This is a genomic window from Luteolibacter arcticus, assembly GCF_025950235.1.
In the GTDB taxonomy this organism is placed as follows: domain Bacteria; phylum Verrucomicrobiota; class Verrucomicrobiia; order Verrucomicrobiales; family Akkermansiaceae; genus Haloferula; species Haloferula arctica.
In genome coordinates this window covers 172,052-402,737 of the sequence record NZ_JAPDDT010000001.1, presented here as the reverse complement: position 1 = coordinate 402,737, position 230,686 = coordinate 172,052, and the positions used below count along the sequence as shown (strand labels likewise).

Here is a 230,686-nt window from a genome sequence, read left to right as displayed (position 1 = left end):
GGTGGTCTGGTCAGCGCCCGGCCGCCAGCGTCATGGACCTCCCTACCGACCTCTGCCGGCGAAACTGGATCAAGCGCTTTGTCTTTGGCACCGCCGCCTCCCTATCCGCACCGCACTGGTGCGCGACCCTCCTCGCGGAACCCACCGCCGATCCTTCGGCGGTGCTCCGCTTGAGAGCCGGGGACTATCCCCCGCTGGCCAACCCCGGCGGGTCGGTCCAGTTCGTCTTCATGAGCGAGGTGCATCCCTTCACGCTGAACCGAGTCTCTGCCACGCGTTTCGTCACGCTCGACTCGGTCTGCACCCACCAAGGCTGCGTAGTCGGACTCTACAGCACGGTCCATGGCCGGATGCGCTGTCCCTGCCATGGCTCGCGCTACGATATCGAAGGCCGGGTCTTTCGCGATGCAGGCGGGGTATCGACGGAGCCTGCACAGAACGACCTGAAGCAGTTCGCCACCAGCTACGATGCGGCAACGGACGTCATTTCGCTCACCATCCCGGGCCTGGCGCTCGCCATCCATTCAATCGGGGTCCAGCAGCAGGGAGCCACCGGTCCATCGCGCCTGAAGCTCGATTTCCCCGTTACGAAAGGCGCAAAATATGAAGTCCGGGCCCACGCCACGCTGGACGGGCCGTTCACGGTCGTCCCCTTCGCCACGTCGGTGGGCGGCATTGCCAGCCAATCCGAACTCGCACCTACGGTCTCGGGGAACGCCACCGTCTTCGTGAACGCCTCCGGCCCACGTGGCTTCTACGTGGTGGCTCTCAAGCTACTTCCTTACTAGAATCGCGATTTTCCACCGAATCACGCGAGCGGATTCCGCAATTGCCCGAAAAACCCGCAGATTTCAGAGAGGTAGGAATCAAGAATTACCAGCTTTGCGCGAAAAACACCCATTTTCGCATTGCTCATCGGACATTTCTGCTGCACTTTCCCTCTCCCAACCCCATTTGGCATGAGCAAGGAGAAACTCGACGGCGCGCAAGCCCTCATCAAAACCCTCGATGACCTCGGCATCGAGTACATTTTCGGCTACTCCGGTGGAGCGGCGATCCCCATCTTCGACGCGCTTGAGACGGTCAAGACGAAGATGAAGTTCATTCTCGTCCGCCACGAGCAGGGCGCGGTTCACATGGCCGACGGCTACGCCCGCGCCACTGGCAAGCCCGCCGCGGTCCTCGTGACCTCCGGCCCGGGTGCCGGAAACACCGTGACCGGCCTGATGACCGCGATGATGGACTCCGTGCCCATGATCGTGCTCTCCGGCCAGACCGTGACCTGGATGCTCGGCAAGGACGCCTTCCAGGAGGCCGACATCTTCGGCATCACGATGCCGGTGGTGAAGCACAACTACCTGGTGAAGGACACCAATTCGCTGCCGCGGATCGCTCGCGAGGCTTATTACATCGCCACCACCGGCCGCCCCGGCCCGGTGCTGATCGACATCCCCAAGGACATTTCCTCCGGTGCCTTCAACGGCCCGATGAACCCGCCCTTCAACCTGCCCGGCTATGACCCGAGCGGTTCCTTCAAGATCGACCGCGACAAGGTGAAGGAAGCCGCCGCGCTGATCGCCAAGGCCAAGCGCCCGGTCATCCTCGCCGGCCAAGGCGCGATGATTGCCCGCGCCGACAAGGAACTGCGCCACCTCGCTGAAACGCTGAATGCCCCGGTGACCAGCACGCTGCTGGGCAAGGGCGTCTTCCCGGAAACGCATCCGCTTTCGCTCGGCATGCTCGGCATGCACGGCACCGCCTACGCCAACAAGGCGATGGTCGAGTGCGACCTGCTGATCAACATCGGCTCGCGCTTCGACGACCGCATCATTGGCAACCCCGCCAAGTTCTGTAAGGAGGCAAAGATCATCCACATCGACATCGACCCGGCGGAGGCCAGCAAGATGATCCAGCCCGACGTGATGATCGTCGGCGACGCCAAGGCCGCGCTTTCTGAAATCAACGAGAAGGTCGGCAAGCTCGAAACCACCGAGTGGCTCGCCAAGCTCGACGGCTACAAGAAGAAGTTCCCGCTCAGCTACAAGAAGCAGGGCGGCCTGCGCATGCAGCAGGTCATCGACGAACTCTACGAACTCACCGAAGGCAAGGCCATCGTCTCGACCGACGTGGGCCAGCACCAGATGTGGGCCGCGCAGTTCTACAAGAACAGCGAGAGCTTCCATTGGCTGTCCTCAGGCGGTGCCGGCACCATGGGCTTCGGCTTCCCGGCCGCGATCGGCGCCCAGCTCGCCCACCCGAAGAAGACCGTCATTTCCATCTCCGGCGACGGCGGCTTCCAGATGACCTTGTTCGAGCTGGCGACCGCTGCGATCCACAAGCTGCCGGTCAAGATCGTGGTGCTGAACAACCACTACCTCGGCATGGTCCGCCAGTGGCAGGAACTCTTCTTTGAGAACCGCGAAAGCGGCGTGGACCTCGTGGGCAACCCGGACTTCTGCAAGCTAGCCGCGGCCTATGGCATCCCGAGCGTCTTCATCAAGCGCCCGGCCGATGTGACCAAGCAGCTTGAAAAGGCGCTCGCCTATAACGACGGCCCGATCCTCATCCACGCCGAGTGTGTGAAGACCGACAATGTGTTCCCGATGATCCCGGCCGGCGCCGCCCTCGAGGATATGATCACCGAACCGCCGAAGACCCAGATGGCCAAGCCCGTGGGTTCCACGTGAGGAAAGTGCCGGGCAATCAGCGGGTCTCCCGCTGCTTCCCTGCCTTTCACTGATCACCTTCCACCGATCACCGATCACTTTTTCCCTTTCCAGAAATGTCCCCGACCATCGTCACCACCGAAGAGCCCGGCACAGGCTTCGCGCCTCGTCGCGGTGCCACCCACACGCTGTCCATCCTCGTCAACAACGAGCCCGGCGTGCTGATGCGGATCTGCCAGGTCTTCTCCCGCCGCGGTTTCAATATCGACTCGCTCGTCGTCTCCGAAGGCCGCAACGCGAACTTCTCGCGGATGACCATCGGCATCAGCGGCGACCCCGAGGGCCTCGACCAGATCATCAAGCAGGTCTCCAAGCTCATCGACGTCATCCACTGCTTCGAGCACACCTCGGCGGACTCGGTGACCAAGGAGATGATCTTGATCAAGATCAAGTGCTCGCCCGAAGACCGCTCGCAGGCGCTCCAGATCACCGAGCACTTCGGTGGCAAGACCGTCGACCTCACCCCGGCCTCGATGATCGTCATGATCACCGGCGACAGCCTGAAGGTCGATGCCGCGGTCGGCATGTTCTCGCAGTTCGACATCATCGAAACCGTCCGCACCGGCAAGGTCGTGATGGCCCGCGGAGAACAGGCGACCTGAGGAATTAAAGAGCCCTCAGCTCCACGAGATTTCAGAATGCCTCTTGCCTCACGGCGAGAGGCATTTTTGCGTCTCCGTCCGGCTTCCCGATCGATCTACGACAAACCTCGCACTTCGCCTCCGACGCTGGTCCCCGCTGGGAGCGCGGAGCCTCCGGCCCGCAGAAGCACCTCACCGCTCCGCCGTTCACCCATGCCCGCATCGCACTAGCGGATTGGCGCCCCTGTCCCAAAGGGACTTCGCAACAAAGCCCTGGGTTGCGAGGCACGAGCTACCCAGGGTACAGCCGAAGAGGGCATCCTACCTCAAAGAGGTTGTGGATCGGACCCGCGACTCTCGGCCCGCAAGCAACGCGATCTTCCACAACGCCTTTGGCGCAGGCAATTCCCGGCATGTTCACCCAGGGTAGCTTCGCAACCCCGGGCTTTGTTGTGAAGTCCCTTTGGGACAAAAACCGGACCCGCTCGGACAAAAACCGGACCCATTCGAAGCTCGTTTCGTTGTCCCCTGAATTCAATTCCAGAACCCTTCACACCCATCCCCTCGTCCGCGCCTCTGCCATCGGCACCGGCTTCGCCTCGCAGACCTTCTGCCAACCGGGAAAGTTCCACTTGTTAGGGAAGCCGCTGCATTGCCCCGGCTTCACCGCATGAATGCGGCAACCGCCATCCTCCAGCATGATGCACTCGTGGTTCTCCTTCTCGATCAAGGACAGCCCGTTTCGATTCGTCCGCAGCCGCGTGTAACGGGCGATGAAATCGTCCTCCGTCATCCCGAGAAACGCCGAGATCGGCGCGATCTCGTCTTCCTCGATCCGCACATCCCCCGGCCACTTACAACAGGCAGTGCAGCGCTGGCAGACGTAGAAGTTCTCCGCATCTAACAAGACGTCACGATTGCCCGGACTGCCGATGGATGGCTCACGGCTGGGTCCGCTCATCGCGACACGTAGCTCTGCTGGTAGGCGCGCTTGTAGTGGTAGTCCACGCGACCTAGGAACCAACGCCACTTCGCACCGGGCCGGCCGTTATCGAGCAGGAAGTGCGGGCAGTTCTTGTTCGCCGGACTCTTCCCGCGCCGCGGCCAGTGATAGTGCGGCACAATCCTGCTGAGCGGGATCCCCTGCTCGTGCATTAGCTTCGCGGTGAGCTTGGCCGTGCGCTCGATGGTGGCGTTGCGATTGCTGCCGCGGTGCTCGCACATCTCGATGCCGATCGAGAGGCGGTTGCCGGGGCCGTCGAAGTCCGCGTGCTCGCCTTGCTCGGTGACCGGCATGTGCTGGAGCGCCACCTTGTCATCCACGGTGAAGTGCCAGATCAGGTAGCCAATACGGTTGCCACCCTTGCGCTTCGGCGAACGCAGCGCGCCGCGCTTCAAGGCGAGCGAATGGCGGCTCGCATCGGCCGAATAATTCTGCGTCGAGTGAATCGTGATGTAGCGCGGCTTCATCGGCCGCACCACCTTGCGGCCGTGCGTCCCACGCGGCACCATGTCTGCCCGCAGGTTGATCTCGCGCGCAAGTGCCGACGACGACACCCCTGAGGTCGGCGCGGAGACCGGTTGGGGGGCGCTCCCCGGAGCGGACACCCCGAAGGAACCGACGACTTGGTCACTCCCGTTGAGGGGCTCCACCTGGCTGCAATGGAAGCACACCGCCGACAAAGCCAGCATCGCCACCACGAACGGATATTTCATGGCAAGGCGTTACCACGATCCCGATGCGTCGCAAAGCCCGAAGAATCAGGGAAACCGAAGCATTTCGGGCGAGACGGAAGAAATCGCCAATCATCAGCGGGGAAGGAATCACCAATCATCAATCCTCCAATCACCAATCGAAGTGTTTGGAAGAATGAGTATGGCTCTCGCCCTCTTCGCCTCGCATCATGGGTGGGCTGGTTTTCTCCAGAGATCCCCGCATCCGGCGTCAGCGGTCATCCCTCTTCAGGCACTCTGATTGGTGATTGGAAGATTGATGATTGGTGATTTCCCCTCCCCCTCACCTCGGACTCCACCCACCCATCCACCTCAACACCGGCTTCTCACCCTCGAAGGAGACAGGCAGCCAGACATAACGCGAGTCCGGCAGGTCGTCCTTGTTCCATCGGTCCGCCATGAAGATGAATTTCTCCTGCTTCCCGCCCACCGGCAGCACGTAGGTGCCTTGGGATTGGAAGGTGATGTCGGCCTTGTCGCCCTGGCACGGATTGCCCAGTTCCTTCCACGGTCCCCAGATCGAGTCCGCCACCGCCGAGCGCGCGGCATTCGGTGCCCACGCCGTGCAACCGGAGGCGATCAGGTAATACTTGCCGGCCCGCTTGAAGACCGCCGGTGCCTCCATCAGCCGGCCGGGAAACACGCGGACATACTTGCCCGTCGTCTTCAGGTAGTCGTCGGTCAGCTCGGAGATGTGCATGGTCGCATTGTCCTCGGACGCGGCGAAAAGGTAGCCCTTGCCATCGTCATCCACGAAGACCGTCAGGTCGCGAGCCATCTGGCCCCGCTCGAAATCGCGGACCAGCGGTGCCTTGGGATCCTTCTTGTCGGCCTCGGTCACATTCACCGGCCACACCCCTTGGTTCGGCCGAAAGCTGCCGAGATACTTGAAGGGGCCGCCCGGCGTGTCCGACACCGCCACTCCGCAACTCGCCGCCGCGTAGTCGAGGCTGTCGGCATGGAACCACATCACGAACTTCTTCGTCTTCGCGTTGTAGATCACCTTCGGCCGCTCCAGCACCTTGCCCGGATGCAGGTCGCTCGCCGGATCGTCCTTCGCCGCCGGCAGCACATTGCCCTCGTTCTTCCACTTGAGCAGATCGGTCGAGGAGTAGCAGGATACCCCGGTCACATCGACCCGGGTGCCGCCCCACGACTTGTTCACCTCGGGCAAGTAGGTCTTCCCCTGCTTGATCTCGCCATACCAGTAGTAGGTGCCCTCATGGAAAAGCATCCCGCCGCCATGGGCATTCACCGGCTTCCCCTCCGTATCCGCCCAGACCTCCCCGGAGCGGATGGAGGTCATCGGTTCGGCGGCGTGCAGGGTGGCCACAAGAGCAGCCAAGGGAAGCAGCCGGGAAACACCCGGGAAGAGAGCGGAAAGCGTAGTCATGATCGATGAGTCGGCCCGTCAGCCTTCCCCATCCCGCCGCTGCTGTCCACCTTCCGATGCCCTCGCCCCCCCGAATGTGGGGGAGGCCGTGGCTTCTCAGAGAGTGTGAGGATCCCCTTGGCCGGGTGGATACTCCGCCGATCTCAATGTCGCTCCCTGAGACGAGAAAATGTCACCGCCGCTCACGATCGCCCGGTGACGTTCATTGGATTCGCCGCAAGTTCCTGCCGATCAACCCGGCTCGTCTCAGAAGAGACTTGTTACAACAGGCAAAAGCCGAAACGACCCAAGCTTAGCGCCCCGGCCGGCGGGACGCCACGATTGCAACCAGAGCGCGAGGGCCGGGTTCGCTGCAACGCATGGTTAGGCGCCGTCATGTGTCTCGCTTCTGAAATTGAGTCTGATACTTGGCGACCCACTGCTCAGGCGACATGCTGTAGTAGTCGTCAACAATCTGCGCGACGTCACGGAGGTTGAAAGTATCCTCATAGACGCGTTTGAATCGGTCAATCGCCTCCTCATGCTGACCGCGCAGAAATAGCTGTCGCCCCTCGTCGTAAAGTCGCTCTAGCGATAGCCAATCGAGATCGTCAGAACCTTTCATAGTGCGAAGCCGCCTAACGTTCAAGGCGTAGGCAACCAGCATCTGTCCCTCAGTGCAATCGAATCCCTCGAAGTCGCCCTGACGAATTTTCCGTGCCATTCTCGGGCGATCTGTTACGCTACTCGACGCAGCGCAGGAAATCCGAGCCCGGAGAGGTCGGAAGATTGGCCCCGGGTTTGCCTTTGTGGTGGCAACTCGGTCTAACAGAGAAAGCGCCCAAGAAACTCCCCTTTCATCGCCGGTTCCTGAGGCACTACGCGATTGCGGCATATGCCGAAGTTATGGCTCTGTTAGGGAGATCACCTCAACGAATCATGAGTAAGCCTAAAGCACGTCGCCAAGCCCTGAACGCCCTGCACGCCTTTGAACTTTTCTGTCGGGATCACTCCTTCGGTCTGCCGGTCTGGCTCGCGTCCGACTACCTGAACATGACGCCGCAAGGCGTGCACATGGCATCCGAACGCGGATGGATCGCCTACTTCCAGCACGGCCGGAATCGGCTCTACTCCTACCGTGATGTGATCCGTTACCGTTGGAAGAGTCGCAAGTTTAAGGACAACGCTCCGCCGGTCCCCTACCCTGCCGGCGCCCGCTACGATTTCGACCTGGTCCCGGAGACCGCTGCGACAGCCAAGGAACCGGACTTGATCGACGCCCACAATGCCAAGATTCGCGCTTCACTGGAGGACGCTGCCAGGGAAATTGCGGCTATGAATCGAGCTGGTTTGCCGTGGCCTCGCCCAAGCATTTGACCGATCCCCTGTCCCGTGAGAAACTGTATAACTCACTGATTATCTGCTGCATGTAATGCTTAATTCTTCAAGGAAGAGTTCGGAACTCACTCCCTCCATCGGCTAGTTTAGTACGCGTCGCAGGGCCGGCGACCCAACGCTCGAAGCGGAGTAAATTCCGCGCTCCCAATCGCCCCACCGCTTTACCCCCGCCAAGTCCCCTCCACCGCCACCTCGCGGAAGAACACGCGGCTGCCTCTCGCCCGCTCTTGCATCAGCGAGTCTAACATCTGCACGGCGGTGCGCCCGATCTCTTCACTGCCAGGATCGATGCCGGGACTTCCGCCGCCCGCCAGCGTGACCATCGCGACTTGATCGGGCACGGCGAACCCTGCCTGCCTGACGCTGGCGATCGTCGCGGCGTCATCAGCGACGATGGCATCCAGCCCGTGCAGGCGGACCCAGGCGCGGACCTTCGCCGCGACCTTGCTCTCACTCACGGAGGCGAGGTCGAGTAAGGCGAGGTCGTCATCGTCCGGCAGGTTGCGCTTCACCGCCGGCAGGCTTTCCACCATGCAGTAGCCGGCCTGCCGCAGCAGCGAACGACCGGTCAGGCAACCAATCCGCCGATGGCCCGCTTCGCGCAGCTTGCGGATCGCCAGCAGAAGATTTGCTACGGCCGAGGGCATCGCACTGTGACCTCGCGGCCCTTCGCAACAACGGCCGAAACTCACCACGTCGTAGGACTCCCAGGGAAAGCCGAGCCACGCTTGTGACGAAGGATGCGGCGGCACGATGAGCCCGCGGATGCAGCGCGTATCCAACACCTCGTGCAGGCGTTCCGCTGATAGCTCGGAGCCGAGCCGGAACTCCTCCAGCCGGTATCGTCGCTCTGCCGCCGCCGCGAAGGCACCTTGCCAAAAGCGCTCGACTTCGGGATGGGCGCGCAACTCTCCGGGCTCCGCCCAGGCATTCACCCAGCCGATGGCCCCGCGCACCGGACCGGCTTTCTTCCGGTCCCGATAAGCAGACAACGCAAGCAACACCGGGTCGCGACAATAGCCCACCTTCTCGGCATGGTTGCGAATCTCCTCCGCCAGCGAAGCCGACACCCGCCGGCTGTGACGCAGCGCGAGCGACACGGTCACGTGGCTGACGCCGAAGTGCCGTGCGATATCGCGCTGGCTCACCGGTTCGCGGATCGTCTCGTCCAGTGTTCCAATCATCGTGCGATCCCCAGGTTGCGGTTGATCTCGGCCGCACTCGTCAGCAACGCCTTCAAGTAGCGAGGCGCGTTCTTCTCCCCGCTCTTGGTGCCCGAGAGATAGGAAATCACCAAGGTCCCCGCGACTTCCGACGCTGGCACCCCTACAGGCACCGCGATATCGGTTACACCCTCCGTCAAAAGGCTCGGTGCCTGGTGATGCGTGGCACCCTCCAGCTCCGAAAGCGTCTTCAACAACCGCTCGCGCTCGGCCTTGGAAGCCCCGGCGAAGTCTTCAAGCTGGTTCAGGCAATCCTCTCTCGCCGCCCCCGACCATTGGGCTAACAGAAGCTTGCCCGAGGTGCTGCGTAGCGCCGGCATCCGCGAGCCCTCACCGACCGCGAGGCAAACCTGGCACGAGGGCATCCGCTCCATCAGCACCAACAGGTTCGCGCCATGGACCACGCTGAGGTGGCAAGCCTGCCCGATCGATTCGCAAAGCATCTCCATCGGGAGCCGCGCCGCCTTGCGCAGCAGCGTCGTCGAGTTCTGGCGGTGGCTGAGTTCGTAGAGCCGCAGGGTCAGCCGGAATTTCCCCGTCCCCTCCTCGCGCATCACGTAGCCGCGCTCCTCCAGGCACATCAGCATCCGATAGATCTCCCCCGGCGTGCGCCCCAGCGCCCGGGCGATCTCAAGCTGCCCCAGCGGCGCCATCTCATTGGACAGGTGCTCGAGGATATCGAGCCCCTTGTCCAAGGCAGGCGCGCCGTAGCGCCGGGTCGTTGAAAGGGTCGCGGAGTCCATCGCTTGGATTTCACTAATGCATTTCACTTCCAAATTTGAAATCAAGCCGAAACTCCCCGGCATCGATGGCGGAGCTCGGGGGCAGGCTGACATCGAGGCGGCTGGGATCCGGCAACTGATCAGCCTGCGTCCGGATGGAAACCCAGCCAAAACCCAGTGTGGCTGGGATGGTATCCCAGCAAAAACTCAGCATGGCTGAGATAGTATCCCAGCAAACCCAGTATGCATCCGGCTGGGATACGAAGGGGAGGAGAGGAGAGGAGAGGAGAGGAGAGAGAGTGTGTGTGTTCTCCTCTCAATGCCTGTCCCCGGTTGTCAGAGCCACATCCACCGCCCCCCTACGAAGCCCCCGTCTGTCGGGTGCTTCCCGTCGATCCCTCTCCAGCAATCGCACTCCTTCTCCAAAGCCCCCCTACCCCCCATGCGATCCTGAACCGGAGTCGCTGAGAGTGGTAGGGAGTGAGCCCCACGGCCTTCATTTAACCTCGCGCCGTGGTTTAACCCCTGCGAGTAAATGGCCTCCTGTTGCAATGGTAGCGCCGTTGGAACCACGCGGGCCTGAAAGTGAAAACAGAACCCGCTCCCCCGGCCAATCGACGGCCCCGGTTGCAGCACGGGCCATCCCGGGAAGACCCCCCGAAAAGCTGCTCTCCAACCGAGTCCATCAAGAGTCGAAGGACGCCCAAAAAATACTCATTAGAACACCTCTTATCAACCAAAAAAGGCATTCACATGAACACTTTCGTTCCGCGAATGGACTGGTGATCCGCCCGCTTCAAATGACCTGCCCGGTCTTCGGATCTGTAGCGGAATCCCCCGGAGTGCGAGGAAATACTCCCACCGGGAATCGAACCCAGATCTAGAGTTTAGGAAACCGCCGCTCTTTGTTGCTACAGCAAGCCCAATCGCTCCACCGTAACCAACTGTAACCACTTTGAGCTTGGATTGCACAGAGTCGCACGGTATGGAATGGGCATGAAGCAAGCCACCGTTTCCGAGGTGAAGCATCCCCGCTATACCCACCGCGTCCGCTACACCGGCCCCGGCGGGAAGACCCTTCAGGCGTGGTTCAAGGATGAGACCTCCGCGTTGAAGTTCGCCAAGACCAAGGACAAGGAGACGGGCCGTGAAGGTCGAGTCTTTGGCACGCTGGCACCCGAGGAAAAAGCCGCGGTCGAGTTCTGGCGCTCGGTCATCGAGCAGACCAAGGACGCGCCTCCCCCACCCCTTGCCGACATTCTCCGCGACTATGCAGACCGGTGGAAGGCGACCCGCACGTCAGTTACGGTTCAAGCCGCCGTCGATGCCTACGAAGCAGCCAAGACCGCCGAGGGGTTGCGCCCCATGTCGATCCAAGGCATCCGCACCCGTTGCGGCCGGTTCGCCGCCGACTTCGGCACTCGCCCCATTTGCAGCATCACCACCGCCGAGGTTTCGGACTGGATTCTCGGATTGAAGGCCACCCGCAAGATCGCCGGTGGGGGCACCAAGAAAGACGGCGCGCAAGTCGGGCTACAGGCGAAGCGCAATCACCGGCTGGCCGTCTCCGGCTTGTTCAACTTCGCCAAGTCCCGCGGCTGGACGAAAGACAACCCTGTCACCGATGCCGCGAGGCCGAAGCCGCCGAAGACCCGGCCCGAGATCCTCGCCCCCGACAAGGTGGCCAAGTTCTTCGCCGCCCTTGAGCTTCACGCGCCGGAGCTGGTGGCGTTCTGGGCCGTGCGGTTCTTCGCTGGCATCCGGGAGCAGGAGGCTCTTCGCATGGATTGGGGCATGGTCGATCTTGCCGCCGGGGAGATCCACCTGCCGGAGACCGTCACGAAGACGGGACACGATCGCACGATCAAGGTGGAGCCAGTCCTAGACGCCTTCCTGCGCCCGCTGGCCGCATCGTCCGGCCCGTTGGCACCATCCGCCGCCATGGTGCGCCGCTGGGCGCTTGGGAAGGCCGTAAAGGCCATTCAGGCGACCGACAAGGATTTCACCCTGCCGAGCAACGTCGCCCGCCACAGCTTCGCGACATTCCACTTGCTGGAGTTCCGGCACGCCGGGGAGACCAGCTTGCAGCTTGGCCACGGTGGAAGCCCCGACATGCTCCACCGGCATTACAAGGGAGTCGGCACCGCGGCGCAGGCGAAAGCATTCTGGGCGATCCGCCCGGCCAAGGTGAAGAACGTGGTAAGCATCAAACGCGGGAGAAAATCGGCATGAGCGCGAAGAAAGGACGGCCAAAGAAGCGGAAGCTCGAGCCGGTGGACAAGCGGACGCCATTAGTCGCCCCTCCCGATTACGCTGATCCAGCCGAGCGCCAGAGTCTCAAGGATACCGTGAAGGAGGTGCTAGGAATAGAAGTTCCCGACGATGATCCCTGCTTCACCCGGCACGCCCAACCTTCGGACGCACAGGAGGAGATTGATCGGCTGGCTGCAACCGCTCGCCAACATTTCATTGATAAGCTCCGTGTGGACCCTAAGGGCGAGGAGCCGCTTGCAGGGACCCTTGGGAGCGTGATCCTCAATCGAGCAACGCCCTATTTCGAGGAACTGGCCGGTCGTCTCTTCGTTACCGCATTGAAGCACGAGGAGCCAGCGGTGACCGCTCAGTTCTTCCAGCGCGTGATGTCCTTAAAATACAATGCCGCCGCCCCGCACCGGAACGCCTTCGCATACTATGCTTATAGTAGGTTTATCGAGGAGACCGAGCGGGAGCCGACGAAGCCGGAGCTAAAGGCCTACATCCTCGCCCGGCGCGACGAGTTCAAGGATGCCCCCGACGAATCCGACGCGAAGGGATGGACGCGACTCTGGAAGGAATCCGGCTTGTCGGACCTGTCCGCGAGGTAGGCAGGAAACCCTAGTTTAATGCCTACGACATAGCGAGGCACCGTCTGGCACAAGATGCCCGATGGTAGCAAACAAACAACTACTGACGCGACAAGAGGCCGCTGAAAGCCTCTCGGTATCCATCCGCAAGCTGGACCTGCTGATTGCAGCCGGAGACCTCCCGGCGGTGCGAATCGGGGCCGCGGTGCGGGTCCGCCCTTCCGCGATTGATTACTTGATCGAGGCCCGCGAAAGCCGAGGCCCGAAGAAAGGCGGCACCCGATGAGCGCGCCTCTAACAATCGACCGGCATTCCCGCCTCCGTGGCGAGATCCTTGTCGCCGAGCGCAGCGCCACCATCGCCTTGAGCCTCACCCGCGGACAGACCGCCGAAGAGGTGGCCGAGGTAGTGGCGCGCCGGGCCATTGATGCTCTCCGCGAGAAACGCCAACCAGAGGCCGCAGCCGAAGCGCGGGGCGTGGATTGATCGCCACTCAACGAAAAGGCCCGTCCCTTTCGGGAGCGGGCGCTTCTCAAAGTCCTTCGACGGGGACACGGGGAAGCTACCAGAACCGCGGAGGTTCGCAAGCTGACATTCCCGCGCCGCCGGTCGATGGAATCCACCACTGGTTTCCCCCTAATGCGTAAGGAAACATGAATGGTAGTAGAGAACCCGGAAAGTTGCCCCACCCTTCCACCCCGGAACACGTCCGAATCCTGCTTTCCGAAGCAGCTAGCAAGCATCTAACCGACGCAGGGGAAGCGGCCTTCATTCTCGCAGGCAAAGCCAGCCACCCCGAAGACCCGAGCCGATGGGTGCTGCACCTTGTGCCGATCCCGAAGGAGTTGGCGGACCAAGCGTGCGAAGTCGCCCTTGGACGCCGGAAGCCGGGCAAGCGTTTTGACCCAGCGCCAAAGGCATGAGTACTGAAAAGCTTTGGACCCATCTCTGGAGTGGACGCTTTCGGAGCGGGGCGTCGCCTATCGCGTGGAGCAGTGGAAGGAGCCGCACCTCATTGGTGCATCGGGAATCGCCGTTGCCACCTCAAAGCACCTCGCCACGATGAAGGCAGAAGGCTGCACCTGCACTGCTGGCTTCCGCTTCCCGCTTGAGGAGTGGCAGCACATCGAACGGATCGCGGTTCGCCTCAAGATCACGGTGGGCGACTACCTGCTAGGCAATGTCGGCTACGCGGTCTGGCTGGCCAAGCAGGAGCCCGCGCCGCTGCCGAAGGGCTTCACGGTCACGATTGGCTGACTAAACTCCGTCAATATACGGAGTTTTCCCTCGCCCGGCCCCGCAAGAGGCCGGGCTTTTTCGTGCCCGTAACCACCTTGGTTACACGTAACCACTTTTTGCGGTTACAGCGTGCCTTTTCGTGCGATTCCGTGCGACTGGCGATTTCCCAAGCAAGGCCCGCAAAGCCTTATTCCACAAAGGATTCCTTGGTTTTATAAGGAATACTCCCACCGGGAATCGAACCCAGATCTAGAGTTTAGGAAACCCTTGTTCTATCCGTTGAACTATGGGAGCCGGAGCGGCGGGAGACTAACGGCGGGTTCGGGAGGCTGGCAAGCCCCGGGGCTTGCCGGGGGCGGTGCGGGTGTGGAAAGTCCGGCCGCGCATGAGTGACGCCCCCGATGAACCCAAATCGCCGACGCTGGCCCACCGGCTGGAGTATGCGGCATTCCGGGCGGCGGAGGGGGTGCTTTCGCTGGTCTCGCTGGAAACCACGGTGCGGGTCGGCCAAGGGCTCGGGCTGCTGGCGTGGGCGCTTTTTCCGAAGTGGCGCAAGCTGGTCGCCCGCAACCTGCGCATTGCCACCGCGGCCGAGGCGCCGGATGCCGCGGAGATCCGCCGGCGCGTCCGCGAGACCTTCCGCCGGGCCGGCAACAATATGCTCAGCAGCCAGCGCGCGGCGCTGATGACGCAGGAGCAGGTGGAAAAGCACATCGAGATCGAAGGCTTGGAGCACCTGATAGATCCGATGAAGGGCGGCCGCGGCGTGGTGCTGGTGTGGTCGCACATGGGTAACTGGGAAGTGCTCGCCCAGCTCGTGAAAACGCTGGGGCCCGAGGTAAAGGGCGGCCCGATCTTCCGGCGCTTGGAGAACCCGTTGCTCGACGAACTGACGGTGAAGCGCCGCACCCAGCAGGGAGCGGTGCTTTTCGACAAACACGACGGCTTCAATGGCCCCGCGGCAGTGCTCCGCGAAGGCGGCGTGGTCACCGTGATGACCGACCAGCGGGCCGGCGGCCACGGCGAGCTTTGCCCGTTCTTCGGCCGGCTCTCCTCCTGCACGCCCCTACCCGCCCTGCTCGCCCGCCGCACTGGCGCAGCCATGGTGACGCTCTCGGTCTTCTGCGTCGGCACCGGTCGCTGGCGGCTGAAGGTCCGCCCGGTGCCGGAGAAGGCCCGCACCCCGGAAGTGGTCGCGCACCTGGAAACCGCGATGCGAGACCAGTTGACCGATGTCTTCTGGTTTCACGACCGCTGGCGCATCGATAAGGCTCGCCCGCTTTGCTTCTTCACCAAGCAAGCGCCCACCGAGGCCGCGCGCGCTGCCACCGTGCCGACTCGCCTGGCCGTCACCCTGCCCGATGGGAAGCCGGAGGCAGTGGGGGTGCTCGTCGCTCTGTTAGAACTGAGGCCTGACCTGCGGATCGACGTGCTCGACCCCGGCAACCTTCCGCCGCTGCCGGAGGATCCGCGAATCGTGCGCTTCCCCTGGGACCGCAGCGCGCCTGAAATCCATTCCTCGCAAGTCGTGGAGCGGTGCGATGCGTCGCATCCCGCGCCCTTGGATTTCGTCCTGCTGCTCGGTGGAGAACGGTCACTTGCCAAGGCGGCGAATCACATGGGGCTGCGTGCCATCATCGGGGCCGGCGTTTCTGGCAAGCCGTGGACCAGAGCCTTCCCGATCCCCGCGGATGCCGAAGGCTGGCGACGCATGGCCGATGATCTGGTGCTCACTGCCAAGAACCGCAAGGCATGACACCGCTGGAAATCCATGTCCTGTCCGACGGCAAGCCCGGTCACGAGAACCAGTCCTACGGGCTGGCCGAGGCGATCGGCCGGCTGCGTCCGGTGTCCACGTCGAAGATCCATCTCGCCGGCCTACGAGGTCCCTTCGCCCGCCTGAAGAAGGCCTTCAAGGAAACGGAATCCCTGCCGAAGCCCCGGCTCCTGGTCGGGGCCGGCCACGCGGTGCACCCGGCATTGCTGGCCTTGTCGCGGGCTTATGACGTCCCGTGCGTGCTGCTGATGAAGCCGACCTTGCCAGCGGCACTCTTCGATCTGTGCCTGGTGCCCGAGCACGATCTGGGAGGCCGCGAACCGCAGGATCACGTGATTCCCACCATCGGGGCTCTCAACCGGGTGCTGCCTCCAGACGGACGGCCGCGGCACGGCGGCTTGATCCTGTTAGGTGGGCCATCGTCATCGCATGGATGGGACGCTGCCTCGATTGAAACCGCGATCTGCTCAATCGTTTCCGCAGGCAAGGAACGTCCGTGGCGGATCACCGATTCGCGGCGCTCGCCGGCGGGAACGCTTGCGGCATTGGCCAAGGCTTGCCCGGCAATGGCCACCTACCCGCACGGCGACACCGGCCGCGACTGGCTGCCGCAGATGCTGGCAGAGGCCGCCGAAGTATGGGTCACGGAAGACAGCATCTCGATGATCTACGAAGCCCTTAGTAGTGGCGCGAAGGTCGGGCTGCTGCCGGTGCCTGCCACGAAGAAAGCCGGCCGTGTCGCCCGCGGCGTCGAGCGGCTGGTGCAGGAAGGATTTGTCACGCGTTTCGTCGACTGGGCACCGGCCGCCGGTCTGGCCGAGCCACCTCAGGTGCTGCGCGAAGCGGACCGCTGCGCCGCCATCGTTTTAAAGCGGCTGCTTCCGTCATCCTCATGAAGGTGCTTCAGATGATCCCCGAGATGGAGTCCGGCGGCGTGGAACGCGGCACGCTGGAGCTTGCCCGCCACCTCGGCGAGCTGGGGCATGAGTCGCTGGTGATTTCAGGCGGCGGCAAGATGGTGAAGCAGCTCGAATCCTGCGGCACCCACCACCTCGCGATGCCCGTCGGGCGCAAGAGCCTGTCGTCGCTGCTGCTAGTCCCGAAGCTCCGCCGGCTCTTCCTGGACGAGAATCCGGACATCCTGCACCTGCGCTCGCGGGTGCCGGCTTGGCTCGCCTTTCTCGCGTGGCGCGGCATGGACCCTGCCACCCGGCCGCGGCTGGTGACCACCGTGCACGGGTTCAACTCGGTCAACCGCTACTCCGAGATCATGACCTGCGGCGAGCGCGTCATCTGCGTCTCGGAAAGCATCCGCGACCACGTGCTGAAGTACTACCCGAAGGCATCGCCGGACAAGCTGCGGGTGGTCCACCGCGGCATCGATCCCGCCGACTACCCGCACGGCTACCAGCCATCGGCGGCGTGGAAGGAAGGCTTCTTCAGCGAGTTCCCGGAGACCCGCGGCAAGCGCCTGCTCACCTTGCCCGGCCGGATCACCCGCCTGAAGGGGCACGAGGATTTCGCGAAGATCCTCAAGGCCCTTTCCTCCGATGAAAGCCTGCACGGCGTGATCGCCGGTGGTGCCCATCCGAAGAAAGCCGCCTATCTCGATGAGATCCGCGCGCTCTTCGAAGCAGCGGGCTTGGCCAATCGCATCACCTTCACCGGCGGGCGTTCGGACCTGCGGGAGATTCTCGCGATTTCAGCGGTCGTGCTGTCGCTGACCACACAACCGGAGTCCTTCGGACGCACCACGCTGGAAGCGCTCGGCCTCGGCATACCCGTCGCCGGCTATGACCATGGGGGCGTGGGCGAACAGCTCGCACTCCTCTACCCTGCCGGCCGCATCCCGGCGAATGATCCAGTGATCGCCGTGCCAGTGGTGAAGAATTTGTTAGAGAACCCGCCGCCTGTGCCGAAGGAGCATCCCTTCACGCTCCAAGCGATGCTTGGGGGCACCATGGCAGTCTATGGCGAGCTGCGGCGATAAGGTGGTCCGCACACTCCGTGTGCGGCTTGGCTCGAAGTGCCGGAGATCTCCGACAACCGCCATTGCGGCTTCGTTCCGCACACGGAGTGTGCGGACCACTATGGATAAAACGGCCAGATCAGCGGGATCAGCAGGCAGGAAACGATCCAGCAGATGAAATTCAGCGGAATGCCCACCCGCAGGAAGTCAGTGAATTTGAAGCCGCCGGGTCCATAAACCATCATGTGCGTCTGGTAGCCCATCGGCAGCGCGAAGGCAGTCGAGGCGGCCACGGTCACGCCCATCACGTAAGGCCAATGGCTGACACCAAGACTGTGCGCCAGCGTCACCACGATCGGCACCATCATCACCGCGGTGGCGTTGTTAGAGAGCACCTCGGTGAGCAGCAGGGTCAGCAGGAAGATCAGCCACAGCATCACCAGCGGCAGCCATTCCGGGCTCACGAATCCCTGCGCCATGCCCACCATTCCTTCGGCCAGCCATTTCGCGGTACCGGTCGATTGCATCGCCATGCCGAGGCCTAACAAGCCATAGAGCATCAGCAGCACCTGCCAATCGATGCTCGAGTAAGCCTCGCGCGGTGTGACGATCTTTGACCACAGCAGAACCAGCGCGCCGACCATGGCCGAATAGTGAATCGGGATCACCGGCAACCACGGAAACACACCCTCTTTACCACCCAACACATCGGTGAGGGTGGCGACCAGCACCACGCCGATCAGCACCGCCCACGAGACCCAGGCATGGTGCGGCGGCTTGCGGTTTTCCGTAGCGACGAGGGAGTCCTCCGGCGAATCGGTCAGGATGAAGTCCCGAGTCGCGTCGAGGGCATCGAGATTATTGAGCGCGGTGATGACCAGCAGCGTATCGCCCCCTTCCAGCGGGATCTCGGCGAGCTGATGGGTGATGTTCACCCCGTTGCGGTGCACCGCCATCACCACGCTGTTATAGCGCTGGCGGAAATCGGACCGGGCAAGCGTCTGGCCTGCCAGCGAGGACTCATCGCGAACGACGAGCTCGGTCACCACACCGTCAATGGTCGAAAGCAGGCTCGCGCCGATCTCCTCGCAGAGATCCTCGGCCTTGCCGGCCTTGGCACGGCGACCGTGTAGCGCGATCAGGAAGCGATCGTTCTTCTCGATCGTCAGCGTGTTGAGACCGTGCATTTCCCGCGCGCCCTTGCGGCGGACTTCCATGATGTGGACGTGCCGGCCGCGGTCGAAGAGCGGCGTTTCGCTCAGCCGCTTGCCGATCAGCGGCGAATTCTCTTTGATCAGGATGTGGTAGAGTGGGGTCGCCCGGTCCTTGATCTCCAGACTGCCGGAAATCGTGGTCCGCGATGGAATGAGCTTCGGCCCGAAGATCGCGAGGTAGGCGATGCCCGCGATCGACAGCGGGATGCCGATGGGCGCGAGCTGGAACATCGACATCGGCTCCATCTTGAGATCCTTCAAGGTGCCGTTGACGAGGAGGTTGGTGGAGGTGCCGATCAGGGTGCAGACACCGCCGAGGATCGAGCAGTAGGACAGCGGCATCAGCAGCCGGGACGGAGCGAAATCCCGGGAGCGGGCAAATCCGAGCGCCACGGGAAGCAAGATGGCCACGATGGCCGTGTTGTTCATCCACGCGCTGAAAAAGCCTGCCAGGATGGAGAAGCCGAGGATGGCCAGGCGGATGTTGCTGGGCAGCTTGTCGCGCAGCACCCGGCCGATGTGGTCGACCGCTCCGGACGCCTCCAAGGCCCCCCCGATGATGAAAAGCGCGGCAATCGCCAGCGGTGCCTCGTTCTTGAACACCGAGGTCATCTCGCCCATGCCAACGAGGCCCAGCGCCACGACACCCACCAGCACGGTCAGGGCGATCACGTCCGGAGCCGCCCATTCGCGGATGAACGCGATCAGCGTGAGGGCGATAACCGCCAGGGTGAGGCCGATTTCGAAGGTCATGGGATTTTGTCTCCCCGTGTGGGGTGGACCGCCTCCGGCCATGCACCGCCGGGGGGGAAATGGCAAGCGCCGGGAAAGACATGGAGATTTGGAAATTGGGCGATTGAGGGATTGAGTGACCGGGGGACAACGGCCAAGGATTGGCCCGCCGGACGAGTATCCCCGATCTCCCAATCTCCGAATTTCCCAATGTCCTATTTGGTCACCATCGGCCTCGAAGTTCACTGCCAGGTCAAAACGCGCACGAAGATGTTCTGCGCCTGCGAAACGTCCTTCGGCGAGGAGCCAAACACCCGCACCTGCCCGGTCTGCCTCGGCCTGCCCGGTGCCCTGCCGGTGCTCAACCGCCACGCGATCGAGAAAACCCTGCTGGCCGGGCTGCTGCTCGACTGCGGTTCGCCGGAAATCTCCCGCTGGGACCGCAAGAGCTACTTCTACCCGGACATGCCGAAGAATTTCCAGACGACGCAGATGGATTTCCCCCTCTGCATCGGCGGCTCGGTCCCCCTCTACGACCACTGCTACCCGACCGACGCCCGGAAAAACATCGCTCGCCCGGGCCACAAGGTCCGGCTGAACCGCATCCACCTCGAGGAAGACGTGGCCAAATCGACGCACCTCGGGAATTCCTCGCTGATCGATTTCAACCGCGCCGGCACGCCGCTGATGGAAATCGTCACTGAGCCCGACCTCGAGTCAGCCGAGGAAGCCGGTGCCTTCTTGCGCTCGCTGCAGATGATCCTCCAGCAAGGCGGCATTTCCGACGCGGACATGGAGAAAGGCCAGCTCCGCTGCGACGTGAACATTTCCCTGCGTCGCAAGGAAAGCGACCCGCTGGGCGCGAAGATCGAGCTGAAGAATCTCAACTCCATTTCCGCCGTCCGCCGTGCGATCCAATTCGAGACCGCACGTCAGGCAGTGGAACTCGACATTGGCAACCCGCTGTTCCAATCGACTTGGCGCTGGGACGACGACCGCGGCGAGACGCAGCTCATGCGGACCAAGGAAGACGCGCACGACTACCGCTACTTCCCCTGCCCCGACCTGCTGCCAATCGTCACTGCACCGATCCTCGAAAAGGTCCGCCCGATGCTAACTGAGCGCCCGCACGAGCGCTCAGCACGCTACGAGGCCGACTTCAGCGTCAGCCCCTACGATGCCTCGGTGCTCTCGTCCGATCTGCCACTGGCGAATTACTTCGAAGCCCTCGCCGCCACGCCCGGCGTGCCCGGCAAGAAGGCCGCGAATTTCCTGCTCAACACCCTGCTCGGCACGCTCAATGAACGCTCCGTGGCCATCGTCGACTCGCCGCTTTCGCCGGAGAAAACCGGGGCGTTGCTGGGCTTGGTGGAGGGTGGCACGCTGGCGCTGAGTCAGGCGAAGGAGGTGCTGGTCGTGCTGCTCGATGCCCCGGACAAGGACCCCGCCGCGGTCGCGAAGGAGCTCGGCTTCGAGCCCGCCGACGCCGGGGAACTTGATTCACTGTGTGACCAAGTCATCGCCGCCAATCCGAAGCAGGTGGACGAGATCAAGGCCGGCAACGAAAAGCTCCTGAATTTCCTCACCGGCCAGGTCATGAAGGCATCCTCCAGCAAGCCGAACCCCAAGCAGGTGACGGAGATCCTGGCTTCAAAACTGAAATAGCCAGCGCTCAAGATCCAGATCGCTCGCGCATTCCTTCAACGAGATTGGACATTTGTAAACGCTGCCAGCCAATGATCACCGAGGAAGTCAAAGAAGCGATCCGAGTTCACTTTCCGCAATTCCCGGTAGAAACCGCACACAAAGTTCCCTTTGCCATCTACGAATGGCTTGTCTTCAACGTCTGGGCCAAGACCCGGGCTGCCTGGACCGATGAGGAGATCATCGCCGACTTCATGCGCAACGAAGGCCGCCAGACCGACCCGTGGCCGGATTTCGGGGCGACCTGATTTCTCTTCGAAGTTCCGGATTTGACGTCCGCGCTCCGGCATTCACGCTCCGCCCGTGCTTCACCACGGCGACTGCCTGAAAGTCCTTCCCACCCTGCCCGAGGGCTCCGTGGACCTAGTTGTCACCTCGCCGCCATACAACCTCGGCATCAACTACCGCAGCTTTGACGACACCGCGGGACGCGCTGAGTTCCTCGAGTGGTGCAATGCTTGGGCGACGGAGGTGAAGCGCGTGCTGGCCGATGACGGCTCGTTCTTCCTCAATGTCGGCGCCGCTCCGGCGAACCCATTGATGCCGCATCAGATCGTGCTGGCGCTCACCGATGGGCCAAACGCGCTCTTCACGCTCCAGAATACCTTCCACTGGATCAAGTCGATCACCGTCGAGACCCGTGGCGGCGAGCAAATCAGTGCCGGGCATTTCAAGCCGATCAACTCGCAGCGCTTCGTCAACGACTGCCACGAGTATGTCTTCCACCTGACCAAGACCGGCAACGTGAAGCTCGATCGCCGTGGCGCGGGCGTGCCCTATCAGGACAAGTCAAACATCGCCCGCTGGGGTCACACCGGCGGCATCGACAAGCGTTGCCGCGGGAACACGTGGTTCATTCCCTACGACACGATCATGTCGCGGGAAAAGGAACGACCCCACCCCGCCAGCTTCCCGATTGCGCTGGTGGAGCAGTGCATCCGCCTCCACGGCAAGGGCGCGGAGACCCGCTTGCTCGATCCCTTCCTCGGCATCGGCAGCTCAGCCGTCGCGGCAAAGCGGCAGGGCGTGAAGGAGTTCACCGGCATCGAGCTGGACGACTACTACTTGTCCGTGGCGAAGGAGCGGTTGGAGGCCCCGGCGGAGCGAGAGCTGTTTTAGGTCCACTAAGGTGCCGAACAATAGCGATCTAAACGCCCGGTGATAGCCATCGATGGAGCCTCAGAAGTCCCGGTGCGCCCTGTTCGTGCATTCGCTTGATCCAGTCGCTGTAACGAAGCCGTTGGCTATCGCCGATCTGGTGCAGACGGTTCGGCACGGATGGCAGTTGAAAGGATTCGGGGGGAACCTTGATGCCCTTTGCTATTAATAGCAGCCATGGCTCCAAGTCAGGCATGACCACGATCAGCTTATGGCCGCATTTCTTGTGCTCCTTGAGAAGGAGACCGTCGCCGCGCTCCACTTCCGCAAAGGTGCTGAAATAGCTCGGCGTCGTGCTGTGTGGATCTTCATCCACCATCCCGATGCAGGGCCGGCTTGACTGCTTTAGCGCATGGGCGACCGGTCCGCTTCCGGAGTGATGGCGAATCGCCTTCCTCGGCACTCCAAGTGCACGCACCAGCGCCTCGTCGTTCGAGCACTCAAGGTGGAGCATCATCCCTCGCCGAGACGATCGAGGTTGAAAAACGCGTCGGGGCCGAGGTCGAGAAGCTCCTGAACCTCGGTCTGCTCCAACACACGGGCCTTCGTCTCAAAGTTCTCCATGTGGCAAAGGATTATTGCCAAATCCTCCTTTGGAGTCTTCTCGATCAGCGAACCCAATAAGTAGGGGCTGTGGGTTGTGAGAAAGAAAGTGTTCCCGCGGTCGTCCGCAGCCATTTGCTCGGCGAAGAGCTTGGTGAACAATGGGAAGGTGTTGGCCTCCGGTTCGTCCAAGAGGAGAACCGAGTCGCTATTGGTTTCGAGGGCGAGACGGTAGAAAAGAATACGACGGAGGGTTTCTGAGGATGACGAAAACGGAATGCTGACGGTTATGCCGTCAAAGCTTTTGGTGAGACCAAGTCGGTTCTCCCGGGGGCGGACTTCCAGATTGAATCCGCCGCGATCGAACACTTCGGCAGCGGTTTGACGTGCCTCCTTCCTGCTCGACAAAAGCGTCGCGAGGTTTTCTCCGAATGGGGGGGCCAGCCGAACCACTTCGTGAGAGCTAAAATCCTCCATTGGGAGAAACCAATAGGGGCAGATGCTTTGCGGCCACTTCGCAGTCACGCCCTCTCCTCCGCTCATCTTGGGGAACTTGGCCAGATCTCCCGGAAGAATTAGAGAGAACTTTATCAGCGACGTCCCCTCTGCGTATTCCCCTTGGATTGAAAGATGAGGCCCGCTCTGCTTACCAACAGCCACCACCGCCCCTGAATGGAGGCCAACCTCAAGCTTGAGACCTCCAACGATCACAGAAATTGGGCTGCCAATATCTTGGTCCCAGAACATCTCGCTCGGAAGCCTCGCCCGAAGACAAGTCTGCGCATTCTTCACAGAACTCAGGTGAAAAAGGCTCAACGCCTCAATCACGTTCGTCTTCCCGCAATTCGGTTCGCCGATGATCACATTCACGCGCCGGCTCTCGAAATCGAGCGAGCGGATGGATTTGTAGTTCCGAATCGAAACATTCATGAGCTGGCTTGGTGCGCGTTAGAGTGGCACGGACCTTGGACGGGTGGCGATGCTGGAATTTCGGGATCAGAATCCAGCACTGGCGGCGCTACCGGTAGTTCATTCAAGAAATCCGAGGGTCTCAGACCACCGCTACATCGGATGACTACGCGCCAACCTCGGGATCGAAGTCCTTCGGCGCACGCACCACCCGGTCGATCGGTAGCTTGGTCACGATGTTGCCGCCGCTGCTGCGGCCCTTGATCGGGACTTCACCGAAGCTGAACGGACGACTCACATTGCGCAGCCGCAAGGCCGGCTTGATGTGGACGACGAGCAGTTGGTCCGCGCTCTCCGCTTCGCTCTTGTGGACGGCGAAGTAGAAGATGCGGCTGCCGGGCGTGCCTTTCATCAGGTCGTATTCCTTGTCGCGAGTGATGCCGCCGACACGGAAGCGCTTCGCAAGGATCGCGCCTTCCTTCCCGTCGCGATAGATCATCGAGTAGATGAGGTCCTCATCCTTCCTGAAAATCGCGACTCGCAGCGGACGCGGTCCGACGAAGAACTTATCGGCGACCTTCACGATGCGCATCTTCCCGTCTTGGCCGAAGATGACGACGTCATCGAGCGTGGAGCACTTCTCGAGCGGCGTCTCCTTCTTCAGGCCGAAGCCGGCGAAGCCGTTCTTGTCGTCGAGATAGAGCGTCTCGGTGGCGAGGATGACCTGGCTGCGATCGACGCGATCGAATGAGGAAATCTCCGTCTTCCGTTCGCGGCCCTTGCCGTATTTCTTCTTCAGGTCCTCATACCAGCGGACGGCATATTTCGTGAGCTGCTTGAGGTTCTTCTCGGTCTCCTCGATGTCCTTCTCCAGCGACTTGATTTCCTCGTCGGCCTTGAAGGAGTCGAACTTCGAGATGCGCTTGATCTTGATCTCGGTGAGGCGGACCAGGTCTTCCTCGGTCACCTCGCGCTTGAGCAGCTTCTTGAAGGGCTTCAAGCCATCATCGATGGCCTTCAGCACCGCTTCCCACGTCGTGCACTCTTCGATGTCACGGTAGATGCGGTTCTCGATGAAGATCTTCTCCAGCGAGCTGAAGTGCCACTTCTCGGCCAACTCGCCGAGGCGGATCTCGAGTTCTTGGCGGAGCAGGTCCTTCGTCTGCTCGGTATTGCGGCGAAGGATCTCGGAAACGCCAAGGAACTGCGGCTTGTCATCGGCGATGACGCAGGCGTTCGGCGAAAGGCTCAGCTCGCAATCGGTGAAGGCGTAGAGCGCATCGCGCAGGTTCTCCGCATCCACGCCGGACGGCAGGTGGACCAGGATGTCCACATGGGCCGCGGTATTGTCCTCGATCTTGGCGATTTTGATCTTCCCCTTGTCCGCGGCGGCGACGATGGAATCCATCACCGCACCGGTCGTCGTGCCGAAGGGAATCTCGGTGATGCGCAGGATGCCCTTCTTCTCGGTGGAAATGCGGGCCCGCACGCGGACGCGGCCACCGCGCAAGCCATCCTTATAGTCGCTGGCGTCCATGATGCCGGCGGTCGGAAAATCGGGCAGCAGCTCGAAGGGCTCCTTCCGCAGCACCGCAATCGAGGCATCGATCAGCTCGATGAAATTGTGCGGCAGCATCTTGCACGCAAGGCCGACCGCGATGCCCTCGACGCCTTGGGCGAGGAGCAGCGGGAACTTCACCGGCAGGGTGATCGGCTCCTTGTTGCGGCCGTCGTAGGAGGGCGTCCAGTCGGTCGTCTTCGGGTTGAAGGTGATGTCGAGCGCGAACTTGGTGAGCCGGGCCTCGATGTATCGCGGAGCCGCCGCACCGTCGCCAGTCAAGGTGTTGCCCCAGTTGCCCTGGCAGTCGATCATCAGATCCTTTTGCCCGAGCTGGACCATCGCATCGCCGATCGACTGATCGCCGTGCGGGTGATACTTCATCGTGTTCCCGACGACGTTGGCCACCTTGTTGTAGCGGCCGTCGTCGAGCTCCTTCATCGAGTGGAGGATGCGCCGTTGGACGGGCTTGAGGCCGTCGTTCAAATGGGGGACGGCGCGCTCCATGATTACATAGGAGGCGTAGTCGAGGAAGTAGTCGGAATACATCGCCCCCAGGGAGGCGTGCTGGTCCGGATCGTGCATCATGGAGGGCGGAGGCTGGGCCGTCCGGGCGGGGGGCGCAAGTGCGGAAGCGGGCTGCTGCCAACCCAACGCCGGAGGCCATTCGGGGGAGAAAATAGGGGCATTCCGCGGGAAAAATGATCGGTTTTCCCTAGGATTCCGAGGCTTCGAAGCCCTTGGTCGCCCCCTTCTCTCGCGCCCTCCCCCCGGGAACATCAAGCTTTAGCCCTGAAATCCCCCTGCCGATCGCAGGCAGAGCACCTGTTTTCCCTTCCGGAAGCCACCTCTCACGCTGTCTCCAGCATTGAATGAAGGCCGCACGTTTCGTTTCGTTCCCGGGAAGAGGCACCGGCCGCCGTTGAACCACGCCATCCCCACCCGTCCTCATGATTAGCTCCTGGCCCCCTCCACCTCCAAGATTGGATGCTGCCGAGTTGCTGCATCGATTCAAGAGCGCTGCGATCATTTCCTCGGACGATTGGGAGACGGCCGAAGTCTACATCCATGACCAGCTTAGCGTGATTGTTCCCTTGCCTGACAAATCCTACGGCCCGGCGGCGAGGGAGCTGATTCGCGAGGTTCTAACCGCTCTGAAAGATATGGACAACGACGTCCGCGAAGTTTGTCTCGCACACCAGAAGAAGTCGCGGTTCCGGCTGCCCGAATTCAATGCCGCCCTCAAGGGTGTATCCTTTGAGAAGCCGGACTTCGTCGTTCTTTCCTATTACTCCTACGATCTGGACTCGGATTGGGACGAATCGTTCACCAAGTCAGGCGACCGCTGGACCTTGGTTCCGAGGTAGCCCCATTGCGAGCAATGGGAAATAGGCTATTTGGAATGGCCTAGCTTCCAAACGACCTTCGGGCTCTCGGGTTCCTTCAGCGCGTCCTTCCCGATCCAGCGGGAGGCTGGCTTCTCAGAGGCGCCGAGGCGTTTCGCGGTCGCCGTGGCGGCGGTATGGAGCGGCAGGTTCCTCTTGCCGATCGCGCGCAGGGCCATGTTCACCGCCTTTTTCACGAAATTCCGCTCGTCCGTCGCGGCCTGCTCGATGAGTTCCAGCCCTCGATAAAACGGCTCCTCCCCCCCATCCCTCCCGGCCAGCGCCCAGAGCAGGGCGAAGGCGCCGCGCCGCTGAAACTCGTCCTTTTTCGATGACCATGCCTCCACCTTCCGCCACGCATGCGGCGAGCGCTTGAAGAGGGCGAAGCAGACCGTATCGACGACCGCCCAGTTGTCGAAATCCCGGCACCAATCGTCCATTTGCTTCGCGGTCACGGCCGTGGGATCGTCCACATAGCAAGCCAGCAGGCGCGCCTCATACCAACCGCTTGCCCACAGTTCCGCAGCGAGCGCGTGGTTCTTTCCCAAGGACTTCGCCACCGTCTGGACGTCCCGCATGGCTACGCCGAAGGCCCGATCGGAGGGGATGGCATAGCGGGCCATGCCGTCCAATTGGGCTTGGGTCGCCCGCTCCTTGAGCGCCGCCAAGGCGGTTTCGAGGTCCCAAACGGGTGCTTTCTTCGCAGCCATACCCGAAAAGCTGAACGTTCCGTCCGCCGCCGACAAGTTCGCGGCCCGTCGGCGACAGTCCCCGCGGCTGCACATTTTTCAACCAATCCCTAACCCATTCCGGGGTATTGCATGCTTTCCCTGTTCCGGGATTTGCTCAGGGTTCATCTCATGCGCCCTGCCCTCGTCCTGCTCGTGCTCGCCCCCCTGCTCCAGGCTGGTCCGGTTGGATTTGCCTCGCTCGACGGCGGCACCACCGGCGGCGGCGATGCCAAGACGATCGTGGTCCACACGGCCAAGGAACTCCAGGACGCCATCGAACGGCTCGACGTGAAGGACAAGAAGCGCCGCGACTCCGAGCCGCGCGTGATCCGGCTCGCGGGTGACATCGACCTCGGGGAGCTGGCGAACCAGAAGCCGGGGCATGAATTGAAGAAAGTCGGAATCCTCCAGCCTCGGTCGAACACCACCCTCGAAGGCCCGCCGGGCGGGGCGACCCTCACCGCCGGCACGATCGAGCTACACGGCGTGGAGAACGTCATCATCCGCAACCTCCGCTTCCGCGGACTTTGGGAGCATGATCCCTCCGGCGAATACGATGAGATGGGCTGGGATTACCTCCGCGTCACTTCGGCTGGAAAGACCGGCTCCCGCCACGTGTGGGTGGATCACTGCGATTTCGGCAAGGTTTACGACGGTCAGCTCGACGTGGTGCACGGCTCCGACCTCGTCACCATCTCGCACTGCATCTTCTCCGGCGGCGAGGGCGAGCAAAAGAAGGGCCTGCTATTCGGCCATTCGTCATCGGACAGCGCCCGCGCGCAGGACAAGGGACACCTCAATGTCACCATCCACGATTGCTGGTTCCGAAGCCACCATCTCGGTCACCGGCGGCGCCACGCTGGTCGAGGGATGCGTCTACAAGGACTGCAAGCAGCCAACGTCCTTCTCCCATGCGGACGATAACGTGGAGAAGAACCGCGGCGGCTCGATCAAGATCGTGGACAGCCTCGACCTCGGCAAGAAGTCCGGCGACCGCTTTGAGAATCATCCGGCGAAATTCCGCTTCAACGCGTCGGCTGGCTTCGAGTGGCCGGATCTCGCCAAGCCGCCCTATCCCTACGAAGCCCTACCAGCCGCGAAAATCGAAGAGGCCGTGAAGCAGCACGCCGGCCCCCAATAAGGAGTGTCGACGTTCCGTCGACACCGCGTGGACCACACCTCCACACTCCATCTTTTCCCTGACATGAAACCCATCGCCCTTCTTCTCCTCTTCGCATCCCTCGTCAGCGCCGACGACACCGCGTGGCCTCCCGTCACGAATGAAGCCAAGCCGTGGACCCGCTGGTGGTGGCTTGGCAGCGGCGTCGATGCGAAGAATCTGACAAGGGAGCTGGAAGCCTTTTCCAAGGCTGGCCTCGGCGGCGTGGAGATTTGCCCGATCTACGGCGCGAAGGGCTACGAGGATCGCGACCTGCCCTTCCTCTCCGACAAGTGGACCGGTGCCTACGCCCATGCGGCGCAGGAAACCGCGCGGCTTGGCATGGGCATCGACCTCACCACCGGCACCGGCTGGCCCTTCGGCGGGCCGGGGGTGGAAGAGAAAGATGCATCGGCCTCCCTGCAAAACGTGAAGGCGAAGGCGGAAGGCGGAAAGGCCGTCTCGCTGGCACTGCCGAAGGGAAAGGTGGAAGCACTCTCCGCATGGCCGGAGCAAGGCGACGCAGTCGATCTAACAGCTCACGTGAAGGACGGCCGGCTGGAGTGGACGCCACCGCCAGGCAACTGGCGAATCCATGGCTTGGTCTCGAAGCATGCCATTCAGAAGGTGAAGCGCGCCGCGCCCGGTGGGGCTGGCTGGGTGCTCGATCCGTTTTCGCCCGAGTCGATCGTCACCTACCTGAAGTCCTTCGATACTGCGCTGGACCGGCCGGACATCCCCGAACCCCGCGCACATTTCCACGACTCCTTCGAGTATTACGGCGCGGGCTGGACAAACGAGCTGTTCACGCGCTTCGAGAAGCTCCGCGGCTACGACCTCCGCTCCCAACTCCCCGCCTTCCATGGCGAAGGCGACACCGACACGATCTCCCGCGTCCGAGCCGATTACCGCGAGACCGCCAGCGACCTGCACCGCGAGTATCTCGCCAAGTGGCACGACTGGGCGAAGCAACGCGGCAGCCTCACGCGGAACCAAGCCCACGGATCCCCGGGCAATCTGTTAGATCACTACGCCGTCGCCGACATCCCCGAGACGGAGATCTTCCGCCACGTCGATGAAGCGCAGATTCCGATGCTCCAGTTCGCCTCGTCCGCCGCCCACGTGACCGGCAAGAAGCTCGTCTCTGCGGAGACCTTCACCTGGCTCGGCGAGCACTTCCAGGTCACGCCCGCGAACCTCAAGGAAGCCGCGGACTTCGTCTGGCTCGGCGGCGTGAATCACATCCTCTTCCACGGCATCCCCTACTCGCCCGAGGATGCGCCATGGCCGGGCTGGCTCTTCTACGCCTCCACCCACATGGGCCCGAATGGCGGGCTGTGGAAAGACCTACCCGCCTTCAATGCCTACATGACCCGGGTGCAGTCGTTCCTGCAATCCGGCAAGCCCGATGCGGATGTGTTGCTCTACTTCCCCATCCACGACATCTGGCACGATGGCAGCGAGGGCCTGCCGCTATTCACGATGCACAACCAGGAGAAGTGGCTGTATCCCTCCGAGTTTTATCAGGCGGCGATGAATCTGAGGAAAGCCGGCGTCCCGTACGATTTCGTGTCGGATCGGATCCTAGCGGATCTGAAGGTCGAAGATGGACACCTCGTTTCGAGTGGAAAGCGCTACCGGGATCTTCTGATTCCCTCTTGCCGACACTTGCCCGACTCCACGGCAAAACTCGTCGAAGGCCTTCATCAGAACGGCGCGAAGGTAAAGACTCTTCCGAAAAGATCCTTTGGTGGTTCAAATGGTGAAATCGGTCGTACAGTCGAAAGCCACTTGCCATCGATTCCGCGTGCCGATTCGAGCGATGTGAAGTCTGCGATCCTTAAAGACGGCATAGCGTGCGAGGAATCGCTTTCCGAACTAGGCATCCGCTTCATTCGCCGGGCCCTGGAAGATGGCCATGCCTACTTCCTCGTGAATTCTTCGGGCAAACCGGTTGATGCGAAGATCAAGCTCGCCCGTTCGCATCAGTCCGCCGTGCTCCTCGATCCCATGAGTGGCAAAAGCGGTGTGGCCAACACCAAAGATGGCATTCGTCTCGTCCTTGCGACCGGCGAGTCGCGCGTCGTCCGCACTTTTTCTAATAAGCATGCCGAAGGACCCCGCTGGACCGATCCCGAACCGGCAGGTGAGCCGCTCGCGCTGACTGGCACGTGGAAGGTAAGCTTCCTCGACGGCGGCCCAACCTTACCGCAGCCTTTTGAAACCACGTCGCTCACTTCGTGGACGGACCAGACAGACGAAACCTACCGGAACTTCTCCGGCACCGCGCTTTACCGATTGGAGTTCGACCTGACGGAGAAGTCCCCCGCCCTGCTCGACCTCGGCGAGATTGCCCACACGGCGAGAGTCCGCCTCAATGGCAAAGACGCCGGCACCTGCTGGGCACCACCGCACCGGCTCGACGTCCGTGACCTGTTAGTCGCTGGCAAAAACGTGCTCGAAGTCGAGGTGACCAACCTCGCCGCCAACCGCATCGCCGACCTCGACCGGCGCAAGGTGGCATGGAAGGCCTTTCACGAGATCAACTTCGTGAACATCGACTACAAGAACTTCGACGCCTCGGGCTGGAAGCCGCTCTCATCGGGTCTGTTAGGGCCAGTGACGCTGGTGCCGGTGAAGGCCCCATAAGGAGTGTCGACATCCTGTCGACACGGTGTGGACAGAATGTCCACACCCCTTACCCCCCGAGATACTTCGCCACCGCATGGCTGCGCGAGTGGACGTGCAGCTTGTCGTAGATCCGTTCGATGTGCGTGTGCACGGTCGAGTAGCTGACGTTGAGATCGGCGGCGATTTCCTTGTAGGCGTAGCCCTTCGACAGCAGGTCCAGAATCTCGGTCTCGCGCGGGGAGAGCTTGTCCGTCTCCTTCGGCGAGGGCGGGCCTTGAGCAAAGGACTGCACCACCTTGCGCGCGATCACGCTGGTCATCGGCGAACCGCCGGCAATGACGTCGTGCACGGCGGCGATGAGTTCGGCGGCGCGCGGCGGCTTGAGCAAATAGCCCTTCGCTCCGGCGGCGAGCGAGTTGAAGATCACATCGGAGTCCTCGTGGACCGTCAGCATCAGGATCTGGGTCGCACGGAGCTTGCCGGACAGCCGGCGGACGCATTCCACGCCATCAATCCCCGGCAGGTTCACATCCATGAGCAGCACCCTCGGCTGGAGCTTCGGCAGCTCCTCCAGCGCGGCCTCGGCGCTGGGAAAGGAGGCGATGCAGGTGATGTCCTTCTGGCGACCGAGAATGGTGGTGAGACTACGGCGGATCCGCTCGTCGTCCTCCACGATGGCGACGGTGATCACAGGGACTTCGGCCTTCTTCACGACCTCAGCCTGCGCGTGGGAAGCGAGGGCGTCAATGGCTCCGGGAAATGCGTCAAAATCGTTCAAGCGCATTCACTCTGCGCGCAAGAAGCGATTCGCGGGAGTCGGCAAAACTGCCGATGCCTCACGCGAGCGGCGCTAGCATCTCGACCGTGGTCCCTTGCCCCGGTGCGCTGCGATGGGTGCAGGTGCCTCCAATCTGATCGAGTCGCTTGCGGAGATTATCGAGCCCGTCGCCCTCGCCGCGGTCGCTGTCGGCCAAACCGCGGCCGTTATCCTCGATGACGAGCTTCAGCTCCTTCGCACCGGGGATCAGCCGCAAACGGATCTCGGTGGCACCAGCGTGTTTGACGATGTTGTGAAGCGCTTCCTTGGTCGCAAGGTAGAGGTGGTGGCGAATGGCCGATGTGAGCGAGAGATCCGGCAGATCACCCGGGATATCGAGACGGCCATTGAGCCCCGCAGTGCGGGCATAGTTCTGGACGAAGGTGCCGAGGAAAGCGGCGAATCGCTCCAAGGTATCCTGCGCCGGATTCACCGCCCACACGATCTCATCGAGCGAGCGCGTCACCTCCTTGGCCGTGGTGAAGATCTCATTGATATGACCGCGGGCGAGTTCCGGTTCCGCGTCCAGATCGCTATCGGCGAGCTCGCTGAGCAGCGCAACCTGGGTGAGACTGGCCCCCACGTCGTCGTGCAGGTCTCGGGCAATGCGGGCACGCTCTGTCTGGACGGCTTGCTCGCGTTTCAGCTCCTCGATTTTCCGCCGTGCGCGGGCGCGCTCAATCGTGCGAGCAGTCGCGGCGACCAGCCCCAGCGACAAAAGACCTGCGAGGATCTTGAACCAAGCGGTCTGCCAAAAATGCGGGGCGAGAGTGATGTCCAGCATCGCCGGTTGCGGCGTCCAGACTCCATTGCCAATCGAGCCGGCGAGCTCGAAGCGATAGTCACCGGGAGCGAGATTGCGGTACTCCACGCGACGCTCCGCACCCGGAGTTCCCCATTCTTCCTCCACGCCGCCGAGCCGGTTGCGAAAGCGCAGTCGTGACGGCGCGGCGAAATACAGGCCGCTGAACTCGATTTCCAGCCGGTCCAGTCCGGGCGGCAATTCCAGCTTCCCATCGATCGGCACGACAGGCCGGCCGTTCGCGCGCACCTGCTCGATGAAAACCGGCGGCGTCGCTTCGTCCGACTGGAACTCCTCGGGCTTCAGCATCGCAAAGCCGTGGGTGGTGGCAAAGGCCATGCGCCCGTCGCTCATCGCCACCGGCGGGACGATCGTGCACTCCTCGGAGACAAGACCGTCGGCCCGATTGATGACCAGCGGATGTAGTTCTGTTAGACGCCCTTCTTTCAGCCGTGCCACCTCGTCCTTTGCGATCACGGCAATGCCGCGATTGGTGCCGACCCAGAGGCGCCCCGTCTTATCCTCGGCGATCTGCGAGACGATGTCGTCCGGTAGCCCGTCGGCGGTGGTGACGGTGAGAAATCGGTCGTCCCGCAGAATCGAAAGGCCACCACCCGCGGTCCCCACCCAGAGGGTGCCATCATCCTCGGCATCGACTACCCGGATCACCTCGCTGCCGAGGCCGTCCGCCATGCGGAAACGCTTTGGTTTGCCATCCTTCAGGCGGAAGAGCCCGCTGCCGCGCGTGCCGATCCACAAGGCACCGTCCGGGCCGAGGTCCATGCCCTTGATCGGCGCTCCGTCGTCGTTGTCATAGTCGATTTTGACCGGCTTGCCGCCCTTGGGAACGTGGTGAAGCTCACCATTGCCACGGCCCACCCAAAGGCTGCCGTTCGCCCCGTCCCGGATCTCCCAGACATTGCCGGAAACCAACCGTGAGGGCGGACCCTGCGGGGCACCCGTAAGCCGGTGCATTCCGACCCCCGAGCCCGCCCAGACCGCACCGCTCCGGTCCCGCCAAAGCGAATTGACATAAAGCCCCCGGTTTAAGGCCTCCATCTCCGCGACTGGACCGCTGATGCCGTCCTTCCAACCAAACAGACCGTGACCCTGGCTTCCTACCATGAATTCCCCCGGCGCGGATTCGAGAAGCGCGCCGATAAAATTCGCCCCGCGGTTCGCGGCCGGGTCATTGATCGTGGCCAGCGTGAGCCGCCTCGGAACCAGCGAATAAAGACCGTTGGCGGAGGAGCCCAACCACAGCAGTCCGTCTGGCGCCGCGTAAACGATTTCAGAGAGATCGAGGAACCTCTCTCCGTCCATCCGTGGTTCGATGAACTTGCCATCGCGGAAGCCGACGAGCCCCTCGCGGAAAAAGGCCATCCACAGCGTGCCATCCGGCGCGAATGACATCGAGTTCACGCGATTCTTCATCGTGTCCGGCAGGGGCCACGACTTCCAGCCCCCGGTGTCGCGGCACCACAGCTTGCGGCCCCGTTCCGCAGCCCATAGCCGGCCTTGGGCATCCTCATGGATCGTGTCGGCCAGCGCGGGACCGCCGCCGCTGCCGTCTTGCCACCCCCCCTCCTGCCAGCGGCGGATCCGGTCGTCGTGGTGGTTCATCCACATCACGCCTTGCCGGTCGCGGAGAATCTCTCTCACAAATCCACGTCCTCCGGGCACGGCGACAAAGCGCTCCCCCTCGAGCCGGAAAGTCCCGCCCGCCCACATCCGGCCTTCCGCATCCTGGCCGAGCATCAAGTTCTCGCTCGGTGAGGTGTTCTCCATTCGCGGGTAGGTCTTCACGATCCGTCCATCGCGCAGCATGGTCACGCCGCCGCCCAATGTGCTCACCCAGAGCGTGCCGTCATCTGCCTCCATCAGCGACATCACCGCGACCGCGTCCAAGCCTTCGCGCAGGCCATAGGACTTGAACTCGTTGCCATCGAATCGCGCGAGGCCGGCATCCGTTCCCAGCCACAGCAAGCCGTCGCGAGTGCGGACTATCGCGCGGATGTGGTCCTGCGGCAGGCCATCGCGGCTATTCCAGTTCTGAAACAGCATGTCCACCGGCTCGGCCGATGCCGAAAGGGCAAGCGCCGCCAGCAAACACACCCGGAAAGGGATCATTTCGCGATCATGCATGCCGCTTGCCGACAGGCAAGGGCCACCCTGTCGGCAGTACTGCCGACTACGCGGATCGCCAGATCGTGCCACCATCCTCACGATCTCGAATGAAAAACTCCTCTAACTACTTTTTGGCAGTGCCTCCCGTCACTTGCGCAGCGCTTTCCCTGCTCGCGCTGTCCACCGTCGTCCATGCGGTGGATATCCACTGGGATGGCAACGGTGCCACCCCGGGCAATATCGCAACCCCCACCGGCAATTGGGGCACCAGCGCCTTTTGGTCGCCCGACGCGACCGGCTCTTCCGCAGCGGTCTCCACGTGGAATGCCGCGGACACCGCCGTCTTCTCCGCCGGCACCGAGGCGACGGGAGCCTACACCGTCACCGTCAACGCCAACACTGCCGCCGCAGGCCTGAAGTTCGAGGAAGGCAACGTCACGTTCCTCTCCGCTTCGAGCGCCAAGAGCCTCACTGTGAATTCAAACCTCGAACTCACACTCGGCAGCCGCCTTGTCACCGTCGGCTCCACCACCGCAACGACCACGGTCAACCTGCTTCTCGGTTCGAATACACTCACCCTTAACAGCGGGAACCTCGACCTCTACGGCAGCAATACCATGTCCGCGGCGACCCTGAAGGCCGGGAACATCACGATCGGCAATGCCAATGCCTTTGGCACCACCGGCAGCGTCACCCTCGGCGACACAGCGGCTAGCTCCGCCGTCCGCTTCCGGATGCGGACGCTCGCCCTGGCCCGCCCCTTCGTTCTCCAATCTGGTACCGGCTTCACCCTGAATGCCACGCTCGACAGCGTCGGATTCAACAGCCCGACCATCACGGGCGGCGTCACCAGCAGCGGCACCGGCACGACCAATCTCGCCTTGGAAAGCGTCATCAGCGGCACCGGATCCTCCCTGACCTTCACCGCCAGCGGCACCAACCCGATCAACCACACCGGCGCGCTGAGCCTCCGCAACGGCGGTCAGGGCACAGGCACCGGGAACCCCACCGGCACGGTTAGCGTGACCGCTCCCATCGGGGCGAATGTCACCAACGTGACCATCACGGACGCCACCTCGGTCTCGGTATCGGGCACCAAAGGACTCCAGCGTGTGGTCCTCGGCAGCACCTCCAACGCCTACACCGGCAACACCGCCGTCAGCAGCAACTCGCGCCTCGAACTTTCCGCCTCCGAAGTCATCCCGGACGGCAGCGGCAAGGGCAATTTGGCCGTCAACGGCAACCTCATCCTCACCACCGGCACGGGGAACACCACCGAAACCGTCAACGGACTCAGCGGTAGCGGCTCGATTACCCGCAGTGGCGCCACTGGAACCAGCACGCTGATTGTCGGAGCGAACGACGCCACCAGCAGCTTCACCGGCATGATTGGCAACGGTGCCGGCAAGGTCGCCCTTACCAAGATCGGCAGCGGCACGCTCACGCTGAACAACATCAACACCTACACCGGGTCCACCACCATCGCCGCCGGCACCCTGTCCCTGGAACTCGACCAAGTGCTCGCCGATACCGGATCGATCAATATCGCCACCGGTGCCACCCTCAATCTAACCGAGACCAGCACCCCGGAGGTCATCAGTGTCCTTCGCTTCGACGGAGTCCAGCAGGCGACCGGCAAATGGGGCCGGACTGGATCGATCGCCGCTCTCAATGCCGACTTCGAATCCGACCGAATCACCGGCGACGGCCTGCTCGATGTGACCAACATTACCGCCGACCTCTACTGGGACGGCACCGGCACCAGTTGGCAAGCTCCCGCGGCATGGTCGGTCTCGCCACTTGATGCGGCCTTCAATCCGACCACCCCGCCCGACCTCAACAATCTCACGCGCTTCGGCAGTGACGGCCTGACCCTCGATCAGACCGTCAATCTCAACGGTGACCAGGTGACACCTGCGATGGTCTTCACCAGCCCGGTGCTCTTCACCTTCCTCGGCGGTAATGCGGATCACACGCTCACCCTCGGCGGCCTCACCGTCGATGTCGCCTCGGAGGGGCCGGTCTTCGGCTCGGCGACCGCTGGACAGAAGGTGGACCTCATCCTCTCCGGCAGCCAGACGTGGACCAACGCCTCCCTCAGCGGTGCCACCATCGCGGAAAATGGCGTCGAACTCGGTGCCGGCACGCTCACCTTGGCCGGAGCGGGCAGCACGTCGCTCAAAGGCATCGTCAGTGGCAGCGGCGCTGTCACCAAGACCGCCACCGGAAGCCTCGACCTGCTCGGGGCAAACACCTACACCGGTTCCACCTCGATCCAAGCCGGCACCGCAATGCTGGGAACCGCCACCTCCCTCGGCGGCACCGCCAACGGCACCGTTGTTGGCGGCGGAGCGACCCTCGACTTCAACGGCCAGACCGTGGGCGCGGAAAACATCACCCTCGGCGTCGGTTCCGCCGGCAACCTGGTCAACAGCGACACCGCAAATCCCGCGAGCCTCGCCGGCGACATCAACCTCAACTTCAACTCGAACGCCGGCGGCGCGGGCGACCTGACCTTGAGCGGCGTGATCAGCCAGACTGCGGGCGCGAAGAACCTCACCAAAACCGGTGCGGGCAAGCTCACCATTACCAACGCAAACCTCTACACCGGCACCACCACGCTGGCGAACGGCAGCGGCACCGTGGCGATCACCAATCCCACCGCGCTGGGTAGCGGACCGGTCGCGCTGACCAAGGGCGGCACCAACACCGGCACTCTGGAGCTCTCCAACGGCATCAGCGTGGCCAACGCCATGACTTTCGCCTCGGCCAACGGCTACGGCGGCGGTGGAAGCGCACACATCCGCAACGTCTCCGGCAACAACACGCTGACCGGCACGCTGACCCTTACCGCGACCGGCGGTAATGGCATGAACGTGGAATCCAACGGCGGCTTGCTGACGCTAACGAACACCATCACCAGCACCATCACCGACAACACCCGCCAACTGGGCCTCAGCGGAACCGGCAACGGCCTCATCACCGGCAACATCGTCAACACCGGGAGCAACCAGTTCGCGGTGATTAAGTCCGGCACCGGCATCTGGACCCTCTCCGGCAGCAACACCTACACTGGCGCCACCAACGTCGGCGCTGGCACGCTGGTCCTCACCAACAACGGCGGCATTGCAGACACCGCGTCGGTCAATGTCTCCAGCGGTGCCTTCCTCCAACTCGACTTCGCCGGTTCGGATACCATCGCCGCGCTGGTCCTCGGCGGAGTCGCCATGGGACCCGGCACCTACACGGCTTCCCACCCGTCCGGCCGCATCACCGGCACCGGTGCACTGTTCATCCCCGGTGCCGATCCGTTCGCTTCCTGGATCGCCACGCCAGCCTTCGGCTTGGCCCCGGCAGATCGGGACAAGACCGACGATCCGGATAACGACGGCCTGACCAACGAGCAGGAGTTCGCCCTCGACGGCAATCCAGCCAGCGGCGCTGCCACCGGCAAAGTCGTCGGCAAGATCGACTCGGGCCACCTGACCCTGACCCTGCCAGTCCGCACCGGCGCCACCTTCAATGGCTCCGGCCCGCTGACATCCCTCCCGATCAATGGCGTGGTCTATCGCATCGATGGCGATGATGACCTGTCCGGCTTCACTTCCGGAGTCGAGGAAGTGGCGGCTCTAACAGCCGGCATGCCCGGTCTCACCACCGGCTGGACCTACCGGACCTTCCGGCTGACCGCGACGACCGCCGCCGCGCCAAAGGGCTTCCTGCGCGCCGACGTCTCCACCGCCCCCGCCCCGTGATTTACCCGTCATGAGAGCCCCCTCACCATGGCCGGCGCTCACCACGCCGGTCCTGCCCGCTCTGCTTCTTTCCACCGCCGCCCTCCACGCCCAGAATTCCTGGCTTCCGAGCGGCGGCGGGGCATGGGGTACGCCTGGCAACTGGACCACCGGCGTGCCCATCGCCGGAGATAACATTGCCATCGGGAACACCAGCGCCGCCACGATCACGCTTGATGGCAATCGCGTCGGAACCACCCTGGCGCTGAACAACACCGCAGCGCTCACGCTTTCCGCCAATGGCGCGAACCGCACCCTGATCCTGAGCGGCGGGATGACGGTCTCGGGCAGCGGAGGGGTGGTGATCGGCTCCACGAACACGAACCAAGGCGTCTCCCTCACCGCGACCACCTTGACCAAGACCGGCAGTGGTACATTGGAGATCGCGAACTCCAGCACCATCGGCAATGTCTTCCTCGAAGGCGGAGACACCATCATTCGCAACGCCAATGCGCTGGGGACCACTGGCACGATCACGCTGGGTGCCGCGTCCGGCACCGCCGGGGCCTCGCTCCGCGGTTCCGCGGTCACGCTGGCCAAGTCCATCGTGCTTGGCGGCTCCTCCGGCACGTTGATGCTGTATAACCTCGGCTTCAGCACCACCACCTACACCGGCGGAATTACCGGCACCAACAACCTCCGCATCGATAGCGTGATCAGCGGTGGCAGCGGCGGCACCACCTTCAGCACCGGGGCCATCAACAACGCTGGCACGCTTTCCTTCGTGAACTCGGGGAATGCCACCCTCGACGGGGTAACCGGGACCATCACCGTGAACTCCGCGATCGGGAGCAACGTGACAGCCGTCTCTCTCAGCAACAACACGACGGCCACCGCCGGCATCACCAAGGGCGCGCAGCTCACTGTCTTCGGCAGCAGCGCCAACGCCTACACCGGCAATACCACCGTCAACGCCGGGGCCACGCTACGGCTTTCCGCAAGCAATGTGCTGCCCGACGGCGCAGGGAAAGGAAGCGTCGCCGTCAATGGAACCCTCGACATGCGCGGGGACGAAACAGTCAACGGCCTGTCAGGCTCCGGCGTCATCACCCGCGGCGCTACCGGCACCTCGGTCCTAACAGTGGGGAGCAACAACGCCTCAAGCACCTTCTCCGGCGCGCTTCAAAACGGCTCGGGCACGCTCGCGCTGACCAAGACCGGGAGTGGCACGCTCGCCCTCAGCACCGCGAACTCGTATTCCGGCACCACCAGCCTTGGCAACGGTTCCGGCATCCTTGCCATCAGCCACGGCCAGGCGCTCGGCACCGGCTCGGTCTCCCTCACCAAGGGCGGAACCGGTTTAGGAACGTTGGAGCTTTCCAACGATATCACCGTTGCCAACCACTTCACCATCACTTCCGCGACCGGGTTCGGCGGAGGAGGCAGCGCCCACATCCGCAACGCGTCGGGAGACAACACGATCTCCGGAAACCTGACCCTCAATGCCTCCGGCGGCAATGGAATCAATATCGAGTCCGCCAGCGGGATGCTCACGCTATCCGGCAACATCACCAGCACGGTGGCCGACAACACACGCCAACTCGGCCTGGGCGGCGCGGGCGATGGCGAGGTGACCGGCTCGATTGCCAACACTGGGGCGAACGCCTTCAGCGTGATCAAGTCTGGCACCGGCACTTGGACAATTTCCGGCACGGCCACTTACACCGGCACTACCAACATCAACGGTGGCACCTTCCGGGTGAATACCACGCTCAGCGGAACGTCCGGCGTCACCATTGGTGCAGGAGCGACGCTGGAAGGCATTGGCTCGATCTCGACCGGCACCCTGGCATTCGGTGGAGCGGGAACGCTGTCGGCCGGCAATTCGATTGGCACCCTCGGGCTCAATGCCGCCGACCTTACTGGTGGGACCTTGCGGGTCGAGTTCGGCACCGGTTCCATCGACCTCATCAATGTCGCGGGCCTTCTGGATCTCACGGGTTCGACCGTCGATTTCAGCCAATTGACCGGTGCCCTGGATGGGGTGAGCCCCTACACGTTCGCCAACTACGGCAGCCTCAGCGGAACCTTTGCCGACGTGCTCAATCTACCCGATGGCTACGAACTCGACTATGGCACTGGCACTACCAGCGCCCTCACCTTGATCGCCGTACCGGAACCTCGGGTCGCCTTGCTCGCGGGTGCAGGCTTGCTCTGCAACCTTCGCCGTCGGAGGATGCCGAAGAGATGAGATGGCGTCCCGCCTATCTGGTTTGCCTTTTGCCGCTCGCCACGAATACGGTAACCGGCCAGACCGTGGCTGATCTTGCGGTGGTCGAAAACCGCGTGAAGGAAACCGTCCTTGGCTCGGTGCCTTCATCGACCACCGTTTCCTCCTACCGCACCAGCCTTCAGGCGAACGGCAGTTGGGCCGACATCAATTACGCCTCCACCGCCCAGACGAACTGGGCTCCACTCGGACACCTCGACCGGCTGCGGATTCTGTGCCGCGCCTACGCTCATCCGAGCGGAACCCTCTATCAAGACGCCGGGCTGCTTGCCGATATCCTCAAGGCCTACGAGTGGTGGATCGCGGATGACCCACAGAGCACCAACTGGTATTACAACCAGATTGCGTCACCACAGGGACTCGGCGAATGCATGGTGCTGATCAAGTCGCAGCTCTCCTCATCACGCATGACGTCAGGGTTGGCCAGGGTCCAGCGCGCCTACGTCGCCCGTAGCACCAATTCCGGAACAAACACCGGCCAGAACCGCGTGGACCGCGCCATCGCCGGTATCTACCGGGGCGTGGCCGCCGGTAGCACCTCGATCACTGCCGACGCCTTTCTGGCGATCTCCGACACCATCCTCGTCACCACGGCGGAAGGCATCCAGCGCGATGGCTCCTTCTTACAGCACGGGGCCCAACTCTACAACCAGGGCTACGGCTCGCTGTTCATTTCGAACACCCTGAAATGGGCCGCGATGAGCAAGGAGACCGGATTCGCCTTCAGCGAAAGCCAGCGCCGCATCCTCGCCGACTATCTGCTCGATGGCACACGCTGGATGAACCGCGGCCAGATGATCGACTACACCGCTTCCGGCCGGGGGATTAGTCGCAAGAGTCAATCCGCGAATGGCTCCGGACTGGCAAGTCTCGCTACTACCACGTCCACCGTAATTCCCAGCTACCGCACGGCGGAACTCGATTCCCTGCGCGCATCGGTCACCGCCGCCAATGCCACCGGCTCTGCCGACCCGCACTTTCCCATACGGGAGCCAAGCATTTCTGGCGTGGCGATTTCACCGCCTGGCACCGGCCGGCCGGCTATGCCTCGGTGAAGATCTCCTCCACCCGCACGCTCCAGCCGGAGTCGGGAAACGGCGAGGGCTTGAAGAACTATCACCTCGGGGATGGGGTGAACCTCATCCTCCGCACCGGCAACGAGTATGATGACATCATGCCGGTGTGGAACTGGCGCAAGCTGCCGGGCACCACCGTCGAGCAAGGCACCTACTCGCTCAAACCCACGGCCGACTGGGGGGTGGCCGGCACCAGCACTTTCGCCGGGGGCATCTCGGACGGGACCTACGCCGCGACCGCCTTCCGCTACAACCGCCGCAATGTCGCAGCGAAGAAGGCATGGTTCTTCTTCGACAGTGGCTTCGTGGCACTCGGGGCTGACATCGATGCACCCGCGGCCACGGCCGAGGTGGAAACCACGCTGAACCAATCCTTGCTCACAGGATCGGTCACCTATTCCACAGGCGGAGCCCAACAAACGCTGGCCACCGGCACGAGCACGCTCGCCGGACTCCAGTGGGCCCATCACGATGGCACCGGCTACTTCTTCAACGAGGTGCCCACCTCCGCCACCGTTCAGGCCGCTTCCCAAAGCGGCACCTGGCAATCGATCAATACTGGCTACGACGCGACCACGGTGAGCAAGAATGTCTTCTCCCTGTCGATCCGCCACGGCACCGCCTTTTCTAACAAGAGCTACGCCTACACCGTGGTTCCCGGCCTCTCCGCCGAAGACATGGCGGCTTACCAAAGTCCCTTGGTCGTCCTGCGTAACGACGCCACGGTGCAAGCGGTCGATCACGCCGCCGCCGGCACGACCCAGGCAGCCTTTTACGCCGCCGGATCGGTCGCATGGGATGGCCGCTCGCTCGCCGCAAGCACGCCGTGCATGGCCCAGTGGCAACGAGCGGCGGACACGATCCGCTTTCTTGCCTCCACTCCGGAAGCGAAGGCGACCTCGGTCCAGCTTGCCGCAACGGCACCACAAAGCTCGTGGTTCGATGCCTTCGGAGCCCAGACATCGGTGTCCGTTGGCCTACCCGGTGGTGATCTCGCTGGCTCCACCGCGGGCGTCCAAATCTCCACCGACGGCGCGCCCGAACCGCGCATCCGCTTCGAAGAATCCGGCGAGGCTACCTCGCTGGCCTGCACCATCCAGTCTCCGATCGTTCTCCCGGCGAACACCGAGCTATCCAGCGATGCCGCGACGCTGTCATTCACCGGCGCGCTGAGTGGCAGCGCGTCCCTCGCCAAAGCCGGCAGCTCGGCGCTGCAGCTTTCCGGGAACAACAGCTACACAGGTGGCACGGTGATCCGAGCTGGCAACGTGGCAGTCGCCAACGATCAGTCGGCCGCCACCGGCGGGTGGGAGATCGGCCCGGATGCCACGGCTCCGGTCAGCGTGGATTTCATCGCTGGCTCGATGATCACCACGGCGGAGGGAAAGCGCGTTCTCATTGGCAATGACATCTCCGCCGGCACTGCGATCCAGGCCCTGAACGGGGCTGGCACCGTAGTCAATCACGGCACCCTTCACGTCGGCCGCCCCGGCACGCTGACTCTCAAGTCCGGCGGAAGCTGGAGCCAGCATGGCTCTGCCAAGGTCGCCGCACAGGGTGGCTATCCGGCTTCGCTGACCGTCGAAACCGGCGCGACCTTCAACTACGACGGATCCAGTAGTTTCGATCTCGAGCCCGGCACCTCCGGAGGCCCGGCCAGCGTGAACGTCTCCGGAGGCACCTTCACCACGTCCAGCGCCTTCTCCAATCCGCTGACCGGGGCCAGCGGCACCGCAACCTTGACCTTGCAATCAGGCGGCACCTTGAAGCTCGCCGCAGACGTTCCCGATCTACTGACAGGATCCGCCATGCTCTTCCGTCTCGGCAGCGGCGGAGGCAAGGTCAACACCGACGGTCACGACGGGACCATCCACGATGTCATTTCCGATGTCGCGACCCAAAGCGGCAGCCTGACCAAAACCGGAGCAGGCACGCTGACCCTGACCGCGGCGAACACTTACAGCGGCGGCACCACGGTCGCCTCCGGTGGCGGCACCCTGCTCATCACCCGCCCGGACGCGCTCGGCAGCGGTCCGGTCGCCATCCCGAAGGGCGGCTTCGCCTCAGGCACGCTCGCGCTCGCCTGCGATTGCACCGTGACCAATACCTTCAGCGGCTTCAGCTCCACCACCTTCGCGGGCGAGGCCACCATTCCAACCATCCACCAGGTTTCCGGCGACACCACACTCACCTCGGATCTCACGATCTCCGGCATGGGCGGCAATGGCCTCTACGTGCGCTGCGACGGAGAACAGCTCACCCTTTCGGGCATCATCAACCAGACGGTCGGCACGAGCCGCCAGCTCGGCCTCGGCGGCAGCGGGAATGGCATCGTGAGCGGTGCCATCCTCACGGGCACCGGCGGCATGGGCGTGGTGAAGGATGGAGCCGGCACTTGGACCCTCACCGGCTCTAACACTTACAACGCCCGCACGACGATCAACAGCGGCACGCTGCGAATCGACGGCACCGCGACGCCTGGCACTGCCGAGATCCTGATCAATGCGACGGGTAACCTCGATTTCCACCAGCCCGGGACCCTGAACGTGGCGAACGATCTCGCCGGAGTTGGCACGCTCACCCAATCCGGCGACGGCCGCACCGCCCTCTCGGGCCCCTCCACCCGCACCGGCGACACACGCATCCTTTCCGGCACGCTTTCTCTAACAGCACCTTCGCTGCCGGATGCCGCGGGGCTGGAGATCGCCGCGCCCGGAACCATCGAGCTAGACCATCAGGCAACCGACACCGTCGGCACGCTCAAGATCGCAGGCATTCCACAACCGGCCGGCATCTGGGGCGCGCCGGGTTCCGGTGCCACCTACGAAACGGCTCGCATCTCCGGCAGCGGACGACTGCTCGTGGTCTCCGATCCCTTCAAAGACTGGCTCGATGCTCATCCCACGCTCGCCGATCACAGCGAGGACGGCGACCCCGATGGCGATGGCTGGGCGAACCTCTTTGAGTTCGCCTTCGGCCTCGATCCCCTTGCTCCCGATCCACGGCCATTGTCCCACATGGAGAGCGGCAATCTGGTGATGGAATTCACCCGCCCGGCCCTTGCCCTCGGAGTCACAGTGATACCGGAATGGTCAGATGATCTAACAAGCTGGCAAGCCACCGGCATCGCGACCGACGACAGCGCCGCACCCGTTCTCCGCATCCGCGTTCCGGCCGGCGAATCGAGCCGCTTCCTGCGCCTGCACGTGACGCGACCGTGAGTTGAACCGGGGGTGCTCCGGATGGAATCCCTTCGGTTTTTCCTAAGGATCCCTTCGAAACGAACGCGTTGCGCCGACTTGGGTTCCGGCACAAATTGACGTCAGAATGTTCCGTGACTCCACGGCGACATTGCTCCGGCTCATGACACTTCTCCAAGCACTTCGGAAAGCTACTCAATCTTCCCACCAACGGCTCGAAGGGCAAATCTCCAAAGAGGAGGTAACAGCCAGCATCGATGCCTACGCTCTCTATTTGAGGCAATTCCACCAAGGCCTTGCTGCCTGCTGGCTACAGCTCGACTGGCACCTGCTCGCGGAATGGGGGCTGCCGGAACTCTCCGCCCGCCAAGCTCGCTACCATGCCTTGACCGACGATCTCCACGCCTTGGGGCATCCAGTGCCACCCTTGGAAAGAGGATTGCGATCCGAGCGTGCACCATCGGTCGTTGGTTGTCTCTACGTGCTGGAAGGCAGCATTCACGGGGGAGCGATCCTGCTGTCGGAGTTGGAAACGAAAGCCGGTCCGTTGCCAGCGGATACCTGCCGCTTCCTCAGCGGTTTCCACGATCAGAATCGCTATTACTGGAAGGATTTCGTTTCATGGCTGGAATCCCTCGAGACCGGGGACGATTTCCTCGAAGCCGCCTCCACATCTGCCCGGGAGGCTTTCGAGCACTTCATCGCCGCCTTCGCTGTCAAGTCCCCCACCCCTGTTGTGTCCTGATGAGCGAACCGATCCATCAAGCTCCGTCCCTGGATCTCGACGATTGCGCCCGCGAGCCGATCCATATTCCCGGTTCGGTACAGCCGCATGGCGTGCTCTTCGTGCTGGCGACCGAGCGCTTGGAGATCCTTCAAGTCAGTGGGAACACGGGATTCTTGATCGGCCGTGAACCGGCAGATCTCGTGGGAACGGGGTTCCTGCAGCTTGTGCAGGCCGATGCCCGGGATGCCGTCGAGCGACTCGTGCGCGATGCGGCCACCACCTACGTGAATCCCTTCCTCGTGCCCGTGGCGATGGGCGACGAGGTGAAATTCTTCGATGGCATCGTCCACATCCTCGATACGGGAGAAACCGTCGTCGAGCTGGAGCGAGACCCTCATTCGCCCCGGGATGTCGAGTCCACCGAGGGCTTGGACAACTACCTGCAAATCGTCCACCGCTCGCTGGGCGAGCTTTCCGGCGTGTGCAATGCGCGCGACATCGCGGCCGTGATGGCTCGCGAGGTGAAGAGCTTCACCGGCTTTGATCGGGTGATGATCTATCGCTTCGCCCCGGACTTCCACGGAGAGGTCATTGCCGAGGCGAAGGAGCCCGAGATGGAGCCCTATCTGGATCTCCACTACCCCGCCAGCGACATTCCGCCCCAGGCGCGCGCACTCTACCTCAGGAACCCGGTGCGCTTGCTGCAGGACGTGCATGCCGTGCCCGTAAGATTGGTGCCAGACACCCGGGGGCCGCTCGACATGAGCCGGGCAGTGCTGCGGAGCATGTCGCCCATCCACGTCCAGTATTTGAAAAACATGGGAGTCGATGCTTCGCTTTCGATCTCATTGGTGGTCGATGGCAAGCTGTGGGGACTGATCGCCTGCCATCATCGCACGGCGCGCTTCGTTTCCTACGCGGTGCGTGCCACCGCGTCTCTCTACGCCATCGTCCTGTCGGCGCAGCTCAAGGCCGAGCAAGCCAGCCTGGAGAATCTGCGGATGTCATCGGCGCGGCGCATGGCTCTCGACCTCATCACCGGGCTCAAGGACTACTCGGATCCAGTCGGAAGCCTCGGTGTTACGCTCCCGGCCTTGCGGGAATTGTTCAAGGCGGACGGTGCTGCGGTCTTGTCGTCGCAGGGAATCCGCGCCGAAGGTTCTGCTCCGGACGATCTCGAACTGATCTCTCTGCGCCAGCAGTTGGATAGATATCGCAACGATGGAATCGTGATCACCCACGAGGCTTCCACGCTTTTCCCTTCGCTGGCCGGGAGCGTCCCCCATGCCGCAGGTTTGGTGGCGATCCATTTGGGAGAGCACGCGTGGCTGGTGCTCTTCCGTGATGAGGCGATCCAGCGGATCAAGTGGGCGGGTGATCCGGCCGCGGCGAAATCCCGCGATGCCAGCGGCGCGCTTTCGCCCCGCAGCAGTTTTGCCGCGTGGCAAGAAACCGTCCGCGGTCAATCGCTGCCTTGGCCCGACTCGACCGCGCTGCTCACCACCGAGGTGCGCTCCGGCATCCTCGAGCTGGTCCGCAAGCGGAACATCCTGCTGGAGCGCTCCAATCAGGATCTCCGCCGTTTCGCAGGCATCATCGCCCATGAGGTGAAAAACCAGCTCCAGTCCGGCATCATGGCGCTGTCCTTGTTAGAGAGCCGCAGTGAAGCGAAGGACCCTGCCGTCGCCCAGCTTGCCGGCCTTGCCAGCACCTCGCTCACAAACCTCGCGAAGTTCACCAATGACATGCTCGAGTTCTCCGAGACGGAGATGAACTCGACCATCGAGGACATCGACTTCGCCTCGATGGCCCGTGAAGTCGTCGAGGAACTCGAAATGAGCGGCCGCACCGAGGGTGCGAAGATCCAGATCCTTTCCCTCCCGAGGATCCGGGGACCCAAGTCGCAAATGCAGCATCTGCTCAGCAACCTCCTGCGCAACGCGCTTACCCACGCCCGTTCGGAGTCCAAGCACCTCTGCATCGAGATCGGAGCCCGCGCCGACGAACCCAATGGCACGGTGATCTACGTTCGCGACGATGGCCGGGGAATCCCAGCCGACAAGCGCGACAAGATCTTCGATTACTTCTTCAGCGACCGCGCGAACAAAACCGTGGGAACCGGCATCGGGCTGGCCTTCTGCGCCCAAGTCATCCAGCGCCTCGGGCATCGGATCTGGGTGGAGTCCGAGCCTCAGATCGGCTCGACCTTCTTCTTCTCGGTCAGTCCCTCGGACGGCTGATCCATCCAGTGTAGCGGCGTGTCTATGACCGCCGCACTTCGGCGGCACGGGCCGCATCCTTGTGGATACGATTCGGGATATACGGTTCGGGAATCTCGCGATGCGGCTTGCTGCCGCCAGTTTCCGGCGGTCGCAGGCCGCTACATTCCCGGAATTCTCAAGCCAACAGCGCAGCCAGGCGTGCCTCTAACAAGGCGGTCAGGGGCGTGGCGCCGCCTTTCGCAAAGAGTTCGCCGGCTGCCAGCATCTTGCTAACCGGGATCGGCTCACCGGCGGTCACGCGAGCGGTGCGCGGGGTCGGGTAGTTCGGGAAACCGAGCAGGTCTTCCTCCAGCTTCATGATCGTCTCGGCACGGCGGTCGAGCGTCTGCTCGGCGAGGAAGTAGTCGCCGATGTAGCTGTGTGCCTGGAGCGCGGTGAAGACGCGGTCGAGGTCATCGAGAAGCTCGTCGCGTTCGACAGCGGTCGGCGGCTTCTCGGCATCCAGCAGGCGCTTGCGGATCCGATAGCGTTGGGCCCGCACGCGCTCGGGAGCTGTGACGCTTTTCGGATCCCGGCCGTGACGGCCCTCGGCGGCGGACAGCAGCGCGTCACACAGCGAGGTCAGGCGATCCTGAATGCGCCCGCGTCCGTTCTCCCCGGTGTGTTCCATCTCCTTCAGACCTAACAAGCCGGTGCCGAGCCGCACGATGCGCTCGTCGATCGACAACGCCGGCCGCGGGGTCCAACCGATCCGATCCTCTAACCGCGAAAGCCGGTCGCGGAAGGTCGCTTCGACTGCGGCGTCGTGATGGAAGCGGATGCCGACGGGAACGAGAAAGGCCTCCTTGCCGCCGTTCATGCGGGCAGCGGCTTTCAGCAGGATCGACGCGACGCCTTCGTGCAGCGGGTCGAGCCGCTCGTGGTGGTGATAGATCTCGCCTTCCGGATAGATCACCAGCGGATCACTGCTCTTCTCCAACAAGGTGATCGAGGTCTTGATCGCGGACAGGTCGGGACCATCGCGATCAACCGAATAGACGCCCATGCTTTCGAGGGCAAAGGCACCAAGCTTGCTCACCTCGAAGACCTCGCGGGCAGCCATGAAGTGCGACTTCATGTCGTGGCGGGCAATCAGCTCGGTCACCACATGCGGATCGGAATGATCGGCGTGATTCGGAGCCAGGAGAACGGCATGGCCGGCGCGGGACAGCTCCTTCACCCGGTCGAAACCCGAGTCGTCCAGCCGGTTGACCGCATATTTCCTCTGCAGGTAGAGCCGGTTTGCCAACAGGCCCAGCGGCCGGAACCACGCCCGCGGCTTCGGCGGGCGGAAGGCGTAGGGCAGGTCATTACGGAGCCGGCGCATGGCAGGACGTTAGAGAGCGTGCCGGAGGAGCCAAGCGCCAAGGTGGGCCGCGCCTGGTTCGGGAAATCTCGCTGAACCTATCAACTCACCACGACGAAGGGGGGGCGTCGCTATTTTGCTCAATTCGCATCGGCCTTTTCCATCAGGACTTCCAGCTTCCGGCCGTCCACGTTGTTCATGGTGCCCGACCATATCACCTTGCCTCGGTCGGCTCGCTTCGTGAGCAGGAGGGTGGCAGTGAGTTGCCCGCGAGTGAATTCCTGGAGCGTGAGGCTTCCCTCGGTGGTATTTGTGCCGGCGAGACGAAACTTGCGCACGGGATTGGTACCCGGATGCCAATATTCCCCGGTGACCTGGCCATCCGCGCCCCAGATCAAGGTAAAGCGAGCTTCAAGCTTCCCCACCCTGCCCCGATAGTTGCTGGCAGTGGCGGGGGTGGAGCCACTCTCGGCGGTCAGGTCGCGGGCACGTGCGAGTTCCTTGAGGTTGGCGCGCTCAATATCCGAGAAGTGGTCTTTCTCGATAATGTCGAAGCGGATCTCTGCCCGCGGCCGGTACCAAGCGAAGGCCCGGAAGACGCCAGCGATCTCCTCCTTGGCGAACGTGGCACCATGCCGGGCGAACATCTCATTGATGGCGTAGCGGATTGCGCCGTTGGTCCACTGCTTCAGCTCGGCGGACGTGAGGAGACGCTGACGGGTCTGGGGATACTTTTCTCCGGGGAAGGGATTGGCCGTGGGCGATGCTGCGGGAGGAGTGGCGGCTGCCGGGGTCACGACTGGCGCCCCTCCCGATGGGATCGTTGCCGCAGGCGGGGCTGCGGGACGGGAAGCGAGGCTTTTCAAAAGGGCCACCCATGCGCGCGCTTCACTACCACCGCGAGCCACGATATGCAGGCCGGGCTCATCGAGGCGGACGCGGGAGGGCGGCGTGGACCACGAGAAATTCTCCGGACTCGGCTCCCAATACTCCATGCTGGCGAGTTTGCCGGCACGGAGCGGCAGATCGATGCGGATGCCCCCTTCCCTATCCGCAGCATCCGCACTTCCGATGGAAATGCCATTGAGATCAAGCTCATGGAGGGCGGCGTGGGACCGGACTACCCCAAAGCGAGCCGGCTCGTAGGCGATGACGGTGAGTGCGTCAGCCCCCTTCTCGTGATAGGCCTTGTAGCCCTCCTTTAGCCATTTCCCACCGATCGGTTCCGAGATGATAGCGCTGCCGCGCTGGAGCGCGGCACCCTGGTGATCCATCCGAAGTTTCACCCGGGCTTCCAAGATGCCGGAGCGATCCGCAGGGATGGATTTGCCGTAAAACTGGACGGTGACCTTGGCGATGAGATTCCCACTGCCATCCCAGTGCGCGGCCGTGCCCCAGTCCTTGTCCCCCTCCACCTCCGCTCCCCATGACTTGCGCGCTTCACGCTGGAGCAGATCACTACAGTGGACCTGCATCTGCCGCCACAGCTCATCATCGGGCTTCTTCAGGACGTCCTGGCGCTGGAGGTCCATGATCCAGAGATAGTCGCCGGAATTGGCGCGGCGCTCATTCAAGGCGAGGTATCTGCCGTTCGGGCTCCAGTGGGCATCCAGCAGGTAGCCCATGGAAGGCTGCTCGAACAAGTGGTCCCCGTTCTCTGTGACAAGTATCAGTGGCCCCTGCTGGACATCGTCGTAGATCTCAACGGTGAACTTGCCATCAGGCGAACGGCTGAAGGGCGGGCGGTCTGGCTGAGATGCTAGCGGTGGTGGCGGAGGAGCCTCGGAGACGTGGACTGGTTCCGCCGCCACCCTACCGTCTTGGCTCGACTCGCCCGGGTGAGCCGAGGCGGCATGACTCATCTCGGGCGGCTTCACGATACCCATGGCCTGATAGAGGTAGTAACTCCTGCCGAGCATGATGGTGATCACCATCATCGCGGCCGCATGGAGACCGCTGCGTCGCCACAGCAAATAAGAAATGGGAATGACGAGCAACCACACGACCCACTTGCCGATGAGGTGGACGGGGTGCCACGGCGGTGTGGAAACGAGAGCACCAGCGCAGAAGGCCAGCAGCACCCAGGAGACAAGCAGCAGGATGGAGGAACGCTTGCGAACCCATCTGCGGAAATCCCGCGGGTCGGCCGAGCGGGTGCGCTTCCAGAGGTCGGAGGCCCGGCCATGACTGGTGGGAAGCCCTTGGGCGACCGGGGTGGATGGCTCGACGGTGCCGGAGGATTGGGCCGGCCGGGATGCTGGTGTGAGTGCCGCGACGTGGGGCTCGACCGGCTTTACCACGAGGGCAGGACGCCGGAGAATGCCCGATTCTTCTTCATAGACGAGGTCGCGGGGCTCAAAGACGCCGTTGCACAAGACTTCGAGCTCACTGGTGACGACATTGATACGCCAGCCAGTCTCCACCCATTTGTCGGTGTCAGCGTTATCATCGTGGCGGAGGATGCTGCCGCCTGGGAAGCCGACCCGCAGCCAGGCATCAGAAGAGGCACCGATCGCTTCGGCAAGCGTGACGGTTCGCTGGGGAGCATCGTCGTTCATGACCGTGAGGTTTATGGTGCGGTAGTTGAATCCGCGGAGACACCGTGGCTCAGGTAAGCCATGGAGGTGTCGATAAAGGAGAGAACCTGCTCGTCATCCACACCCTCCATGCTGACATCGTAGGGCTCCCCGCCCATGTTAATGCGGAGGTAGCGGCGGCGGGTGATGAAGAAAGAGATGATCAACCAAGTGCCAACGAAGAAGGTGACACCGCCCACGATCTGCTCCGTCATGCCCCCTCCGCTGGTGCCAGCAGCCACTGAAGTTAAGAACAACAGGACACCGAAGACAAGCTTCGGCCAATTGCTATAATTGTGAAGCGAGAGGCTGCAGATCGAGGTAAGGTCACCAATCATTCTCAACTGCTCGCTGACCGTGCGGGTGAAGGATCGGCCCCTGACGTAGATCCTTCGTGCGGTGAGCACCACCTGGGTGGAGGCGATGCCTTCGCCCTTCACGAAGCCGACCAAGGCATGCTGACCGATGCTGGCAATGACAGTCTCGTCCGCGCCAAAGGACGGGAAGGACGCCAGGGCTGGCGAGGGTGACACCTTGCCCACGGCATGGGATATGGCATGTGACGGGGCGGCTTGAGTCGAAACTTCCGGGCGATCCGCCGGGCGGATGCGGGCGTCCTCACTGCTGACGAGGCTGTCGAGGTCTATCCACTCCCCGGTACCTGCGATGCGAGCGGGCCAGCCTCTGCCAATCTTCTCGGCCTGCAACAATTCCTTCACCCGGCCAAGAGGATAGCGGGAGACCGAACGGTCCGGAAATGTAATCTCGATGAGTGTCTCGGATGTGGGGGAGGACATGGAACAGGTGGAATGACTTTCGCTCCGGGATCGCGCCAGGGGCTTCCTCTAACAATGTTGGAAGTCGGAAATGAGGAATCAAGCAAGGGAGCAGCCTGACGAAACAACTACGGGAGATAAACATCCTTAAAAATCCTTGATCATCAACGAAGTCAAGGCAAATCGAAAGCGGATGCGGAATATGTTAGTTTACGTCTAAAGGACACGACGCGTGAAGGCGTAACCGTAGGGAGTGAGGTGGAATTAGCAGTCGGGAGCCGACCCCGTTGAAGTCTCGCGACAATTGTGCATATCCGCAGCACCGCCGCTGGCTTCGATCCGCCTTTCCCGTCGCAGCGCTCCCCAGACGACGCTTCCTTACTGCCGGTTGAATCTCGCGACCTCGCGCTGTGCCTCGCGCAACTCGACCCGCTCCTTCAGATCCTGCCGCTGGTCGGAGTGTGTCTTGCCTTTGCCGACGCCGATCTCGACCTTCACCTTGCCGTTCTTCCAATACATCTTCAGGCACGGCAGCGAGGCCCCCTTGATCGCGGTGACCGCGTCGAGCTTGAGGATCTCCTTCTTGTGCACCAGCAGCCGCCGCGGGCGACGGGATTCGTGCTGGAACCACGTGGCCGCAGTCTCCCACGGCTGGATGTCGCAGCCGTAGAGAAAGAGTTGGCCCTTCTCGACACGCGCGAAGGCATCGGAAATGTTGACCTTCCCGGCACGGATGGATTTGACCTCCGTGCCTTTCAGCTCAAGGCCCGCCTCGTAGGTGTCCGAGATATTGAAATCCCGGCGTGCCTTGCGGTTGCTGGAAATTTCCGCACTCACAGATGTTCACGCCAACTCCGGGCGCGGATTAGCTCGATCACTCAGGACTCCGCCTTCGCCGGATCGACGACGACGACCCTGATCTTACCTTCGATGATTTCGGTCAATGCGATGTCAGCCGCGCCCATGCTCGGGCGAGTTGGAATCAGCGGCGAACGGCCGCTGTTCAACTGGCGGACACGCTTCGAGACCATGTTGATAAGGACCAGCGGATCACTGATAATCTCGGACGCCTTCTCGACAAGATCGCTTTTCATGGGTGTTCCTGGAAACCGGGAATTGGACTTCGGCTGCTCGAAGGGGACGATATTCTCTTGAGACATGCCGGGTCGTGTATTCCGCACCGGCCATGGACGGCCGGAAGGCGGGAGAGACCAAATCATCCCCGCGATGGCAAGGGCAAAATCGGAATCTCGGGGAATTCACATCAGATTGAGCCCGAAGCGCCGCAAAATCACCACCGTGAGCCAGAAAAACCCGGTGGTCAGAAGGCAGTTCACCCCCAGCGCCGCCCAGAAGCCCCAGCCGTGCCGAAGCATCCACGGGAGGATCAGGAACATCGGCAATGTCGGCAGCACAAACCAAAAGGTCCCCTCGGAGTGATTCGCGATCCGCTGGGAGCCTTGATTTTCCGCCTGCATCCAGACCATCGCCACCAGCGAGGTGAAGGGCAGCGCTATCAGCAGCGCGGAAAGCCGGTCGTTCACCAGTTGGACCTTGGTGACCACCAAAATGACGAATGCGGTGATGAAAAGCTTCACCACGTCCTTCGGGGTCACCTTGAGCGCGTTGATCAATTCGGTCTTGTCCATGACGTCGGGAGCCTTCCGCCAGCCTCTCCCCCGTGCAAGACGACAATTCCAACTCGTTTTTTCGCATGGAAACCCGCCGCCTCCGGACGTATTCCCGGGCCAAGCACTCGCCACATGAAACCCACCTCCACCTCGCGCCGCGACTTCCTCAAGGCCGCCACCATCACCTCGGCGGTGTTCGGCGGCGCCAGCGCCCCGCTGCTCGCCCAGGAAACCCGCCGCTCCGCCGACAATCGCGGCCTGCCGAAGAAGATCATCTTCATGGTGAGCGATGGGATGAACCACGGTGCGCTCTCGCTGGCCCAGCACAGCCGCTCGCTGTTCGAGGGAAAGACCACGAACTGGGTCAAGATGTACCGCGAGATGCCGGTGGTGCGGGCGCTGATGGAGACCTTTTCCGCCAATAGCCTGGTGACCGACTCCGCCGCCGCCGCCAGCGCCTGGGGCGGAGGCAAGCGCGTCAACAACGGCGCCATCAACGTGGACGCCGCTTCCGGACGCGACGTCGAGGCGATCCAATCCCTGCTGAAGAAGAAAGACATCCCGCTGGGCCTGGTTTCGACCGCCACGATCACCCACGCTACGCCGGCCGGTTTCGCCGCCAACGTGAACAGCCGTGGCGATGAATCCCAGATCGCTCTCCAATATCAGGAACGCGGCGTCGAGGTCCTGCTCGGCGGCGGGCAGAAGTTCTTCCCGGACGACCTGCTCAAGAAATTCGCCGACAGCGGCTACGACCTGTTGAAGAACCGCCAGGAACTCCTCGCCGCGAAGCCGGATGCAAAAAAGCCGGTGCTCGGACTCTTCTCCTCCGGCTACGTCCCGCTGGCGATCGACCGCGAGTCAAAGCCGGACCTCCAGGAAACTGTGCCGACCTTGGCGGAAATGTCGGACCTCGCCGTGAAGCGTCTCGACGCCGTGGCGAAAGACCGCTGGTTCCTCATGGTGGAAGGCGCACGCATCGACCACTGCGGCCATGCGAACGACGCCGCGGGCAGCATCCGCGAGCAGCTTGCCTTCGACGACGCGATCGGCGCGATGCTGGCCTATGCCACGGCCCACGAGGATGTGCTGGTGATCATCACGACCGACCACGGCTGCGGCGGCATCCAGCTCAATGGCATGAACGCCAACCCGAACCAAGGTATGGCCCCCGGGATCTACAACGGCACCACCTCCGCCTTCGAGAAGATCGCCAAATTCAAGCGCTCCTTCGAGTGGATGGGCAATTCCAGCGGCGGCCTCAGCGGGCCGAAACTCGGCGATTACCTCCGCGACCGGACCGGCATTGAATTGGACAAGGAGGAACTCAAACAAGCGCAGGGCATGAAGAGCGGCGAACTGGCCAAACTTTTCGCCAAGCGCCATGGAATCGCTTGGACCAGCGGAAATCACACTGGCGAGCTGGTGGAATTCTGCGCTTACGGGCCCGGCAGCCACCTCTTCCCGGCGTTCATGAAGAACGAGGAAGTGCGGCCGCATTTGCTGACCGCACTCGATGCGGCCTGAGCCAGCACTGGGAGCGCGGGATTTGTCCCGCTTGGACGGTTGGACGCAGGACCAGTGACGCGGGAGAAATTCCGCGCTCCTCCTGGACCTTGGCGTTCCAATGCCTGCCACCCATACTCTGCTTGCGATATCGGCGAAACTCGCGGAAATACAGCCCCGTGCAACCATTCCGCCTCCTCTTCCCCCTCGTGCTCGCCGTGGCCGCCTGCGGACCGGTCTCGATGCCCGGCACTGCCTCGGCCGCCGCGCCCGCGTCCACCAACTTGACCGGGGCCCAAAAGGCGGCGATCGGGAAGAAAATCTGGCAAAACGAGTCCGGTGGCACCGTCGCCGGACTGACCGCTTGGAATGCCGGCGAGGAATTCCCGTCGCTGGGAATCGGCCACTTCATCTGGTATCCGGCAGGCTTCAACGGCCGCTTCGAGGAAAGCTGGCCGCAGTTCGTCGCCTTCGCCCGCCAACAGGGTGCGAATCCCCCGGCAGTCGCGCAACAGCGCCACTCCCCATGGAAAAACAAGGCCGAGTTCCGCGGCCCGCAGCTCGATCAGCTCCGCCAGTGGCTTGCGAATACGGTGCCGCTGCAGACCGAGTTCATCATCGCCCGCTCCCGTGCCGCGCTGCCGAAGGTCCTCGCCGCCGCTCCGGCCAGTGACCGGCCCCGGCTCCAAGCCAACTACAACAAGGTCGCCAGCACCGCCAATGGCACCTACGCGCTGATCGACTACGTGAATTTCAAGGGAGACGGCACCCAAGCCAGTGAACGCTACAATGGCAAGGGCTGGGGCCTGCTCCAAGTGCTCGGCAGCATGAAGGATGTCCCGGCTGGACAACCCGCCGCCTCCGAATTCTCCGCCAGCGCCAAGCGCATGCTCACCCGCCGCATCGAAAACTCCCCCCCTGCCCGCGGCGAGGCCCGCTGGAAGGAAGGTTGGCTCAATCGCTGCGGCACCTACGCGCGGCCTCTCTGAGTCCGAATCATCAATCACCAATCTTCCAATCACCAATCAGACTGCCTGAAGAAAACGGACCGCTGACGCCAAATGCAGAACTCCCCGGGAAGACTTGCCGTCCTTCGATGCGCTCCGATCAAGGCGACAGCCAATCTCATTCTTCCAAACACTTCGATTGGTGATTGGAGGATTGTTGATTGGTGATTTCTTCGCCCATCTGCCATCTCCGATCTTCCATCCACCATCTCAATGAAACGCCACCTACCCGGACTTTCCTGGCCCCGCCTTGAGGAGGGACCGATCCGCGTGGCGTGCCACTTCTGCGACGCGCTGCAGGAGGCCCCACGCCTCCACGAGGGCGACGCCGCCCACTGCTGCCGCTGCGGCGAGTTGCTCTATCAGAATCGCCCGCGCTCGCTGGCCCGGGCCACCGGCTTCTCCTCGGCGGCGTTGGTCTTCATGGTGCTGGTTCACCTGTTCCCGAGTATCACCGTCGATGCCGGCAGCGTGCGACGCGAACTGACAATCCTTGAGGCCGCCGAGGCGATGTGGCGCGATGGAAATCCGGTCATCGGCATGGCCACCGTGTTCTTCACCGTGGTCGCGCCTCTGGTGCTGGTCGGCGGGCTGCTCTACGTGGCAGGCCCCCTCCGCTTCGGCATCGCCTTCCCCGGCGCCAGGGCAGTCACCCGTTGGTTCCAACTCTGCGAGCCATGGAGCATGCTGGAGGTATTCCTGTTCGGCATCCTCGTGGCGCTTCTGAAACTCGGCGCGATCGGCGAGATTCATCTCGGCATCGGCCTGTGGGCGATGGCCGGACTCGTGGTCTGCACCTCATTCGCGATGGCCGGAATCGACCGCCTGGAGCTTTGGGACCGGCTGGAAATCGCCTTTCAAAAGAACGACTGATGGAGATTCGCAGCGCAGCCGCCGAAGGACTCGCCTCCTGCCACCTGTGCGGGAAGGTGAGCCCGGTCGAACTCGCCCATTGTCCGCGTTGTCAGAGCGCCCTGCACCTGCGCAAGCCCCACAGCCTTGAGCGCACCTGGTGCTTTCTCCTTTCGTCGATCGCCCTCTACTTCCCAGCCAACCTGCTGCCGATCATGTCCGTCGGCGGCATCGGCGGCACTTCGAATGACACGATCATGTCGGGCGTCCTGAACTTCTGGAAGAAGGGCGACTACCTGGTCGGCACCATCATTTTCTCCGCAAGCATCATTATCCCGATCTTGAAAATGCTGGCCCTCGGCTGGCTCTGCTTCGCGGCAGCCGGCAAGACCCACACCTCGCCAAAGAACCTCACCCGGCTCTACCACATCACCGAACTCGTCGGCCGCTGGTCGATGGTCGATGTCTTCGTGGTCGCCATCCTCGTGGCGCTGGTGCAGGTGGGTGCCCTTTCGAACGTCTTGCCGGGTCCGGCGATCGTTTCCTTTGCAGCGGTCGTGGTTCTGACCATGTTTGCCGCCATGAGTTTCGACCCCCGCCTGCTATGGGACCAGCATGTGGGACGTGACCTTTCCGATACCCCATGACCGAAGAGACGCAGGAACCGCGCGCCGTTATCCACCACCGCCGCCGCTGGAGCAGCGTGTGGCTGGTACCACTGCTCGCACTCGTTGTCGCGGGTGGCCTGGTGTGGAAACACTACGCCGGCCGCGGGCCGATCGCTTACGTGCGCTTTGAAACGGCCGAGAGCATCGAGGCCGGAACCACGGAAGTCCGCTGCCGCTCCGTGCGAGTCGGGGTAATCGAGAGAGTCGATTTGTCCGATGATCTGCAATCGGTCGTCGCCGAGGTCCGGATGGACCCGAATTCCGAATATCTCCTCCGCCAGGGAACCCGCTTCTGGGTGGTCAAACCGCGTGTCTCCGGGGCTTCCATCTCCGGCCTCAGCACCATCGTGAGTGGTGCCTATCTCGAACTCGAACCTGGCGAGACCAAGATGTCGGTCCATCATTTCGACGGATTGGAAGAACCACCGGTTACCGCCGCGAGCGTGCCGGGCTTGCGGCTCACGCTGGTGGCGGACGATGCGGGCTCCCTGGCCGCAGGCTCGCCGATCTACTATCGCGGTTTCGAGGTCGGTCGCGTGGAACGCCGCACCCTGGATATCGAAAACCGCCGCATCCGTTTCGACATCTTCATCGAGGAAGAATTCTCCGGCCTGGTCCGCCAGGGCACTTGCTTTTGGAACACCAGCGGCATCGATGTCGAGGCGGGTGCCGATGGTTTCAAGGTAAGCACGCCCTCGTTGCAGGCGATGCTCTCCGGCGGGGCGGTCTTTTCCGTGCCCAAGGGCGGCACGGCCGGAGATCCGGTGCACGATGGCGCGGCCTTCGAGCTTTTCCCGGATGAGGAAGCCGCGCGGAGATCCGTCTTCACGCCCGACCACCGCATCCTGCTGTTCTTCGATCAATCGGTTCGCGGGCTGTCGCCGGGCGCTCCGGTGGAATTCCGCGGTATCCCGCTGGGGCGCGTCATCGAGATCAGCTTCAAGCACTCGCCGCCCAACGATTCACGGGTGCCGGTGGTCATCGAGATCGACTCCGAAACCCTCGGCAAGGCGGTCGAGGACATCACGGACCCGTCGGCCGCCCTTGCCGAATGCGTCCGGCGCGGCCTGCGTGCCAAGCTCAGCACGGGATCGCTGCTCACCGGCGCACTTTACGTCGATCTCGACTTCGTGCCGGGCGCCGAGCCTGCCGAGCTGGCGCAGCTTGGCGAGTTCGAGGTCATTCCCACCGAGTCGTCCGGCCTCGCCCAGCTCCAGGACAAGCTCAACGCCATCCTCGCCAAGATCGAGGCCCTGCCGCTGGATGAGACGCTCAACAAGTTTGGCAATGCCGCCGACGAGATCACCATCACCGTCAAGGACGTCCGCAGCACGCTCACCGAAGCGGAAGGCGCGCTTGCCGAGGCCAAGAAGCTGCTCGCTCGCGACGAGACGCAAAATCTAACCGCCGAGCTCGAAGCGACCCTCAAGGAGGTGCGCGGCAGCGTCAGCAGCCTCGGTCCTCAAGGGGCCATGCAGGGTGATCTCGCACGCACGCTCGACGAACTCCGCGCCGCGCTCCGCTCCTTCAAGGTCCTATCCGACTCCATTGAGGAAAAGCCGAACTCCCTGCTCTTCGGCCGCGAAGGCTCGGGCGACCCCAAGCCGCGCGCAAAGCGATAAGACCCTCCATTGATTGCCATGCTCCGATCCCTTCTCAAACTTGGCGTTCTAGGCCTCCTGTCGGTTCAGCTTTTCTCCTGCGCCCCCGCCAAGTCCTTCTACGTCCTCACCCCCGAAGGCCCCGCCCCCTCCGGCGGCGGGATGTCCCTCGGTGTCGGACCGGTTTCCCTCGCGAGCTATCTGGACCGCGCCAACCTCGTCTTCCAGGAAAGCGGCAACCGCATGGGCGTCGCCGAGTCCCACCGCTGGGCGGGCGACTTGGAAGAGAACATCGCCCGCGTCACCGCGACCAATCTCGGCCGTCGCCTCGGCACCGGCAATGTCCGCACCTACCCGTGGGGCAGCGACAGCGACCTGCGCTATCAGGTCAGCCTCGATATCCGCCAGCTCCACGGCACCGCCGATGGCGAGGCCGTGCTGGAAGCCGCATGGCGGGTCTATTCCCTGCCCGACCGCCGCATGGTCACCTCCAAGAGTTGGTCCGGCAGCGAACCGCTGAAAGCCGATGGCTACGATGAAGTGGCCGCAGCCCAAAGCCGTCTGCTAGCCCGGCTCGCCACCGAGATCGCGGCGACGCTGCGCTAGGCCGGCACACAATCCCGACGGGATCGAAGCCAACAGCCAAGATCACAGGCTGTCGGAGGAAAAGGTGCTGTGAACAGCCCTCCAACCAAACAGGTTTCCTGTTGGAATCCACTTGCCATGAACCGCTTCTTTCCGCGGAATCCCTTGATAAGAACATTTCCTGAATGAACAAACGGATCCGCCTCAAAGATGTCGCCGAGCGTGCCGGTGTGGCTGTGAACACAGCCTCCACCATCCTCAATCGCCGGCCGAATTCTTGGGCGTCCAAGGAGACCGAGGCACGCGTCTTTCAGGCGGCTCGCGAACTCGACTACCGGCCATCGAAGACCGCCCGTGCCCTGCGCTCCGGCCGTTACCACACGATCGGCCTGCTCATCCAGGACCTGACAAACCCCTTCTTCTCGACCCTCGCCGACGAGCTCGAAGCCGCTGTCGAGGAGCGCGGCTACGACCTGCTGGTCGAGAACTGCCGATCATCACTGGTCCGCGAAAAGCACCTCCTTGCCGACCTCGAAGACTTGGAAGTCGACGGCAGCGTGCTGTGGCTTTCCGACAACGAAGTCTTCCGCCCCGATCTCACCGAGATGGCCAACGCCAAACGCCCGGTGGTCGTGCTCGGCAACGGCATCCCGGACAAGCCAATCCCGGTCGATGCCGTCCTGTCAGACTTCACCCAAGGCCTCACCGACGCGGTCGATGCGCTGTGCCAGCTCGGCCACAAGCGCTTCGCCTTCGTCAGCGCCCTTGCCGAAGGCCAGGCCGACGGCCAGCGCCCGCGGCTTTTCCAGGAAATGCTGGCCGCCCGCGGCATTCCCGCCAGCAACATCGATATCCTGCGCACCGGCCACACGGTGGAGAGTGCCTGTGAGACCTTCGCCAACTTCCTGAAGAAGCGCCCCGACAAGCGGCCGACCGCCCTGCTCGCGATGAACGACCTCGCCGCCATCGGCGCGATGCGCGCCGCGATCGAAGCCGGACTCACCGTCCCGGCCGACCTTTCCGTCGTCGGCGTGGACGACGTGCCGCTGTGCTCGTTCCTGCCGATCACGCTCTCGTCGATCCGCCAGCGCTACAAGAAGATCACCCGTGCTGCAGCGGACCTCTTGATTTCCCGGATCGAGTCGGCAGATGCCGCTGCGCTGCCACCGCGTCAGGAGATCTTCGCCACCGTCTACACCCCGCGGGAAAGCGTGGGACCCGCCAAGGGCTGAATCCCCCCATCGCAATCCGGTGCGGCGGACGGCTTGAGAACCCTCTCCAACAGCGGGATGATCCCCGCATGACTTCCGCGATGACTATCGTCGAATTCGCCCACGGCAGCCCCGGTTATTTGGAACTCGTCCGGCTTCGCGACCTCCACCTGCGCCAACCAATTGGCTTGCGCCTGCGCGATGAGGATTGCGTGGGCGAGGAAGGGCACCGCCACTTCGCCCTGATGGAGGACGACCTTATTCTGGGCGGCCTGATTGCCAATCCCCTCGGCTCGGGCTCCGCAAAGCTCCGGCAGATGTGGATCGATCCAAACCAGCGCGGCCAAGGCCTCGGCCAAGAGCTGTTAGAGGAGGTGGAACAGCGGCTCGCCTCGGAAGGCGTGCGCCATTTCGTGCTGCATTCCCGGGAGAACGCAGCCGGCTTCTACCGCAACAGCGGCTACCACGCGGTGGGCGGCATTTTCACGGAAGTCGGCCGGCCTCACCTGAAAATGGAGAAGCGACTGGAGTAGGAAAGCATTCATGGCAGGTCGCCTTGGCAGCGATCTAGAAGCTGATGGACGAGGAGGCCATGACCACGCAGCCCCCCCCTTGGCCGGTCCTTTTCATTTCGAGCGCGCCGTACGGTCAATTTTTCAGATTGGCCTGTCGAATGCTTCGACATCAATGCTCAAATAGGTTGCGAATACGTGCATAAAGCGCCACCCCCGGAGATTGTGTGGATTGCTCAATAAAAACCGTTCTTTTGGACAAACACCCTGAAGAACTTGAGCGCACTCCAGCAGTCGCGTCAATTCGTTCTCCTCGTAGGGCCTTAGCCGCCATCATACCTCATGAAAAAACCTAAAGGACTATTCCGCTTCATTTCGCAGCACGCGTTCTCCGCGACAATTGCGCTCGCCGCCGGCCCGGCCTATGCCGATCTGACCTGGGATCAGGCAGGCCCCACCGACAACTGGGACACCTCCGCCCCCAACACCAACTGGCTGCCCGGCAACGTCGTCTGGACCCAGAACGAGAACGCGATTTTCAACGGCACCGCCGAGACGATCACCGTCACCTCGGCCAATACGTTCAACAACCTGACCTTCGGCTCGACCGGCTTCATCATCGCCAATGGTGCCGGCTCCCTCAATCTGTCGGATGACTTGGCAAGCACCATCACGGTGACCAACGCCGCCGATACCGCCACGGTCGCGGAGTCGCTGGCCGACAACGTCGCCGATTTCAGTTCGCTCACCAAAGCAGGTGCCGGCACCCTCGTCCTCAGCGGCACCAACACCTACGGCGACCCAACCTTCGTTACCGCGGGCACTTTGAGAACCGCATCGACCACCGCCCTTGGAGCGGGAGGAACGGCCGCGGAAACCATTGTTTCCAGCGGAGCCACGGTCGACCTCAACGGGCAAGCGATCACCAACAACGAAATTTTCCAGATCGCCGGGACCGGGGTCGGCGGTAACGGAGCCCTCATCAATAACGCGGGAACCCAGTTAAATGCGGTAAACCGCCTCGAACTCACGGCAGATGCGACGATCGGAGGCACCGGCCGCTGGGACATCCGCCCGGGATCAACTCCCACGCTCGATTTGGCTGGCTTCACCTTGAGCAAGACCGGAGCCAACGTGATCGCGCTCGTCGGCACTGAGATCACCAATGGAAACATCGCGATCAATGCTGGAGTCCTGAGCGTCGAGACCACCTCGCTGCTCCAAGGCACCGGCACCGTCACCATCAACAGTGGTGGCACCTTCGGATTCTACCAGAATACGGCAGGCAACGTCACCCGGCCGATTGTTTCCAACAACGGCACATTTGCCAACCAAGGCCTCGCCGGCACGATTGATAGTCCGATCACGATGGTCGGCGGCACCACCATCAATTCCAATGGAGTGGTCTCCATCTTCACTGGCAACATCACCGGCAGCGGTCCCTTGCTTTCCATCGGAACCGGAACCACGGATCTGCGGGGAAACAATACCTACACTGGAGGCACCAACATCGGCACGACGACTGCCGGCGGCGGCACCTTGCTGCTGAACTATGTCACCAACAACAATTCCAAGCTGGGTGGAGGTGATCTCACCTTCGCGAACAACGGCACCATCACCCTCGATGGCGGCACTTTCGCCGAATCCGTGGCCGCCACCCATCTCGGAGGCGCGTCCGCGAACATCACACGGACCTCCGGCACCGCCACGATCAACCTGGGCCCCGTCGACCGGACGCTACGAGGCTCGCTCAATGTCGGGTCGGGCGGAATCGCCCTGACTTCAACCGGCACCGCCTCGAGCCTCATCGTGGATTCTATCACCGGCGCGCCCTACGTCACCGTCGGCGCGGATTGGGGTGCCAAGGATGCCGCTAACAGCACCATCGTCGGCGTGTCCACTCTCGGTGGATACACCCCCTTCGTGACCGGCACCGTGACGCTGTCCGGTATCGCCGATCTCACTTCGGGCACCGCTGGCACCTACACCCTCGGTGGCAACTCGAACACGACGGCGATCCGCAACACCGCGATTGCCGGAAACACGATTGCCTTGGCCGGGTTCACGCTGACCACCGGCGGTTACCTTTCCAATGGGAACACCACCATCTCGGGTGCCGGCGCGATCACTCCCGCCATCGCCGGAGGCGAACTCGTGCTGAACCAGACGGCCGGCACGACCACGATCATCTCGAACCTCTCCAACAACACGTCCGCATCCTCCGTGACCAAGACCGGCGCGGGCACCATCGCTGTGAGCGGCACGCAGAGCTACACCGGTGTCACCAATGTCGTGCAAGGCACCTTCCAAATGGGATCCACGACAGGACAGAACGGCGCGGCAGGCGTCCTCTCCACCAGCGGCATCAATGTCAGCCCGGGCGCAACCTTCAACCTTGGTGCGGGAACGCTGAGCGCCACCCAGAACATCACCGGAGGCGGCAATTTCCAAAAGGGCGGCAACTTCCTGACCAACGGGACGATCAACGGAACAAACAACAACTACACCGGCAGCACCGCCGTCAATGTCAACACCCTCACGGTGGGCACTGGCGCCGTGATCAACGGCACCAGCGGCATCTCCATCGCCACCAACAACAACGCCGTCCTTTCTAACAACGGCAGCATCACCACGCTCGGCGCCCTCACGATGGGCGGCGGTAGTGCCGTGGCCGGCATCTTCAACAACAACAGCACCGGCATCTTCAACGTCGGTTCCATCGCAATGTCCGCCGGCAGCTCGGGGACCAACAACGGAACGATCACCAATACCGGAGCCTTCACTGCCAACGGGACCTTCACCAACAACGGCACCCTGACGACCGGTGCGCTCACCGTCGGCGGGGTCTTCAACGTCGGTGCAAGCTCTTCCTTCACCGACACTGCGGGCACCATCGTCATCAATAGCGGAGGCGCGGTCACCTTTGGCAGCACTTCCCACCTGGCGTCCATCGCGGCGAACGGCATCACCATCAATACCGGCGGTTCCTTCGCCGCTCCGATGTCCGTCCCCGCCATTCTCGCATCCGGCAAGATCGTCAGCACCTCGGCGGGATCCGTTGCCTTTTCAGGGGATACTTCGGAAAGCATCGACTTGACCGGATTCAATGCCCTGGCACTCGGGGCTACCGGGACTGTGACCTACTCCGGTACGTTCACACCCGTCGCGGGGGGATATCGTTTTGGCGGAGGTCCTACCTCGAATCTCACCATCACGTCTCCTTTGAGCGGTGCCAACAGCCTCACGCAGTCCGGCCCGGGCCGCACCACCCTTACCGCAGCCAATACCTATTCGGGTACGACCACTGTGTCTTTGGGAACCCTGGCCATCGGCAATACCGGTTCCATTGATGGCGGTGCGGTCACCATCACCGGTGGCACACTGGCAGTGATCGGCGGCGGCACCTTGAACGCCACCTCCGGCGGCAGTGTTTCCATCGGCGCGGGCAATCTCGTCACGGCTTCGGTGAACAACATCGGTACTTCCTTCAGCACGATCGCCCTCACGGGAGCCGGTGTCACCGGTTTGCAGTATGTCGGCGCGGGTGAGACCACAAACCGCATCCTGGGTTTCAACACCGCCGCCGCGGGGGGTGTCGTCACCGCTAGCGGGTCGGGACTGCTGACCTTCTCCAGCCCTGCCTTCACTAGCGCTACCGCCGCGTTCGGGGTTACCTTCAATGGTCAGGGCGCTGGCAGCTTTGTCGGCATCATCCAGCCTTCCCCCACGCAGCTCATCAACTTCAACAAGCAGGGAGTGGGCACCTGGACGCTCACCGGCCTCAATAACCTGAAAGCAGGAGCCTTCCGCGCCGATGGCGGCGTGCTGAACTTCGCCTCCACTGCCACCACCGGCACCGGTGCCAATGCCGCGACGATCACCCGCGCCGCAGCCAACGGAGGTGCCCTGACCATCGCCAGCGGAGCGAGCGTCATCACCTCCACGGCCAACACCGCCGGCATCCTCGGCGGCTGGGCAACCTTCGGAGGCAACACATGGGCAGTCACCAACGGCAATGCGGCTCCAATCACGGGTCTCGCCACCTTCACCAATGACTGGCTCACGGCCACGGGAAATGCGGACATCACCGCGACCAATACTTCCGGCGCTCTGACGGTGAATTCGCTGCGCTTCAACACCGCCGCTGCTGTCACCCAAACGCTCTCCGGCGCGAATGTCATCACCAGCGGCGGCATCCTCGTCACCCCGGCCGTGGGAGCGAATACCACCACCATCACCGGCGGCACTTCGCTCGGAAGCGGCACCACCGATCTGATCATCCATCAGAACAACACCGCGGGAGGACTGACCATCGCTTCGCTCATCACCGGCACGACCGGAGTGACCAAAACCGGTGCGGGCACGCTTACCTTCAACTCCCTGAAAAGCTACACCGGCGTGACCAATATTCTCGCCGGCACGCTCGACCTCACCGGCGGAGGCGGCAGCGCCGGCACGATTCGCGGCACCGCCAATGTCGCCACCGGAGCCACCCTTCGCCTGAGTGTCGGCGATGCCACCGGCTACGCCACGGACGCCACTCGATTGAGCACCATCAACCTCCTCGGGGGAACGATGAATGTGAACTCGACAAGCAACCAGACGCTTGGCAACGCCACCATCAACATGACCGGTGGCTTCATCACCGGCGCCGCGAACATGAACCTCGACTTCTTCGCCGGGAGCTCGACGTTGAACACCCTCCCCTCGGGAACGGTCTCGGTCATCAGCGGCGTGGGTCTCTCACCGCTGCGCCAAGGCAACACCACATTCACGGTCGCCCAAGGATATACCACCAGCGGCATCGATCTGGAGATCCAGTCGACCTTGCAAAACGGTGCCGCCAATGCCGCATTCATCAAGGCTGGCACGGGCACGCTCGCCCTCTCCGGAGCCAACACCATGGTTGCGGCCAACCAAACCTGGCTCATCTCGGGAGGCACCCTGATGGTCGGCTCCGGTGGCACCACCGGCACGCTCGGCATCATGAACGTGACCAACAACGCTCGCCTCGCCTTCAACCGCAGTGACACCGCGGGCACCTTCGCCAACGTCATCTCCGGCACCGGCGCAGTGGCGCAGGTTGGCACCGGCAAAACCACCCTCACCGGGGCCAACACCTACACCGGTGCCACCACCGTCTTTGCCGGAACCCTCGGCGGAACCGGCTCCCCCGGGTCGGCATTGACGGTCAACAGCTTCGGCACCCTCGCTCCCGGCAACGGTATCGGCAACTTCGCCAGCACCTCCGCCACCTTCGCGAGCGGCGGCACCCTCGCACTCGAGATCAACAGCACCGCCATTACCGCTGATCGGCTCGTCGCTTCCGGTGCAGTCAACCTCGGCGGCTCCACCGCCTCCTTCACCGAAATCGGCGCGGGTGCAGTCCCCGGCGGCACCAAGCTGACGATCATCGACTACACCGGTGGCTCGCTCACCGGCACCTTCTCGGGCCTCGCGAACGGTGCGAGCGTGGTGGTCGGAGCGAACACCTTCATCATCGACTACAACGATGCCTCGAAGGTCACCCTCACCGCGTCGGCCGGTTCGCCTTACAGCACTTGGATCGCCACTTATTTCCCAAGTGATACCGGCAATCCCGCCATCGTCGGAACCGCCGCGGACCCCGACAACGACGGACAAGCGAACTCGCTCGAATTCGCCCTCGGCGGAGATCCGAAGAGCGGCAGTGACAATGCCAAGATCTATCAATTCAAGGCCGACGGCAGCATCGATGGCGATTCCACTCCGGAACTCCTCATGACCATCGCCGTGCGCAGCGGCACCCCGGCATTCGGCCCTGGCCCGTCGCCAACCGCTGTGATGGATGGATTCACCTACACCATCCAAGGCAGCACCAACCTGGTCAGCTTCACGGAGGCCGTGACTCCCGTCTCCCCCGTGGTCACCAACCTGCCAGACGCACCCACCGGCTACGAATACCGGACGTTCAGCCTCGACGGATCAAACGGATTCCCCACCAAGGGCTTCCTCCGCGTGAGCGTGACGAACCTGTAAGTCCGTCTGACATAAGCGCTCCGAAAGCCCCGGTCGTGATCCACGACCGGGGCTTTTTTTGCGATAGGCTGGAATCCGATCCGGCTCCGATGTAGCCGCGCGTCTACTTGTTCTCCGTAAGCTTGGCGAAGGACGATGACCGTCGCACTTCAGCGGCTCCAGCCGCATCCTTGTGGCCCCGGAGACAGAATCCTACGATGCGGCGCACTGCCGCCAATCAGCCGACGGTCATAGACGCGCCGCGACACGAAAACAAAAAGCCCGCCACCCTTGCGGATGGCGGGCCTTGGTAAACTGAATCGCAAATTACTTCCGCTTCGCCTCTTCGCGCTCCTTGGCGGCCTTGATGACGTCGTCGGAGACGTTCTTCGGGCACGGGGCGTAGTGGCTGAACTCCATCGAGAACTGGCCACGACCGGAGGTCATGGTGCGCAGGTCGCCGATGTAGCCGAACATCGCGGAAAGCGGTGCTTCCGCCTTCACGCGGACGCCGCCCGGAGTCGGCTCCTGACCTTGGATCATGCCCCGGCGACGGTTGAGGTCGCCGATCACGTCACCCACCTTCTCCTCAGGAGCGAAGACATCGAGCTTCATCATCGGCTCGAGGATCTGCGGCGCGCACTTCGGCATGGTCTGGCGATAGGCGGCCTTGGCAGCGATTTCGAAGGCGATGTTGCTGGAGTCCACGGCGTGGAAACCACCTTCGTTGAGCGTGACCTTGAAGTCCAGGCAAGGGTAGCCGGCAAGCGGTCCCTTGTCGACGGAGGTCTTGAAGCCCTTGTCGACGGCGGGGATGAACTCCTTCGGGATGCTGCCCCCGACAACCTTCGACTCGAAGATGAAGCCGGTGCCGGGCTCGCCTGGCTCGATGGTGTAATCGATCTTCGCGTACTGGCCGGAACCACCGGACTGCTTCTTGTGGGTGTAGCTGTCGGTGACGGGCTTGGTGATGGTTTCGCGATAGGCGACCTGTGGGGCGCCGACGGAGACCTCGACCTTGTGGGTCCGCTTGAGGATGTCGATCTTGATGTCGAGGTGGAGCTCGCCCATGCCCTTGAGAATCATCTCATTGGTTTCCTCGTCGGTCTCGACGCGGAAGGACGGGTCCTCCTGGATCATCTTGCCGATGGCGTTGGCCAGCTTCTCAGCGTTGGCCTTGTCCTTCGGGGCGACGGCGATGGAGATCACGGGATCCGGGAACACCATCGGCTCGAGCGTGGCTGGATTCTTCTCGTCGCAGAGGGTGTGACCGGTCTGCACGTTCTTGAGACCCACGATGGCCACGATGTCACCCGCCTGTGCGGAGTCGATTTCCTTGCGGTCGTCGGCGTGCATTTCGACCATGCGGCTGATGCGCTCGGTCTTGCCAGTGAAGGAATTCAGAACGGTGTCGCCCTTCTTGATCGTGCCCGAGTAGATGCGGGTGAAGGTCAGCGCGCCGAACTTGTCGTCCATGATCTTGAAGGCCAGGCCGCGGAAAGGAGCGGCTGGGTCGATGATCGCGAACTTGCCGGTTTCATTGCCTTCCTCGTCCACTTCGGGAAGCGGCCTCACATCGGTCGGGGCGGGAAGGTAGTCCACCACGGCATCGAGCACGAGTTGGAGACCCTTGTTCTTGAAGGACGAACCGCAGTAGGTCGGGAAGAACGCGAGATCAATGGTGCCCTTGCGGATGCACTTCTTAATAGTGTCGATGTCCGGCTCCACGCCTTCGAGATACTTCTCCATCACCTCGTCGTCCTGTTCGACGGCGGTCTCGATCAGGGCGGCACGGTATTCCTTGGCCTTGTCCACCAGGTCGGCGGGGATTTCCTCGATCTTGAAGTTTTCCGGCTGTCCGGATTCGTCCCAGATGTGGGCCTTCATGGTGAGAAGGTCGACCACGCCGATGAAATCGCTCTCCGTGCCGATCGGCAGGACCATGACGAGCGGGGTCGCACCGAGGATTTTCTTCACCTGGGCGATCACGCGGTAGAAGTCCGCACCGATACGGTCGAGCTTGTTGACGTAGATGACGCGGGAGACCTTGGAGTCGTTCGCGTAGCGCCAGTTCGTCTCGGACTGGGGCTCCACGCCGCCGGATCCGCAGAATACGCCGACGCCGCCGTCGAGCACCTTTAGCGAGCGATAGACTTCGATGGTGAAGTCGACGTGGCCCGGGGTGTCGATGACGTTGAATTGGTGGCCCTTCCAGAAGCAGGTGGTGGCGGCGGACTGGATGGTGATGCCGCGCTCGGCTTCCTGTTCCATGAAGTCCATGGTGGAAGCGCCGTCGTGCACCTCACCGATCTTGTGGATCTTGCCGGTGAGCTTGAGAATCCGCTCGGTGGTGGTGGTCTTGCCCGCATCCACGTGAGCGAAAATGCCAATGTTGCGGTATTTGGTGAGGTCCTTCATGCTCTTGAGTGTGATGTGGTTGGGGCATCCGGCTCGCGCCGGGGCGACTTCCATAATCGGAAGCGGGCGAATGGCAACCCCGGACTCACGGATTTTCCGCCTTGTTCGCCCCGAATTTCCCGTCTGGACGGAATTCCAATCCGCCCGATGCTCGGCCGCGTGAGCGAGGTGATCCTGGAAGTCGACGCTGTGGCGAAGAAATTCGACGACTTCACGGCGGTGGACGGAGTCTCTTTCCAAGTCCGCGCCGGGGAAACGGTCGGGCTGCTCGGCGTCAATGGCGCGGGCAAAACCACCCTGATGAACATGATCCTCGGCCTGACCACCCCCAGCGGCGGGGCGATCCGGGCCTTCGGCATGGACCTCCAGAAGCACCGGCTGGAAATCCTTCAGCGCGCGAATTTCTGCACCACCTACGCGACCCTGCCGGGGAACCTGAAGGTCCGGCACAATCTGGAAATCTTCGCCCGGCTCTACTCGGTGCCGAAACCGAAACAGAAGGTCACCGAGCTGCTCGAACTCCTCGAAATCTCCAAGCTCGCCGAGAAACCCACCGGCCAGCTCAGCGCCGGGGAATCGACCCGGGTCAACCTCGCCAAGGCGCTGCTCAACGACCCCGAACTCCTCCTTTTGGACGAGCCCACCGCCTCGCTGGACCCGGACATCGCCGACAAGGTCCGCAAGCTGGTCCGCCACGTCCAGCGGGAGCGCCACCCGGCCATCCTCTACACCTCGCACAACATGCGCGACATCGAGGAAGTCTGCGACCGCGTGCTCTTCCTCCACGCCGGGAAAATCCTCGCCGCGGGCACGCCGGAGGAAATCACCCACCACTTCCAGGAGGATGACCTCGAGGACGTCTTCATCAAGATTGCCCGCGGCGGCTCCACTCCTTGAAAGCCATGTTCCGCCCCTCTATCATCCGCGCGCTGCTGACCCGCTACGTGCTGCTTTACGCGAAGAACCCGATGCGGGCCTTCGAGCTGTTCTTCTGGCCGCTGGTGCAGTTGCTGGTGTGGGGATTCGTCACGATGTACCTGCAGCAGGCCGGCGGCGGCGGGCAGGCGGCGGACGGAAAAGGTTTCCCGCACTTCATCACCTTCCTCATCGGCGGCATCATCCTGTGGGACGCGCTGTTCCGGGCGCAGCAGGGTGTTTCGATCTCCTTCCTCGAGGATGTCTGGACGCGCAACCTGCTCAACATTTTCGCCGCGCCAGTGCGGATGACCGACTATATCGCCGCCACCTTCGGCGTGGGCCTGCTGCGGGTCGGCATCACCGCCATCGTCCTGTTCGTCGTGGCGTCCGTCGCCTACTCGTTCAACCTGCTCCAGTTCAAGTTCGGCCTCATCGCCTACTACGCGAACCTGATGATCTTCGGCTGGGCACTGGGAATCTTTTCAATCGCGTTGATCCTGCGCTGGGGACACGGCGCGGAATCCTTGGCATGGGCGTTACCGTTCATGATCCAGCCCTTCGCCTGCGTCTTTTACCCGATGCACATCCTGCCGGGCTGGATGCAAACGATCGCATGGGTCTTCCCGCCAGCCCATGTATTCGAAGGCATGCGCGGCGCGATCGAGCACGGCGGTTTCGACATGCGCCCGTTTCTCACCGCGCTGGCCCTGAATGCCGTTTACCTGTCGCTAGCCGGCTGGGCATTCGCCTCGGTCCTGCGCACCGCCCGGGAAAAGGGGCTGCTGACAAAGACGGGTTCGAGTTGATCTCCTGAAAGCCGGGCGAGGTTTGCGACGTTGTCGGTCTGCCTCATGCCCGTCCGCCGTCCCATCGCATTGCTGTTTGCCCTCTGCTCGCCGGCCCTCGCCGACGACTTCGCGAACAAGGCAACCCCGCTGCTTTCCAAGTATTGCTTCGAGTGCCACGGCGAGAAGAAGCAGAAAGGCGGGATCGAGACCCATCACCTGACGTCCATCGAGGCGGCCTTCCGCAATCACCGCTTCCTGGAGACCATCGCCGAACAGGTCGAGTCGGGCGACATGCCCCCGGATGATGAGGACGTGCTGCCGACTGACGCCGAGCGGAAGCTGCTCGTGACCGAAATCCGCGGCGTTTTGAAGAAGCTGGAGAGCGGCAACTTCCCGCGGAATCCGGGCCGCACCACCATCCGCCGGCTCAATCGCAACGAGTACAACTACACCGTCCGCGACCTCTTCGGCATCGACTTCCAGGCGGGCAGGGATTTCCCGGCCGATGGCGCAGGCGGCGAGGGCTTCGACAACGTCGGCGATGCGATGTTCGTGCAGCCAGCGCTGATGGAGAAATACCTCAACGCCGCGAAGAAGGTCATCGCGGCTATCTACGAGGACCCCAAACACCTCGACCGAGTGCTCGTCGCGAAACCCGGCGACAAGATGCCACCCGCAAAAGCCGCGCGGACCGTCCTGCTCACGCATGCCTCGCTCGCCTTTCGCCGCCGGGTGACCGATGAGGACCTGGCGCCCCTGCTGGCCGTCTTTGAAAAGAAGCTCGCCGCCGGAGCCAGCTACGAGGAAGCGATCCGCCCCTCGCTCCAGGCGCTGCTCATTCATCCGTCCTTCCTGTTCCGCTTCGAGGCGGATCAGCCGGGCAAGCCGGAGTGGCAAATCGACGACTTCGAGCTCGCCACCCGCCTCTCGTATTTCCTCTGGGCCTCGATGCCCGACCGCCGGCTGCTCAAGCTGGCCGACGAAGGCAAACTCTCCGACCCGGCCACCTTGCGCGCCGAGGCGTCTCGAATGATCGCTGAGAAGCGCTCCGAAACGATCTCCCGGCACTTCGCCGGACAGTGGTTGGGCTTCGATGAACTGCGCGAAGTGGCCGCGCCCGACTCGAAGCGCTTTCCCACCTTCACGCCAAGCTTGCGCATCTCGATGTATCGCGAGTCGGTCGAATTCTTCAACCACCTCGTCCGCGCGAATCGTCCCGCGCTGGAGCTGCTGCATGCTGACTACACCTTCGCGAACGCCGAACTCGCCAAGCATTACGGCATCACCAGCACTTCCGGCTCGCAGATGGAGCGCATCGCACTCACCGACCCGAATCGCGGCGGCGTCATCGGCCAGGCCGCCATCCTCACCGCCACCTCCATGCCGCTCCGCACCAGTCCGGTGAAGCGCGGCAAGTGGATCCTCGACACCCTGTTAGGCACCCCTCCCCCCCCACCCCCGCCCGATGCCGGCGTCCTCCCCGGCGACGACAAGTCAACCGAGGGGCTGTCCTTCCGCGAGACGCTGGAGGTGCATCGCACCAAAGCCTCCTGCGCCGGCTGCCACGAGAAGATCGACCCGCTGGGCTTCGGCCTGGAGAACTTCGATGCGATCGGCCGCTGGCGGACCAAGGACGCGAATGGCAATCCCATCGACTCCAAGGCCACGCTGCCCGGTGACATCTCCTTCTCGACGCCCAAGGAGCTCAAGCAACTGCTGCTCGCCTCGGACGAACTTTTCCTCCGCAACCTCAGCCGCAAGATGCTAGCCTACGCCTTGGGCCGTCCGCTGGAGTACTACGACGAGCCCGTCGTCACCGACCTCGTTGCCAAGCTCCGCAAGGACAACCTGAAAATGCAAACGCTGATCCTTTCCGTCATCGAGTCCCAGCCTTTCCAACACCGCAGCGCGAAGCGCTAGGAGCCACGTGTATGAAGCCGCTCTCCATTCTCCTCCTGATCTCGTTCGCAGCCATTCTTTCGGCGACCGAGCATCCCGCCGACGAAGCAAAGATCGCTTTCGCAGAAGCCTCCTCGGAGATCGAGAAGGCGGAAAAGGAGTTCCTCGCAAGCGTCCAGCTCATTGATAATGACAAGAAACGGGCGGAGGTTCTCGATCTCTTCCGACAGAGAAAAGAAGCATGGGGTTCGTCGATGAAGGCCGACGCCAACTTGAAAATCGCAGCATCTCCAGCTCCATCCACCAATACTTCGGTGGGACTGATTCCCCTTTGGTCCGATGCCCGGCACCTAAGAGACCAGGCAAAGCTACTTCGTGAGCAGGCGAAATGGATCAAACAAAACTGGTCGGCCGAAGAGGCAGATACGCGACCCGGCAATCAGAGCGAACCAGCCGCCAACTAGTTTCAATGATGGAGGAAGGCAGGTATCTCTGCCTTTCCCTCTACCATCTTCGACCAACGATCTACCATCCCACTTCATGGCCAACCTCCAGACACAAAAATGGCTCATGCCGCGCCGCAGCTTCCTGCGCGGTGCCGGGGCCACACTTGCCTTGCCGTTCTTCGATGCGATGCGGCCCTTGATGGCGGCGGGCACGTCGGGATCATTGCCGATCCGGATCGCGTTGCTCTACATGCCGAATGGCGTGCGGGCGGACCGTTGGACGCCGGAAGGCGATGGCTCGAAGTTCAAGCTCTCGCCCATCCTGTCGCCGCTGGAAAAGCACCGCGAGGACCTGCTCGTGCTCACCGGCCTGCAGAACAAGGCGTCCTTCTCCGGCGATGGCCATTACGTGAAGACCGGTGGCTGGTTGACCGGCACCACCATCACCAAGACGACCGGCTCCGACATCGCCGCGGGCGGCGTCTCCATGGACCAGATCGCCGCGCAGCATCTCGGCAGGCACACCAAGCTTCCCTCGATGGAACTCGGCACCGAAGCGGTGGCCACCGGCATCGACACCAACGTCAACTACACGCGGCTCTACGCCTCGCATATCTCTTGGAAGACCTCCACCGTTCCCCTGCCCTGCGAGATCAATCCCCGGGTCGCCTTCGACCGGCTCTTCCGGACTCGCTCGAAGGGCGGCGAGAAGCAGGCCGCGGACGACAAGTCGGTGCTCGATCTCGTGTGCGAGGACGCCAAGCGCTTGCAGGGGAAACTCGGCGCTTCGGACAAGGCGAAGCTCGACCAGTATCTCGAGTCCGTCCGCGAGGTGGAGCGCCGGATCGCAGCCGAAGCCGCATCTCTCGGTGCCGGTGAGAATCTGTCGCCCGAGCTGCTCAAGAAGATGGACGAACTCGACAAACGGATCTCGAAGTCCATGGGCAAGGCCAGCCGCGAGGAAGAGCTCAACTCCATGGCCCGCTTCGACCACGGCGAACACTGCCGCATCATGATGGATCTCATGGTGCTCGCCTTCTGGTCGGACTCGACGCGCGTGTCGTCCTTCATGTTCGGCAATGACGTGACCGGCCGGAACTTCTCCTTTCTCGAAGGCGTCAATGGCGGCCACCATGACCTCTCGCACCACAGCAACGACGGCAAGAAGCTCGACCAGTACGAGAAGATCAACCGCTGGCACGTCGAGCAATACGGCTACATGCTCGACCGGATGAAGGAGATCAAGGAGGGCGACGGCAGCCTGCTCGACACCTCGATGGTCGCTTTCGGCTCGCCGATCCGCGACGGCAACGCCCACGACCCGAAGAACGTTCCCATCGTCGTCGCTGGCGGCAGCAAGGCCGGCCTGAAAACCGGCAAGCACGTCACTTACGAGCCCGGCACCCCGCTCTGCGGCCTGTGGATCAACATGCTGGAAACCGCCGGGGTGGAAGCGAAACAGCTCGGCGACGCCTCGGACGGTCTGCGTGGGATTTCCTGAAAACTTGCCGCTTGCGCCGCGGCGGCGGGCACGCTTTTCTCCCCGGCACACCGAAGGGCGGCTTGGCGGAATTGGTAGACGCGCTCGACTCAAAATCGAGTTCTAACGAGTGTGGGTTCGAGTCCCACAGCCGCTACGGGTACTCTCCGGGACCCCCTATATTCGAGGCATGGCGGAGACACGGACCATCGGCATCATCGCAGGTAACGGCGTTTACCCCGAAACTTTCGCCCGCGCGGCTCGCGCGAAGTGTCCGGATATCCGGCTGGTCGCGGCCGCTTTCGAAGGTGAGACCCAGCCGGGATTCCTCGACCTGGTCGATGCTTCCGGCTGGTTCCGCGTCGGCCAGCTCGGCAAGCTGATCAAGTTCTTCAAGTCCCACCAGGCGACCGAGGCAATCATGGTCGGCCAGATCGCGCCAAAGAACCTCTTCGACCTCCGCCCCGACCTGCGCACGCTGATGCTGCTCGCGCGGCTGAAGCAGCGAAATGCCGAGTCCCTTTTCGGCGGCATCGCCGACGAGCTGGCCAAGGACCACATCCAGTTGCTGCCGGCCACCACGTTTTTGGAGGATTTGCTGCCCAAGGCCGGCCACGTCTGCGGTCCGGTGCTGAAAAAGCGCCAGCTTGAGGACGCGGCCTTCGGCTTCAAGATCGCGAAGGAAACCAGCCGCCTCGACATCGGCCAGACCGTGGTGGTCCGTCACGGCACCGTGCTCGCGGTGGAGGCCTTCGAGGGCACCAATGCCTGCATCAAGCGCGGCGGCGAACTCGGTCACGGCAAGGACGTGATGCTGGTGAAGGTTTCCAAGCCCAACCAGGACTTCCGATTCGATGTCCCCGTGGTCGGCCCGCTGACCATCGAAACCTGCCACGCCGCGGGGGTGGGATCGATCACCGTGGAAGCCGGCAAGACATTGTTGTTAGAGCGGGAGGCGGTCTTCCGGCTATGCCAGGAGCACGGGATCAGCGTGCATGCGATGGAGGAGATTTGAGGCCGCTGGGAGCGCGGAGCCTCCGGCCCGCAGAATTACGGGAAAACTCCACTCCTTGTTCGAGCCTGCATTGCCAAGACCCGCCGCGCCAGTGCTTCTGCGGGCCAGCGGCTCCGCGCTCCCAGCGGACAAGCGGGCAACAGCCCCTCCTGCTCAAGCCTTCTCCCACAGCCTCGTCCGCAGCGCCTCACCGGCAGCACGGGCTTCGGCTTCCTTCTTGCTCTTCCCCTTCCCGACGGCAAGCACCAGACCACGCCACGAGACTTCCGCTTGGAAGACCTTCCGGTGATCCGGGCCGCTCTCCGCAAGCATGCGGTAATTAGGGGCCTGTGGATGGATGGCTTGCAGGCACTCCTGAAGCTCGCCCTTCGGGTTGCGCTCCTCCGGACTGCCAGCGAGCGCCTCGATCTCGGATTGGAAAAGCCGCAGCACGAGATCCCGGGCACCGGTGTAACCGATGTCCAGATAGACCGCACCGATCAAGGCCTCGAAGCCATCGGCCAACGTCGACATGCGGCGACGGCCTCCGGTGGCTTCCTCGCCCTTGCCGAGCAGGACGTAGCTCCCGAGGTCGATGCTCAGCGCGAACCGGGCAAGCGCGCGGCGTGAGACAAGCTGCGACCGCAGTTTGGTCAGGCGGCCTTCCGGGAAATCCGGAAACATCCGATAAAGGTCCTCCGTGAGGATGAGCTGGAGCACGGCATCGCCAAGGAACTCCAAGCGTTGGTTATCGAAGTGGGGCCGTTGGGACTCGTAAGCGAGACTCGGATGGGTCATCGCCTCGGCTAATAGAAGCGAGTTACGAAACTTGTATCCGAGGCGGCTCTCGAGACTTTCCATACGGCATGACCACCCGTTTCCGCCTCTTCAAACCGGAGCCGCTAGGCTCCCGAAGAAAGAGGTGGGGTGACCGACGGGACTCGAACCCGCAACAACCAGAATCACAATCTGGGGCTCTACCATTGAACTACGGCCACCATTTCACCGGCGGGCCGGAGAACTAAGCGAAGCCCCGCTCGCTTGCAAAGGTAAAAATCGCATGTAGTTGCCGCCTTTTCGCCCCTCGCCATCCGGAGTCTCGGGGACGAGAATCCGGGCGCTCATGGAAGACGAACCCCATCCCGTCCCGGTGACGAACGAGCTGGATCTGCACACCTTCCGCCCTTCGGAGATCGGCGAGCTGCTGCCGGAGTATTTCTCCGAGTGCTTGCGTCTCGGCATTCGCGGGGTGCGGGTGATCCACGGGAAAGGCACCGGCACCCTCCGGCAAGGCGTTCATGCGCTGCTCCGGCGGCTGCCCGAGGTGGCGGAATTCCACTACCCCGCGGCCGAAGGCGGTTGGGGCGCGACCTGGGTGATACTCAGGCCGACCGCGCCAGAATCCACAGCAGGTCCGACAGGCGATTGAAAAACAGCCGCAGCAGCAGCGAAACTTCCCCACCCGCATCGTGGTGCTTCAGAACCGCCCGCTCGGCTCGCCGGGCGATGGTCCGCGCGAAATCCATGCCGGCCCGCGCCATCGAGTGCTCGACGCCCGGCCTCGCCCACCCCTTGAAGACGATGCCGCGGCTCTCGAAGTCGCGAGCGGTGGTCTCGATCCATTCGAGGTCGGCCTCGGTGACCTTGGCGTAGCCCGCCATGGTATAGCGGGCCTCGTCACAGGATAGGCAGGCAAACTGTCCCATCAGCCCCACGAGCAACTCCTGCACCCGGTCGATGATCGCCTCAACCTCTTCCGCGGCCCCCGCGGCACGCGCAAGACCCAGCGCGGCATTCAGCTCGTCCACCGTCCCCAGCACTTCGATGCGTTGGGAGGCCTTCGAAATGCGGCGGCCAAAAAGAAGATCGGTTTCGCCGTCGTCGCCGCGGCCGGTAATGATGCTCATGCGCGGATCTTAGACAGCCGCATCGTCTTTCGTCCGCTCGAATTTCTGCGCGACCGCTCCTAACAAGAATCCGCCGGTCCAGCCCGCGACATGGCCAGCCACATCGACCCTCCCTGCATCCGGCCCGTCGCCACCGGTGCCCCACCAGCCGAGCACGATAAAGCCTGTCAAAACCGGCACCATCAACGGGCGCAGCTCGCGCAACGAGTGGAACTTCCAAGCCCGGATCGTCGCCACCCCGGTCAGCACGCCGACCGCGGCGAAGGTCGCAGTGGAGGCACCGAGCGACGTGAAGTGGTCCGGATAGCGCGCCCACGCATTGACCAGATTTCCTAACATTCCACCGCCAAGAATGAGCGCCCAGCCACGCCAAGCACCCACCGTATGGGCCACCATCACGCAAAAGATCCCGCCGATGCCGATGTTCGACAGCAGGTGCCCGGCATCGGCATGCAGGAACAGCGCGGTGAACGCCCGCCACCATTCCCCACCCTCGACGAGCGCCTGGCTGGAATTGCAGAAGCGGTCCACCAGCGAGAGATCCTGGCCTTGCCACCAGAAGACGATCAGCAGCGACAGCGCCCACATCAGCGCGAGCTCGATGCCCGCGGGAAACACCGGCGGCTCCACCCGCACCCGCCGCTCGGACTGCTCGCTTTCATAAAGCGCGAACTCGCGACGGATTCCCGGCACCTCGGCGGAGGGGGCGTGCAACGCGTATTGGCCGGCATCGGGAAAAATCCAGCATTCCTGGTTCATCGCCAGCACCACCAGCGCGTGCTCCTGCGCCTCGCCCAGCGATGGCCACGCGCCCACCGGCACCAACTCCGGCAGTTCTTCCGCGCTCACGTTTTCGTCCATGTGTCGCGACTCTCCAGCACGAATCGCCACCGCGCCAATCGAATTCCGGGCATCCTGCCCGCCCTCACCACAGCCCGTATTTCCCGTAGCCGATCGCAAACAACCCCATCAGCAGGTTCGCCACGCCATGCATGATCACGCAGGCACCGAGATTCTTGCTCCAGATGCAGAGCAGGTAGGTCAGCGAGCCATAGACGAAGGCCCCGGCGTAATCGACCGGTGCGTGGGCCACCATGAACAAGGCGGTAACGATGGCATAGGACTTCCACGACGGCTCGCCGAAGGGCCGCTTCCAGTAGTCCCCTTCCCAATCCACTACGAAGCGCATCATGAAAGCGCGCCACAGGATCTCCTCAACCAGTGCCACCACTACGACCGCGCGGACGAAGCGCATCACCAGTGCCGCCCAAAAGGCAGGCGTGCCATCGCCGAAGGCTTCGGCGGGATTGAAGCCCTTGGTCCGGGACGCGAGCCCAAGCCATTTCTGCCAGCCCGTCGTTTCGCCGGTCAGCCCGAGGCGGTCATACATCACGGTCGGCAGCAGCCAGAAGCCAATGCCCACCGCGCCAAAGATCACGCCGGCAATGGACCACTTCCACGACCAACGGAATTCATAGTACTTCCACCAGCGTGCCAGCAGTACCAGCGTCACCAGCGTTTGCAGCGGATAGATCCACTGCTCCGGCCAATGCCGCCACCATGGCGCCGCAGGATGCGACCAGCCGAACAGGCTGGCGAAGACCTGCAACAACAGCAGGAACCCCATGAACACGCCGAAGGGCACGATCTGGGCACGGATCCAAGCGTCGGAATCTTGAATCCGAAGGGAGGAGGCCGGGGTCCGATCAGGATTTCCGTCCATTTGCGAGCGAGCCCCGGTGAATCGTGTTAGAGTCGCCCGACGAAGCGCTCCATCTTGTCCATCGCCAGCTTCAGGTCATCGAAGCCGGTCGCGTAGCAGCAGCGCAGGAAGCCTTCGCCCGAGGTGCCGAAGGCGCTACCGGGCACGGCCGCCACGCCTTCTTCTTCGAGCAGGCGCATCGCGAAGTCCTTCGACGACAGGCCGGTCTCGCGGATGTCCGGGAAGACGTAGAACGCCCCGCCCGGCGAGTGACAGCTGAGGCCCATCTGGTTCAGGCGCTTCACCAGGAAATCGCGGCGCTGGTGGTAAGCGTCGCGCATCTTGGCGACTTCCGGCGCACCATTCTCCAGCGCCTCGATCGCGGCCATCTGGCTCATGATCGGCGCGCAGAGCATCGAGTACTGGTGGATCTTCATCATCGCTTCCGTGATCGGCTGCGGCGCACAGGCGTAGCCGAGGCGGAAGCCGGTCATCGCAAAGGCCTTTGAGAAGCCGTGGAGCAGGATCGTGCGCTCCTTCATCCCCGGCAGCGCGGCGATGGAGACGTGCTCCTCCGAAGCATCGTAGCGCAGCTCGCTGTAAATCTCATCGGTCAGCACGAACAGGTCGTGCTCGATGCAGAGCTTGGCGATGCCTTCCAGATCCTCGCGGCTGGCGGTCGCGCCAGTCGGATTCGTGGGGAAATTCAGCATCAGCACCCGGCTCTTCGGGGTGATGACTTTGGCCAGCTCCTCGGGCTTGAGTGAAAAGCCGTCGCGCTTGCGCGTGTGGACGCCCACCGCGGTGCCATACGCCATTACGATGCTCGGCGAATACGAGACGTAGCAGGGCTCATGGTAGATCACCTCGTCGCCCGGATTGATCAGGGCGCGCAGGGCGATGTCGATGGCTTCTGAAACCCCGACGGTGACCAGCACCTCGGTCAGGGCATCATACTGGACGTGGAAGAAATCCGAAACGTAGCGGGCGATGGACTTGCGCAGTGCGGGCAGGCCCAGATTGGAGGTGTAGGAAGTGTGGCCCTTCTCCAAGGCGTAGATGGCGGCTTCGCGAATATGCCAAGGAGTCGTAAAGTCGGGCTCACCAACGCCGAGGGAAATGACTCCCTCACGACCTTGAACAAGCTCGAAGAAATCGCGGATTCCCGAGCGGGGAATGCCGGCGATCTGACGGGCGATTTTCTGCGAATAGTCCATATACATACCCGGACCCTGCCGGGGGCGCGCATTTCAGGGGGGAAACCGGACGCCGTCAACGATGGGGAGCGGATTCGCGAGGGTTCACCGCGCCCGTCATTTGCGTGGGGAAAATAGGCAGCCTCACTGCCAAGACCCCAGGCTCGCGAAGGAAGAAGATTCGAACCCTCGGGGAAGCTTTGTCTCTGATGTAGGTAGTCCCGGCTTCAGCCGGACACGCCGGAGTGTGAGGGCCGTATTCTTATTGATCCGGTTCAAACCGGGAGCACTTGCCTCGAATCCAAGCCGCCGGCATGGATTCGACCGACCTACTGGCGCGATCGAGGAAACGGGTCTAACATCATCAGAGGCGTCATTCATCGCCCCCGCAGCCCAACCACCACTACCATGAAACATCCGATTAAAGCCCTTGGCCTCCTTTTTGCGGCCTCCAGCCTGCTCGCCAGCGTGGGTTGCGACCGCAAGGAGAAGGTCCTCGATGTGAAAACGCCCGGTGGCGGGATCGAGATCGAGCGCGACAAAAAGACCGGAGATGTGGACATCAAGGTCGAGGAGAAGAGGTGAATGGAAATGCACCATTCACGGCTATTCACCAGTTGTTCACAACAGACCGGTGAATCGATCGCTTGATTCCAACGATCGATTCAATCGTACAATCCGCTAAGCCTCAGCAACTCCATCAGAAGGATCTCACGCAATATTTCTGACGATCGTTTGATTCAAATCGGGACTTGTTCACAGTGACGCAATTCGCTATCGCAAAATTCTTGCGAAAGGAGAGCCCCTCGCCAGAATTTTGGCCATGCGCACGACGCCCCTGCTCATTGGACTGCTTTCCTTGTCCCTCCGGCTGCCCCTCGTGGCCGCCGAGCTGAAGGTCGCCAGCCTTCATCCCCTCATTGGCGACCTCGCCAAGCAAGTGGGTGGCGAGCGGGTCGAGGTAGTCGACCTGATTGGCAAGAATAGCGACCCCCATCATTTCGAGCCGGTCGCGGCCGACCTCCAGAAGGCCGGGGACGCGAAGCTCTACCTCGCCTCCGGGATGGGAATGGAAAGCTACATGGAATCGCTGCGCGGCATCGTCGGCACCAAGGCGCAGGTCGTGGAGATTGGCAAGGACCTGCCTTCAATCGAAGGCGAGTGCGACCACGAAGGACACGATCACGAGGGTCATGACCACGAGCATGAAATCGACCCGCACTGGTGGCACTCCATCGACCTCTTCCGCCGCGCAGCTACGATCACCGCGGACACCTTTGCCAAGGCCGACCCGGCCGGCGCCGAGTCCTACGCCAAGAATGCGGCCGCCTACCGCACGAAGCTCGATGAGCTGGAACGCTGGACCCGCAAGGAAATCGCCCGCATTCCACGGGACAAGCGCCATCTCGCCACCGCTCACGCGGCCTTCGGCTACTTCTGCAAGGACTTCGGCTTCGAGCCGGTCTCCGTGCAGGGCATGAATCGCGAGCAGATGCCGGATCCGAAGAAGCTCGCCGCACTGGTGGCGGAACTGAAGGAGCACCAAGTCGGCGCGATTTTCCCGGAGAAGGAGTCGAATCCCAAGATCCTGGAGGCCCTCACCAAGGACACCGGCATCAAGCTCGGCGATGCGCTCATCGCCGACGGCTCCACCGCGGAAAGCTACGAAGCGATGATGCGCCACAACGTGACCGCGATCGTAAAAGGCTTGGGGAAGTAATCGAGCGGCTTCGCGTAGGCGCGCTGGTAACAGCGCGGAACGGTCCCTTGATGCGAGCAGCCCAAGTGCTTCCGCATTGTCACCAATGCGCCTACGCTAAGAAGGAACGCCCTTCGCGTAGGCGCACTTGTGAAAGTGCGGAGCGGTCCCTCGAAGCACGCAGTTCCCGTGCTCCGCATTGTCACCAATGCGCCTACGGAAACCCGAACTCACCCCGCCCTCCGCAGCGCCTGACAAACCGCCGGAAAAATCTGCTTCTTCCGACTGACCACACCAGGAGCGTCGTACAGACTCGCATCGATCCGGGCGTAAGGCAGGTTCGCAACAAAGCGCGGATCACCCGCGGCAAGGACCACGCTGTGGTGCTCGGCGATGTCGGTCACGACCAGCACCGCCAGTTCGTAACCATTGTCGGCGGCGAGCGCTTTCAAAGCCTCCTCCAGCTCCTTGCGGCGCGGCTCGAAAGCTTCCAGACCCAGTTCCTCGACCTGGGCAATGGTGACCTTCACGCCCTCATCGTCGAACTCCTTGCGGTCGGCATTGAGGATCGCATCCGGCGTGCCGGTCGCGAGCAGCGAGCCAACGGCGAAGAACTCCGCCTTGAAGGTCGCGGGATCGATGCCCGCCAATTCGCTCAACCAGCCGAGCATCTCATGATCCAGCTCGGCGGTGGTCGGCGAGGTAAGGCAAAGCGTGTCGGCGATGATCCCGGCGCAAAGGCACAGTGCAGTTCCCTTGTCGGGTTCCAGATAGCGATGGCGGAACTTGCGGGCGACCAGCGTGGAGGTCGAGCCGACGGGTTCGTTGAGGAAACGGATCGGCTCGCGCGACACTAGGTCGCCGGCCAGGCGGTGGTGGTCGATGACCTCGACGATCTCGCATTCCTCGACGCCGGTGACGGCTTGGGCGAATTCGTTGTGATCGACCAGTGCCAGCCGGGTGCGCGGCGGGTCGATGAGGTCGGACTTCGACAACACGCCGATCATTTCACCATGGACGCCTTGGACCGGGAAAAGATCCTGCTCCAGCTTGGCGAGGCTCTTGCGAAGGCGCGACACCGGCTCCCCGGCGGGCACGGTAGCAAAGTTGCTGTCCATCACGTGGCGGACGGTGCGCGAGCAGCGGATCAGCGTGGAGCAGCTCGCCGTGTCCTGCGAGCACATCAGGATGATGACGCCGCGCTTGCGGGCGAGATCGCGGAGGGCCGGCTCAATACCATTGCCACCGGTGACGAGCAGGGCGCGCGCGCCATTCTCAATCGCGTAGTGCTGCACCACCGGCCGATCGCCGCAGATGACGAAGAAGTGGCCGACGTTGCCTTCCTTGGCAGCCGTTTTGAGGCGTCGCTCGACGGTGGATTGCGAGGAAGCGCCGACGAGCAGGATGAGTTCCTCCTCCATGTCTCCCTCCGGCATATCAGCCCCGACGCTTTCCGCCTGCAGCGTCGTCGCGATTTTCGAGAGGGCGACATTGACGGTGCGGACTTGCAGGCCGCTGCCATCGCCGGGGACGAGTAGCTCGAGCAAATCGAGATAGCGCAGGATTCCTTCGACCTCGCCATTGGCATCGACCACCGGCACGCAGCGGACCCCGCTGGCGAGCATCCGGCGGTAGGCGACCAGGAAGGTGTCGCTCGGTGCCACTTGGACGACGTCGCGGCGGCAGATCAACCCAGCGGAGGTGCGGACATCGGTGACCAACGCCGGGGTCTCGATGCCCGCCTTCTCCAGCACCCAGGCAGTGCGAGCCGGCACCTCGCCGCAGCGGGCGGCCTCGGCACTCGGCTCGCCAGTCGCACGCAGCAAGGCCGCGTTGCCGATGGCGGAGCAAATGGCGTCCGTATCGGGATTCTTGTGGCCGATGACGTAAAACGGGAGTTGGCGACGAGGCGGTTCCATGCTGGGAGCGGGGGCCGGAACGCTATGTGAATACGTTGTCTTGCCAAGCGCCAAAGGCGGCGCAGAAAGCCGCATTGACCCGAGCCCGTGTTTGTGCGAACCGTTGCACATGGCAACCAACATCCAACTGGATGAGGAGCTGATTTCCGAAGCCCAGAAGCTCGGCAATCACGCGTCGAAGCGCGCCACCGTTGAAGACGCCTTGCGCGAATACGTTCAGCGGAGAAAGCAGATGGAGGTCATCAAGCTTTTCGGTCAAATCGACTTTGAAGAAGGCCACGACTACAAGTCGGCCCGAAAGCGCCGATGAAGGTGGTGGTTGATACGTCAGTGTGGTCGTTGGCCTTCCGGCGGAGGGCAACGGTCGTGTCAAAGCACGTCGATCTCCTCACGGACCTGATTCACGACGGGAGGGTGGTATTGCTCGGACTCGTTCGGCAGGAACTCCTATCCGGAATTCGTCATGGCGATCAGTTCGAGCGTTTGCGCACCCAGTTGCGTGCCTTTCCTGAAATCGAGATGGAGACAGCGGATCACGAAGTCGCCGCCGCGCACTTCAACACCTGCATGGCCGCAGGCATTCAGGGCAGCACGATCGATTTCTTGATCTGCGCGTATGCGTCGCGGCGGAACTACCAAATCCTTTCCACCGATCCAGACTTCGGATTCTTCGCCAAACACATCCCGGTGGCGTTGCTGACGTTTTGAGACGACTCAACCTCCTGTCCGCTCGTGGATACGAAGAGGCCACAGGTCGGAACGGCATGCCAGCGTGCCCGAAGTGCGGACTTCCCGGGATGGATCGGCTCCACCTAGGTGCTTCCCCGCAGCAGAGCTGCAAACAGTCCGGGTCTCCGACTACCGGTGGGGGTGCAACCCGGTGGGCCAGCTTACATCCGCTCCGGACAGCGGATGCCTAGCAGGCCGAGGCCGGTGCTCAGCACGCGGCTGGTCAGCTCGCACAGCGCAAGGCGACTCGAGCGGACGGGCTCCTCCGACTTGAGGACCGGACAGGCTTCGTAGAACGAATGGAAAGCGCGGGCCAACTCTAGCAAGTAGTTCGCGAGCAGGTTCGGGCGGTGGTCGTCGAGAACCTGCGGCAGGACCTCGCCGAAACGGGCAAGCAAGCGCGCGAGATGAACCTCGGCATCCTCGGTAAGATGTAGGGCGACACCGGACGGATCAAAAGGCCCGTCCAGCTTGCGGAAGATGGCGCGGATACGAACGAAGCTGTTCTGGAGATACGGTGCCGTGTCGCCTTGCAGGGCAAGCATGCGGTCCCAGGCGAAGACGTAGTCGGTCAGGCGGTTCTGCGAGAGTTCGGCGAACTTCACCGCGCCAATGCCGACGATCTCTGAAACCTCCTTCGCCTCGTCACCGGTGAGATCCGGGTTCTTCTCCGCGATGGCCGCGGCGGCGCGCTCGACCGCTTCACCGAGCACCTCGATGAGGCCGACGTTTTCACCGGACCGGGTCCGCATCAGCTTGCGGTCTTCACCGAGAATCGAGCCGAAGGCGATATGGCGGAACTCGCCCTTCTTCCTCCAGCGATGGGCAGCTTCGAAGATCTGGCGGAAGTGGAGCTGCTGCGGAACGCCGACGACATACCAGATCTCGTCCGCCTTCCACTCGTCCACGCGATATTCGAGCGTCGCGAGATCGGTGGTAGCGTAGAGGAAGCCACCGTCGGCCTTGCGGATGATCGAGGGATTGTCGGTCCAGCCTTCCTCGCGGTGGACCTTGAAGGGATCCTGCTCCGGAGGCTTGGTCTCATCGGAGAAGATGCAGACCGCGCCCTCGCTGACCCGGGCGAGGCCCTTGTCCAGGAACTCATCGACGAGGCTGGCGAGGCGGTCATTGAAGTAGCTCTCGCCGAGCCAGTGGTCGAAGGTGATGTCGAGCCGGTCGTAGATCTTCTGAAGGCCTGCCTTCGAGACATCGATGCAGCGCTGCCAGATGGCGAGGTTTTCGGAATCACCGGCCTGGAGCTTCACCAGCTCGGCCTTGCAGGTGTCGAGCACGCCGGGCTGTTCCTTGGTCGCATTGACGTCGCGGTAAATGCGCAGCAGCTCGGCGATCGGATCGACGGCGAGCGCGTCCTCATTGAGCAAGGTCTTCCAGCCGTGCAGGATCATGCCGAACTGCGTACCCCAGTCGCCGATGTGGTTGTCGGTGATCACCTTGAACCCGAGGAAACGGGAAATGCGCGCCAGCGAGTCGCCGATGATGGTCGAGCGGATGTGGCCAACGTGCATCGGTTTGGCCACGTTGGGCGCCGAGAAATCGACGACCACCGTGCGCCCTGCACCAATGTCCGGCACACCGAGCCTCGCATCCGCGAGCTGGGCTTGCGCGCGCGTCGCAAAGGTCGCCGGGCTGATCTTGAAATTGATGAAGCCAGGACCGGCGATGTCCGCGCTGCCAAGGTCGCCGAGATCAAGGGCATCGATCACCTGCTGGGCCAGCGCGCGCGGGTTGGCCTTGCGTTGCTTGGCGAGCGCCATGGCGGCATTGCTTTGATAGTCGCCGAAACGCAGGTCGGTGGCGGCTACGACTGGCGCGTCGACGGTTTCACCGAGCACCTGCTGGAGGGCGGCGGACAGGCGAGATTCAAGGTCCTGGATCAGGGTCATGGGAAAGAAAGAGAGAGGGATTCACCGCCAAGACGCCAAGGACGCCAAGTGCAGAGTGATTGGGAAGGAGGTCATTGGGAAACGGGTGACAACGAAACGAGCGAAACAGACGAAAGGAAGAAGGGAACGATGTCCCCCGGCACCAGCATCGTCGCTGAAACTTGCCGCACTTGGCGTCTTGGCGGTTCCTTCCTCTAAGCCGAGGCCTCGATCACGCCATGCCAGCGGCCTTGGGCGGCTTGCCGGCGAAGATGTCGAGGATCTCCTGATGGCAGCCGGCCTCGCCGAGTCGTCGTCGGATCTCGGCATTCGTGAACATCTTCGCGATCGCCGCCAAGGTCTGCAGGTGCAGGTGGTAGTCCTTCTTCGGCACCAGAAAGAGGATCACGAAGTGGACCGGCTTGCCGTCCAGCGACTCGAAATCGATGCCTCTGTTCGAACGCCCGAAGATGGTGATCACCTTGTCGAGCTTCTCGGAAAACGCGTGCGGGATGGCGACGCCGTAGCCGACACCGGTACTGACCTGCTCCTCGCGAATTTTCAGGGCGGCCAGGATCTCCTCGCGCATCTCACCCGGTAGCGTCGAGCAGGAGACAAGATGGTCGATCAGCTCCACGATGGCGGGCCAATGCTCCCCAGCGGTCATCTCAAGGATGATTCTTTCGGGAGTAAGCAGGTTGGCCAACTTCATGCGTTTCGATTCTTGGTGGAGATATTCTCTCTCCCGGGGGGGCGCCGGAGGTACCCAGCCGGCAAGGGATTTGCAAGCGGTTTTCGGGCCGGACGCGTGGGCTCTTCGCCGCGGGATTGGCGCTTGCGGAGAATACCACCGGCTCCCTAGCCTCCCCGCCCATGAGGTGGATTTCACGCGGACTGACGGTTCTCGGAGCGGTGGTGCTCTGCCAGTGTGGCGGAGCCATGGGTGGCGGCAACATGGGTGGCCCGACCGTTGAGGAGCGCCGCGCGGCGGTCGCCAGCGAACCCACCGGAGACTTCTTCTACGGGCGCCGCTACTACATCCAGAAGACCCGCTTCTGGGGCTACGTGAAACGTCCCCGCCAGGGCTGGGACAAGGCGAAGCTGGTCATTGTCCGAGAGGACAAGAAGCGCCAGCCCGACCGCCTGCCGGAGAATGGCCCGGACGGCCAGCGCTACGGCTACGACCAGAATTACGAGTACCGCCTCAACGGTTACTTCACCGGCAAGGAAGCTTACGACCCGAACAGCAACCAGTTCCTGCCGGAATTCATGCTGACCGGCTACGAGGTGGTGAATCGCAATCCGGGCTGGCTCTTCCGCCCGGATGACCGCTATGATCCCTACCGGATCACGGTGTATCCGCGCTAGACCGACCTCCTCCTCCCACATGAGCCACAAGCCCCCTCGCGACGGACTCGGCGTACAAAAGGTAAAAGCCAGGGCGGGTGCCAATCGCCCGTGGTCCCTGTCGCGGATGAGGAACGGTCTGGGCTTTCAAAAGGCCAAGCGCAAGAACGCCCGCGAGACCGGCATCGGCGCCGCGCCGACGATGGGCCAGGTCCACCGCCTGATCAAGAACGCGGACTCGCGCCTACCGGTCCGCTACGTGACCGCTGCGGCGATCTTCTTCTTCGGCTGCACCTGCATGTTCATGGGTGCCACCGCTGCCGCGGCCCTGCTCTGGTGGTTCCGCGGTGGCGGCGGCTCCCACGAAGCAAAAGCCATCAACTTTGGCAGCCCGACCATGGTCCACAATGTGCCGGCTCCCCCGCCTGAGGAGCTGGAAAAGACCGTCACCACCCTGCTGGCCGTGCGCAACCCAAAGGAACTCGATCCGCTGATTCGTGGCAGCAGCCTGCGTCCCGACCAGATTGTCGCGAGGCTGGCTTCGCTGGAATCCGAAGATGGCAAGGTCCGCTCCGTCCGCTACTTGCGACCGATCGACTGCCGCTCCCTGCGGCTGGAGACCGTCCTCGTCACCTTCGAAACCGGACGGAACCGTCTCGCCTTCCTCTCGCCGGATGCCGACAAGCAGTGGCGCGTGGATTTCGACGGCTTCGCCCGTTACGTCCACCCGTCCTGGGACAAGATCCTCGCCGGCAGGGCGGGCGAGGCCACCGTCCGCGTCCAGGTCCTCCCGGACAACTACTACAATGGCATCTATCAGGACGAGAAATCGTGGGCCTGCTTTTCCATGCCTTCTCCCGACCACGAGACCCTGATCTTTGGCTACGTCGCACGCGGCACTCCCCAGTACGCCGCCATGGTGAGCACCATGAACCGGGCCGAACGCCGGTCTCAAGGCGGGCTCCAGCGGATGACGCTCATGATCCGGCACGCCGGTAGCGGCGACCGCCGCCAGTTCGAGATCACCCGCGTGCTTTCCGACGAATGGGCGCTCGGCGATCATCCGCTGGATGACATGCTCGCCGGGCCGATGTCGAAGTGAATGTGCTTTCCGCTACTTGAACGGGACATCTTCCCGCTTCCCCCCGCGGGAAAGATCGAGTGAGCTTTCTGCCGTCCATGGACGACCTTTTCGACCCGACCGCACCGGAAGACCGCATCCGCGAACTCCGCACCGAACTCGAGCGCCACAACCGGCTCTACTACCTCGATGCCGCTCCGGAGATCTCCGATGCCGACTACGACAAGCTGTTCCGCGAGCTGGAAGCCCTCGAAGCCAAGCATCCCGATTTCGCCGACGACAACTCCCCCACCCGTCGCGTCGGCGGCGCCCCGCTCGATAGCTTCCAGCAGGTCCGCCACCTCGTGCCGATGCTCAGCATCGACGACGTCTTCGAGATCAAGGCACCCGACGAACCACCGGCGGACTTCGTGGCAGAAGCCGAACTGATCGACTTTTACCGCAGGCTCCAGAAGAACCTCGGCCGCGAACACGTCGCTGTGACCGTGGAGCCGAAGATCGACGGCGTGGCCGTGTCACTGGTCTATCGCGACGGCAAGCTCGCCTACGCCGCCACCCGCGGCGACGGCACCACCGGAGATGACATCACGAACAACGTGCGGACGATCCGCAGGCTGCCTCTGGTCTTTGGAGGCGCATCGGCGGCCGGGCAGGACGTTGACTTGGACGAACTCCTCTTTTACCATCCTCCCCATGGACGCAGCGGTTCAAGCACAGTTGCTCGCGCAACGCCTGAAGACGGCCCGGAAGAAAGCCTCGGCCGCAAGCTCGCGGATGACCTCGCGTCAGATGATGGAGCAGATCTTCCGGAACGGCTCCGACGTGAAGCCGAATCCATTCTTGAATGGGGAACTAAGGCTGGAAGGCTCATCGACCCCGGCAAGCTCCTCGCGCTCGTAGGCGACTGGAAGAAGCTGGGTGGTCAGTCCGAACACACCGTCTTCGCCGTCGAATCGTCGAACCGCGTAATCAAGTTCACGCTTCCTCCGAATTTCGGAGCCCAGGGCGCAAAAGCCTACCTGAAGAACATCGGTGCCTCGAACCGGCTCTTCGCCGACGATATTTGCTTCCACGGCGTGTTGGAGACCCACAAGGGTCCCGCGTTCGTCATTTCGCAGCCTTTCGTGAAAGGTGACGAGCCGAACCTGGACGAAGTCGCTGCGTGGTTCCAGACCCATGGCTATCGTTCCATCGGTCACAATCGCTGGATCAACGATGCCACCGGCACGGAGGTCGCCGACGCCCACACGGGCAACCTGATCAAGACGGCAGACGGAGAACTCGTTCCCATCGATCTTCAAATCCTGCACGAAGGCAACACGGGCATTTCCCCGGTGACTTCCACTTCACCCGCTGCCATCCCGTCGCTGCTCGAAGTCCGCGGCGAGATCTTCATGCCGAATGAAGCCTTCGCCGCGATGAATGCGGAGCGTGACGAGGCAGGGTTGCCGACGTTCGTCAATCCACGCAACGCCACTGCCGGCACGCTCAAGCAGCTCGATCCCAAGATGGTGGCGAACCGTCCCCTCGCCTTCCTGGCCCACGGGCTCGGGGCCTACGATGGCCCGGAACTTCCCACCGAGCACGACTTCCATGCCTTGCTCGATGCCATCGGCATCCCACGCAATCACCCGGTGCGGATCGCGGAGTCGCTGGACGATCTGTTAGAGGCTGTCCGCAGGATCGACATCGAGCGCCACGATCTCGGCTACGGCACCGATGGAGCAGTGGTGAAAGTCCTGTCCCGCGCCGAGCGTGAGCGCCTCGGCTACACTTCCCGTGCACCGCGCTGGGCCGCTGCCTACAAGTTCCTCCCGGAACAGAAGGAAACCCTGCTCAAGGACATCACCGTCCAAGTCGGTCGCACCGGCGTGCTCACGCCCGTGGCCGAACTGGAGCCGGTCTTCGTTTCCGGCACCACCGTTTCCCGCGCCACCCTGCACAATGAGGAGGAGATCCAGCGCAAGGACATCCGCCTCGGCGACACCGTGGTCATCGAGAAAGCCGGCGAGATCATTCCAGCCGTGGTTCGGGTAGTCACTGAAAAGCGCTTGCCTGACTCCAAGCCCTTCTCGCTGCTCGATCACATCGGCGGCAAGTGCCCGTCCTGCGGCGGCCCGGTGGCGAAGGAAGAGGGCTTCGTCGCATGGCGCTGCTCGAACTTCGAATGTCCGGCCCAGGCGACGTCGAAGATCAAGCAGTTCTCCTCCCGCAAGGCGCTCGATATCGAGGGAGTCGGCGGTACCGTGGCGGACGCCCTAGTCAATCGAGGCTTCTGCCGCACCCCCCTCGACCTGTTCACCCTGCAAGCGGAGCAGCTCGCCAACCTCAACCTCGGCACGGACGACGAGCCACGGCGCTTCGGCGAGAAGAACGCAGCCAAGGTCGTCGAAGCGCTGCAGCACGCGAAGGACAAACCGCTCAATCGCTGGCTCTACGCCATGGGCATCCGCCAGGTCGGGGAGTCCGCCTCGAAGGAACTTGCCCGTTTGCACGCAGACCTCGTGTCGGTGGCTTCCAGTCCGATCCTGCAAAAGGTCGCCGACATCTCGCGATGGGAAGCGGAACGGAAGATCGTGTCGCCGAAGAACAAGGAACTCCCGCCGGCAAACGATGAAGAGAAGCAGGCACGCCAGCAGCAACACGACGAGCTCAAGGCGAGGATCGATGAAGGAGCCAAGGAACTTGCCCCCTATCGTCTCTCCCCGGACGCCGGTGCCGCGGTCGCGGAAAGCGTGACCTCGTTCTTCGCGTCGGAAGCCGGCAAGCACGTGATCGAGAAGATGGAGGAACTCGGCATTCACCCAGCATCCGGCAGTTACGCACCGAAGCCAGCCGAGGCCGATCTCTCAGCCCTGCCGCTGACCGGCAAGACCTTCGTGATCACCGGCACCCTTTCCATGGACCGAGATGAGATGAAGCGTTTCCTCGAATCCAAAGGCGCGAAAGTTTCCGGCTCCATCTCCGCCAAGACCGACTACCTGCTCTCCGGCGAAGGCGGCGGCTCCAAGCGCGACAAGGCCGAGAAACTCGGCGTGAAAGTTATCGGCGAGGAGGATCTGGCAGGGATGATCTGAGGAAGCGGAAGAAGCAACCGTGAGTCATCCCACTCCACCATGTGGAGCCCGCACCAGTGGTCGGAGGCCACGGTCCCAAAGACCTGGGCGCTTCATGGGCAGGGCGAAAGCGCCACCTGGGAAACAAAGGAGGCAGCCCAACGGCTGCCTCCCTGCACTTGAAATTTCCAATCTAACTGGAACTCCTCAAAGCCCCATGATGACCTCGCAGCCCGGCAGCTTCGCCTTGAACGCTTGGACGCCGGCGGCATCGACCTTGGTCTGCCACAGGTAGAGCTTCTTGAGATTCTTCAGCTCGGCCAGCTTGAGGATCCCTTCATTGGTCACCTGGGTGCCATAAAGATTGAGCGACTCCAGCTTGGGCAGCTTCACCAGCGCTTCAAGCGCGGCATCGGTGACCGTCGTCTCGGAAAGACGCAGCGACTTCAGCTCGGCGGCATTGGCGAGGATCTTCGCGCCATTGTCGGTCACGGTGCTGGACGAAAGGTCGAGCGACACCATGGCCGGCATCACCGACTGGAGCTTGGCCAAGTCATCATCGCCGAATTCCTTGCGCATGCTGACCGCGGTGAAGACGAGACCGCTGGATGCCTGCGATTCGAAATTGAGCGCGGCCGGGAACTCCTTGCGCAGCCGCTCGACGTCGGCTTTCACCGACTCGCGCTTTTTGGCCTCCTGTTTGACCTCCTGCTCGGCGGCGGCCTTCTTCTCCGCCAGTGCTTCGGGGGGCACCAGTTTCGCGATCGCCGACTTGATCTCGTCGGACGGCTTCAGCTCGGACAGCTTCGCATCCTTCGAGGCGCCGCTATCGATCCACCACTTGATGAGCGCGACTTCGTGCGGCCCGAGTTGGATGTCCTTCTTGTCCGGAGGCGGCATGTGCTCCTCCTCGTCCATCGGCAGTTCGAGGCGGACGACCACATTGCTCTCCGCGGACTTGCCGGGAATGATGCCATCGCCTTCCGAGCCCCCTTTGAGGAGGAGGTCATACTCCTCCATGCGGTACTTCCCCTTCACCTTCTGGTCGGCGCTATGGCAGCCGTAGCACTTTTGCTCGAGGATCGGGGTGATGATATTCGCGTAAACCACCGGATCACCGGAGGTCTGGACCGCGGTGGCCTTGGAACCCACAGGTTTCTTCTCACCGGGAGCCGCAGCCAGCTCCGTGCTCTCGGACTTGCCCTTCTTCTCCTCTTTCTCCGGCAGACCCATCACCTTGCGGACCGGATTCGGAGCATAGGTCGTCAGATAGTCGTCGCCGTGGGTCAGCGAGCCACCATCGTGGCTGACAAAGCCCATCACACCGGTGCTGCCAAGCAGCAGGGTCCAGTAGAGCCAGGTGCCCTTGCCCGCAGCGAGATCGACCCACACCTTGACCAGGAAGGCGGCGACCATGCCGCAGGAAAAGATCAGCCCGCCGTAAAGGTGGCGTTCGGCCACTTCGTCGCGGTAGTTGCCCATGCCGTAGTAGAGCAGCAGTCCCAGAATGGTCGCGACCACGGACGAAGCCGCGGCGAAGAACATCGCCATGCGGGTCGAGTAGCCAGCTCGGTTGCGCGGGATGAAGTGACCGATCTCCAGCACCAGCACCAGCAGCAGCATGCCGATCGGCAGGTGCAGGAAAACCGGGTGAAAGCGCCCGATGAATTTGGCCAGATCCGGCAGGCCGTTCTCAGGCGGTGCACCTGCCAAAAACGGCACGGAGGCCAAGGCGGCGATCACCAGCAACCCACAGATAGTCAGGAAGATCGGGCCGGTGAGGGTGGATTTTTGGGTATCAGGATCGGTCATGGGCGGGTGCTTTACGGCGGGTCGCGGCGGGCTATTGCGCAGGAAATCCGGAAAATTCAAACATCAACAACCGGCCCACTGGTTTTACCCTCGGCCTTCGATTTCTTTCCAAGAAACGGGATGAACCTCGTCAAATCGACGCCCAGTACGCCCATCGACTTCACAAAAATCAGCAATGCGGTCGCCTCGTCGAGGAACGGCAGTGGATCCGGAACCCATGAACCGAAGAACACATAGAAACCCGAGAGGAGGGCGAAAAGCAGGGCGAAGAACTTTTTCACGTGGGGATCTTACGCGGAAAACGCGGCGATTCTACCAGCGTTAGACGCGGCCGGCCGGAAACGCCGGAAGCCTCGCCGGACGCACCGCGGGCTAACATCCCGCCTCCCCACCGAGCGACAATCAAGACAAGCAATCAATTTTAAACCAATGATAAGCTAATACATTCTAACTATTCCCATCTTGACGGATTGCATCGGTGCATCGCACTACTGATAAAACCAATCTAAGATTTTTAAATTGGTTCAACCTCCAACCCTCCCCCGGCTCATGAACTTCCGGCTCATTGCAGGCAGGAATAGTCTATTCCTGCTGTACGCCAGCTTGTCCACCCCCTGCGTCTCGTTCGGACAATCGACGTGGGATGGCTCCGATGATCGCCACTGGTCCACTCCAGGAAACTGGCAGGCCAACGTTGTCCCGCCCAACGGCGGAGCCATCAAGATTGCCGATTCGACTGGCAACAACCTGAACCTTGAAGCTTCCCACTCGATTGGACTACTCACCTTCGGCACCAGTGGCACGCGGACGAGCGCATTCGTCATCCAGACAGGAAAGAACCGTGTCCTGACCTATAATGGCGGTCTGACGGCATCAGGCAGTTTCACCACAGGGGTTCCTCTCCCTTTCCGTATCCAAGGCAACCATGTGATCGGCGGAGTTGACCAGATATGGAACATCGGCGGCAGCGCGGGCACCGTCCTCAACGATAGCGGGGTGGGCTTCCTGCCGATCAACGATCAACTGGACCAAGGCAGTGTGGTGCTCGAGAAGGACATTCTCAAGCAGGGCTCCGGCCAACTCTCCTTCATCGGCGTGGCAGTGAGCGGCATCGGCGACATCGTCGGCACCACCGGATCCATCAAATTCAATGCCGGCTCGTCGTTGCCGCTGGATGTCGGCGGGCCCGGCACCATCGAGATGCAGGGCTCTTCAAAACTCTTCACAGTCGTCAATTCGGGGGTAATGGGCAATTTCAACCGCCCCATCGTGATGCGCGACAGCTCGTCATGGACACACGACTCCGGCGATGCCCGCGCGACCGTCATCGCTTCGAACATTGCCTGGCTGGACAACAGTCACCTGCTGACCGTTGATTCCAACCTTGAGCTTTCAGGGACTTGGAGCGGAACGGAAACCGTCAGCATATCCGGAGATCACCCTCTTACGCTCACGGGTGCCAACGGCGGTTTCACCGGAAGCATCGCGAACACCAATGTCACGGCGGTCCGCCTGGACGGTGCATTCGGCGGGAGTCTTTCGACCAACAACGGGATCTTGATCGCCAACGGCCTGGTCAGCGGTGACGCCACACTCACCGGGGGGACCCTCGCCCTGCGCTCGACTCTCACCGGTACGCTTTTCGCGAACCCTGGCACGAAACTCATGGGGGAGCCAACGGTCGGCGGAGATATCGATCTGGCCGGTGTCACGATCTGGGCGGACCCTTCGACCCCGGCCGCGCTTGGAAATGGCGTGGGTGATCAGCTCATACTCAGCAACGACAACGAAATCGTGCTCGCGACCGTCCCGACCGGACTCACCACCTTCCCCGTCCTCAAGTATGCCTCACTCACAGGCGGAGCCGGTGACATCGATCTCGCGGAAGGAGCGGCAAACTACCGGGGAGCGAGCCTGAGTTTCGCCACGCCCGGCGAAATTCGGGTCACCGTCGCGCCGGGCGCCGTCTCATGGAACACAACGTCGAGTGGTACTTGGAATGCGAACAGCTCGGCGAACTGGACCGGCAGCTCCACCAAATTCTTCCACCTCGATGCCGTCACCTTCCCCAACAAAGGCGACCTTACCATAACTTTGTCCGGCAGGCTTATGCCGGGCGTCATCACCTTCTCCAACACCTCCACCGACGACTACACGCTGAGTGGTTCCGGCACGATTTCCGGGGGAGCATCCATCGATAAAACCGGCAACGGAAAGGTCACCCTCGGTGGGGGATCCGCCCAAGACTACACCGGCAGCATCCGTGTCAGGAATGGCTTGCTCGTCATGGGATCCGACGGCGCCTTCGGCCACAGCTCCGGCATCACGGTGGAGGACGGAGCCCAGGTGAATATCAATGGCAAGAAGCCCGGCGACAACGCGGCCCGCGGCTACACCTACACCATCTCGGGCACCGGCAGCGACGCCGACTCCGCCGGCGCGATCGTGAACAGCGTGAACGCCGATTCGAACGGCGAAGGGCTCATAGGCAGCGCCGGAATCAAATCGCTGATCCTCGCCGGCGACGCCACGATCAGTAGCAAGGGCCGCTACGACATCGGCTTCGTCCATCTCGCGGGCCACGGCACCATCCAGGGAAACCATCACACACTAACCGTCAAAACCGACGTTGTCAGCGAGGGGGAAGGCTTCGATGGCATGGCGTTCCGCGCTCCTGCGTCCGACATCGATATCGTGGTCCTTTCGCCCGGTGTGATCTGGGCCGAAGATTTCGATGACGCTTTCGGCGGAGACAGCGGAACCCTCCGGATCAAGAGCGGCGCGAAAGCGGGCACCTACGGCTACCGTACCATCGCGACCCCTGTGTTCCTCGAAGGCGGCGGAACCTTGCACAATCAGGGCGCGGCAACCGGAACCTGGACCGGAGGAATCACCTTGGAGGGAAACGCGACCATCCGGGCCCAGACCCGGCGCATTGTCATCGCCAGCAACATCGTGGAAACCGGTGGGCCACGCAACCTCTCGAAGACCGGAGACAGCGTCCTGTCCCTGAATGGGAATGGGTCCTACACCGGCACCACCGCCGTCAGTGGAGGCACCTTCCTCGTCAATGGCTCCCTCGGGACCGGTGGAACCATCACGGTTTCCGGGAGCGCCACCATCGGCGGATCGGGCTCCATCGCTCGAGCTGTCATCGTGAACGGCACGCTGTCTCCCGGACAATCGGTGGGAGCCTTGCAAACCGCAGGCGTCACCATGGCCGCCGGATCCAAGATCAGCTTCGAGATCGACCGCTGGACCGGAACCACACCGGGCGTGGATTGGGATCTCCTCAATGCCACATCGATCACCCTGAATCAGACCACCAGCAGCCCGGTGGAAATTACCATCCCCTCGCTTCCTGCCGACTTCAACGGCACGGCCAAGACCTTAACCATCGCCGTCTCTACCGCCACCATCAGCAACTTCGACGCGAACGAGTTTGATATCTTCACACCCAACGGGCCCGCGAACTGGGCCGTAAAGCTCGCCGCTGACAATCGCATGATCCAACTCACCTATCTGGGCGGCGGTGCAGCCAGTCCCTTCGAAACCTGGGCCACCACCACCCACGGCCTCTCTGGGACCAATGCTCTCCCCGCCGGCAATCCCGATGGCGACGGTTTCACCAATTACGAGGAGTTCCTTTTCGGAGGATCGCCGAACGCGCCCACCCCCTCGCTCAGCCAGCTCACGCGTGCCGGCTCCGTCCTTACCCTCCGCTGGTTCGAAAGGAGCGGCTGCACCTACGTCCTGCAGGAAAGTTCCACGTTGGAAGATCCTTGGCCCACCAGTGCGGCCGTTCCCACCACCGACTCCGACCAGAGCGGCGCACTATCCGGTTACGTCCGGAAAAAGGCGACCCTTACCATCACCGGCGGTCGCAAGTTCCTCCGGATCCAAGGAACCGAATGAGTGGATTTTGTGATGGGCGTCCCTCGGAAGCGGACGACCCGAAGATACTAGCGTGAACCAAACCACTCCTCTCTTCCGACAACCCATTGATCATGCTCACGGCGAACACCCAACGCAAAATCGAAAGTTATCTTCGTGAGCGATCACTGATCCCGGTGATCGGACCGGGCGTCATCACCTTCGGCGACGACGACGAACCGCTCTACCCGTGGCTGGTGAAAGAAGCGGCGCAACGGCTCGGCTTGAATTTGGTGCCGAACGACCTGCATCACCTGGTGTGCGAAGCGCTCCGGACCGGCAGCAAGGTGAAGGACGTTTGCTACGAGGTGGATGAGTTGCTGCGGGATCCGGCCCTCAAACCCGGCCCGACGCTCAAGCGGCTGGCGTCCCTGGCCCAGTGCCGCCAGTTTTTCACGCTCGGCTTCGACCCCTTGTTTCTGCGGGCGCTCAACGAGGTGCGCGGCAACGGCTGGGAAGTGACGCGCGCCTGGTGCTTCAATTTGAAGGACAAGGCGGAGGATCTCCCCGATCTGGAGAAGGTGGGCACCTTTCTCGGATACCTCTTTGGCAAGGTCTCGTCCAAGCCGGGCTTCCATCTGTGGGATGCGGATGCAGTGGAGTTTGTTTTGAAGCTCAACATGCAGATCCCGAGTCTGAGCAACTTGGGCGGAACCCTTGCCAACAACAACCTGCTCTTCATGGGGACGGATTGTTCGGACTGGCTGGTGCGCTTCCTCCTTCGGGCCATCCGCCAGCGCCCGCTGAATGAAGAGGCGGAAGCGGATCTGTTCGTGGCCGATCCCACTCCGGACGGCCCGGATCACCCGGGCACCCAGAAGGAAGCCGTCTTCTTCTATGACAGCATGCGCGGGGACATCTCGGTAATGCCCGTCGATCCGCTCGATTTCGTCCGGCAGTTTTGCGATCTGGCCTTGGATCAGGAGCCACCGCTCAGCGCGGGTGTGATCAAAGGCACCGACGTGCCCATCCCGCAGATGGAGCCGGGCATCCCGAACGGCGCGGTGTTCATCAGCTACGCCCACATGGATTCGCCCGCCGCATTCCAGTTGGTGGACCGCTTGCACGCCGCCGGCTGCCTCGTGTGGCTGGACACCCAGCGCCTGACGTGCGGCGACCACTTCGAGCACGAGCTGGAGGACGCGGTCATGAAGCATTGCGGATTCTTTGTCTCCGTCATCTCCAAGACGACCGAGGGACGGGCCGAGGCCTACTTCCACAAGGAGCGCAACTGGGCCGCCACCCGGGCACTCAACATGCCCGAAGCACGGCCGTTCTACTTTCCGATCGTGATCGACGAGACTCCCGTGCCGCTGCGCCACGAACCGCGTCAGTTCAACCGCATCGACCTCGAGCGCGCCCCCGAGGGAGTCATCAGCGATGAAGTCTGCCAACGGCTCTTCAAACTTCAGCGCGATCTTTACCCGCCCTCCTCCTCCTGACCTCCGATGGCCGACACGATCACCACCCCTGCCGGCGCTACGCCGGACCGCCCGTGGCTGGGCCTCGCCCATTTCACGGCGGCAGACCGGGACTACTTTTATGGCCGTGAGGAAGAGATCCGCCATCTCGCCGACCGGGTCCGGCGGACCCCGCTGGTCATCCTGTATGGAGTTTCGGGCTACGGAAAATCATCGCTGTTAGGGGCGGGCTTGATCCCCACCTTGGAAGAAGTCGGATTCGCCGTCACGATGATGCGGCGTTGCTACGAGGCCTTGGCCGAACGCCCGCTGGTGGACGATGTCATCGCCGAGATCCTCGCACGACATCCCGGCGCGAAGCTCAGACCTGCAGACCGCCCCCCCACGCTCTGGGAGTTTTTCCACGATCTCACGCAGCCTTGGTTTCAAGAGCCCGGTAGCGACAGCGAAGCCACGGCGCGGCCCGTGCTTGTCCTCGACCAGTTCGAGGAAATCTTCACGCGCGGCGAAGACCGCGAGACCCACGACAAGGAAGCGGACGCGCGCGCTCGTGCACATGCCCAGGACTTCCTCGAGCAGCTCTCGGACCTGATTGAAAACCGGCCTCCTGCCGCCTTGCGGGCGATGCTCGAATCGGGCGCCGCGGAGGAACGGCGGGCGATCCTGTCCCAATTCCATTTCGACGCTCGTCCCGTTCGTTGCGTGCTCGCGTTGCGGGATGATTTTCTGGCCCATCTCGAGCGCTGGCGGCGGGCGATGCCGTCGATCATGGAGCACCGGGTGGAACTCCAGCTTCTCTCCGGACCACAGGCCGTCGAGGCGGTCTTCAAACCGGGCACCAAGCGTCCCGATCAACCGCCGATCATTCCGCGGAAAGCAGCCGAAGCGATCGTAAGGCGGGTCGCCCAATTGGCACCGGACACACCGTTGCAGGAGATCCAGGCCGTGCCTTCGTTGCTCAGCTTGTTGTGCGAGCAACTCAACTCGACGCGGCTGGCCGAAGAGAATCCCCTGCCCGAAATCAGCATTGCCGATGTCGAGCTTCGCAGCACCCACATCCTGCAACAGTTCTATCTGGAGTGCTTCGCGTCGATTCCCGTGTCGGACCGCGAAAAGGTACGCGCCTTCGTGGAAGACGGAATGATCTCCGAGACCGGTCATCGCCATCCCGTCGCACGCGAAGCCGCGGAGCATCAACTGAGGAAAGCCGGCGTCCTGGATCCCTCGGGAGTCTTCGACGAACTGATCGGGCGTCGTTTGCTCTCCGCCGAAGAGCAGCGCGGTAGCAGCTTGCTGGAGATCACCCACGATGTCCTGATCCCCCTGATCCTAGAGTCGCGCAACGAACGCCAGGAGCGGTGGAGGAAGGAAGAACAAGAGCGCGAACTCGCCGCGGAACGGGAGAAGCTGGCCGCCGCCGCCCTCCAGTCGCGCCGCCGGCTCTATATCGCGATCGGCATGGCCGCACTGACCCTGCTGGCGGTCGCCAGCGCCATCTTCGGGTTTCTCGCCAGGCGGGAGGCGGTCCTGCAGCGAGATGAATCGCGCTACCATGAAGGCTTGGCGTGGATGTTCCGTGCCCATGTGGCAAAAGAACGTGGAGCGGAGTATCCCGGCATGCTCTTGTATGCCGCGACCGCCATCGGCTTCGAAGGCTCCGGACGCACCGATGAAGCCGAAGTCCCCCACCGCTACATCACTTCGCAACGCGATCGGAGACGTCACGAGGAAGCCACCAAGTGGCTCAAAGGCCTGCCATCGTATCTGCCGGTGTGGAGCAGTCCGCTGGCGCCCGTTCCGCTTGAGGCGCTGGCGGTGAGTCCCTCCGGGCGTCACGTGGCGGCCGGAGGCCAGGATGGCAAGGTGATGCTGTGGGATTTTTCCTCCGCTGGCCCGGCCACCGTGATTTCCACCGATGCTCCCGCCATTGCCGACCTATCGTTCGCACCCGACGGGACGTGCCTGATGGTGGCCACCGGCAAAGAGACCCATTGCTGGAACTTCGAGACGCGCACCTTCTCCGCCCAGCCCCTCGCCGCAGCCACTGCCATCGGCTACGGCAGCAATGCTGAGTCCCTGATCTCGGCCCAAGCCTCCGGCGAGCTCTCCATCCGGAATGATGGCCAGGAGATCATCCTCCAGACCGGCTCGCCCACACCCGCCGCCAGGATCGCCCAAGACGGAGTGGCATCCAGGACGGTCGCTACCGTTCCGGATCGCGGACTGCTGGTGTTCTTCCCGGAGGTGGGCAAGGCCGCCAATGCCTGGATGAGCGAAGGTTGGAATTTACCCAAGCCGTCTAACACATCCCCTCCCCCGCAATGGCTCTGCAGCGACGCCTCGGCAGCAGCGATATCCCCGGATGGAACCTTCCTGGCCGTCGGTAGCCGGAATGGCTCCATCAGCATTTGGGACGCCGCCACCGCGGTGAAGCTGGCCGAGATCTCGCCCGACCAACGCCACCGCGACCGGATCCTCGACCTCGCTTTCCGTTCGGATGGGTTGGCACTCGTCAGCGCTTCAGGCGACGGCCGGATCCGGATCTGGCGATTGGCTCCGGCCCAGCCGGCGCCATCGCTCGTCGCCACCCTGACCGGCCACATCGGCCCCGTGAACCGGGTGCGCTTTCTCGCCGGCGGCGAACTGCTTGCGAGTTGCGGCGCGGACGGCAGCGCCAAGCTCTGGAACGTCTCGGAGCAAACCTCCAATCACAGCGGCCTCTACCGCTATGTCCGCGAAGGCTGGTATCGACTCGGCTTGGACACCGATCCACCGCGGTGGGGAGGAAAGTCCGGCTTCATCGATCTCCCTGAGACATCTCTCCCCTTCCTATGGCAGCGTCCATCTCCTGCGACAGGAGTGATGACTGTCCTCCAATCCGAACAGGAATGGCCCGGAGTCATCTCGCTGATGCCGGGCCTTTCCGAGGCGGATCGAATGACGACCGCCAGCAAGGTCACGACCTACTTGTCCGAAGAAGCTGACAAGGGTGCCGCGGCGGGTCGCTGGAATCTGGTCCGGATGCGACTCAGCCAATGGCGGAAGATCGGCCGACCTGCGAGCGAGACCTTGGAGCGGCTTGAACGGGAGGTCGCCGTCTTGGCCAGCGAGGGAAAGAACTTCACGACCGGGGATCAGATCGACTTGGTCTGGTGTCGTGCGGGCACCTTCACGATGGGCAGCCCTGACACCGACCCCGAGCGCCGGGATGAGGGCGAGATTCCGCATCAAGTGACGCTCTCCACCGGCTTTTGGATCGGAAAGCGCGAAGTCTCCCAAGGGGAGTGGAAGACGGTCATGAACAGCAATCCCTCCGAGTATGATGAACTCGGAGCACAGCATCCGATCGAGCGAATCGATTGGCACCAGGCGATGGATTTTTGCCGCAAGCTCACCGACCGGGAGCGGGCTCGTGGCAGCTTGCCCGCCGGCTGGGAATACTCGCTGCCTACCGAGGCCCAGTGGGAGTATGCATGCCGTGCCGGAGGCCAAAGCGTCTATTGCTATGGCGACGAACCCGGCGAACTCCATGCCTACGGTAATTTCAGGGACCTGAGCAACGCAAAGGTCTTCCCGCCCGATCCGCAAAATCCCGCCGACCTGGCCCAAGATGACGGGCAACCGGTCACGTCACCCGTCGGCCGCTATCAGGCGAATCGTTGGGGTATCCACGACATGCACGGCAATGTCCGCGAGTGGTGCAGGGACAGGTTGGTTCCGCAGAACCAAAAGCACTTCAAACCCGGGGATGTGGTCCCGCCCGATCCGCTGGGCGACAATGGCAATGGTCGTGAAATACGGGGCGGATCGTGGAAATCCCATCCGCGCGATTGCCGCTCCGCCCGTGGCTTTGCCCAAGCTGCAACCAGCTCCACTCCGGATGTAGGCATGCGGGTGGTCCTCACGCGGATCCGCGAGGCACCGGCCGCCGGCGCAGTCAAAGCCCCGGCCTCCAACGACTGACCTAACAGCGGGCTGCCATCGTTGATGATTCCCCCTAAAGCACCAACCCACCATGCCTGCTTCTGCCTACCGCCCGAGACGGATCGATGCGTCCACGATCGAGTTCACCGTAGAGCAGCAAGCGATCATCGAAAGCCTTGCCGAGCAAGTGCATGACGAATGGTCGGAGGGTCGCATCTCTGCCGGCTGGATCTATGGACCGGAACGCAGCGACTCCCGCAAGGAAACCCCCTGTCTGGTTCCTTACGACGAGCTTCCCGAGAGCGAAAAGGAGTATGACAGGCGCACTGCCGTTTGCGCGGTGAAGGCGATCATGCTGATGGGATATGATCTGGTGCCCAATCCGGTCCGATTGCCAAGCGGTTCCCGGGAGGGGATGAAGAAACATCTGCTGGAGTGCTTGCAGACGCCGGGAAGCGGCACCGCCGCCGCGGTCTGGCGTATCTGTGAGTCGTGGGGGAATGCGGAGATTGGCCTTGAGCTCCTGCTCTCCCTTGCCAAGACGGCGCTCGCAAACGGCGAACTATGGATCTGCGGAGAGGTGCTCGCGCGGTGGCATTCCCACCACGAACAGCAGAATGATGATGCCGCGGATCCCATGTTCCGGCTGATCGAGGCTCGCTTTCTGGTGCAAACCGGGGCCTACCTGAAGGCGCAGGAAATCCTCCTCGGACTGACCGCAGCCGGCCACCAGGATGGCGAGACGCTCGGACTTCTTGCCCGCACCCGGAAGGATGCTTGGTGCGACGCCGAGACGGTGCGACGCCGGACCGAAGCAGTCGCTCCCGATTCGGTGGAAGCAGTGGCGGCCGCCGCGGCGGCGGACCGCGCGCTTGAAGCATGCCGTCGCGCCTGCATGGAGGCATTCGCCGCGGAGCCCGGGAATTACTACCCCGGGATCAATGCGGCCACCATCCACCTGATGGCGGGGCGACTGGCGGAGGCGCGGGAACTTGCCAGCCGTGTAATTGAGCTTTGCCATCGCGAGGTGGAGCAAGCGGGGCCGAATGCCTGGAATCTGGCAACCATCGCGGAAGCGCACGCGATTCTGGGAAACGCCGACGAGGCGCACCGCTTTTACACCGAGGGTGCCCGTCAAGCCGGCGCGGGCCTCCGTGATGTCTGCGCAACCCGCAAACAAGCCCGCTTGATCGCCGGGAAGCAAGGATGGGGCAGAGACCGGTTCGACCCATGTTTCGGGCTTCCCCCGGTGATCGTGTATGGAGGCCACCGGGTCGATGAGAGCTATCGCGCCGAGGCACGCTTCACCCCTGAGATGATCGGCACGGTGAACGGGGCCATCGGCGACTTGCTCACGTCCCTTCGCAAGCAAGTTCAACCCCGGTTCCCGCTCATCGCATTTGGATCGGCGGCGGCAGGCGCGGACATCCTGATAGCAGAGGCTCTCACAGCGCAGGCCCCGGTCGAGGCCACCTTGGTGCTCTCCAGTCCGCGGGAGAACTTCGTGCAGTGCAATGCCGAGTATGCCGGATCCGACTGGGCGGACCGCTGCCGGGAGCTGATGACGGGTGCCTACGAGGTGATCGAGGCCAGCCGGCACCAGCCCGTGCCGGACTCCCTCAGCTACCAGTACGCGCAGGAAGTCATGGCCGGGCTCGCCTGCATGAAGGCGGATTTTCTCGGGCTGGATATTCGGCCGGTCGCTGTCTGGGACGGGCGGCCTGGCGACGGATGCGGGGGAACGGCGGATTTCGTGTCGTTCTGGCAGCAGCGCGGCCACGCCGTGGACATCATCGCGCTGGGTGGCGGCCCATTCGGAACCACGGTGGAGCGCCCGGCCGCACCTCGCGCGCGTTTCTGCTTCGGCTTCCAAGAGCAGCATCTCAAGGCCATGCTCTTTGCGGATGTACGGCACTTCAGCCGCCTCACCGAGGCTCAGTTGCCATTGTTCGTCGAGAAATTCATGGGTACGACTTCTGCCGTCATCGCGCGATCGGCGCATCGGCCCGTGGTCATCAACACCTGGGGTGACGAATTCTACATGGTGTTCGACACCATCGAGGACGCCGGCATGCTGGCGTTGGAATTGCGCAACGCGCTATGTCCGCCGCCGCAGGGCGAAGCTCTTTGGGAGGCTGCGGGCCTCCCCGCCGAGCTAAGCGTGCGCTTCGCCGTGCACGCCGGACCGGTCTTCGCCATCGCGGATCCTGTCGTGCGGCATCTGTCGTTCACCGGACGTCACACCACGCAGACGGCCCGGCTCGAGCCTGTGACCAAGCCCGGGGAAATCTTCGCCACCCGGGAGTTCGCGGCGCTTGCGCATCTGCAGGGGATTCGCGGCTTCACCTGCATCTATCTCGGCAGGACTGATCTCGCCAAAGGCTACCGCGACAACGAAGCCATCTACCAGATCATCCCGCAAGCGACCTGATCCGGCCGCAAGAAAGGGTATCGGGTGCCGTCATTCCTTCGCCTTCCCGTTGCTCTCCCATCTGTCGGCGGCAACCAGCACCGAGCGAGCCTTCTCGCCATTCAGCCAAGCCTTGGCCTCCGGCTTGGCTTTCAATTCAGCATCCCAAAAGGCGGTGGTGAGCGCCAGAATCGCCTTGTGATAACGAGTGGATCCCGCGGCAGATCCGGCCTTCTCGCGTTGGCCGAAGTCCATGTGGGTCGCTTGATCGAAGACCACCTGCCATGCCGGTGCTTGATTGAGATGCGGGAAAACCTTCAAGCGATCCGCCGGGGTGGTATTGCCGATCGGGCTGTCATCGCGGGTGCCGGTCAGAAGCAGACAGGGGATCTTGATCCCGGCAAACGACTTCGCCGGATCACCAATCGCCGGAGGACTCGGGCTCATCATCACCGCGGCATCGATCCGCGGCTCGGCCAGCGACAATCGCGGCCGTGCCCCCTGCCCCGCCAATGCCTGCGTGGTCTGGGCACCGAACGAATGCCCAGACATGCCGAGATGCTCGAGATCCAGCCTGCCGGACAAAGCATGGTCCTTTTCTCCGTTCCAGCGGGTTAGAGCGTCGATGACCGCGGGGACATCCTTGGCCCGGTTGAGATAGTTCTCGATCGAAGCGGCCTGTTTCATCGCGCCCATCCTTTCCAGCATGGCGGCATCCTTCCAGACACTTTCGTCGCTGCCGGGATGCTGGACGAAGACGACGGCATAGCCGCGCTTTGCCCAATGATTCCCCAGGTAGGGGCTGTTGTCCCGGGATCCACCGAGACCATGGGAAAAGAGAATCACCGGAGCCGCGTCCTTTCCCTCCGGCAAGTAAACACGGATCGGCAGCGTGCGGTTCCGCCCGGCGTCCTTCACCTCGAAGGTCTTCGAGACGATCTCCACCTCGGGCACTTTCAGCGGATCGTACGCCAGAGGCTCCGCAGCGACGAATCCGGCTGTGGCAGCCATGGCCAAGACCCACACGGCAATTGATTTCATGATGGATGAGTCAACCCGCCCATCCCCGTTGGGTTGCGCGCGATGCCAAAGCCGCGGGGTGGCCGAGTGCTGCTAGAAAACCCTTGCGTGGCCGTCGCCCGTGCTTATCTCCGCCGGATATGCTCCCGTCCGAAGACTCCCGCATCCCGATCCGCGAAGGCTACTACTTCCTCATCATCGTCCAAGGTGAGGAGGTCACCCACTACACGCCGGACTTCGGTCTCTCGCATGTGGACTTCGTGAAGCGCAAGGTCGGCAGCCTTCCGGACGGGGCATGGGTCGGCTCCGCGAGCAAGAATGATGGTCAGCTCTCGGCCGTGAATTCCTTCACCTTCTATCGCAACCAGCTCCCCGGTCCGGACGCCACGCAGCGAGCGGTCTTCAAGAAATTCCGCTGACCGGGCTCGTGGATTCTGAAACACGCAGAAAGGGCGGACCTTGCGGTCCGCCCCCTGTGAGATGCTTGGTTTGCTGATGGTGATCAGCCGTTCTCCTCGTCCTCGCCGCCGTGGTTGAGGATGAACTGCAGGTCTTCCAGTCCGAGGTTCGAGGCGAAGCCTTCGTCGCCGAGCACGTTCGTCACGAGCTGGGTCTTCTGGTGCTGCAGGATGCGGATCTTCTCTTCCACGGTGTCGCGGGTAAGCAGACGATACGCGATGACCTTGTTCTTCTGACCGATACGGTGGGTTCGGTCGATGGCTTGGTTTTCCACCGCCGGGTTCCACCACGGATCGTAGAGGATGACGTAGGAGGCCGAAGTCAGGTTCAGACCGGCGCCACCGGCCTTCAGCGAGAGCATGAAGACGGACGGATCCTTCGTCGTCTGGAAGCGTTCGATCTCGCCCTTGCGGTCCTTGGTCTGGCCGGTGAGGTAGTGGAACGGACGGGCTTCGAGTTCGAGGCGCGCCTTGATCAGGTCGAGCATCGAGACGAACTGCGAGAACACTAGTACTTTGTGGCCTTCCTCGTGGAGCTGGTCCAGGAGGTAGAAGAGCGACTCCATCTTGGCGGACTCTTCCTTGAGGTACTTCGGATCGATCAGGCCGGGGTGACAGCAGATCTGGCGAAGACGCATCAGGCCTTGGAGAATGGCGAAGGAGTTCTTCTTCACCGCTTCATCCGAGTCGAGACCGAGCAGGGCCTTCTGGATGCGCTTGAGCTCCGCCTTGTAGAGCTCCTGCTGGATGTTCTCCATCTTGGAGTAGACCTCCTCTTCCGTCCGCGGCGGCAGGTCCTGGGCCACCTGCAACTTGGTGCGACGGAGCAGGAACGGACGCAGGCGGGCGGCCAGACGGTTCTGCGACAGCGGATCCTTCCGCTTGTCGAAGCGCTTCTTGAAGTAAGCGCGGCTGCCAAGCACGCCGGGCATCGCGAAGGCCATCAACGACCACATGTCGAGCAGGCGGTTCTCAATCGGCGTACCGGTGAGGACCAGGCGGTTCGCGGAATCCAGCTCGCGGGCACACTTGGCGGCCTTCGAGTCCGGGTTCTTGATCTGCTGGCCTTCGTCGAGGATCGTGGTCAGCCACTTGATCTCGTTGAGCAGGTCGCCACAGACGCGGAGCTGGGCGTAGTTCAGCACCAGCATGTCGATGTCCTCCTGGGTCTCCTTGACGTTGAGGTCCTCGCGGTTGCGAAGGACTTTCACGCGGACACCGGGAGCGAACTTCACGGCCTCGCTCGCCCACACGTCCAGGACGGACTTCGGACAGACCACCAGCACCGGGCGGTGAGCTTCTTTGTTCTTCTCGGCCTCTTCCATCAGCCAGAGCACGTAGGTCAGCGACTGGATCGTCTTACCGAGACCCATGTCGTCGGCGAGGATGCCTCCGAAGTTGTTGGTCGCGAGGTAGGCGAGGAATCGGAAGCCATCGACCTGATACGGACGCAGCGTCGCATTCAGCTTGTCGGGGACATCCGGCATCACCTCGATCTGGATGTCGCCGGCACGGTCCTTGATGCGCTTCCACGCCTTCGGGTCGAAAACATCGGCCGCCTTCGGGTCGGCGAGCTGCAACGCGTGCATGCGGTGCGTTTCGCCGGAAAGGTCGAAGGGATCGAGACCCAGGCGGGTGACCGCCTCGCGCTGGTCGGCATCGAGCTTGATCTCCAGCCGCATCCACGAGCCGTCATCCATGCGGACGTAGCCACCGCGTGCGGCGACGAGCTGGCGGATCTGCGCCTTGGAAAGATTGACGCCTTCCACATCGATCACGATGCGCAGGTCGAACCAGTCGATCTCCTGGTTGATCACCTCGAAGCGGACTGCCGCAGTGACCGGATCGTTAAGGATCGACTTCAGGCGGAGGTCGATATCGAGCTCCACCGACTCCGGCATTGCCTTGATCCACTCCGCGAATTTCTCCGGGAATTGCTTGGTGATGCGGGATTTGAAGGAGAGGAGCTTCTCGTCGTAGGTGAGGCCCATCTCATCGAGGAGGGACGGCACCGGATAAAGTTCTTCGCGAGCGAAGCGCAGCAGCTGCTTGCCCTTGAGCGCGGATTGCTCGACGAGTTCCCAGCCTTCCTTGGTCAGGCGCTCGGTGCGGCGTTCCTTGGACTCGATCGCCGTCACATCGATGACGAGGTGCTCGGTTTCCGCGGCCGTCAGGCCGGCGACGAGCTTCATCTCGAACTTCGGCTTCAGCTCCAGATCCACCACGCGCTTCTTCAGCGATTCCGGCAGGGAGGCGCCGATCTTGCGGAGGAATTCCACGCCTTCCAGCGAGTCGATCACCCGCTTCGGGATGAGGTAGCGCGGCATCACTTCCGTCTCCTCCAGCCAGCGCGGCGGACCGGGGAACACCGTTTCATCGGACTGATAGAGCTCCTTGCGGCCCGGCAGCATGCGCACGGAGTGGGAGACGTTCTCACCACTGTCCGTCACGAGTTGCAGGGCGAAGCTGCTAGGATCGTAGGGGTCGTCTTCGCAGACCCACTTGAGGGCCTCGGTCACGACCTTGAACTCGCGTTCGTCCAGGTTCACCAGATAGCCTTTCAAGGCCGGCTGGCGGAACACACGGTTCATGAAGCGGCACGCTTCCTCTTGGTCGAAGTCGAAGGTGATGTCGCTATGGTCGCGGTAGTAGGCGAGGAAATGCTCCCACAGCACCTGGCTGGAGGCATCCATACGCAACGCGGCCTGATGGTGCATCGTGACCAGGCGCTCGATGTCGCCCTTCTCGCGAATCTGGGTCCAGAGGCCGTTGACGCCTTCCTTCACCTCGAGTCGGGCTTCGTTGATCGTCGCGACCAGGCGGAAGGCCACCTCGATCGGCGGTTCCTGCGGTGGGCGCTCGTTGACCTGCTCGATGCGATCGTACCAGGACGCGACCTCGCGCTCCTGCTCCCAATCCGCCATCTTCTTCTGAACGTGCGCCAAATCGGTGATCACGTTCATGAAGTCCGGGTAAGGGAGCTTCTTCTTGTAAAAGGCGTAGGCGAGGTAGTTCCAGAATTCCAGGATGTCACCCGGCGGCATCGGCCACAGCTCGAGCGGCTCGTAGGTGGTGATTTCCCAACGCGGCGTGATCCGGACCATGTCGTGGTCGTGCAGCTCGCCCTCGATCACGTAGCGGCGGTAGCGCTTCTCGATCTTGGAGACGAAGTCCGCCTCCTTGTCGTCCAGCTCGCGGCCCAGCTTCTCCTCGATGATGTCGAGCACCGGGGTGTCGTCGAATTCATTCGGCGACTCCGGCAGGTCCTCGCCGCGGTGCATCCGCTCCATCATCGTCGCGTACTGGCACGCGGCGGCGATCAGCTCGTCTTCGGCGGTGCAGGAGCCGAACCAGCGGTTCCCTTGCAGGCGCAAGCTGGTGCGGAAGGTGCCGGTCTCATCTTCGACCCGGCCCTGGATGAAGAGGTGGTTGCCGAAAATCTGGGTGACGGCGCCGTCCTTCTGGAGGCGTTCGCCGCGTTTGCGGGCTTCCTCGGGGAAGCTATTCAGGAAATTCAGCGTCGCTCTGTCCGGATTCATTTGCTCGATGTGCGAAAGGCCGCCGAGCGATTCATTCCGGCACCCTGCTAGAACGGACGCGACGGCGGGCCGCGAGGATAAGCCCCGGATTTCAGAGCCCGCAATAAAAACCTCAGGCGCAATTTTTGCGGAAAATCACGCAGGATTCAGGGCCGCTGAGGACCGTCATTCCAAGGATTCTCCGAGAAACCGCAGCAGGAGCGCCATGCACACCCGCGCCAAGGCCGGATTGTAACGCGCACCTTCGTCACGCAGAAAGGCATGCGCGGCGTTGAACTCATGCCACTCGAATTCGCGGCCGGCTTCCTCCAAGCGCCCATGGATCAGCTCCCGGCCCTCCTGCGGGATGTGCGGATCCTGGCGGCCCCAGACGAAAAGCATCCGGGCCTCCAGTTCACCGATCCGCTTCAACGTGTCGTCATTCTTTCCCGCTCCGAGCGTGGCCGAGTGGACGTCGGTGGGGTAGAAGCATGCCACCGCCGAAATGCCGTCATGGAAGCCGGCGCGCAGCGAGAGATGGCCGCCGAGGCAGACGCCGTGGCTGCCAATTTTGCCGGTGCATGACTCGTGGCCTTGCAGCCATTTCACCAGCACGTCCACATCCTCGTCGTAGGAAGCCAGCTCCTTGGTGAATTTCAGCTCATTGCCACGGTCGGAGCCCGCTTGATCGTAGGCGAGCACACAGCCCAGTGGCTCGAACTCGTGATAAACCTCCGGTACCGCGACCAGATACCCCTCACCCGCCAAGGCCGCAGCCATCCGGCGAATCGGCCCGGTCACCTGGAAGATCTCCGAGAAAAAGATCACCGCGGGATGCTTCCCGCTGCCGGTCGGGGTGAACGTGTGCACCCGCATGAGACCGCGGGAAGTGGTGAGGTCGGTATGGGCTTCGGTCAGCGTGGCCATACACCGACCTTGGTTCGACACCGTGAGGGGGTGAAGGACAATCCCTCCTTCACCTCCCTTGCAACCTGCGCCGGGCCGGTCACCCTGTCGGGGTCTCTTCCGTGAACCCAACGCCGCAGCGCCTCCTGTTTCTCTGCTCACGCAACCGCCTGCGCAGCCCGACCGCCGAGGTCATTTTCTCCCGGGCCGGAGTTGAAACGGATTCCGCGGGGCTGAGTCCTGACGCGGAAGTCATCTTGAGCCCGGAACAGATCGAGTGGGCGGACCTCATCCTGGTGATGGAAGCAATCCATCGCACCCGGCTCAATCGCGACTTTGGCCCTCATCTCAAAGGGAAGAAAGTGGTGGTACTCGGCGTCCCCGACGACTTCGACTTCATGGACCCGGCACTGGTGAAGCTGCTTGAATCGAAGTGTGCTCGTTACTTTCCCTAGCGACAAATCCGTCGCTGAGCCAGATGGCGACAGAAGCTTGCGGGGAAGCGGAAAATCCGTCTAATCCGGGGAACCCGTGAACCCCTACTCGCCGCCAGCAGCCCCATCCTCTCCACCGGCGGAGGATCGTGAAAACGACGCCATCACCGGGGTGAAGGTGGGACACCGCTGCGAGAAATGCGGGAGCACTCATACCTCCGGCGAGGAAGCCCTGCGCCGCAAGCCGAGCATCCTGGCGTTCCTCCTCTTCGGATGGGTGTTCCTCCTGATCCGCACCGCTTTTTCGAAAAGACGCGAACATTGTCACGATTGTGGGGCGGTCCGGATTTACAGGACGACCGGTTCGGTGGTCGCCATGGTATTCCTGCTGTTGCTGGCGATCCTATTCGCGATCGGCTACTTCGCTCCCGCGTGAAAACCTACCTCGCCCTCCTCCGCGGCATCAATGTCTCGGGGAAGAATCCCGTCCCGATGGCCAAACTGAAAGCCAGCCTTTCGGAACTCGGGCTCGCCGACGTCCAGACCTACCTGCAGAGCGGCAATGTGGTTTTCCGGACGAAGAAGTCATCATCGCCCGCCAAGCTCGCCACGGAGATCGAGGCGGTCATCACCCGCGATTTCGGCTACAAGGTCCCGGTGCTGGTCCTGACGGCCGCCGAAATCGAGCTTCGATGCGCTCAAGCTCCCCGCCGCGGAGGGAGAGCGAGCCGTTCTCTCCAAAGGGGTAGTTCTGCTCCACTGCCCGCACCGCTACGGCCGGACCAAGCTCAACAACATGTGGTTCGAAAGAGCGCTGGGAGTAAGGGCAACCACTAGGAATTGGCGGACGGTGCTGGCGCTGCGGGATCTGGCGGGAACGTAAAAATCGGGTGGGAACACGGTTGGCCACTAAACCTTTGCCACTTCCGGTCGTAAGTAACTCGTGAAGCCCACTATCCTCGCCTGCGCCGCCCTGATCGCGGCCTCCCCCACCCTGCTGGCCGCCGCCGAAGTGACCAAGGGTTTTGGCCCCTCGGATGCCGGCTTCAAGCTCGATCCGGTGCTTCCTCCCGCGCTCGACGACGCCGCGGCGAAGGCAACCTTCTCCCTCATCGATGGCGAAAAGGACGGAAACAGCCCCGCCCTGGCCGTTCTCGGTGATGGCAAGGTGCCGGCCGGAGAAGATCAGCCATCGGCCAATTTCTTCTTCGCTGGAGATGGCGGGCGGATCGGCCTCGATCTCGGCAGCCTCATCTCCGTGAAGGGAGTGGCCACCTACTCATGGCATCGCGAGGGCCGCGGCCCTCAGGTTTACAAGCTCTATGCCGCCGACGGGACCGCGAAGGACTTCAACGCCACTCCCAAACGCGGCACCGATCCGAAGACCTGCGGCTGGGAACTCGTCGCCGAGGTCGATACCCGCCCGAAGACCGGCGATGGTGGCGGCCAGCATGCGGCCCAGGTTGCCAACAAGAACGGCAAGCCACTCGGCGAGTTCCGCCATCTGCTTTTCGACATCTCCAAGACCTCCGACAACGGCTTCACCAATACCTTCTTCAGCGAGATCGACGTGCTCAATGCCAAGCAATCGGAAGTCCAGCGGATCAAGCCGCTCGAGAAGATCGTGAAGCAATTCAAGTCCAAGGACGGGAAGTTCCGCTACACCATCGACAGCACCAAGGCACCGGCGCTGACCGAGTGGAGCGAGAAGGAACTGCTGCCAGTCATCGAGGAGTGGTATCCCAAGCTCGTCGCCATGCTGCCGAGCGACGGCTACCGCGCCCCGGACCAGGTGACCTTCGAATACCGCGATGACATGGGCGGCACCCCTGCCTACGCCGCGGGCAATCGCATCGCCCTCAGCGCACCGTGGTACACCGGCCAGCTCAAGAACGAGAAAAACGAGACCAAGGGCTGCGCGGTCCACGAGATGGGCCACGTGGTGCAGAACTACTGGCGCGCCCGCATGACCAATCGCCAGCCGAAGGACACCCCGGGATGGATCACCGAAGGCATCTGCGACTACATCCGCTGGTTCCTCTTCGAGCCGGAGAGCAAGGGTGCCCACGTTCGCGATGTCCGGCAGGCGAAGTACGATGCCAGCTACCGTACCACCGCCAACTTCCTCGACTGGGTCATCAAGGAGAAGGACAAGGATCTGCTCCAGAAGCTCAACGCCGCCGCCCGCGAAGGGAAATACGAGGAGAAGCTGTGGAAGGACTGGACCGGCAAAACCGTGCAGGAACTCGGCGACGAGTGGAAGAAGGCCGTCGAAGACGGGAAGCGCTAACAATGTAGCGTCGCGTCTATGACCGTCGCACTTTGGCGGCACGGGCCGCATCCCCGTGGTTCGATTCGGGAGCCCCACGATGCGGCCTGCCGCCACCAGCTTCCGACCGCCGAAAAATCGAAGCTGCAATCGAAGCTTGCCATGCTGCAATGGCAAGCTACAGTCCCCGCGTCAGCAGCTTTTGCTGACGGGAGCCATTCGACGGTTCCCACCCTTTTCCGGTCTTCATCGATGAGAGATGGTTCGGGGATTACCTGAATGCTCATCGAGAATCCGCCAGCCGCCGGGAATCCGCGCGAGCAGGCCCCCATACCACATGACCCCGACCACGTTCGAGGCGCTGCCGTTGGCCGCGCCCCTCCAACGCGCATTGCGCGAACTCGAGTACACCGTTCCTTCGCCGATCCAGGCACAAGCGATTCCCCTCCTGTTGGAAGGTCGCGACCTGCTCGGATGTGCCCAGACCGGCACCGGCAAGACCGCCGGCTTTGCGCTGCCCATCCTCCATGCCCTGCATGAGAAGCCGCGTGCGCTGAAGCCAAAGAGCGCCCGCACGCTGGTGCTCGCCCCGACCCGCGAACTCGCGGTGCAGGTGGCGAAAAGCTTCACCACCTACGGCAAGCACGTCCGTTTCCGCCAGACCCTGATCTACGGCGGCGTCGGCCAGAATCCACAGGTCTCCGCCATGCGCCCCGGTGTCGATATCCTCGTCGCCACGCCCGGACGTTTGCTCGACCTGATCGAGCAACGGCACGTCGATCTCTCCGGCGTCGAGTTCTTCGTGCTCGATGAAGTGGACCGCATGCTCGACATGGGCTTCCTGCGCGACGTGAAGAAGATCGTCGCCATGATTCCCCAGCAGCGCCAGTCGCTGTTCTTCTCCGCGACGCTGGCGCCAAACATCGTCCAGCTCGCCGAGGCGATTCTGAAGAACCCCGCCAAGGTAAGCATCGAACCGCAGACCACCACCGCCGAGCGCATCGTTCAGACGGTCGCATTCGTGCAGAAGGAGCACAAACGCCACCTGCTGGAAGTGCTGCTCAAGGAGCAGGCCGGTGCGGGCGAAGCGAAGCTCACGATCGTCTTCAGCCGCACCAAGCATGGCGCCAACAAGCTCGCGAAAGGCCTGACCGAGGCCGGCTTCCATGCCGATGCCATCCACGGCAACAAGTCGCAGGCACAGCGTGAAAAAGCCTTAGACCGTTTCCGCAAGGGCCTCACGCCCGTTCTCGTCGCCACCGACGTCGCCGCCCGCGGCGTGGACGTGAAGGATGTGGGACTGGTCGTGAACTATGACCTACCGAATGAACCCGAAGCCTACGTCCACCGCATCGGCCGCACCGGCCGCGCGGGTGCGGACGGTCGCTCGGTGTCGTTCTGCTCGGAAGACGAGTTCGACTACCTGCGCGAGATTGAAAAGGTCATCCGCATGGCCGTCCCGCGCTGGAACGATCACCACTGGCATGCCGAGTCGCTGGTCGAACGCTATCAACGCGGCGTCCGCGGAAGCGTGCCCCATGGTGGATCGTCCGGCGGTGGCCAGCGCCAGTCGCAAGGACGCTCCTCCCAAGGTAAGGGCCGTTCCCAGGGAGGAGGCCGTTCCCAAGGCGAGGGCTACGCTGCCACGGGCAGTGGCAGTGGCGGTCGCCGTCGCGCAGTGGGCGGCAGACGGTAAGACTTTGATTTGGATTCCGTAGGCGCGGTGGTGACACCGCGGAAGCAACCGGTGAGGCTTGCCTTGCCCGTTGCTTCCACGTTCTCAAGGACGCGCCTACGGATCAAACTCGTAGGCGCGGTGGTGACACCGCGGAAGCAACCAGTGAGGCTGGCCTTGCCCGTTGCTTCCACTTTTTCAAAGCGCGCCTATGGATCAAACTCGTAGGCGCGGTGGTAACACCGCGGAAGCAACCAGTGAGGCTGACCTTGCCCGTTGCTTCCAAGTTCTCACGAACGCGCGCACGGATAAAAGTCGCATCCGTTAGAGCGCCCTCAGAAGAGCCGTTCTCCGGCCTTCAGCGCCCAAGTTCCTCGTTGAAGAAGACCTTGATGAACTTCTTCCCCTTCACCTCGTCGTAGCCGCGTTCCATGACGGGCTCGTTTTGATCGGCGAAGGTCGGCTTCACGTGGATTTCCACGCCGGTGTCGAGCTTGACCACGGTGCCGATCCGCTTCCTGGCCTTGCTGACGTCCTTCTTGGAGATCTCGAACTTGTCGTCGAAGCGCTGGCCCTGCTCTTCCTCGACCTTGGCCTTGTGTTCGCGGAACTTCTCCACGGCCTCCGGTGTCCGTAGTACTTCCTCCTCGAATTCCTGGAGGCTGAACTGCGCCTTCTCTTGGAAATAGGCCAACGCACCATTGGCAGTGGTGGTCGCTTCCCACGGCGGGGTGTCGTCGCCCGCCGGCGCGTCTTCGGTCGCGCTTTCCTTTTTCGCCTCCTTCTTGGCCTTCTCCTCCTGCTTCGCGAAGGCGACCGCCATGTCGGTGAACTTGTTGGTCAGGAAAGGGCTGTCGGTCACGGCGACCACGCCAAGGAAATCCCGCACCCAGAAGCGCGAGTCGGAGCCCGATCGATCGAAGGTCAGGACCAGGAAGCCCTTGTTCGGGTGGTGGTTGAGGATCAGGCAACCCTTGTCGATCTTCTCCGGATTGATGCCGTGCTCGGTGTGGAGCTGGAGGTCGCCGTCCCTGGTCGAGATGCTCAGGAAGGGCACCACGCTCTCGGACTTCAGGATGCACAGACCCGTGACCGGATTGCCATCGACCTCAAGGTCGTCGACCCACGCGATGCACAGGTCTCCCGACTTGATGTTCGGGTGATTCGACTTCGTGTAGAGCCGCTTGGCGATGTCGCAGCCCTTTTCGAGCAGCTTCTCCGGATCCTCGAAGATCGCCTTCGCGCAGGAGTTCATCTCGTGCTGGTCGAGTGACGAGTGGTGATGGAAGCGATAACCGGAAAGGCTCTTGAAGGGCTTGAGAAAGATCGCGGTCAGCGTCGAGCGGTCTGCCTCAACGATGGGATAGACCTGCTTCGAGGTCTGCAGCTGCTCTTCGCGCTGCGGGTGACCGATTTTTGCGAGGACGAGCCGGGTGGCGGAGGCGGAGGTAAAGCGGATCTTGGCGGACATGCGATGCGGGGCGGGGACGCTAGGAAGCCGCGGCCCGGGGCGCAAGGACCGGTTGAACCGCTCGACGCAGATGCTAGGATCGACAGCGTTCAACCCTCGAAAAAACCGTAGATGTCATTCCTCCCAGAGCCCGTCCCCCTGTCGGACGAGGGCGAAATCGACCTGATCAAGGTCCAGCGCGTCAACCAGAGCTGGATCGTCCATGGTCACCTGCGGGACACGGCGACGGCTTGGATCGAGCATCTTCAACGGACCGATCCGGAGCGACTTGAGAAATCGTGTTGGCTCGCCCTGTTCCTGACGCGTTACAAGAAGAGCACCCTTCGCGATCCCAAGCCCCTTTTTTATGCCGGGCTGTTCGCATTCGCGACGCGTGACGAGGTGGACCGGTTCCTGGACGGCCACCCCATGACCCGTGCGATCACCCTGCTAGGCCTCGGCGACCCTTCCGGTCTGGACGAGCTGAAGGATCAAGCCCCGGGCCTCGCCACCAGCCTCGCCGAGGAGATCCGGGGAATCCGGGACTGCGAGTGACAGAGGATCACTTGATCCCGATCACCATCGAATCCGGCCCGACCAAATGCTCAACGCGGCAGTCACGGAAGCCCGCCTCCTTCATCCAGCCAATGCAGTCGGCACCGGTGTAGTCAAAGCCACCGGGCGTCTCGATCAACATGTTGAGGCTCATCAGGAGACCGAAGGCGTTCTGCGAGCGGTCGTCATCAATGATCGCATCGTAAACGATCACCGCGCCTCCAGGTGGCAGGGCTCGCCATGCTTTCTCAAGGAGCATCCGCTTCGTCGGCAGATCCCAGTCGTGGAGGATGTGGCCCATCAGGATCACGTCCGTCTGCGGGAATTCATCTTGGAAGAAGTCACCGGCTTGAAATTTCACCCGCTCCGTCAGCCCAAGCCCGGCGATGTATTCCTCGAACACCGTCCCGACAACCGGCAGATCATAGCCGGTACCACGCAGGTGCGGATTCGCCCGCACAATCTGTGCGACCAGATCGCCCTGAGCCGTGCCGACATCGGCGCAGGTTTGATACGATGACCACGGAAAATTCTGCGCGATGGCAAGGTTCGCACCACGGCTGACACCGGTCATCGCACGCAGGAAGCCGCGAAGCCGCTCGGGGTCCGCATAGATCGTGGCAAAGGGTTCCTCGCCGCCTTTCACCTCGTTCTGCGGTTCACCGCTGCGCAACGCGGGGATCAGGTGATCCCAGAACCCGTAGAGCCGCCGGCTGGCCATTTCCAGCATCCCGCCGATGTAGGACGGCTTCGCCTTGTCGAGAAACAACGCGGCTTCCGGCGTATTGCGGTAAACGCCGTCCCTACTTTCCAGAAAGCCGAGCGCCACCAAAGTGTCGAAGAAATCCCGGGCGCCGCGGTCTTGAAAGCCGAGCCGCTGCTTCAGGCTCTCCACGTCGGCCGGAGCTTGGCCGAGAATCGTAAAGACCTCGAGTTCCACGGCAGCGAGCAAGGTCTTGGACGACCAGAAGCCGCTGCCGATTTGAAAAATACGATCGGGGGTGGGATCCATCCGTTTACCTAACATCAGCCCCATCCGGGCCCGCAAGAACCCGCTGCGCGGCTGGGCCTTTCGTTCCAACAATCTGCTCATTGAAATCCGCCCCCGCCCTGCTCGTATCCATGGCATGGCTCGCGTGATTCCCCTGCTGGTTCTCATCTGTGTCGCCGCGATTTCGGCGTGGGCGTGGTTTCGCTCCGCCGAGCCGGTGGTCCTTCCTCCGGAACCGACTCCTCCGCCGCCTGCTGCCTCGGCTCCTGCCCCGGCTGCGGTGGAAGTCCCCTACGTCACCGGCCCGGCCACCCCGGATGGAATCGGCAAGTTCTTCTACGGCCGCGAGATCGCGAAGGTGATGGGGCACCCCGCGATCGGCTGGTTGGAGCGGACCGAACGGGAACAGGAGGAAGCCCCCAGCAAAGCGATCGCCGCCATCGAACTGGCACCGGATGCCGTGATCGCCGACATCGGCGCAGGCTCCGGCTACTACAGTTTTCGTATGTCGGAGAAGGTTCCACGCGGAAAGGTCGTCGCCCTCGATATCCAGCCCGAGATGCTCGATTTCCTGCGAAAGAAAGCGGCGGAACTCAAGATCTCTAATGTCGAACCGCACCTCGGCGCGATCGACGATGTGAAGCTCCCCGCCGCCTCGCTCGATGCGGCACTGATGGTGGACGCGTACCATGAATTCTCCCATCCGCAGGAGATGCTGGCTTCCCTCCACCGCGCGCTGAAGCCGGGCGGGCGGATCTTCCTGCTCGAGTTCCGCGGCGAGGACCCGAAGGTGCCGATCAAGCCGCTGCACAAGATGACCGAGGCGCAGGCGCGACTGGAGCTCGAAGGCGCCGGCTTCCGGTTCGAAGGCAACCTGCGGCCCCTGCCGTGGCAGCACCTGATGGTGTTCGAGCGGCCGTGAGGCTTTCGGGGTTGCCAGTCCCGGGGGCTCCGAGGCCATCCTCCGCCGTGCCCTTTCTCCTGCGCCCGAAGGACAGCTACCTCACCTGCCGCGACCGCGATGATGGCGGTGGTGCCCAGATTTCGGCGCGGCTCTCCACCATGATCTGCGCCCGGCTCAAGGGCCTGACCTACGCCCATAGCCCGGTTTCCGACGTGGCCCACGTGCCGGAGGGAACCACGCCCGCCGCATGGTCGCAGGCGTGGGAAAGCTTCTTCAACCTGGGCGCAGGCGAGGTGCCGGCAGCCGAGATCGAGGGACGCGGCTACCCGATAGTCACGGTCCCAAAACCGCACCGTTTCTTCCCCCGCTCACGCCGCCTGCAGGTGGTGGCGCACTGTCACAAGCTGACCGACCGGCATCCCGAGGCATGGGCCGCCATCGCCCCGCTGATTCGGGAAAAATACCTGCTCTCCCCCAAGCCGGAACTCACTGGCTACGACGACGGCAAGGTGCAAATCGCCGTTCACCTGCGCCGCGGCGACGTGGGAGCCAGCGGCCGCTTTTCCGAGCGGTTTACCGCCGATGAACTGGTGCTCGCCCGGCTCCGGCGTGTGCTCGCCGCGGTGGGGCCGGATCAGGCCACCGTGCGGCTCTTTTCCCAAGGCCAGCCGGACGACTTCCGCGCGTTCACCGAGCTTGGCACCCAGCTCCACCTCGACGACGACGTTTTCGAGAGCTTCCACCACTTCGTCCGCAGCGACGTGCTCTTCGTCGCCAAAAGCACCTTCAGCTACCTTGGTGGAGTAATCGGCGGAAACAATATCTGCCTCTACGAGCCCTTCCGGCACCCCCCCCTCCCGGGATGGCTACCCGCCGACTTCGACGACCCCGCCTTCCGAGGGTCGCTTGATCGCGTCAAAGGCCGCGCTTGAGATCGAGATAGCGGCGCATCGCGGCAATCCGGTTCTCCACGCCGAGCCGCTGGAAAACGGCTTCCAAGTGCTTCTCCACGGTGCGCGGACTGATGCCCAGGATGATGGCAGCCTCGGCGCTGGTCTTGCCTTCGGCGATCCACTCCATGATTTCCCGCTGACGGCGGGTCAGAATCGTCACCGCTTCCTCGCCGACAGGCTCATGCCCGGAGACCGGAAACATCATGATGACCTCGCCGCTGAGCTTCGGCAGGGCGTGGATGAGCGACGGGCCGGCACCCAGATCGAGCGTGACGTCACGCCAATCGGCAGTCACGGGGTTGATCCATGCGTCATCCACGACTCGGTCGATCAATCCCGTTTGATCGGGAGTGAGTTGGCGCACCGCTTCATCCGGCGCCCAGCGGGATTCGGCAAAGGTCACCGCGGCGTGGTTGAGCGGACAAACCTCTGACGATTGATTGAGGAAGAAGATGGCCAACGGAGCACTGGCACCGAAGATCCGCTGCCGGACCACGCGCTCGACATTGTAGGCCTCCAACCGGTCGAGCACACCGCGCACGGTGAGCAGGATCGCATCGAAGCGCTCGCGTGCCTGAACGGTGATCCCGGACCCGGAATAGTAGCAGGTCAAGTAGGCCTTGCGGCGCACTCCGGCGACCAGCAGTCCGAACATCGCATCGGTCATGGCCCAGTCGTCCCCGTAGACCTCCCGGGCAAACTCGCTGGTCCGGTATTCCTCCGGCGAAATGTGATCGCTCATCGCGAAGCCCAGGTCGCCCGGATTGTTGAAATCGACCCGGTTCGTGATCGGATGGCGGCTGGCGAGCCGGTTCATCAAGTCCATCCGCTCTTTCAGGCGTTTTGCAATAGGCCCATGGTTGGAAACCGAGCAAACGCCAACTAGAGGTGAAGATCCGAGGACCACGGCCTCGTCCGTTCCGATCAAACCGGGCAATTTCGCGACGAGCAGATCGACGACATCGTCGAAATTCGTCGCCCGATAGATTGCCTGAGCTAGGTCAAAGTAGGAAGTTCCGAGCACGATTGGGAGAGAGCGTGTAACCGCCGTTACGATACGTAGTCACCCGTAAGTATCAACACGCATTGTTGGAAGTCCGGTTCCATGGCATTAGATTCACAAGTTCAGGGTTGACGCCACCGGCGGAACCCGCGAACCAACAGCTTTCCCTGGGGGGGGAAAAGATGGCCCCGTCGGTCCTTGTGATTGGCGGGGCCATTCACTTTCAATGGCGGCGCTTTCCCGTCTACCTGACTGATGCTGGTCGCCTTTCACAAGCCCTACGGCGTTCTGAGCCAATTCACGCCGGACCATCCGGGGCAGCGGACGCTCGCCGAATTTCAGTTTCCCAAGGATCTTTTCCCGATCGGGCGGCTCGACCAGGATTCGGAAGGCCTGCTCCTGCTAGGAAACGAGCCGCGGCTGGTGGCCCGGCTGCTGGATCCGCGCCACGGCCACCCGCGCACCTATCACGTCCAGGTCGAGGGCCAGCCGGACGACGAGATGCTGCGGAAGCTGGCCGCCGGAGGGATCGACCTCAAGGGCCACCGCACCCTGCCCTGCCAAGCGCGGCTGCTAGACGAGCCGGGCTACCCGCCACGCACCCCCCCCGTGCGTTTCCGCAAGAGCGTCCCCGACCGCTGGATCGAACTCGTCCTCACCGAGGGGAAAAACCGGCAGGTCCGCCGGATGACGGCAGCCGTGGGATTCCCCACACTCCGCTTGATCCGCGCCGCAATCGGCGACCTGAGGCTGGAGAGCCTCGCGCACGGAACCTGGCGCGAGCTGACGGACGAGGATCGCCAACAGCTGGGCTGAGGTCCGGAAGAGAAACCCGGCCCGCTGGGTGCGCGGAGCCTCTGGCCCGCAGAAGCACCTCATCGCTCCGCAGCTCACTCAAGTCCGCCCGAGTGGTCGGAGCCCCCTGATGAAGAGCGGAGTCGCCAAGTGAGTCAGCGGGCCCGAGGCGCCGCGATCCTAGCGGGCTACGCCTTCTTCTGCGCCTCCTGCCCCTTCCCTGCCTATCTCACGGCAAAAACTCGACCCGCAGACGGAGCGGGCACTCGCCTTCCGGAATCGGAATGTCGAGCGGTGCTTCCACGCTGATCTCGGTGCAGCCGTCCTCCAGCTTGCGACGGAAGACCTCACCGGTGCCCTTCCACGGGCCCCGGCCGTTCTTGCGGGCGATCTCGATGCGCTTGCCATCTTCCGTGACCAGATCGACCACGTAGCAAACATCGCGCGGGATTTCCCGCGGCAGCACGAAGGTCATCACCGGCTCCGGCGGGTCGCCAATGAAGGCGAGGGAGGGCAGCTTCTCCCAGGCATCCGGGTCATTGACCGGCGCGAGGTCGAAGGCGTAGGCCATCAAATTCGTAATGCCGTCGGTATCCAGATCGGCTTCCGGCTCGGCAAACGGACCTACCAAACCATTGGCATCCGTCCACTCGAGGTAGCCATCTTGCGCCGACGCCACGGAGAGACCTGCCAACAGCAGGCCGCACGCGGCGACGACGGATTTCCAACACATGAGGCGGGAAAGATAGCTTCCGGATAACAGGCGTCCAGCCCCGAATCGGCCAGCAATCACTCGTGGTCGGCGAGGTAACGCTCCGCCTCAAGCGCCGCAGCGCAACCTTGTCCGGCTGCGGTGACGGCCTGACGGTAGTAGTGGTCGGCCACATCCCCGGCGGCGAAGAGCCCTTCGGTCTTGGTCGTGGTGCGGCCCGGATTCTGCAAAATATAGCCGCCCTCGTCCTTGTCCACAAGGTCGCCGAGGAAGGCGCTGTTGGGCACGTGGCCGATCGCAACGAAGACGCACTTCAGCTCCAGCTCGCTTTCCTCGCCGGTGACGAGATTCTTGATCTTCGCGGCGCGCATTTCACCGGCTTCGTCGGTGAGATACTCGGTGACGGTGGAATTCCAGACCGGTTCGATCTTCGGATTCGCAAGGGCGCGGTCGGCCATGATCTTCGAGGCCCGCAGTTCGTCGCGGCGGTGGATCAGATAGACCTTGCTGGCAAAGCGGGTCAGGAAGGTGGCTTCCTCGGCGGCGCTGTCGCCACCGCCAATGACGGCGACCGGGACATCCCGATAGAAGGCACCGTCGCAGGTGGCGCACGACGTAAGCCCGCGTCCAATCAGCGACTGCTCGTTGGGCAAGCCGAGGTGCTTGGGAGCCGCGCCAGTCGCGATGATCACCGTCCGGGAGTGATGCTCTCCGGAGGAAGTCTTCACCGTGAAGGAGCCGTCGCCGTTCTTCGTGACGCTCTCGACGTTCGCATACTCGATGCGAGCGCCGAATTTCTCCGACTGCTTCTGCATGTTCATCATCAGCTCCGGGCCCATGATTCCCTCCGGAAAGCCGGGGAAATTCTCGACTTCGGTGGTGGTCGTGAGCTGGCCGCCGGGCTGGGTACCGGTGAGCATGAGCGGGGTGAGATTCGCACGGCCGGTGTAGATGGCGGCGGTGTAGCCGGCGCAGCCGGTGCCAATGATGATGACGTTTTCCATGGTCCTTCGAAAGTCGGGGCCGCGGAGTATTCGGGGTGGAAACTCCCCGCGTCAACAGCGGGGAAGCGGGAATCCTCCAATCACCAATCGAAGTGTGTGGAAGAAAGGAAAAGGCGCTACCCACAGCTGCCACGCACTAGGAATGGACAAGTCTTCCGGAAGAACTCCGCCTGTGGCGTCAGCGGTCCTCCTTCTTCAAGCACTCTGATTGGTGATTGGAAGATTGATAATTGGTAATTTTCCCCCTCACCGTATCCCCCGCTTTTCCTTCTGTTGCTGGATCCAGACCCGATCCCCGGCGGAGAGATTCTTCTCATGGGTGCGGACCCTCAGCCCGTCCGGCTCCACGAGGATGATCTGACCCTCCTTGTAAGCCGCCAACTTGGCAAAAATCACCCGCCCGCTTTCATTCGACCAGTCCCGGTAGCCCTTTTTCTCCAACGAAGCCTTCCACGACTTTTGGCGCTGCTGGGCGAGCGAGACGCCTTGCTTGAGCTGCCCCCACAGGAAGTCCTCCTGCCCGGAGCGATAGCTCTTGTAGCGCCCGATGACCTCGCCCGAGGGCGCGAGCACGTGCAGCGAGGGGTAGCCGCTGGCGTTGTATTTCTTCTTCAGGTCCCGGGAGTAAAGCACCTTGGAGGTGGTATCATCGATGTTCTTCCCCTTCACCGACTGATCCACCACCAGGCGCACCGTGTTTTCAGAGGCCCACGCCTCGAAATCACTGCGGGTCAGCAAATTGGCGCTCAAGCTCTTGCAGGCGGTGCTCCGGACGCTGTCGGTGAACCAGATGAGCAGCGGCTTGCCGGTGCGCTTCGACTCGCGGAGGGCTTCGGTTTCGCTGTCCCACCACGGACCCTTCTGCTTCGGCGCGGTGAGCAGTCCATCCAGTTCGGGGAGTTCGGCATCGGGATCGTCGGGATCGGTCCAGACCAGTTCGTCGGGATTGTAGTTTTGGATCGCCTTGACGACTTCGGGAGAAGTATTCCCGCCGGGTTTGATTGCCGAGCCGCCGCCCGCGCGCAAATGCTGCGGCACACCGCCTGGACCAAAGGGACTGGCAGCGGTCTCCGGCTTGTCCTCACCTCCCCCGATGATGCCGCAACCAGGCAACAAAAGCAGGAAGGACAGGACGGGATAGGCACGGAACCAGCGCATGAGAGGGACGCTAGAGCGTCTTCGCCGCGGATGCAATGCGCCCGGTTTCCCTTGCGACAGGAAGCTTTGCGTAGAAACTCCTGCGCCACGCATCTCCCATGAAAGCCTTTGTCCCCCTGCTCGCCGTACTTTTCACCCTGCTGCTGCCGGAAGCGGCGCATGCGGCGGCCCCACACGAGGTCAAGACTCCGGAATTCGTCACCCGCATGGACGCGTTTCCGCAGCAGGAAACCGCGGCGGGAGTCGATGGCATCGGGGCAAAGCTTGCCTTCCGGGCGAAGGAGCAGCCCTTTCTGCTGGTCGCCACGATCATCTTCGTGCTCGCCATCGTCCACACCTTCGCGGCCGTGCCGATCACCAAGCTGTCCCACAAGGTCCAGCACGAGCACGACGAGCGGATCCGCCAGTTGCATGGACAAATCCGTGCCGACGAGAGGGTGAGTTTCAAGGCGACCATGCTCCACTTCCTGGGCGAGGTGGAGGCGATCTTCGGCATCTGGGTGGTCGTGCTGTTAGGCGCGATGCTGTGGTTCTATGACCTCGACACGGTGACCGGCTACCTGAGCGGGGTGAATTTCACCGAGCCGCTGTTCGTGGTGATTATCATGGCGCTGGCCTCGACGCGACCGGTGCTGCGCTTCGCCGAAACCTGCCTGCGCTTTTTCGCCCGCTTCGGAAAGGAAAGCCCTGCGGCATGGTGGCTTTCCATCATGATCATCGGGCCGATCCTCGGCTCGTTCATCACCGAGCCAGGCGCGATGACCATCGCCGCGATGTTGCTGGCGAAGAAGTTCTACAAGCTGAAACCCTCGCTGCGCTTTGCCTACGCCACCCTCGGCCTGCTCTTCGTCAATGTCTCGGTCGGCGGCGTGCTGACGAATTTCGCGGCGCCGCCGGTGCTGATGGTCGCCGCGAAATGGGGTCTCACCACGCCCGAGATGTTTCTTCACTACGGAGACAAGGCGATCGTCTCGATCATGCTCGCGTCCGCCCTCTACTTCGCGATCTTCCGCAAGGAACTGGCTGAAATGGCCGTGCGTGCCGGCGACCACGATGGCGATGGCAAGGGCGACCTCGTCGAGAAAGACCGGCCCATCCCTATTTTTGTGACCCTCACGCACCTCGCCTTCATGGCGTGGACGGTGGCCTTCGCGCACTATCCGCCGCTGTTCATCGGGGGCTTCCTATTCTTCCTCGCGTTCTCGCAAGGCACCGCCCACCACCAGACGTCCATCAATCTGAGGGGACCCATCCTGGTCGGCTTCTTCCTCGGCGGACTGGTCGTGCACGGTGGACTTCAAGGGTGGTGGCTTGGGCCGATCATCACCAGCCTCACCGAATGGCCGTTGTTCCTCGGCGCCACGATCCTCACGTCCTTCAATGACAACGCGGCGATCACCTTCCTCGCCAGCCAGGTGGAGGGACTCGGTCCGCAGTTGAAATACGCCGTGCTCGCCGGAGCCGTGACCGGCGGCGGACTGACCGTCATCGCCAATGCCCCCAATCCCGCCGGTCAGGCACTGCTCGGACGCTTCTTCGGCGACGGTGTTTCCCCCATGAAGCTCGCTGCCGGTGCCCTGATCCCCACCGCCATTGTCGCCGCCTGCATGATGTTCTTCCCGGACCGCGGCATTGACGAAATGTTCGCCGAGCCCCCGACAAAGGAAGTCGCTGTCGAAACCCCTGCCCCCTGATCGATCCATCTCATGTTTACAGGACTCGTTGAAGCCATCGGTCGCGTTCGCTCGCTGGAGCGCCGCGGCGAGCAAGCCCGCCTTTCGCTGGAGATCCCCTTCGCCGCGGAACTCGAGATGGGCGAATCCGTCGCCGTCAACGGCTGCTGCCTCACCGTAGCCGACATCGATGCCGCGGGCGCGAGCTTCGACCTGCTCGGCCAAACACTGGCTGTCACCTCGCTTGGCGATCTAACAGACGACTCGATCGTGAACCTGGAGCGCGCCCTGCGCGCCGGTGACCGCTTCGGCGGCCATTTCGTCCAAGGGCACGTCGATGCCACCGGCACCGTGCTGGCTCTTGAACAGCGCGGCCAGGATCACATCTTCGATGTCTCCCTGCCGCCGGAAATCGCGCGGCTGTGCATCGACAAGGGCTCGCTATGCGTGGATGGAATTTCCCTGACCATCGCGGAACTCACAGAGGATCGCGCCCGCTTCTGGATCACCCCGCACACCTTCACCGTCACTCACCTGCCCGGCCTGAAAGCCGGATCGCGAGTAAACCTCGAAGCCGACTTGCTCGCCAAGCATGTCGCGAAGCTGTTAGGGGCTTCCGGGCGTGGCTCATGAACTCGTGGGGCGCTCCGTTTTAAAATGTTGAGACCGCGTGGGCGGCCTGATCCCACTGCTTCAAATTTCGCTCGTTTCGCTCGTTTCGTTGTTCCCTATTCCCAAGCCGGGCAAGATCGCTCCCCCTCCCGATCAAAACTCATCCTGCAAATCCTGCCTCACCCGTCGTCGTTCGGCGCGGTGCTCGATCTGCCGCTTCTGCTTCGGCGTTAGCTCTTCTTCCCGGTCACGCCACGAACGCCCGGAATTCCCAGCCATGATGCAGCCGAGCGGACGGATCTCCGCGACGATCTCTGCCAAGCCGAATTCGCCGATCTGCGCCTTCACCTGCGCGGCATTCTTGTAGGCCAGCGGGGTCTCGCTGAGGTCGGGCTGGCCGCAGAACCAGCGGACATCGATGCCCTCGGTGCTGCGCTCGATCGCGTTCCGCCGCGAGGCTTCATCCGGAAACTTCCGCCGCATTGCCGTGCGCGAAAGATTCCGCCCGGCACCGTGCGGGGCGAACGAAAGGAACTCATCCCGGTCGCCGCCGAGCACGAGCAAGATCGGCTCCGCCATGTTGAGCGGGATCAGGCCGAGCTGAGGCCGCCCTTGCTCATCCTTCCACGCGGGCGTCGCGCCCTTGCCGTGGAGAAACGTGTCGCCACGCTGCCAGACGAAGTTGTGCTCGTTGCCGACCTCGGCCACGGCCGCTCCGCCGATGCGTTCCAGGAAGCGCCGGTGGATCGCCCGGTGATTCGCCTTGGTCCATCGCGCGACGTATTGCAGCGCATGCCAGTAATCCCGGCCGGTGTCCGTATTCGCATCGAGCCACGCTGCCGCCGGCGGGATGTGCTGGGCGGTGCGCGCGACATGCTTTTCCGCGGCAATCTGGCCGCGCTTGTAAACGTGGGCTCCGAGGCTGCGCGACCCGTGGTGGGTCACCAGCACGCGGTAGCGGCGGGGCACGAAGCGGTCCGCGAGTTCGCCATGGCCCGTCAACCGCAGCATCGCCAGGAAGGCATCATCGACATCCACCTCGCCGAGGTAAGCGAAATGGTTGCCGTCCCCCTGGTCGGCGATCTGGGTGCGGGCGCGATCGCGCAGACCGCTGAGGAATCGATTCTGCCAGACGTTCTCGTCGTTGACCGGGTCGTGGACCAGGTCATCGAGGTGCCGGTGCTCGGGTCCAAAACGCGTCGCTGTCATCAGCGCATCGAGTTCCTTTCCCACGCTACTACGTTCATCGTAGAAGGTGGCGAACATCGAGCAGCAGATGTCCGCCGAGTGAGCGGACGGGATGATCGCATTTTCCACGGCGATGGCCCCGCCGACCGGAATGACCGCCGGCGCCAGCCCCGAGGGACAGGCATCCGGCAGGATTACCCCGCGGGAGATCACCGGAGCCTTGAGAAGCTGGTGCATCCGCCGCTTCACGGCCTCGACATTCACCTTCTCCTCCTTCGTCTCCGGCACGATCGCCTGAGCCAGCGGCGCGGGATTCTCCCGCATCACGCCTTTCGGCGGCGGCGGTGAAACATCGCGCTTCAGCAATTTGAGCGCATACTTCGGGTCGGCAATGCCGCGGGCTTCGTATTCCGCTACCTTGGCAAGCAGCGCTTTCATGGCGAGCCCCGGTTCATAGCCGGCATCGATCAGGTCCTGGGAGGAGAGGAGATTCATACAAGGGAAAAGGTTCGGAGATTGGCGCGCCATTGCTCCGCGGTGACGCCATAGCAGACACGGTCGTAGCGCTCCCCGAGGCGAGAGGCGCCGAGCGGCTGCACGCCTTCGTAAAGCAGCCCGGCCTTCTGCATCACGCGGCCGGACGCCGGGTTGTGGACGAAATGGTAGGCATGCACCGACGGCAACCGCCGGGCATTGAAAGCATGGCGGATCACACGGTGCACCGCCTCTGTCGCATAGCCCTTTCCCCAATGAGGAACGCCAATCCAATAGCCGAGCGACGAATCCTCGTCGCGGTCGATCAATCCGACGACGCCGACCAGTTCACCACTCTCGCGGAGCAGGATGGAGAAGTTCACACCCCCGCCCTCACGCAGCGTCTCGTCCGAGTGGCGGATCCACTCGATCGCGCCGCCCGCGGGATAGGGATGAGGAATGAGCGCCGTCGTTTCCGCGATGCGTCGGTCGCCGACGTAGCGCTGGATCGCCGAAGCGTCCTCCGGCACGGGAGGCCGGAGAACGAGGCGGTTCGTCTTGAGATAGATCAACTTCATGCGGGAGAGAATTGGAGTTCCCGCCATTCGCTGGCGGTCAGATGGCGGACGATGCCCGGCACCATGCCGTCACCGTCGCGAGCCGGGAGATCCTGGGGAGTGGCGTGGCGCAGGCCCGCCTTCTCCATCACCCGGCCCGATGCCGGGTTTTCCATCACGTGCCTTGCTTCGATCCGATTGAACCCCACAACCTCGAATCCGAAGCGCAGGATCTCCCGGAGTGCTTCCGTGGCAAAGCCCCGTCCCCATACCGCCGGACTGAACCAATAGCCCGCGCTCGCCACTCCCGGGTCCTCGGTAGCACGCAGCCCCACGGCACCGACGAAGGCCATGCCCGTCCGCGTGAAAACGGCCAGGCCACCATGGTTTTGCTTCTCCCAGTCCTCCTTCGCCCTTGCGATCCACGCGAGCGCATCGCGTTGCAGGTAGGGATGAGGCACCAGCGTCATCTCGGCGATCCACGGGTCATTCGCGACCGCCACGATGGCATCCATATCCTCGGCCACCGGTGGCTTGAGGATCAATCTCTCGGTCTCCAGTTTCACAATGAAATGAGGTTCTTCAACAGTGGAGGGCTTTCCACTCATCGGCAAACAGCCCGTAGTTTACCTTGTCGTGAGGCACGCCGTCGCGACGGAGGCCACCGGCAACGATGCTTTCGAATTTCATGCCGGTCTTCTGCATCACCCGCCCCGAGGCCGGGTTGCCGGCCATGTAGCAGGCGGTGAGGTAGAGCAGGCCGCGGTCTTCGAAACCGTAGCGCAGCACTTCGCGCAATGCCTCCGTCATGTAGCCGCGCCGCCAATATTTCACGCCAAGCCAGTAGCCGATCTCGGCACTGACCCGGCCTTCGCGCGGCACCAGCGAGATCACTCCGATCAAGCCGGGCTGCGACTTCAGCTCGATGGCGAAAGTCTCCTCGCCTTCTTGCTCGATCTGGTCGAGCCAGCCGGTCGCATCGTTGAGGCGATACGGATGCGGCATGGCGGAGGTCTTGAAGGCGACGCGCGGGTCGCCGGCATGGCGGACGATGGCTCCGATGTCCCCGCGGTTCGGGGCGCGGAGCGTGAGCCGTTCGGTTTCGAGAACGGGGCAAACGATGGTCTTCATAGGAAAGAAAGGGATGGGATGGGTGAGGCGCGCGGCTTCAGTTTCCGCGCAATTCGAACCAGGCGAACCGCGCCGCGAAGGCGAGCGCCAGGAGGGCGAGGATGAGGGTGGCGACGTCCATGGTCGTGTCAGGTAAGATGGGGTGAGGGAACGCCTTGTCCCCTCACCCCGGGGTTCAGTGATGATGGAGGAAGTGATCCCAGTCAGGGATGTTCCAGAGGTTGCGGATCCGCAGCGTGACGGGCATGGCGCGGGGAATCCGGGGCTGGGAAAGCAAACGCAGCCCCGCTTCGGCGGGGGTTCGCGCGCCTTTCCGGCTGTTGATGGCTTTGTCGGAGAGCACGCAGTTTCCCCAGTCGTCACGTCCGCCTCGCGAGCGGGGCACGATGTGGTCGATGTTTGCTTCGCCGGGAGTCAGCTTGCGGCCGGTGTACTGGCAGCGCCCGCCGTCCCGTTCCCACAACGCCCTGAAGCCGAACTTCGGACGGTGCAGCGGCACGCGATCGAAGCGGGTCAACACGATCACCGTGGGAATCCGCACCGGTCCGCGGGGCGTGCCGATGACCGGGTCACCGTCACCGGCGGGCAGTTCGCGCCAGTCCACCCAGTCGAAGGCCTGCATCGAGTCACCCTCGATCCGCAGCGCCCGGCCGGTGCCCGAGGCCAGATGGCCGAAGGCTTCGAAAGGCGTGATGGAGTCGATGGCGAGCCAGTGCCGGTTTAGCACCAGGACGATCGTGCGATGGAGGACAGGGAAGGTCATGGGTCGTGTGGGAAAGGAGGAAAAGGGATCCTGAATCTTCACCAGGCCACCGTCTGGATCGCCGGAAAATGACAACAGTTCTCCCGCGATCACAGATATGCCATTTAACCCACCGCAAACTCGCGGGAATCAAACTCGGCTTCCGGATCGGAAAATTGTGGTCCGTCGGGCGGGACGGAAAGGTTCAAGGGAACCGTGCTAGTCGGGACAGAACGTCAGAGTGATCAATTCGGGAAAGGGGTTGGGGTTGAAATCGGGAACGAAATGTCGGGAAACAAAAAGCCCCGCTTCCAGTGGAAGCAGGGCGGCGGAAAATCCTAGGATTTAGGCGGCTTATCAGGCCGTCAGCGGCCTGTTCCTGCTTCGTCGTGGTGCCGGATTATCGGCAAAGGTCATTCCTTGATACGACAGGCTCGCTAGACCCGTAATCGCGGAACCGATGACCCGGCACCAAGCGGAGGAGACCTCGGTAACGAGGACCTCGCGGCTTTCGGGTTTGGATCGGTGGAGACGCATCGGAGTGGAGTGAAGTTGCGCGTAGATATGGAGTCGACGCGAATCGGTCAATTCCGAATTTCTGAAAAGTTCATCTTCGCAATGTAGCGTCGGTCTGCGACCGTCGGAAACTGGCGGCAACAAGCCGCATCGTAAGACTCCCGATTCGTATCCACAGGGATGCGGCCCGTGCCGCCAAAGTGCGACGGTCATCGACGCGCCGCTAGATTCGATGAAGCACTCCGCTACAAGCCCCGGCCTTCCAGCCATGTGCGCATCAGCGGCACGATTGGTTCAGCGGTCGTCGCACTCGCCCAGCGGATGCCGTTCGCGTGGGCTTTCGTTTTCAAGCCAGCACGCCAAGTGGCCACCGCGACCTTGTGCTCGGCGCGCAGTGATTCGACGCTGGTCTTCAGCCGCGAGCCGGATTCCAAGTCCACGAATTCGTAGTCGCCCTTCTCCGGCAGCTCGGCTTCCGCCGGGTCTAACAGCTGAAGCGCCATCACGTCATGGCCGCGGGCCTTCAGGCCGGCGAGATCGCCTAACAGCTCGTTTTCGCGATCGAAGAAATCGGACACCAGCACCACGAAACCGGGCTGCTTGCAGAACATCGGGATCTCGTCCGAGACTCTTACGAAGTCCCCTTCCCCGCCGGGCGTGGCGGAGGCCAGCGTGGCGCAAATGCCGGCAAAGTGGCGCTGGCCGGTGCCGCGTTCGACTACGCCTTCCAAGCCCTTGCTCAGCAAGGCCAGCGCAGTCGGATCACCCTGGCTTTCCGCAAGCCACGATAGCCCTGCGGCAACGCGCGCCGCGTAGTGGAACTTGGTCCACGGCCCATGCGCGGTGGCCATCGAGCCGGTGACATCGACCAGGAGATGCAGCGGACGCCGCGCCTCCAGCCGACTCTCCTTCGTATAGAGCTTCTTGTGGCGCGCGTAGAGCGCCCAATTCACCCGCCGCAAATCATCACCAGCCAAGTAACCGCGGTGCCGGTGGAACTCGGTGCCGGAGCCGCTGCGCACGGCACCGTGGCGGCCATGCCAAACGGACTCGGCCAGCCCGCGGCCAACGAGTTCGAGATCGTCCACCGCGAGGAAGACGTCGGGATCCATGACGGACGTGGCAGCCATGGGTCAGTTCAGTCGGGTTTCACCTTCTCTAGCAGGCGGGAAACGATCTGGTCGGCATCGACCCGCTCGGCGCGGGCGCGGAAATTCAGCACCAGCCGGTGGCGCAGGATCGATGGAGCGAGCGCGCGGATGTCGGCGAAATCGACGTGCACCCGACCGTGCAGCAAGGCGCGGGCTTGGCCCGCCAGCACCAGCGATTGCGACGCGCGCGGGCTGGCACCGCACTCGATGAACTCGCCGATGCCCTCCGGCGCTTGGCCGGTGCGGGTGGAAACGACAAGCTTCACGGCATAGCGGGCGACGTCCTTGGCGACCGGCACGCTACGCACCGCGCGCTGGAAGGAAAGCAGTTCGTCCGGACCAAGCACCGGCTTCACTTCCGAAAGCGCGCCGGCGGGACCCGTGGTCGCGATGGCGACTTCCTCATCGACCGTCGGGTAGCCCACCTTGATGCAGCAGAGGAAGCGGTCGAGCTGGGCTTCCGGCAGCGGATAGGTGCCCTCCATTTCGATCGGGTTCTGCGTGGCCAGCACCAGGAACGGCGGCTTCAGCTTGTGGGTCTCGCGACCGATGGTCACCTCTCCTTCCTGCATCGCCTGGAGCAGCGCGGCCTGCGTCTTCGGCGGCGTGCGGTTGATTTCGTCGGCGAGCAGCACGTTCGCGAAGATCGGACCATGCATCACCACCCGGCGGTAGCGACCCGTCGCCGGATCCTCTTCCAAGACCTCGCTGCCGGTGATGTCCGCCGGCATCAGATCGGGCGTGAATTGCACGCGATGGAACTCCAGGTGAAGCGCACGGGCCAGCGTGGCGCTCATCAGCGTCTTGCCCACGCCGGGCACGCCGAGCAGCAGCGCGTGACCACCGCAAAGCAACGTGAGGAAGAGCATCTCCGCCGTTTCCTCCTGACCAATGATGCATTTCGAAAATTCGGCGCGCAGCGCTTCGCGTGCCGCGGACAAGGCTTGGGCGGGATTGGTGGACATGACTTGGGTTGAAAATGGAAATTCAGTCGAAGCCGGGGACCGCTCCATCGGTCTTCTCGCCGCCGATCCGCAGGCCGGTCTTGGAAGCCGGTTCCGCATCGATGATCGCGGGGCGGCGGGTGGCGCGACCATCGCCATTGCCATCCATCTGCGAATGCTCGCGGATCATATGGCCGTCCTTGGATGCCATCGCCTCGATCTGCGCGTGGCAGGCTTTGAAAAGCTCGGTCACGGTGACGAGGCCATCGCCGTCAATGTCGGTGCCCTTAGCTTCAAGCGCGGCGGTGAGAGCGAGGGGGAAGTCCGTCTGATTCTCCGGATCACCAGACGAGTTTGCCGTGATCACGATGCGGCCAGGCGCGGCGAGCGGACGCAAATACTGCTCGCTCGCCGCCGTGGTGGCAAAAATGACGAGCGGCGTTTCCGGTGCCGAGCCTTCCAGCGCCTCCCCGATCTCGCGCGCCGAGACATCCGGGCCGGGCAGGTTGAAAAGCACGCCGCCAGGGATCGAATTCGCGTGGCCTTGGAGAATGATCCACACCGGCATCTTGTCCTTGGTAGCCGCCACTGCCTGCTTTAACTCCGCAAGCAATACTTCCTTGCTGCAAACCCCGTCGTAGCCGGCCTCCTTCGGACCATAGAAAACCTTCAGATCCGTCGCGGCGATCCCGTAAGTCTTGTTAAAGATCTTTCGCAGTGACGTAAGATTTTTCTGATAAAGCTCGTGATGCTCCTCATCGCCCGGATCGCCGCCGAAAATCCATATTTTCGGGCCGGCGAGTGCCGATGAAGCAAGAAATGCCAAGGAAAGTAGCGCCACGCACACCGTACGACGGCGTTTTGGGCGACACATGAAGACAGGGCTTCCGGGCATCGCGGCGGAAGCTAACAAGCCGGTCCGAAGACGCAACTCTTCCTTTGCATATGCCAAACAAAGTTGCTAGCTGAACCAACCGCAAAATGCCGCTCCTTCACCCAGCCTTTCTCTTCGCCCTGGCGGCTGCGGCCATTCCGGTGATCATTCACTTGAGCCAGCGGCGGAAGTTCAAGGAATTCGATGTCGGGACGCTGCGCTTCCTGCAGATCGCGGAGAAGAAGCGGCACAGGCGACTGCGCATCGAAGAGCTGCTCCTTTTGCTGCTGCGAATCGGAGCGGTGGCGCTGCTCGCGCTGATGTTCGCGCGGCCCTTTCTTTCCGACAGGGAGAAGACTGAAGCGACGCAAGACAAGACCCTGCTGCTGCTGGATGCCTCAGGCAGCATGACCGCGGCGATGGCCGAGAAAGCGACGGACGCGGCAAGGAAGGCGATCAAGGAACACGGTGCGGTTACCGTGGCCCAATTTACCGATGCCGTGCAGGTGCTGTCCTCGCTGGAGGACTACCGGCCGGTGGCCGGAGCATCGGGAGATTTCAACAAGGCTCTTGGCTGGTCGCTCGATCACCTGCGCAGTGAGGGTGCCGAGAATACCCGCGTGGTAATCATCGGCCATTTCGCCTCGTCCGCGCTGCCATCCGCGCCACCTCGGGTTTGGCCGCCGCGGGTGCAAGTGGAAGCGATCGCAATCCAGCCGCCGGACACGCGCAACGAAGCGGTCAAGGCAGTGGAACTCCTGACGCCCTTCGCCGCCGACAACATGGAGATCGAGGCCCGGGTCACCTCGTCTAACAAGCCACGAGAAGTCGCGCTATCCTCCGAGGGTCTGAATGTGAAGCAGACCGTCCCGGCGGGCGTGGAGCGCGTGCTGTTTTCCTTCCGTCCGCCGCGCGAGGAAGTGCGCGGCTTCATTTCCCTGGAAGGAAAGGATGAGTGGCCTGCCGATGACCGCCGGCCCTTTGCGATGCATTGGGCGGAGCCGGAACCGGTGCTGATCCTCGACGGCTTTCCGGGCAGCACGCCCTTCGAAGGACAAGGTTACTTCCTCCAGAAGGCGCTCACGGCATCGGGTGCCGCACATGGTCTCTCGCCCTACCGGCCCGAGGTGAAGTATGGGCTCGATGGCCGCGACGAAGCCACGCAGGAAGAAGCTCCGGTCCAATCAATCGGCAGCGGCTTCAAAAGCCTCTTTGGCGGGAACAAGGCGAGCGGCACCGGAAGCGGTGCCGGCGCGGCTGAAGAAGAGACGCTGAAACCGGGTGCCGTGGACTTGGCCAAGTTCTCCGCGATCTCGATCTGTGGACCGACGGCGATTAGCCCGGCCGAGGCCAGAGCCATCGCCGCCCGCGTCGCGAAGGGCGCGGGGCTTTTCATCTGCATCGACGAGCGCTGGAAGCCGGAATCCACCGCGGCTCTGGTGAACGCGAAGCTTTTCCCGGAGTCGGTGGAGCTCAGCGGAGGCATGCAGCAGCGGCGCATCGCGTGGTGGGATCGCAAGCATCCGGCGCTGGCGAGCTTCGATGGCAAGGACGGCGGCGACCTGCGCATGCTGACATGGCGGGATGCCTTCACGATCCAGCCAAGCGAAGGATGGAAGCCACTCGCGACTCTCGATGGCGGTCATCCTCTGCTCTTGGAAAAGGTCACAGACGATCCGACCGCCGGCCGCGTGATGGTGCTCGCGCACCCGCTCACGCGCGAATGGAGTGACTTGCCGCGCGAGCCGATGTTCGTGCCGCTCGCCAAAAGCCTTTTCAATACGCTGACCCACTACGAGGCCCGCCAGCATAGCGCAAATGTCCGCTTCCCCGGCACCCGAGAAAGCCGCGAGATCGGCTACTACCAAACGGCCGACGGCACCGCTGAGGTGGTCGCCGCCGATCCCGCCGAGTCGGCTGTCATCGCCGTCGACGCCCCTGCTTTCTGCAAGGCCTACGCCCTGCCCGATGCCACCGAGCCACTACCGCCCGCAACCCTCTCCGCCGTCGGCAACGGCGAAGAGCGCCCCAAGACGGGTGAATGGTGGCCATGGCTGGTGCTCATTCTCCTTTCCCTGCTGACTCTCGAATGCGCGGTCGCCACCCGGAAATCCGCGCGACTCGAAACCTCTGCCCCAGTGGACGCATGAATCCTTCGTCGCCCGTCCTTGCTCCCCTCGCCTCGCTGGCGAAAGCCCGCCGCCGCCATGCGCGCGGCATTGCCTTCGCCGGAATCATCGCTGCCGTGGTGGCGGTGGCCGGCATCGTCGCCGCGCTCGATACGTGGCTCGAATGGAAGTCACCGGCCCGCTCGGCACTGGTAGCGGCCCTTGCTACGGTGTCCATCGTACTTCTCGCGAAGCGGCTGCGGCTTGCGAAGATCCACGACACCATGGAGGCCGCCCGGGTGATCGAGACGGCGCATCCCGAGATCGGCCAGAAGCTCCGCACCGCGCTGGAAGTTTCCAGCCGGCCCTCGGCGAACGATCCCGACGCCGCCTATTTCACCGACCGCCTCATGCGGGAGACCGGCAAGGATCTCACGCAGGCCCCGTGGTCGCGCTTGGTGCCTGCAAAGCAGCTCTGGAGACGCCGCGCCATGGCCCTGGCCGCCTGTGCCACGGTGGCGCTGGTCGCACTGCTGTGGGGCGATTTCCGCCACGCGCTGAAGCGGATCGTGCAGCCGCACCGCGACCTGACTTACACGACGGTTGAGTGGAAGTCGCTGCCGACGGGCTTCGACGAACGCCATCCGCCGCGCCTCGAATTCACCGTGAACGGCCGCGCCGCGCAACCGGAGCTGCTGGTGCGCCAAGGCGGCAAGGATTGGAAGCCGGTCGAGCTGACGCGCCGCGAGGATGGCCAGACTTGGGACGTCGTTTTCACCGGCAAGACCACCGACCTCGAGGTGAAGGTCGTGGCCGGCGATGCCAGGGTCGAGGAGAAGACCATCGCCTACCGCCCGATTCCGAAACTGGTCGAGTCGAAGGCGACCATCGCCTATCCCGACTACACCGGCCTTGAAGCCGAGACCGTGGCTGGTGGCGACGTGCGCACCGTGGAAGGCAGCACCGCTACGTGGGACTTCACCTTCAATGCCCGACCTGACCGTATCACGTGGAGCATCGGCGGGGCGATGCCGGTCGAACTTTCCGCCAAGGATGGCGCGACCTATTCCATCTCGTCCGAAGTGGTGGCGGGCAAGGCGCAGGGTGAACTTGCAATCTTCCACGCCGATGGCGAGCGGCTCGATGCCTGGCGCTTCGAGATCGAGGGCGTGGTGGACAAGCTGCCGGTGGTCGAGATCGTCGAGCCAACGAAAGACCTCGAACTCATCGCCACTGCCGAAATGCCGATCCGCATTCGCGCCAAGGATGACTTCGGCGTCGCGGAGATCGGCCTGATTCTCGATGCCGCCGGCGAACGCCGTTGGATCGTGGAAACGGTCATCGATGCCAAGAACCAGCGTCAGGTCAGCGAGATCGCGCAGATGATGCTGGATCAAATTCCGCTCAAGATCACCGACAATGTCCGCATCCATGCGTACGCGCTCGACCACAAGCCACGCGGTGGCCCTCGGGCAGTGAGTCCGCTGCGCTCGGTGGATATCCGCCAGTTCCAGATGCGGTGGTACTTCGCGGGCGGCGGTGACGGTGACGGTGGCGATGAAGAGGAAGAAGGGCCGGACGACGAGGCCGTCAGCGACGCCTTGATGAAGCTCGACCAGATCATCGGCTCGCAGCGCGGCATCCTCTCCGACGTCTTCCAGACCAAGGAGTCGTTCCGTTCGAACCTCACGCCAGAAGCTCTCACGAAGACCGTCGAGCAGGCGACCCGCGAGCAGGAGCTGGCGAGCGAGACGCAGCGGACTGCCATGGACTGGGAGCAGAGCGGCGAATTGGATGCCGATGACGTGGCTTTGCTCGGCACCGCAGGCATTCAGATGGCAGAAGCGGCCGGATTCCTTGAGATGCCGGATCTGGCGAAGGGATTTGATACGGCCGACCGCGCGCTTTCCACGCTGCTGCAATTGCGCAAAGAGCTGATCAAGATCATCGGCAAGGGCAAGAAGCCCTCGGAGCCCAAGGACCCGCCGCCACCGCCATTGACGGAATTCGCCAAGGAAGCCCGCCGCATCGCCGCCGAGGAAAAGGATGTCGCGGGCCAGATCGCGCCGGAAGCCGTGGAAGGCAACAACATCGAAGCCACCCGCCGGCAGCAGGAAGTCGCGCTGGCGGATTCCGGCGAACTGTTCGCAAAGCTGGTCGATCACCCCGAGCGGACCGATGGCGCATTGCGCCTGATGGACGAGGCCGAAAAGGCGGTGGCCAAGGCCGACAAGACGCTGCGCTCCGAGAGCCCTGCCCATGCCGCGCCGGAACTCGGGGTGGCCGAACAGGATTTGTTAGACTTCGCGATTTTCCTGGAGTCGATGGACTTGCAGAAGCTTTCCGACACGCTGCGCAAGCTGGCGGACAACGCGGAGAAGAACGCGAAGGAACAGAAGAAGGGTGACCAACCTGCCCCCGCCGAAGGCGAGAAGCCCGGCGAATCACCGGGCGAGTCCCCTGCCCAGGCACAAGCCAAGGGCCAGGGAAAAGGAAAAGGCGAGGGACAAGGTCAGGGAGAGGGCGAAGGCCAAGGTGACTCGTCCGAACAAGCGACCGCCGCGAAGGAAGGCGAAGGCCAAGGCAAGGGTCAGGAAGGACAGAAGCCCGGCGAAGCTGCCGCCGAAGCCGCGCAGGCCACCGACTTGACCCACAAGATCCTCGAAGAACTGGCGAAGAAGGCGAATGCCGGTCAGGCGGAAGATCCCGAAGCTCCTAAAACTCCGTCCGCGTCCGCCCTGGAGGCGGTCAAGGAACGCACCGATGTCGCCAAGCTGGCCAAGGATCTGGAGTCACTCGCGCAAGCGCTGAAGGATGGCCAAGGAAACGCGGAGCAGCAGGCCGAACTCGCCGAACGACTCGGCGCAATGGCCCGCGAATTCCGCGACGCCGCAGCAAGCCTCGACGCCAGCCTGCTGGCCGAACTCAACAAGGCCCGCGAGCAGGCAGCCGAGTTGAAGAAGGATCTCGCCAAGCAAGGGGAAGGCAAGAACCCCGGCGAGGGCAAAGGCGAAGGGCAAAAGCCCGGCGAGAGCGGCCAAGGTGCGGTCGCTTCCAAAGACGGCAAACGTCAGGGCCAAGGTGAGAAGCCGGGTGAAAATGGCGAAGGCGAAGGCAAGGGTCAAGGTGAAGGCGAGAAGCCCGGCCAAGGCGGCCAGGGTGAAATGGCTTCCAGAGATGGCAAAGGTGACAAGCCCGGCGAGGGTCAGGGACAGGGCCAAGGCGAGATTGCGTCCAAGGAAGGCAAGGGCCAGGGCCCGGGAGACAAGCCCGGTGACAAGCCCGGCAGCGGCGGAGAAGAACCCGGCATGGGTGGTCCGTCGCTGGGGCGTTTCGCTGACACTTTGGAACGACTCCGCGACGAAGGCGTGGGCCGCATGGTCCTCCCGCTGCGCGCCGCTCCATTCGACCGCAGCACCATCCCGCTCGTCGATGCTGCCGACCAGCGCTTGAAGGAACTCATCGACCGCATTCCGACCGACGCCGGCATCGCCTCGGCCCGCGGCAAGCTGCCCGAGGAAAGCCGCCGCGAAATCGAAGACTACTTCCGCGATCTCTCCGACGACTTCGGCGGCGAGGTGTGGGAGACGAAGCAATAAGCCCGCTGGGAGCGCGGAGCCTCCGGCCCGCAGAAGCAACGGGAGATCCCGATCCACCAATCAACTCCGCAATGAACTCATGCTGCTCCGCTGGAAAAGAAGCACCGCACCACTGCCCATTGCCACCGACCAGATATTCCACGCCTATCCCTGGCTTCTGCGGGCCGGAGGCTCCGCGCTCCCAGCGTCTCCGCATTTCTTCCACCTTCCGACGATAGGACTCTCGTCGCTCTTTACCCAACACCGTGTTCCACCCGAAACCCATCATCCTGTTAGGCCTTGCTCTTGTTGCCACGGCGGCCGAATCACCACGCCTGCCCGCCGATCAAGCGGCCGGGCTTTGCCAAGTCGATGCCTCCCCCGCCCCGGCCGTCGAGGCACCGCGGCAAGCATCGTTCGCGCCGCTGTTAGAGAAGGTCACGCCTTCGGTCGTCTCGATCTTCCCGGCGATGATCCTGAGCGATCCGACGGCGGCCGGCCCGCTCGAGCGTTTCTTCGGAAAGGAAGGTGAAGCCGGCAGCGAGTCGGAAGGCCCGCAGGAAAAAATCACCAGCATGGGCTCCGGCGTGATCCTTTCCAGCGACGGCTGGATCGTGACGAACAGCCACGTGGTCCACCTGCAGAATGGCAAGATCGCCGATACGTTCTTCGTGGAACTGCACGACCACCGGCGCTTCCACGCAACCATCGCCGGCGCGGATCCGGCGACGGACCTCGCGCTGCTGAAGATCGATGCCAAGGATCTTTCCCCGCTGAAGTTCGCCGACAGCGAGCAGGTGAAGGCCGGCGATCTCGTCTTCGCGGTGGGTAATCCCTTTCAAGTCGGCATGACCTGCACGATGGGCATGGTCTCCGCCACCCGCCGGTCGAACCTCGGCATCGGCGGATCGAGCGCCTTCGAAAGCTACATTCAGACCGACGCCGCCATCAACCCGGGCAACTCCGGCGGTGCCTTGATCGATGCCTCCGGCCGGCTGATCGGCATCAATACCGCGATCTGGGGCGGCATCGGCGGTAATGTCGGCATCGGCTTCGCCATCCCCTCGAATCTCGTCCGGCATATCGTCGCCAGGCTCGCCGAGGAGGGCAAGGTCACGCGCGGATTCTTCGGCATCAGCAGCACCGGTGTGGACGACAAGAAGGCGGGGAAGGTCAAGCTGCCGAAGGTCGCCGGAGCCGCGGTCGAGGCGATCATGGAAGACAGCCCGGCGGGCAGCGCGGGCCTCAAGGCCGGCGACATCGTCGTAAAGGCCGCAGGCAAGCCGGTCATCTCGCGCGGCGACCTTCGCTTCGAACTGTCATTGGTGAAGCCCGGCGATTCGATCGAACTCGTCTATTGGCGCGACGGCGCGGAACACACGGCAACGCTGGTTTCGTCCGCCGAGCCGATGAAGGCCGCGAAGCTCGGAGATGCTCGCGTGGACAAACTGCCGGGCGTGTCCTTCCGCGTCAGCGACGGCGAGGTCGCCGTGGTCGAAGTGACCTCCACAGAAGCGAAGCGTGCCGGACTGGAGCCCGGCATGGTCATCGTGAGCGTGAATGGCACTGAGGTGACCGATCTTGCCTCGCTGGAATCCTCCCTGCGCAACGGCGTCAACAAGGTGAAGACCCTGCTCAATCGCATCGAAAACACGCTCGCCCTCCGCGCTGAATGACTCTTCCGGATTTCGATCCCGCCTTTCCCATCCCGGTGATCGCCGCACTCGCCGGCACCGCGGCCGTGTTCACGCTCTATCGTGCGTTCCGCGGCCGGCCGATGCAGCCGGCTTGGGTGCAGGGCCCCGTCGTGCTGCTGCGACTGATGGTGATCGCGCTGCTCGCCTTCATCCTGATGAATCCGGTCGAGCGCATCACCTTGCAGGCTCCGGAGAGCAGTTCGATGATTCTGTTAGACAAATCGGCGAGCATGAAGCTGGCGACCGGCGAGAAGACCACGCGCTGGAGCGATGCCAAGGCATGGGCGACGCAGGCGCGCCAAACCATCGAGACCGTCGGCCAACCGGTGCCCCCCCTCGCAGTCTTCAATCAAGAGCTGCTCAACGTGACAGACCTCGATGCGGTCACGCCACAAGGTGATGAGACGCGCCTCTCCGCAGCGCTGGCCAGCTTGTTCGAGCGCGGCGACGAAGCACCGCGCCAGATTCTCGTGGTGTCCGATGGCTGCACCCATGACCGTGGCGAATTGCCGAAAGTGCTGGCCACCGCCCGCGACCTCGGCGCGAAGATTTCCACCAAGGTCATCGGCACCGACACCCCGCCGCGCAATGCCTGGATCGCCGCCGTGCAAGCGCCGCGCAGCGTACGGCCGAAGGCAAAGGTCGCCGTGCACGTCGATCTCGCGTCCTCCGGCCTGCCGCCAGACGAACCGCTCGCGCTGGTGCTGCGCGAGGATGGAGGCAAGGAAGTCGCGCGCACCGACTTCCGCCCGCGCACGGATGGCGGCCCGGTGGAAACCGTGCTGACCTTCGAGATCGGCCTACGCACCACCAAATACTCCTTGGAGCTGGTGCCCGCGATGGAAGAAGTGGCGGCGGACGACAATCACTTCGGCTTCACCGTGGAGGTCTCGTCGAACAAGCTGCGGGTCCTGTTCGTAGAGGGCACCCACGTGAAACGCACCGTCGGCGTGACCGGCCACTGGTGGAATGACATGGAGCTGATGACGCGGGCTTGGGACGCGACCGGCGAGATCGAATACGACTGCCTGACCCCGATCAGCGAGTACAACGACTCGCCGAATCTAGTCGGCGTGAGCTTCCAGAACGGCGAGATGCGGCAGGATCCATCACGGTCCTTTCCCGCCACCCGCGAGGAACTCTATCGCTACGATGTGATGCTCATCAGCGACGTGCCCGTGGGGAATTTCTCCACCGAGCAGATGCAGTGGGTGGTCGATTGGGTGAACGAACGCGGCGGCGGTTTCCTGATGGGCGGGGGCTACACCAGCTTCGACGTGGGCAACTACGACCAGACGCCGTGGGAGCGGATCACGCCGGTGGACATGCTCGCCTACGGTGCGGGCTTCATGGAGAAGCCCTTCCCGATCCGCATCCCGGAGTCGGTGAAAAGCCATCCGCTCTGGAAGGTTACAGACGATCTTGCCGAGAATGAGAAGGCGCTCGCCGCGCACCCGATTTTCACCGGGATGAATCGCGTGAAGCGCGCCAAGCCGGGTGCGATCGTCCTCGCTGTTAGAGCGGATGCCGAAGGCGACGAACCCGTCATGGCCGCGCAGTCGTATGGCCGTGGGCGATCGATCGCGTGGCTGTCCGATCCGAACGGCGGCTGGGCTCGTGAATACGTCACTTGGGGCCCTCCCGGCGGTCCGCCGCAGGGACCTCACACCGAGCTCGGTCATGGTGGCAATTTCATCTTCAAGGAAGCCGCAGCAAAGATCCCCGCTGAGCCGACTCCCCCTCACCCCGCGCCATGGTATGGGGACTACTGGGTGAACCTCGTGAAGTGGCTTGGCGAAAACAGCATCCGCTGGCACCGCGACAAGCTCGCCGGTCGCGCCAAGGCCGCCGCCGCCAAGCCCGGCGACCTGCTGCCCGTCGCCGCCGAAGTGCTGGCCGTAACGAAGCTCGATGATTTGCTCGCTCTCGACGTCGGTGCCCGGCTCGATATCCCCGGCACGCCGCGGGTCCGGCTGGAGTATGATCGCGATGCCCGCGAGTTCGTCGGGATGGTTCCCGTGCCTGCCGGGGCCGTGGGCGAGCAGGTCACCGTGTTCTTCGATGCCACGGCCAATGGTGTCGCCTTTACCGATGCCGTACCGGTCGGCCTTCGCCGTTCGCACCTCGAATTCACCGAGACCAAGCCCGACAGCGATTTCATGAAGGAGCTCGCCGACGCCGGCGCGGGCCGGGTGCTCGATACGCCGCAGGATGCCGCCACGTGGTTGGCCGAGGTCGCCGCAGAGCGCCAAAAGCACGCAGCGGTCGCATGGAACAAGCCACTCTGGCCGAAATGGCCGCTGTTGGCCGCGATCCTCGCCCTGCTGTGCCTGGAGTGGGCACTCCGTCGACGCTCGATGATCCCCGTCGTCACGACGCTGGCTTTCCTGCTCACGACGGACCTCTCCCGCGGTCAGGATGAAAAAGAGATCGCCACGCTGATCGAACAACTCGGCGCGCCGAAAGTCCGCCTGCGCGACGAGGCGGAGGAGAAGCTGAAGCGAATCCCTCAAGCACTGTCCGCCCTCAAGACGGCGTCCGAATCGGCGACATCGCCCGAAGCCCGGCTGCGGGCGAAAGGCTTGTTAGGGGTGATCGCTCAGGCACGTTGGATCCAAGACGCCACCCTTTCCGGCCACACTACGACGGGCTCGAATCGCCAGCTTTGCGCGATGGTCGTGGATGGCAAGGGCGGCAAGCTCTACACGCGCTCGCAGGATTTCGTCCGGCAATGGGACCTCGCCACGCAGGAACCGAAACTGGAGTTGGGCGATCCGCTAAGCACCGGCACCAACTGGACCAACAACGCCCCGATGACGTCGCTGGCCATATCACCCGATGGCAAGCTGCTCGCATCCACCGACAACAGCGGAGGTCTGATCCTCAACGATACCGCCAGCGGCGAGCGGGCAGGTGACGCGACGACCGCGACGATGGTGCTCAGGACGGCGACGGACGCGGAGGGCAATACGCACGAGGTGCAGACCTATACTGCCACACCCCTGGTCCACATCGCATTCACGCCGGACAATACCATTCTCACCAGCGGCTTGGACTTCAGCGTGAAGCTCTGGAGCTATCCCGAGCTGAAGGAGCAACCCGGCACGTTCAAGCTGCCCCACATCGGTCACGCCTTCGCCTTCTCGCCGGATGGCAAGCACCTCGTCATCTCGCTCGATAAAAGCGGCGAGCCCGACTTCATCCACGTCCGCAACCGCGAGACCGGCGCGAATTCCTGCGAGATCAGTGTGCCCGACCGGCCGAACACGCTCCGCTTGAACCAACACGGCAGCCTCCTGCTCGCGTCCAACCGCAACGGCTCGGCCTCCTTGTGGTCGCTCAAGGACGGCGTGCTCTCCGACGAACGGGTGATCGCCCGCACGGCCAAGCCCTCCAACTGCGCGATCTTTTCTCCCGACGAGAAGGCGGTCTTCGTGGCGAGCAGTGACCCGGATTGCTGCGTGAGCGAGTATGACCTCGAAACCGGGGAAGCACTATGGATTCACCCGCGCTCCGGCTTTGGCGTGCACACCATCGCATTCCTGCCGGATGGCCGCTTGGCCGGCACCTGTTCCGACATGAAGCTGCGGATCTGGTCGAGGGGGGAATAGGTAGAGAATCATCAATCACCAATCCTCCAATCATCAATCGAAGTGTTTGGTTGAATGGAATTGGCGCTCGCTTCAGCGGGCGCGACGATGCCGGGCCTGCAGCGATGTTGAGCAAGTTTTCCAAGGGGCTCTGCCTTGGGCGTCAGCGGTCCTGCTTCTTCAGGCATTCTGATTGATGATTGGAAGATTGGTGATTGAAGATTTTCCCTCTCTTCAATCTCCCCTCACCCACCAGTCTTCGAGCTCCTCAATCCGGATGCCCTCCGCCCCGAAGGTGGTCGCCGTGAGCAAGACCATGCCATCATTGCTGGCCACGCGGACGCGGTCACCCTTTTCGGAAAAGCGGGCGGCGAGGCGCTCGACCACCGCATCGGCCGTTTCGCGGGCCTTCGAGTAGATGATCAGGATGCCATCCTCGTTTCCGCCCTCGAAGCCGCGCTCGGTCTGGCGGCCGTCGAAGACGACCACGACCTTCCACTCCCCGCGGTCGCCGATATCGCGCAGTCGCTTGACCAGCTCGATCCGAGCGAGATGCCGCTTCGGCCCGTGATGGAGTTCACGCAGGTCCTCCATGCCAAAGATCGCGCTGTGTCCGTCGACAACGAGGAGTTGCTCCATGCCGCGAAAGAAAGAGGGCCGGAAGCGTGTCGCAACCGGCCCTCGCAGAAATTTTCAGATGACCGGCGGATTTACTCCGCGCTCTCCGGGGCTTCGGCGGCCGGAGTTTCGGCAGCGGGGGCTTCGGTGGCCGGAGCTTCAGCAGCCGGGACTTCAGCGACCGGGGTTTCGTCTTCCACCTTCTTGGCAGTCTTCTTCGCCGGAGCCTTCTTGGCAGCGGCCTTCTTGGCGGCTGGCGCCTTCTTGGCGGCCTTCTTGGCGTCGTCGTCGCCGGACTTCTTGGCGGAGGTCTTCTTCACGATCCCGCCCGTCTTCGCCTGCTCATTCTTGCGCTTGAGGTAGAGCTTGCGGCGGCGGCGTTTGACGATGGTCTTGGTTTGCTGGCCCATGGTGTTGGTGGCGAGGGGTTTAATCCGCCTCCCGGACCCGTAGCAAGGGGAAATCCCCATCTTTTCTTCCGTTCGGCCGGGCAGACGCGTCAGCGCGGACGCCGCCAAAACGGCTTTTTGAGCGCGAATCGTTGGGACGGATAGATTCCCGCGTGGCCGCTGCACAGGAATGCCACCCCGCAGGCAAGGGCGATCGGCAGCGCGTAGCCGAGGCCGAAAAGCTCGATTCCCATCAAGGTGGAGGCCACCGGGGTATTGCTCGCACCGGCGAACACCGCTACCATGCCGAGCCCGGCGAATAGCTCGGGTGGCGCTCCCAGCAAGCCTGCAAGGGCACTTCCCAAGGCGGCACCGATGAAAAACAGCGGCGTCACCTCCCCGCCCTTGAAGCCCGACGACACGGTGACCGCGGTGAACGCCAGCTTCCACAACCACGCCCACGGATGGCTCCCCGGCGACTCAAATAGCGACGCCAGCGTCACCGCCGCCGGGTCCGGCGACCACACGCCCAGCCCCAGGTAATCCGCCCGGCCAACGATCAGAAACAGCACGATTACCCCCACTCCCCCGACCGCCGGACGCCAGACAGGATTGGGAATCCAGCGCTTCAATCCCGCCGACAGCCAGTGGCAAACCGCAGCGAAAAGCCAGCCAACCAAGCCGAAAGCCACCGCGGCGAGCGCGACCTTCCCCACCATCCCGAGATCCAGATAGCCCGCCCCCAGCGGCCCGGCGACGCCGTCGATATGGTAATGCGCATGCCCCACACCCCAGGCCCGGCAGGTCCAATCGCCGAGATAGGACGCCAGCAGGCAAACCGGCAGCGCTCGCAGCTTCGGCCTACCGATCATCACGACCTCCACCGCAAAGACCGCCCCGGCCAGCGGCGTTCCGAAAACTGCACCAAATCCTGCCGCCACCCCTGCCATTAGCAGCGCCGGGAGCTGAGCCGCATCGAGCCGGAATTGCCGCGCCACCGCGCTGGCGATGCTGCCGCCCATCTGCACCGCCGTCCCCTCCCGACCCGCCGAGCCGCCGAATAGATGCGTCACCAAAGTCCCGAAAAGAACCAGCGGAGCCATCCGCCGCGGCACCCCGCCTCCGGGGTCGTGGAGGCGGTCGAGGATGAGGTTGTTCCCGCCCTCCGAGTCTCCACCGTGGCGATGGTAAAGCCACACCACCCCCATCCCGGCCACCGGCAGAAACCAAAGCAGCCAGGGATTCTCGAAACGAACCCGCGTGACGGCCTCCAGACTCCACAGGAAAAACGCGACCGAACATCCCACCGCAACCGCCATCAAGGCCACGAGGGCGATGAGCTTCGGCCGCAGTTGCATGAGTCCCGCCATCAAAAATTCCGCGGGCCTTCTGCCCGGAGTGAGGCAAGCGATCCCACCACCGCTTCGTCAAGCAGCCCGTGGATTTCATGCCCGGGAATGACAAACCGGCCGAATTCCGATACAGACGAGCATCCCTCCATGATTGCCGATTTTCCGGACCTCATCCCAATCGCCGACCTCATCGCGCTTCGTCCCGCCAGCTACGCCTTCCGCATCGTCATCGCGATCTCGGCATTCGTCGCCTCGCTGAATGTCGAAAGCACCGTCGCCCGGGTGATCGGCTTCGTAGTGGTGTTGCTCACCGGTGCCGGACTGCTATTCGTCGGCATCACCCACGGCACCGTCGTCGATATCCTGCTGGGAGTCGCCGGGCTCGCCGCCGCGGGGTACTCGTGGTGGTTCACCCGGCATTGATGATCCTGCGGAGATCCTGTTTAGCTCGATCACATGCACGAGGTTTTCTGCGTCGAAGATCTAGTCCTCGCCTCCCGGCGTGGAGACCGTCCGAAGTACCTTCTGTTCTGGGGCCACACACCGCCGGCGGACGGCTCAGTATCGAAAGCGTGCTTCAGCCAATGGTTCCCTTCCCCGCTCACCGTGGAAGGCATCCACTATCGCACTGCAGAGCATTTCATGATGGCCGCCAAGGCCCGCTTGTTCGGCGACCTGGAGAACGAGGAGCGAGTCCTAACGGCATCCCATCCGAAGCAAGCCAAGGAACTTGGCCGCAAGGTCCGCGGCTTCGACGAAGAGACCTGGGTGCGCGAGCGCTACCGACTGGTGGTCAAGGGCAACCTCGCGAAGTTCACGCACAATCCTCGCCTGAAGGACTTCCTCTTAGGAACGGGCCGGCGCGTGCTGGTAGAGGCGAGTCCTTACGACAAGATCTGGGGCATCGGTCTCGCGGCAGATCATCCTGACGCGGAGAAGCCAGCCGCGTGGAAGGGTCTCAACCTGCTCGGCTTCGCCCTGATGGAAGTGCGGGCAGCGCTCCAATCTCAGAAATCCTCACCATAATGAACTTGTGCGATTCCCTTCAACCCGCGGTGCTAGCCATCGTCGATTTCGAAGCCACCTGCTGCGACAAGCAGAGCTTTCCCCGCGAGCAGATGGAGATCATCGAGATCGGCAGCGTGGCAATGGACACCGCTTCCGGTGACATCCTCTCGGAATTCGGCACCTTTGTTAGACCGGTTCGGCATCCAGTGCTGACGGACTTCTGCAAGACCCTCACCACGATCACGCAGAATGAGGTCGATGCCGCCCCTTCATTTCCCGAGGCACTGGCCGCGTTCGCCGCTTGGCTCGGGCAGTTCGGAAGTCCGGTGTTCTGCTCGTGGGGCGACTATGACCGCAAGCAGCTTCAGCAAGACTGCGACTTCCACGGCCAGTCCTTTCCCTTTTCGAACGGCCACCGGAATCTGAAGGCGGAGTTCTCCGAATGGGTTCGCACGTCGAAGCGCTTCGGCGTGGGACAAGCGCTCGGACGGCTCGGCCTGACCTTCGCGGGCACGCCGCATCGGGGAATCGATGACGCGAAGAATATCGCCCGCATTTGCAAGGAGATTCTCGGCCATGCAGAGCGCAAAAACGCGTAGGTCCTTCGCTAGTGAAATGCATTGCCAGCTCCGTATGGCTGATTAGAGTTCCCCCCGACTGCTGTGTTCGTCACGAAAGGTAGCGTGCCCGGACCGATGTATTAAAACGGGGAGAACAAACCGCATCCGGAATACGGGTCATGCCTTCTCAGGACGACCTACCAGGATCGGAACTCCCACTTGTTGAGCAACTGGAACGTGGCTCACAGCTCCTAGGACGGCACAGCGGTTTCCCCTGTACGGGTGTCGCGGATTTTGGATCCGGACGAGTTGCAGACCGGGACCCAAGTGGATTGCCTGGCGCGAGCGGGCCAGAGCCGTCATCCCATCTTTGAGTTCCCTCCTCTCTCATCTTCATCTGCGTCAACTTGCGAAATCTGCGGTTGAACCTGCCTTCCCAGAATCGGCAGCATCACCTTGAAGGGAAAGAGGAGAACCGCAGATTGACGCAGATAAAGAAGGATGGACGACGACTAGCTCCGAAATCCAGTTGGATTGGGTAGCAGCGAAAGAACTCGAAGCCCCTCCTCCTTGGGCACCCAGGCTCAGACCGTGACCGCTTCGAAAACCCCGCCGCCTAACAGACGTCCGCCGTCGTAGAAGGCGCAGATCTGACCCGGGGCAATCGCGCGCTGCGGTGTTTGAAACCGCAGCCCGAGCTTGCCGTCCTTGCGCGGGACGATTTCCGCACGTTCTGCTTTGGCGCGGTAACGCGGCTGGGCTTCCAACCAACGCGGCGCATCGAGCGAGCAGCCGATGGTCGAAATGCTGCCGATCACGCACTCGCTGGCGTAGAGACCCGGCGTTTCCCCGAGGTCCCATCCGACCACAAGGCGGTTTCGCTCGAGATCCTTGCCCACCACCACATACGCCATGCCCTCACGCGGCGAGGCCACCCCGTGGCCCTTGCGCTGGCCCAGCGTGTAGAGATGCAGGCCGCGGTGCTCGCCCATCACCTTGCCGGTGGTATCGACGATCTCGCCGGGCTTGTCCGGGATGTAGTGGCGGATGAAGTCGCTCATCTTGATCTCGCCGATGAAGCAGATCCCCTGGCTGTCCTTCTTCTCCGCCGTCGGAAGGCCGAAACGCCGTGCCACCTCGCGGACCGCCGGCTTGAGCAATTCACCCGCAGGATACAACGCGTGGCTAGCCTGCTTGGTGGTCATCAAGGAAAGGAAGTAGCTCTGATCCTTGTTCGGGTCCGCGCCGCGGAGAATCGCCGGACTGCCGTCGGAAAGCGTCCGCTTCCTCGCGTAGTGTCCAGTCGCCACCTGCTCGAAGCCCTGCTCCAGGGCGTAGTCGAGAAAGACCCCGAATTTCATCTCGCGATTGCACCAGACGTCCGGATTCGGCGTGATGCCACTGCGATACCCTTCCACCAGATAATCGACGATCCGCTCCTTGTACTGGTCGATCAAATCGATCACCCGGAACTCGATGCCGAGCGTGCGGGCGACCGCGAGCGCGTCATCGAGATCGCTCTCCCAAGGACAATCGCCCGGCAGCCCTTCCGAATTGATCCAGTTCTTCATGAAGGCCCCGGCGACCTCATGGCCCTGCTCGATCAAAAGCGCGGCCGCGGCGGAGCTGTCCACCCCGCCGGAAAGTCCCACCAGCACCTTCGCCATGCGCGGAGTGACAGGCAGGGACCGGGCCCTGCCAAGCCCCAATTTTCCGATGTAGCGTCGGTCTGCGACCGTCGCACTTCGGCGGCATCGGCCGCATCCCTGTGACTCCGAATCACGCGCCTCACGATGCGGCCGATGCCGCCAGCTTCCGACGGTCGCAGACCGCCGCTACATCCAAAAAAATCGAGGGACGGAAAGCACACCCACCCGGGTCTACCCTCCGTCCCTCATCCCTCTTCTGTCGGAAGAACCGTTGAAAACTAAGCGTCGAGTCGCAGCGCGGCTTTCTGTGCGGCGGTCTTGGCCTCGCCCTTGCCGACGTCGTCGGCGTTGGTGAGGCGCATGCCGACCGGCTTCGACACGCCGAACTCTTCCATCGTCACGCCATACATCACATCGGCGCGCGCCATGGTGCGCTTCGAGTGGGTCACGATGATGAACTGGCTGTTGTCGATGAAGCGGTCCAGCACCTTGACGAAGCGGTTGATGTTCGACTCGTCGAGCGGGGCATCGAGTTCGTCGAGCACGCAGAACGGGCTGGGCTTGATCATGTAGATCGAGAACAGCAGCGCGACCGCGGTCATCGAGCGCTCGCCACCGGAGAGCAGCGAGATGCTCTGCAGTTTCTTGCCCGGCGGCTTGGCTATGACCTCGATGCCCGACTCGAGCGGATCGTTCTCGTCCTGCAGCAGCAGGTCGGCCTGGCCCTTCTCGCCGAAGAGTTCCTTGAACATGTCACGGAAGTTGATCTTCACCTGCGCGAAGGTCTCGGAGAAGCGGCGCTGCGTCTCCTCGTTGATCTTCTCGATCACCTCGATGAGGTTGGCCTTCGAACTCACGAGGTCATCGTAGTTCGAGCGGACTTCGTTGAAGCGCTCTTCGAGCTCCTCGTATTCCTCGATGGCATCCACGTTGACCGGGCCCATGCCGTCGAGACGACGCTTGAGGTCGCCGACGATCGCTTCGACAAAGCCCCAGTCGGGCTCGCCGGTCATCATAGGCGGCAACTCGATCTCATCCTCGCCCTTCGAGGCATCGACGACGATGATCGGCTGCTCGTCCTCCTCGCCCTCTTCCCCGCCTTCGTTTTCCACGAAGCTCTGGCGACCACCGCGTGACTGCTGCGCCTTCTGCGAGGCGATGCAGGAAAGCAGCGCGTGCGCATCCGGCTCAAAAGCGGAGAGCTCGACCTGATGGCGTTCGAGGATCGACGTCACCAGGCTTTCGAGGCGCAGCTCGATCTTGGTGATGGCGACTTCCTCGCGGCCGCGTTGTTCGGCGGCCTTGGCGTGACGGCGGCGGGCTTCGGAAAGTTCGCCTTCCGACTTGTCGATCGCTTCCAGCAACTCGTTGCGGCGGGCGGAGCGAGACTCGATTTCTACCGCGAGGTCTTCCGCCTCGGCCTGGTGGGTTTCGACTTCCTCGGCAAGGCGCGCATTCTCCGCGGCGGCGGATTCGATGCGCTGGACAAACGACTCGATCTCGGTCTCGCGGCGAATGGAAAGCTCGCGAAGCTCACTCAGGCGGGCCTCCATCGGCTGCTGTTGTGCCTCGGCCGCTTGCTTGGCCTGACGCTCGACGGCCAGCGACGTGCGCAGCTCGTTGAGCGCTTGGGCAAGCTCGGCTTCGTCGCGCTGCGATCCTTCGACCTGCGACTGAAGGCGCCGCTGGTCTTCCTCGTGGCCTTCGAGGCGCTCACGGGCCATCGAGAGTTCGCTTTCCAGACCACTGCGGCTGTCGTTGGCAGCCTGCTCGCGGTTATCGAGTTCGCCGCGTTCCCACTGCACGTTCTCGATCTTCGTCTGCACGCTCTCGACCTCACGGGTGGCGAGGGTGAGCTGGCCTTGCAACGTGGAAAGTTCGACCTTGTGGCGCTGGATGCGCTCGCGGGCGACTTCGACTTCTTCCTGAAGCTGCGACAACGAGGCTTCGAGATCGACCACACGTTGGCGGGCGGCTTCCTCGGCTTCGACGAGGCCAGCCACTTCGACTTCGAGGTCGCGGACTTCGTTCTGCAGCTCGAGCACAGACACGTTGCCTTCGCCTGCGTCGCCACCGTGGATCACGCCTTCCGCGCCGATCAGTTCACCGGCCTGCGTGACCATCGTCACGTCAGCAAGCGACGAACGCAGGCGCATCGCGGTGGCGTAATTCGGGACGATGAGGACCTTCTCCAACAGCCGCTCAATCACGCGGGCAACGCGCGGGTCTGACTTCACCTTGTCGAGCGCCCAGCCGATCGCGCCTTCCGGCACAGCCTCCATCTGGGTGCTGACCGAGTGACCGACGAACGACTCAGGCAGGATCGAGGCCACGCCGAGACGCTTCTCGGTGAGCCGTGAGATGATCGCGTCGGCGAGCTTTTCGTCGGAAACCAAAACGGCCTGCAAGTGCTTCCCGAGCGCCGTCTCGATGGCGCGGGCGCACGAGCGATCCGCTTCGATGAAGCCGGCGAGCACGCCGTGGATGCCCGGCTTGAAGCGCTCGGCGTCGTCGAGTCCATCGAGCACCTTGCGGGTGCCCTTTTCAAAGCCCTCGCCGCTGGCAACGAGCTGGCGCACGACCTTCAGGCGCGAGTCGCGCTGGGCCAGAATCTTGTTCGCGTCGGTGGCTGCGGTGCGCGAGGCATCGAGGTCGCCGCGGGTGTGCTGATAGGTGCGCTCGGCCTTCTGGAAGGCTTCCTCAAGTTCACCCGTGCGAGCGGAGTGCTCATCGAGTTCCACGACGATGCGGTTGCGCTGCTCGTTCGCTTCCTCGATCTCGAGGTTCAGGCGCTGCTCTTCATCGGCCAGCATGCGGGCACGCTCGCGGCTGGTCTCAAGCTGGGCCAGCGAGCTTTCGATGCGGGCCTGGGTGGATGCGATGATGGTCTGCGCACGGTTCGCTTCGGCACGGGCCTCGCGGAGCTGGGCTTCGATCTCCTCACGACCGCCGCGGGCCATACGGGTCCGCTCTTCCTGATCGCCAAGCTGGATCTCCTGCTCGGCGATGCGGCGGGCGAGTTGCTCCAGCGCCTCATTCGCGGCGACCACGTCGAACTCCTGCTGGGCGAGCTTCTCGCGGGTCGTCTCGATCTCCTCGCGGTTCTGGGAAATCCGGCCTTCAAGCTCGGACTTGCGCTCCTCGTTGAAAGCGACGCGGCCCTGTGCGGCGGACAGCGCATTGCGGTGGGAGTTGAGTTGCTGACGGAGGTCGGCGAGCTCGCCTTCGAAATTGCGGGCGGCAAGACGGGCGTCGGCGACGGCTTCCTCCTTCGGGGCCATCAGGCGCTCCAGGTCGAACTCGGCCGACTCGAGCGAGCGGATCGAGGTCTTCAGCTCATCGCGCTCGGCGGTCATCTCCACGAACCGGCGGTGGCCGAGGTGCGTGTCCAGGATCCGCACGTCACCCGCCAGCGCCTGATAACGGCGGGCCTTGGCGACCTGGCGCTTGAGCGAATTCATCCGGCGCTCCTGCTCGGCGAGCACGTCGGACACACGCAGCAGGTTGGCCTCGGTGAACTCCAGCTTGCGCAGCGCTTCCTTCTTCTCGCGCTTGTACTTGGTGATCCCGGCGGCCTCTTCGAAGACCATGCGGCGCTCTTCCGGCTTTGACGAAAGGATCTGGTCGATCTGGCCCTGCGCCATGATCGAGTAGGCGGTGCGGCCGATGCCGGTGTCCATGAGCAGGTCATGGATGTCCTTCAGGCGGCAGAGCGTGCCATTGATCCGATACTCGGACTTGCCGTCGCGGAAGACGCGGCGGGTCAGCGAGACCTCGTTGTAGTCCACCTTCAGGGCAGCCTCGCAATCGGCCATGGTCAGCGTCACCTCGGCCATGCCAAGCGGCTTGCGGCGCTCGGTGCCGTTGAAAATGACGTCCGACATTTCGCCGCCGCGCAGGGCCTTGGCGGAGGTCTCACCGAGCACCCAGCGGATGGCATCGACGACGTTCGACTTACCGCAGCCGTTGGGGCCGACGATGCCGGTGACGCCCTTGTGGAACTCGATCTTGGTCTTGTCCGCGAAGGACTTGAAGCCGTGGATGTCGAGGGACTTTAAATACATGCGACAGAAGCGGATGAGAGGTTCAGTCCGGGAGGGATTCCGGACATCGGCTACCGTAGCCCGGAATGGGCCGCGGAAAAGCTTTCGGGTGAATACACCCTACATTTTGTGGTGCCGATACAATTTTAATACCACCTGTTGAGATTTGCGAACTCTTAGGTTTCCAAATCATTTTGTAGCGCCCCGACTCTTTCCGGAAAATGACACCGCCACCACTGGCGAAAGCACGAGCTTTGCGGCCGACTTCCGGCAGCTTGAATTCCGACCACAATCTCACCCGTTCGGGCGAGGAATCCAGGCTTGAGTTGTCCGACATCTTAGCATTTACTGTCGGTCTTCCAATATGTCCGCTGTGCTCTCCGACTTCCTGACCGTTTCCCGAACCGCTCACGATCAGCTCGTCGAGGCAGCCTACCGTTCCCGCGGCTTCACGGCCGACGAGGCGGCGGAAGGAGCCAAGCTGGCGGCCGAAGCGGCGCGCCACGGAATCCGCACCCACCACGCGCTCAAGGCGCTGCATCTCGACCACCTTTTTGGCAGTGCCAACGGTGGCTGCGTCCCGGGCGCGGAGATCGAGGTGATTCCGTCCCGTTTTGCCGGCTCCGAGATCTGGAATGCCAACCGCAAGCTCGGCCAAAGCGTCGCCTACCGGGCGATCGAGCGCTGCATCGAGCTGGCCGACCAATACGGCATCGGCCAGGTCAGCGTGGACAATGCCTTCCACTACCTGTGGGGCGGCGGTTACGTGATGGAAGCCGCCGAGCGCGGCTACATCGCCTACACCAACTGCACCTCGACCCTCGCGGAAGTGGTTCCTTTCGGCGGCAAGTTCCCCACCCTCGGCACCAACCCGCACTCGTGGGGCTTCCCGACGACCGATGCGATCGGCTTCCCGGTCGTCAGCGACTGGGCCACCTCCACGGTCGCGATGGGCCGCGTCCAAGTGCTCAAGCGCGAAGGCAAGTCCCTCCCGCCCGGTGCCGCCGTCGACAAGGACGGCAAGCCGACCACCGACCCGAATGAGGTCGCGGCGCTGCTACCCTTCGGCGCGCACAAGGGCTACGCGATGTGCCTGATCAACGAACTCTACGCCGGCCTGATCGGCGGTTCGCTGCCGACCCTGCGCGGTCGCTCGGCGCTGGCTCCGGCTGGCGAAAAGACCACCGCCTCATTCTACTTCCAGGTCATCCACCCTGACGCGATCTCCGGCGGCGACTTCGTCAAGGGCCGCGACCAGATGGAGAACCTCAAGGTGGTGCTGAAGGACATCTTCGGCCACGGCAACGACGGCTGCATCTTGCCGGGACAGTTCGAAGCCGAGGCCCGCAAGAAGTCGGATGCCGCCGGAGGCCTGCACTTCACCGCCGCCGAACTGATGGAGTTCAATCAGCTCGCCGCCGAGGTCGGAACAAAGGAACTCGAGCCGATCGATTGATCGATCGATCATTTCCATCGCTCCCAACCGGATCCGCGCAGCTGTTCCGCCACGGGGCCGGGCGAAAGTGATCGGCCATCAATGGCAGCCACCGGCACCACGCCGCGGGTGGAGGAGGTGAGGAAGAGTTCGTCCGCGGTTTCCACGTCGTGGACTTCCAGCGCGACTTCCCTCACCGGGATCTGGCACATCACCCGTTCTCGCATCGTTCCCGGCAGACAGCCGGAGGCGAGTGGAGGCGTGAGGGTCACTCCGTCCTTCACCAGGAACACATTCGCGGTGGTTGCCTCGCACAGCTCTCCGCGGGTGTTGAAAAACACCGCTTCATCGGCACCAGCACGGCGCGCCTGATCAAGGGCGATCAGGTTCTCCGCATACGACGCGCATTTCAGCCCCGCCAACGGCGAGCGCTCGTTGCGGGGAAACGAAGAGGTCACGAGGCTCACTGACTCCGGCGGCGGCGGGCAGGCGGCGGCGGTGATCCACGTCAGCGAATCGACCCCGCGGGCCAGATCGCGCAGGTCCCCTACCCCGGCTGTCATCGCGATGCGGACACGCGCGCGCTGGTTCGCCAAGCCGCACCGTTCTAACAGACTCGGGATCGCATCCCCGATTTCTTCCGCCTCCAGGCTCCAGCGCAAGCGCGCCGCTCCGGCCTTCATGCGGGCCAGATGCAGATCGATCGCGACCGGCTGGCCGTCGAGCGCCAGCACCGTCTCGAACAGTCCCAGCCCGTTCGTCAGCCCGCGGTCAGTCGGCGAAATCGCCAGCGGGCCATCGAGAAAGTCGCCATTGCACCAGATCCAGCTCACGCGGCGACTTTGTGCCAGCGCGGCAGACGGCGGAAAGCCCGCATTGCGCGAGGTGCCATCCGGCTCTCCAATGGGGCGTTGAACTACCTCGCCCACTTCCTTCTGGCCGAAGACGATCCGGCCTCCCGGGTCGGCAATCTGCTGGGCGACTTCGTAACCGGGCGGCCGGAGTCACTGGCGCTGCCATTGCGGGTCGTGCAAGGCATCGTCCGCCATCGGGCGATCGACCGCTTCGCCGACGAGCATCCGGTGACGGCGCGGTTGAAAGTGCTTGTGCCTCCAGAGCGCCGTCGCTTCGCCGGAGTAATCGTCGATCTTGTTCACGATCACTTTCTCACGCGGCACTGGGACGAATGCAGCCCGGTCCCGTTCCGCGAGTTCATCGACACCTGCAATGACTCCCTCAGTAGTCACCTCGCCATCCTCCCGGCCGACCTCGCCGACACATTGGAAGAGCGGATCGCTGACGACTGGCTGGGACACTACGGCACCGACGATGGCCTCGATGGAGTCTTCCACCGCGTCTCGCACCGGCATCCTCGCTTTGTGCCCATCCGCGAGGCGATCAAGGACCTGCGTCGCCATCGGGGAGAGTTTGAAAATGGGTTCCGCGAGTTCTTCCCTGCCCTGCAACGCTGGGTGCGCGAACTCGGGCCGGAATCAAAGGTCGTCATCGACCGCGGCAACACCCCGGCATAGCCTCCGCGCGTGCGCATCCTGATCTTCATCGGCGGCATCCTGATCGCCCTCCTCGGTTTGGTGGTTTTCCAGCAGACCAAGGACCCGACCCTGCTGCAAGGTGGCCTCACGCTCGGAGGCGGGCTGGTCATCTGCGGGATCTTCTCGATCAAGGCGAAGTGGCACGGCATCGTCGGTGCGGCGGTGCTCGCGCTGTTAGGCGCGGTGCGAACGCTGCCGGAACTCGGTGCCGAGCCCCGTTGGTTTCACGCCGCGGCGGCCGTCATCTGCGTGGTCGTGCTAGTCGCCGCCGCGCGCTGCCTGCTCGCCGAGCGCACCCGACGCTCGGTGGAAATCCTGAGGAACGACGAGAAAAGCCCACCCCAGTAATCGGAGACCCGGGCGGAGTTGATGGATGAAGTGATGCTGTCAGGTGCTTCTCCAGGCCCACGGCCCGCGGTCGCAGGCCCGCTGGGGGCGCGGGCCGCTGGCCCGCTGAACGGTCCCTGGCAGCTCGCCTTGTTAGGGGGGCGAGCGGTGCATCAGAGCGGTGAGGTGAGGCGGAAGCACCCGGGTGCTTCCTCGCAGCATGGCTTCTGACTTCGAGCGGCAGCAAGGCTGCACGCAGTCCGGGTCTTCGACCACTGCTGCGATGTCAATCTTTGGCACCAAGTGTCCGCTCGGCCACGACCTCGCCGTCCAGCACGCTCCTCGCTTTCTCCTTCCGCGAAAGCCATAGCTGGCCGATCCGCCATAGACACGCCAAGGTGGTGACGAAGAGCCAGAATTGGAAAGCCCGCGGCACCGCGCGTGCCACCTCGTGCGGCAGCTCGGAGAGCGACAGCAGGCTCGCCGACGCAAAGACCGGCAAGCTCGCCGGCGACATGCCGAACAGCCACACCGCCAGCGGAGCCAGACGCTCGCTGATCGGCACGATCACCGCCCCCGCCATCACCGGGACCACTCCCACGAAGATCGTCACCAGCCCGACCACACGTCCGCCCTTCGCCTCTAACAGAACCTGATACCCCACCCCTGCCGCAACCATCACCAGCACGTTGAAGAAGAAAAACCGCAGCGGCACCACATGCCCCGGGAACCAGCGCGACTCGACCAGCCCGCGGGTGAAAAAGAACCAACCCGCCGCGCCTGCCAGCGACATCATCAGCACCGCCCAAAAACCGGTGGCCGCATCGGAGAAGAAGGGCAGCGAATTCACGCCCTGCTTTCGCGCCCGCCGCCAGCCGCGGACCTGGCTATCCGCCGAGGGCGTGATGATGCTCGCAAAAATGAAGATCAGGATCAGGGAGATCACCCCATAGATGCCGGACATCGCCACCGCTTCGCCGGGATCCGGATTCCAACCGGGGCGAACCCGCATCATCCGGTTGAAGGCCTTGGAAGGAAACACGCTGCCCGCATCCACCAGTGGCAGCGAGTTGCCCAGCAACTGGATCTGGATCCACACGTAGAAACCCGTCGCCCATACCTTGCCTAACAAGTGCGATTCCGACCTCCGCCACTTGCGGCAGAGCATCACCAGGAATGTGAGGATGAGGCCGAGTTGAGAGAAGAAAGTGAAGACCGCTTCCGAGAAATCGAGGCCGAAGAATTTCGCCGTCGGCGCGAGATTCTGCAAGGTTTCCAGCGCCGATCCCGCAGTCCGCGGCAGCAGCTTCGGCAGGCTTTCTTCAATAACCGGCCAAATGGTTAGATACTTGAAGTAAACCAGCCCAACCTTCGCCATCTGCGGGATAATCGTGTATAGGCAGAAAACGATTCCGATCGAAAGCAGGAAGGCCCACCGGCGGTTCTTCACCACCGTACCGGTCACCAGCCCGGTCAGGTGGTAGGTGACCGCGGACGTGAAGATGATCGCGTAGAGCGGCAGCCACACGTGCCACGAAATCTCACCCAGCCAGAGCGCCCAAGCGGCGAACGGCAGGATGATGAGAAACATTGCATACTCTCGCACCGGCAGGCCGAAAAGAAAGCCAAGCACCTTAGAGAGCGGTGACATCGGGATCAGCCGCTGGTAGTCGATCACTCCTTCGTCGCGCTCTGCAGTCATGCCACCGGCAGCCTGGGCGGTTCCGAAGATGAAGAGGATCACGCACTGGAATCCCAACAAGAAGAGCAAGGCGATGCGCGCGGCATCCGAAGGCGACAAGCCGGCGCGAACTCCACCGGAGTTCGCCATGAACACGATGAAGCCGGCAATCAACCCCGTGATCAAAGACGCGAGACCGAGGGCGCGAGGACGCAATCGCGAGCGGCAGTAGCGGTGAAAGATCGGATTCTTCCATACCTGCCACACACGATGAGTTTGGGAATCGGCAGCAGTCATGCGCGGCGGTTGGATTCAGCGACTTCCACCAGGATGTCTTCAAAGGAAGAGCGCCGTTCTTCAAAGGCGCGAACGCGGAAGCCCTCGCGGATCAAGCCCTCCATCAGATCCGCCTGCTCGTCATCGGTGCCCTTGAAGCCGAAGACCACCTGCGAGCCATCGAGCTTCAGGTCATGGACGGCGGGCCTCGTGGCCAACCAGGCGGCCGCTTCCTCGTGCCGGTGAAGCAGGCTCGCGGTGATCGTGCGCTCAGTGTTGCCGAGTTGCTGGCGGACTTCCTCCACCGTGCCGGAAGCAAGCAGCCTGCCGCGGTTCATCACGCACAACGAAGTGCACATCTCGGCCAGCTCGCTGAGGATATGGGAGCTGATGAAAACCGTCGCCCCCGTCTTGGCCAAGCGACGCAGCGCCGTGCGAAGATCGCGGCGAGCCAAGGGATCCAGACCGCTGGCCGGCTCATCCAAGATCAGCACACGCGGCCGGTGGAGCAGAGTCTTCGCCAAGACCACCCGCTGGGTCTGGCCGCGGGAAAGCTCCTTGCACCACTTGTCGCGGAGATCGGAAAGGGCGACCTCCTCCAAGCACTCGGCGACACGGTCCCGGCGCTGTGCGAGACTGCCCAACCCGTAGGCAGAGGCGTAGTATTCGAGAAACTCGCCGATCTTTAAATCCGACGGGACCGGCGCGAGGTCGGGCATGTAGCCGATGATGCGGCGGGCGCTTTCGATATCCTCCAGGACATCCACACCATCGAGGATCACCTCGCCGTAGGTCGGCTCCATGAGGGTCGTCAGCACGCGGAAGGTGCTGGTCTTGCCTGCGCCATTCGGGCCCACCAGGCCGAACACCTCGCCGGGCGGCACCTTCAAGCTGAGGTCATCGACCGCGACGAAGTTGCCGTAGTCCACCCGCAGGTCGCGGATGTCGATGGCCGGTCGCGGCACGTGGGCAGGCTCAGAAATCTTCATCGTCGAGGAGATCCCAATTCGGTGGCAGGCTCAGGCCGATCTGGCCAAGGTCTTCCTCCGCCTTCTGACGCTGGCGCTGGCGTTCGGACTCATAGGCTTCGCGTTGCTCGGGCCGGAGCACGGCAAGCATGGCATCCTGGCGATTGCCGCCAGGCGTCGAAGCGATCTCGCCGCCGATCCCTTCGAGCTGCATCGCCGGGTCGTAGTCGCGCGAGTTTCGCGCCATGATGCCGAAGACCTGGTCGCGCTGCTGGTCATCGAGTTTCACGATGCCATCGAGCCGCTGGACGCGCCGGTCGGCCTCCTGCTGGACACGCTCGGCACGCTCGCCCATCCGCTCGGTCTTGAAGCTGGCGAGCTTTTCCCCGCTGAGCTGCGACTCCATGAAGCCGTCCAGCCCCTCGTCCGGACGGACGTCATGGGTCGCGCGGATCATGTCCTCGAAGGTGGTGCTGTCGCTTCCCATGAGCGCGCTCCACGCCTTCGCATCCGCCTCGGCCTTCTGCTCGAACCACTTCTTTAGCGCTTCCTGTTGCGGGCCGGTGAGATCGTATTTCCGAGCCAGTTCGCCCGTCATGCTCTCGATGCGATTCTTCTCCTCGCGCACCCGCATCCGCTCCAGCAACGGCTCCAAATCCCGCATCAGCGGCTTGGTCAATTTCAAGAGATCGTCCGGCGTCACCGGCCGGCCGGCACGCAGATCATCGACGATGTCGCGCAATCCATCCTTCACCGTCCTGCCATTGGGCCGCCTCCCCTCCTCGAATGCAGCGAGACGATTCTCGGCCTTCTTGAGGTCGACCTCCAGCCTGGCCACTTGCTCCTCGGGTGATCCTTTCGCGCCGGTTAGGCTTTCGCGAAAGAGCGTGGCACCCATCACGCCGACGGCGACGCCGACCACAAGCGGCACGGCGGATTTCAAAGCAGGAACGAGAGGCATGGCTGAAGGATATTCGGGAGGTTCGTGAAGAGCCGGTGGAGGACGCTTGAACTTTGAATGAAGCAGGCCCCAACCGGCCGAAAAGCACCGAAGCGAAGGACCTCCGCGATCACGTAATGGTGAAAATCGGGAAACCGAGACAATCTACTCATGTCGGTCGCCTGCGAACCGAGCAGATTCTCCTCCCTCGCCCTTCGAGAACATCATCGGACATCGTCTCCCCTCCCTAGCGCTGTCCGGAGATTCTCACGAAGGGTTGGATCCAATCACGATCGCTGCTTCACCCTAGGGCCCTCGGGCCTCACCCAATCACGCCGCACGGAATGGCGACTCCGTGCGGCGTTATTCTTTCCGCAAATGTAGCGTCGGTCTGCGACCGTCGGCGACTGGCGGCAACCGGCCGCATCGTGAGACTCCCGAATCGTCTCCACAGGGATGCGGCTGGTGCTGCCAAAGTGCGAGGGTCGCAGAGACCGCCGTTTCATCTCGGCATCATTCCCGCCTTGGCCCGGCGGCTGCGGCGGTCTAACGAATCCACCATGCCATCCGCCGACACCCTCCGCGCCGCAATCCGTGACGTGGTCGATTTCCCCAAAACCGGCATCGTCTTCAAGGACATCACCCCCGTCCTCGCCGATCCGGCCCTATTCCGCGACGCGATCACGCTGATTTGCGACAGCGCCGGCGGGCAAAAGATCGACAAGGTGGTCGGCATCGACGCCCGCGGCTTCATCTTCGCCGCCGCAGTGGCCGACCGGCTCGGCGCGGGTTTCGTCCCCGTCCGGAAAAAGGGCAAGCTGCCGTGGAAGACCCGCCAGAAAGCCTATTCCCTGGAATACGGCGAATCGGTGGTGGAACTCCACGAGGACGCCGTCGCTCCCGGCGAGACCGTCCTGCTGGTGGACGACCTGCTGGCCACCGGCGGCACCGCCGGTGCGGCGCTGGACCTCCTCGACCAGCTCGGGGCAGAGGTCGCCGGAGTCACCTTCTTGATCGAACTCGCCTTCCTCGGCGGCCGGAAATTGCTCGGCGACCATAAGATCACCTCGATCCTTGTGTTCGATTAGCCTTCCCGATCCCTCCAATGAAGCGGACGGTCTCACGTGACAGTCCCGCCGCTTGCCCTGCGGGCCCAGCCCGCCCATCCTGCCCGCCCGCCATCTTACGATTCTCATGTCCTGGTCCACCTACGCATCCTCCCTGATCCGTTACCCGCAGTTCGGCTTCTCGCTCGACACCTCCCTGATGGACCTCGACGAGGCGTTCTTCGCGAAGATGGCGCCCAAGGTGGAGAAAGCCTTCGCCGATATCGCCGCGCTCGAATCCGGTGCCATCGCCAACCCGGATGAGGGCCGCATGGTCGGCCACTACTGGCTGCGCAATGCCGGCCTCGCCCCGAGCCAGGAGATCCGCGACGCCGTCACCAAGCCGCTCGCCGATCTCAAGGCCTTCGCCGAAAAAGTCCACACCGGCCAGATCAAGCCACTCAGCGGCGGCTTTTTCCAGCGCGTCCTGCTGATCGGCATCGGCGGCTCGGCCCTCGGCCCGCAGCTCGTCTCGGAGGCGATCGGCCACGGCGCGCGGATGCCCATCCACTTTTTCGACAATACCGACCCGGCAGGAATCGACCGGGTGCTCTCCGACATCGGCACCGCCGGCCTTGCCAAGACCCTGGTGGTCGTCATTTCCAAGTCGGGCGGCACCCCGGAAACCCGCAACGGCATGATCGAGGCCAAGGCCGCCTACGACGCCGCCGGCCTGCATTTCGGCAAGCACGCCGTGGCCGTCACCGGCATCGGCTCGAAGCTCGACCAGTATGCGCAGAAGGAAGGGTTCATCGCCCGCTTCCCAATGGAAGACTGGGTCGGCGGACGCACTTCCGTGATGTCCACCGTCGGCCTCGTGCCCGCCGCCTTGCAGGGCATCGACATTGACTCCTTCCTCGCCGGCGCCGCCGCGATGGACGCCGAGACCCGCAAGGTCAGCGACAAGAACGCCTCGATGCGTCTCGCGCTCGCCTGGTATGCCTCCGGCAATGGCAAGGGCGAGAAGGACATGGTCGTTCTCCCCTACAAGGACTCGCTCGTCCTGTTCTCGAAGTACCTCCAGCAGCTCGTCATGGAGTCGCTCGGCAAGGAGCACGATCTCGATGGCCAGGTGGTCAACCAAGGCATCGCCGTTTACGGCAACAAGGGTTCCACCGACCAACACGCCTACGTCCAGCAGCTCCGCGATGGCGTGGCGAACTTCTTCGCCACCTTCATCGAGGTCCGCAAGGGCCGCAGCGGCGACTCGATCGAAGTCGAGCCCGGCAACAGCTCCGCCGACTACCTGCAGGGCTTCCTGCGCGGCACCCGCAAGGCGCTCTACGACTCCGGCCGCAAGTCGATCACCATCTCGATCCCCGAGGTCACGCCGTTCCAACTCGGCGCGCTGATCGGACTCTTCGAGCGGGCGGTTTCCTTCTATGCCTCGCTGGTCAATATCAACGCCTATCACCAGCCCGGTGTGGAGGCCGGCAAGAAGGCAGCGTCGATCTTCCTCGACCTGCTCAGCTCGGTTCGCAGCCGCCTCGTGTCCGAAGCCAAGACAGCGGATCAGGTGGCCTTCGAGGTCGATGCCGACCCGGAGGACGTCTATCACTGCCTGACCCACCTCTCCGCAAACGGCGAAGTCCAGATCTCGCTCGGCGCCACGCCGAAGGAGGATAACTTCTCGCTGTAAACGCGCGAAAATAGCAGTTTCCCAATCAAGCGCATCCGACGACCCAAGGTCTGTCGGGTGCGCTTCTTACTTTCGGGGAGTCTTCTCTTCTTCCGCAGGTAGCGGTAGCTCTCGCAAAAGGAATTCCTGGAGTTCTTCCGTGGTGATTCCTTGCCACGAGGCGTCCTTGTCGTCTGGATAGGCAATGTAGAAATTCTGACATTTCCAGCAGATCGAGGTCTCGAAGATCACCTCCTTGCCGCGCACGAATCGTACCCCGTGGGCGGGATAGTGACAGAGCACGCCGGCGCCACCCGCCTCCGTCATGAGCGAGGTGGTTGCTTTCCGGCATTCCAGCAGCTTGTCACCGGTCAATCGCTTGCGCGCAATGATCTTCGAGACTTGGTCGTAAGGAATGATCGGAAAGTAGTCTTCCTCCTGTCCTTGCGGAACCTCCGGCTCCGTCGTGCCGTCGAACTGATAGATCTCAACCGCCTCTGCTTTCTCCAGAATCACCGCGAGTTTTGCGCGGTATCGCCCACGAGCAGCTTCGATATCCTGAAAATACTCCTCGCTCGCCGGCTTGGTCACCGGTTCAGTTACTTTCCACAATTCCTCCGGATCGGCACCCACCGTTGGGATGACGAGCAGCAGGATCCGGATCGAACGCATACAGGCTTAGGCCTACGGTGGCTTCGTTCCGCGGTAAAGGCGGAACCAAACATTGCTTCGGCGGCGGGCCAGCGGCCCGCGCTGCCAGCGAACATTGGCGCATCAGATCAGCTCAATGAGCTCCACCGTCCTTCTCGTGCTGCTGATAGTGCTCCGAAAGCATGTCGCGCCCGAAGTCACCCTCAAACGAACGCCAGGTCGCGTGGATGTGGTTGGCGTTGTTCTGGGTGTTCGCCGCTTCCATCAGGAAGGTCGGGCCCTGCACGCGATAGTACCATGCTTCGCCGCGCTTGGTGCCACCCGCCCAACCGAAGCGGATCTTGTCGAAGCCGGCCTTGTCGATCTTCGCCAAGTCCGCGTCCGCCAGATCCTTGCGATGGCGGCTGATGTATTCCGAAATCAACTCGCGAAGCGCCTTCTTCTGCCCATCGGTCATGTCGCTGGCGAGCACGCCGACCGGCTCCAGCGCCGTCACCTTGCGATTCTCCGCGGTGAGGATTTCCCCCGGAGCCTTCTCGCTGAAAATCACCTCCTTCTTGCCGCCGTCGACCAGCACGTTGGCCAGCGCCATGGCGAGATCCTCTTCGGCCGCCAGCACCCGCAGGCCCTTGTGCTCGCCTTCGCGCACTTCGCCCGGATTCGCGGCGAAGAACGACGGCGTCACCGCGATCTTGTCGCCGACAACGGTGTAGTTGAGCGCAAGGTGGTGCCCCTCGAACTTCCAGCCCCAGCCCTTTTCATCGCCCGGCTTGCCGAAAACGGAGACGTAGTATTTCCCCGGATCGCGATAGGCCGGATTCTTCTCAAGCTCGCGCAGCACGCCTTCCAGCGTGATGATCTGCATCGCCTTGAGCTTGCCCTTGTCGCTCAGCGCCGCCTCCAGCAGCTTCATCGCGGCGGCATTCTGGGCCTCGTCCATCTCCTTGAGCGGCAGGCCGGTCCGCGTCTGCGGGGTGAACTTGAAGTTCTCCCGCGCATCGCCGTCGAAGGGAAACACCGCCTTGCCGCGCTTGGCCTCGTCGAGCGAGCCGAGGAAGGCATCGGCGGCGGATTTCATCGCGGCAATCGAAGGCAGGTCTTGCGCCATCACAGGCAGACTCAGCAGCAAGGCGAGAAGCGGGGTTTTCATGATCCGGGGATTACAGCGGGAATACCCCCGTTCTCGCAAGCAGGAGTGTCAGCATCTCGACGCCACCGCCGCCCGATGCTAACTCCAACCCATGCGCCTGCTCCGCCGGATCTCAATCATCCTGCTCGTCCCGATCGTGGGCGTGCTGGCCTTGCTCACCGGCTGCCAGAGCAAGCTGATCTACTTCCCGCGCCCCTATGGCCCGGATCACGTGGCCACATGGGACGCCGAACCGGGAACCACGGTCATCGACTACACCACAGCCGAGGGAAAACAGCAGGCCTACCTGCTGTCCCCCACGCCGAAGCCGGAACGCCTGTGGCTGGTAACGGGCGGCAATGGCACGCTCGCGCTGGATTGGTCGGACTGGCTGCGCGAACACGGCCCTGGCCAGGATGCCTGGCTGCTGATCGACATCCCGGGCTACGGCGCCTGCCAGGGAAATCCACGACCAGCGACGATCCGGCGAAGCTTGAAAGCGGTGGTGCCCGCCGCCATGACGTCGCTGCAATGGTCGCTGCCCGCCGATCACGGCAAGTTGCGCTTCTTCGGCCACAGCCTTGGCAGTGCGGTCAGTCTGATGGCCGCCGAGGTATACGACGTCCGGCGTGGCGTGCTGCTCACGCCCTTCACCAGCTCGATGGACATGACCGAGGCGATGTTCGGCGTCGATCTCGGCTTCCTGGTCTGGCACCGCTTCGACAACCGCGTCCGCTTGAAGGATCTCGAGAAACGCGGCGGTGCCGAGGTCTTCATCCTCCACGGCAGCGACGACGAAGCCATCCCCGTGACGATGTCGCGGGAGCTGGCGAAGGAGTTTCCCGGCATCGTCCGCTACACTGAGATTCCGGGCGGAAGGCATAACACCCTGCAAGACATCGCCCCGGAGAAAATCCGGGCCGCGATGGATCAAGCGCGCAAGTGATCATAGATCGTTCTGCTGGCACATCCAGCGTCGGCAGTTAGAGTCAGCGCGTGCTTGCGGCGCTGAAACGGCATCCTTTCCCGGTGGTGGCACATTTCGACAGGGTGCTCGCGGTGTCGTTCGCCTTTCCCACGGAAGTCCTGAGGCCCCTCGTTCCGGCACCGTTGGAGATTGATGCCTTCGAAGATTTTGGCTTTGTAACCGTGGCGATGGTCTGGACCCGCGGCCTGCGACCGGCCGCCTTCCCTGCGGTGCTCGGCCAGGATTTCTTCCTCGCCGGCTACCGGATCTTCGTCCGCATGCACGATGAATCCGGCCGCCGCCTGCGCGGCCTGAAGATCCTTCGCAGCGAAACGGACAAAGCGCGCATGGTGATTTCCGGCAATCTGCTCACCCACTACAACTATCGTAGAATCACCCTCGACCAGTCGCCCGGCAGCGTGAAAACCACGCTTCCCGACGGAACGGTCACCTTGGAAATCGGCTACGATGACCGCGAGGACGCGGAGCTTCCAAAGGGTTCACCGTTTCCCGACTGGCGGACGGCCCGGCGCTTCGCGGGGCCGATGCCATTCACCTTCGACCGCGAAGGCGATGGCCGGTTCGTGGTGATCGAGGGAAAGCGCGCCGACTGGACCCCGCGGCCGGTGGACATCACGGGATGGAAGGTAGGTCTCTTCGACGAGCCACCTTTCCACGGCGTTACGCCCGTGCTGGCGAATGCATTCCTGGTCGAGAACGTGCCCTATCGATGGGAACGCGGGCGACTGATCACACCACAGCCGCGAAAGGAGGAAGCGGATGCCTGAGCGCGGTCGCTTCCAGGGCATGCTCTCGGTGGCCCGCTTCAACTGGCCCTTCTATCTCATCGCCGGGATCCTGCTGATGGCGGGTGTTACCGCCATGTTCGCCCTTCCCAAGCTGCGTCTCATCGCGGCGCTACCGGTCGCGGGCTGCCTGTGGTTTCTGCTCGGTTCACTGGGTGTGTCCCACTGGGTCTATGACCGGTCGGATCTCTACCGTTGGCGCTGGCTGGATCGCGCCCTCGCGAAGCGCCCGGCGAAAGGGATCGTGGTATGCCATGCTGGCTTTGATGAAGTGTCCCACTCGCTGAGTCAGCACCTTCCGGACGTCCGCGTGCAGGTGCTGGACCACTACGATGCCGCGATGCCCGAGCCCTCGATCCACCGGGCGCGGAGGATGTTTCCACCCTTACCGGGAACTATTCCTGCACGCTTCGATGCGTGGCCCGAGCTTTCCGCGGACACGATCTTCGGTCTGCTGGCCATCCACGAATTCCGCCCGGAGAAAGATCGCGCCGCTTGGTTTGCCGAAGCGCGGCGCGGCCTCGTGCCCGGCGGTTCCATCATCATCGCGGAGCATCTGCGCGACCTCGCGAACTTCGCCGCCTTCGGTCCGGGCTTCATGCATTTCCATTCCGTCGCGTCGTGGCGGCGGTCGTGGGAAAAGGCAGGGCTCACGCTGGCCGATACCTTCCGGATCACGCCCTTCGTTTGCATCTTCGTCCTCACCGTCGCATGACCGAAATCCTCGCTCCCCTGCTCCGGTTCGCTGGCGCGGGCCTGATCGTCCTTGCCTTCCTGCACCTGCCGATGGGACGGCGGCTGCTTTGGAAGGAAGACGCCGCGCGGATGTCGGTGCTCAATGCCGCGGTCTTCCACGTGCACACCTTCTTCATCTGCCTGGCGGTGCTTTTGATGGGCGTGCCCTGCCTGCTCGACCCCGGCGTGCTGCTGGAGAAATCGCGGGCCGGCCTATGGGGCTCATGGTCGCTGTGCCTGTTCTGGCTCTGCCGGCTATGGTGCCAATGGTTCGTCTACCTGCCGTCGTGGTGGAAGGGCCTGCGCTTTGAAACCGCGATGCACTGGGTCTTCACCGGCATCTGGCTATTCCTGACCGTGCTCTTCGGCCTCTGCGGGGCAATTCAGTCGGGATGGACGAGTTAAGCCCGCCATTGTCCGATTTTGGGAGCAGATGGCCGATTTCGGGAGCACTCGAAACTTCGGAAGTCCTCATTTTGTGGCATTTTGCTCAAAGCGTTTGCCCTGTTCGCAGGGCGAACGGGGCTGGAAATCCATATCGATCCCGGTGCCGGTGCTGAATTCCGGGGGGAATTTCCATCGGCGGAGGGTTGAGCCGGTTTCCAGTCTTAACTAAAGGCGCGGGTCGGATTCCTGGGGGGGAACACGATCCGCGCCCCTTCTTTTTGTTAGAGGCCCTTGTCCGCGGGTTTCAGCAGCAGCGCCAATCCGCCGAGAAGCAGCAAGGCACCTCCCAGGAACAGCAGGGCGATGGTATCACTGCCGGTGCTATCCTTGATGATGCCCACGATCTTCGGGCCGAAGTAGCCGCCCAAATTCCCCACCGAATTGATCAACGCGATCCCCCCAGCCGCCGCGGTGCCGCTGAGAGCCGCAGTCCCGAGCGCCCAAAACGGGCCCAGCGTCGCCTTCTGCCCCGCCAGCAGGACCACCAGCCCGACCATCGCCAGCCAAGGACTCTGCGCAAAGGCGGCCTGCACTGCCCCGCCCGCAGCGATGGCAGCGGCCACCGCCACATGATAGCGCCGCTCACCCGTGCGATCGGAGTGGCGGCCGGCCAGGATCATGGCGGTTCCGGCAACGAGGTAGGGCACCATGTTGATCAGCCCCACGACGAAGTCACTTTGGCCGGACAGCCCGCGGACAATCGTCGGCAGCCAGAATTCGTAGCCGTAGCCAGCGACATTCACCAGGAAGTAGAGCCCGCACAGCAGCCACACGCGGGGATCGGTGAAGGCATCGGCCAACCGGTATTTCACCCCGGGTCCCGCACTCGCCTCGCCGGCGATCTTGTCCTGCAGCCAGCTCTTCTCACGCGGCGTCAGCCAGCGCGCATCGGCCGGACCGTTTGGCAACACCATCAGCACCACGATGCCCAGCAGGATCGCGGGCAGGGCTTCGATGAAGAACAGCCACTTCCAGCCGGGCATGCCGAGGACTCCATCCATTCCCAAGAGCGCACCGGAGATCGGCGAGCCGATCACCCCGGCCGCCACACCGCCGAGCGCAAACAGCGCCACCGTCTTCGCCCGTTCCTTCGCCGGATACCAGAAGGTCAGGTAAAGGATCACCCCGGGAAAGAAGCCCGCCTCCGCCGCACCGAGCAGGAAACGCATCACGTAAAACATGGTTTTCCCGTTCAGGAACATGAAGCCCATCGAGACGATGCCCCATACGATCATGATGCGGGCGATCCACAACCGCGCGCCGACCTTCTGCAGGACCAGGTTGCTGGGCACCTCGAAGAGGAAGTAGCCGATGAAAAACAACCCAGCGCCGGTCCCGAAGACTTCGCCGAAAATCTTGGGGTCAACCCCGATGACCGGTTCAAGGTGCGACTTGGCGAAGCCCACGTTAATGCGGTCGATGTAGGCAACGATATAGCAGACGAAGAGCAAAGGGATCAGCCGCCAGGTGATCTTCGAAAGTACCGCCCGCTGCTCGGCCTCGTTGAGGGCTTGGGATTCCATGGGGTTCGCACGGTACCCTTCCGGGTCTAACGGGGCCTGCAAAGCCGAAATCCGGCATGTTTCCGATTTGCCGCCGCCGTTCAGTGCAAGTTGCGACAAACTGGCTTTTTTGCGAATTGCACGATGCACTTGGCGAACTCTCCTCAACGACTAAAAATGCTTATTACCAGTCGGTTAAGTCATCGGCACGCGCGCTGCAACTTATCCCCCCTCAACCCCTCGAAAGCCATGACAACGAATTTGGAACAGCTTTACTACGATCAGCTTAGGGATCTTTTCAGCGCGAAATCCCAACTGGTCGCCGCGCTCCCCGAACTGGCCCGCCGCGCCTCGAATGAGAAGCTGCGCAAGACCCTCAATGGCCAACTGAGCCAAGGGCGCGAGCAGCGGGCGCGTCTTCAGGAACTTTTCTTCCAGCACGGGCTGAATCCCGGCGGAGAGCAATGTGAGGCCATTAAGGGGATGATCCGGGAGACCAAGAAAAGGATGGATCATGCCGCTCCGGGCAGCGTCCGCGACGCCGTCTTGATTGCCTCCCTAAACCGCATCGAACACTACGAAATCGCCGCCTATGGGGTCGCCAAGGCGTTTGCAGAGTGCCTCGACTTCGACGCGGACGCCCTCTCACTGGTCGAATCGCTCGCCGAGGAAAATGATGCAGATGACACGTTGACCGGGATCGCAATGGGCGGAATGTTCAAGAGGGGGCTCAACAAAGCCGCAGCAGCATGATCTCCAGCTGGAAGTAGTGGTGTTGCACCCAAACAGGCCGGATCCGTCGGGGGGCGGGTCCGGCCTCATTGTTTTCCCCTTTAGGGGGGAGAAATGGCAGCTTCCCTTTCAGAACCGGGAAAACCGGGTGCATGGTGCTCTCACATGACGTTCGCCGCCCGTCTGCTTCCACTGCCATTCTTTACGGTGCTGCCGATGCAGGCGGCCATCATCGGCCCCTACGCCGTGGACGCGGACACGGTCCATCTCTTCCACTTCGACGAAACGGCCGGCACCTCGGTCGCCGCCAATGCGGTGGGAGGAGGGCGCTCCGGGATCGCCTTCGATGGCACCACCCTGCTCAATCATGCCACCGCCCCCCAGCCGGTGAGCACGGCGGTGCTGGGAGCGGCTGGCTACTCCACTCCCTTCGGAGCGGCCGCGAACATCTCGGCAGCAAATCTCGGCATTGGGCTGGACGGGAATGGCAGCGGCGGCTTTCAAGTCGGCACGGCCAGCACTTGCCCGGATGCCGTCGCGCACTCCTCATTCACCGGCAGTGGAGGAGCCTTCACGATCGAGGCCTTGGTCAAGCTCCCCTCGATCACGGGAAGCCAGCGGGAAATCGCCTGCACCGACAGCGCCTTCGCCGCACGCGGATTCCAATTCCGCGTGAGTTCCAGCGGCCAGCTCGAGTTCAACTTCATCGCCACCGCCGGAGCCGCAGCCACGGCGGCGATCCCCACCACCGGCACCCATGCCTTCAGCGCGGCCAACTGGTATCACCTCGCCGTCACCCACGACGGAACCACCACGCGGCTCTACTGGACGAGGGTGGATGCCTCGGTTTCCTCCGCCAACGAGATCGGCAGCACGACCACGGAGACCATGACCGGCAGCGTGACCGGTCCGCTGGTCATCGGCAACGAAGCCCGCCTAACAGGCAATGCCACTGAAGGTCTGCTCGGCCTGATCGACGAGGTGCGCATCAGCAAGGTCGCCCGCGGTGCAAACGGGTTCATCTTCGAGCCCCTCGATCTTGAGACCGACACCGACCATGACCTGCTGCCGGATGCGTGGGAACGGCTGCATGCGCCGACGCTCGGCAAGCTATCCGGCCTTGATGACGCGAATCACGACAATGACAGCGGCACGGACCTCGCCGAATACGAAGCCGGGAGCGATCCCGTGGACCCGGACTCCACCCCGTCCGACATCGATGCCGACACCTTGCCGGACACCGTCGAAGTCCGCTACTTCGGCGACCTTTCCCAAGGCCCGACGGGTGATCCGGACGGCGACGGCGGAATCACCGCCACCGAACTGGCCAATCGCTCCGCTCCCAATCACCGGGCATCGAATGCAGCGGACACCGACGCCGACTCCTTGCCGGACGCTTGGGAGCAGGCGCACTTTAGCAGCCTTTCGCTCAATGGCGGCTCGGATCCCGACGGCGACGGCTTCGGCAACCTTCAGGAAAGGATTGCCACTACCGATCCCGGCGACGCGGGTTCGCGCCCCACCGGCACGGCGGTGAATCTGGTGCCACTCGATGACGGAGACCATGCCACCAGCGACTTCGGCTACGCGGGAGCCTCGGCGATCAACACGGTCGCCTTCGTCCGCTCGTCGCTGAAGACGGTCGGAGACCAGCAGTTCATCACCTGGTATGGCCGGCATCAGCACGATGCGGCCGCCGATTTCAACAACACCATCTGGATCGGCCGGCGAACCCTCGGCTCGTCGCAGTGGGAAATCTTCCGTCATCCGACCTACACCGCGAACAACATTGGCGACGGTCACGACGTCATCAGCTACGGCATCGATGGCGAAGGCTACATGCACTTGTCGTGGGGCATGCATGGCGATGCCTTCCACTATGCCCGTAGTACCACGCCGGTCACCGGCACCGGCCCCATCGTGCTGGGACCGGATGGCCCCATGAGCGGCAGCGAGAATGCCGTGACCTACCCGCAGTTCCTCAAACTGCCGGACGGCGACCTGCTGTTCCTGTTCCGCGAAATCGCTTCCGGCAACGGCGAAACCTTCATCACCCGCTACGACACGGCCACGGACACGTGGACACCCGTGCATCAGAATGGAGGCCTGCAGGCGCCCTTCATCAAGGGCACCTGGGCTCCGGCCTACGACTACAATGCCTACCTGAACATGCCCCAGCTCGGCGGGCCGGATGGCGACGATCTGATCCTCACGTGGTGCTGGCGCTACCTGCCGGTCAATGGCAGCGGAGCGCCCGGTTCGCCCGGCGGCTTCTCCGGATATCAGACCAACAACATGCTGTGCTTCGGCCGCTCCACCGACGCGGGTCTGACCTGGCAGCGTTTCGATGGCTCCCCTTATTCGCTGCCGATTTCCCGCGATGCGGAGAGCGGCGTGGAAGCTACCCGGGCGGAAACCATCGTCACCATTCCGGAAGGCTCCTCCCTCATCAACCAGGCGAGCACGTGCCTCGACCGCGCGGGAAATCCCGTGACCGCCACCTGGTGGGCGCCGCAGACCGCCACGGGAAACTTCCGCCGCCAATACATGGTCGTCTTCCGCCACGACAACGGGACCTGGCAAACGCGCACCGTCTCCAATCGGACCCACAACCCGACCGGCACCCGCTACAGCGAAACCGCCGTCCGCGACCTCGGGCGGCCCATCGTGGTGAACGACGACGAGGATCGCATCATCGTCGCCTACCGTGACGACTCGGGTGACAATGGCATCACGATCGTCCACAGCCTGCCGAAGGCCCAGGATCCCGACAGGCAGGTGTGGATCGAATTCGACCTGACCCGCGAAAACCTCGGTAACTTCGAGCCAATCATCGACAACGAGCTCTGGGACCGCGACCGGCAGTTGCATTTCCTCTACCAGGCTTCGGAAGGAGAAGGCTACACGCCCCCCGCCAATTCCGCCGACCGCATGTCGGTGCTGGAATGGGATGCCGCCACCTACTTCGCTCACAAGCCGCAGCCCCGGGTCTCCTTCAGCAGCGACCGGACCGAGGTCAGCATCGCCTTCATGTCCGAGCCGAGCTGGACCTACCGTCTGTGGAGCAGCACGGATCTCGATGACTGGGCATTCGTCGAGACACGCGATGGAACCGGCGAGCCGCTGGTTTTCACCTGGCCGGCGGTGGAGGGCGAAACCAAACGCTTCTGGCGCGTGGAGTTCGTCGAGGGCGGTTTCTAGCGAGCGGACTCGCTCACTCACGGCGAGGCCACTCCGCGGATGCGAAGGAAACGCGGCCCGTCTCCTGAAATCGGGATTCCCCCGAGAAGTTGTCCGCCGGTGCTAAAATCGGTGACGCCGCCGGGCGTCCACGTCTGGAGATCGCGCGACGTCTCCACCTCCAGCCGGGCATCGGGGCGGATCACGCGCGTCATGCCCGTCTTCAGATAGCCGCCCGCGGTCTGGTGAAATACCGCCGGCCGACTGGTTCGCGCATCGACCTTGGTCCCGGCGAGATATTCTAACAGGTTTGCATGGCCATCCCCATCACTGTCGCGATCGGGCAACTGGCGGATCGCGTGGCTGATGGCATTGGCGGCATTCAAGCGCCCGCCGGTGCTGCACTGCCCCGCGTAAGCCGGTCTCGTCACCACCGAAGCGAGGACGCTGGCCTTGATCGAACTCGCGGTCCACGACGGATTGGCATACTTGATCGCCGCGCACACGGCGGTCACGTAGGGCGTCGCTTGGGAGGTACCGGTGTAGCTGGAATACGACGTCCCCAGGATCGGACTGAGGATGTCACGGCCGGGGGCAAAAAGGTCCACACTGGTCGCCCCGTAGTTCGAGGGGTTAAAGGAAGTACCCGACCAGCGCGCGTCCGTGCGATCGTGGCTCCCCACCGCGATGAGATTCGAATGAGGATAGCAGCTCGGATAATTCGGAATCTCGTCGTTGTTGAATCCTTGGTTTCCCGCGCAGACTGACAGCAGGATGCCGGCGTCCTCGCAGGCGGTGAATTCCTGATAGAGGAAGATATCGAGAGGATAGTTTTGCAGCGACAGGTTCATCACCGGCACGCCGCGTTGCCGGGCGTAGGTGACGGCGGCGATCAGATGGGAGGTGAAGCCACTGTTGGCGGAATTGAGGATCTTGCAGACGAGCACCCGCACGCCGATCATCCCAGCGATGCCCGCCGCGTTGTTGCGGGTCGCGGCCATGATGCCCGTCACATTCGAGCCATGCCCGTGATCATCCGCGGGGTTCTTGTCGTTGCTGACGAAATCCCAGCCGCCGGTATCATCGACCTTGCCGCTGCCATCGTTGTCGATGCCGTCTCCCGGCACCTCACCGGGATTGACCCAAGACAGATTCAGCAGGTCCGGGTGGCTGGTATTCAGGCCGGAATCGAGCACCGCGACCACGAGGCCGGGCGCGCTCTCGATGATGTCCCAGAACTCCGGCGCATCGACATCGGCATCCACGGTGCCGCCGGATTGGCCGGCATTGTGGTGGCCCCACTGGCTTCCGAAGCTGGCGTCGTTTGGCAGACCTGCCCCGAAGCCGACACCATCCGGCCCGGCGGCCGTCACGAGGTCAGGATGCGCGGAAAGAAACCGAAGCGCCTGCGGCACCGCATCGAGACCGGAGGAGGAAAGGCGCACCGTGAACAATCCCTCGGAGATCGATTCCCCGGTCTGCATCCCACCGGTGGCGAGCAACCTCTCCACACTCGCACGGTCCGCACCGGGCGCCTGAGCGACGATCAACTGGTCGGCCAAAAACATGTCGCGCCCCGCGCAACGCAAGCTCCCCTGCTCCGTCATTTCCCAACGCTCCACCACCCGCACGATCCGGGACTGCACCGCCGTCTGCACCGTGCGGACCCGTTGCCAAACCCTTCCCGCCTCGACGACTTCATTCCGCGACTCAAGGACACGGCCAAGCGCGACCGCTCGTTCAACCGGATGCGAGGAGCTGGAAGAATCCACCGGCAACATCTGGGCAAACCACTTTACCGATCCAGCCTCCTCCGCGGCGAAAGCGGCCACCGGTGAGTGCGTTCGTTTCACCGTGTCGCCGGCTGGCCGGCTGTCATCCAGAGGCGACGGACCTCCGAACAAGCAAAGCGCCAGAACGCCTGCCAGCAGCCATAGACGATCCCAAGGCCGCCGTTGCATCGACCGCTTTGTGGGCCATTACCCCCCGGAATGCAAGACGCGCGCGCGGACGGTTGACCCATCGGCCGGAAAACAACAGCTATCCTTGGCGTTCCATCTTGAAGAAATATATACCTTCTTTTAGCAAGGCTCCGGTGAAGATCCTCCTGCGACTCGCGGCGCCCGTCCTTATGCTTTTGCCTGCCTGCATGCCTTGTGGGAACAAGGCCCCTCCGCTGATTCCTGTGGGGATAAAAATGAACCGTGTCTCGATCGGCATCTTTGGTTCTTCAAATACGATCGACCTCTCATCGGATGAGACAGAGAAGCTCCTCCACCTCTTGGCAGATTGCCGGAAATGCGTGCCCGAGTATCCGCCGGGGATGATGGTCTCGCCTGACATGCGCTATTTTCTCCGTATTCAAACCGGGCCAAAACCAGAGATCGACGACCCCGGCGTAGCCTTCACCTCGTCCCGGAATCTCCTGCATGCCCAATGCCTTCACGTCGGCGCGGAAGCCGCGATAAAGCGCCTCCTGGAACGCCATATGAACAAACTCGACGACCTCGCGGAATCGGAAGACCGGGAAGAAAACCGGTCTACTAGCCCACATGGAAGCCCGTGACCCCTCCGACACATAACTGCGCCATCTGTGGCGACCTCCTCATTGCTGTCGAAGCGGCATTGAACCAGACATGGTTCAGTACCGGCTTCGGCAGCTCCCAGCTTCAGATCCGCATGAAGGGCAAGGGATGGATGCAATTCATGAAGCCGGGCAGAAGCGCCGCAGGTTTCTATTGCACCAAGTGCGGAGCTCTCACCATCGCGCCCTCCATCCGCTCCCACAGAAAGGAACTCGGCTTGGAATAAAGGACGCCCCACTCACATGAAAAGAGGCCTCACCATCTTCGCTTGGGTAGTCCTGTCGTTCCTCGCGGCCCAAATGGCATTGGCATTCGCCAGCGGTATTCTTTTCGCGACATTGATCTCCTTCGGGGTGAACCACGAACTTGTTCCCCGCATCCTGGGCATCGGCGTGTTGTGTATTTCGATTGCGATTGCTACCACCGTGCTCGTCCTTGGGGTTTGTGGACGCCTCTCGGGGACCGAGCGGCGATAGTCCACGCCCGGCATCCCGTAGGGCGAAAACGAATCGAGCCGCTCTCCAGCAAAGAAGAGCGGCCCGCATTTAAAGATCTGTGCTTATCTTGCCCTTCAGGCCTTGGTCTTCGTCAGCTCGATAAGCTTGGACAGGGAAAGCTCGATAATAGGTTCGCCGCCCTTGCCGATGCGAGCCACGGCGTAGTCGCCGCCGCTGAAAAGCGCGAGTGCCTCAATGCCCTTGCCGGTCTTGCGCTCAATGGAGCCGCTGGAAAGGCTTTGGAAGATCTCGTAGTCGAAGCCCTGCTTGCCCAGCCACTTCGCGGTGGCGATCTCAAGGTCCAGGCCCTTCACCGGGGTCGAAGCCTTGCCATTGCCGCTGCCGCCGGACTTCTTGCGCCAGCTCGATAGGGTCAGCGGAGACACGCCGAATTTCTTGGAGGCCTTGCTCTGGCCACCCCTGCCCTGCGCGTCGATGAACGCAAGAATCTCCGCCTTCTCTGCTTCGCTGTAACGCTTCCCTTTGCTTGCTGCTACTTTCTTTGCTGACATGGCTTTGGGCCTTACGCCTGCTTCTTGTTAGCCTCAAGTCATTTTTTTCGCATCAGCAAGAGGTGGAATCCATGCTTGTAGCAGTTTTCCCCAGAGCCGCCTCCGGCGCTCCCTTAACGACTACCCCGATCGGCACCAGACATGATGCAGGCTTCGCCCCTGAAGTTAATACTCCAACAAAGCGAACGCATCGCCTCATCCATTCCAGCAAGTTATCTCAACTCCCGCTCAATCCCGAACCTCTAATGAGCAGCCAAACTGATAAGCAAGAGATTGAATGAGCGCCATCCGCCGCTCGGGGTCAGCCCGCAAACGTCGGCTAACCTTCCCGCAAAATTCCAATAGCCTCCCAAACGGGTCGTTGGGAATGTCACCGTCTCCTTCAATCAAAAGGAGCGGAGGATTGCTCCCCCGCCCCGGCGCTAGAATGAACTCCGAAGTTCCTTAAGCCTTCGTTTTGGTAAGCTCCAAGAGCTTCGAAAGGCTGATTTCGATGACTGGCTCGCCGCCCTTGCCGATCCGGGAAACGGTATAGTCGCCGCCGCTGAACAGCCCGAGGGCTTCAATGCCCTTGCCGGTCTTGCGCTCAATGGTGCCGCTGCTGAGGCTCTTGAAAATCTCGTAGGCGTGGCCTTGCTTGCCCAGCCACTTGGCCGTTGCAACTTCAAGGTCCAGACCGCTTGCGGCCTTGCCGTTCCCGATAATGCCTCCGCCTTGGCTCTTCTTGCGCCAGCTGGAGAGGGTGAGTGGGCTTACCCCATACTTCTTGGCAGCCTTGCTCTGGCCACCCCGTCCCTGCGACTCAATGAAGGCCAGGATCTCGGCTTTCTCTTGCTCTGAATAACGCTTGCCTTTGCTTGCTACTGTTTTTTTGGCGCTCATGACAGGCGGGAACTAAGCCAACTTCTTGTTAGCCTCAAGTCATTTCTTTGTTTTTTCAGCGAATCCCACTATAGAGCCGGTTACCTATGGAACCAATCTTTCCGGCTCGGAACCACAGGTCCAAGCTTCACTCCGACATGGTTGGGAAAATCTAGTTCGCGATTAAGCTTCCACGTACTTGAGCAACCGCTGAGGCGCCTTGTCGTCGCGATGCAGGCATCCTGAATCCATGCGATCATCCATTCCTAATCCTTATTGAACTTGCGCGCACCTACAGGGAAAGAAAAGTCCGCCTCATCGTCACCCCTCCTTTCAATCAATTTCTCCCATGTCTCCCGAGCGAGCGACAATGAACGGGCCAGCCTTGTCCCCGGATTGGATGGCCTGCTCACCACCCCCGAAAGCAGAAGATACGCAGTCCTGCCTTAATTCGAACCAAGACGAACAGAGTCAGAATTTTTCAAGCAGATCCCTAAACCTTTGCCAATTAATGCTTTATGAATCACATTCTTTACTTTTTCTTCCTTACTCGGCGAACGGTGGCCAACGCAAGGCAACCCTCATCCACGCACTTCCTTGGTTGTTTTGGGCGGATTTAGGGATGCTGCTAGGCGATTCCTGCGGGGTAGCTGACTTACTGATTCATGAACGCCTTCTTGGACAATTCCTGAGGACTTTCCGCGCTGGATGCTTCGTTGCAGCGTTCCCACAGATTTTCCAACTGCTCTTTGTGGGAGTTCAAAAGCTCATTGGTGCGGGCTGGCCTCGTCGCTTCGACTAGGTCCAGAAGCTCTTTCACCACCGTCGCGCACTTGGGAGCATTGAGGTAGCGCAACGCCTCTAAATACTCCTCCAACTCGGTGAGGTCGTCATAGAGGAGGAAGTTGTCCCAGCCATCGGCCCCGATGCCAACGTCGGCCTCTTCAACAAGAAAGCGAGGAAAGTGCGGAGTGCTCATTTTTTCAGTTCTATCCCCGATACCTTCTGCTTCAAGCCTCCGTCTTTCCGGCCCTCCGCTTTTTCCGAGCCCATTCGGGAAAAGCAAGCCACCCAACCCAAAGCCCAACAAAGGAAAAGAAAACGAGGGAGTCGGGCACATTGATGGACGGTACACCTGTTATCCATGAAATCAGTCGCTGCACGCTTGCAAGGGGTCCCCCATATACCTCCATTCGCATGTTCTCCACTTTCGGGTTCGTTTCAAAATAGAACTGAGTTTCTCCCGCAAGGCGCGCGCAATAAATGATTCGGCCTCTCCCGTGTAAGGACAGCCCCAATTCGATTTGGTAGCTGTCCCACCAACCCCACGCCAGAAAACAGGCCACGAAAAGCCCGAGCCAAAACGACGGGCGTCGGCTGGCGGGGCGCGGCATCATACTGTTAGTTTTCTTTGTTCCCGCTTCCAATGCCAGAAGAGCCACGCGGACCAAGGGACAAGGAAAAGAAGGATGAGAAGCCAGTGAGCAATGCCTACGCCCGTGGCACCCACCAGCTTGAAAGCGGGACGTCGGACTAAGTCCTCATTCTGACCATAGACAGGAGGCTCCCAGACCCCTTCCCCCAACTCATGGAAGCCCACCGCCACAGCACCGCGGGAATTCCGAAATGTGAAGTGAACGTAGCCGGTGAAATGGTGGCCGCTGAGGTTTGTCCACAATCCACTCGTCCGAAGGAGTGGAAATTCAAGCGACCGAACCCATGCCCACCCCAAAAACACCAGCACACACAGCCCGAGCCAAAAGCTCTTCCAGCGGTAGAGGGGGCGCGGCGTAGCTTTCATGAGAAAGCGGATGCGTTGGTTTCTGTTAGCTTCGGTTGCCGCCTCCAGCGCCAAGCGAGGAACAAGGCTCATGGGACAAGGAAAAGGAGGATGAGGAGCCAGAGGGCAATCTTGGTGTATCCCCTCTCAATTGTTACGGCGGTTGGCAAAAGCGCATCCCCTTCGCCAAAAACCCTGCTCGAATGGCTCCAATGGCTGAAACCGGAATCGGCAAATGGGTCGTATGCTGGACCGACTGTATAAAGGCCGACTTCAAAGCTCGCGTAGATGCCGCGCCATTCCGAAAAGTCCGTTTTGCTCGTCGGCTTCATGTTCCAAACAACACCGGCGGAGTGATGCATGGAGAATACCCATGCCCCGCCCAAGAACCCGAGGACCAGAATCCCCAGCCAAAAGGATTTCCACTTGATGAGCGGGCGCGGCGTCACGAGAAAGCGAATGGGCTGAGTTTCCTTTGCTTGTTCCATCGCCACGCGAGGAAAGCGGCCCAAGGTATGAAGAAGAGAAGCACGAGAAGCCAATACTCAATGCCGAAGGTCCAACTGTTAGGATGAATGTCTAACTCAACCGGTCTTGCGACTGACCTTCCCTCTTCACGAAGAAACTCCGCCGAGAAAAAAAAGAAGCCCGATGGCGCATAGGGATTGTACCCCCCGAAGAGAAACACCCTCCCAAGCTGGTGTTGCAACATGATGCATTGCCCTCGCGAATGACCCCAAGAAATGGAGTCGCTGAGGCCGATGGAACGTGCCCAAGCCCACCCAAGGAACCCCAGAACAAGGATTCCAAACCAAAATGATTTCCAGCGGATGAGGCGGCGAGTCATGGAGGGCCAACAAGCTTCTCAGTCAATGCCGCTCCCATTGTTAGAGGAGAGGTCTCGCCGAAACAGAAACACCCAAAGCAAGCCGATGGAAAGAAACGGTATGACGGGCGACACGCCACCTTCCACGTGCGACGCGGCGAAAAATGTGGCCACAATGGTCGCCAAGGTGATGCCCATTCCACACAGCGCCGTGCGAATCGGTTTCTTCGTTTCCATTGGAGCAGGATGTTGCCGCGTGATTTCCACCTGCATCCAGTCCGGATTTTCCCGCCTCCCAAAGGCGGTATCCTCCCTCAGCTTCCCCGATGCGCCAGAACGGCGCGTAGGCGGGCTTAGCAAGCTCGGCACGGTCCCTGCCCCATTTCAATTGGTTCCCGTCCGGGTCGGAAGAGCAGCCCCCCCAGGACTCGAACCTGGAAAGGCGGAATCAGAATCCGCAGTGTTACCATTACACCAAGGGGCTCTTGCATGGAGCGCGGCGAAGCTAAGTAAACAGCAAACCTTGGCAACAGGAAAGTGGGAAAACCAAAGGGTTACCACCTGAACACCAGCTCAACCGATCGCTTTAGCTCCTCGACTCAGAATCTGTTGGCTACACTAAAAGCCTTGCTCCGAAGAGCAGCCCCCCCAGGACTCGAACCTGGAAAGACGGAATCAAAATCCGTAGTGTTACCATTACACCAAGGGGCTCTTCGGCGTCGGGGCGCGCAAGCTAGGCGGACCCTTTTCGTTTGGCAATGCGGAATTTAACCACATTTCGCGACCCTTGGATTCACGGACGGCGACGTCTTGGCACCGCCAAGACGCCAAGTGCGCCAAGCAAGACAAAGTAGAAGCCAGGGCTCCAGTTTCCGAGGACCTTCGGGACAGATCGTGGCGTGCCGGACCGCGGATTTGGCCCTCTACTTGGCGCACTTGGCGTCCTGGCGGTGCCAATTCTTCGATCCCCTCCACAACCGTTAGGCTTCGCCGCGTGACATCGCGGGAAAATCTGAAATAGTCCCTGTGTCCCGACCTTCAAACTTGCCGAAGATGTTCCGGAAATCCGTCGCCGCCGCCATTCTTGCCACCGCCTGCTCCTCCGATGCCGATCCCCTGCGCGCCTTGCCAGTGGATCCATCAGAAATCACTCCCGAAGAGAAGGTTGCGGCTCCGCCCGCCCCTGCCCCGGTAGTCCAATGTACTCCCCTCGCGCCCGGTGTGGTGAAGATGCCCGAGCACAAGCCGAGCACGAAGTCCGACGCCCCGGAGGTCGCCAACCTGCCCACCGGCGAGGACGCGATCCGGCTCCAGATCTTCCTCGATCAATCGAACTTCGGTCCGGGCGTGGTCGACGGGAAGCCGGGCCGCTTCACCATTCAGGCAGTGGCCTCGTGGAATGAAGTCCATGGCCACGAGGCCGACGACATTGGGCCGGTCATGGCCGCCGCCCGCAAGGCGGTGCCGAGTGCTTTCGCGATGGCAGTGGTGCCGGAGATCGCCACCAAGTGGGTGAACAGCGGCCTGTCCCACAACCGCGCCGCGCAGGCGAATGCCAAGCGCATGAGCTATCGCAGCATCGCGGAGTTCATGTCGGAGCGCTTCCACACCGACGTCGAATTTATCCTCGAGCTCAATGGCTCCAAGAACACCTGGGGCGTGAAGCCCGGCGAGACGCTGATCGTCCCGAACGTGAAGCCCTTCGTGATCGAAGCCCTGGACGGCAAGCGCTACGAAGCGGAGACCGCGATGTCGGAGCGCCACGCGGTGGTCGATACGGTGAAAAACCAGGTCCGCATCTTCGAAGCCGCCCCCGCCGCGCTGGTGATCGAGGAAGAGGAAACCGTTTCCAACCAGCCGGTGCTGGTGAAGCCGAAGACCTCTCCGGTGGCGAACCGCGCCCTGGTCGCGTCGTTCCCGATCACCCCCGGCAAGCCCCAGTTCATCCACAAGGGCGTCTGGAAGCTCAACAACAGCGTCGAGCTACCGGTGTGGCGCTACGACCAGTCGCTGCTCGATACCGGCAAGCGGTCCAACAACGCTCTCAACATCCAGCCCGGCCCGAATAGCCCGGTGGGCATCATCTGGAACGGTCTCAGCAAGCCAGGCATCGGCCTGCACGGCACCGCCGATCCTGAAACGATTGGCCGCGCCCGCAGCGCCGGTTGCATCCGCCTGGCAAATTGGGATGCCATCCGCATCCCGACCCTGATCCGGCCGGGCGCGACGGTGGAAATCCGCTGAAGGAACCGTGCGCCGATCGCGTAACGGTGCGGAACTTTTTCCCGCGTGCCCCTGACGAAACGCTCTCTCCTCCTCGGCTTCCAAACGGTCGTCCTGCTTTACCTCGCCGGAGATCTTTTCGTTTTCACGGGGCCCTTGCGCCAGTGGATGCGGCGCGGCTTGCCAGATAGCCCGCAATCGATCGCGAAGGCCAAGGCCGAGGGCGTGGTCGCCCGCGTGGCGAACCGCTCCATCCTCTCCTCCCAGGTCGACCGCACTGCCAAGGAGCGGCTGTGGCTGCGCGGGATGACGATGGAGTCGCTGGCACCCGCGGAACAGCAGGCCGAGCGCAAAGTGGCGCTCGACGAACTGATCGACCACGAATTGCTGCGCTTCGCCACCCAGGATCAGGCCGCCGCGCTGCCGGTGGCCAATGAGGAGGTCGATGACGCGCTGAAACGACTCGCCGCCCGCTTCGAGAGCCCGGATGAAATGCGGGCCCACCTCGCTGCCGAGGGCATCGACTCGGAGAAAGAACTGCGCCTGCGACTCGGCGCGCGGCTCCAACAGCAGCGCTTCATCGAAAGCCGGATCGCCCCCGGCGTCACCGTGAGCGACCAGGAAGCGCGGACTTGGTTCGATGCCCATGCCGCGGAACTCGCCCGGCCCGAGCGGATCGAGGCGCAGCACGTGTTTGTTTCCACCCTCCAGCGCGATTCCGCGGAGGCCCGGGCGTTGTTGGAGAAGGCACTGGGAGAATGGACCGCGAAGCAGAAGGATTTCGCCGCGATCGCCGCCGAACTCAGCGACGACCCGCGCAGCAAGGGCGACGGCGGCAAGCTCGGCTGGATGACCCTTGACCGGTTGCCGGCCGATTTCGCCGCTCCCGTCTTTTCGCTGCCGCTGAATCGCCCCTCGCTGGTCCGCACCAAGCTCGGCTGGCATCTGGTGGAGGTCACCGGCCGCAAGCCAGCGGAGCCACGGAATTTCGACGAAGCAAAGGTCGAGGTGATCGCCGCATTGGCAGCAGTCAAGCGGCGCGACGCCATGCGAGACCTGCGGAAGGCCTTGCGCGAAGCAGGAAGAGGCTCCATCGAGGTGCTCGACGACCTGTTCACCGAATGAAGTGGATCCTTCTCAGCGGCCTGCTTGCCACGCTCTCCACCTGCGATCGCGAGGCTCCACGAGCCCGGGCGGTCACGGAGGACGGCTCGCTTTCGCTGACCTTGGCCACCTTCAACATCCGCTACGAGAACCCGAGCGAAAGCGACTGGCGGGCATGGAGGAACCGCATCGGGCGATTGGTCAAATCCATCCGCTCCATGAACCCGGACGTCTTCGGCGTGCAGGAGTGCCTGCACGGCCAGGCCGCCGACCTGCGGGCCTCCCTGCCCGACTACGACTTCCACGGCGTGGGCCGCGATGATGGCAAACGCGGTGGCGAATACGCGGCGATCTTTTTCCGGAGCGACCGCTTCGAGAAAACCGACGGCGGCACCTTCTGGCTTTCCGACGAGCCGGAGAAGCCCGGCTCGATGAACTGGGGCAACACCTATCCGCGCACGGTCACCTGGGTGCGACTCGTCGACCGCAGCAGCGGACGCGGGTTTTGCGTCTTCAATACCCACTGGGACCACCGCAACCAGTACTCGCGCGAAAAGGCCGCGCCCCTGCTGGCCCGACGCATCGAAGGCCGGCCCCATGCGGACGAGCCTCTGATTCTGTTAGGCGACTTCAACGCGACCGAGGGCAATCCGGCGGTCGACTACTTTGTAGGCAAAGCCGTGACCCTGGCCGGCAAGAAACTGGCGGCATGGGGCACGCCCCTGATCGATACCTACCAACTCCTCCACGCCGGCGTGAAAAACCGCCGCACACTGCACTTCTGGCAAGGCCATCGCGATGGCTGGGCGAAGGTCGATCACATCCTCGTCAGCCGCGGCGCCACCGTGGAAGCGTCCGACATCAAGGTCGAGCGCTCCCGCGAGGAGCAGCCCTCCGATCACTTTCCCGTGTGGGCAAAGGTGAGATGGGAGTGAGAAGGCAAACACCGCGTCTCCGAGGAATTCCGCAGCAGGCGTCAGCGGTCCTATCTCTTCAGGCACTCCGATTGGTGATTGGAAGATTGAAGATTGGTGATTCGGCCCCACAGATGGATATTCCACTCCACCCAAACCAAACACGTTTCCAGAGTAGCAAGGGATTTTCATGGGATGATTCTTGCCGCGCTCGCAAGAAGCGGCTTGGTTCGCCGGTAACCCAACTATGAAGCCCATCCTTCACCTCTGCCTCCCCCTCGCTCTCGCCTCTTCCGCCCTGGCTGACGATTCTTGGATTGTTTTCGAAGGCAAATCCGGCCCGGGCAAGGGCAAGCATGTGGTGCTGGTCAGCGGCGACGAGGAATACCGCTCCGAGGAGTCCTTCCCGATGCTCGGCAAGCTGCTGGCCGAGAAGCACGGCTTCAAGTGCACGGTGCTCTTCCCGGTCGACCTGAAAACCGGCGAAATCAATCCAGACGAGCAGACCAATATCCCCGGCATCGAGTCGATCGACTCGGCCGACTTCCTGATCCTCGGCCTGCGTTTCCGCGAGCTGCCGGATGACAAGATGAAGCACATTGTCGACTACGTGGAGGCCGGAAAGCCGCTGCTCGGCCTGCGCACCTCGACCCACGCCTTCAACTACACCCGCAAGAAGGACAGCCCGTATGCCTCGTGGTCGTTCAACTCCAACGGCGGCTTCGGGAAGAAGATCCTGGGCGAAACGTGGATCAACCACCACGGCAACCACGGCAAGGAAAGCACCCGCGGCATGATCGAGGAGGCGAACAAGACGCATCCCCTGCTCACCGGCGTCACCGACGTGTGGGGCCCGACCGACGTCTATGGCGTCACCAAGCTGCCCGACGACGCGACAGTCCTGCTGCGCGGCTCCGTGCTGACCGGCATGAAGCCCGAAGACGAGCCAGTGGCCGGCAAGAAGAACGAACCGATGATGCCGGTGGCTTGGGTCCGCGACCGCAAGCTCGACAGCGGCAAGACCCAGAAGGTGATCTGCTCGACGATGGGCGCGGCGACCGATTTCGAAAAGCCGGGCCTGCTTCGTTTCGTGGTGAACTCGACCTACTGGGCCTGCAGTCTGCCGGTCCCGGAGAAGCTCGATGCCAAGCCGGTGGGCGAATTCAAGCCATCGAATTTCGGCTTCAAGGGCTATAAGAAGGGCGTGAAGCCAGCGGACCTGAAGTGAGAGGGGCCGTTGCCACCTCATTCAAACGAATTTCTCCTGTGAGAAAACGGGCGCTGGCGTCGTAATCGCGGAATGCCATCCGGTTTTCCGACGCCTGCACTCCTTCTGGCATTCGCGCTCCCCACCCTGTCGGGGGCATCGGAGTCGTTTGAGAAGGCGCGGCTGATCCTGGAGACGAAGTGCGTCTCCTGCCACCACCCGGACAAGACCAAGGGCGACCTGCTGCTGACGACCCGCGAGCAATTCCTCAAGGGCGGCGAGTCGGGTCCGGCGCTGGTGCTGGAGCACCTCGAAAAGTCGGAACTGCTCATCCGGGTAAAGCTGGACGAGGACGACGACGAGATCATGCCGCCGAAGGGCAAGCCGCTCACACCCGAGGAGATCGCCATTTTGGAGGCATGGATGAAGGAAGGCGCGCCGTGGCCGGAAGGCATGGTGCTCGCCCCGCGCCCGAAAACGGCGCTGCCCGAGTGGAACGCCGCCCCAGATCCGGAGATCGCGGCGATCGAGGCATTCCCGAAGGCCGTGTCGCTTGAGACGAACGCTGATTTTCACAAGGTGCTGGCGATCGCCCGCTTCAAGGATGCCGGCACGCAGGACATCACCCGCCAGATCAAGGCGAGCGTCGCGGACCCGACGGTCGCGAAGCTGGAAGGGACGCTGCTCAAGCCGCTGAAGGACGGCAGCACCACGCTGACACTCGAGTATCGCGGCCTCAAGACGGAGGTGCCAGTCACCGTGAAGGATGCCACGAAGCCGCGCCCGATCTCCTTCCAGCTCGATGTGATGCCGGTGCTGACTTCCGCTGGCTGCAATACCGGCTCATGCCACGGCTCGGCCCGCGGCAAGGATGGCTTTCACCTCGGCCTCTTCGGCTTCGATCCGCAGGGAGATCATTTCCGCCTGACCCGGGAGCAGCCCGGCCGTCGGGTCAATCTGGCACTGCCCGAAGAGTCGCTGCTAGTGACCAAGGCGGTGGGCTCCGTCCCACATACAGGTGGCAAACTTTTCGAGAAAGGCAGTGCGAACTACGAGACGCTGGTCGCCTGGATCAAGTCCGGTGCCGAGTATGATCAGGGCGAAATCACGAAACCAACCGGGATCACGGTGGAACCGCCCCAGCTCGTGCTGAAGGGCGAAGACCTGGAGACGCCATTCACGGTGAAAGCCACCTACTCGGATGGCACGGACCGCGACGTGACTCCCCTTTCCTCGTTCTCCACCTCGAACGACAACTCGGTCTCAATAAATCCCCGCAGCGGTCTATCGACCTCCAAGAACCGCGGCGAGGCCTTCCTGTTAGGCCGGTTCATGACCTTCACCGAGGTCGCGCAGGCGATCGTCATCCCGAAGGCCCTCGACTACACCCGGCCGGAGCTAGCGGAGTTCAACTACATCGACAAGCACGTCCACGAGAAGCTGCACAAGCTGCGCATCATCCCCGCACCCTTGTGCGACGACGAGACCTTCCTGCGGCGGGTGTTCGTCGATGTCGTGGGCAAATTGCCAGAGCCCTCCGAGCGGGAGAAATTCCTCGCCGACACCAATCCGAAGAAGCGCGAGGCGTTGGTGGATGAACTCATCGGCCGCAAGGAGTTCTCGGAGATGTGGGTGATGAAGTGGGCGGAGCTTCTCCAGATCCGCACCTTCAACAACGGGCCCGCGCAAGTTTCCTACAAGGCGGCGCTCGGTTACTACAACTGGCTGCGCGATCGCATCTCCGGCAACCAGCCGTTCAATGAGATCGTCCGCGAGCTACTCTCGTCGGAAGGCGGCACCTTCTCTAGCCCGGCGACGAACTTCTTCCAGATCGAGCAGGACACCCTGAAGCTCACCGAGAATGTCGCGCAGGTCTTCATGGGCACCCGGATCCAGTGCGCCCAGTGCCACAACCATCCCTTCGACCGGTGGACCATGGATGACTACTACGGCTTCGCCTCGTTCTTCGCGCAAGTGAAACGCAAGCCCGCCGAAGACCCGAGGGAGCGGATCGTCTTCGATGGCAATGGCGAGGTGCCGCATTTGGTAACGAAGAAGCCGGTGAAGCCCCGCTTCCTCGGGACCAAGACGCCTGACGACTTCGGGAAGACGTCCCGCCGCGAGGCGATGGCCGAGTGGCTGACTTCCACCGACAACCCGTGGTTCGCCCGGAATGTCGCCAATGTCGCGTGGGCTCATTTCTTCGGCGTGGGCATCACCGATCCTGTGGATGACGTGCGGATCTCCAATCCGCCGGCGAATCCCGAGCTGTTGGCGGCGCTTTCCGGGAAGTTCGTCGAATACGACTACGACCTGCGGAAGCTGGTGCGCGACATCTGCACCTCCCGCACCTATCAGCTTTCCAGCGCGACCAACGAGACGAACGAAACCGATACGCGTAACTTCTCCCGCGCCATGGTCCGGCGGATCCGCGCCGAAGTCCTTCTGGATTGCATCTCCCAGGTGACCCAGACGCCGAACAAGTTCAAGGGCCTGCCGCTCGGCTCGAGCGCCGTCCAGATCGCCGACGGCAATACCTCCACCTACTTCCTCACCACCTTTGGCCGGGCCACGCGCGCCACGGTCTGCTCCTGCGAGGTGAAGATGGAGCCGAACCTTTCCCAAGCACTCCACCTCCTCAACGGCGACGCCACCCACAACCGCATCCAGCAAGGCAAGATCGTGCAGACGATGCTGGAGCAGAAAAAAGCTCCGGAGGAGGTCATCCGTCACCTCTATCTCAGGACCGTGAACCGCGAGCCGGTACCCACGGAAATGGAGAAACTGATGGCCGCCGTAAACGAGGGGAAGAACCCCAACGAGAAGCAGCAGATACTCAATGATGTGTTCTGGGCGCTGCTGAACTCCAAGGAGTTCATCTTCAACCATTGAAAATCGAGGCGTCCCGGCCGTTAGGAGTCGCTGATTAGTTGTGGACCACTCAGATCAAGAAATGTTCAAATTTTAATTTTTGAAATTGTCTACTTACGCGATCGCGTGTATTCACGCGCCCATGCTGTCCCACTCAGCCAATAACAAACCCGAAGAAGCCGAAGTCGCCCCGGCCGATTCACAGATGCCGGAGGCATCGGGGGTTCAGCGGCGGCATCTCACGGTTGCGGACGTGTTCGGTCGTTTCGACCGCAATTATTTCCGCAGTTGGTTCATCGATGGTCCGCGGCTGTTGCTGACCGGTCGCTTCACCCATCGCGAAGCCGCCTTCATCGCCATCTCGGCGCTTCCGGCCCTGCTCGCCGTGGCACTCATCACCGTGCCGGCCTACCTTTTTAACACGCCGCAGCACAATGCCTTCTACCACTTCGGCCAATTCCTGAAGGGTGAGAATACCTCCATGATCCCGATGGCGTTCGGAGCGGTGGCGTCACTGCTCAGTTTCCGTTTTCCCCACGCCCCGTGAGGGTGGTGCGCATGGATTGATTTTCACGACCACTAGCCCGGCACGCAGGTGCCGGGCTTTTCGTTTTATGACTCTGGATATTTTCCCGCAAGATCGGCAAACAGGTTTGGCGTAGATGGGTGCAATCGCTTTGGCAAATCGCGCAACCATCCTCGTCCTCCCCTTCCTCGCCGCCGGCCTTTCGTCCGCGGCGGACAAGGTCACCTACGACGACCAGGTGCTGCCGATCTTCCAGCAGAGCTGCCTGAACTGCCACAATCCCGACAAGGCAAAGGGCGGTCTCGACCTCTCGACCTTCTCCGGTGCGATGAAGGGCGGCTCGGGCGGCAAGATCGCTGAACCGGGCGATGCGGGCTCAAAGCTGATTTCCGTCGTCACGCACGCCGCGGAACCCAAGATGCCGCCCGAGGGCGACAAGCTCGGCGGCGAGCAGATCAATCTGCTCAAGGCATGGATCGAGGGCGGATTGTTAGAGAACAAGAGCTCCTCGGCCCGGAAGCCCTCGAAGCCGAAATTCGACACCGCGCTCAAGTCGGCCGCCGACCAGAAGCCGGAAGGCCCGCCGCCGATGCCTGCGGATGTCTTGCTAGACCCGCCGGTGCTCGCGGCTCGGGCGTCCTCGGTCAATGCCATCGCCTCCTCGCCATGGGCCCCGCTGCTGGCGGTCACCGGGCAGCGCCAGGTGCTGCTGTTCGATACGAACTCACTTGAGCTCACCGGCGTGCTGCCCTTTCCCGAGGGCGATCCCGTCTCGCTCGCCTTCACGCCGAATGCCCGCTACCTGATCGTCGGTGGCGGCGTGCCGGGGAAATCCGGCGTCACCGTCACCTTCGACGTGGTCACGGGCGAGCGCATGCTGGTGGCCGGGAAGGAATTCGACAGCGTGCTGGCCAGCGACCTCAAGCCGGACCTGTCGCTCGTCGCCACTGGCTCCCCTTCCCGCCTGATCAAGGTCTGGAAGGCCGAGGATGGCTCGCAGCTCCACTCGATCAAGAAGCACACCGACTGGGTCACCGCGCTCGATTTCTCGCCGGATGGCATCCTGCTGGCGACCGGTGATCGCAATGGCGGCGTGTGGGTCTGGGAAGCCGATAGCGGCAGCGAATATCTAACCCTGCGCGCCCACCAGGCCGGCATCACGGCGACAGCCTTCCGCGGCGATTCCAACCTGCTCGCAACGGCGTCCGAGGATGGCACCGTGCGCTTCTGGGAAATGAACGGCGGCACCGAGGTCAAGAAGCTCGATGCCCATCCCGGCGGCGTGCTCGCCTTCGCGTGGGCTCGTGACGGCTCCTTCATCACCTCTGGCCGCGACCGCGTGGTGAAGCTGTGGAAGCCGGACTTCAATCTCCTGCGCGAGTTCAAGGACCAGCCGGACTTGCCGGTGGCGGTGGCCTTCGACAGCGAGGGCAAGCGGGCCTTCGCCGCCGACTACCGTGGCCAGATCGCCGTGTGGGATGTGGCCAGCGGCAATCCAGGCGGAAGCTTCGATGCGAATCCACCCTCGGTGGAGCAGCGCCTGGTCTCCCTCCGCGAGGAGATCCGCAAGCAACCCGAGGTCACTTCCGCCTCCGAAACCGCCGCCAACGAAGCCCAGCAGAAGCTCGCCGACGCCCGCAAGCGCCTGACGGATTCTGAAAGCGCGCTCCAACAGACCCGCGAGGCCCACGCCGCAGCGGTGAAGGCCAAGCAGGAGCACGAGCAAAAACTCTCCCACGCCAACCAGCAGCTTCCGCCGAAACGGGAGCAGGCGGCCCAAGCCCGCGGTCGCCTCGATACCGCCAACAAGGAAGCCGAAGCGAAGAAAGCCGCCATCGGGGCCGTGGATCAGCGCATTGCGAGCGCCGACCAAGAGAGCCAAGCCGCAGCCGCGGAATTGAAGCGCCTCGAAGACGAACTGGCCAAAGCCCGCGCCGAGGACCGCAAAGACGCCATTGCCACCTTGGAGGGCTCGGTCAATGCCCAGCGCCCGAAGGCTGAAGCAGCCGCCTCCGCCCTCGAACAAATTCGCTCAGAACGAGCCCGGGAGCAGGGTGCCCTTTCCGAAATCGAAGGTCGCCAGAAGGCCGCCACCGAAGAGACCACCAAGCTCGACGCCGAGGTCGCCGCGCTTGCCAAGGATGCCGAGACCCTCCCCGCCATGCTGGCCGGTGCCACCCAGGCCGCCGCCGAGGGCGAGGGCAAGATCAAGGAGTGTGAGGGCGCCATCGCACCGGCACGCGACGCCATCGGACCCGCCGAGAAAGGCGAGCAAGAAGCCGCCGCGAAGCTGGAACAAACCAAGCAGCGGCTATCGTGGCTTCAAGACCGCGAACGCCACTGGAGTGCCGCCGGGGTGAACGCCGAATCCCTGAAAACCCGCGCCGAGGCGGATCGTCAGGACGCCGAGGCCGAAGGACTCGTGGCGGATTTCCAGGAGCAGATGAAGGCGCTCGACGAGCAATCCGCCGCCCTTGCCGCTGCCCGGCAAGAAGTCGCGGACCGTGAGGCCAAGCACGCCGCCCAGCTCAAGTCAGAGACCCCGGCCGAGCCGAAGGCAATCGAAGAAGCGGCCAAGGATTTGGAAAGCCATCGCGGCAAGGTCCGCGAACTTGAAGGGAAACTCGCCGCGACCACCGCGTCGCTTGCGGAGGCCAAGGCCAAGCTCGATGCCGCCCTCCCCGCCGCCCACGCCCTGCGCGCCAAGGCCGAGGACCTGAAGGCCCGTTACCTCGCCCTCCGCGCCTCAAAGTGAACAACTGCGGGGTTGTCCGCAACTTGTTCACAATTGCTCCCATCTGAGCCGTGGAGCGGCCGAAAACGAGCCCGGCTCGGGAGGTCCGGAGGGGTTGTTCACAATCTATCAACCGGTTCCCCTGATTGACCGGCAGACCCGGGGATGGGTAGGCTTCGCGTCCTGTCGCCACCCAGTCGCTCACCCATGGCCGTCGATACCAAGCCCGCTCGCCCCACCGCCGATTCCCCTTCCCTGCACGCCTCCGATCCCGCCTCTATGGGACAGGACGTGATGCGGGCCATGCCCCACGCGCTGGGGCCCGAGAAGAGCATCCTTTCCTCGATGCTCAAGGACCCCGAGCAATGGATCGGCATGTCGCTTGAGGAAGGCCTGACCCGCGAGCACTTCTACCTTCCCGGCCACGGACTGCTTTTCGAGACCCTCCGCGACCTCAACGCCAAGGGCCAGGAGATCGAACTAGTGTCGCTGGTCCAGCTCCTCCACGACCGCGGCAATCTCGACAGCGTCGGCGGTCCGGCGGCCATCACCGACATCTTCACCTACGCGCCGAATGCCGCGCACTTCAGCAATCACCTCTCGCTGGTAAAGGACAAGTTCGTCCTGCGGTCGATCATCCGCACTTGCACCGAAGCCGTCTCCGAGGCCTTCGAAAATCCCGAGGAAACCGTATCGCTGCTCGACCGGGTCGAGACCAGCGTGCTCGGCATCCGCCAAGGCAACGAGACCACCCGCGGCTTCCACATCAAGCAATCCGTCGGCGAGGTGATCAGCCACTTCGAGGCGCTGCTCTCCGGGGACGTGGAGGTGCAGGGCGCCCCGACCGGCTACTCCGACCTCGACCGCATGTGCAAGGGCCTGAAGCCCGGTGAAATGTTCGTCGTCGCCGCCCGTCCCTCGATGGGCAAGACCTCGTTCATGATGAACGTGGCAGAGCACATCTGCGTCGACCAGGGCGTTCCGAGCATGGTCTTCTCCTGCGAAATGACGGCGTTCCAGATCGTGCAACGTCTTGTCTTCTCACGCGCCCGCTTCGCGATGGCCCAGATGGGCAAGGGCTTCAAACCGAAGAAGGAGGACCTGCTGCGCATCAAGCGCGCCGCCGAGGAGATTGCCTCATCGAAGCTGTTCGTGGACGACACCCCGGGCATCCTCATCGACACCCTGCGCGCGAAGGCCCGCCGGCGGAAGCGCGAGGACAATATCGGCTTCATCGCGATCGACTACCTCCAGCTCCTGAAGTCCGGTTCGAAGCAGGCACAGAACTCCCGCGAACGTGAAATCGGTGAAATTTCTGCCGGCATCAAGGGCCTCGCCAAGGAGCTCGAACTGCCGATCCTCGTCCTCGCCCAGCTCAACCGCGGCCCGGAAGGCCGGACCGGCAAGTCGCTCGGTGTGCCCCGCATGTCCGACCTTCGCGAATCCGGCACCATCGAGCAGGACGCCGACATGATCGGCCTGCTCTACCGGACCGCCTACTATGCCGAGACCGAAGAGGAAAAGGAACAGGAAGCGGGCAAGGCCGAGCTGCTGCTCTCGAAGAACCGTAACGGTGAAACGGGCCACGTGCCGCTGACCTTCATCGCCGAGCTGATGCGCTTCGAAACCCGCGCACGCGACGAGCACGATCGTGGAGTGGAGTGATGGCACTTGGCACCATTCACTTGGAACATCACCTTCCCCGCATGCGCATCGTCCACGCCGCAAACCTGCAGCTCGATAAGGACGGCGCGCACCTGTGGAACCAGGACCAAAAGATCCACCACGGCCTCATCCGGCTCGGGCACTTCGTTTATCCATTCTCGATCAATGACCGCGCACGGATGCTCTCGCCGACCAAGAGCAAGACCTTCGGCAAAGGCCGCGCGAACAAGGCGCTGATCGAGACCTGCCGCAACGTCCACCCGGACCTGCTCATCCTCGGCCACGCGCAGTTTATCTCGGCGGACACCCTTCGTGAAATCCGCCGCATCCTGCCATCCATCCGGATCGGCCTGTGGTATGTCGATCCCTTGTGGGACGTGGAAGAGACGAAGCACCTGCGCGACCGTCTGGAGGTGCTCGATGCGCTGTTCTGCTCTACCGGCGGAGCCTTGTTAGAAGCACTCGCCCGGCCGAATTGCCCGGCCGCGTTCATCCCGAGTGCCGTGGATGCAGGCATCGAGTGCCACCGCGCATTCGAGACGCCGGAATCGGAGATCCTTCACGACCTGCTCTTCTTCGGTCGCGACAAGGGCGAGCCGGGGCGCCGTGCCTTCCTACAGGAACTCAAGGCGAAGCTCCCCGAACTGCGCGTCGGCTACTACGGTTGCCTCGACCAAGCGGGTATCTTCGGCTGGGAAAAGGAGCAGGTCATCCGCCGTTCCAAGATGGCGCTGAACCTCTCCCGCCGCTCGGATGTGGCGCTCTACTCCTCGTCCCGCATCGCGGAACTGATGGGCAATGGCATCCTCACCCTCACCCCCCGGGGCGCAGGGCTGGAGGGACTCTACGGCGAAGACGAAATCGCCTACTACGACGACATCAATGATCTCGCCACCAAGGTCCGGCACTTCTCGCAAGACGCAGGCCAACGCATCGCGACAGCGCGCAGGGGCTGGGAGCGCAACCACCGCGAATATAACGGAACGGAGATCGCACGCTTCATCGTCAACCTGACCCGCCGCGACGATGCATGGAAGAGCGCCCCGTGGGCGGCGCATGTCCATCCAAGATAGGGCGAGATCCGCCCCGAAAGTAGCTGGGGCATCTTGCCCCAGTCCGTTGGAGGGGCGTCCCGCCCCTCTACCTCACTTGTCCGCCATCACTGCCGCGGCGGTGAGTTCGACAAAGGAGCCCATCGCGCCGGTGTAGTGGATCTTGCGGCTGCCATCGAGCACATAGGCCAAGGGCCACACGCCGACGCGGTATTCACCGGTCAACTTGCCATCGGGGTCGGAGAAGTTCGGCCAATCCACCATGCCCGAAGCCTGGAGTTGGCGCAGCGACGCCTGCGGATCGCGGTTCACGCCTACGATCTCGAACGGCTTGCCGGTGAATCGGGCGCGTATCTTCTTCACCATCTCGCACAACTCTTGCGTGCCGACTTCCTCGGACCGCCAGAACAGCAGCACCACGGTCTTTCCCTGATAGTCCGAAAGCTTCATCGGCCGGCCACCGGAATCCATGCCGGCCAGGTCAGGAGCCTCGCGGCCCTTGCTGAGGAAGCGGATGATATACAACTCGTCCTCGGCCAGCTTCGCCACGCTCACCCCGTTGACCTCCACGTCACTGCTTTCGATGATCGCCTTCTTCAGCATCGTCAGGCGACGCCGCATCACCTCCGGCTCGTCGCTCAAGTCCTTGAGCAACATGGCGATCCCCAGTGCGGCTACTCCTTGGACCTTTTTGTCGGGATTTCCGCGCTCGACCTTCTCCAGCAGCGTCAGCGACGCCGGATCCGGCGAAGCGACCAGTGCCAGGCACATCGGGGACAGGTTCTTGTCGGACAAGTGATACTTTTCCACCGCGGCACGGATTGCGATGGCCGCCTCGCCCAGCAGCGGCTTGGCCATCCCATTCTCGCCTTGGGTCACCTGTCCGGAGGAAATTCTCAGCAGCCATGCCGCCGGCTCCACCGACCATGGCTCCGCCAGATTCGGCTGGATCGTCGCCCACATCCGCTTGGCTGCCGCGGCGGCATCCGGCCGCTCCTCGGCGATTTTGTTGCGCTCCGCATCACTCCCGGCCACGTGCAATTTCAGCACCCACGCCTTGAAATCCGCCTCATACGAACGGCGGACGCCATCCGCCTGCTGGGGCGTCCCGGCAAGGGCGGAAAGGCTGCCGGCGACCAGCACCGACGCGACGAGGAGTGAAAAACGCATGCCCCACGCTAGCCAGCCCTCCGGCCCTGACAAGCCCCTCGGTTGCCGCAACTGAGCCACTTTTTCAAGGCTCGACTACTCCGCGACAAAGTGAACGGGCGGCCCCGTGAAAGAAGCCGCCCGTTCGGACCTACTACGTGGAAGTTGGTTTGGCTTCAGCGGAGGAAGGCCTCGTGCAGGCCGCCATCGACGGTGATGACCTGTCCGGTGGTCTTGCTCAGACGGCTGGTGACGAGGAGGAAGTAGGCTTCCGCCTGGTCGGCCGGAGTGATCGGGGACTTGGTCAGGGTGCGATCCGCGTAGAACTGGGCGAGCTTGGTCACCAGTGACTCGGTGGCTTCGTCGTCCGCGTAAGGGATGCTGTACTTGGCCAGCGAGCCGATGACGCGGTCGCGCGGGAACATCGCCGAGCCTTGGACGACGGTCGCGGGAGCGACGCCGTTGACACGGACCAGCGGGCTGAGCTCGATGGCGAGCTCGCGGACGAGGTGGTTCGCAGCGGCTTTCGAGGTGTCGTAAGCGAGGCTGCCCTTCTTCGCGACGGCGGCGTTGGCGCTGGTGGTGAGGACGAGGTTGCCACGCAGGCCCTGTTCCTTCCACGTCTTAGCGGCTTCGTCGGCGACATAGTAGGAGCCGCTGACGTTGATGGCGAAGGTGAGCGCCCACTTGTCATCCGGGATGTGGCCGCTGGTGTCGCTCGGCACGAAAATACCGGCAGTCACGCAGATGTGGTCGAAGCCGCCATAAGCGAGTGCGACCTGATCGAGCATCGCGCGGATGCTGGCACGGTCGGTGATGTTCGCGGCAAGGCCGATGGCCGGACCGCAGCCGGAGATGCCGCTGCCGGCGACGCCGATGCCAAGACCATACTTGTCAGTGATCTCCTTGGCGGTCGCTTCGGCGGCTTCATGGTTGAGGTCCACGCAGACGATATGCGCGCCTTCCTTCACGAGGCGATGCGCGGTTTCCTTGCCAATGCCGGAGCCAGCGCCGATGACGATGACGATCTGGCGGGCGAGTTCCTTCTCGGCGGGCATGCGCTGGAGCTTCGCTTCCTCAAGCAGCCAGTACTCGATATCGAAGGCCTCCTGCTGTGGCAGCGCGATGTATTCGTCGATCGCCTCGGCACCGCGCATGACTTCCACGGCGCAGTTGTAGAATTCGGCGGTCACGCGACTCTCGGACTTGTCCTTGCCCCAGGCGATCATGCCGAGGCCGGGGATGAGCACGACCGTCGGATTCGGATCGCGCATCGCCGGGCTGTTGGCGTGCTTGCAGGATGCGTAGTAGGCGGCGTAGTCCTTGCGATATTGCTCGAGGCCGGCGGTGAGCTTGGCCTTGAGCGCGGCGAGGTCCTCGGACTGCGGATTCCAGTCGACGTAGAGCGGCTTGATCTTGGTGCGCAGGAAGTGATCCGGGCAGGAGGTGCCGAGCTCGGCAAGGCGCGGCGCATCGGCCGAGTTGACGAAGCGCAGGATCTTCACGTCGTCCTGCACGGTGCCGATGAAGCGCTTCTGCTGGGACACCTGGCCGCGCAGCCATGGCAGGATGGCGGCGAGAGTCGCGTGGCGCTCGGCTTCGGGGAGCGTGAGATACTTCTGGCCGCCGAAGGCCTTCGCATCGCCACCCTTGGCCTGATACTTTCCTTCGATGTAATTCGCGGCCTTCTCGATGAACTCGAGCGTGCGCGTGTAGCAGACTTTCTCGTCATCATCCCACGAGATGAAGCCGTGCTGGCCCATCATGATCGCCTTCACGTCCGGCTGCTTCTTCGCGATCTCCTGCATGGCGAGGCCGAGCTCGAAGCCCGGGCGCATCCACGGCACGTAGGCCATGGTGCCGCCGAAAATATCCTGCGTGAGCTTCTCGCAATTCTTCGATGCCGCGATCGCGATGATCGCGTTCGGGTGCATGTGGTCGACGTGCTTGCCCGGCAGAAAGCTGTGCAACGGCGTGTCGATCGAGGAAGCACGCGGGTTGAGATTGAAGGTGGTGTGGAAATACATCGCCACCATGTCATCCTCGGCCTGCGACTTGAGGCCCTTGTCACCGCGGCCGGCATAGACGTCCTGCAGGGCGATAAGCTTTTCCTGATAGAGCGACGAGAAATTCTCACGCTTCGAGGTGCGGAGGTCACCCCCCGAGCCCTTCACCCACAGGATCTCGGCACTGGCACCCCAGAGCGGATCCTTCTCGACGATCTTCGAGGAGGTATTGCCGCCACCGGTGTTGGTGATGCGCTGGTCCGCACCGAGAATATTGGAGCGATAGACGAGGCGTTCGACGGGATCGAGGGTCGCCACATAGGCGTCATCCCACGAGAAGTTCACATTTTTAAAGTCGGAAGGCATGGGTCGGTCGAAGTTCGCGATTGACGTGGCCGGGGTGTGCGGGACAAAACCCACGAAAGCAAGCAATTTCCCACAAAAACCCACATGTTAGCAGCCGAACGCCAACGCCAGATTTTAGACCGTGTCCGCCGCGAAGGCACCGTGCGCACGGCAGAGCTGGCAAAGGATTTCGAGGTCACGGAAGAAACGATTCGCCGCGACCTCGACTACCTCGGCCGCCGCGGCCACGTGCGACGCACCCACGGCGGCGCGATGGATGCCTCCGCCCCGCTCGGTGAGCTCTCCCAAAGCGAGCGCGAGGCGCGGAAGCTGGAGGAGAAAATCGAGATCGCCCGCGAAGCGGTGCGCATCATCGGGCCGGGCGAAACGATCCTCCTCGATGCCTCGACCACCGCGCTGGAGCTCGCCGCGCACCTGCCCGAAAACATGCCGCTGCGGGTGGTGACGTATTCGCTCGCCGTGATCGAGCGGCTGGCCGGCCGGGGCGATCTGGAGCTGGTGCAGCTCGGCGGTGCCTACGAGGCACGTGGCCGGCGCTTCTCCGGCATGCTCACGGAGTCCGCACTGCGGCTTTTGAAGATCGATCGCTTCTTCTTCTCCGGGGCCGGACTCGATCCCGTCCAAGGCATCAGCGAGCCGAACCCCGAGCAGGCCCGCCTGAAGCGCATGATGATCGAGATCTCCGCGTGGAATGGCGCGCTACTCGACCACTCGAAGCTCGGCATCAAGGCCGATCACTTCTTCGCCACGCCCGTCGATCTTGACGTCGTGATCACCGACCGCGAGTCCAAGGCCTACGCCAAGGGCCAGCTCAAGAGCGTACCCTACGAACTCCGCTTCGCCCGCTGAGCATGGCCAAGGCATCCGCCATCTAACATCTCCCATCCGCCATCTTTTCCATGCCCGTCTTCCTCTCCATCGACCTCGGTGCCGGCAGCGGCCGCGTCATCGCCGGCGTCTCCGATCTGAAAAGCCTCCAACTCGAGGAGATCCATCGTTTCGACAATCCCGGTACCGATCTGCCGGGAGGATCGTATTGGAACATCGTCGGCCTGTTCCGCGACATCGTGGAAGGCCTCCGCCGCGCGGTGGAAAAATATGGCAAGGACATCGTCGCCATCGGCATCGATACCTGGGGCTGCGACTTTGGTTTGTTAGATGGCCATGGCCGGCTGCTCGGCATGCCGCACCAGTACCGCGACTCCCGCCACGAAGGGATGCCAGCGGTGATGCACGCGAAGCTCAGCGAGGCGGAGATCTACTCGCTCACCGGCATCACCACGAATTTCTATAACTCCTCGCTGCATCTGCTGGCCGAGGAACAGGTCGCCTCCCCTGCCCTCGCGGCGGCGGACTCGTTGCTCTTCATCCCCGACCTGCTCGCCTTCTGGCTGTGCGGTGTGCAAGCGGTCGAGCGGACCATCGCCTCCACCTCGCAGCTTCTCGACGCCGGCACCGGCGACTGGGCGTGGGGCGTGATCGAGACTCTCGGTCTGCCGAAGCGGATCTTCGGGAGAATCGTCGCGCCCGGCACCGTGCTCGGCCCGATCCGCAAGGAAGTCGCCCGCCAGATCGGCATGGAAGGCATCCCCGTGGTCGCCAGTGCCTCGCACGATACCGCATCGGCAGTGGCCGGCATCCCGATGGAAGGCGAGGACGCGCTGTGGCTGTCCTCCGGCACATGGTCGATCATGGGTCTGGAGAGGAAAGATCCGATCCGCACCCCCCAGGCCTACGCCGCCCGCTGCTGCAATGAACTCGGCGCCGAGGGCTCTGTCCGCTTCCTTAAGAACATTGCCGGCCTCTGGCTCATCCAGGAGTGCAAGCGCCAATGGGCCCTCGATGGCGAAAGTATCTCCTACGGCGAAATGGCCAAGCTCGCCGAGGCGGCGCCGTCCTTCACCGCTTTCATCGATCCCGACGATCCCATCTTCGCTGCGCCCGGCGAAATGCCCGCGAAGATCCAGACATGGTGCGAGCGAACCGGCCAAGCGGTGCCCCAGGACAAGGGCACCATCCTCCGCGTCGCCACCGAATCGCTCGCGCTGAAATACCGGGCGGTCTTCGAGAACTTCTGCGCCCTTTCAGGCAAGCGCTTCGAGCGACTCCATGCTGGCGGCGGCGGCATTCAGAATGCCTTCCTTGCCCAAGCGACCTCCGACGCGCTCGGCATCGAGGTCATCGCCGGTCCGATCGAAGCGACCTCCTGCGGCAACATCGTCGTGCAGATGATCGCCACCGGTCACCTGCCCGACCTCGCCGCGGCCCGTCATTTGATTCGCGAGTCGTTCGAGTTCCAAAATTATGCACCGCATAACGGCGACGAATGGCAGGCCGCATATGAACGATTCAAAGCGTTCATCGGTCGCTGAGCGATTTGGCCCGCCATTTGCATTCCCCGCGCTCTCCCCCTCCCCCTCCTTGAACCCATGATCGACTCCGAACGCATTTTTGAAATGGATTTCCTCCGGGCAACCGAAGGAGCCGCCATCGTCGCCCACCGATGGATGGGTCGCGGCGAAAAGGAAGCAGCCGATGCCGCCGCCTGCGATGCCATCCGCGGCATGTTCGACCTCATGGAAATGCGCGGCGAGGTCGTCATCGGCGAAGGCATCAAGGATGAGGCCCCCGGCATCTTCAAAGGCGAGAAGGTCGGCACGTGGGCGGAAGGCGCGCCGCAATTCCACATCGCACTCGATCCGGTGGATGGCACCACCAATGTCTCCAAGGGCATGGCCAACTCGGTCTCCTGCATCGCCGCTGCCATCCCGGTCGATGGCGAAGCAAGCGCGCTCGAGGACATCCCGGCCTTCTACCTCGAGAAGCTCTCCTATCCGGAAAAAGTCCGCCAGGCCTTCATCGCCGATCCCAAGCTGCCGATCAGCGTCGAAGCCCCGACAGAAGAAGTCATCAAGATCACCGCGAAGATCCTTCAGAAGGACATCCGCGACATCGTGGTCATGATCTTGGATCGCCCGCGCAACCAACCCTACATCGATGCCGTGCGCCGCATCGGCGCCAAGCTGCGGATGATCTCCGACGGCGACATCGCAGCCGCGATTGCGCCGGCCTTGCCGGAGAGTAACATCGATCTCTACATCGGCATCGGCGGAGCCCCGGAAGGCGTGCTATCCGCGGCCGGCCTGCGTTGCCTTGGTGGTGGCCTGCAGGCAAAGATCTGGCCAAAGGACAACCTCGAGAAGCGCGTCCTCATCGCGGAGGGCTACGGCCACCTACTCGACCGCGTCTATCTCTCAAAAGACCTCGCCAAAGGCGACCGCATCCTCTTCAGCGCCACCGGAATCTCCGATAGCCCGCTGCTCCGCGGCGTCGAGGTGAACGGCAACGTCGCCCGCACCCACTCCGTGCTCATGCGCGTGAAAAGCCGCACCGTCCGCTCGATCAAGGCCGCCCACGACCTGTCCAAGAAGACCTTCCGCCTGCGCTCGAAGAAGGCGGAGGTGCTGTTGTTGGATTGATCGACCCGACCTAACGGGCTGCTCACGGCAAGATATCCCCATAAATCCCCGGATCGCTGCCTGGGATCTCAATGGCCCCGCAGGCTTTCTCATAGAACTCCCGCGGCCCCACGCCGCCGATGAAGGCATACGCGTAGCCGATATCGCGGAGCGCTTCGAGAGCCTTGAAGAGCAGCGCCTTCCCGATGCCCGTGCCGCGAGCCGCTTCCGCGACACCCGTCGGGCCGAAGAAGCCGCGCATGGTGGTGTCGTAGCAGGCGAAGCCGAGGATGGCCTTGTCCTTGGTGGCGATGAAGCAGGCGACCGGCTGGCGGCTCAGAGCGACCTCGACCTCGCTCACCCATTTCGGGGAAAAGTGAGTGCGCGCGAACTCGGCGACGGTGTGCTTCTCGAACGCCCGCGCACGGCGGAGGGTGATCCCCTGCCCTGCGGCTTTTGCGTAGAGTTCCGCGCTTTCGGGCAGGTCGTAGAGGCGCACGAGCATGTCGATCATGGGCCGGATGAAATCACCAATCACCAATCTTCCAATCACCAACTTGTCGCCCCGTAGCCTTGGCCTAGGAGGATCGCCCGGGCCGGCGCGCCACGAGGTGGGTCACCTCTCCCGGAGGGCTCCGGCGACTCCAAGAACCTCCGCCCCTCGCGTCAGCGGTCCTCTCTTTTCAGGCACTCCGATTGGTGATTGGAAGATTGGTGATTGATGATTTGCGTTCCCTTCCCGTTCGCGTTTCATCTAGCAAGCCAATGGCCTCCTATTTGCGTTTCGAGAACGTCACCCGCCGCTACGGGACCTTCACCGCCGTCAACGATGTCACGCTCGACATCGAGAAGGGCGAGACCTTCTCCCTCCTCGGGCCCTCGGGCTGCGGGAAAACGACGCTGCTGCGGATGGCCGCCGGTTTCGATCAGCCGGACCTCGGCCGCGTCTATCTCGACGGCAAGGACATCACCCCGCTGCCACCCGACCAGCGCCCCGTCAACACGGTCTTCCAAAGCTACGCGCTGTTCCCCCACCTCTCGGTCCGGGACAACATTGCATTCGGTCCCAAGATCGCGAAATGGACGCCGGGGCAGATCGCCAAGGGGGTCGATGAAATGCTCGAACTCGTCGACCTCAAGGCCCACGGCGACAAGAAGCCGGCCCAGCTCTCCGGCGGCATGAAGCAGCGCGTCGCCCTCGCCCGGGCGCTGGTGAATAAGCCCAAGGTCCTGCTGCTCGACGAACCGCTCGCCGCGCTCGACCTCAAGCTCCGCCAGCGCCTGCTGGTCGAGCTGGATGCCATCCATGACGAGGTCGGCATCACGTTCATCTACGTCACCCACGACCAAGGCGAAGCGATGTCGATCTCCGACCGCATCGCGGTGATGAACAAGGGCGTCATCGAGCAAGTCGGCCCGCCGGCGGAGATCTACGAGGCACCCCGCTCATCCTTCGTCGCCGCCTTCATCGGCGACACGAACTTCCTCGATGGCAAGATCACCGAATCGATCGACTCCCGCTTCTCGCGCTGCGACGTGAAGGACTTCGGCAGCATTGTCATCGACAACGACAAGGCAGTTTCGGTCGGCGACCGCATCCACCTGTCGATCCGTCCGGAGAAACTCGTCGTCTCCCGTGACAAGCCGGCCATGTCCCCGATGGACAACGCCGTCGAAGGCAAGGTCGAGGACGTCATCTACTACGGCTCCCACACCCGCTACTGGGTCCGCTGCGGCGAATGGCGCATGTGCGCGGAAATGCAGCACCGGACCTTCCAGCTCGACGAGACCCTCCCAAAATGGGGCGACACCGTCTGGCTGCTCTGGGACGCGAACGACGGCTTCCTGTTAGAGCAATACCGCGAGGAGGACGAAGGGATGCTAACGCTGCCGGATGCCTAAAAGGGCAAATCACCAATCATCAATCTTCCAATCACCAATCGAAGTGTCTGAAGAGAAGAAATTTGATCTGGATGAGCGGACCTTCCAGTTTGCGCTGGCAGTGAGGAAACTCATCGGAGCGCATCGTTGGAGCTTGGAACAAACGAGCGACGTTAAGCAAGTGCTGCGCTCTTCAGGATCTGTCGCTGCCAACTACGCCGAAGCGAATAATCCGATCTCCACGGGAGATTTCCTTCACCGGCTGAAGGTCTGCCGAAAGGAGTCGGGAGAGTCGCGGCTTTGGCTCCGATTGCTTGGCGAAACCTCAGTGGATGATCGTCGCAATGTGCTTCGGACGCTCTGGCAGGAGTCCGACGAACTGACGCGGATCTTCACCAGCATCTTGAAGAAGAACGGAGAAGAATAGCATGAAAGAGGCCGCACCCGCTTCCAGATCACGAATTAGGAGGAATTCCGCCCCAGGCGCCAGCGGTCCTGCCTCTTCAAGCACTCTGATTGGTGATTGGAAGATTGGTGATTGATGATTTTCTTTTTCCCCTCTGATGAAGCCCCAAAACAAACCCGAACTCCTAGCCACCGCCCCCAGCTTCCTCTGGCTGGTGATGTTCGTCCTGGTTCCGGTGGCGATCATCTTTGCGATCGCCTTTCGCCCCGCATTGCCGGCGGGCGGCATCGGGGAAGGCTGGAGCCTGGACTCCATCCGCGCGCTGGCTGACCCAAGCTATCCCGCGCTGTTCTTCCGCACGATATTCACGGCGGCGATGACCACGCTGCTGTGCATTGCCGCGTCGCTGCCGGTCGCCTACGCCATGGCCCGCCTCACGCCGGTGTGGCGCTCGCGGGTGCTGCTGCTGGTGATCGTGCCGTTCTGGACGAATTTCGTGATCCGCGTCTTTGCCTGGCAGCAGATCCTGCACGCCCAGGGCTATGTGGCGGAGGCGCTGCGCTTCATCGGGCTGCTCGGCGAAAACGACCGGCTGTTAGGAAACCTCACCGCGGTGGTCATCGTCAGCGTTTACACCTACCTGCCCTTCGCGATTCTCCCGCTCTTCGCCGCGGCAGAGAAATTCGACTTCGGCCTGCTGGATGCCGCCCGTGACCTCGGCGCAAAGCCCCTGCGTGCCTTCTTCTCGGTCTTCATCCCGGGGATCCGCCAAGGCGTCATCACCGCATTCCTTGTGGTCTTCATCCCGATGCTCGGCTCCTACGTGGTGCCTGACATGGTCGGCGGCACCCGCACGCAGATGCTGGGCAACAAGATCGCCCAGCGGAATTTCACCGACCGCAACCTGCCCGAGGCCGCCGCGCTTTCCGGAGCCCTCGCTCTTCTGGTGCTGGCTCCGATGTTCCTCAGGCGTCGCGAGCGCACCGCGTGAATCCATGATCTCCCATCCTCCATCTGCCATCCACCATCTCCGATCGTGAAACCCAGCCGCGCCCCGCTCGTCACGCTGATCTCGGTGCTGGTATTCTTCTACCTGCCGATCGGGTTCCTGGTGCTGAACTCCTTCAATGACTCCCGCTATGCCTCGAAGTGGAATGGCTTCACCACGCGCTGGTATGAGCGCCTCTTCGAGCGCACCGACATCCTCGCCGCGCTGGGTAATTCCGTGAAGGTCGCCACCGGGGCCAGCATTGCCTCGATGGTGCTGGGCACCGCCGCCGCCTTCGCGCTCCAGCGCTACAAGTCCCGGCTGCAGGACGCCCACAAGCTGCTGGTCACCGTGCCACTGGTGCTCCCCGATATCCTGATGGGGATGAGCCTGCTGCTGCTGTTCATCTCCTTTGGAATGAACCTCAGCCTGCTGACGATTTCCATCGCCCACGTCACCTTCTGCCTGAGCTACGTCGCGCTGGTGGTGCAGGCCCGCTTGCAGGACTTCGATTTCAATGTGGTGGAAGCCGCCCGCGACCTCGGCGCGACCAAAACGCAAGCCTTCCTGAAGGTCACGCTGCCACTGCTCGCCCCGGGCATCTTTGCCGGAGGCTTGCTGGCATTCACGCTCTCGATCGATGACTACGTGATCACCTACTTCGTCAAAGGCCCGGGCTCGGACACCTTGCCAACGCTCGTTTACTCGATGATCAAAAAGAGCAAGGACCTGCCGGTGATCAACGCGCTCTCGTCCCTGATGCTCATCGTCACCTTCGCGGTGGTCGCGATTTCACAACGATTGACGCGGCCGGCCATGGCCGAGTCCAAGTAAGAAATCCGATCCAATTTCCGATTCCCCTTTCTCCCGCAGACCCTCTACGCTCCATCCGTCATGAACCGCCGCCATTTCATCGCCGCCTCCGCGCTCGCCGCCGCTTCGATCTCCGCTTGCAAGCCAAAGGGGGCGGCCGGCGAAAAGAAAACCCTCACGATCTTCACCTGGGCCGACTATCTGAAACAAGAAGTCAAGGAGGGCTTCGAAAAGGCCCACAACTGCACGGTGGTCATCGACACCTTCGACTCGAACGAGGCGATGCTCGCCAAGATCGAGTCCGGCGCGAGCGGCTACGACGTACTGGTGCCCTCGTCCTATGCGGTCCAGGCGCTCAAGCGGAAGGGGCTCATCCAGCCGCTCGACCACGGGAAAATCCCGAACCTCAAGAACGTGGATGCCTCCTACCTGACCAAGTCGCTCGATCCCAAGATGGAAGTTTCCGTCCCCTACATGATGGCCCCGACCTGCCTGTGTTACCTCGAGTCGAAGGTCAGCAACCCCGTGAACTCCTGGGCCATGCTTGACCGCGCCGATCTGAAGGGCCGCATCACCCTGCTCGATGACATGCGCGAGGTCCTCGGTGCCGCCCTGAAGTTCCTCGGCCACCCCTTGAATTCCACCGATCCCGCCCAACTCGCCGCCGCACGCGACGTGGCGATCCGCTGGAAGAAGAACATCGCGAAATTCGAGAACGAGCAGTACAAGACCGGCATCGCTTCGGGGGAATTCCACCTGGTGCAGGGCTACGCCGGCGACCTGATCCAGGCGAGCGAGGAGAACGATGACATGAGGATCTTCGTCCCGCAGGAAGGCACCGCGTTTTCCTGCGACGACCTCTGCATCCCGAAGGGCGCCAAGGAAGTCGATCTCGCCTACGCCTTCATCAATCACGTGACCGAGGCCAGCGTGGCGGCAGAGAACATGGAGTGGATGGGCTATCGCGCGCCAAACTCGGCCGCCTATGGAAGCCTCACCGAGGATTTCCGCGGCAGCGAGGTGCTCTTCCCGCCGGACGAGTTGTTCGCGAAATGCGAGCCGATCGATGATCTCGGCGACAAGCTGCCGCTGTGGACCGCCGAGTGGGACAAGGTGAAGACGGCCTGAGATAGAATCCAATCATCAATCACCAATTCTCCAATCACCAATCGGATTGCCTGAAGAATAGGACCGCTGACGCCATGGGTGCCGCCGCGAAATGCTCGCGGAGGTCTCAGGCGCGTCTTCCCACCATTAGATCGTCGCTCCAGCACAATCTCATTCTTCCCCACACTTCGATTGGTGATTGGAAGATTGGTGATTGGTGATTTGTTCCCAGAATGAAGCTCGTCTTCGACCACATCGACTTCACCGTCGTCGGCCACCTCCAATCCGTCTTGGAATCCGAGGGCATCCGCACCGAGATCCGCAACGAAGGCGCGTCGCGCGCCGCCGGCGAGCTGCCGATCTCCGAGGTCTATCCCGAGCTGTGGGTGCTCGACAATGCGGACGAAGCACGGGCGAAGTCCATCATCCGCGAATTCCGCGAGGCCTCTAACAACACTCCGCCCGGACCGGACTGGACCTGCCCGGTGTGCAAGGAACACGTCGAAGGCGTCTTCTCCGAATGCTGGAACTGCGGCACGCCCTCACCAGATCGGCCAGAGGTCTGAGCACTTCACTAGAGGGCCTCCCTCCAAGTTGTACGTAGTCCCGGCTTTAGCCGGACACGCTGGAAATCCAAGCTCTTCCCCCGCTCAGTCCAGTTAACTCATGAACTACTACAACCTGAGTCAAACCGCCGGATCCCCCCCTCTAACATCTGCTCACGGATCAAGCGGCCACCACTCCACCGACTCAAAACGCATCGGGCTCTGATAAGAGCCGATCGCCAGCGCCGCCGGTCGTTGTGCAGGATCCCACCGCCAAGGAAAGACAACGCCGAGCTGCCGCCCGGCGATGGGCACCGTGCCGAGTTCGCGGCCATTGATCCAGATGCGAACAGCCTCGGGCTTCACCTCGATCTTCAGCTCGTAGCGACGCCCATCCTCCAGCGCGAAGGTAAAGGGGTGCTCCTGCTGCTCCAAACTCAAGCCATCGATTGTCTGCACCCCTGCGAGATCCTTGTCCCAGCCATCGATGTCCACGCTGGTGACCTGACCGTTCACGCGGAAGAACACACCCGCGCAGTAGTCACCCGATAGCCGCGTGAAGACCACCCGCAGCCGATAGGCCGCTGGCACCTCGTCGCGCAGGGTGAGCACGCAGACCGAGTCATCCGTCACGACGGCCCCACCCTCCCGGGTCCACCGGCCGGAGATCACGCGGCGCGAGAGATCGGTGGAGGAAAGCAACGGACGCCATTCTTTCGGCGACAACGATGACACTTCAGCCAGGGAGGTCGCATCTTCCACGGCCGGCTTCCGCTTCTTCCATAGGCCGATCCCCAGCGCCGCCGCAGCCACTCCCGCGGCACCCAAGAACCAGCGCCGGCCACCTTTCCGCAACACCGCCCGATCAATCGCGGCAAGCAGCTCGTCCATGCCAGCGAAGCGTTCCTCGGGCGCGGGCCGCAGCGCCCTCATGACCACCTCGTCGAGCTCCCGCGGCACTTCCGGGCGCTGGCGTCGAGGGCCATCGAAACTGCCGCGCGGGATGCGGCCGGTGAGCATTTCATACATCATCACCCCCAGCGAAAACACGTCGGCCCGCACATCGGGATCCGCGGAGTGGAAGGCCTCGGGCGCCATGTAATCGACCGTCCCCACCGCGGTGCCCGTCAGCGTCAGACGCGTCGAGCTGCGGTCGGTCGGAACCGCCAATCCGAAGTCCGTCACGAGGGCCGACCCATGACCATCGAGCAAGACATTCTCCGGCTTCAGGTCGCGGTGGACCACCCCCGAGCGGTGGGCCGCCGCCAACGCCGCCGCGATCTCACGAGTCCAGCGCAGCACGTCTTCCAAAGGCAAGCCCTGCGGATGCAGCGCCATACGATCCCGCAGCGTGCCCCCTTGGACATGCTCCATGATGATCGCGGCCGATCCGTCGGGCAGCCTTTCGAAATGGTGCACCGTGACCAGATTCGAGTGCCGCAGCTTCGCCATCGTGCGCGCCTCGCGTTCGAGACGTTCGAGGAAAAGCTCGTCGCCCGCCTTGGCCACGATCTTCACCGCCACCTCGCGATCGAGCGAAAGCTGCTTTCCCAGATAGACCGCGCCCATCCCTCCCCGGCCGATCAGGTGCTGGATCTCGATGCCCGCGAGCTCCGGTGGTGCCTCATCGGAATCGCCCTGCGACGTAGCCGTGGCCATCAGGTCCGCGGGATTCAATCCCGCGAGACGACGATGGGGCGAGGAAGCGGACATGCTCGCGAGCTTACCGGCTCAGCGGTCACCCGGAAGCCCGGAGTCCGCCAGTCCGCTCGCACCCAGCACATTCATCAGGTGGCGGATCTCTGCGTCCACGCCTTCGCCATCCGGCTGGGTCTCAGCGACCTCGGCACGCAGCGCATCGCGGAACTTCGCGCGCAGCCGGTGCACCGCGACCTTGAAGCTCCCGCCATTCATCCCGAGCGGAGTCGCGCATCGCTCATACTCTGCAGCGCTCCCCTCCCGCGTGAGAAACGGACGCAGCGCACCAAATGCCTCGCCCTTTCCCCGCCCGGCGGCCTCTTGCTCCAACCGGCCGATCGCTTGGTCGAGCACGGTCAGCGCCCACTGCCGGTCGAACATCTGGTCCGCGCTTTCGCCGTCGATGCTCTCGCCGGCATACCACGCCTCGGCCTCGACCGCGTCGAAAGACACCACCCGCCCTCCGCCCCGCCTCTCTGCCCGCGCCTTCCCCTGCTCGTCCCGCACATGACGCTGCAGAGCAGTCAGCAGGAAGGTCCGCAGCTTCCCCCGCGAGGCATCCGCCGCGGCGAAGAGATCCTTCTCTATCACCCGCAGGAAGAAGCCCTGAACCAGATCTTCCGCCTCCGCCGCGGCCAATCCGGAGCGCCGACACCACGCGTAGAGCGGGAACCAGTAGGCCTCGCACAATTCGCCCATCGCCCTGTGGGCCTCGTCGCCGTCCCCGCGCGCGCGCAGCACGAGGCTCCAGCGGGTAAGGCGAAACTGGGGATCGGACATGCGCAACCGAGAGCTACCACGGAACCCCTGCGGAAGAAAACTCCGGAGCAGAGCAAAGCGGTTAGATCCTCAGGCAATCTTGAAGATTGGCCCGCCCGAACAATTCCGGCAGAATTTGTGTAACCGGCGTCCGCAAACTCCCAAGCACACCGTCATGGACCTCCTCCGTTCACTCCTTGCCATCACCTTCACCCTCCCCTTGGCCGCCCAGGTCCCGGCGGTGAATCCCGCCTTCCCTAACAACCTCACCGGCACCCCCGGCACCCTGCTCTACCGCCAGATCAATCTCGGCCGGGTCACCAACATCGCCTATCACAACCAGCAGATCTACACCCACGAGGTCGGCGCGGCGAATCCACGGCGCTGGCGCTTCACCGACATCAATGACCCCGCCACCCTGACCATCCAGGCGACCGGCTGGCAAAACGTCGGCAATTTCTCCGACCATGGCACCCACGGCCACTACAAGGTCGGCGACTGGCTCGGCGGCCAATGGGCCGCGAACATCCGACGGCAGACCGAAGGCGTGAACATCATCCAGGATCTGCCCGGCTTCGTGTCGCTCGGCGCGACCCATCCGGCCGATGGCATCACGCGGATGTATTACCCCTGGGGCCTCGCCTTCAACTGGGCCGAATACAACGCCGTCAATGGCCGCGCCTTCATCTATCGAGGCAACAACAACCAGCCCTTGGCCGATTGGCCAGCTCTGGCTCAGCACGGGGTCGCGGGGAATTCCATCCTGCTCGGCAACCTGCTCTTCATCACCTCCGACGAGTCGAACATGGGCCTGCTGTGCTACGACATCTCGCCGGTCTTCGACACGCCGTCACAGCCGCCAGTTCTGTTGGACAAGCTCTCCGGTCCCATCGGTGCCTACATCGTCGCGCCTTGGCAAAACTACCTCGTCTTCTCCCGCCGCGACACCAACTCGGTGGACATCGTCGACTACAGCGACCCCACGAACCTCCAATTCGTCACCTCCATCAATGTCGCCGGCCATCCCGAATGGGACCGCGGCAATGGCCTCGGCTACATCCAGTGCCAGGACCGCTTCGTCTTCGCGGACCGGCATAAGATCGACATGGACACCTTCCAGCCGGTGCTGGAGATCGATGAGATCGGCAACAACCGCCCGCCGGGCAGCGTGGCGGGGCAACTCGATTCCAGCCAGCACCTCATGCCGATGGGCAATCTCCTCGTCAGCGGCGGCTATAGCGTGAGCGGCGCCGATGGCGTCGGCGTGTGGATCCATGATGCGAATCCTGACCGCAATCCGCCCTACGTCGGCTACCACGTCCCACGCCCCGGCCAGACGAATTTCCCCGTCGGAGCACCCGTCAGCCTGCTGATCCACGAGAACCTCGAGAGCTACACCATCGTCAATGGCCAGAGCGTCATCCTGCGCCCGGTCGGCGGCGCACCGGTCGCGGCCACGGTGAGTTTTTCCTACGACGACGTGCTCACCATCACGCCGACCGCGTATCTCCAGGAAGACACCACCTACGAAGTCGAGATCGTCGCCGGCGGGATCAAGGACGTCGCGGGCAATGGCATCCTTCCCTACTCCTTCACCTTCTCGACCGGTGCCAGCGTGGCCGGCGGCAATGCCTCACCGGTCATCTCGGCCTTCGCCGCCGCCCCCTCGCCGACCACACCCGGCAGCGAGGTCATGCTGACCGCCGCAGCCACCGATGGCGACAGCGACACGCTGGAATACCGCTTCAGCTTCGGCGAGGCGAATGCCGTGCGCGACTGGAGCCCCCTCGCCACCGCCAGTCACACCTACGCCACCGCCGGACACTACGGCGTGAAGGTCCAGGTGCGCGACGTGCGGACCGGCACGCCGCTATCGAGCGTGTCGCAAACCGCCACCGTCACCGTGGCACCCGCCCCACCCGCAATCAGCCCGACGAAGTCCTCCCCCATCGCGCTCGATGCCGCCAATCGCCGCGTGTGGGTAGTGAATCCGGATAACGATTCTATCAGCATCCTCGATGCCGATACCCGCGCGCGGCTCTCCGAAATCAGCCTGAATACCCTGCTCTCGCTCCCCGGCAGCATCGACCCACGCGGCGTGGCCATCGATACCTCGGGCAATGCGTGGATCACCTGCCGCGATGCCGACCGCCTGATCGTGCTCAGCGGCGCGGGCGCGTTGTTAGAGAGCATCGACCTCGGCCATGGCAGCGCGCCGATGGGCGTGGCCATCTCACCGAATGGCACCACCGCCTTCGTCTCACTGGAAAGCCGCGGCCAACTGCGGCGCTACAGCACCGCCACCCGCGCCCAGACTGGCAGCCTTAATCTCGGCCCCACCCCGCGCGCCATCGCCATCACCGCCGATGGCTCGCGGGTGCTCGTTACACGATTCATCTCCGGCGAGGAATTCGGCCAGATCTACGACGTGAATGCCGCCACCATGTCACTCACCCGCACCATCCCCCTCCACCGCGACCGCGGCCGCGACGGCTCGTCCTCGGGCCGCGGCGTGCCAAACTACGTCGGCGGCATCGCGATCTCCCCGGATGGCCAATACGCCCACTACACCGCGGTGAAGTCGAACACCCATCGCGGCACATACTTCGATCTCGGCCAGGACACCAACGATCCCCTCGACCCCGACAACTCCGTGCGCGCCATGGTTGGCCGGGTCAGCCTCACCTCTAACAACGAGCCCAACGTCGGCAATCCCGACAGCTACCGGATCGACATCGACAACAGCGAGTCGCCCACCGCGATCGAGTTCACGCCACGCGGCGATTACTTCTTCGTCGCGCTCCAGGGCAACAACAACATCGCCGTCTTCGATGACCTGCTCGTCCGCACCGCCCCGCGCAGCCTCGCGGTCAAGACCACCAAGGGCCGCTTCCCCACCGGCCTCGCGCCGCAGGGGCTCGCGTTCGATCCCGTGACCAGCCGCCTCTTCAGCGCCGACTTCATGGGCCGCAGCGTGACCGTCCACGGGCTCGGCGATTTCCTGTCCTTCGGCCACCGCGAAACCGACCGGGTGGCCGTCCCCACCATCGACAGCGACAAGCTCGCTCCCGACGTCCTGTTAGGGAAACGCATCTTCTATCAGGCCGCCGATACCAGCGGCTTGTCCACGCTGCCGACCATGAGCCTCGAGGGCTACATCTCCTGCGCGAGCTGCCACGTCGATGGCCAGCACGACGGCATGACCTGGGACTTCACCAACCGCGGCGAAGGCTTCCGCAACACCACCGACCTCCGCGGCCGCAGCGGCACCGCCCACGGCAATGTCCACTGGTCTGGCAACTTCGACGAGATCCAGGACTTCGTGATCGACGTCATGAACGAGTTCGGCGGCACCGGCCTGCTACCGCCCGGCCAAACGCCAAACCCATCCCTCGGCGCGCCGAATGCCGGCCGCAGCGCGGAGCTCGATGCCCTCGCCGCCTACGTCACCTCGCTCGGCCAGGAGACCCTTCCGCGGAGCCCCCACCGCAATCCGGACGGCACCCGAACGCCGGGTGCCGTCGCCGGAGCCGCCGTCTTCGCCTCGCTCAATTGCGCGAGCTGCCACACCGGCAACCACTATACCGATAGTATTTCGCGCGATGTCGGCACCCTCCGCACCAGCTCCGGCCAACGGCTGAACACCCCGCTCACCGGCATCGACACACCCACGCTGTTAGGCCTGTGGGCCAGCGCCCCGTATTTCCACGATGGCTCCGCGAAGACCCTCGATGAAGTCTTCCGCGTCGCCGGTGGCACCATCTATCAGGCGGAAGACGCCACGCTCGGCGCCGGCGTCGGCGAACCCGGCTACCCGCGCCTGAATGAGGACAGCTCGATGCACGGCCAGATGGTCTACCTCGGCAGCGGGGAAACCGTGACCTTCCCGAATGTCGATGGAGGCACCACCACCGGCCCCGGCGACCTCGAGCTGCGCTGGACCGCCCCCTTCTGGAGCCCACCTGGCAACATCACCGTCACCGTCAATGGCACCCCACACGTCGTCGCCGTCACCCGGCCCTTCGGCGTCGGCCAACCGGGCGACCACTGGCAGCGCATCCGCATCGAAAACGTCTCTCTAACAGCCGGCACCACCAACACCATCGTCGTCACCACCTCGGCCGCCGATTCCGGCTTCGACGATCTCACCGTCATCACCCCGGAGCGCCGCGCCGCCGCCGTCCATCGCGCAGCGCTCGCCTTGAACGCCACCGACCTCGCGAACCTCCGCGACTACCTCCTCCAGCTCGATGGCGCCCCGCTCCCCGCGAATCCCACGGTCACCCTCACCGCCGTGCAACCATCCCCCTCCACCGCACCCTTCGCCGAGTTCGACGTCGCCTTCTCCGAAGCCGTCAGCGGCCTCACCGCCGCTGACTTCCAGCTCACCGGCGCCACCGCCAGCCACCTGACTACCCTCGATTCCAGCCACTACCGCCTTCGCATCGCCGGCTTCGCACAAAGCGGACCCGTCACCGCCGAGCTCCCTGCCACACGCGCCATCGCCCTCGACGACAGCCTGCCGAACTTCGCTTCTAACATCGCCTCCATCACCTACCAGGCCCCCGACGACCTCACACCGCTCTCCGACGAATTCAGCGACCCCGCCACCCTCTCCCAGTGGCAGCGCAATGAAACCGCCGAAGGCTGGGGCATTTCCAAGCTGCAGACGTGGGACATCGACTCCTCGCGCGATGGCCACATGCGACTCATGCCCTACAGCAGCAGTTGGTTCCAGAATTGGACCGGCGCCTACGCCTACAAGGCCGTCACCGGCGACTTCGTCGCGACCCTCCGCATGCAGGCAAACCGCCGCAACGGCCTGCCCGGCCGCCCCGCCTCCGCCTACAGCCTCGGCGGCATCATGATCCGCACCCCGCGCGGTCTAACAAATGCCGCCCCCGTGCCCGATCCCGGCCCGAATGTCGTGCTCCCCTGGCCACCGCCCGCCCAAGGCCAGCCAAACCACTACACCACCCCCTGGCAGCCCGGCACCGAGAACTACATCTTCCTCTCCTTCGGCAATGCCGACACCGCCTGGGGCAACGTCGCGAATACCTGGTACTGCGAGGTCAAGACCACCATCAACAGCGTCTCCACGCTCTACGCCGTCCAGACCGGCATCCCCGCGAATACCGACCTCGTCACCCTCCAGTGCATCCGCCGCGGCCCCGTCTTCCTGCTGCTCCGCCGCCACGGCAATGGCAATTGGATCATCGAGAATCGCTTCACCCGGAATGACATGCCCGCCACCGTCCAGCTCGGCATCACCACCTACACCGACTGGAATACCGTCAGCGTCCAAAACGAATTCCACCACAACCGCACCGTCGTCACCGGCGGCAATCCCGACCTCGTCGTGGATGCCGACTACCTCCGCGTCCGCCGCCCCGAGCCCACCATCACCCAGGCCATGCTCAATGCCGCGCCCATCACCGGCCAAGGCGGCTCACCCAGCCTGCTGTCGAATACCGCCCTCGCCACCCTCCTCGGCGACAACGCCACCACCGTCCCCGATGGCCAAAGCTACCACGCCTGGATGGCCGCCCGTTTCAGCGCGCCACAGCTCGCCGACCCCACCATCTCCGGCGACCAAGCCGACGCCGATGGCGATGGCCTGCCGAACCTCATCGACTACCTCACCGACGGCGATCCCCTCACCCCCGCCCCTGCCAGCCCCGGCCTCCAATTCACCCGCACCCCCGCCGGCGAAACCCAGCTCGCCCTCACCCGCAATCCCCACGCCCGCGGCTACCGCCTCATCGTCGAGGCCGCCGACGAACTCACCACCTGGCAAACCCTCGCCGAGTCCGCAAACGGAGCCCCCCCCACAGGCCCCGGCTTCACCAGCGAATCCACCGGCCTCATCACCATCACCGACCCCGACGACGCCGAGCCCACCCGCTTCTACCGCGCCCGCGCCGAACCCATTGCCCCATGACCCACATCATGTAGCGGCGAGTCTATGACCGTCGCCAACTAGCGGCACCAGCCGCATCCCTGTGGTCCCGACCTGGGATCCCCAAAGTGGTCCGCATCGCTCCGCGTGCGGCCGAACCCACCTCACGGCTACGGGTCATCCCGCGCGCACGCACCGCCCGCCAACGTGGTCCGCATCGCTCCGCGTGCGGCCGAACCCACCCCGCGGCCGGCGGAAATCCTGCGTTCGACAACACCAGCAGGAGTTGTTTCCCACTTCACGAGTGCGCCATTAGCCACACCACCGCGCCACCCGCCCCCCGGGAGCGCCGGTTTCCAAATCGGCCAAAGCGACAGTAAAGTCGCTGCTACTTAGGGGACGCGAGCCTCGCGAAAATAAAGAGCCGGGACCTTACTGTCCCGTTCATTCCCGGACACACTTCCCCCCCCATTCCGGCCGAGTAGTCCTTCACAGCCGTTCAGCCTTCACTTGACCTACCGACTACAAGAGCGCCCCCAATCCCATCTCCCTTCGCGCACTTGGCGTCTTGGCGGTTCACTCACTGCCTTTCCACCCTTCCTCCTCTCCGCGTCCCTCCGCGACCTCCGCGACCTCCGCGACTCCGCGGTTCGCACCCTCACCAGTCCGGGGCCTTTCCACCAATCCCCAATATCCCAATAACTAATCCCCTCACCTCCACAGATTCGTCCACCACCCCGCGCGTCCAAACCATGTTTGACCACCGCTCTCCACCCTCCAACCCCTCGCATACAGAATCCAAGCCGTCCCAATCCCTTCTCCTTGGCGAACTTCGCGTCTTGGCGGTTCAAAACCTACCCATCCCCGCCCTCCGCGCTCTCTCCGCGACTCCGCAGTTCGTCCCCCCACCAGTCCGGGGCTCTTCCACCAATCACCCGGCACCTCCCCATCTCCGCGCCTCCGCGGTTCGTTCCCTCACCAGTCCGGGGCCTTTCCACCAATCCCCAATCCCCTCTACCTTGGCGAACTTGGCGTCTTGGCGGTTCAATTCATTCTTCCACCGATCACTGATCACCGATCACCCGGCACTCTTCTTCACTTCCAAGCATTTCTCCCCCACCCTCCCAACTCAAACCCCGCCAGCACGATCAACACCACCACCACGATCGCCGTCACCCACCAGTACCACTTGATCCCGATCTTCCGGTGTGGCTTGTGCCCGAACTCCCTCGCCACGAAGTCGTCATAATCGAAGTCCTCGTCCGGCAAATCCAGCCCGTCGTAGCTCGGATCCTGCTCCCAACTCTTCCGGACCCGCGCCCGCTTCGCCGCCGCCTTCGGCCGCTGCTTCTTCCGAAGCAGCCGCTTGCCCGGCGCATCGGCGTTGCAATGCGGGCACCCCCGCGACCCAACGCGGACTTCCCGGTCGCAACCAGGGCAAAGGTAGGTATCGGTCTCTTCCTCCATGGGAACGATGGAATGTAGCGCAACTCCACCGCCATGGGGAGCACGATTTGAGGGAGATTCTTAGGGGTATTCCCGTGCAACCCGCCGTCCTTACATCTCAGGTCTACTTAATCTCTCGACTCTCCCAAAAGGCCCAAGCAAAGCCACCCCATCGGGTGCGATCTGGCTGAACTCCTCTAGTGGCCGGCCTTCGAAAAGCTCTCCCGCGGCGGCTGGATCGGAAACAATTTTCCTTGGGAGTCCGATGATCTCCGGCAATGGCGAGAAAGCCTTTCTCACTTCCGGGCTCAACTCCTCCAGAAACGGAGACAATGAGGTGAAAACGTAGTCTTCAAAAATCGTCGGGAAGGGAGCTTCTTGCGGCGCGTCACGAATATAGGCCGCCAAATTGCCATAGTAGTGCTTCCAAAAGTCGCTCTCTTCAAAATCCCAAGACGTCGCCCCCTCCGCAGGAGGATCATCCAGCAAAACATCGATTGGATCAGTCCACAGGGACACTATGCATGCCGAGTTGGTCCGGGGCTTCTTCTTTGTAACGCTCTTGACGCAAGCGGCCTGATGCTTCGCGTCCTCGACAACCTTTGATGGGTAAGAGCTAGATCTTCCCTTGGCTTCGATCACGTGCCAATGTCCCTGATTACAACGCCCCCCCATGTCGCCGCGCTCCCTAGTTGTTGCCGTCGTCTTCAACAGGCCCTTTTTCTTCATGTCATCCACGTGGGCCAGCCAAGGAACGCCTAGAAACCGCTCAGCGACGAGCTTAGCGAAGATCATTCCATGTCCGTAGCTTTCGGGGTTCTTTTCTGAACCGTCGAGATCTTCGAAAAAGTCGTCGAGGACCCAATTGCCTGCCACTTGATTCAGGCAATTTAGCGCCGTAAGCCCTGAAAGGTAGCGATGCGTTCTCAGTCGAGGTTTCGAGGCCAAGTATCCACCATAATCTTGGAACCCCAACGTCAATGACGCCCGCAAGATCGCCCGTCGGGACACCTCGATACTTTGCTCGCCGTTCAGGTGAGCGTAAGCGCCTTTGAAGTTTCGGATATTGACGGTAACCTTCGCCATTACGCCGCGAATCCCTTGATGAATGTCGTCACGAAATCGATCACCTTCTCCAGCACGCGCTTCTTCGTGGGGCCGCGCTCCGCAAGCTTAAGCGGGCGGGCGATGAGATCGACGATATCCGGGTCCGGCAAGGGTTGCTTGCCGGTGTAAACGTATCGGTCGATCACCTGCTTCAGCTTGTCCGCGTCGAGCTGCTCCTCCTTGCAAAGCTGGTCGAAGGCCTCCACCCGCTCCTTCTCCCAGAAGTCCTCAAAGCACTCCGGGATCTCCGCGGCGCTTCCTACCTGCGGAAGGCTGCTCTCGATGAATTTCTCGATGAGCTCCCGCTTGCTCCGCAGTTCCAGATCACCGGCCACCGTGTCCAGGATCAGCTTCCGCATCGCCGGTGCTTCCTTCTCATCCGCATCGTAGAGGCGGGCGAGCAGGGTCAGGATGTATTGGACGTTGATCACGTCGCGGTGGAGCAGCTCCAGCTCGAAGTCCACATCGTCGAGGATCGATGCCTTCTCCTTCGTGTGGTCCGTCTTGACCTTGTCGTAGAGATCCAGATAGGCGCTCCGGTAGTCGGCGAAACGCTGGGCGGGTAGGGCCAGGTCGTCGTCCTCGAATTCCGCGAAGGACTCCAGGATGTTCCGCAGCCGCATCAGCTCGCGCAAGATCTTCACGAATTTCAGCTCCGCCTCCTCGTCCGACAGGTCCTTCACGCTCTTCACCGTCGGCACCAGCGTCAGCAGGTCCACCACCACCGCGTTGAATTGCTTCACGTAGTCCTCGTACGGCGGGATGAAGATCTCCTCCTTCGCCTTCACGTTGGAGAAGAGCGCGATCGCCTCGTCCGTCCGCTTCTTGAGATTGCGGAAGACCACGATGTTCCCCTGCGACTTCACCTCGTTGAGGATGCGGTTCGTGCGAGAGTAGGCCTGCACCAGCCCGTGGAAACGTAGGTTCTTGTCCACGTAGAGCGTGTTCAGCGTCTTGCTGTCGAAGCCAGTCAGGAACATGTTCACCACCAGCAGGATGTCCACCTTCCGCTCCTTCACCTTCTTGGCGATGTCCTGGTAGTAGTTGTAGAAGCTCTGCGTGTCCCGCGTGGAGAAGTTCGTGGCGAACATCCCGTTATAGTCACCGATGAAGCCTTCCAGCTTGTCCCGCGTATGCGGATCGCCGCCCTCGCCGCCGATGATCTCCCCGCCTTCGTCGAGGATGCCGTCGGCGTCCTTGTCCTCCTCGTTGCTGGTGTAGCTGAAGATGGTCGCGATGCGCAGCTTGTGTTTCCCCTCGGCCTTCCGCTTCGCGAAGAGCTCGTAATACTTGATCAGCACCTCCACCGAACTCACACACATCATCGCCGTGAATTCCTTGTTCCGCGTCTTCACCGGATGCTGCTCGATGATGTAATCGGCGATCTTCTCCAGCCGCTGCTGCGACTCCATCAGCTCCTTGGTGTCGATCCCCTCCACCTCGATGTCCACCTCCGTCGCGCTGCCAGGCTTCTTCTTGTAGCGGCCCACGTACTCGACGGCGAATTTCAGCACGTTCTCGTCCTTGATCGCGTCGGTGATCACGTAGCTGTGCAGCTTATCGTGGAAGAGATCCTTCGTCGTGTGCTTCTTCCCGTCCTTGGTCGCCGCGTTGTCGGCGAAGATGGGCGTTCCGGTGAAGCCGAACATCTGGTGATTCCGGAAAAACGCCGTGATCCGCTGGTGCGTCTCGCCGAATTGGCTGCGGTGGCACTCGTCGAAGATGAAGATGATCCGCTCACCCTGGAGCCCCGCCATCTGCGCGAGGAACTGCGCCTTGCTGATCGCCGTGTTCAGCTTCTGCAGCGTGGTCACGATCAGCTTCGTGTCGTCGGTGAACTGCGCGACCAGCTTCTGCGTGTTGTTCGTGCTGTCCACGCTACCCTTGCTGAAGCCGTTGAATTCCTTGATGGTCTGGTAGTCGAGGTCCTTCCGGTCCACCACGAAGACGACCTTGTGAATCTCCGGAAGTCCGGTGAGGATCTGCGCCGCCTTGAAGGAAGTCAGCGTCTTGCCGCTGCCCGTGGTGTGCCAGATGTAGCCGTTCGCCTTCGTGGCGGGCGGAGTCTTCACCCGCTCCACGATCCGCTCCACCGCGTAGTATTGGTACGGACGCAGCACCATCAGGATCTTGTCCGTCTCGTTCAGCACGATGTATTTCCCGACCATCGCGCCGAGGTGCCCGCGGTCGAGGAAGGCTGTGGCAAAGGGCGTCAGCTCGCGGATCGTCTTGTTGTCCTCCGCTGCCCAGTAGAAGGTCTGCTTGAAGGACTGCCGCCGCGCGTTGGCGTAGAACTTCGTGTTCACCCCATTGGAGATCACGAAAATCTGCACGAAGTGGTAGAGCCCCGCGCCGCTCCAGTAGCTGTGCTTATGGTAGCGCTGGATCTGGTTGAAGGCCTCCTTCATCTCCAGCCCGCGCCGCTTCAGCTCGATCTGCACCAGCGGCAGGCCGTTCGCGATCAGCGTCACATCGTAGCGGTTCTGGTATCGGCCCTCCACCGTCACCTGCTGGGTGACCTGCCAGCGGTTGCGTTGCGGATCTGCGCTGTCGAAAAATTCCAGATACGCCGTCGTGCCGTCCTCGCGATTCAGCTTTATCCGGTCGCGCAGGATCTTCGCCTTTTCGAACACGCCCGCGCTTTTCGTGAGGTGGTGCATCACCTGCACGAACTCGCCCGCCGTGAGCGTCATCCCGTTGAAGGCCTCCAGTTGCGCCTTCAAATTCGCCAGCATCGAGGCCTCGTCCGTCACCGGGGCATTGGCGTAGCCCATGCCGCCGAGCTGGGCGACCAGCGCGTCCTCCAGCACCTGTTCGGCTAGGGTAAAGGGAACTGACATGAGTTGGTTATTCCTCTGGGTCGGGAGCATCCTCGTCGGGCGAAGGCTCGGCTTTCATATCGATGACGTAATCCATGTATGCGTCTGCACGCATTTCCTCTTCTCGCAGCTCTTCCTGCTCGGCTTTGAAATCTTCAAGCTGCTCTTCGTAGGCCACGAAATCCTGATCGAACAAAGCTCGGCTGTAACTCAGTCTGCCCTGAATCGGGTATAGATCGTCCAAGGAATCGTTGAAATCAGGATTGTCGGCATACTCAAGGGGTATGACGTCGCTGAGATCCAACGCAAACAACTCATGCAACAGAAATGACGAGAGCCCATCAGTCGCCTGGACGACGAGGCTTGCAAAATGTGGGGTGCTTTTGATCAGTTTGGGCGCTGATTTCCCGTGGGAGATATCTCCTCGTTCGTTCCTGACGGAACCAAGTTGGTGAACGAAATTCCCAACAGCCTTAGTGAATTTCTCCTCGATATTCGCCCCTCTGCCCGCCAGCGCGTTCACAGCCTTTTTGAAAAGAGGAGCAAGCTCTTCGGTGGGCCTCTGATTATCTCTGTAGGTCTTGTCGGTGTGCTTTAGAATCGATTTGGAAATCCCCTCCACCAACGACTTGCAACTTTCGATTGCAATGTCCGGATTGGCCGTCTGATTTTCTGTAATCTTTCCCACAATGACCTGATAATAGTCGAAGTCATTAAACCTCGTTGGAAGGCGATTCAGAAGTTCTTGAGTCAGCGTCATGGCTCGATAGGTAGCGCTAGACGAACATCTGCTGGAGCAATCCTTTCTTCCACGTCTTCATGTGGGCTGTCTGCATCGCCACGGCTTCGATCTTCCGGTCGAGGGCGATGAGGAAGTTGGCGATCTTAATTTGCTCGGGAAGGGAGGGCAGCGCGACATCGAGCGATTGCACGATCCTCCCCGAGAGATTACCCTGACCTCCTTGGAGATAGGTGCTAACGATTGTCTGCTTTGAATACTCTAACCAGAAGTATAAGAAAAGAACCGATTGCTTCGTCCTGACACAAAGGATTGCTTGATTAATCGCGCCCTTGACCTTCGAAATCCCTACCTCTCCGCTGTTGGCACCGTAAAGCGCGACAAGGAGATCGCCGACTTCCACCATCTTTGCTGCAGATTCCTTTAGCCCTTTCTCCGTCAAGAACAGGGCGGTGCTGTCCGCCCCAATTTCTGCCGACCTAATGAACGGAATCGACCCGCCATAGTAGTCCCGTTTGCCGCTAGAAGGTGTTCCGCCCGAAAAGCAGGAGCAGAAGTCTCCCAGCGTCCTTTCCTCCCAATCGGGAAAGTCGTTGCCTTGGTCGTCTTGGAAGCGGAGGACTTGGTTGAAGAGCTGTTGCATCACGCCTTTCTTGAAGGCCTCCAGCAGGGCTTTCTTTTGGCTCAGTTGCGCAATCAGCCCATCCACCGCTGTCAGGAAATTCGCGATTTTCTGCTGCTCGGGGAGAGTGGGAATCGCGATCCTCATTTGGAGAAGATCCCGCGTATAGATGGCAGCCACGCTCGTGGTGCCGGTGGCAAGACGTCGCAAGGCTTTCACCCCTTCATACGAGTTCAGCCGGTAATTCATGAAATGGTTACAGGCGAACGTGATCCGCATGAGGTTCGAATTGTAGTATGCTCTTGGCAATTCGGACCTCCAGATCGCAACCTTTCCGACCAAATCTAAGGTGTTCCGCGTATTGAAAAACAGATCACCGTCTTTTATCTGATCGTCCGGATTGATTGGCTCTCCCTCTTCAATGTATTCGATCTTGCGGAGGTTCATTTCGCCTCTGCCGAGGTTGCCCATCTTGATCAATGGATGATCCGTAGCCTTCTCGGAATTTGCGTAGTTCCCCCCAAGCTTCGACTCGATCAACTCGTCGCCGAAGCGGACGAATTTCCAATCGCTGTCGAAGTCTTTGAATCGTAAGTTGGGGCAATTCATCAGAACGGCGCTTTAATCCCCAACTCCGCACAAAGCACTGCGACCACCTTATTGGCATCACCCATGTCTTTTTCCAAAGCAGCAAGCTTCTCCGCGACTTCGTCCAAATCCACCGCGTCCTCGGCGTCGAAGGTATCGACGTATCGTGGGATGTTCAGGTTGTAGTCGTTGGCTTCCACCTCGCTGCTCTCGGAGACCTTGCTGAATTTCTCGATACTCTCGCGCTTCCGGTAGGTGCTGACGATGCGCTCGATGTCCTCGGGGCGGAGCTGGTTTTGATTGCCGACTTTCTCGAAGTGCTGGCTGGCGTCGATAAAGAGGATGTCGTTGGGGTGCTCGCGTTGTTTTTTCAGCACGAGGATGCAGGTGGGGATGCTTGTGCCGTAGAAGATGTTGGCCGGGAGGCCGATGACGGCGTCGAGGTAGTTGCAATCCTCGATGAGGTACTTGCGGATGTGGCCCTCCGCCGCGCCGCGGAAAAGCACGCCGTGCGGGAGGACGCAAGCCATGGTGGCGCCGCTGTCGAGGTGGTGGACCATATGCTGGACGAAGGCGAAGTCGGCCTTCGTCTTCGGCGCGAGGCGGCCGTAGGGCGAAAAGCGGTCGTCGTTCTCATGGATGGCGCTGGCGGACCAGTTCGCGGAGAAAGGCGGATTCGCAACGATGGCCTCGAAGCGGAGCCCGGCGTGCTCCGGTGCGGGGTGCTCCAACGTATCCTCGTTCTTCAGGTCGAAGCGCTGATAGTGCACACCATGCAGGATCATGTTCATGCGGGCGAGGTTGTAGGTCGTCGGGTTCATCTCCTGCCCGTAGAAATGGCCCACGTCCTCGACCTCCTTCGCCACCCGCAGCAGCAGCGACCCGGAACCGCAGGTGGGGTCATAGGCACTCCTGAGGCTTTTTTTCCCGGTGGTGACAATCTTCGCGAGGATGGTGCTGACCTCCTGCGGGGTGTAGAACTCGCCGGCCTTCTTCCCCGCGCCGCTGGCAAACTGGCCGATGAGGTATTCGTAGGCATCGCCCAGCACGTCGGCCTCGGTATCGGCGAGGCGGAAGTCGATCTTGTCGAGATGGGCGAGCACCTTGGCGACGAGTTCGTTCTTCTGATTCTCGGTCTTGCCGAGCTTCGAGGAGCCGAGGTCGAGGTCCTCGAACAGGCCCTCGAAGTCGTCCTCGCTGTCGTGGCCCATGGTGCTGGCCTCGATGTGCTTGAGGATGGCGGTGAGGTCCTCGAGGATGAAGTTGTTCGCCTTCTGCGCCCCCTTCTCCGCGACCTTGTGAAAGAGCTCCGAGGGCTTGAGGAAGTAGCCGAGCCGATCGACGGATTCCTCCTGGATTTCCGCGAGCATCTTCTGCCCGGCCGCGCTGCCCTCGTCGATGGCGTCGAACCGGATCTCGTCTTGCTTCAGGATCTCGTCGGCGAAGAGGTGCATCCGCTCCGAGAGGTACTTGTAGAAGATGAAGCCGAGGATGTAGTCGCGGAACTCGTCGGCTCCCATTTTCCCCCGCAGGGTATTGGCGATGTTCCAGAGCTGGGATTGCAGGGTCTTTTTGTGGTCTTCGGCCATCTAGCAGGAGTTTCTCCGCAGAACGTAAGCCCCCCGACATCGGCGAGAAGCCCAAAAACACCATGGGCCGGGAATACGAATGCAATTGAACCGACGGCTCTTTTCCTCGTCGGAACTTATCCGGTTCGGATCTCCCTCCAACCCTCGCCTTCCCTCTCCTCCCCATGAATCGTGCTACTTCGCGGGCGGCACGTTTTCCGGCCGATTCGCGGGCACGACGTGGGGCAATTGCAGGGCGGCCCTGCTGAGTTCCGCTTCGATCCGCCCGCGGAAATCGGGATCGGTGAAGGCGGCGAGGCGTTTGGTCCGCTCGGCGTCATCGCGGATGGTGCGCAGGGAGCTGGCAATCGCGGTGGTCACCTCGGGAAGCACGGGCTCTTGCTTGGACGCCCACGCGGCGAAGGCGGGTGCATCCGCCGCGGACCATGTGCCGGCCAGATGCTCAAGAGCGGCGCTGCGGGCCCTGCCGGCAGGAAGGGCGGCGACCCACTTGCCAGCATCGGCGGGTGCGGACTGGGACCAGCGCTGCACGACTTGAACGACGGTGCGATCCCGCAGCGGTCCTTCCGGGACTTCTTCAAGCGCGAGGGCAGCAGCCCGCTGGGGGTCGGTGGCGGAGATCACGGCAGCCACGCGACCGAGGGCATCGTCACGCTCCGCCGGTTGTTCCAGGCCGCGGGCCCATTCGAGCGCGGCCTCCGGGTCGGTGTCGGCCAAGCGCATCGCAAAGTGGGCGATCAACCGGCGAGCCTCTTCCCCACCGGGAGCGAGCGCGGCGAAGGCCTGCTGCGCGAGTTCGCGATCGACATCGATGGCATCCCAAGCGACCGCGGCGACGGCTTTCTCCCGGGCCGCGGGGTCGGACTCTTTCCCAGCGTCCTCGAGCGCCTGCCGGAGCGCGACCTTGGCTTCCGCTTCCTCCCCTTCGCGATGGTCCTCTCGCTCACGACGGGGCGAAGCCGCCGCAGGCGCAGCACCATTTCCGGTACCCGACGACTCGCTCTTCTTCTCACAAGCGGAGATGAGCAGAGCGAGGACGGCAGCGGAGCGAGGGAGCAGGCGCATCACGGGGTAACGGAAACATTTCCGAAGACCGCCGTGTTTTCAACCCCCGTGCTGCCGCTTGCGACCGCGAGGCCGAAGTAGCAGGTGGCCGGCAACGCGGCGGTCAGGCTGCCGACGGTGGTCCACGCCACCCCATCGGCACTCTTGAAAGCGGTGATCGTATTGCCGCTGCGAGCGAGGCGCAGCCACGCCTCCGGCCGCAAGCCGCTGCCACTCGTGGAGGTGGAAGTATTGCCATTCATTCCGGTGCGGCGCAACCAGCGGTAGCCGCCATCGCCCGTCATGCCCATGAAGAGATGCCGGGAATTCGAAGCCAAGGTGTCGCGAATCATGACGCCGGCGAGGGCATGGGCACCCGTGTCCTGCATGGAATCCAAACGGGCGGTGATGACGCCGTCGCCGCTCAAGGGCTGCCACACGAAGTGTAGGCCATCA

At 62.8% G+C, this 230,686-nt stretch carries 182 protein-coding genes, 5 tRNA genes and 1 pseudogene (1 of these 188 only partly in view); 105 read left to right on the top strand and 83 right to left on the bottom strand.

All coding sequences use genetic code 11. From position 1 onward, the window contains the following. The first annotated feature begins 32 nt into the window (after positions 1–32). The 3 genes from OKA05_RS01610 (at position 33) to ilvN (ending at position 3,328) form a co-directional block, all read left to right on the top strand. Positions 33–788 (top strand): QcrA and Rieske domain-containing protein, encoded by a 756-nt coding sequence (locus OKA05_RS01610; protein WP_264485337.1) that lies wholly within the window; start codon positions 33–35, stop codon positions 786–788. A gap of 171 nt (positions 789–959) precedes the next feature. Then, positions 960–2,687, top strand: a complete 1,728-nt coding sequence (gene ilvB / locus OKA05_RS01605; RefSeq protein WP_264485336.1) for a biosynthetic-type acetolactate synthase large subunit — start codon at positions 960–962, stop codon at positions 2,685–2,687. Positions 2,688–2,782: 95 nt separating this feature from the next. Then, entirely contained in the window at positions 2,783–3,328 is a 546-nt protein-coding gene (gene ilvN, locus OKA05_RS01600; protein ID WP_264485335.1) for an acetolactate synthase small subunit, read from the top strand. A 529-nt stretch (positions 3,329–3,857) separates the two neighbouring features. Here ilvN and OKA05_RS01595 read toward each other — a convergent pair. The 4 genes from OKA05_RS01595 to OKA05_RS01580 form a co-directional block, all read right to left on the bottom strand. Next, positions 3,858–4,268 carry a YkgJ family cysteine cluster protein gene (locus OKA05_RS01595; RefSeq protein WP_264485334.1) on the bottom strand — a complete coding sequence of 137 codons (411 nt, stop codon included), beginning with the start codon at positions 4,266–4,268 and terminating at the stop codon, positions 3,858–3,860. Beyond that, entirely contained in the window at positions 4,265–5,023 is a 759-nt protein-coding gene (locus OKA05_RS01590) for a peptidoglycan recognition protein family protein (protein ID WP_264485333.1), read from the bottom strand. Before OKA05_RS01590 ends, OKA05_RS01595 begins: the two co-directional genes overlap by 4 nt. A gap of 301 nt (positions 5,024–5,324) precedes the next feature. Continuing rightward, the gene (locus OKA05_RS01585) at positions 5,325–6,434 is read right to left on the bottom strand and encodes a glycoside hydrolase family 43 protein (protein WP_264485332.1); all 1,110 of its coding nucleotides are present in this window, start codon (positions 6,432–6,434) and stop codon (positions 5,325–5,327) included. A gap of 373 nt (positions 6,435–6,807) precedes the next feature. After that, the gene (locus OKA05_RS01580; RefSeq protein ID WP_264485331.1) at positions 6,808–7,137 is read right to left on the bottom strand and encodes a hypothetical protein; all 330 of its coding nucleotides are present in this window, start codon (positions 7,135–7,137) and stop codon (positions 6,808–6,810) included. A gap of 215 nt (positions 7,138–7,352) precedes the next feature. On the opposite strand from OKA05_RS01580, the gene OKA05_RS01575 reads away from it, so the two are divergent. Beyond that, positions 7,353–7,790 carry a hypothetical protein gene (locus OKA05_RS01575; RefSeq protein WP_264485330.1) on the top strand — a complete coding sequence of 146 codons (438 nt, stop codon included), beginning with the start codon at positions 7,353–7,355 and terminating at the stop codon, positions 7,788–7,790. A 182-nt stretch (positions 7,791–7,972) separates the two neighbouring features. Here OKA05_RS01575 and OKA05_RS01570 read toward each other — a convergent pair whose 3' ends face one another. Both OKA05_RS01570 and OKA05_RS01565 read right to left on the bottom strand, forming a co-directional pair. Then, positions 7,973–8,995, bottom strand: a complete 1,023-nt coding sequence (locus OKA05_RS01570) for a LacI family DNA-binding transcriptional regulator (RefSeq protein ID WP_264485329.1) — start codon at positions 8,993–8,995, stop codon at positions 7,973–7,975. Further along, positions 8,992–9,777 (bottom strand): IclR family transcriptional regulator, encoded by a 786-nt coding sequence (locus OKA05_RS01565; protein WP_264485328.1) that lies wholly within the window; start codon positions 9,775–9,777, stop codon positions 8,992–8,994. The genes OKA05_RS01570 and OKA05_RS01565 overlap by 4 nt, the downstream gene beginning before the upstream one ends. 975 nt (positions 9,778–10,752) lie before the next feature. Here OKA05_RS01565 and OKA05_RS01560 point away from each other — a divergent pair. The 3 genes from OKA05_RS01560 (at position 10,753) to OKA05_RS29405 (ending at position 12,885) form a co-directional block, all read left to right on the top strand. Continuing rightward, entirely contained in the window at positions 10,753–11,988 is a 1,236-nt protein-coding gene (locus OKA05_RS01560; RefSeq protein WP_264485327.1) for a tyrosine-type recombinase/integrase, read from the top strand. Then, positions 11,985–12,620: a hypothetical protein gene (locus OKA05_RS01555; RefSeq protein WP_264485326.1), complete on the top strand. Its 636-nt coding sequence runs from the start codon at positions 11,985–11,987 to the stop codon at positions 12,618–12,620. Before OKA05_RS01560 ends, OKA05_RS01555 begins: the two co-directional genes overlap by 4 nt. Positions 12,621–12,681: 61 nt before the next feature. Beyond that, positions 12,682–12,885 carry a helix-turn-helix domain-containing protein gene (locus tag OKA05_RS29405; RefSeq protein WP_369335599.1) on the top strand — a complete coding sequence of 68 codons (204 nt, stop codon included), beginning with the start codon at positions 12,682–12,684 and terminating at the stop codon, positions 12,883–12,885. Between the two features lie 8 nt (positions 12,886–12,893). On the opposite strand, the gene OKA05_RS01550 is transcribed toward OKA05_RS29405, so the two are convergent. Continuing rightward, positions 12,894–13,154 (bottom strand): hypothetical protein, encoded by a 261-nt coding sequence (locus tag OKA05_RS01550; protein WP_264485325.1) that lies wholly within the window; start codon positions 13,152–13,154, stop codon positions 12,894–12,896. A 381-nt stretch (positions 13,155–13,535) separates the two neighbouring features. Here OKA05_RS01550 and OKA05_RS01545 point away from each other — a divergent pair, with 381 nt between their 5' ends. Beyond that, positions 13,536–13,856, top strand: coding sequence for a hypothetical protein (locus OKA05_RS01545; RefSeq protein WP_264485324.1), 321 nt, complete (start codon positions 13,536–13,538; stop codon positions 13,854–13,856). Positions 13,857–14,060: 204 nt separating this feature from the next. Here OKA05_RS01545 and OKA05_RS01540 read toward each other — a convergent pair. Beyond that, a tRNA-Arg gene (locus OKA05_RS01540) sits at positions 14,061–14,132 on the bottom strand. A 91-nt stretch (positions 14,133–14,223) separates the two neighbouring features. Here OKA05_RS01540 and OKA05_RS01535 point away from each other — a divergent pair. The 3 genes from OKA05_RS01535 to OKA05_RS01525 are packed head-to-tail and all read left to right on the top strand — an operon-like array spanning position 14,224 to position 17,605. Then, positions 14,224–15,594, top strand: coding sequence for a lysophospholipid acyltransferase family protein (locus tag OKA05_RS01535; RefSeq protein WP_264485323.1), 1,371 nt, complete (start codon positions 14,224–14,226; stop codon positions 15,592–15,594). Further along, a complete protein-coding gene (locus OKA05_RS01530; protein WP_264485322.1) occupies positions 15,591–16,511 on the top strand; it encodes a mitochondrial fission ELM1 family protein in 921 nt (306 codons plus the stop codon). The genes OKA05_RS01535 and OKA05_RS01530 overlap by 4 nt, the downstream gene beginning before the upstream one ends. Then, positions 16,508–17,605 (top strand): glycosyltransferase family 4 protein, encoded by a 1,098-nt coding sequence (locus OKA05_RS01525; RefSeq protein WP_264485321.1) that lies wholly within the window; start codon positions 16,508–16,510, stop codon positions 17,603–17,605. Before OKA05_RS01530 ends, OKA05_RS01525 begins: the two co-directional genes overlap by 4 nt. A 98-nt stretch (positions 17,606–17,703) precedes the next feature. Here OKA05_RS01525 and OKA05_RS01520 read toward each other — a convergent pair whose 3' ends face one another. After that, on the bottom strand, positions 17,704–19,551 hold the full coding sequence (locus tag OKA05_RS01520; RefSeq protein ID WP_264485320.1) for an SLC13 family permease: 1,848 nt from the start codon (positions 19,549–19,551) through the stop codon (positions 17,704–17,706). Positions 19,552–19,740: 189 nt separating this feature from the next. Between OKA05_RS01520 and gatB the strand changes: the two genes are divergently transcribed. The 3 genes from gatB to OKA05_RS01505 all read left to right on the top strand — a co-directional run bounded on the left by gatB (position 19,741) and on the right by OKA05_RS01505 (position 22,353). Continuing rightward, positions 19,741–21,195 carry an Asp-tRNA(Asn)/Glu-tRNA(Gln) amidotransferase subunit GatB gene (gene gatB / locus OKA05_RS01515; RefSeq protein WP_264485319.1) on the top strand — a complete coding sequence of 485 codons (1,455 nt, stop codon included), beginning with the start codon at positions 19,741–19,743 and terminating at the stop codon, positions 21,193–21,195. 71 nt (positions 21,196–21,266) lie between these two features. Further along, a complete protein-coding gene (locus OKA05_RS01510) occupies positions 21,267–21,482 on the top strand; it encodes a hypothetical protein (protein ID WP_264485318.1) in 216 nt (71 codons plus the stop codon). 55 nt (positions 21,483–21,537) lie between these two features. Further along, positions 21,538–22,353: a DNA-methyltransferase gene (locus OKA05_RS01505; RefSeq protein WP_264485317.1), complete on the top strand. Its 816-nt coding sequence runs from the start codon at positions 21,538–21,540 to the stop codon at positions 22,351–22,353. A 28-nt stretch (positions 22,354–22,381) separates the two neighbouring features. Here the strand turns inward: OKA05_RS01505 and OKA05_RS01500 are convergent, their stop codons facing one another. The 3 genes from OKA05_RS01500 to OKA05_RS01490 all read right to left on the bottom strand — a co-directional run bounded on the left by OKA05_RS01500 (position 22,382) and on the right by OKA05_RS01490 (position 25,990). Then, positions 22,382–22,849, bottom strand: a complete 468-nt coding sequence (locus OKA05_RS01500; protein ID WP_264485316.1) for a hypothetical protein — start codon at positions 22,847–22,849, stop codon at positions 22,382–22,384. Further along, entirely contained in the window at positions 22,846–23,865 is a 1,020-nt protein-coding gene (locus OKA05_RS01495) for an AAA family ATPase (protein ID WP_264485315.1), read from the bottom strand. The genes OKA05_RS01500 and OKA05_RS01495 overlap by 4 nt, the downstream gene beginning before the upstream one ends. Before the next feature lie 145 nt (positions 23,866–24,010). After that, entirely contained in the window at positions 24,011–25,990 is a 1,980-nt protein-coding gene (locus OKA05_RS01490; RefSeq protein WP_264485314.1) for a DNA gyrase/topoisomerase IV subunit A, read from the bottom strand. A gap of 362 nt (positions 25,991–26,352) precedes the next feature. Here OKA05_RS01490 and OKA05_RS01485 point away from each other — a divergent pair, with 362 nt between their 5' ends. Next, on the top strand, positions 26,353–26,769 hold the full coding sequence (locus OKA05_RS01485) for a hypothetical protein (protein WP_264485313.1): 417 nt from the start codon (positions 26,353–26,355) through the stop codon (positions 26,767–26,769). Positions 26,770–26,795: 26 nt separating this feature from the next. Here the strand turns inward: OKA05_RS01485 and OKA05_RS01480 are convergent, their stop codons facing one another. Further along, positions 26,796–27,497, bottom strand: a complete 702-nt coding sequence (locus OKA05_RS01480; protein WP_264485312.1) for a DNA alkylation repair protein — start codon at positions 27,495–27,497, stop codon at positions 26,796–26,798. 150 nt (positions 27,498–27,647) lie between these two features. Between OKA05_RS01480 and OKA05_RS01475 the strand changes: the two genes are divergently transcribed. From OKA05_RS01475 to OKA05_RS01465, 3 genes are all read left to right on the top strand, one after another. After that, positions 27,648–28,442, top strand: a complete 795-nt coding sequence (locus tag OKA05_RS01475) for a pectate lyase family protein (protein WP_264485311.1) — start codon at positions 27,648–27,650, stop codon at positions 28,440–28,442. Between the two features lies 1 nt (position 28,443). Then, positions 28,444–28,659, top strand: coding sequence for a hypothetical protein (locus OKA05_RS01470; RefSeq protein ID WP_264485310.1), 216 nt, complete (start codon positions 28,444–28,446; stop codon positions 28,657–28,659). A gap of 63 nt (positions 28,660–28,722) precedes the next feature. After that, positions 28,723–31,326, top strand: coding sequence for a glycosyl hydrolase (locus OKA05_RS01465; RefSeq protein WP_264485309.1), 2,604 nt, complete (start codon positions 28,723–28,725; stop codon positions 31,324–31,326). Between the two features lie 49 nt (positions 31,327–31,375). Here the strand turns inward: OKA05_RS01465 and OKA05_RS01460 are convergent, their stop codons facing one another. Both OKA05_RS01460 and OKA05_RS01455 read right to left on the bottom strand, forming a co-directional pair. Further along, positions 31,376–32,086, bottom strand: coding sequence for a response regulator transcription factor (locus tag OKA05_RS01460; RefSeq protein WP_264485308.1), 711 nt, complete (start codon positions 32,084–32,086; stop codon positions 31,376–31,378). A gap of 58 nt (positions 32,087–32,144) precedes the next feature. Beyond that, a complete protein-coding gene (locus OKA05_RS01455) occupies positions 32,145–35,057 on the bottom strand; it encodes a ligand-binding sensor domain-containing protein (RefSeq protein ID WP_264485307.1) in 2,913 nt (970 codons plus the stop codon). A 104-nt stretch (positions 35,058–35,161) separates the two neighbouring features. Between OKA05_RS01455 and OKA05_RS01450 the strand changes: the two genes are divergently transcribed. From OKA05_RS01450 to OKA05_RS01425, 7 genes and pseudogenes are all read left to right on the top strand, one after another. Beyond that, entirely contained in the window at positions 35,162–38,809 is a 3,648-nt protein-coding gene (locus OKA05_RS01450; RefSeq protein WP_264485306.1) for a beta strand repeat-containing protein, read from the top strand. 10 nt (positions 38,810–38,819) lie between these two features. Next, a complete protein-coding gene (locus OKA05_RS01445) occupies positions 38,820–41,039 on the top strand; it encodes a beta strand repeat-containing protein (protein WP_264485305.1) in 2,220 nt (739 codons plus the stop codon). After that, positions 41,036–42,133, top strand: a complete 1,098-nt coding sequence (locus OKA05_RS01440; protein WP_264485304.1) for a hypothetical protein — start codon at positions 41,036–41,038, stop codon at positions 42,131–42,133. Before OKA05_RS01445 ends, OKA05_RS01440 begins: the two co-directional genes overlap by 4 nt. Beyond that, a pseudogene (locus OKA05_RS29560) lies at positions 42,127–42,783 on the top strand (polysaccharide lyase family 8 super-sandwich domain-containing protein); the annotation flags it as partial. The gene OKA05_RS01440 and the pseudogene OKA05_RS29560, both read left to right, overlap by 7 nt. Before the next feature lie 48 nt (positions 42,784–42,831). Beyond that, positions 42,832–45,375 (top strand): autotransporter-associated beta strand repeat-containing protein, encoded by a 2,544-nt coding sequence (locus OKA05_RS01435; protein ID WP_498049547.1) that lies wholly within the window; start codon positions 42,832–42,834, stop codon positions 45,373–45,375. Positions 45,376–45,517: 142 nt separating this feature from the next. Continuing rightward, positions 45,518–46,099: a biliverdin-producing heme oxygenase gene (locus tag OKA05_RS01430; protein ID WP_264485302.1), complete on the top strand. Its 582-nt coding sequence runs from the start codon at positions 45,518–45,520 to the stop codon at positions 46,097–46,099. After that, complete coding sequence (locus tag OKA05_RS01425) at positions 46,099–48,321, top strand: ATP-binding protein (RefSeq protein WP_264485301.1); 2,223 nt, start codon at positions 46,099–46,101, stop codon at positions 48,319–48,321. The genes OKA05_RS01430 and OKA05_RS01425 overlap by 1 nt, the downstream gene beginning before the upstream one ends. Positions 48,322–48,478: 157 nt before the next feature. Here OKA05_RS01425 and OKA05_RS01420 read toward each other — a convergent pair whose 3' ends face one another. The 6 genes from OKA05_RS01420 to OKA05_RS01395 form a co-directional block, all read right to left on the bottom strand. Further along, a complete protein-coding gene (locus OKA05_RS01420; protein WP_264485300.1) occupies positions 48,479–49,669 on the bottom strand; it encodes a 1-acyl-sn-glycerol-3-phosphate acyltransferase in 1,191 nt (396 codons plus the stop codon). Positions 49,670–49,788: 119 nt separating this feature from the next. After that, positions 49,789–52,206 (bottom strand): YARHG domain-containing protein, encoded by a 2,418-nt coding sequence (locus OKA05_RS01415; RefSeq protein ID WP_264485299.1) that lies wholly within the window; start codon positions 52,204–52,206, stop codon positions 49,789–49,791. Between the two features lie 11 nt (positions 52,207–52,217). Next, on the bottom strand, positions 52,218–53,021 hold the full coding sequence (locus OKA05_RS01410) for a hypothetical protein (RefSeq protein WP_264485298.1): 804 nt from the start codon (positions 53,019–53,021) through the stop codon (positions 52,218–52,220). Between the two features lie 357 nt (positions 53,022–53,378). Continuing rightward, complete coding sequence (gene smpB / locus OKA05_RS01405) at positions 53,379–53,837, bottom strand: SsrA-binding protein SmpB (RefSeq protein ID WP_264485297.1); 459 nt, start codon at positions 53,835–53,837, stop codon at positions 53,379–53,381. Between the two features lie 41 nt (positions 53,838–53,878). Continuing rightward, positions 53,879–54,094 (bottom strand): DNA-directed RNA polymerase subunit omega, encoded by a 216-nt coding sequence (locus OKA05_RS01400; protein WP_264485296.1) that lies wholly within the window; start codon positions 54,092–54,094, stop codon positions 53,879–53,881. Positions 54,095–54,259: 165 nt separating this feature from the next. Beyond that, positions 54,260–54,649, bottom strand: a complete 390-nt coding sequence (locus tag OKA05_RS01395; protein WP_264485295.1) for a DUF3147 family protein — start codon at positions 54,647–54,649, stop codon at positions 54,260–54,262. Positions 54,650–54,763: 114 nt separating this feature from the next. Here OKA05_RS01395 and OKA05_RS01390 point away from each other — a divergent pair, with 114 nt between their 5' ends. The 9 genes from OKA05_RS01390 to OKA05_RS01350 all read left to right on the top strand — a co-directional run bounded on the left by OKA05_RS01390 (position 54,764) and on the right by OKA05_RS01350 (position 68,591). Then, the gene (locus OKA05_RS01390) at positions 54,764–56,158 is read left to right on the top strand and encodes an alkaline phosphatase (RefSeq protein WP_264485294.1); all 1,395 of its coding nucleotides are present in this window, start codon (positions 54,764–54,766) and stop codon (positions 56,156–56,158) included. 158 nt (positions 56,159–56,316) lie between these two features. Beyond that, the gene (locus tag OKA05_RS01385; RefSeq protein WP_264485293.1) at positions 56,317–57,126 is read left to right on the top strand and encodes a hypothetical protein; all 810 of its coding nucleotides are present in this window, start codon (positions 56,317–56,319) and stop codon (positions 57,124–57,126) included. A 231-nt stretch (positions 57,127–57,357) separates the two neighbouring features. Further along, positions 57,358–58,017: a paraquat-inducible protein A gene (locus tag OKA05_RS01380; protein WP_264485292.1), complete on the top strand. Its 660-nt coding sequence runs from the start codon at positions 57,358–57,360 to the stop codon at positions 58,015–58,017. After that, positions 58,017–58,643 carry a paraquat-inducible protein A gene (locus tag OKA05_RS01375; protein WP_264485291.1) on the top strand — a complete coding sequence of 209 codons (627 nt, stop codon included), beginning with the start codon at positions 58,017–58,019 and terminating at the stop codon, positions 58,641–58,643. The genes OKA05_RS01380 and OKA05_RS01375 overlap by 1 nt, the downstream gene beginning before the upstream one ends. Continuing rightward, positions 58,640–60,286, top strand: coding sequence for an intermembrane transport protein PqiB (gene pqiB, locus OKA05_RS01370; RefSeq protein ID WP_264485290.1), 1,647 nt, complete (start codon positions 58,640–58,642; stop codon positions 60,284–60,286). Before OKA05_RS01375 ends, pqiB begins: the two co-directional genes overlap by 4 nt. Before the next feature lie 18 nt (positions 60,287–60,304). After that, on the top strand, positions 60,305–60,871 hold the full coding sequence (locus OKA05_RS01365) for a PqiC family protein (protein ID WP_264485289.1): 567 nt from the start codon (positions 60,305–60,307) through the stop codon (positions 60,869–60,871). Between the two features lie 164 nt (positions 60,872–61,035). Next, the gene (locus tag OKA05_RS01360; protein WP_264485288.1) at positions 61,036–62,082 is read left to right on the top strand and encodes a LacI family DNA-binding transcriptional regulator; all 1,047 of its coding nucleotides are present in this window, start codon (positions 61,036–61,038) and stop codon (positions 62,080–62,082) included. Positions 62,083–62,162: 80 nt separating this feature from the next. Next, positions 62,163–62,594, top strand: coding sequence for a GNAT family N-acetyltransferase (locus tag OKA05_RS01355; RefSeq protein WP_264485287.1), 432 nt, complete (start codon positions 62,163–62,165; stop codon positions 62,592–62,594). A 321-nt stretch (positions 62,595–62,915) separates the two neighbouring features. Next, complete coding sequence (locus tag OKA05_RS01350) at positions 62,916–68,591, top strand: beta strand repeat-containing protein (protein WP_264485286.1); 5,676 nt, start codon at positions 62,916–62,918, stop codon at positions 68,589–68,591. A gap of 306 nt (positions 68,592–68,897) precedes the next feature. Here the strand turns inward: OKA05_RS01350 and fusA are convergent, their stop codons facing one another. Continuing rightward, positions 68,898–70,988, bottom strand: a complete 2,091-nt coding sequence (gene fusA, locus OKA05_RS01345) for an elongation factor G (RefSeq protein ID WP_264485285.1) — start codon at positions 70,986–70,988, stop codon at positions 68,898–68,900. A 159-nt stretch (positions 70,989–71,147) separates the two neighbouring features. On the opposite strand from fusA, the gene OKA05_RS01340 reads away from it, so the two are divergent. The 7 genes from OKA05_RS01340 to OKA05_RS01310 all read left to right on the top strand — a co-directional run bounded on the left by OKA05_RS01340 (position 71,148) and on the right by OKA05_RS01310 (position 77,534). Beyond that, the gene (locus tag OKA05_RS01340; RefSeq protein WP_264485284.1) at positions 71,148–71,885 is read left to right on the top strand and encodes an ABC transporter ATP-binding protein; all 738 of its coding nucleotides are present in this window, start codon (positions 71,148–71,150) and stop codon (positions 71,883–71,885) included. A gap of 5 nt (positions 71,886–71,890) precedes the next feature. Then, positions 71,891–72,712: an ABC transporter permease gene (locus OKA05_RS01335; protein WP_264485283.1), complete on the top strand. Its 822-nt coding sequence runs from the start codon at positions 71,891–71,893 to the stop codon at positions 72,710–72,712. 45 nt (positions 72,713–72,757) lie between these two features. Further along, positions 72,758–74,614 (top strand): DUF1592 domain-containing protein, encoded by a 1,857-nt coding sequence (locus OKA05_RS01330; RefSeq protein WP_264485282.1) that lies wholly within the window; start codon positions 72,758–72,760, stop codon positions 74,612–74,614. 11 nt (positions 74,615–74,625) lie between these two features. After that, complete coding sequence (locus OKA05_RS01325) at positions 74,626–75,057, top strand: hypothetical protein (protein ID WP_264485281.1); 432 nt, start codon at positions 74,626–74,628, stop codon at positions 75,055–75,057. Between the two features lie 76 nt (positions 75,058–75,133). Next, positions 75,134–76,540, top strand: coding sequence for a DUF1552 domain-containing protein (locus tag OKA05_RS01320; RefSeq protein WP_264485280.1), 1,407 nt, complete (start codon positions 75,134–75,136; stop codon positions 76,538–76,540). 56 nt (positions 76,541–76,596) lie between these two features. Further along, positions 76,597–76,676 (top strand) — tRNA-Leu (locus OKA05_RS01315). A gap of 33 nt (positions 76,677–76,709) precedes the next feature. Next, on the top strand, positions 76,710–77,534 hold the full coding sequence (locus tag OKA05_RS01310) for an LpxI family protein (RefSeq protein WP_264485279.1): 825 nt from the start codon (positions 76,710–76,712) through the stop codon (positions 77,532–77,534). A gap of 153 nt (positions 77,535–77,687) precedes the next feature. Here the strand turns inward: OKA05_RS01310 and rnc are convergent, their stop codons facing one another. Then, entirely contained in the window at positions 77,688–78,374 is a 687-nt protein-coding gene (gene rnc, locus OKA05_RS01305; protein ID WP_264485278.1) for a ribonuclease III, read from the bottom strand. A gap of 62 nt (positions 78,375–78,436) precedes the next feature. Next, positions 78,437–78,511 (bottom strand) — tRNA-His (locus tag OKA05_RS01300). A gap of 125 nt (positions 78,512–78,636) precedes the next feature. Between OKA05_RS01300 and OKA05_RS01295 the strand changes: the two genes are divergently transcribed. Further along, positions 78,637–78,942: a Smr/MutS family protein gene (locus OKA05_RS01295; protein ID WP_264485277.1), complete on the top strand. Its 306-nt coding sequence runs from the start codon at positions 78,637–78,639 to the stop codon at positions 78,940–78,942. Here OKA05_RS01295 and OKA05_RS01290 read toward each other — a convergent pair. The 4 genes from OKA05_RS01290 to OKA05_RS01275 all read right to left on the bottom strand — a co-directional run bounded on the left by OKA05_RS01290 (position 78,896) and on the right by OKA05_RS01275 (position 82,339). Further along, entirely contained in the window at positions 78,896–79,420 is a 525-nt protein-coding gene (locus tag OKA05_RS01290) for a cob(I)yrinic acid a,c-diamide adenosyltransferase (RefSeq protein WP_264485276.1), read from the bottom strand. The genes OKA05_RS01295 and OKA05_RS01290 overlap by 47 nt on opposite strands. Before the next feature lie 9 nt (positions 79,421–79,429). Then, positions 79,430–80,281, bottom strand: coding sequence for a rhomboid family intramembrane serine protease (locus OKA05_RS01285; protein ID WP_264485275.1), 852 nt, complete (start codon positions 80,279–80,281; stop codon positions 79,430–79,432). Positions 80,282–80,345: 64 nt separating this feature from the next. Continuing rightward, positions 80,346–81,143, bottom strand: a complete 798-nt coding sequence (locus OKA05_RS01280) for a CAAX prenyl protease-related protein (RefSeq protein ID WP_264485274.1) — start codon at positions 81,141–81,143, stop codon at positions 80,346–80,348. 26 nt (positions 81,144–81,169) lie between these two features. Further along, positions 81,170–82,339, bottom strand: a complete 1,170-nt coding sequence (locus OKA05_RS01275; protein ID WP_343226941.1) for an aminotransferase class I/II-fold pyridoxal phosphate-dependent enzyme — start codon at positions 82,337–82,339, stop codon at positions 81,170–81,172. Between the two features lie 387 nt (positions 82,340–82,726). Between OKA05_RS01275 and OKA05_RS01270 the strand changes: the two genes are divergently transcribed. Together OKA05_RS01270 and OKA05_RS01265 are read left to right on the top strand one after the other, a co-directional pair. Beyond that, positions 82,727–82,903 (top strand): hypothetical protein, encoded by a 177-nt coding sequence (locus OKA05_RS01270; RefSeq protein ID WP_264485272.1) that lies wholly within the window; start codon positions 82,727–82,729, stop codon positions 82,901–82,903. A 238-nt stretch (positions 82,904–83,141) separates the two neighbouring features. Continuing rightward, positions 83,142–84,038, top strand: a complete 897-nt coding sequence (locus tag OKA05_RS01265) for a metal ABC transporter substrate-binding protein (RefSeq protein ID WP_264485271.1) — start codon at positions 83,142–83,144, stop codon at positions 84,036–84,038. 209 nt (positions 84,039–84,247) lie between these two features. Here the strand turns inward: OKA05_RS01265 and OKA05_RS01260 are convergent, their stop codons facing one another. Further along, the gene (locus tag OKA05_RS01260) at positions 84,248–85,936 is read right to left on the bottom strand and encodes a putative manganese-dependent inorganic diphosphatase (RefSeq protein WP_264485270.1); all 1,689 of its coding nucleotides are present in this window, start codon (positions 85,934–85,936) and stop codon (positions 84,248–84,250) included. A gap of 109 nt (positions 85,937–86,045) precedes the next feature. On the opposite strand from OKA05_RS01260, the gene OKA05_RS01255 reads away from it, so the two are divergent. Then, on the top strand, positions 86,046–86,246 hold the full coding sequence (locus OKA05_RS01255) for a type II toxin-antitoxin system VapB family antitoxin (RefSeq protein WP_264485269.1): 201 nt from the start codon (positions 86,046–86,048) through the stop codon (positions 86,244–86,246). After that, positions 86,243–86,644, top strand: a complete 402-nt coding sequence (gene vapC, locus OKA05_RS01250; protein WP_264485268.1) for a type II toxin-antitoxin system VapC family toxin — start codon at positions 86,243–86,245, stop codon at positions 86,642–86,644. Before OKA05_RS01255 ends, vapC begins: the two co-directional genes overlap by 4 nt. A gap of 182 nt (positions 86,645–86,826) precedes the next feature. Here the strand turns inward: vapC and argS are convergent, their stop codons facing one another. Both argS and OKA05_RS01240 read right to left on the bottom strand, forming a co-directional pair. Then, complete coding sequence (gene argS, locus OKA05_RS01245; protein ID WP_264485267.1) at positions 86,827–88,569, bottom strand: arginine--tRNA ligase; 1,743 nt, start codon at positions 88,567–88,569, stop codon at positions 86,827–86,829. A gap of 211 nt (positions 88,570–88,780) precedes the next feature. Next, a complete protein-coding gene (locus OKA05_RS01240; protein WP_264485266.1) occupies positions 88,781–89,260 on the bottom strand; it encodes a PTS sugar transporter subunit IIA in 480 nt (159 codons plus the stop codon). A 161-nt stretch (positions 89,261–89,421) separates the two neighbouring features. Between OKA05_RS01240 and OKA05_RS01235 the strand changes: the two genes are divergently transcribed. From OKA05_RS01235 to ligA, 3 genes are all read left to right on the top strand, one after another. Then, positions 89,422–89,916, top strand: coding sequence for a hypothetical protein (locus tag OKA05_RS01235; RefSeq protein WP_264485265.1), 495 nt, complete (start codon positions 89,422–89,424; stop codon positions 89,914–89,916). A gap of 19 nt (positions 89,917–89,935) precedes the next feature. Continuing rightward, positions 89,936–90,997, top strand: coding sequence for a hypothetical protein (locus OKA05_RS01230; protein WP_264485264.1), 1,062 nt, complete (start codon positions 89,936–89,938; stop codon positions 90,995–90,997). Between the two features lie 77 nt (positions 90,998–91,074). Then, positions 91,075–94,053, top strand: a complete 2,979-nt coding sequence (ligA, locus tag OKA05_RS01225) for an NAD-dependent DNA ligase LigA (protein WP_264485263.1) — start codon at positions 91,075–91,077, stop codon at positions 94,051–94,053. A gap of 186 nt (positions 94,054–94,239) precedes the next feature. Here the strand turns inward: ligA and OKA05_RS01220 are convergent, their stop codons facing one another. Then, complete coding sequence (locus tag OKA05_RS01220) at positions 94,240–95,844, bottom strand: c-type cytochrome domain-containing protein (RefSeq protein WP_264485262.1); 1,605 nt, start codon at positions 95,842–95,844, stop codon at positions 94,240–94,242. A 56-nt stretch (positions 95,845–95,900) separates the two neighbouring features. Further along, complete coding sequence (locus OKA05_RS01215; protein ID WP_264485261.1) at positions 95,901–96,125, bottom strand: hypothetical protein; 225 nt, start codon at positions 96,123–96,125, stop codon at positions 95,901–95,903. A gap of 268 nt (positions 96,126–96,393) precedes the next feature. Here OKA05_RS01215 and OKA05_RS01210 point away from each other — a divergent pair, with 268 nt between their 5' ends. From OKA05_RS01210 to OKA05_RS01195, 4 genes are all read left to right on the top strand, one after another. Then, a complete protein-coding gene (locus OKA05_RS01210) occupies positions 96,394–99,759 on the top strand; it encodes a beta strand repeat-containing protein (RefSeq protein WP_264485260.1) in 3,366 nt (1,121 codons plus the stop codon). A gap of 155 nt (positions 99,760–99,914) precedes the next feature. Next, on the top strand, positions 99,915–101,219 hold the full coding sequence (locus OKA05_RS01205) for a toll/interleukin-1 receptor domain-containing protein (protein WP_264485259.1): 1,305 nt from the start codon (positions 99,915–99,917) through the stop codon (positions 101,217–101,219). A 6-nt stretch (positions 101,220–101,225) separates the two neighbouring features. Further along, complete coding sequence (locus tag OKA05_RS01200; protein ID WP_264485258.1) at positions 101,226–105,161, top strand: SUMF1/EgtB/PvdO family nonheme iron enzyme; 3,936 nt, start codon at positions 101,226–101,228, stop codon at positions 105,159–105,161. 52 nt (positions 105,162–105,213) lie between these two features. Then, positions 105,214–107,553 carry a RyR domain-containing protein gene (locus OKA05_RS01195; RefSeq protein WP_264485257.1) on the top strand — a complete coding sequence of 780 codons (2,340 nt, stop codon included), beginning with the start codon at positions 105,214–105,216 and terminating at the stop codon, positions 107,551–107,553. Between the two features lie 30 nt (positions 107,554–107,583). On the opposite strand, the gene OKA05_RS01190 is transcribed toward OKA05_RS01195, so the two are convergent. Next, the gene (locus OKA05_RS01190; protein WP_264485256.1) at positions 107,584–108,573 is read right to left on the bottom strand and encodes an alpha/beta hydrolase family protein; all 990 of its coding nucleotides are present in this window, start codon (positions 108,571–108,573) and stop codon (positions 107,584–107,586) included. A 119-nt stretch (positions 108,574–108,692) separates the two neighbouring features. On the opposite strand from OKA05_RS01190, the gene OKA05_RS01185 reads away from it, so the two are divergent. Continuing rightward, positions 108,693–108,971, top strand: a complete 279-nt coding sequence (locus OKA05_RS01185) for a hypothetical protein (RefSeq protein WP_264485255.1) — start codon at positions 108,693–108,695, stop codon at positions 108,969–108,971. An 83-nt stretch (positions 108,972–109,054) separates the two neighbouring features. Here OKA05_RS01185 and OKA05_RS01180 read toward each other — a convergent pair whose 3' ends face one another. Beyond that, the gene (locus OKA05_RS01180; protein ID WP_264485254.1) at positions 109,055–112,549 is read right to left on the bottom strand and encodes a DEAD/DEAH box helicase; all 3,495 of its coding nucleotides are present in this window, start codon (positions 112,547–112,549) and stop codon (positions 109,055–109,057) included. Positions 112,550–112,714: 165 nt separating this feature from the next. Next, positions 112,715–113,455 carry a dienelactone hydrolase family protein gene (locus OKA05_RS01175; RefSeq protein WP_264485253.1) on the bottom strand — a complete coding sequence of 247 codons (741 nt, stop codon included), beginning with the start codon at positions 113,453–113,455 and terminating at the stop codon, positions 112,715–112,717. 101 nt (positions 113,456–113,556) lie between these two features. Here OKA05_RS01175 and OKA05_RS01170 point away from each other — a divergent pair, with 101 nt between their 5' ends. The 5 genes from OKA05_RS01170 to OKA05_RS01150 all read left to right on the top strand — a co-directional run bounded on the left by OKA05_RS01170 (position 113,557) and on the right by OKA05_RS01150 (position 117,833). Continuing rightward, complete coding sequence (locus tag OKA05_RS01170; protein WP_264485252.1) at positions 113,557–113,889, top strand: low molecular weight protein tyrosine phosphatase family protein; 333 nt, start codon at positions 113,557–113,559, stop codon at positions 113,887–113,889. Positions 113,890–113,965: 76 nt separating this feature from the next. Further along, positions 113,966–114,304 (top strand): hypothetical protein, encoded by a 339-nt coding sequence (locus OKA05_RS01165; protein WP_264485251.1) that lies wholly within the window; start codon positions 113,966–113,968, stop codon positions 114,302–114,304. Next, positions 114,301–114,705: a DUF1697 domain-containing protein gene (locus OKA05_RS01160; protein WP_264485250.1), complete on the top strand. Its 405-nt coding sequence runs from the start codon at positions 114,301–114,303 to the stop codon at positions 114,703–114,705. Before OKA05_RS01165 ends, OKA05_RS01160 begins: the two co-directional genes overlap by 4 nt. Before the next feature lie 106 nt (positions 114,706–114,811). Beyond that, positions 114,812–116,158, top strand: a complete 1,347-nt coding sequence (locus tag OKA05_RS01155) for a basic secretory protein-like protein (protein ID WP_264485249.1) — start codon at positions 114,812–114,814, stop codon at positions 116,156–116,158. Between the two features lie 316 nt (positions 116,159–116,474). Continuing rightward, positions 116,475–117,833, top strand: coding sequence for a DEAD/DEAH box helicase (locus tag OKA05_RS01150; RefSeq protein WP_264485248.1), 1,359 nt, complete (start codon positions 116,475–116,477; stop codon positions 117,831–117,833). A 337-nt stretch (positions 117,834–118,170) separates the two neighbouring features. Here OKA05_RS01150 and OKA05_RS01145 read toward each other — a convergent pair whose 3' ends face one another. Further along, positions 118,171–119,283, bottom strand: coding sequence for a nucleoid-associated protein (locus OKA05_RS01145; RefSeq protein ID WP_264485247.1), 1,113 nt, complete (start codon positions 119,281–119,283; stop codon positions 118,171–118,173). A gap of 111 nt (positions 119,284–119,394) precedes the next feature. Between OKA05_RS01145 and OKA05_RS01140 the strand changes: the two genes are divergently transcribed. Then, positions 119,395–119,817, top strand: a complete 423-nt coding sequence (locus tag OKA05_RS01140) for a hypothetical protein (protein ID WP_264485246.1) — start codon at positions 119,395–119,397, stop codon at positions 119,815–119,817. Between the two features lie 7 nt (positions 119,818–119,824). Here the strand turns inward: OKA05_RS01140 and OKA05_RS01135 are convergent, their stop codons facing one another. After that, positions 119,825–120,829 (bottom strand): methyltransferase, encoded by a 1,005-nt coding sequence (locus tag OKA05_RS01135; protein WP_264485245.1) that lies wholly within the window; start codon positions 120,827–120,829, stop codon positions 119,825–119,827. Positions 120,830–120,944: 115 nt separating this feature from the next. Between OKA05_RS01135 and OKA05_RS01130 the strand changes: the two genes are divergently transcribed. Together OKA05_RS01130 and OKA05_RS01125 are read left to right on the top strand one after the other, a co-directional pair. After that, complete coding sequence (locus OKA05_RS01130) at positions 120,945–121,730, top strand: class I SAM-dependent methyltransferase (protein WP_264485244.1); 786 nt, start codon at positions 120,945–120,947, stop codon at positions 121,728–121,730. A gap of 47 nt (positions 121,731–121,777) precedes the next feature. Further along, the gene (locus OKA05_RS01125) at positions 121,778–122,644 is read left to right on the top strand and encodes a hypothetical protein (RefSeq protein ID WP_264485243.1); all 867 of its coding nucleotides are present in this window, start codon (positions 121,778–121,780) and stop codon (positions 122,642–122,644) included. Here the strand turns inward: OKA05_RS01125 and OKA05_RS01120 are convergent. Beyond that, entirely contained in the window at positions 122,628–123,689 is a 1,062-nt protein-coding gene (locus tag OKA05_RS01120) for a response regulator transcription factor (RefSeq protein WP_264485242.1), read from the bottom strand. The genes OKA05_RS01125 and OKA05_RS01120 overlap by 17 nt on opposite strands. Before the next feature lie 234 nt (positions 123,690–123,923). Here OKA05_RS01120 and OKA05_RS01115 point away from each other — a divergent pair, with 234 nt between their 5' ends. Further along, positions 123,924–124,484, top strand: coding sequence for a pseudouridine synthase (locus OKA05_RS01115; protein WP_264485241.1), 561 nt, complete (start codon positions 123,924–123,926; stop codon positions 124,482–124,484). Positions 124,485–124,692: 208 nt separating this feature from the next. Here OKA05_RS01115 and OKA05_RS01110 read toward each other — a convergent pair whose 3' ends face one another. The 3 genes from OKA05_RS01110 to OKA05_RS01100 all read right to left on the bottom strand — a co-directional run bounded on the left by OKA05_RS01110 (position 124,693) and on the right by OKA05_RS01100 (position 127,337). Then, positions 124,693–125,196 carry a hypothetical protein gene (locus tag OKA05_RS01110; RefSeq protein WP_264485240.1) on the bottom strand — a complete coding sequence of 168 codons (504 nt, stop codon included), beginning with the start codon at positions 125,194–125,196 and terminating at the stop codon, positions 124,693–124,695. A gap of 56 nt (positions 125,197–125,252) precedes the next feature. Further along, entirely contained in the window at positions 125,253–126,179 is a 927-nt protein-coding gene (trxB, locus tag OKA05_RS01105) for a thioredoxin-disulfide reductase (RefSeq protein WP_264485239.1), read from the bottom strand. 246 nt (positions 126,180–126,425) lie between these two features. Next, positions 126,426–127,337, bottom strand: a complete 912-nt coding sequence (locus OKA05_RS01100; RefSeq protein WP_264485238.1) for a thioredoxin fold domain-containing protein — start codon at positions 127,335–127,337, stop codon at positions 126,426–126,428. Between the two features lie 98 nt (positions 127,338–127,435). On the opposite strand from OKA05_RS01100, the gene OKA05_RS01095 reads away from it, so the two are divergent. Together OKA05_RS01095 and OKA05_RS01090 are read left to right on the top strand one after the other, a co-directional pair. Then, on the top strand, positions 127,436–129,031 hold the full coding sequence (locus tag OKA05_RS01095) for a putative Na+/H+ antiporter (protein ID WP_264485237.1): 1,596 nt from the start codon (positions 127,436–127,438) through the stop codon (positions 129,029–129,031). A gap of 12 nt (positions 129,032–129,043) precedes the next feature. Then, positions 129,044–129,643 carry a riboflavin synthase gene (locus tag OKA05_RS01090; protein WP_264485236.1) on the top strand — a complete coding sequence of 200 codons (600 nt, stop codon included), beginning with the start codon at positions 129,044–129,046 and terminating at the stop codon, positions 129,641–129,643. A 132-nt stretch (positions 129,644–129,775) separates the two neighbouring features. On the opposite strand, the gene OKA05_RS01085 is transcribed toward OKA05_RS01090, so the two are convergent. The 8 genes from OKA05_RS01085 to OKA05_RS01050 form a co-directional block, all read right to left on the bottom strand. Beyond that, positions 129,776–131,305, bottom strand: a complete 1,530-nt coding sequence (locus OKA05_RS01085; RefSeq protein WP_264485235.1) for an RtcB family protein — start codon at positions 131,303–131,305, stop codon at positions 129,776–129,778. Beyond that, a complete protein-coding gene (locus tag OKA05_RS01080; RefSeq protein WP_264485234.1) occupies positions 131,302–131,862 on the bottom strand; it encodes a GNAT family N-acetyltransferase in 561 nt (186 codons plus the stop codon). Before OKA05_RS01080 ends, OKA05_RS01085 begins: the two co-directional genes overlap by 4 nt. Then, positions 131,859–132,407 carry a GNAT family N-acetyltransferase gene (locus OKA05_RS01075; protein ID WP_264485233.1) on the bottom strand — a complete coding sequence of 183 codons (549 nt, stop codon included), beginning with the start codon at positions 132,405–132,407 and terminating at the stop codon, positions 131,859–131,861. The genes OKA05_RS01080 and OKA05_RS01075 overlap by 4 nt, the downstream gene beginning before the upstream one ends. Before the next feature lie 16 nt (positions 132,408–132,423). Next, positions 132,424–132,972: a GNAT family N-acetyltransferase gene (locus OKA05_RS01070; protein WP_264485232.1), complete on the bottom strand. Its 549-nt coding sequence runs from the start codon at positions 132,970–132,972 to the stop codon at positions 132,424–132,426. 175 nt (positions 132,973–133,147) lie between these two features. Next, positions 133,148–133,735 (bottom strand): HNH endonuclease, encoded by a 588-nt coding sequence (locus OKA05_RS01065; RefSeq protein ID WP_264485231.1) that lies wholly within the window; start codon positions 133,733–133,735, stop codon positions 133,148–133,150. Positions 133,736–134,475: 740 nt separating this feature from the next. Then, the gene (locus tag OKA05_RS01060; protein WP_264485230.1) at positions 134,476–135,360 is read right to left on the bottom strand and encodes a DUF58 domain-containing protein; all 885 of its coding nucleotides are present in this window, start codon (positions 135,358–135,360) and stop codon (positions 134,476–134,478) included. Between the two features lie 8 nt (positions 135,361–135,368). Next, positions 135,369–136,346 (bottom strand): AAA family ATPase, encoded by a 978-nt coding sequence (locus OKA05_RS01055; RefSeq protein ID WP_264485229.1) that lies wholly within the window; start codon positions 136,344–136,346, stop codon positions 135,369–135,371. A gap of 22 nt (positions 136,347–136,368) precedes the next feature. Continuing rightward, a complete protein-coding gene (locus OKA05_RS01050; protein ID WP_264485228.1) occupies positions 136,369–137,199 on the bottom strand; it encodes an EF-hand domain-containing protein in 831 nt (276 codons plus the stop codon). A gap of 107 nt (positions 137,200–137,306) precedes the next feature. On the opposite strand from OKA05_RS01050, the gene OKA05_RS01045 reads away from it, so the two are divergent. The 4 genes from OKA05_RS01045 to OKA05_RS01030 all read left to right on the top strand — a co-directional run bounded on the left by OKA05_RS01045 (position 137,307) and on the right by OKA05_RS01030 (position 148,193). Beyond that, positions 137,307–139,349 (top strand): BatA domain-containing protein, encoded by a 2,043-nt coding sequence (locus OKA05_RS01045; RefSeq protein ID WP_264485227.1) that lies wholly within the window; start codon positions 137,307–137,309, stop codon positions 139,347–139,349. Beyond that, entirely contained in the window at positions 139,346–142,906 is a 3,561-nt protein-coding gene (locus tag OKA05_RS01040) for a hypothetical protein (protein ID WP_264485226.1), read from the top strand. The genes OKA05_RS01045 and OKA05_RS01040 overlap by 4 nt, the downstream gene beginning before the upstream one ends. Before the next feature lie 245 nt (positions 142,907–143,151). After that, the gene (locus OKA05_RS01035; protein WP_264485225.1) at positions 143,152–144,561 is read left to right on the top strand and encodes a trypsin-like peptidase domain-containing protein; all 1,410 of its coding nucleotides are present in this window, start codon (positions 143,152–143,154) and stop codon (positions 144,559–144,561) included. After that, positions 144,558–148,193 carry a glutamine amidotransferase gene (locus tag OKA05_RS01030; protein ID WP_264485224.1) on the top strand — a complete coding sequence of 1,212 codons (3,636 nt, stop codon included), beginning with the start codon at positions 144,558–144,560 and terminating at the stop codon, positions 148,191–148,193. The genes OKA05_RS01035 and OKA05_RS01030 overlap by 4 nt, the downstream gene beginning before the upstream one ends. 213 nt (positions 148,194–148,406) lie before the next feature. Here OKA05_RS01030 and OKA05_RS01025 read toward each other — a convergent pair whose 3' ends face one another. From OKA05_RS01025 to OKA05_RS01015, 3 genes are all read right to left on the bottom strand, one after another. Beyond that, a complete protein-coding gene (locus OKA05_RS01025; protein WP_264485223.1) occupies positions 148,407–148,811 on the bottom strand; it encodes an NYN domain-containing protein in 405 nt (134 codons plus the stop codon). A gap of 71 nt (positions 148,812–148,882) precedes the next feature. After that, positions 148,883–149,200: a hypothetical protein gene (locus OKA05_RS01020; protein ID WP_264485222.1), complete on the bottom strand. Its 318-nt coding sequence runs from the start codon at positions 149,198–149,200 to the stop codon at positions 148,883–148,885. An 89-nt stretch (positions 149,201–149,289) separates the two neighbouring features. Beyond that, positions 149,290–150,537, bottom strand: coding sequence for a voltage-gated chloride channel family protein (locus OKA05_RS01015; RefSeq protein ID WP_264485221.1), 1,248 nt, complete (start codon positions 150,535–150,537; stop codon positions 149,290–149,292). A gap of 141 nt (positions 150,538–150,678) precedes the next feature. Between OKA05_RS01015 and OKA05_RS01010 the strand changes: the two genes are divergently transcribed. From OKA05_RS01010 to OKA05_RS01000, 3 genes are read left to right on the top strand one after another with little or no spacing between them, the layout of a single operon-like run. Continuing rightward, entirely contained in the window at positions 150,679–150,954 is a 276-nt protein-coding gene (locus tag OKA05_RS01010) for a hypothetical protein (RefSeq protein WP_264485220.1), read from the top strand. A 33-nt stretch (positions 150,955–150,987) separates the two neighbouring features. After that, positions 150,988–151,557 carry a riboflavin biosynthesis intermediates N-glycosidase gene (gene ybiA, locus OKA05_RS01005; protein ID WP_264485219.1) on the top strand — a complete coding sequence of 190 codons (570 nt, stop codon included), beginning with the start codon at positions 150,988–150,990 and terminating at the stop codon, positions 151,555–151,557. Further along, a complete protein-coding gene (locus OKA05_RS01000; protein ID WP_264485218.1) occupies positions 151,557–152,138 on the top strand; it encodes a 3'-5' exonuclease in 582 nt (193 codons plus the stop codon). Before ybiA ends, OKA05_RS01000 begins: the two co-directional genes overlap by 1 nt. Positions 152,139–152,683: 545 nt before the next feature. Here OKA05_RS01000 and mnmA read toward each other — a convergent pair. Both mnmA and smc read right to left on the bottom strand, forming a co-directional pair. Beyond that, positions 152,684–153,766 (bottom strand): tRNA 2-thiouridine(34) synthase MnmA, encoded by a 1,083-nt coding sequence (gene mnmA, locus OKA05_RS00995; protein ID WP_264485217.1) that lies wholly within the window; start codon positions 153,764–153,766, stop codon positions 152,684–152,686. A 260-nt stretch (positions 153,767–154,026) separates the two neighbouring features. Beyond that, positions 154,027–157,812: a chromosome segregation protein SMC gene (gene smc / locus OKA05_RS00990; protein WP_264485216.1), complete on the bottom strand. Its 3,786-nt coding sequence runs from the start codon at positions 157,810–157,812 to the stop codon at positions 154,027–154,029. Between the two features lie 343 nt (positions 157,813–158,155). On the opposite strand from smc, the gene OKA05_RS00985 reads away from it, so the two are divergent. Continuing rightward, complete coding sequence (locus OKA05_RS00985; protein ID WP_264485215.1) at positions 158,156–159,247, top strand: Ldh family oxidoreductase; 1,092 nt, start codon at positions 158,156–158,158, stop codon at positions 159,245–159,247. Between the two features lie 8 nt (positions 159,248–159,255). Here the strand turns inward: OKA05_RS00985 and OKA05_RS00980 are convergent, their stop codons facing one another. Continuing rightward, positions 159,256–160,059, bottom strand: coding sequence for an aminotransferase class IV (locus OKA05_RS00980; protein ID WP_264485214.1), 804 nt, complete (start codon positions 160,057–160,059; stop codon positions 159,256–159,258). A 78-nt stretch (positions 160,060–160,137) separates the two neighbouring features. On the opposite strand from OKA05_RS00980, the gene OKA05_RS00975 reads away from it, so the two are divergent. Both OKA05_RS00975 and OKA05_RS00970 read left to right on the top strand, forming a co-directional pair. After that, entirely contained in the window at positions 160,138–160,758 is a 621-nt protein-coding gene (locus OKA05_RS00975) for an acyl carrier protein phosphodiesterase (RefSeq protein WP_264485213.1), read from the top strand. Between the two features lie 9 nt (positions 160,759–160,767). After that, a complete protein-coding gene (locus OKA05_RS00970) occupies positions 160,768–161,127 on the top strand; it encodes a hypothetical protein (RefSeq protein WP_264485212.1) in 360 nt (119 codons plus the stop codon). Positions 161,128–161,392: 265 nt separating this feature from the next. Here the strand turns inward: OKA05_RS00970 and OKA05_RS00965 are convergent, their stop codons facing one another. From OKA05_RS00965 to OKA05_RS00955, 3 genes are read right to left on the bottom strand one after another with little or no spacing between them, the layout of a single operon-like run. Further along, positions 161,393–163,084: a hypothetical protein gene (locus OKA05_RS00965; RefSeq protein WP_264485211.1), complete on the bottom strand. Its 1,692-nt coding sequence runs from the start codon at positions 163,082–163,084 to the stop codon at positions 161,393–161,395. Next, positions 163,081–164,052: an ABC transporter ATP-binding protein gene (locus OKA05_RS00960; protein ID WP_264485210.1), complete on the bottom strand. Its 972-nt coding sequence runs from the start codon at positions 164,050–164,052 to the stop codon at positions 163,081–163,083. The genes OKA05_RS00965 and OKA05_RS00960 overlap by 4 nt, the downstream gene beginning before the upstream one ends. After that, entirely contained in the window at positions 164,039–164,992 is a 954-nt protein-coding gene (locus OKA05_RS00955; protein WP_264485209.1) for a hypothetical protein, read from the bottom strand. The genes OKA05_RS00960 and OKA05_RS00955 overlap by 14 nt, the downstream gene beginning before the upstream one ends. Before the next feature lie 539 nt (positions 164,993–165,531). Between OKA05_RS00955 and OKA05_RS00950 the strand changes: the two genes are divergently transcribed. Together OKA05_RS00950 and OKA05_RS00945 are read left to right on the top strand one after the other, a co-directional pair. After that, positions 165,532–166,059: an adenine phosphoribosyltransferase gene (locus OKA05_RS00950; RefSeq protein ID WP_264485208.1), complete on the top strand. Its 528-nt coding sequence runs from the start codon at positions 165,532–165,534 to the stop codon at positions 166,057–166,059. 106 nt (positions 166,060–166,165) lie between these two features. Beyond that, complete coding sequence (locus OKA05_RS00945) at positions 166,166–167,716, top strand: glucose-6-phosphate isomerase (RefSeq protein ID WP_264485207.1); 1,551 nt, start codon at positions 166,166–166,168, stop codon at positions 167,714–167,716. Positions 167,717–167,782: 66 nt separating this feature from the next. Here OKA05_RS00945 and OKA05_RS00940 read toward each other — a convergent pair whose 3' ends face one another. Both OKA05_RS00940 and OKA05_RS00935 read right to left on the bottom strand, forming a co-directional pair. Next, positions 167,783–168,367 (bottom strand): hypothetical protein, encoded by a 585-nt coding sequence (locus tag OKA05_RS00940; RefSeq protein WP_264485206.1) that lies wholly within the window; start codon positions 168,365–168,367, stop codon positions 167,783–167,785. A gap of 112 nt (positions 168,368–168,479) precedes the next feature. Next, entirely contained in the window at positions 168,480–169,496 is a 1,017-nt protein-coding gene (locus OKA05_RS00935; protein ID WP_264485205.1) for a DUF3500 domain-containing protein, read from the bottom strand. A gap of 91 nt (positions 169,497–169,587) precedes the next feature. Between OKA05_RS00935 and OKA05_RS00930 the strand changes: the two genes are divergently transcribed. From OKA05_RS00930 to OKA05_RS00915, 4 genes are all read left to right on the top strand, one after another. Beyond that, positions 169,588–170,421, top strand: coding sequence for an alpha/beta hydrolase (locus tag OKA05_RS00930; RefSeq protein WP_264485204.1), 834 nt, complete (start codon positions 169,588–169,590; stop codon positions 170,419–170,421). Positions 170,422–170,507: 86 nt separating this feature from the next. Further along, entirely contained in the window at positions 170,508–171,230 is a 723-nt protein-coding gene (locus OKA05_RS00925) for a DUF2071 domain-containing protein (RefSeq protein ID WP_264485203.1), read from the top strand. Beyond that, positions 171,223–171,963: a class I SAM-dependent methyltransferase gene (locus tag OKA05_RS00920; RefSeq protein WP_264485202.1), complete on the top strand. Its 741-nt coding sequence runs from the start codon at positions 171,223–171,225 to the stop codon at positions 171,961–171,963. Before OKA05_RS00925 ends, OKA05_RS00920 begins: the two co-directional genes overlap by 8 nt. Next, entirely contained in the window at positions 171,960–172,388 is a 429-nt protein-coding gene (locus OKA05_RS00915) for a hypothetical protein (RefSeq protein ID WP_264485201.1), read from the top strand. Before OKA05_RS00920 ends, OKA05_RS00915 begins: the two co-directional genes overlap by 4 nt. Positions 172,389–172,651: 263 nt before the next feature. Here the strand turns inward: OKA05_RS00915 and OKA05_RS00910 are convergent, their stop codons facing one another. Beyond that, entirely contained in the window at positions 172,652–173,953 is a 1,302-nt protein-coding gene (locus OKA05_RS00910; RefSeq protein WP_264485200.1) for an MFS transporter, read from the bottom strand. A 156-nt stretch (positions 173,954–174,109) separates the two neighbouring features. Here OKA05_RS00910 and OKA05_RS00905 point away from each other — a divergent pair, with 156 nt between their 5' ends. Further along, a complete protein-coding gene (locus OKA05_RS00905; RefSeq protein ID WP_264485199.1) occupies positions 174,110–174,685 on the top strand; it encodes a YciE/YciF ferroxidase family protein in 576 nt (191 codons plus the stop codon). A gap of 144 nt (positions 174,686–174,829) precedes the next feature. Beyond that, positions 174,830–177,865 (top strand): BNR-4 repeat-containing protein, encoded by a 3,036-nt coding sequence (locus OKA05_RS00900; protein ID WP_264485198.1) that lies wholly within the window; start codon positions 174,830–174,832, stop codon positions 177,863–177,865. 17 nt (positions 177,866–177,882) lie between these two features. Here OKA05_RS00900 and OKA05_RS00895 read toward each other — a convergent pair whose 3' ends face one another. Beyond that, positions 177,883–179,697, bottom strand: coding sequence for a S8 family peptidase (locus tag OKA05_RS00895; protein WP_264485197.1), 1,815 nt, complete (start codon positions 179,695–179,697; stop codon positions 177,883–177,885). Between the two features lie 242 nt (positions 179,698–179,939). Between OKA05_RS00895 and OKA05_RS00890 the strand changes: the two genes are divergently transcribed. Genes OKA05_RS00890 through OKA05_RS00880 form a run of 3 tightly spaced genes read left to right on the top strand, consistent with a single transcriptional unit; the run spans position 179,940 to position 180,905 of the window. Beyond that, positions 179,940–180,410: a hypothetical protein gene (locus OKA05_RS00890; RefSeq protein WP_264485196.1), complete on the top strand. Its 471-nt coding sequence runs from the start codon at positions 179,940–179,942 to the stop codon at positions 180,408–180,410. Further along, entirely contained in the window at positions 180,407–180,655 is a 249-nt protein-coding gene (locus OKA05_RS00885; protein ID WP_264485195.1) for a hypothetical protein, read from the top strand. Before OKA05_RS00890 ends, OKA05_RS00885 begins: the two co-directional genes overlap by 4 nt. Before the next feature lie 16 nt (positions 180,656–180,671). Then, positions 180,672–180,905 carry a hypothetical protein gene (locus OKA05_RS00880; RefSeq protein ID WP_264485194.1) on the top strand — a complete coding sequence of 78 codons (234 nt, stop codon included), beginning with the start codon at positions 180,672–180,674 and terminating at the stop codon, positions 180,903–180,905. A gap of 95 nt (positions 180,906–181,000) precedes the next feature. On the opposite strand, the gene OKA05_RS00875 is transcribed toward OKA05_RS00880, so the two are convergent. From OKA05_RS00875 to OKA05_RS00845, 7 genes are all read right to left on the bottom strand, one after another. Further along, positions 181,001–181,438, bottom strand: a complete 438-nt coding sequence (locus tag OKA05_RS00875; protein ID WP_264485193.1) for a transposase — start codon at positions 181,436–181,438, stop codon at positions 181,001–181,003. 444 nt (positions 181,439–181,882) lie between these two features. Beyond that, positions 181,883–182,320, bottom strand: coding sequence for a transposase (locus OKA05_RS00870; protein ID WP_264485192.1), 438 nt, complete (start codon positions 182,318–182,320; stop codon positions 181,883–181,885). A 634-nt stretch (positions 182,321–182,954) separates the two neighbouring features. Then, a complete protein-coding gene (locus OKA05_RS00865; RefSeq protein WP_264485191.1) occupies positions 182,955–183,419 on the bottom strand; it encodes a hypothetical protein in 465 nt (154 codons plus the stop codon). A 749-nt stretch (positions 183,420–184,168) separates the two neighbouring features. Beyond that, positions 184,169–184,567 carry a hypothetical protein gene (locus OKA05_RS00860; protein WP_264485190.1) on the bottom strand — a complete coding sequence of 133 codons (399 nt, stop codon included), beginning with the start codon at positions 184,565–184,567 and terminating at the stop codon, positions 184,169–184,171. Between the two features lie 377 nt (positions 184,568–184,944). Continuing rightward, a complete protein-coding gene (locus OKA05_RS00855) occupies positions 184,945–185,142 on the bottom strand; it encodes a hypothetical protein (RefSeq protein ID WP_264485189.1) in 198 nt (65 codons plus the stop codon). Positions 185,143–185,318: 176 nt separating this feature from the next. After that, a tRNA-Gln gene (locus tag OKA05_RS00850) sits at positions 185,319–185,389 on the bottom strand. 156 nt (positions 185,390–185,545) lie between these two features. Beyond that, positions 185,546–185,616, bottom strand: a tRNA-Gln gene (locus OKA05_RS00845). Positions 185,617–185,958: 342 nt separating this feature from the next. On the opposite strand from OKA05_RS00845, the gene OKA05_RS00840 reads away from it, so the two are divergent. The 9 genes from OKA05_RS00840 (at position 185,959) to OKA05_RS00800 (ending at position 199,222) form a co-directional block, all read left to right on the top strand. After that, entirely contained in the window at positions 185,959–187,149 is a 1,191-nt protein-coding gene (locus OKA05_RS00840; RefSeq protein ID WP_264485188.1) for a L,D-transpeptidase family protein, read from the top strand. A 45-nt stretch (positions 187,150–187,194) separates the two neighbouring features. Further along, positions 187,195–188,253, top strand: coding sequence for a peptidylprolyl isomerase (locus OKA05_RS00835; protein ID WP_264485187.1), 1,059 nt, complete (start codon positions 187,195–187,197; stop codon positions 188,251–188,253). After that, positions 188,250–189,167, top strand: a complete 918-nt coding sequence (locus OKA05_RS00830; RefSeq protein ID WP_264485186.1) for an endonuclease/exonuclease/phosphatase family protein — start codon at positions 188,250–188,252, stop codon at positions 189,165–189,167. Before OKA05_RS00835 ends, OKA05_RS00830 begins: the two co-directional genes overlap by 4 nt. A gap of 226 nt (positions 189,168–189,393) precedes the next feature. Then, complete coding sequence (locus OKA05_RS00825) at positions 189,394–190,374, top strand: ThuA domain-containing protein (RefSeq protein WP_264485185.1); 981 nt, start codon at positions 189,394–189,396, stop codon at positions 190,372–190,374. A 72-nt stretch (positions 190,375–190,446) separates the two neighbouring features. Continuing rightward, entirely contained in the window at positions 190,447–193,245 is a 2,799-nt protein-coding gene (locus tag OKA05_RS00820) for a PSD1 and planctomycete cytochrome C domain-containing protein (RefSeq protein ID WP_264485184.1), read from the top strand. Positions 193,246–193,366: 121 nt separating this feature from the next. Next, positions 193,367–193,771: a hypothetical protein gene (locus OKA05_RS00815; protein WP_264485183.1), complete on the top strand. Its 405-nt coding sequence runs from the start codon at positions 193,367–193,369 to the stop codon at positions 193,769–193,771. A gap of 115 nt (positions 193,772–193,886) precedes the next feature. Further along, the gene (locus OKA05_RS00810) at positions 193,887–196,505 is read left to right on the top strand and encodes a c-type cytochrome domain-containing protein (protein WP_264485182.1); all 2,619 of its coding nucleotides are present in this window, start codon (positions 193,887–193,889) and stop codon (positions 196,503–196,505) included. A gap of 186 nt (positions 196,506–196,691) precedes the next feature. Further along, on the top strand, positions 196,692–198,149 hold the full coding sequence (gene dnaB, locus OKA05_RS00805; RefSeq protein WP_264485181.1) for a replicative DNA helicase: 1,458 nt from the start codon (positions 196,692–196,694) through the stop codon (positions 198,147–198,149). Positions 198,150–198,190: 41 nt separating this feature from the next. Then, entirely contained in the window at positions 198,191–199,222 is a 1,032-nt protein-coding gene (locus OKA05_RS00800; protein WP_264485180.1) for a glycosyltransferase family protein, read from the top strand. A gap of 72 nt (positions 199,223–199,294) precedes the next feature. On the opposite strand, the gene OKA05_RS00795 is transcribed toward OKA05_RS00800, so the two are convergent. Continuing rightward, the gene (locus OKA05_RS00795) at positions 199,295–200,371 is read right to left on the bottom strand and encodes a peroxiredoxin family protein (protein ID WP_264485179.1); all 1,077 of its coding nucleotides are present in this window, start codon (positions 200,369–200,371) and stop codon (positions 199,295–199,297) included. Between the two features lie 155 nt (positions 200,372–200,526). Continuing rightward, positions 200,527–202,722: a bifunctional rhamnulose-1-phosphate aldolase/short-chain dehydrogenase gene (locus OKA05_RS00790; RefSeq protein ID WP_264485178.1), complete on the bottom strand. Its 2,196-nt coding sequence runs from the start codon at positions 202,720–202,722 to the stop codon at positions 200,527–200,529. Positions 202,723–202,806: 84 nt separating this feature from the next. Here OKA05_RS00790 and OKA05_RS00785 point away from each other — a divergent pair, with 84 nt between their 5' ends. Genes OKA05_RS00785 through glpX form a run of 3 tightly spaced genes read left to right on the top strand, consistent with a single transcriptional unit; the run spans position 202,807 to position 206,201 of the window. Then, entirely contained in the window at positions 202,807–203,571 is a 765-nt protein-coding gene (locus tag OKA05_RS00785) for a DeoR/GlpR family DNA-binding transcription regulator (RefSeq protein WP_264485177.1), read from the top strand. A gap of 50 nt (positions 203,572–203,621) precedes the next feature. Further along, positions 203,622–205,094: a rhamnulokinase gene (locus tag OKA05_RS00780; RefSeq protein WP_264485176.1), complete on the top strand. Its 1,473-nt coding sequence runs from the start codon at positions 203,622–203,624 to the stop codon at positions 205,092–205,094. A gap of 57 nt (positions 205,095–205,151) precedes the next feature. Then, positions 205,152–206,201, top strand: coding sequence for a class II fructose-bisphosphatase (gene glpX / locus OKA05_RS00775; protein ID WP_264485175.1), 1,050 nt, complete (start codon positions 205,152–205,154; stop codon positions 206,199–206,201). A 22-nt stretch (positions 206,202–206,223) separates the two neighbouring features. Here the strand turns inward: glpX and OKA05_RS00770 are convergent, their stop codons facing one another. Further along, the gene (locus OKA05_RS00770) at positions 206,224–206,694 is read right to left on the bottom strand and encodes a GNAT family N-acetyltransferase (RefSeq protein ID WP_264485174.1); all 471 of its coding nucleotides are present in this window, start codon (positions 206,692–206,694) and stop codon (positions 206,224–206,226) included. Between the two features lie 251 nt (positions 206,695–206,945). On the opposite strand from OKA05_RS00770, the gene OKA05_RS00765 reads away from it, so the two are divergent. The 6 genes from OKA05_RS00765 (at position 206,946) to OKA05_RS00740 (ending at position 211,941) form a co-directional block, all read left to right on the top strand. Then, positions 206,946–208,082, top strand: coding sequence for an ABC transporter ATP-binding protein (locus tag OKA05_RS00765; protein WP_264485173.1), 1,137 nt, complete (start codon positions 206,946–206,948; stop codon positions 208,080–208,082). Beyond that, on the top strand, positions 208,075–208,488 hold the full coding sequence (locus tag OKA05_RS00760) for a four helix bundle protein (protein WP_264485172.1): 414 nt from the start codon (positions 208,075–208,077) through the stop codon (positions 208,486–208,488). The genes OKA05_RS00765 and OKA05_RS00760 overlap by 8 nt, the downstream gene beginning before the upstream one ends. A 136-nt stretch (positions 208,489–208,624) precedes the next feature. Next, positions 208,625–209,458, top strand: a complete 834-nt coding sequence (locus OKA05_RS00755) for an ABC transporter permease (RefSeq protein WP_264485171.1) — start codon at positions 208,625–208,627, stop codon at positions 209,456–209,458. 45 nt (positions 209,459–209,503) lie between these two features. Next, complete coding sequence (locus OKA05_RS00750; protein ID WP_264485170.1) at positions 209,504–210,289, top strand: ABC transporter permease; 786 nt, start codon at positions 209,504–209,506, stop codon at positions 210,287–210,289. A 60-nt stretch (positions 210,290–210,349) separates the two neighbouring features. Then, positions 210,350–211,396, top strand: a complete 1,047-nt coding sequence (locus OKA05_RS00745; RefSeq protein WP_264485169.1) for an ABC transporter substrate-binding protein — start codon at positions 210,350–210,352, stop codon at positions 211,394–211,396. A 212-nt stretch (positions 211,397–211,608) separates the two neighbouring features. Continuing rightward, a complete protein-coding gene (locus tag OKA05_RS00740; RefSeq protein WP_264485168.1) occupies positions 211,609–211,941 on the top strand; it encodes a putative signal transducing protein in 333 nt (110 codons plus the stop codon). 153 nt (positions 211,942–212,094) lie between these two features. On the opposite strand, the gene OKA05_RS00735 is transcribed toward OKA05_RS00740, so the two are convergent. Together OKA05_RS00735 and OKA05_RS00730 are read right to left on the bottom strand one after the other, a co-directional pair. Further along, on the bottom strand, positions 212,095–213,633 hold the full coding sequence (locus OKA05_RS00735; RefSeq protein ID WP_264485167.1) for a serine/threonine-protein kinase: 1,539 nt from the start codon (positions 213,631–213,633) through the stop codon (positions 212,095–212,097). Between the two features lie 18 nt (positions 213,634–213,651). Continuing rightward, the gene (locus tag OKA05_RS00730) at positions 213,652–214,398 is read right to left on the bottom strand and encodes an RNA polymerase sigma factor (RefSeq protein ID WP_264485166.1); all 747 of its coding nucleotides are present in this window, start codon (positions 214,396–214,398) and stop codon (positions 213,652–213,654) included. Between the two features lie 154 nt (positions 214,399–214,552). Here OKA05_RS00730 and OKA05_RS00725 point away from each other — a divergent pair, with 154 nt between their 5' ends. After that, positions 214,553–220,318, top strand: a complete 5,766-nt coding sequence (locus OKA05_RS00725; RefSeq protein ID WP_264485165.1) for an Ig-like domain-containing protein — start codon at positions 214,553–214,555, stop codon at positions 220,316–220,318. A gap of 1,053 nt (positions 220,319–221,371) precedes the next feature. Here OKA05_RS00725 and OKA05_RS00720 read toward each other — a convergent pair. From OKA05_RS00720 to OKA05_RS00685, 8 genes are all read right to left on the bottom strand, one after another. Beyond that, a complete protein-coding gene (locus OKA05_RS00720) occupies positions 221,372–221,743 on the bottom strand; it encodes a hypothetical protein (RefSeq protein WP_264485164.1) in 372 nt (123 codons plus the stop codon). Positions 221,744–221,833: 90 nt separating this feature from the next. Beyond that, positions 221,834–222,808, bottom strand: coding sequence for a hypothetical protein (locus OKA05_RS00715; protein WP_264485163.1), 975 nt, complete (start codon positions 222,806–222,808; stop codon positions 221,834–221,836). Further along, entirely contained in the window at positions 222,808–225,669 is a 2,862-nt protein-coding gene (locus tag OKA05_RS00710; protein ID WP_264485162.1) for a type I restriction endonuclease subunit R, read from the bottom strand. Before OKA05_RS00710 ends, OKA05_RS00715 begins: the two co-directional genes overlap by 1 nt. A 7-nt stretch (positions 225,670–225,676) precedes the next feature. After that, positions 225,677–226,408: an abortive infection family protein gene (locus tag OKA05_RS00705; RefSeq protein ID WP_264485161.1), complete on the bottom strand. Its 732-nt coding sequence runs from the start codon at positions 226,406–226,408 to the stop codon at positions 225,677–225,679. Between the two features lie 16 nt (positions 226,409–226,424). Next, on the bottom strand, positions 226,425–227,618 hold the full coding sequence (locus tag OKA05_RS00700) for a restriction endonuclease subunit S (protein ID WP_264485160.1): 1,194 nt from the start codon (positions 227,616–227,618) through the stop codon (positions 226,425–226,427). Beyond that, entirely contained in the window at positions 227,618–229,186 is a 1,569-nt protein-coding gene (locus tag OKA05_RS00695) for a type I restriction-modification system subunit M (RefSeq protein ID WP_264485159.1), read from the bottom strand. Before OKA05_RS00695 ends, OKA05_RS00700 begins: the two co-directional genes overlap by 1 nt. 174 nt (positions 229,187–229,360) lie before the next feature. Continuing rightward, complete coding sequence (locus tag OKA05_RS00690) at positions 229,361–230,251, bottom strand: hypothetical protein (protein WP_264485158.1); 891 nt, start codon at positions 230,249–230,251, stop codon at positions 229,361–229,363. Further along, positions 230,251–230,686, bottom strand: the 3' portion of a protein-coding gene (locus tag OKA05_RS00685; RefSeq protein ID WP_264485157.1) for a cadherin domain-containing protein. Its footprint extends 4,937 nt past the window's final position; 436 of the gene's 5,373 nt are visible here — the last part of the coding sequence; its start codon lies off the right edge, out of view; it ends in the stop codon at positions 230,251–230,253. The genes OKA05_RS00690 and OKA05_RS00685 overlap by 1 nt, the downstream gene beginning before the upstream one ends.

Excerpts from the sequence above, each read along its gene's own strand:
- OKA05_RS01000 (WP_264485218.1), top strand. The coding sequence starts at position 151,557 with ATGAACTTGTGCGATTCCCTTCAACCCGCGGTGCTAGCCATCGTCGAT.
- OKA05_RS01100 (WP_264485238.1), bottom strand. The coding sequence starts at position 127,337 with ATGCGCTGGTTCCGTGCCTATCCCGTCCTGTCCTTCCTGCTTTTGTTG.
- OKA05_RS01180 (WP_264485254.1), bottom strand. The coding sequence starts at position 112,549 with ATGAATCCGGACAGAGCGACGCTGAATTTCCTGAATAGCTTCCCCGAG.
- OKA05_RS00730 (WP_264485166.1), bottom strand. The coding sequence starts at position 214,398 with ATGTCCGATCCCCAGTTTCGCCTTACCCGCTGGAGCCTCGTGCTGCGC.
- OKA05_RS01130 (WP_264485244.1), top strand. The coding sequence starts at position 120,945 with ATGGCTCGCGTGATTCCCCTGCTGGTTCTCATCTGTGTCGCCGCGATT.
- OKA05_RS00710 (WP_264485162.1), bottom strand. The coding sequence starts at position 225,669 with ATGTCAGTTCCCTTTACCCTAGCCGAACAGGTGCTGGAGGACGCGCTG.
- OKA05_RS01430 (WP_264485302.1), top strand. The coding sequence starts at position 45,518 with ATGACACTTCTCCAAGCACTTCGGAAAGCTACTCAATCTTCCCACCAA.
- OKA05_RS00935 (WP_264485205.1), bottom strand. The coding sequence starts at position 169,496 with ATGAAAACCCCGCTTCTCGCCTTGCTGCTGAGTCTGCCTGTGATGGCG.
- OKA05_RS00880 (WP_264485194.1), top strand. The coding sequence starts at position 180,672 with ATGAAAAGAGGCCTCACCATCTTCGCTTGGGTAGTCCTGTCGTTCCTC.
- dnaB (WP_264485181.1), top strand. The coding sequence starts at position 196,692 with ATGGCCGTCGATACCAAGCCCGCTCGCCCCACCGCCGATTCCCCTTCC.
- OKA05_RS00690 (WP_264485158.1), bottom strand. The coding sequence starts at position 230,251 with ATGCGCCTGCTCCCTCGCTCCGCTGCCGTCCTCGCTCTGCTCATCTCC.
- OKA05_RS01095 (WP_264485237.1), top strand. The coding sequence starts at position 127,436 with ATGAAAGCCTTTGTCCCCCTGCTCGCCGTACTTTTCACCCTGCTGCTG.
- OKA05_RS01595 (WP_264485334.1), bottom strand. The coding sequence starts at position 4,268 with ATGAGCGGACCCAGCCGTGAGCCATCCATCGGCAGTCCGGGCAATCGT.
- mnmA (WP_264485217.1), bottom strand. The coding sequence starts at position 153,766 with ATGGCGAAGGTGCTGGTGGGACTTTCCGGCGGGGTGGACAGCTCCGCC.
- OKA05_RS01195 (WP_264485257.1), top strand. The coding sequence starts at position 105,214 with ATGCCTGCTTCTGCCTACCGCCCGAGACGGATCGATGCGTCCACGATC.
- OKA05_RS00725 (WP_264485165.1), top strand. The coding sequence starts at position 214,553 with ATGGACCTCCTCCGTTCACTCCTTGCCATCACCTTCACCCTCCCCTTG.
- OKA05_RS00915 (WP_264485201.1), top strand. The coding sequence starts at position 171,960 with ATGACCGAAATCCTCGCTCCCCTGCTCCGGTTCGCTGGCGCGGGCCTG.
- OKA05_RS01450 (WP_264485306.1), top strand. The coding sequence starts at position 35,162 with ATGAAAAACTCCTCTAACTACTTTTTGGCAGTGCCTCCCGTCACTTGC.
- OKA05_RS01510 (WP_264485318.1), top strand. The coding sequence starts at position 21,267 with ATGATCACCGAGGAAGTCAAAGAAGCGATCCGAGTTCACTTTCCGCAA.
- trxB (WP_264485239.1), bottom strand. The coding sequence starts at position 126,179 with ATGGAAAACGTCATCATCATTGGCACCGGCTGCGCCGGCTACACCGCC.
- rnc (WP_264485278.1), bottom strand. The coding sequence starts at position 78,374 with ATGGAAAGTCTCGAGAGCCGCCTCGGATACAAGTTTCGTAACTCGCTT.
- OKA05_RS00870 (WP_264485192.1), bottom strand. The coding sequence starts at position 182,320 with ATGAGCGCCAAAAAAACAGTAGCAAGCAAAGGCAAGCGTTATTCAGAG.
- OKA05_RS00720 (WP_264485164.1), bottom strand. The coding sequence starts at position 221,743 with ATGGAGGAAGAGACCGATACCTACCTTTGCCCTGGTTGCGACCGGGAA.
- OKA05_RS01280 (WP_264485274.1), bottom strand. The coding sequence starts at position 81,143 with ATGGACGGAAATCCTGATCGGACCCCGGCCTCCTCCCTTCGGATTCAA.
- OKA05_RS00840 (WP_264485188.1), top strand. The coding sequence starts at position 185,959 with ATGTTCCGGAAATCCGTCGCCGCCGCCATTCTTGCCACCGCCTGCTCC.
- OKA05_RS01050 (WP_264485228.1), bottom strand. The coding sequence starts at position 137,199 with ATGTGTCGCCCAAAACGCCGTCGTACGGTGTGCGTGGCGCTACTTTCC.
- pqiB (WP_264485290.1), top strand. The coding sequence starts at position 58,640 with ATGACCGAAGAGACGCAGGAACCGCGCGCCGTTATCCACCACCGCCGC.
- OKA05_RS00770 (WP_264485174.1), bottom strand. The coding sequence starts at position 206,694 with ATGATCGACATGCTCGTGCGCCTCTACGACCTGCCCGAAAGCGCGGAA.
- OKA05_RS00800 (WP_264485180.1), top strand. The coding sequence starts at position 198,191 with ATGCGCATCGTCCACGCCGCAAACCTGCAGCTCGATAAGGACGGCGCG.
- OKA05_RS01020 (WP_264485222.1), bottom strand. The coding sequence starts at position 149,200 with ATGGGCCAGCAAACCAAGACCATCGTCAAACGCCGCCGCCGCAAGCTC.
- OKA05_RS00920 (WP_264485202.1), top strand. The coding sequence starts at position 171,223 with ATGCCTGAGCGCGGTCGCTTCCAGGGCATGCTCTCGGTGGCCCGCTTC.
- OKA05_RS01080 (WP_264485234.1), bottom strand. The coding sequence starts at position 131,862 with ATGAAGTTGATCTATCTCAAGACGAACCGCCTCGTTCTCCGGCCTCCC.
- OKA05_RS01140 (WP_264485246.1), top strand. The coding sequence starts at position 119,395 with ATGTCATTCCTCCCAGAGCCCGTCCCCCTGTCGGACGAGGGCGAAATC.
- OKA05_RS01210 (WP_264485260.1), top strand. The coding sequence starts at position 96,394 with ATGAACTTCCGGCTCATTGCAGGCAGGAATAGTCTATTCCTGCTGTAC.
- OKA05_RS00745 (WP_264485169.1), top strand. The coding sequence starts at position 210,350 with ATGAACCGCCGCCATTTCATCGCCGCCTCCGCGCTCGCCGCCGCTTCG.
- OKA05_RS01360 (WP_264485288.1), top strand. The coding sequence starts at position 61,036 with ATGAACAAACGGATCCGCCTCAAAGATGTCGCCGAGCGTGCCGGTGTG.
- OKA05_RS01465 (WP_264485309.1), top strand. The coding sequence starts at position 28,723 with ATGAAACCCATCGCCCTTCTTCTCCTCTTCGCATCCCTCGTCAGCGCC.
- OKA05_RS01500 (WP_264485316.1), bottom strand. The coding sequence starts at position 22,849 with ATGATGCTCCACCTTGAGTGCTCGAACGACGAGGCGCTGGTGCGTGCA.
- OKA05_RS01425 (WP_264485301.1), top strand. The coding sequence starts at position 46,099 with ATGAGCGAACCGATCCATCAAGCTCCGTCCCTGGATCTCGACGATTGC.
- OKA05_RS00735 (WP_264485167.1), bottom strand. The coding sequence starts at position 213,633 with ATGTCCGCTTCCTCGCCCCATCGTCGTCTCGCGGGATTGAATCCCGCG.
- OKA05_RS00815 (WP_264485183.1), top strand. The coding sequence starts at position 193,367 with ATGCTGTCCCACTCAGCCAATAACAAACCCGAAGAAGCCGAAGTCGCC.
- OKA05_RS01115 (WP_264485241.1), top strand. The coding sequence starts at position 123,924 with ATGCTGGTCGCCTTTCACAAGCCCTACGGCGTTCTGAGCCAATTCACG.
- OKA05_RS01585 (WP_264485332.1), bottom strand. The coding sequence starts at position 6,434 with ATGACTACGCTTTCCGCTCTCTTCCCGGGTGTTTCCCGGCTGCTTCCC.
- OKA05_RS01570 (WP_264485329.1), bottom strand. The coding sequence starts at position 8,995 with ATGATTGGAACACTGGACGAGACGATCCGCGAACCGGTGAGCCAGCGC.
- OKA05_RS01380 (WP_264485292.1), top strand. The coding sequence starts at position 57,358 with ATGAAACGCCACCTACCCGGACTTTCCTGGCCCCGCCTTGAGGAGGGA.
- OKA05_RS01255 (WP_264485269.1), top strand. The coding sequence starts at position 86,046 with ATGGCAACCAACATCCAACTGGATGAGGAGCTGATTTCCGAAGCCCAG.
- OKA05_RS00830 (WP_264485186.1), top strand. The coding sequence starts at position 188,250 with ATGAAGTGGATCCTTCTCAGCGGCCTGCTTGCCACGCTCTCCACCTGC.
- OKA05_RS00705 (WP_264485161.1), bottom strand. The coding sequence starts at position 226,408 with ATGACGCTGACTCAAGAACTTCTGAATCGCCTTCCAACGAGGTTTAAT.
- OKA05_RS00785 (WP_264485177.1), top strand. The coding sequence starts at position 202,807 with ATGTTAGCAGCCGAACGCCAACGCCAGATTTTAGACCGTGTCCGCCGC.
- OKA05_RS01485 (WP_264485313.1), top strand. The coding sequence starts at position 26,353 with ATGATTAGCTCCTGGCCCCCTCCACCTCCAAGATTGGATGCTGCCGAG.
- OKA05_RS00740 (WP_264485168.1), top strand. The coding sequence starts at position 211,609 with ATGAAGCTCGTCTTCGACCACATCGACTTCACCGTCGTCGGCCACCTC.
- OKA05_RS01265 (WP_264485271.1), top strand. The coding sequence starts at position 83,142 with ATGCGCACGACGCCCCTGCTCATTGGACTGCTTTCCTTGTCCCTCCGG.
- OKA05_RS00865 (WP_264485191.1), bottom strand. The coding sequence starts at position 183,419 with ATGTGCCCGACTCCCTCGTTTTCTTTTCCTTTGTTGGGCTTTGGGTTG.
- OKA05_RS01240 (WP_264485266.1), bottom strand. The coding sequence starts at position 89,260 with ATGAAGTTGGCCAACCTGCTTACTCCCGAAAGAATCATCCTTGAGATG.
- OKA05_RS01610 (WP_264485337.1), top strand. The coding sequence starts at position 33 with ATGGACCTCCCTACCGACCTCTGCCGGCGAAACTGGATCAAGCGCTTT.
- OKA05_RS00985 (WP_264485215.1), top strand. The coding sequence starts at position 158,156 with ATGTCCGCTGTGCTCTCCGACTTCCTGACCGTTTCCCGAACCGCTCAC.
- OKA05_RS00765 (WP_264485173.1), top strand. The coding sequence starts at position 206,946 with ATGGCCTCCTATTTGCGTTTCGAGAACGTCACCCGCCGCTACGGGACC.
- OKA05_RS00810 (WP_264485182.1), top strand. The coding sequence starts at position 193,887 with ATGGGTGCAATCGCTTTGGCAAATCGCGCAACCATCCTCGTCCTCCCC.
- OKA05_RS01145 (WP_264485247.1), bottom strand. The coding sequence starts at position 119,283 with ATGTCCGCCAAGATCCGCTTTACCTCCGCCTCCGCCACCCGGCTCGTC.
- OKA05_RS01045 (WP_264485227.1), top strand. The coding sequence starts at position 137,307 with ATGCCGCTCCTTCACCCAGCCTTTCTCTTCGCCCTGGCGGCTGCGGCC.
- OKA05_RS01015 (WP_264485221.1), bottom strand. The coding sequence starts at position 150,537 with ATGCAACTGCGGCCGAAGCTCATCGCCCTCGTGGCCTTGATGGCGGTT.
- OKA05_RS01445 (WP_264485305.1), top strand. The coding sequence starts at position 38,820 with ATGAGAGCCCCCTCACCATGGCCGGCGCTCACCACGCCGGTCCTGCCC.
- OKA05_RS01235 (WP_264485265.1), top strand. The coding sequence starts at position 89,422 with ATGAGGTGGATTTCACGCGGACTGACGGTTCTCGGAGCGGTGGTGCTC.
- OKA05_RS00910 (WP_264485200.1), bottom strand. The coding sequence starts at position 173,953 with ATGGAATCCCAAGCCCTCAACGAGGCCGAGCAGCGGGCGGTACTTTCG.
- OKA05_RS01495 (WP_264485315.1), bottom strand. The coding sequence starts at position 23,865 with ATGAATGTTTCGATTCGGAACTACAAATCCATCCGCTCGCTCGATTTC.
- OKA05_RS00900 (WP_264485198.1), top strand. The coding sequence starts at position 174,830 with ATGACGTTCGCCGCCCGTCTGCTTCCACTGCCATTCTTTACGGTGCTG.
- OKA05_RS00875 (WP_264485193.1), bottom strand. The coding sequence starts at position 181,438 with ATGTCAGCAAAGAAAGTAGCAGCAAGCAAAGGGAAGCGTTACAGCGAA.
- OKA05_RS01455 (WP_264485307.1), bottom strand. The coding sequence starts at position 35,057 with ATGATCCCTTTCCGGGTGTGTTTGCTGGCGGCGCTTGCCCTTTCGGCA.
- OKA05_RS01330 (WP_264485282.1), top strand. The coding sequence starts at position 72,758 with ATGCCCGTCCGCCGTCCCATCGCATTGCTGTTTGCCCTCTGCTCGCCG.
- glpX (WP_264485175.1), top strand. The coding sequence starts at position 205,152 with ATGATCGACTCCGAACGCATTTTTGAAATGGATTTCCTCCGGGCAACC.
- OKA05_RS01110 (WP_264485240.1), bottom strand. The coding sequence starts at position 125,196 with ATGTGTTGGAAATCCGTCGTCGCCGCGTGCGGCCTGCTGTTGGCAGGT.
- OKA05_RS01475 (WP_264485311.1), top strand. The coding sequence starts at position 27,648 with ATGCGCCCTGCCCTCGTCCTGCTCGTGCTCGCCCCCCTGCTCCAGGCT.
- OKA05_RS00940 (WP_264485206.1), bottom strand. The coding sequence starts at position 168,367 with ATGCGTTCGATCCGGATCCTGCTGCTCGTCATCCCAACGGTGGGTGCC.
- OKA05_RS01065 (WP_264485231.1), bottom strand. The coding sequence starts at position 133,735 with ATGACCTTCCCTGTCCTCCATCGCACGATCGTCCTGGTGCTAAACCGG.
- OKA05_RS01435 (WP_498049547.1), top strand. The coding sequence starts at position 42,832 with ATGGCGGCTTACCAAAGTCCCTTGGTCGTCCTGCGTAACGACGCCACG.
- vapC (WP_264485268.1), top strand. The coding sequence starts at position 86,243 with ATGAAGGTGGTGGTTGATACGTCAGTGTGGTCGTTGGCCTTCCGGCGG.
- OKA05_RS01560 (WP_264485327.1), top strand. The coding sequence starts at position 10,753 with ATGAAGCAAGCCACCGTTTCCGAGGTGAAGCATCCCCGCTATACCCAC.
- OKA05_RS01055 (WP_264485229.1), bottom strand. The coding sequence starts at position 136,346 with ATGTCCACCAATCCCGCCCAAGCCTTGTCCGCGGCACGCGAAGCGCTG.
- OKA05_RS01365 (WP_264485289.1), top strand. The coding sequence starts at position 60,305 with ATGCTCCGATCCCTTCTCAAACTTGGCGTTCTAGGCCTCCTGTCGGTT.
- OKA05_RS01190 (WP_264485256.1), bottom strand. The coding sequence starts at position 108,573 with ATGAAATCAATTGCCGTGTGGGTCTTGGCCATGGCTGCCACAGCCGGA.
- OKA05_RS01590 (WP_264485333.1), bottom strand. The coding sequence starts at position 5,023 with ATGAAATATCCGTTCGTGGTGGCGATGCTGGCTTTGTCGGCGGTGTGC.
- OKA05_RS01260 (WP_264485270.1), bottom strand. The coding sequence starts at position 85,936 with ATGGAACCGCCTCGTCGCCAACTCCCGTTTTACGTCATCGGCCACAAG.
- OKA05_RS01490 (WP_264485314.1), bottom strand. The coding sequence starts at position 25,990 with ATGATGCACGATCCGGACCAGCACGCCTCCCTGGGGGCGATGTATTCC.
- OKA05_RS01440 (WP_264485304.1), top strand. The coding sequence starts at position 41,036 with ATGAGATGGCGTCCCGCCTATCTGGTTTGCCTTTTGCCGCTCGCCACG.
- OKA05_RS01325 (WP_264485281.1), top strand. The coding sequence starts at position 74,626 with ATGAAGCCGCTCTCCATTCTCCTCCTGATCTCGTTCGCAGCCATTCTT.
- OKA05_RS01420 (WP_264485300.1), bottom strand. The coding sequence starts at position 49,669 with ATGCGCCGGCTCCGTAATGACCTGCCCTACGCCTTCCGCCCGCCGAAG.
- OKA05_RS01175 (WP_264485253.1), bottom strand. The coding sequence starts at position 113,455 with ATGGCCACGCTGACCGAAGCCCATACCGACCTCACCACTTCCCGCGGT.
- OKA05_RS01295 (WP_264485277.1), top strand. The coding sequence starts at position 78,637 with ATGGAAGACGAACCCCATCCCGTCCCGGTGACGAACGAGCTGGATCTG.
- OKA05_RS00820 (WP_264485184.1), top strand. The coding sequence starts at position 190,447 with ATGCCATCCGGTTTTCCGACGCCTGCACTCCTTCTGGCATTCGCGCTC.
- OKA05_RS00695 (WP_264485159.1), bottom strand. The coding sequence starts at position 229,186 with ATGGCCGAAGACCACAAAAAGACCCTGCAATCCCAGCTCTGGAACATC.
- ybiA (WP_264485219.1), top strand. The coding sequence starts at position 150,988 with ATGCACGAGGTTTTCTGCGTCGAAGATCTAGTCCTCGCCTCCCGGCGT.
- OKA05_RS01355 (WP_264485287.1), top strand. The coding sequence starts at position 62,163 with ATGACTATCGTCGAATTCGCCCACGGCAGCCCCGGTTATTTGGAACTC.
- OKA05_RS00700 (WP_264485160.1), bottom strand. The coding sequence starts at position 227,618 with ATGAATTGCCCCAACTTACGATTCAAAGACTTCGACAGCGATTGGAAA.
- OKA05_RS01525 (WP_264485321.1), top strand. The coding sequence starts at position 16,508 with ATGAAGGTGCTTCAGATGATCCCCGAGATGGAGTCCGGCGGCGTGGAA.
- OKA05_RS01290 (WP_264485276.1), bottom strand. The coding sequence starts at position 79,420 with ATGAGCATCATTACCGGCCGCGGCGACGACGGCGAAACCGATCTTCTT.
- OKA05_RS01390 (WP_264485294.1), top strand. The coding sequence starts at position 54,764 with ATGAAACCCACCTCCACCTCGCGCCGCGACTTCCTCAAGGCCGCCACC.
- OKA05_RS01530 (WP_264485322.1), top strand. The coding sequence starts at position 15,591 with ATGACACCGCTGGAAATCCATGTCCTGTCCGACGGCAAGCCCGGTCAC.
- OKA05_RS29405 (WP_369335599.1), top strand. The coding sequence starts at position 12,682 with ATGGTAGCAAACAAACAACTACTGACGCGACAAGAGGCCGCTGAAAGC.
- OKA05_RS01090 (WP_264485236.1), top strand. The coding sequence starts at position 129,044 with ATGTTTACAGGACTCGTTGAAGCCATCGGTCGCGTTCGCTCGCTGGAG.
- OKA05_RS01575 (WP_264485330.1), top strand. The coding sequence starts at position 7,353 with ATGAGTAAGCCTAAAGCACGTCGCCAAGCCCTGAACGCCCTGCACGCC.
- OKA05_RS01070 (WP_264485232.1), bottom strand. The coding sequence starts at position 132,972 with ATGAAGACCATCGTTTGCCCCGTTCTCGAAACCGAACGGCTCACGCTC.
- OKA05_RS01400 (WP_264485296.1), bottom strand. The coding sequence starts at position 54,094 with ATGAAAAGCGATCTTGTCGAGAAGGCGTCCGAGATTATCAGTGATCCG.
- OKA05_RS01135 (WP_264485245.1), bottom strand. The coding sequence starts at position 120,829 with ATGGATCCCACCCCCGATCGTATTTTTCAAATCGGCAGCGGCTTCTGG.
- OKA05_RS01200 (WP_264485258.1), top strand. The coding sequence starts at position 101,226 with ATGGCCGACACGATCACCACCCCTGCCGGCGCTACGCCGGACCGCCCG.
- OKA05_RS01030 (WP_264485224.1), top strand. The coding sequence starts at position 144,558 with ATGACTCTTCCGGATTTCGATCCCGCCTTTCCCATCCCGGTGATCGCC.
- OKA05_RS01185 (WP_264485255.1), top strand. The coding sequence starts at position 108,693 with ATGCTCCCGTCCGAAGACTCCCGCATCCCGATCCGCGAAGGCTACTAC.
- ilvB (WP_264485336.1), top strand. The coding sequence starts at position 960 with ATGAGCAAGGAGAAACTCGACGGCGCGCAAGCCCTCATCAAAACCCTC.
- OKA05_RS01580 (WP_264485331.1), bottom strand. The coding sequence starts at position 7,137 with ATGGCACGGAAAATTCGTCAGGGCGACTTCGAGGGATTCGATTGCACT.
- OKA05_RS00965 (WP_264485211.1), bottom strand. The coding sequence starts at position 163,084 with ATGACTGCTGCCGATTCCCAAACTCATCGTGTGTGGCAGGTATGGAAG.
- OKA05_RS01310 (WP_264485279.1), top strand. The coding sequence starts at position 76,710 with ATGGCGGAGACACGGACCATCGGCATCATCGCAGGTAACGGCGTTTAC.
- OKA05_RS01535 (WP_264485323.1), top strand. The coding sequence starts at position 14,224 with ATGAGTGACGCCCCCGATGAACCCAAATCGCCGACGCTGGCCCACCGG.
- OKA05_RS01335 (WP_264485283.1), top strand. The coding sequence starts at position 71,891 with ATGTTCCGCCCCTCTATCATCCGCGCGCTGCTGACCCGCTACGTGCTG.
- OKA05_RS00760 (WP_264485172.1), top strand. The coding sequence starts at position 208,075 with ATGCCTAAAAGGGCAAATCACCAATCATCAATCTTCCAATCACCAATC.
- OKA05_RS00950 (WP_264485208.1), top strand. The coding sequence starts at position 165,532 with ATGCCATCCGCCGACACCCTCCGCGCCGCAATCCGTGACGTGGTCGAT.
- ligA (WP_264485263.1), top strand. The coding sequence starts at position 91,075 with ATGGACGACCTTTTCGACCCGACCGCACCGGAAGACCGCATCCGCGAA.
- OKA05_RS01395 (WP_264485295.1), bottom strand. The coding sequence starts at position 54,649 with ATGGACAAGACCGAATTGATCAACGCGCTCAAGGTGACCCCGAAGGAC.
- OKA05_RS00945 (WP_264485207.1), top strand. The coding sequence starts at position 166,166 with ATGTCCTGGTCCACCTACGCATCCTCCCTGATCCGTTACCCGCAGTTC.
- fusA (WP_264485285.1), bottom strand. The coding sequence starts at position 70,988 with ATGAAGGACCTCACCAAATACCGCAACATTGGCATTTTCGCTCACGTG.
- OKA05_RS01010 (WP_264485220.1), top strand. The coding sequence starts at position 150,679 with ATGATTGCCGATTTTCCGGACCTCATCCCAATCGCCGACCTCATCGCG.
- OKA05_RS01555 (WP_264485326.1), top strand. The coding sequence starts at position 11,985 with ATGAGCGCGAAGAAAGGACGGCCAAAGAAGCGGAAGCTCGAGCCGGTG.
- OKA05_RS01025 (WP_264485223.1), bottom strand. The coding sequence starts at position 148,811 with ATGGAGCAACTCCTCGTTGTCGACGGACACAGCGCGATCTTTGGCATG.
- smc (WP_264485216.1), bottom strand. The coding sequence starts at position 157,812 with ATGTATTTAAAGTCCCTCGACATCCACGGCTTCAAGTCCTTCGCGGAC.
- OKA05_RS01410 (WP_264485298.1), bottom strand. The coding sequence starts at position 53,021 with ATGTCCTCCCCCACATCCGAGACACTCATCGAGATTACATTTCCGGAC.
- OKA05_RS01285 (WP_264485275.1), bottom strand. The coding sequence starts at position 80,281 with ATGGACGAAAACGTGAGCGCGGAAGAACTGCCGGAGTTGGTGCCGGTG.
- OKA05_RS01415 (WP_264485299.1), bottom strand. The coding sequence starts at position 52,206 with ATGAACGACGATGCTCCCCAGCGAACCGTCACGCTTGCCGAAGCGATC.
- OKA05_RS00955 (WP_264485209.1), bottom strand. The coding sequence starts at position 164,992 with ATGCCTCTCGTTCCTGCTTTGAAATCCGCCGTGCCGCTTGTGGTCGGC.
- OKA05_RS00855 (WP_264485189.1), bottom strand. The coding sequence starts at position 185,142 with ATGGAAACGAAGAAACCGATTCGCACGGCGCTGTGTGGAATGGGCATC.
- OKA05_RS00825 (WP_264485185.1), top strand. The coding sequence starts at position 189,394 with ATGAAGCCCATCCTTCACCTCTGCCTCCCCCTCGCTCTCGCCTCTTCC.
- OKA05_RS00795 (WP_264485179.1), bottom strand. The coding sequence starts at position 200,371 with ATGCGTTTTTCACTCCTCGTCGCGTCGGTGCTGGTCGCCGGCAGCCTT.
- OKA05_RS01230 (WP_264485264.1), top strand. The coding sequence starts at position 89,936 with ATGAGCCACAAGCCCCCTCGCGACGGACTCGGCGTACAAAAGGTAAAA.
- OKA05_RS01150 (WP_264485248.1), top strand. The coding sequence starts at position 116,475 with ATGACCCCGACCACGTTCGAGGCGCTGCCGTTGGCCGCGCCCCTCCAA.
- OKA05_RS00860 (WP_264485190.1), bottom strand. The coding sequence starts at position 184,567 with ATGGAACAAGCAAAGGAAACTCAGCCCATTCGCTTTCTCGTGACGCCG.
- OKA05_RS01220 (WP_264485262.1), bottom strand. The coding sequence starts at position 95,844 with ATGACCGATCCTGATACCCAAAAATCCACCCTCACCGGCCCGATCTTC.
- OKA05_RS00790 (WP_264485178.1), bottom strand. The coding sequence starts at position 202,722 with ATGCCTTCCGACTTTAAAAATGTGAACTTCTCGTGGGATGACGCCTAT.
- OKA05_RS00930 (WP_264485204.1), top strand. The coding sequence starts at position 169,588 with ATGCGCCTGCTCCGCCGGATCTCAATCATCCTGCTCGTCCCGATCGTG.
- OKA05_RS01275 (WP_343226941.1), bottom strand. The coding sequence starts at position 82,339 with ATGGACTATTCGCAGAAAATCGCCCGTCAGATCGCCGGCATTCCCCGC.
- OKA05_RS01320 (WP_264485280.1), top strand. The coding sequence starts at position 75,134 with ATGGCCAACCTCCAGACACAAAAATGGCTCATGCCGCGCCGCAGCTTC.
- argS (WP_264485267.1), bottom strand. The coding sequence starts at position 88,569 with ATGACCCTGATCCAGGACCTTGAATCTCGCCTGTCCGCCGCCCTCCAG.
- OKA05_RS01350 (WP_264485286.1), top strand. The coding sequence starts at position 62,916 with ATGAAAAAACCTAAAGGACTATTCCGCTTCATTTCGCAGCACGCGTTC.
- OKA05_RS01565 (WP_264485328.1), bottom strand. The coding sequence starts at position 9,777 with ATGGACTCCGCGACCCTTTCAACGACCCGGCGCTACGGCGCGCCTGCC.
- OKA05_RS01520 (WP_264485320.1), bottom strand. The coding sequence starts at position 19,551 with ATGACCTTCGAAATCGGCCTCACCCTGGCGGTTATCGCCCTCACGCTG.
- OKA05_RS00715 (WP_264485163.1), bottom strand. The coding sequence starts at position 222,808 with ATGGCGAAGGTTACCGTCAATATCCGAAACTTCAAAGGCGCTTACGCT.
- OKA05_RS01480 (WP_264485312.1), bottom strand. The coding sequence starts at position 27,497 with ATGGCTGCGAAGAAAGCACCCGTTTGGGACCTCGAAACCGCCTTGGCG.
- OKA05_RS01375 (WP_264485291.1), top strand. The coding sequence starts at position 58,017 with ATGGAGATTCGCAGCGCAGCCGCCGAAGGACTCGCCTCCTGCCACCTG.
- OKA05_RS01270 (WP_264485272.1), top strand. The coding sequence starts at position 82,727 with ATGAAACATCCGATTAAAGCCCTTGGCCTCCTTTTTGCGGCCTCCAGC.
- OKA05_RS00780 (WP_264485176.1), top strand. The coding sequence starts at position 203,622 with ATGCCCGTCTTCCTCTCCATCGACCTCGGTGCCGGCAGCGGCCGCGTC.
- OKA05_RS00960 (WP_264485210.1), bottom strand. The coding sequence starts at position 164,052 with ATGAAGATTTCTGAGCCTGCCCACGTGCCGCGACCGGCCATCGACATC.
- OKA05_RS01085 (WP_264485235.1), bottom strand. The coding sequence starts at position 131,305 with ATGAATCTCCTCTCCTCCCAGGACCTGATCGATGCCGGCTATGAACCG.
- OKA05_RS00755 (WP_264485171.1), top strand. The coding sequence starts at position 208,625 with ATGAAGCCCCAAAACAAACCCGAACTCCTAGCCACCGCCCCCAGCTTC.
- OKA05_RS01040 (WP_264485226.1), top strand. The coding sequence starts at position 139,346 with ATGAATCCTTCGTCGCCCGTCCTTGCTCCCCTCGCCTCGCTGGCGAAA.
- OKA05_RS00905 (WP_264485199.1), top strand. The coding sequence starts at position 174,110 with ATGCTTATTACCAGTCGGTTAAGTCATCGGCACGCGCGCTGCAACTTA.
- ilvN (WP_264485335.1), top strand. The coding sequence starts at position 2,783 with ATGTCCCCGACCATCGTCACCACCGAAGAGCCCGGCACAGGCTTCGCG.
- OKA05_RS01060 (WP_264485230.1), bottom strand. The coding sequence starts at position 135,360 with ATGGCTGCCACGTCCGTCATGGATCCCGACGTCTTCCTCGCGGTGGAC.
- gatB (WP_264485319.1), top strand. The coding sequence starts at position 19,741 with ATGTCCTATTTGGTCACCATCGGCCTCGAAGTTCACTGCCAGGTCAAA.